Here is a 227,368-nt window from a genome sequence, read left to right as displayed (position 1 = left end):
TTATCGCGCCTGTCTTCGCGTCGGCCTTGCCGCTCGCCACGCCGTCTACGGTCGACCTTCATCCTCGAACCGGTACCTGCTACCCGTAACCCGCGATACCGGCGGTTTCTTGAGAATTCGAGAGTGTCGACGTCGCTACAGCGGGAACTCGCCGCCGACAATACCGTCCGCCATCAGCGACGCGTACTCGACGTATGGCTCCCAATCCGACGCATCCCCGACCTCGAGTCGGTCTCGATGGAGGTCCTCCCACACGACCGCGAGCGAGAACGCCGCGAGCGCCCGATAGAACCGCTCGTGCTCCAACGTGAATCCCGTCGCCGCTTCGTAGCGAGCGACCAGGTCCCACCGACTGGGGCTCCCGGGTTTCGCCGTGAACGGGCTGAGGCCGCGCTCGTTTTGCTCCCGTAATTGTTGGAGCGCGCCCTCGTGTTCGTACCCGTGTCGCGCCTCGAGCGCCTCGAGCGACGGTCGCCAGTCGTTCGCGTCTCGCCACCGGAGCAGCAGGTAGCCGAGGTCGATCAGCGGGTCGCCGAGCGCGGCCGTTTCCCAGTCGAGGACGCCGGTGATTTCGGGTCGGTCTGTGCCAGCGAAGAGCACGTTTCCTGGTCTGAAGTCGCCGTGGACGAGCGTCGTCCTCGTCTCCGTCGGCGCGTGTTCCTGAAGCCACCCGGCAACTGACCGGAGCGTCGGCACCTCGTGACCCGTCACCTGGACCGTCTCCTCGAGTCGTTCCACGGCGCGGTCGACGCGGGCCCGCGGCGTCAAGCAGTGACAGACGTCCGCGAACGGCTCTGGGTCGACCACGTGAACGTCGGCGAGCGTCTCGACGAGTCGTGCAGCCACCCGTTCTCGTGACTGCGGCGTCCGAAAGCGCTCGGGGAGGTCCTCGCCGAGGGGAATCGGTTCGCCCTCGAGTGCAGTCATCAGGTAGAACGGATCGCCGAAGATCGATTCGTCATCGCCGTACAGAATGGGAGCCGGCGCCGGTATCGCAGTTTCGCGAAGCCGCTCCATCACCGCGTACTCCCGTCGCAGGTCGTTCATGTAGCTTGCATCTCGCAACTTGTTCGGCTTTCGCAGCACGTACGGGCCGCTGGCGTCGTCGGTCGACACCTCGAGAATCAGATTGAGGCCGTCGTCAACGACCTTGAGTCCGGTCATGCTCGTCCCCAGTTCGGCGGCGAGGACGGACTTGAGTCGGTCGACGTCGATGTCCACGTCGCCGCCGGTGTCTACGTCGTCCTCGTCGCCGTCGACATTCACGTCGCTGTCGTTCATACGACGATCACTCCCCGATTTTTAAAAACACTCCCGGATGTGTGGTTGTGATTCTCGAGCAACACAAACTATACGTTCTATAGCCATTTGCGCACCACAACCGCTGGACCAGTCGACGACGCCGCTCACTCGGCGTCCGCTTCGAGTGCGGACTCTCTGTCGACCGCGGATTCCCTGTCGAGTGCGTCGAGCAGTCCTGGCTCGAGGGCGTAAGTCCCGTCTGCCCGGCGGTCGACGACGTCGCGGGTTCGGAGTTCCGAGAGGAGGCTCTGGACGGCGACGGGCGAGCGGCCGACCGACTCCGCCGTCGCGGTCGTCGAGAGCGGTCCGTCGATGGCGACCGTCTCGATGACGCGCCGAGCGGTCGGTTCGTCACACCGGGAGTCGTCGCAGGCCGCCGTGACGCGAGTCGAAATCTCCTCGAGGGCCAGCAGGTCCTCGATGGTGTCGCGCTCGTCGGGGATCATCATGTCGAGGTCGATCGGTCCCGTCGCGGGGTCGTCAGCCGCACCGGTCTCGAGGATGTCGTCCTCGCTCGCGTCGGCGACGGGCGTGTAGCCGAACGTGAGGTCGTCGCCGTCGGCGTGGAGGATCGGCGTCTCTTCTCCCTCCTCCGCTTCCGATTCCACCTTCTCGGCAACGTTTCCGTCACCGTCGACTGTCGCCCCCTCGTTGGCACCGCCGTCTACTACCCCTTCGCCACCCGAATCCGCGGGCTCGAGCCACAACTCGAGTTCGCGACAGCGCTCGCGAAGCTCGTCGTTCTCGGCCTCGAGACGCTCGAAGTCGTCGTCTCGGTTCTCGAGTTCCCGTTCACGTGCCGCGAGTCGCTCGCGGAGGTCGTCGTTCTTCGCTTCGAGTTCATTGCGCTCGGCTTCGAGTTCCTCGATCCGTTCCTCGAGGTCGACCAGTTCGTCGTGCAGTCGGCGCATGTCGCCGCCCGTCTCTGGAAACGTCGTCTGGACGGGTTCGGCCTGGGAGAGCGCGTCGGCCATCTGCCGGGCGGCCTCTGAGACGTCTCGCGCCGAGGAGAGTTCGTCCTCGAGGGTCTCGATCCTGGAATCTTTCCGGTCGAGGCGCTTCTCGAGTTCGTCGATGCGGTCCTCCTCGCGATCCTTACGCTCGGAGATGGTCTGGAGGTCGTCGACGAGCGCGTCGGAGACGGACTTGAGTTCGGGACGCTCGAAGTCGTCCAGGCCGGGGGTCGCCCCGGCGTCGAAGGTGCGCTTGCGCCGGAACTGAATCTTGCGGACGCCTGCGTCCATCCAGTCGGTCTGGATGAACGCCTGGCCGTCGTCGAGTTCCGAGACCAGCTCGGCGTACTTCGAGTCGATGATCCGTCCGACGACGTTGGTGTCGTTCTCCCAGGTGAGTCGGTGCCAGACGAGCCAGTTCGCCTGCGTGATGAAGTCCTTCTTGACGTCGGCGGGGCGCTGGCTGATCCCCAGGATGCCCAGCCCGTGCTTGCGCCCGCGCTTACCGATCTTGATCAGCAGTCGGCCGGTCTCGCCGAGGCCACCGCCCTCGGGGATGTACTCGTGGACCTCTTCGACCACCAGCAGGAACGGCTTTTTCAGTTTCTTCTCCTTGACGAACAGCTGTCGGGCGGTCTCTCGCAGGAGTTCGTCGGCCTCCTCCTCGTCAAGGTAGCCCGAGACGTCGAGGATGACGGGAACGTTCTCCTCGAGCGCCAGCGAGGCCATCTGCTCGGCGTGTTCGGGACCGATCTGGATGTCACACTCCTCGTCGGCGCCCGCGTGGAGCATCTCGTACTCCTCTTTCAGTCCGTAGTACTCGCCGTCGGTGTCGACGATGAGCAGCGGAAAGCCGGCCTCGAGGAGTTCCTCGGCGATCACCGACGCCGTGTTCGACTTCCCCGATCCGGATTTCCCGGTGACGAACCCGCGACCGGTCAGCAACTCGACGACGGGGAGCGTCACGTCGGTGCCGTCGGTCGCTTCGCCGACCGTCACCTCCCGCGTCTCGCTCACCGTCTACTCACCCCGTCTCGCCTGCGCGAACGCTGCATAGTTCACACTGCCCTCGGGTTCCCTTGAAGGTTCGCCTCGGGCGACACTCACTGTTCCTGATGGGTGTGAACGATCCACAACCCTGGGAAACGGTTATGTCACTCCCCCCAGATGTATCGGATAGCCGATCGTCACAGATCGCGACCGACCATGACCACCACGACCCACCCGATTCCCGCGTTTGCCCCGATGAGTGGCAACGCGGGCGTCGCCACCGACGTCGACGCCGTCGCCGGCACTGCCGGTCGGTGTGTCGACGTCGCTGGCTGGGGCGTCACCGGCGTCTCCGGACGCTATGGCGTCGCCAGGACTTCCGGCGTTGCCGGACTGAAGGGTCGTAGACGGGCACTCGGTCACCCGACCCCGATTTCGTCGAATCTCGACGGAATCTCCGTCCGCGCCGCGTAGGTCCATTCTCCCGGCCGGACGGTTTGTACGCGTTACCGACCTGCTCACCTGCTCGAGGTCGGTCCGTCGATCCCATCCGTTCTGCCGGCGAGCCTGGACCGCGCGGTTTCCCCCGGTGTTGGACACCGCGCGGGCGCTGGTTCGTTCTCAACCGGAACGAGCCGGCCCCACCCCCGAGTTCGACTCTCGGCGGGGGACTATGGCACGATACCAGACCGTCGTGGCGAAACTCGCCGTACGCGTTCCCGTGAACGCGACCGGCGACCTCGTCACCGCAGGCGCACGAATCGTCGAACGAGTCGCGGCCGTCGAGCGCGTCGACGACGCGACCGTCCGCGGCCTCGAGCCCGGCCTGAACGACACGACCGTCACCCTCGAGACCCGACTCGTCCTTGTGGGCGACCGGGGCGAGGACCTGGCCGTCGTGAGACGCGAGCTGAACGAGGGCGTCGGCGTGACCGTCCAGGAGGTGGCGACCGTCGAGGTCGAACTCGAGACCGAAAGCGACCTCGAGGCGGACGCCGAGGAGGAGGAGGTCGGCCTGCAGGTGGCGCCTCGAGCGTAGAGTGAGCGGAAGCGGCCGATCGAAGACTCGAGCGACGTTGGTCCTCGACGACACCGTCAGAACTATTCGTCGGCGGCTTCAGACGAGGTATCGGACTCCGTCTCCGTCTCGAGATCGCGCTCGACCGATTCCTCGCGAACCGTCAGCCCCTGCCGGCCGAGGTGCTGCAGCTGGCGGCGGGCGAACTCCTCCTCTCGCGTTCCGCGGGTCGCCAGCACGTACATCAGTGCGCCCCCGGCGGGACGCATCGTCCGGCCCGCTCGCTGGGTGCCCTGTCGCCGCGAGCCACCGAGCCCCGACGCGACGATGGCGAGATCGGCGCTCGGCAGGTCGATCCCTTCGTCGCCGACCCGCGAGAGCACGAGCGTGTCGATCTCGTCGTGGCGGAACGAGTCCAGGAGCCGCTGGCGCTCGAGGTGGGGCGTCTCGCCGCTGAGAAAGGGGGCGTCGAGCGCCGCCGCGAGATCCCGGCCCTGCTCGAGGTAGTCCACGAAGACGAGCGCGCGGGCACCTGGATGCGACGCCAGAAGGTAGCGCACCTCGGCGACCTTGCCGGGGTTCGTCGCCGCTAGCTGGTAGCGCTCACGTCCCTCCGCCGACCCGTACGCGTTTTGGTGTTCGTCGTCACCCCACGGCACGTACCGGATCTCGAGTTCGGGTTCGGCGACGAAGCCGGCCTCGAACAGCGCCTCCCAGTCGGTGCCGATCGGTGGTCCGATCAGCGTGAAGATGTCCGCGGCGCGGTCGTCCTCCCGGAGCGGCGAGGCCGAGAGGCCGAGGCGGTGGCGCGACTGCAGGTGCGTGCTCCGGCGGTAGACGTCCGAGGGGACGTGCTGGCACTCGTCGAACACCACCAGCCCCCACTCGCGATCGTCGAAGAGCGAGCGGTGGCGGTCCATCCCGGCGATCTGGTAGGTCGCGATCGTAATGGGACGAATCTCCTTGCGGCCGCCGTGGTACTGGCCGACCTGCTCGGGTTCCAGACTCGTGACGTCGAGCACCGTCTCGGCCCACTGGCGAGCGAGGTCGCGGCTGGGAACCAGCACGAGGGTCTCGCCGCCGACTTCCTCCATCGTCGCGATCGCAGCGATGGTCTTGCCGCTGCCGGGCGGGCCGACGAAGACGCCGGATCCGGCCTCGAGGAAGCGATCCACCCACGTCCGCTGGTACTCCCGCAGGGAGACCTCGAGTCCGACCTCGAGGGCGTCCCCTGACTCGAGGTTGCGGTCGTCTCGAACGGGGTAGCCCGCCTCGTAGAGGATCCGTTTGATGGCCGCCTCCGATCCCTCGCGGACCCAGTCTTCGGTGTCGGAAATCGGCGCGTGGACGTGCTCTTCGTCGAGTTTCTGTCGGGCGACGTTGCCCATGATCTCCGCGCTCTGCGCCTCGAGCACGGTGTAGTCGTCGGGGTGGGTGACGAGCCGAAACTGGCGGGCACGATCCCACTGGCTCTCGACCCAGGACTCGAGCGCGTCCGAGCGCTGGCCCAGGGCCTGTCGCATCGTTCGCTGGAGGCCGTCAAACGAGTCGTGCGGGGCCTGCCAGACGTCCTCCGGACGGACGACGTACCGGTAGCCGCTCTCGCCGTTGCCGTCCGCGAGGTGAGCGAACTGTGAGAGCTGTGCGCGGGTGAACTGATCGGGGCGGTCGACGATAATCTCGCGGCGCTTCGGGAAGACGACTACCCGCTCGCGTTCGGTCAGGTCCTCGAGTTCGGCCGGGAACCAGACCACGGGGTCCCTGGAGACGGCCAGGTGTTCGAGGTCGCCCCGCTCCGCGAGCGCCTCAAGGTCGTCGGTCACCTCGCTGTGGGGTCGCTCGAGGTGTCTGGCGAGTTCGGAAGCGGTGAGCAGCGGGCGGCCGGCCCGCTGGCAGGCGTCGTGGAACGCCGAGAGCGAGAGGGGCGGGTGGGCGTCATCGGGGTCCGTCACTCCATCCCCGCCGGTGGAGTCGTGAGCGTCGTTGGCGTCGTCGGCGTCGTCGGCGTCGTCGGTCACTGGATAGGCTACCGGACTCGGCGATAAACCGATTTCGCTCGAGCGCCGTCGCTCGAGGTGAGGGTGGTCCGTAGCCGCACAAAACGGCTGCAGTGGCAGCCGGGCGCACAGCGGTAGGTGGTGGTGTTGGTGGTATGCGCCAGCGAAAATTTTGGCACACGGCGACATAATGATTGTGGTGTTTCAGCGGTCGAGGCAAACGGCTTTACCGCGTGCTGGCGTATTCGAAGTCATGTATCGCGCGATCCTGCCCGAAGGCCAGATCATCTGTGCGCGCTACGAACACACCGACACGGGCGTCGAGTTGTTCGACGAGGACGACGCATTCGTCGCGTTCGTCCCGTACCAGTCCCTCCACGCGCTGCTCGACGAGGACGTCTACAGCGGGGAGGAACGCTCGATCATGTGAAATGCAGCGTGGTCGCGTCGACGAAAACTCGTGATCGCTGTGTCTTCAGGTCGCTTCAAACTGTCTTCAGGCCGCTTCAGAACCGGAACAAGCCCGCTCGAGTACTGACGCGAACGCTACGACTAGGCTTCGACGCTCTGATCGATCGCGTCGAGTTGCTCCCGGTAGCGGTTCCTGACGGTGACGACGGTCGTCTGGGCCGTCTCCGCGACCGCTCGCTGGGGGATCGTTTCGTTACACAGGAGTCCGGCGGCGTAGATGGCCGCGGCGGCGAACCCGGTCGGTGACTTCCCGGAGTGCAGTCCCTGGTCGGTCGTCGCGTCGATGATCTCGACCGCCTTCGACTCGACGTCCTTGCCGACGCCGAGTTCGGAACAGAATCTGGGGACGAACTGGCGTGGGTTCGTCGGCTCGAGGTTGATGTTCAGTTCGTCGGCGATGTAGCGATAGGTCCGTCCGATCTCGCGCTGATCGACCCGCGAGACGGCCGTCACCTCCTCGAGACTCCGTGGAATACCCTCTTCCCGGCAGGCGGTGTAGAGGGCGCTCGTTGCGACTCCCTCGATGGAGCGCCCGCGGATGAGGTCCCGGTCGAGTGCCCGCCGATAGATCACGCTGGCGGTCTCTTTGACCGAGTTGGGGAGGCCGAGGGCGCTCACCATGCGGTCGATTTCGGAGAGGGCGTATTTGAGGTTGCGCTCGCCGGCGTTCTTCGTGCGGATGCGTTCCTGCCAGACGCGAAGCCGATGGAGCTGTCCGTGCTTGTCGGCCGACATCGTGTGACCGTTCGCGTCCCGATTGCGCCAGTCGATGGTCGTCGTGAGTCCGCGGTCGTGCATCGACTGGGTGAGCGGGGCGCCGACGCGAGAGAGCTGATCGTGTTCTTTCGCGTTGAACGCCCGCCACTCGGGGCCGTAATCGATAGGTTCTTCGCTGAGAACGAGGCCGCACTCCCGGCAGATCAGCTCGCCGCGGTCGGGATCGCTCACGACCGTGTTCGTCTCACAATCCGGACACTGGCCGCTGTTCGTCCGCTGTGACTCCTGTCGTGTGCGTTCGGTAACGGACCGCGTCATTAGTAGGCGGTGAGAACCCAGCCGTCTTTGTAAGGGGGTCACATGGTTTCGAGAGTAACAGGGACTTTCCGCCGGCTACGGCGCCACCAACAGCGAGACTGCCCGCTCGAGGCGCCCCGGTGGTCGTGGTCGATGCTTGCTCCGTTTCGGTGGATCGAACGCCGAATCGACCCTGGCCAGATACCGATTCAACCTGGCCACACGCCGGTGAACCCGGGCCCCGTTCGAGCACGCTAACCGTGGCTAGGGCTCGGTAAGTGACGACTGAGGGAAGTAACGGTCGGCTTCGATGACGAACCGACCACGACCGTTAAGCGGTCGGTTCTCGAGCAAGACGCGCGTGTCGCTGGATAGAGTTCACCTGCTCGTCGAGGATGGACGTAACGGCCAACGTGGTCCCGAGGAGCCCTCGCTAGCCCGTTTTCGATCGACCTTCAGGCCGCGCCTCGAGCGACCCCCGTCTCCACGGAACGATGGTCGGCTGGGCCAGTATGCGCTCGATACAGCCCCCGTCGCCGATGCAAACGGCGCATCGGGTGAGTCGCGATTCGACCAATTCGAGCAGGGGCCGTCGCGTTCATCGCTCGGGCCGAGAAGCGGCGACGTACCGGCTTCGCAAGCGATGCAAAACGTGACCGCGTTTAAGACCGATACCGTTGGCGTAGAAACTGGTGTGTCAAACGTGATTGCGAGTATCCCTTCGCCGGGACAGCGGTCGCCCTCGGTGAAGTCGAGCGGACCTGTGGTGGCAGTAAACGATCAACTACGGTGGACGGAACCGACTCGTGCCCGACTTCGATGCCGATCGAACTGGGTGCGATTGAGCAGCACTCGAGCGCGGCCGGCCGCGTTCGGGCGTCGATCTCCCGGCGGGAGGTGCCGGTAATGTCCTCGATCGATACGTCCCTTCCCGAGGAGATAACCTCCGTTACGGCGAACGATACCGACGAAACGCTCTCGAAAGACGTCATCTTCGAGTTGCTGAAAAACCGGCGACGGCGAGAGGTACTCGCGTACTTACTCGAGGCCGAGGAGACGGTAACGCTGGGTGAACTCGCCGAACAGATCGCGGCCTGGGAGAATGATACCGACATCAACGCGCTGAGTTCCGATCAGCGAAAACGAGTCTACGTCGCCCTCTACCAGACGCATCTGCCGAAGATGGACGACGCGGGTATCGTCGATTACGACCAGGATCGCGGTCTCATCACCCTGGCCGACAACGCGGATTTACTCGTGATGTACCTCGACACGGACACCCACCGTCGCGAACGGTGGGACCGGTGGTACGCAGCCATGAGCGTCGTGGGCGCGGTGGTACTCGCCGCCGGCCTCCTCGGCGTCCCCGGCATCTCGGCCATCCCGCTCTCGGCCCTCGCTGGCGTGATCGTCGCGGCCTTCCTCGCGGTCTCGTTCGCGCACGTCTTCGTGAACCACCGATTCCAGCAGGTCGTCGAGGAGAAACTGTCCCGGATCAAGTAACCTCGACGATTCGCCTCGGTCGTGCGAACTGTGAGTTCTCGGTGCGGACGTGCGGCCCGAAACGTTCTCGTTGGATCGACCCTGGAGCCAGAAGACCGCGCGTACCGACCCGCTCGAGGCCAAATTATCGAGAAGCACTTTTAGTTCTCGAGCACGTACACGAAACTGGCTCCCGACGTCATCCAGTACCGGAGCAGTTCGCGTGCCAGCAACCTGTTCCCTAACGGGAGCCGCTCTACGCGCCGAGCGATGGCATTAGCTCGTTTCGCGCTCGATTTTTCGGTCGTCAGGTTCCGAGCGATTCCGCCGGCGTTCGAGGATCGTTTCGGGGTCGCCACCGTCGCTCTCGAGCAGCGTCTCGAGGCCGCGTTCGAACCCCTCATCGTCGATTTCGCCGCGGGCGTAGCGTTCCCGGAGGACCTCGACGGGGTCCATCGTCGATTCGTCGGGACTCGCGGGCCTGCGTTCGCCGGCGGCCGAGTCGTCCTGGTCGACGTCGATTCCGAGGACCTCCTCGATGAGCACCCCCGACAGCGGCAGCAGGCCGACCCAGCAGAAGAGTGTGACGAGGACGGCCGCTGACGCGCCGATCGAGAACCATGCGAGAATCGCTACCGGAAGCGTGCCGACGGCGATCAGTGCTGGAATCGAGCCGAGCAACCGACGCGTTTTCGCTCGCATAGGGTTCGATCAGAGGGCGGCGGAAAAAGTCTTCCGAGTGACGAATCTGCGGTCGGCACGGACCGCGAAACTAAAGTTAACTTGCACCAGTCACACGCACGTGGCAGTTTCGTTCGACCTGTTCGGCACGCTCGTCGCCGTCGACCGACCTGCGGACCCGGCGACGGCGGTCGCGGCCGAACTCGAGAAACGCGGTGTAGCGGTCCCCAGCGACTGGGCCGAGCGCTACGCTCGCCCGACCATCGACGCCCCCGAGGGTGCGGAGGTGCCGCTGCCGGCCCACGTCGGCCGGGCGCTCTCGAGCGCCAGCGTCGAGTGGCGAGAGACCGGGGCGGGGAACGTCGTTCGTCGGGCCGTCGTCGCCGCGTTCGACCCCGACGTCGAGACCCGGGGCGGCGCCCGCCGGGCGGTCGAGGCCGCTCGCGAACGCGGCCCCGTCGCCGTCTGCTCGAACTGCGCCGTTCCGGAACTGGTCGGCCGGACCCTCGCTCGCTCGACGCTCGAGCGCGACGACTTCGACACCGTCGTGACGAGCGTCGGCTGTGGGTGGCGCAAACCCTCGCCGCACATCTTCGAGACGACGGCGCGACGGCTCGAGGTCGATATCACTGACCTGATCCACGTGGGTGACGATCCGCGGGCCGACGGCGGCGTCGACGCGGCCGGGGGAACGTCGATCGTGCTCGGGGAGACGCCCCTCGAGTCGGTCCCCGATCGGCTCGACTTGGTGTTAGAAAACGGTTCGGCAACGGCGCTAACCGGCGGGGAAGCGGCTTGTGACGACGACTCGAGTGATAGCGGTTCGAACGACGACTCGAGTGACCACATGAAATGACGGTCCAAACGCTCGCCGCCATCGGCCTGGCGCTCAGCCTCGACCTGCTGGTCGGGGAGCCACCGACGCGTCTTCATCCCGTGGCGTGGCTGGGTCGGCTGATCGACCGACTCGACCGCCCATGGTCCACGAACGATCGAACGCAGCGTCGAATCGGATTCCTCGTCGCCCTGTTCGTTCCCCTGTTTCCGGCGGTGATCGCGGGGTATCTCGTCGTCGCGATGGGAGGGATCGACCCCTTCTTCGGCGCGGTCGCCGCGTCGCTCGTCCTATTTCTGACCGCGAGTGTGCGGGCGCTCCTCGACCTCGCACAAGAAGTCCTCACGGCGACCGAGAGCGACCTCGAGACCGCACGCGAGCGCGTTCGTGGCCTCGTCGGACGCGACGTGGACTCGCTCACGGACGCCGAAATTCGTTCGGCGGCCGTCGAGAGCGCGGCCGAGAATCTCGCCGACGGGTTCGCCGCGACGCTCCTCCCGTTCGCGCTCCTCGGTCCGATCTCGCTCCCCGCCGCAGCGGCGGCCGCTGCCTGGGTCAAGGGCGTCAACACCCTGGACTCGATGCTCGGCTACCCGTCGAAACCGATCGGCACCGCCAGTGCCCGGCTCGACGACCTCGTGATGGCCGTCCCCGCTCGAGTCACCGCGTGCTGTCTCGCCCTGGCGACGTGGCGACCGCGAACGCTGCTCCGCGCCCGTCGCTGGGCGCGGGTTCCCGACTCGCCGAACTCGGGGTGGCCGATAGCGACGTTGGCGTGCGCGCTCGACATCCGCCTCGAGAAACCCGGTGCGTACGTGCTGAACCCCGAGGGATCGCTTCCGAGCCTGGAGGACGGCCGGCGTGCGGTGTCGGTGGTCGGCCTGGCCGCCGCCGCGCTCGTGGTGGTGGCGACAGTCTGTGCGGCGTCCGCACCGACGCTCGAGGCCTTGGTCGCGCCACCCACCGACTTCGTCGCGACCCGCGTTCGGAGGGGGATGCCGTGATCGGCGGCCGGGTACGCGCCACCGTTCGTGCACTCCGTGGGGCGATTGCCTTCCTGACGCGGTTCCCCGTCGGTTCGAGGTCGCGAAACGCGGGCGGGGCAACTTTCGCTGCGAGCAACGACTGGGAGGCGTTTTGCTCGAGTCCTTGGACCTTCACGATAGTAGGATGGATCGTCGGGGCACTCGCGGCCCTCGTCTTCCTCGCTTCGAACCGGCTTCCGGCCGCGTCGATTGCCTTCGGGTACCCGCTGGCCGTCTTCGGCCTGGCCGGGATCCACCACCTCGACGGCGTCGCCGACCTCGGCGACGCGCTCGTCGTCCACGGCGACGTTGATCGCCGGCGGGCCGTCATGACGGACACGACCACGGGCGTCGGCGCGCTGCTCTCCGTCTCGCTGGTCGTGGCGGGGCTCGCACTGGGCGCGCTCGCGCTCGCCGGCGCGCCAGTCGCGGTCGCCGTGGGCGTCGCTGTCGCCGCTGAGGTCGGCGCCAAGACTGGAATGGCCGCGATGGCCTGCTTCGGGACGGCCGCTCACGAGGGATTCGGCTCGCAGTTGACGGAGGGAGTTACTCGAGTCGCGTTTTACGGACCCGCAGCGCTGGCTATTCCGGCGGCCGTGCTGACCTGGCCCCACCCGGCCGCGGCCGCGGCTTTCGCCGGCGCGCTCGCGGGAACCGCCCTTCCGTGGCAGTGGGCCCGACGACGGCTCGGCGGCGTCTCCGGCGACGTCTTCGGAGCGGCCAACGAGGTCGGGCGACTGCTCGGCGTCCACCTGGGGGTGATCGCGTGGACGCTCTGGTGATGGCCGGCGGACGGGGCACCAGGCTCGAGAGCCGAGTCGAAAAGCCGCTGTACGAGATCGGCGGCGTCGCGATGATCGATCGGGTGCTCACGGCGCTTGAGGCGAGCGCGGTCGGCCGGATTACCGTCGCGGTTTCGCCGAACGCACCCGATACCCGCGATTACCTGGTGGAACTCGATTGCACGCGTTCGCTCGAGGTCGATGGGGTTGTCGAGCCCCTCGAGCCTGTCACGCCCGCCAAGCCCGTGTGGGTTATCGAATCCGCCGGCGACGGGTACGTCTCCGACCTCGGGTCGATCCTCGAGTCAAACTCGATCCCGATTTCGACGCCGGTGCTGACCGCGGCCGCGGATCTTCCGTTGCTCGAAGGGGCGACGGTGGACGGCGTTCTCGAGCGGTACCGACGCCGCGTTCGGGCGAGGGGACGAGACGGGGGTACCGACGGGGAGGCGCCGTCGATGACCGTCTGCGTCCCGACCGCATTGAAACGACGGCTGGAACTCAGCGTCGACACGACGCTCGAGTCCGACCGCCACCTCGCGCCGACTGGGGTCAACGTCGTCGGCACCTCCAATGAAACGATGATTGCACGCAGCTACGACCACAGACTGGCCTGTAACGTGAACAGACGAACCGACGCCCGCGTGGCGAAGACGTACTGCAGCGATAGGGACCGCGACGGGGAGGAGAAAGAGGAGGCGTTCCGATGAGGCTCCTTCTCGCCGCCGGATCGACCGAAACGGGACTCATCGACGGGCTCAGCGCCGCCGGGGCGTCGGCTACGGTGATGGGCTACACCCCGTCGGCCGACGCCGAAATCCTGGTCTACGGTCGGCCGACGGCCGCACCCGTCACCCCGGTGAGCCCGACCGGGTGCCCGACCCCGGCGGCGATCACCCGCGCCGTTCGGGAGGTCGTCGGATTCGACGCGACGGTGCTCAAGGCCGGCCTGTCCGAGTCGACGGCCGCCCCGACGGTCGACCTCGCGGCCGATCCAGGCGCCGACGTTCGCGAGGCCGTGGCGGTTCCGGACGCCGTGGGGATCTACGATCGGGCCCGTCAGTTCGGCGCGACGCTCCCCGACGACCGTGTGCTGATCGGCGAGACGATCCCGGGCGGGACGACGACCGCCCTGGGGGTTGCGACCGCCCTCGGAGCACCCATCGGCGTCTCGTCGTCGCTCCCCCGGAATCCGCTCGAGCGCAAGCGAGCGGTCGTCGAGACGGGGCTGGCGGCGAGCGACCTCGTGCCCGGCGACTGTGCGGGCGATCCGCTGGCGGCGATCCGGGCGGTGGGCGACCCCGTCCAGGCTGCCGTCGCCGGCGTTGCGGCCGGGGCGCTCGAGGCCGGCGTCGACGTGACTCTCGCCGGGGGGACGCAACTTGTCGCCGTCGCGACCGTCCTCCGCCACGCCGGCATCGACGGGCCGCTCCGACTCGCGACCACCTCGTTCGTGGCCGACGATCCGAGCGTCGACCTCGAGGTGGCCGGCGACCGGTTCGACCTCGAGGTGGTCGTCACCGACCCCGCGTTCGAGCGAAGCGAGCACGTCTCGATGACCCGGTACTGCGCCGGGGAGGCGAAAGAGGGCGTCGCCATGGGCGGGGCGCTCTCGCTCGTGGCACCCGACGAGATGGCGGCCGTTCGCCGGCGGATCGAAGCTGTCTGCGAGCGACTGGGCGTCGACGGTGAGACGACGGCGGAGGACCCGCGGTCACCGGATGCGAGGGGTGACGGCGATTCACCCTGACGCCATCGACGGCGAGCGGCGCGTTCCACACGGCGGGGAACCCGACCGCTCGCTGCTCGACTTCTCGGCGAACACGAATCCGCGAACGCCGGATGGCGTCGAGTCGGTCTACGCCGATGCGCTCGTGTCGGCCCGGCGGTATCCCGACGACGGGTATCCGGCGTACCGGGACGCGGCCGGAACCTACGTCGGCTGTGATCCGTCCGCCGTCGTACCGACGCCGGGCGGCCTCGCCGCGATTCGCCTCGCCCTCGAGGTGACCCTCGAACCAGGCGATCTGGCCGTCGTTCCACACCCGAGTTTCGGCGAGTACGCCCGGGAGGTTCGCCTCCAGGGGGCGACGCCGCGGTTCGTGCCCCACGAGGCGGTGTGCGACTTCACGGTCGAGTCGCTGCAGGACGTCGACCTGGTCGTCGTCTGCACGCCGAACAACCCCACGGGCAATCTCCCCGATCGCTCGCGACTCGAGGGACTGGCCGATCGGTGCCGAGCGGCCGGGACGACGCTGCTCGTCGACGAGGCGTTTCTCGGATTCACCGAGCAGGAATCGATGGCTCGACGGGAAGACGACTGTGTCGTCGTCGCCCGCTCGCTCACTAAACTCTTCGGGTTGCCGGGGCTCCGCGCGGGGTTCGCCGTCGCGTTCGGCCCGCTCGGCGAGCGCCTCGAGGCGGCCCGTCGCACGTGGAACCTCGGCTCGCCCGCAGCCGCCGTCGGCGCGTACTGCATGGGGCAGACGGCGTTCGTGCGCGACACGCGAGAGCGAGTCGCCGAAGAGCGAGAACGAATGTGCGAGGCGCTGCTGGCGGACGGCCGCTACGCGGTGGCTCCCTCGAGCGCGCCGTTCCTGTTGCTCGAGGTCGACGGCGACGGCGGTGGCGGCGGGGCAGCCGGTTCCGTCGACGGTGACGGTGGTGCGGCCAATCCCGTCGACGACCTCCTCGAGCGAACCCGCGAAGCCGGAATCGTCCTCCGGGACGCCCGATCCTTCCGCGGACTCGACTCGCACGTCCGAGTGGCGATCAAAGACCGCGAGGCGAATGATCGGCTTCTCGAGGTGTTGGTGGATGGATAACACTGACGCCGATGCCGACGCCGACGGTGACACTATCACCGGGTACCAAGCCGAACGAACCGACGGCATCCTCTGTGCCCACCGCCCCGGGATCGAGTGGCTCTCCTCGGGCTGGAACGGCGGCCGATCGCGAACCGACCGGGCGTTCAACGTCTCGGTTCCCGAGGGCTGGTGCTGTGACAACCTCGATCGCTACGTCGAGGAGCGCCTCGAGCGGGCAGGCTTTGCGGACGGCCGGCACGATCGCCCCGTCTTGCTCACCGGCGTCGACCTGGCGCACGCGCGCGGCGCCCGCTGCGGATCGGTCACGGTCTACGCCACGGCCGGGATCTCGAACCCAGCCGCGTTGCCGATGGATCCCGACGGAGGATTGTTGCCCGACGGACGGCTCGAGTCCGATTCCCTCGAACGGAGTGAGGGGTCGAACTCGGGAAACGGTGGGGACGATGGGGACGAGGGAGGAAGCGAGCGCCACGCCGGCACGGTCAATCTGATCGTCGGAACGACCCACGCGCTCGAGGCGGGGGCCCTCGAGAGCCTCCTCGCGGTGGCGGCGGAGGCGAAGGCGGCGACGCTCCTCGCTCGAACGGGGTTTCCCGGAACGACGACGGACGCGATCGTCGTCGGCCACGACCCGTCGGGATCCGATCGGGCGTTTTCGGGCAGCGCGACGGCCGTCGGAGCGGCCGCGCGGGCGTGCGTTCGGGAGGCGATCACGGCGTCGCTGGCGTCCAGGTACGAGGGAACCGACGCGACGATTCCGGCGAGCGTGTCGGCGGCCGAGTACGGCGTCTCGACGGACGCGCGGGCGACGGTCTTTCGTCTTTGAGCCCTGCGTTCGCCTCGAGCGTGTCGCCGGTCTATATGGCCATCCGCTTCCTCCTGTCGTCTATGCCGAGCGACGATCGAGATCGGGACCCGACGATCATCCGGTCGCTGGCCGTTGCCGCCGAGGACGTGGTAAACGCGTTCGTCTACACCCGCGAGAACCCCGGGCGGGCAATCCTCCGGGCGACGCCGCCGTTCCACGGCCGCATGCGGGCGCGCCTGCACGTCTACCGGGTCGACGATTCGCCGAAAACCGGTGCCGTTCACCTCGAGGCTGCGGCCCTGCTCGACGCCGAAACCGTCGCGGCGTATCCGACGCTCGAGGACGTCGAACAGCGTGTCGGCGGCGAGGCGAGTGCCGGAACGGTCCGAGAGCAACGCGCCGACGCGCTCGAAGCGTGGGCCGAGCGAGCACGGGAGTCGATCTTCGAGTCGGTGGCCTTCGAGACCGCCGACGGGCCACACCGAGTGTCGGTGAGGACGCTCGGGTGAACTGGCCGTCGGTGAGCACGCCCGGCTGAGACAGGCGCCGTTTTCGAGTTACCCAGACGCTCTCGAGCCCGTATCCGCCAACCAGTTTCACTTTCACCGCGGACGGATCGACTTCACGTGGGTCGGGTCGAATGCCGACGTATGCACACCGCTTCGACCCACGACGACTCAAGACAGCAACGCACGCGGCGAATCGACGTCACCGATCTCGACGCCGCTGGTGTCGAGGAGTTCGTTCGCACGAGCGTCGACACCGACGCCGTCTCGCTCGAGCACCGCGGCGCGCGGACCTACCTCGTCGTCGGGCAGTGAGCTGAGACCGGTTCGTGGGAGCGTCCTCGACGTGGATTTTCGAGTGGGAAGGCACTTCTGTCAGCGACCCCTCGACTCGAGCGTGACCAGCGACGCCGGGAGCAAGCGCGAGACGCGGGATAGCGACGGTGAGGCAAGCCCTAGCGCCGGTGCCAGCGCCGGCGACAGCGATCCCGTCCGCGAACACGAACGCGCTGAGACCGATCCCCACCTCGGCCTGGACCAACCGTCCGCACCCGAAACGCACAACGAACTCGACTCGAGCGACCTCGCACCCGACGTGGAACCGCCGTTTCCCGTCGAGGTGTACCCCGACCGGGGGGTTATCGTCGAGTTCGATCCCGACCTCACGTTCGAGTGCGTCGAGGACTGCACCTGGTGTTGCCACCACGGCGTCTTGCTCTACGACCGGGATCTCCTCGAGTTGGCCCAGCGGGCGAACCTCTCGGAGACGATGACCCAGTTTCGCGGCGAACCGTTCGTCACCCGGGAGGCCAAAGACCGCGACACGCACGTCGCTGAGGACGGCCAGGCCTGTGCTTTCCTCCGGGACGACGGCCTGTGTTCGCTCCACCTCGAGCAGGACTGGAAGCCCACGCGGTGTTCGGTCTTCCCGCTGGGCGTCTGGCTCGAGGACGACGGCCTCCACGTCGATATTCGGGACTCGGCGCACGACCACTGTGAGGGCCTCGGCGTGAGCGAGCGCCGGGTCGTCGACAACCTCGGGGCGTTTCTGCCCGAACTGCTGTGGGACCTCGAGAATCCGGACAGCGATCGGGTGCTCTGAGGCGGCTTCGGGGGTAAAGGCCGACAATAGCGCGTCCAGACAATACTATAAATTGCATAGTTAAAACCTTGAGGTGGCGAAATGCGACGGCGAGAAGATAGCTATTAACCGTCGTCGTCCGAACGCCCCCACATGACAGTCTCGAGCGCTCCCGGGAAGGTCTATCTGTTTGGGGAGCACGCGGTCGTCTACGGCGAGCCGGCAGTCCCCTGTGCCATCGAGCGACGGGCACGGGTTACCGTCGAACAGCGATCCGATGACCGACTCCGGGTACAGGCGGAAGACCTCAGTATAGACGGCTTCACCGTCGAGTACGGCGGCCAGCACGACGGCCGCCACGACGTGAACGTCCCCGAGCCGCTTATCAGCGCCGCGATGGGCTACGTCGACGGTGCTATCGAGCAGGTGCACGACGTCACCGGCGAGGACGACGTCGGCTTCGACGTCACCATCGAGAGCGATATCCCGCTTGGGGCGGGCCTCGGCTCGTCCGCCGCGGTCGTCGTCGCCGCCATCGACGCCGCGACGCGGGAACTCGGGCTCACTCTCGAGACCGACGAACTGGCCGAGCGAGCCTACCGGACCGAGCACGCGGTTCAGGAGGGGCAGGCCTCCCGTGCTGACACCTTCTGCTCGGCGACCGGCGGCGCCGTCCGCGTCGAGGGCGACGACTGCCAGCCGATCGAGGCACCGGAGCTGCCCTTCGTCATCGGCTTCGACGGCGGCGCCGGCGAGACGGGCGAACTGGTCGCCGGCGTCCGCGCCCTCCGGGAAGAGTACAGCTTCGCCGCCGACACCGTCGCGGCCATCGGCGACGTCGTTCGACGGGGCGAGACGGCTCTCCAGGCGGGCAACCTCGAGGAGGTAGGCCGACTGATGAACTTCAACCACGGCCTGCTCTCGGCGCTCGGGGTTTCCGCGCGGGACCTCGAGACGATGGTGTGGGCTGCTCGCGACGCGGGCGCCTATGGGGCGAAGCTCACCGGCGCAGGCGGGGGCGGCTGTATCGTCGCGCTCGATCCGACGCCGGAGACGGAGACGGCCCTGCGCTTCACGCCCGGCTGTGAGGACGCGTTCCGGGCCGAACTAGCCGAGGAGGGGGTGAAGCGACTCGCATGACCAGCTCCGGTACCGGAACGACCGTCGTCAAACTCGGCGGCAGCGTCGTCACGGATAAGGATCGCGACGAGACGCTCGACGCCGACTCCCTCGAGACGGCCGCCGATGCCGTCGCGACGGCGCTCGGGTCGGGCGACGTCGAGGACCTCGTCATCGTCCACGGCGGCGGGAGCTTCGGCCACGTCCACGCGAGCGAGCACGGCGTGAGCACGACCGACGGTACGCACGACGTGGGCGCCGTCCACGCGATCCACGGCGCGATGAAGACGCTCGACGAGTTCGTCCTCCAGCGGTTGCTCGAGCGGGACGTCCCCGCGGTTCCGGTTCACCCATTTTCGGTCGCATCGCGGGACGCCGAGGGTCGACTCGACCTCCCCACGGCGCCGGTCGAGACGATGCTCGCGGAAGGGTTCGTCCCCGTCCTGCACGGCGACGTCGTGAGCCACCGGGGGGAGGGCGTCACCATCGTCAGCGGCGACGAACTGATCGTCGAACTCGCGACTGCCCTCGAGGCCGAGCGCGTGGGACTGTGCTCGACGGTTCCCGGCGTGCTCGACGACACGGGGGACGTGATCGAGCGCATCGAGGACTACGCCGACGTCGAGGCCGTCCTCGGGACCAGCGAGTCGACGGACGTCACCGGCGGCATGGCGGCGAAGGTGCAGGCACTGCTCGCCCTCGAGAGCCGTGCCTCGATCTTCGGCCTCGAGTCGCTGCCGGCGTTCTTCCGCGGTGAGGGTGCCGGGACGACGATCGAGAGTTAGCGGGTCACTCGAGACGCGTTTCAGATGGTCGGCAACGAACACAGTCGAACCTGTTCGGAAGGATATATTTTTGTGCCATCCAGTCACACGCGCTAGTGCGACTCCTCGCGAGTGGCGGGCGAAGACGATGACAGGTACAACCGATCAGATCGTGGCGATGTTCGAGGCGAGCGGGATCGAGACGGTATTCGGCTTCCCGTGTGAACAGATGGACCCGTACTACTCGAGTCTGAACGATTCGTCGATACGGCACGTACTGGGTCGAAGCGAGGCGAGCGCGGCGCTCATGGCCGACGGTTACGCCCGGACGAGCCGAACCGTCGGCGTCGTCGACGGCGTCGGCGGCCCCGGCGCAGCCTACATCGGTGCCGGTCTGGCCGAAGCCAGCGGGGCCTCGAGCCCGGTTCTCGCGCTCACCGGAGACAACGAGCGCGACATCCGCGGCCGGGAGGTCATCCAGGACGCCGACAACGAGGCGATCCTCGAGCCGTTCGCGAGCGCGACGTTCGACGCCGAATCGCCGGAGCGGGCGGTCGAGGCGGTCGAGACGGCGCTCAGGCGGATGACGACGGGTGTTCCGTCGCCCGTTCACGTCAACCTCCCCGGCGACGTGCTCGACCGGGACTCGGAATACGCGCTTCCCGACGCGCTCTCGGCCTCGTACTCGACCCCTGGCCCGACTCCGAATCCCGAAACCACCGCGCGCGCGCTCAACCTGCTAGAGGACGCCGAGCGACCGGTACTCCTCGCCGGCGAGGGCGTCGTCAGGGCCGGCGCCAGCGAGGACCTGTCGGCGCTCGCCGAGCGAACCCGAACTCCGGTCGTCACCTCCATCAACGGCAAGGGGGCCGTCGCGGAGACCGAGCCCTACGCCCTCGGCGTGGTCGGCCGGTGGGGATTCTGCCAGGTCGCGAACGACGCCCTCGAGGAGGCGGACCTCGTGGTCGGGCTCGGCACCCGGTTCGGCGATCTCACGACCGTCGGCTGGTCGCTGCTAGACGCCGACGCCGACGTTGTCCACGTCGATCTCGACCCGGCCTGGCTCGGCCGGAACTACGAGCCCGCGGTGGCCGTCCAGGCCGAGATTCGGGCGACCCTGCAGGCGCTGCTCGAGGCAGTCGATCCCGACGACTACCGGGGCCGCGAGTCGAGACTCGCGGACCTGGCGGCAGACCGACACGAATGGCGCGAGTCCCACGAGGACAACCTGACGAGCGACGCCGAACCGATCGTGACCCACCGCGTGATCCACGAGTTGAACGAACACGTCCCCGCCGACGGTGTTCTCGTGAGCGCGACCAGTTTCTCGGGATTCTTCTCGGGCGCGTTCTACGAGGTCGAGGAGCCGGGTCTCGGCTACCTGCAGGCGCGGGGGAGTGACGGCATCAACGTCTGCTTGCCCCAGGCACTGGGCATGCAGACCGCCCGCCCCGACGCCGACGTAGTCGCGCTCACGGGCGACGGCGCCATCGGCTATCACGTCGCGGACCTCGAGACGGCCGCCCGAGAGGACCTGTCGATCACGGTCGTCGTGCTCAACAACGACGGCCTGGGCTCTTCGAAGGCGAGCCAGATCGGCACCGACAGCTTCCACCTCTCGACGGACTTCCACGAGGGCGTCGACTACGCGGCCATCGCCCGCGGCTTCGGCTGTCAGGGGGTCCGCGTCGAGTCGGTCGAGGACCTCGGACCCGAACTCGAGACGGCAATCGGGAGCGACGAGCCGACGCTGCTCGACGTGCAGGTCGATCCGTACGCGATGCCGCCGATTCTGGTCTGAGTCGCCCGATTAGAACGTGGGATCGTAAATTGACGCGCCCGTTTCCTCGTAGCGCGTCTCGAGGGCGTTACGGAGGAACTCGTCCCCGAACGTTTCCTGCAGGTCGAAGGGGCCGACCTCGCTGTCGCCGCCGCGCTTGAGAATCTCGTCTACGGTGGCGGGGTCGGCGATCCCGTCGGCCACGAGCCGGTTGCCCTCGTTGACCAGCGCTGCAAGAATCGGCGTCACGTCGTGGGGCTCGTCCGGCTCCGGCACGAGACAGGTCGATCCGTCCCACTCGAAGAACCCGGCTCCGGACTTCTTCCCGAGGTTCCCCTCCCTGACGAGGCGCTCCACGCGTGCTCGAACCTCTGCAGGCGGGGTGTACCGGTCTCCGTAGGCCGCCTCGAGGTTGTCGACCGTCGCAAGGTGCACGTCGAGCCCGATCAGGTCGATCAACTCGAGGGGGCCGCGGTCGAACCCGACGGCTTGCGCCCCGGTATCGACGGCGGCGACGTCGGCCTCGAGGAGCTCCCAGGTCGCTGCGCACTTGATGCTCGCCGACAGCCGCGAGAGGCCGTTGGCGCGGTACTCGCGCTCGAGCCGAATCGGCTCCCGGTCGATGGCCGACGCGACCTCGCGGGCCGTTTCGAGGGCACCGTCGGTCGCGTCGTCGCCCGCGATTTCGACGAGGTCCCGACGGAGTGCCGGGTTCGCGAAGTGAAACAGGACGACGCGCTCGGGGTGTTCGAGACCGGCGGCAATCTCGCCTGGGGTCAGCGACGAGGTGTTCGTCCCGATCACGGCTTCGGGAGAGAGGACGTCCTCGAGCGACGCGGCGACCTCGCGTTTGAGTGCCAGCGATTCGGGGACGGCTTCGACGACGAAGTCGGTCCCGGCGAGAGCCGCCACGTCCGTGTCGTAGGCGATTCGGTCGGCGGGATCCCTTCGGTTCTCGAGGCTGGTCGCCCGCAGCTCCGCCGGGAGTTCCGATTCGTGGTACGTTCGGGCGTCCTCGAGGACCTCGGCATCGACGTCGACCTGCGTCACCGGGTAGCCGGCGTTCGCCAGTAATCCGGCGATGTCGCGCCCCATCAATCCAGCACCGACGACTCCCGTTTCCGTGATATGGTCCGTCATGGTTTCGAGTGCTCCGTCGGAGCAATGTCGCTCGAGCCGTAATAGTTCGTTCGGAGGGCGTAGTAGCCCAGGCCACAGCCACAGAGGACGACCCAGCTCGCGAAGAGCGTCGGAGACTGGGTCGCCAGGAGACCGAGGAGGAGGACGTTGAGCGGGACGGCAAGGAGCGCCATCCCGAACGCCAGGCGCGTCGGGACGGGGAACGCGTCGGGGTCGAAGTCGGCGGGCGGATTCCGGACGACGCTGATGGCTGCGAACATCACGACGGCGACCACGAACGCGCCGCCGAACGCGAGCATCGTGCCTAGGTCCGCGAAGGGAAGCGGGGCGAGCAGGATGGCGGTGCTGAGGAGGTACGTCCCGAGGAGCGCCCAGTGAGCGGTGCCGAACCGGTCGTTGGTTTCCCCGAGTGCCGCGGGGAACACGCCGTCGGCCGCGAGCGCCTTCGCGTACTGGGGAACCAGGATGAACGTGGCGTTTAGACTGGTGGCGACGGCGAAGAGGGCGCCACCGACGACGAACACCGTCTGAAACGCGGGCGAGAGGAAGCGTTCGGCCGGCACCGCGAGCGTCTCGCCGCTCATCGTCTCGACACCGACGGTGCCAACGGCGACGAGCGCGACCAGCACATAGAGCACGAACACCAGCGGGACGCTTACGAGAAACGATCGAGGAATCGTCACCGTTGCATCGCGGATCTCACCGCCGATGTCGACGACGAAGTTCGCCCCGAGACAGGTGAAGTAGAGGACGCCAGCCCCGGCGACGATGCCGACGGCGCCGCTCGAGAACACCGGCGTGAGGTTCGCCGCGTCGACGTTCGGGACGCCGAGCACGACGAACGAACCGAGCGCGACGACGAGACCGACGAACATGAGCAACTGCACGCGAGCGGCCAGCCGAATGCCCACGAGGTTCAACAGGAAGAAGAGCGTGAGCAGGCCGACGCCGACGGCTGCCGGGGACACCGGGACGAGCGTCGCGGCGTACTCCCCCGCCGTCAGCGCGTAAAGCGGTAGTCCGCCGGTGAACATGCTGATTCCGAGCCCCCAGGCCGCCAGAAACGCGAGTCCGGGCGAGACGAATCGGGCGGGATACCGGTAGTGGCCACACGTGGTCGGGAACGACGCACCGAGCATCGCCGTCGGGACGAGTCCGAGGACCGCGATGGTAATGGCGATCGCGAAGGACACGACGACACCCGGCCCCGAAAGCGCGACGCCGACGCCGACCAGCGCGAACAGCGCGCCGCCGACGATGAGCCCGACCTCGATAGCGACGGCGTCCATGAGCCCGAGTCCTCCATCCCCTCGAGACGTGCCAGATCCTGTCATGGGTACTCCTCTCGAGGACGGGTCTTAAAACCTGAGTGACATCTCGAGGGAAGCGTTCCGGTCCGGTCCTCAGGGCCGACGATATTTCCCCCTCGAGGTCGAACGCCGCTCATGGACCGAGACATGCTCGACGACCAGCGAGAACTCGTCGACCTTATCGAGGACGCTGGCTGGGAAGTCACCGGGATCGAACTTTCGAGTTACGACAGCCCGTGGGTGGACGAGGACGCTCCCGAAGCGGAGGTGACGATCACGGCGAGAAAGCCGTACGTCGACGGTGACGTTGGCGGAGACGGAGACGAGGATGGTAGTGGCGAGGGCGACGAGGACGACAGCCCGTTCCGTATCAACTGACGAACTCGAGGCCGCCGGATCTGACGACGATCACCCCTTGATGTTACACACCGGGAACGTCCGAACGACCTTGTCGCCGATTCCGAGTTCGTCTGAGACGCGCACGACCTCGTCGACGTCCTTGTAGACGCCCGGGGCCTCTTCGGCCACCGTCGCCCCCGACTGGGCCTTGACGTAGATCCCCTGGCCTGACTCGAGTTCCTCGCGTACGTCCTCTCCCCAGTACTCGTTCTTGGCCTGGGTTCGACTCATCAGTCGCCCGGCGCCGTGGGCCGTCGAGCCGAACGTGAGGTCGAGTGAGTTTTCGCCCCCGCGAAGGACGTAGCTGCCGGCGCCCATGCTCCCGGGGATGATCACCGGCTGGCCGACGTCGCGATAGGCTGCGGGTACGTTGGGGTGACCCGCCGGGAACGCCCGCGTCGCACCTTTCCGGTGAACGTAGAGCTCCCGATCCTCGCCGTCGACCTCGTGGACCTCCTTCTTCGCGATGTTGTGGGCCACGTCGTAGAGGAGGTCCATCTCCATCGACTCCCAGGGGCGGTCGAATACGTCCGCGAACACCTCGCGGGTCCGATGCATGATCAGCTGACGGTTGACCCAGGCGTAGTTGATCGCGGCGTTCATCGCCGCGTAGTACTCCTCGGCCAGTTGCGAGCCGGCAGGGGCAGCCGCCAGTTCCTTATCGGGGAGTTGATCGAGGAGGCCACCGTGCTGGCGCTCGATCTTCCGCAGGTAGTCGTTGCAGGTCTGGTGACCAAGCCCCCTGGAACCGCAGTGAATGAGTACGACGATCTGGTCGCGCTCGAGGCCGAACGCCTCCGCCACGGCGTCGTCGTACACGTCGGTCACCCGCTGGACCTCGAGGAAGTGATTCCCGGACCCCAGGGAGCCGACCTGGTTCTTCCCGCGATCCTTCGCCTTCTGGCTCACCATCGAGGCGTCGGCGCCCGCCCGGACGCCCTCGTCCTCGCAATGAAGGAGGTCGTCCTCGACGGCGTAGCCGGCCTCGAGCGCCCAGTCGACGCCGCGCTCGAGGATTTGCTCGACGGTATCGACGCCGGTTTCGACGACGCCGCCGCCGCCGAGGCCGGAGGGGACGGCCTCGAACAGAGCGTCAACGAGTTCGCGCTCGAGTCCGGAGACGTCGTCGTAGGTCAGGTTCGTTTTCATCATCCGGACGCCGCAGTTGATGTCGTAGCCGACTGCTCCGGGTGAGATACAGCCGTTCTCAGCGTCCATCGCCCCAACGCCGCCGACCGGGAAGCCGTACCCCTGGTGGCCGTCGGGCATGCAGACGGCGTAGTTCGTGATCCCCGGCAGGTGCGTCGCGTTGCGCAACTGCTCGAGCGTCCGGTCCTCGCTGATCTCCTCGAGCAGCGATTCGCTGGCGAGGACGCGTGCGGGGACGCGCATCCCGTCTTCCTGTGGGAGCTCCCAGACGTGCTCGCGAACCTGCTCGAGCACGATGCCGTCGGCGTCGAACGTGGTGGTCATACTCGAGAGTGAGGCGCCGTCGCTGAAAGACCTTTGTGACCGCGTCCGCCAGGTCCCGAGTTGCGCATGCACCGAACCGGAATCTGAACCTGAACCGGTACCCCTCCGGGACGTCGCCCTACTCAGACGTCGAAGACGACATACGCCTCCCAGCCGTCGTCGACGGCCTCGAGACGCATCTCGGAGTAGGTCACGGCTTTGACCTCCCTGGCGTCGATCGTTGCCAGCGGGATCCCGCGGGCGTCGGCCTCGAGTCGCCAGCGGTCGCTGGCGTGTCCGTCCCTGCTGGCTGGTTCCTCGAGTGCGCCCTCGTCTCCCGCGCCCTCGCTCTCGTCCCCCGCATCCTCATCGACCCGCTCGAGCGTCCGAACGCGGTTGTCGACCGGCAACTCGAGGCGGACGTCCCGCAGGTAGATGAGTTCGTCCAGGTACTCGAAGAGGAGGGCCTCGCGGCTTTCAGCGCGCACCTCGAGTGTGAATCGATCGTCGCTCTCACCGGAGTCGCCACTCGAGTCGCTCCCCGCATCGCCACCCGAAACCCTGTCCGCGTCGACGCCGGGAATCTCGTCACACGAAGCCGCCGCCAGTCCGTCGGCCACGGCGGCCACGGTCGCCTCGAGGGTGCCGCCGCTCGCGGCGACGGCGACGTCCGCGGTGTGCGCGCGGAGTTCGTAGCTCATACGTGCTCGTTCCGTTGCCAGCGTGCTATGTGCATCGGTTCCGTGCGGATCGGCCCCGGTCGGCTGTTTTTCGACGCGTCTCGAACGGGATTTTTCGACCGGGCGGACTGCCACTCGGCAGGGCTACCGGCCCGTATCGGCGAGAGCTACCGATCCAGCCGCCGGTGGAATTATATTGGCGACGGTGGTAAGGTGGGTTAGTGAGCGTCAACATCGACAGTCGCGTCGTCGAGCCCGGCAGCGACGAGTTCGTCGACTCGGCCTGGGAGCTCAAGGAGACGATCAGCCAGGCTGAGGGGGTGCTCAAACAGCGACGCAACTTCTTCGTCGATGCCTACCGGCGCTCGACGGTCCACTGTTACGTCCGCAACGGAACGAACCTCGTTGGGTTCGCCGCGGTTCGACGCGACGGCTACATCCTCTTTCTGGCCGTCTCACCCGACTGTCGCGGCGAAGGAATCGGCAAACGACTCGTCGCCCAGGTCGCCGAAGACCACCGCTCGATCACCTGCCACGCCCGCACGACCAACGAGAACGCCCTCCAGTTCTACGAACACCTCGGCTTCGAGATTAAACGACGCATCGACAATTACTACGAGGACGGCGGCGACGCCTACTACCTCAAGCTCGGCTCGAGCGCCGGCCTGTCGGATCGAATCTCGGAACTGATCCGCCGGTAGCGATCGGCTTCTCTCGACTGTCGCGACTCTCTCGAGCGACGGCCATTCGGAAACGCCTATATGCCAGTGCCCCCGACTACCGGGGACGCATGGAGGAGCGCACGCGGGCCTATCTTCGGGGGCGATTTCGGGACCACTACCGACGGACGGAGATCACCCTGCCCCCGGAGGCGAACGAACGCGAGTGGGGCTACATTCCCTGGACGGAGGGCCCCAAGACCAGGATGGTTCGTCACCGCTCTCTCCTCGAACTCGGCTCGCTCGAGGACTTCCTCGAGCGCGAGCGCCCCCAGCACGTCTACTTCTCGGTCGGGCGCTACCGCGACCCCGGCGCGAACTCGATGAGCGCGAAGGACTGGCGCTCCTCGGATCTGGTCTTCGACCTGGACGCCGACCACCTACCGAGCGTGACCCTCGGGGAGGACTCCTACGCGGAGATGCTCGAGAAGTGCAAGGACGCCCTGTTTCGCTTGCTCGACTTCCTCGAGGACGACTTCGCGTTCGAGGACCTCGAGGTCGTCTTCTCGGGCGGACGGGGCTATCACGTTCACGTCCGCGACGAGTGCGTTCAACAGTTAGAGAGCGACCACCGCCGGGAGATCGTCGACTACGTCCGCGGGATCGGCCTGGAGTACGACGCGCTGATCGAGACCGAGACCGTCGCCGGACTGGGCCGAAAGACGCCCACCCAGCGTCGCCACCTCTCGATCAACGGCGGCTGGGGCCGGCGCACCCACCGGCGGTTCATGGACTACGTCGACGACCTTCTCGACCTCGAGGAAGACGCCGCCCTCGAGAAACTGCAGTCGTTCGACGGCATCGGCGAGGGGAAGGCCCAGGCGACGCTCAACGCCGCCCGGAACAACCGCACGGAACTCGAGGCGGGGAACGTGACCGTCCACACGGCGGTCTCCCAGCTCGCCGAGCGCTTCGCCGGGCGCGCCGTCGAGGCCGACAACGCGCCGATCGACGAACCGGTCACGACGGACACGAACCGGCTCATCCGTCTGCCGGGGAGCCTCCACGGCGGCAGCGCGCTCGAGACGCGACGAATCGACCGGAACAACCTGGCCGAGTTCGACCCGCTGGTCGACGCCGTCCCCGAGACGTTCCGTGGCCACGAGATCGCCGTCGACGTGAACCGCGGCGGCAAGGTCGAACTGGGGGGCGATATCTTTACAGTCCAGGAGGGTGACCAGTCACTACCGGAGTACGTCGCCATGTTTCTGATGGCACGTGGCCGCGCCGAAAAGGAGAAAGAATGAATCTCGACGAATTACGCACGGTGCAGAGCAAGGAGCGTCAGAAGGACAGCCTCCAGCACCTGCGTCCGTCATTTTACAAAGAAGTCGGCGAGTACATCGCGAACCTCGAGGACGAGCGCGAACGCGTCGCCGAGGCCGTCGACGACCCCTTCTCCTCGCCCGAGGTTGGACGCCTGACGGACGAAATCGAGACGGCGAAGGACGTCGTCGAGGCCATCTACGAGCGTCGGATGGGAAAACTCGTCAAGCAAGCGAGCCTCGCCGCGGCCGGGATGCCCGCCGACGACGAGGGACTGACCGCGGAGGAGTCCGACCTGTTCACCGACCTCGTCGACCGCATCCAGGGCAACAAACAGCGCGTGCTCGATGTACTCGACGGAAATGAGGACGCAGTCGCGGAGGCGGCGGCCTCGAGCGAGTCGACCGTTCCCGATCCGTCAGCCGACCCCGGCGACGCGCTGGCCGACGTGGCCGGTTCCGCGAGCGACGAGTCGACTGCCGACCCGTCGTCGGAGGGATCGGTTAGCGTCGCCGACGCCATGGGCGGAGACCTGCCCTCGAGCAACGACGCGGATGCCGTCGATGCCGCCGAGGCAGGGACTACGAGTGGAGTGGGAGGCGCCGGCGACGACGTCCCGCCACCGCCGCCGGACGAACCGCCCGCGGACCGCGAGGACGCTAACGACGCCGAACCCGGTGCCGAGACGACGGGCGGCGAGGGCTCGAGCGATGTGGCACCCGACGTCGACCGCGTCACCGTCCGCATCACTCGCGACGTCGGCTCGATCCTCGGGATCGACGACCGCGAGTACACCCTCGCGACCGACGACGTCGTCACGCTGCCCGAGCAGAACGCGACGCCACTGGTCGAGCGCGAGGCGGCCGAACCGCTCGAGTAGATCGACGTACACGTAGCGGACCGACAACACTACAACCCGCGAGACGAATCACGGGACATGCTCGAGGCTGGCGACAACGCACCCGACTTTGCACTGCCGAACCAGCACGGCGAGACGGTTCGCCTGGACGACTTCGAGGGCCAGCACCTGATCGTGTACTTCTACCCCCGAGCGAACACCGAGGGCTGTACGGTCGAGGCCTGTGAATTCCGCGACGCGCGCCCGACGCTCGAGACCGAAAATGCGGCCGTCGTCGGGATCAGCGACGATCCCGTTTCCGACCTCGAGGACTTCGCAGCGGACTACGACCTCGAGTTCGACCTGCTGTCGGACGAAGACGGCTCCGTGTCGGCCGCGTACGACTCCTACGGCGAGAAGCAGATGTTTGGGAACACGTTCGACGGTGTCTTCCGGAACACGTTCGTCGTCGGCCCGGACGGCACCATCGAGGCGGTGTTCGAGGGCGTCACCCCCGAGGGGCACGCCGACGAAGTGCTGAACGTTCTCGAGTGAGCGTCCGGACGGTTCGGTTTCGATTCCGGTTCTCGGTACGATAACGACGATCCGGGCGCGCGTTCTTTTCGAAAGGAGTAGTATCGCGACTGGGTGATTCCCTCGAAACTTCTCGGGGAAGCACTCGAGTCGTTACCGCGGCGTGGTCGACGGTGATGTCCACCCGGGTGGACGACGACGCTCCTCCAAGTGAACGACGATGATCTCCCAGGTGGACGAACGACCAACTCCCAGCGCGCGCGACCGGCCACATCGTTACGTCCTCAACAAATCGAGCGGAATTTACAATGCTACGTCGTACCGTGTCCGGAACTGGCATAGTATCATTGGGTGGCGTATAAGGTCTACCCGTTCGATATAGGTCGTTTACGTCGTGCGGTTTTTCGAACCTGAACGATCGTACATTGGCGTGCAAAAACTGCCAGCATCTGTTTCAGCGCCAGGTTTATATACTCCCTCGGGCCTGGGGTTGGATACATGTCGACACCAAACGACACCGGCTCTGAGAACCCTCAGGGCGGTCGAGTTCTTCCAGGGCACGTTAGATTCTACTGACGAAATCGCAACCGCACGCGTTTTCGACACGACCCTGCGCGATGGCGAACAGTCCCCAGGCACCTCGTTCTCGTACGACGACAAGCGCGAGATCGCGCGAATCCTGGATGAAATGGAAACTCACGTCATCGAAGCAGGCTTCCCCGTTAACTCCGACGCCGAGTTCGAAGCCGTCAGCGACATCGCGTCGTCGACCCAGACGACGACCTGTGGACTGGCCCGCGTCGTCGACAAAGACGTCGAAGCGGCACTGAACTCCGGCGTCGAGATGGTCCACGTCTTCGTCTCCACCAGCGACGTCCAGATCGAGGACTCGATGCACTCGAGCCGAGAGGCCGTCGTCGAACGCGCGATTGACGCCGTCGAACGCGTCACCGAGGCGGGCGCGATCTGCATGTTCTCGCCGATGGACGCCACCCGGACCGACGAGCCGTTCCTGCTCGAGGTCATCGAGGCCGTCACCGAGGCGGGAACCGACTGGATCAACGTCCCCGACACGTGCGGGGTCGCGACCCCACGACGGTTCTACGATCTGATCGAGACCATCACCGACCACACCGACGCGCACATCGACGTCCACACCCACGACGACTTCGGGCTGGCGACAGCGAACGCGCTGGCGGGGATCGAAGCAGGCGCCGACCAGGCCCAGGTCTCGGTCAACTCGATCGGCGAGCGCGCCGGCAACGCCGCCTACGAGGAGTTCGTAATGGCCGTCGAGTCGGTCTACCAGGCCGACACGGGCATCGACACGACGCGGATCACCGAACTCTCTCAGGTCGTCGCCGATCGAAGCGGCGTCCCGGTCCCCTCGAACAAGCCGGTCGTGGGCGCGAACGCCTTCTCCCACGAGAGCGGCATCCACGCCGCCGGCGTCATCGAGAACGCCGACACCTTCGAACCCGGCGTCATGACCCCGGAAATGGTCGGCGCCCGGCGTCGACTCGTCCTGGGGAAACACACGGGAACTCACTCGGTCCGCGAACGACTGGTCGAGACGGGCTTCGACCCGACCGAGACCGAGGTCCGGGCCGTGACCCGCCGCGTCAAGGACTACGGCGCCGAGAAGCGTCGCGTCACGGTCTCCGACCTCGAGCGATTCGCCGAAGCGGAAGGCGTCGCTCGGCTCCCCGAACGGGAGCGAGAGGAGGTGCAGGCGTAACGATGCACCCTTCGGTTGCTTCGGCCGGCCAGCGTCGGCTGTCGGGAACAGGCGCCGCGCGTGGCGGCGTTGCCTCGAGTGGTGGGCGGGCCTCGTCCGCTGACTCGAGCCCGAGCAACGTTTGCCAGCCGGGAAACGGTTATATGCCTCGAGGCGTCTACCAGTGTAGTAATGACGACCCGCGCTTCCAGATCGGCTCACGATGCCGACAGCGGCGCGGTCGCGACGTTCATTATTGTAGGGGCCGCCTAGCCCCTCACTTCACCCTCCCTGTCCCGACGTTGCACCGATTTCCTAGCGACCAGCGACGCACCACCTACAGTCCCCAGCGACCCCGAACGATGACACGACAGCACACACGAAATCGCCGCCATCCGGCGGCAGGAGGGTATCGATGAGCGAACGCGCGACACCGGTGACACCGCGGACCGAAGCGGACGCGAGTGAGGCGGAAACCGAGCGCGAGCGCATCACCGACTCCGAGGCCGCCGCCTCGAGCGAACCGAGTTCGAAAACCAGCACCTCGACGAAACCGGTGACGACGGGCGCCGAGTCCGTCGTCCGCGCACTCGAGACCGCGGGCGCCGAGTACGTCTTCGGCGTCCAGGGCGGAGCGATCATGCCCGTCTACGACGCGCTCTACGATTCCGAGATCCGCCACGTGACGATGGCTCACGAGCAGGGCGCCTCCCACGCCGCCGACGCCTACGGCATCGTCTCCGGCGACCCGGGCGTCTGCTTCGCGACCTCCGGACCCGGCGCGACGAACCTGGTGACGGGCATCGCCGACGCCGACATGGACTCGGACCCGATGATCGCGCTGACGGGCCAGGTGCCGACCGGGATGGTCGGCAACGACGCCTTCCAGGAGACCGACACCACGGGCGTCACGAAGCCTATCACGAAGGCCAACACGTTCTCGAGCGACCCCGACCGCGTCGGCGACGACGTCGGCGAGGCGTTCGCGCTCGCGGGCGCGGGTCGACCTGGCCCGACGCTGGTCGACCTGCCGAAGGACGTGACCCTAGGCGAGACCTCGAACGAGCCAGGCCAGCCGCGGACGCCCGACACCTACGAGGTGCAGGAGCACGCTGATCCCGAGACGGTTCGGCTGGCCGCGCGCCGCATCGAACAGTCCGCGAAGCCGGTCATGCTCCTCGGCGGCGGCGTCATCAAGGGCAACGCCACCGAGGCCGTCCGGGCGTTCGCGATAGAACACGAGATTCCGGTCGTGACCACGATGCCCGGCCTCGGCGTGTTCCCCGAGGATCACGAGCTCGCGATGGAGATGGCCGGGATGCACGGGACGGGATACGCCAACATGGCGATCACCCACTGCGACACCCTGATCGGCGTCGGCACCCGGTTCGACGACCGGCTGACCGGCGGCATCAAGCACTTCGCGCCCGACGCGGAGGTCATCCACGTCGACATCGATCCGGCCGAGATCAGCAAGAACATCCACGCGGAGTACCCGCTCGTCGGCGACGCGGAAACGGTGATTGAGCAGTTGACCGACGAGGTGACGGACTCGCCGCAGGCCACCAAATGGCGCGCCCAGTGCCAGCAGTGGAAGTCCGACTACTCGATGGCCTACCGGACGCCCGAGGACGAACCGGTCCAGCCGCCGTTCGTCGTCGAAGCGCTCGACGAGGCCACGAGCGACCGGGCGATCGTGACTACGGGCGTCGGCCAACACCAGATGTGGGCCTGCCAGTACTGGACGTTCACCGAACCCCGGACCTGGGTCTCGAGCCACGGGCTCGGGACGATGGGCTACGGCCTGCCCGCCGCCATCGGTGCGCGACTCGCCGCCGAGGACGACCAGGAGGTCGTCTGCTTCGAGGGCGACGGCTCGTTCCTGATGACGATCCAGGAACTCGCCGTGGCCGTCCGCGAGAACATGGACATCACTGTCGTCGTGCTCAACAACGAGTACATCGGCATGGTCCGCCAGTGGCAGGACGCCTTCTTCGAGGGCCGACACACCGCCTCGGAGTACAACTGGTGTCCCGAGTTCGATACCCTGGCCGAAGCGTTCGGCGCGAAGGGATTCCGCATCGACGACTACGACGAGGTCGCCGACACGGTCGAGGCCGCGCTGGCCTACGACGGCCCCTCGGTGATCGACGCGCACGTCGATCCGCGGGCGAACGTCTACCCCATGGTACCGAGCGGCGGCGACAACGGGCGGTTCGCGCTGTCGGAGGGTCAGCTATGACCGGGACGCGAACGCGACCAGTTACGACCGGAAGGCGAGCGCGGTTCGACGGCGCGCGACGCTCGAGGCCGGCCTCGAGGTGGTCCGCGTGACCGACCGACGCGGACTCGAGGGGCCCGCTCCCGACGAACGGCCGGCCCCGGCGGGCAAGCGCAATGAACTCGGTATCCGGGTCGATCCGGAAGTCGAGGCCGCCCGCCCGCCGCGGCGGACCGTCATCTCGGCGCTCGTCGAGCACGAACCCGGCGTGCTCTCGGACGTCTCGGGGCTGTTCTCGAGGCGGCAATTCAACATCGAGAGCCTCACCGTCGGCCCCACGGAGGACGAGGACCACGCGCGCATGACGATCGTCGTCGAGGAGCCCGATCCCGGGATCGAGCAGGCGAAAAAACAGCTCCGGAAGTTGATCCCGGTGATCGCGGTTCGCGAACTCGAGCCGGATGCGATGCGTCGCGAACTGGCGCTCGTGAAGGTGAACGCGACGCGACCGGATCGGGTCGCCGCCGTCGCGGAGATGTACGGCGGGAAGACCGTCGACGCCAGTCCGGAGACGGCGACAATCGAGCTCACCGGCTCGCGCCAGAAGATCGACGCAGCGATCGACTCGTTCGGCCAGTTCGGGATCCGCGAGATTTCCCGGACGGGGACGACTGCGATGGCCCGCAGGACCGACGACACGGCCGCCGGGACGTACGCAGCAGCACAGCAAACAGACCACGCGACACACACCATTCCAGCAGACGATGACTGAACACACCGACACCACCACGGACGACGAGACGTTTACGACCAACATCTACTACGGCGACGACGCCGACGCCAGCCACATCGAGGACAAGACCGTTGCCGTCCTCGGTTACGGAAGCCAGGGCCACGCCCACGCGCTCAACCTCCACGACAGCGGGATCGACGTGGTCGTTGGCCTCCGCGAGGACTCGAGTTCCTGGAGCCAGGCCGAAAAGGACGGACTGCGGGTGACGACGCCCGACGACGCCACCGCGGAAGCCGACGTGATCATGTTCCTCGTCCCCGACACCATCCAGCCCGCGGTCTTCGAGGCCGTCCTCGACGGCCTCGAGGAGGGCAACACGGTCATGTTCGCTCACGGGTTCAACATCCACTACAACCAGATCCAGCCCCCCGAGTACGTCGACGTGACGATGGCCGCACCCAAAGGGCCCGGCCACATCGTCCGGCGCGATTACGAGAACGGCGGCGGCACGCCGGCCCTGATCGCGGTCGAGCAAAACTACACCGGCGAGGCAAAAGACGAAGCTCTCGCCTACGCGCAGGCGATCGGCGGCACGCGAGCCGGCGTCATTGAGACGACTTTCCAGGAGGAGGTCGAAACGGACCTCTTCGGCGAACAGGCCGTCCTCTGTGGCGGTGTGACTTCGCTGGTCAAACACGGGTACGAGACCCTCGTCGATGCGGGCTACTCTCCCGAGATGGCCTACTTCGAGTGCCTGAACGAGTTGAAGCTGATCGTCGATCTGATGTACGAGGGCGGACTCGGCGGCATGTGGCACTCAGTGTCGTATACGGCCGAATACGGCGGCCTCTCTCGAGGGGACCGCATCGTCGACGAGGGCGTCCGTGAGAACATGGAGGATACCCTCGAGGAGATCCAAAACGGCGAATTCGCCCGCGAGTGGATCAACGAGAACCAGGCGGGCCGCCCGGCGTACAGTCAGCTCAAACAGCGGGACGAGCAACACGAGATCGAGGCGGTGGGCGCGCCACTCCGCGACCTCTTCGAGTGGGAAGACGACGTGAACGAGACTGAACAGACCGAAGTTCCAGCAGACGACTAGACCGATGACACGAACGACAGACGCTCCAAAACCGACGAATTCGAGGCAATCGACCGAATCGATCCGACCGACGATGGCCGAAACCAGCCACACGAACCCCTACACGGGCGAATCGACGGGGCAGCTGTTCAGCCGCGGACCAATCGTGGCCGCCGACGGCGGAGAAGCCGAGGCGGTCCCCGACACTGACGGCGACGACCCGTCGCGGGAAACCACCCCGATGAAAGACGTGAGCCACACGCCGCCGCGCGACGCCGACGACGCGAACGCGGTGTTCGAGCGCGGCGGGACCGAGGTCGGAGCCGACGAATGAGCGAGGGAACGCTCTACGACAAGGTCTGGGACCGCCACGCGGTCACCCGTCTGCCCACCGGCCAGGACCAGCTGTTCGTCGGCCTCCACCTCATTCACGAGGTGACGAGCCCGCAGGCGTTCGGGATGCTCCGCGAGCGAGACCTCGAGGTCGCCTACCCCGACCTGACCCACGCGACGGTCGATCACATCGTGCCGACCTCGAGCAAGGAGCGCCCGTACGCCGACACGGCGGCCGAGGAGATGATGGCCGAACTCGAGGAAAACGTCCACGAGTCGGGCATCGAGTTCTCCCACCCCGACACGGGCGAACAGGGCATCGTCCACGTCATCGGCCCGGAGCAGGGGCTGACCCAGCCCGGGACGACCATCGTCTGCGGCGACAGCCACACCTCGACCCACGGCGCCTTCGGCGCGCTCGCGTTCGGGATCGGCACGAGCCAGATCCGGGACGTGCTCGCCACGGGCACCGTCGCGATGGAGAAACAGAAAGTTCGCAAGATCGAGGTCACCGGCGAACTGGGCGACGGCGTCGAAGCCAAAGACGTCATCCTCGAGATCATCCGGCGACTCGGCACCGAGGGCGGCGTCGGCTACGTCTACGAGTACGCTGGCGAGGCCATCGAGAACCTCGACATGGAGGGGCGAATGTCGATCTGCAACATGTCCATCGAGGGCGGCGCCCGTGCGGGCTACGTCAACCCCGACGAGACCACCTACGCGTGGCTCGAGGGCCGCGAGCGCGTCCCCGAGGGCGAGGCCTTCGAGGAGCGAAAGGCGTACTGGGAGTCGATCCGATCGGACGACAACGCCGAGTACGACGACGTCGTGACGATCGACGGCGGCGAACTCGAGCCGGTCGTCACCTGGGGCACCACGCCAGCACAGGGCGTCGGCGTCACCGAGCCGATTCCCGAGCCCGAGGACCTCCCCGCGGACAAGGTCGAGACGGCACGCCGCGCCCAGGAGCACATGCGAGTCGAACCGGGCGAGACGATGGAGGGCTACCCCATCGACGTCGCCTTCCTGGGTTCGTGTACCAACGCGCGCCTGCCGGACCTCCGGCGGGCCGCTCGCCTCGTGAAGGGCCGGACCGTCGATCCCGACGTCCGCGCGATGGTCGTTCCCGGCAGCCAGCAGGTCAAGCAGGCCGCCGAGGCGGAGGGCCTGGACGAAATCTTCACCGAGGCCGGCTTCGACTGGCGCGGCGCCGGCTGCTCGATGTGTCTCGGAATGAACGAGGACCAGCTCGAGGGCGACGAGGCCTGTGCCTCCTCCTCGAACCGGAACTTCGTCGGCCGCCAGGGGAGCAAGGACGGCCGAACCGTGTTAATGAACCCCCGGATGGTCGTCGCGGCGGCGATCAACGGGGAAGTGACTGACGTGCGGGCGATGAAGGAGGTGACGGTGAATGAGTAACGAACTCGAGATTCCGAGCGTCGATTCGGTATCGGGAACGGGCGTCGCCGTCCGCGGCAACGACATCGACACCGACCAGATCATCCCGGCCCGGTTCATGAAGGTCGTTACGTTCGACGGCCTGGGCGAGTTCGCCTTCTTCGATCAGCGATTCGACGACGACGACAACGAGAAGGACCACCCGCTGAACGAGCCACAGAATCGGGACGCTTCCGTGATGGTCGTCAACGCCAACTTCGGCTGTGGCTCCTCTCGCGAGCACGCCCCCCAGGCGCTCATGCGCTGGGGCATCGACGCCTTCATCGGCGAGAGCTTCGCCGAAATCTTCGCGGGGAACTGTCTCGCGCTCGGGATGCCCACCCTCGAGGCCGACACCGAGGTCGTCGAGGAGTTACAGGCGTGGGTCGAAGCGAATCCCGACGGCGAGATCGACGTCGACGTGGCCGAGGAAACCGTCACCTACGGCGGGAAGACGGTCGGCGTGCGCGTCGACGACGCCCAGCGAAAGGCCCTCGTCGATGGCGTCTGGGACACCACGGCGCTGATGAAGGCGAACGCCGAGGCCGTCGACGAGACTGCCGAAAGTCTCCCTTACGTGGAAGACGGAAAACGAGTGTAGGTCCGCTTTTCGTTCATCGATCCGGACGAGACGATTCTGCTGAGGCGATACCGGTGAACGTGGTTTTCCACTCCGTTGAGCCCGCCTCGAGCGGCAGGTTCGATCCCGTTCCGGGTACGCACAGGTAGTACAGTTCTCGATCTTTATCCTTCGATGGGCAACCAGTCGTCGAGCACCTCGTACAGTGCTTCCAGGAACGCTTCGGGCTGTTCGAGTTTGGGATCGTCACCGGCGTCATCGATCACACGCAGAGGCCATCCGTAACAGGCGCTCGCGTCTTTGGCAATTTCGAGCCGTACGGCGCGGTCGTCTCGGCCCCAGATCAGGGACGTCGGAACGGTGATTCGCTCTACGTCCGCTGCCGGTATCGTGGGTACCCCGATCTCCTTCATCATGGTTCGCATGGAGGCTTTCACACTCGGCGTCCGCGAACGCTCGAGGTTGTACGCCAGGAACGGCTCCCAGTCCTCGCCCATCTGCTCGACCAGGCCGTCCCGATCCGACCAGACACTGGTCGAGGAAACTGTGGTACGCGCGATCCGACGGTCGCACGAGGAACCGGACCAAAACGAACGCAAACGTCGCGGATGGTCGAAACGGACCGAGGCCGAACGTGTCTACGAGGACCAGCCCTCGGAGTCGATCGCTGTGATTGCTCGCGAACCGAGTCGCGATTGCGCCACCGAGCAGGTGCCCTACCAGCGTCGGCGGCGTCGGACAGGTCTGTTCGATCAGTTCGCCAAGCCACGCTTTCACGGCGTCAGCGTCCATCGCGTTGGCCGTGACCGTCGAGGCCCCGTGACCGGGCAGATCGGGAACGATCACGCGATGGGTCGTCACCAGGTCCGGGATGGTCCGCATCCACCAGAAGGCCGATTCGCCGGGACCATGCAAGAGGACGATCGGCGGACCGTTGCCGCCCTCCAGAACGGCTGTCGAAACCCCAGCTAGCTCCAGTCGTCGTTCCGTTACAGGGAGGCCGCCAAGCAGCCGCTCTCGAGCATCCTCCGCTTGTCGTTCCTGTGTGTCCTATGTGATCATTGGTTTCCTCCGATCAGCTCACTTTGTTCCGATAGCAATGTTGACGGTGTTGTTCAACATGGCCGGACCGCTCCCGTCGGAACGCTCGCTCAGTTTGTCGTCCAGCACCGTCTGGGCCGCCTTTCTCTGCTCCGCCGTCAGATCGGCGACTAAATCGGCTCCAATCGGATTGCTGGCGGTCACCCAGTCCCATAGCTGCGTGCCGGAGTGGAACGCCAGCCGATGATTCGTCGTCTCCACGCGAATCTCCGTGAGACCGGCGTCGGCCAGTTTCTCGTGCAACTTCTCGGAATCTTCCACTTGGAACGGTAACGGCGGTGGGTCTGACGGAAGGCCGGCGAAATCTGGGACGATAGCTTTCACGGCCCCGATGAAGAATCCCAAAAACTCGATTTCGGCGGGCGGTCCCATCGTGACCAGTAGCACGCGGCCACCGGGTCTGGTAACGCGCGTCATTTCGTCCAGTCCCTGCGGGAGGTCGGGGAACAGCATGACGCCGAACTGTGATCCGGCGATGTCGAAGGTGTCGTCCTCGAGCTCGAGGGCGTGTCCATCCATGACGCGGACCTCCAGGGTGGAGAGCCCCTCGTCACGTGCACGCGCCTCGAGACGCTCGACCATGGCGGGAGAGATGTCCGTTGCCAGCACCTGGGCCCCCGCGCGAGCCGCGGGGATGCTCAACGCACCACTGCCGGCCGCGACGTCCAGCACTCGCGTTCCAGGCTGGAGCCCCAACCGTTCGAGGGCCTCTTCCGCTATGGCCATGTTCGACGGGGTGACGTACTCGTCGTATCCCGACGCGATTTCGGTCCATTCGTCCTGGATTTCTGTTTGTTCGAGCATGATTCCTCGAATCGCAGTACGCTCGCTGGATATATCTACATATCCGGCGAAATATTTCGCCCCGTGAAGAAACAGTTGGAGTCACGACAGTTTGTCTCTGCACGGTGGACCGGCGTGGTCGTCAGGGGCGGTGGTTCCTGACGTATCATTAGTCGTTGAAGTTTCTTCGACTCCCAAACGCGTTCTATGGGTGGAGGTCCGGCGAGTTGAGCGTCTCGAACGCCTGGGGGTCGACTGGCCTCGCCTCGTCACGGACGCGCTCGAAGGTGGCAATGGCCCACTCTCGAGCTGCCGGTGCATCCGTATCGATTACGGCCGTCAGCGCTCCGGTTTCGGGGTCGTGACAGCAGATGCCGGCGCGGTCGTCGACGATGCCGAGCCCACACCGGGACCTGTCGGGGAGGCCGTCGTGGACGAGGAGGGTACAGTGTTCACACGATGCCGCCTCCATCACTCGTTCTGGATTCCAGGCAAGGGTCTTCTCGAGCGCTGTCGGCGAGTACACGTACTCGAGCTCCATCCCGTCGAGGACGGCCTGGCACACTGTCTCGTTGTTGATCGACTTGAACACGATACTGTCGAACCCCCGCATTCGAGTGGTCCCCTCGATGAGGTGGGTGAGCCGCTCGATCGGCTCGTACGGATAGCCCGGTCCGGGGTACGAGACCACCGCATCGGTGAAGAGGTCGGCGGAGAACCCCTCCATCTCCTGGGGGAGCCACTGCCAGACGTCCCGAAGTCTCCGTTCGATTTCCATTGCCTCGCGGAGCTCGAGGAACCGCTCTGCGACGAACTCGCCGAGTGACGTCAGGTAATAGGTCGGCCCGTCCCGGGCGATCCATCGACGGTCTTCGAAGTCGGCGAGAATCCGACTCATCGTCGGTGTAGAGGCACCAGTCGCGGCGCGGAGATCACGCCGTTCGCGGGCGCCATCGGTCAGCCCCTCCAGGACGCCAACTCGGTGGTTCGATCTGGCGAGAAAGTCGATCTCGTCGAGGGCAGTCTCCATGGTATGTCTACACATGACACTGTATAATGCGTATCGGTGCTCGTCTCCCTCGGTGCGGAATGCGCGCCGTCTACTCAACATCGTCTGAGCGTACTATTCGATACTTGAGTTCGGTTATGCCCAGTGCTCGAGCGGTTCGAGACAAACAGCATTTCGCCTGCACCGGTCCCTATCGCTCGCTCGTCTCGCCTTACGGCTTGGCGTCGAACACGAGATTCAGGGGCGTCTCGGCCGCCCGGCGGAACCGGGTGAAGCCGCCGTCGGTGACGGCTTCCTGAATACCCGTCTCGCCAGCCTGTGCGCCCAGCACGCGCTCGGCCTCCTGGTCGAGTGCGCACGGCGTGCAGATCAGCGTCGAGATCGAGTAGGCTGCCCGCCCCATCGGATTGAGGTTGTCCGCCACGCAGTCGTTGGCGAACAGCTCGACGATCATCCACGTACCGTCGTTGGTAAGCGTCTCACGGACGTGCGCCGCCGCACCCACCGGATCCCCCATGTCGTGGAGGGCGTCGAACGTGGTCACGAAGTCGTACTTCGCGCCATCGTACGACTTGGCCGTCGCCACCTCGAAACTCACGCGGTCGGCGACGCCGGCTTCGGCTGCTCGCTCGCGGGCCGCCGCGACCGACGGTTCGTGGGGGTCGATGCCGACGAACGTCGACTCCGGGTACGCCTCGGCCATCAGGATGGTCGATGCGCCGTGACCACAGCCTACGTCGGCGACGCGCCCACCGCCCTCGAGCGTCGTGTCCACCCCCTCGAGCGCGGGAATCCAGTCGTCGACCAGGTTCGCCGCGTACTGTGGCCGCCAGGAGTACTCGATTGCGTGGAAGAGGTCCGCGTCGTGTTCGTGCCAGCCCACGCCTTCGCCCGTGCGGAACGCTTCGGCGAGCTGTGATTCGATCCTGGCCGCCGACAGGGCGACCTGGAAGTTACCGACCATGAATGCCGGGCTGGTCTCGTCGGCGAGCACTGCGGCCTGCTCGGGGGTGAGGGTGTAGCGGTCCGTCTCCGAATCGTAGGTAACGTACCCCCCGGCAGCCTGTGAGGGGAGCCACTCGCGGACGTACCGTTCCGCGGTGTCCGTTTTCTCGGCCAGTTCGGCCGACGTGAGCGGCCCCGCGTCGGCGAGCGTCTCGTACAGGCCGAGTTCGTCGCCGATGACGACGAGCGGGGCGTGCGCCGTCGCTCCAAAGTCGGTTATGGCCGTCTGCACGTGCTGGTTCAGTCGTTCTTCGTCGAGTGTCATGATCGGTCGTCGTGGGTGTCCTCGGCTGGTTGGGTTGCTGTCGCGGTCGTTCGACTGCCCGGTTCTCACGACCCGCACTCGATGCGGCTCGAGGACCGCCTTCGTGTGGGGTACATTCTCATCCGTCGATTCGCACCAGCATGACGTTCCGGGGGTTACGTCGGTCACGGTGTCTTCGCTGATCACGGTGTGAACGACGAACGGATAGTGACGTGACGCCTGCGTCGGCCGTGGGTCACATTACAGCGACCAGGCCAAATGATCTCGAAGCACTCGGCCAACGATCAGCAGACCATTGGACACGCGCATCTCACCCCATAGGTTAATCCCATGTTGTGGGTTACCAATAGACATGGACGATGCACTCGAGGACGCCGCGTTTCTCGCGAACTCGGAGAACCGCGTGGCAGTCTTGGAGCTCCTGGTCGAGGCACCACGAAGCCACGACGAGATACGTGATCGAATCGGTGCTTCGCGAGTCACGACTGCCCGAATTCTCCGGGAGCTCGAAGCGCGCAACTGGATCGCACGCTCGGGCCAGGAGTGCACGGCGACACCGACTGGTGAATGGGTGTGTGACAAGTTCACGCGCCTGGGGGACGAGATGGAGGCCGAACGTCGTCTGCGTGAACCCCTGCAGTGGCTGCCGTCCGACCTCCTGACGTTCGACGTCCGGCGCCTTCGCGATGCCGAACTCATCGTTCTCGAGGAGAGTGACGCGACCGCTATTATCCGACGGATACTCGAATTTCGCCGCTCTGGCGACCAAATTCGGGGCGTTACGCGCGTGGTCGCCCCGGTGTTCATCGAAAACGACTGGAAATCGACCGTCCACGGAAACACGCACCTCGACATGGTAATCACGCCGGACGTCCTCGACACCATCCGAACTCATTCGACCTCCGCGAAGCAATTGCACGAGATGCTCGATGAAACGAACGTCCACGTTTCTGTCTTCGAAGACATCCCAATTTCAGTGGGGATCGTCGACAGTGCGGTGGGAATTGACCTCACTGACGAGCAGGGCGTCGTCAAAGGAGGGTTCGTCACCGAAGACCAGGCCGTCTACGAGTGGGCAGTCGACCTCTTCGAAACGTGCCGTGACGAAGCGAGGCCAGTGGATCCTGACGAGGTCACGACAGACCACTCGATTGGCGTGAATCCTGCTCGGTCCCGAGAGCGAGACGGGCCCGTGTCGTAGTCCGTATCGCTGGGGTCGACCTCGGATCGTACCGTCTTGCCGTGGGGACCCATCGAACCACTCGTCGCGTGTCGAACCACTCGAGTCCCTTCGAGAACGTTCGATCCAGCGCTGCCGCTGGGTGGCTCACCGGCTACCGTTAGACTCGACGAATCCGTGACGGCGCCGAACTCGTTGACAGTGACCGCTCGAAGCGTTTCAGTCGTCACGTTTCCGTTTTCCGGACGACGGATGCCTCGAGGTGACCGCGGTACCTGGTTACTGGGGGGTGACGGGTCGACGGTACCACGAGGTCCTGTTCAGTTCCGTCACAGGGTTCGTGCGTGGAGCAAGAACCCGAGGGTAAACAGCACCGGAACGACGGTGAGCCATCCGAAGAGGTACAGGAAGAGTACGTTCAGAAGCACCAGCCCGCTGTAAGAAAATTCTCGCTTCCCGAGTGTATTCAGTGTACTGTACGCGATCTGGTTCCGTCCGAGCACCACCATGAAGCAGATACTCGAATGCGAGTATGATAACCTTTCTGGCTATTCGGGTTCCCGAGACTGTACGATATATTGATATACGACCGCTCGTCGACGACCAGAACTGGCAAATATACCGCTTTCGATACCCTCTTTGGGCTTCCAGAACGACTGCAAGCATGACTCACGACATCGCCGTCGTCCCGGGCGACGGCATCGGCCAGGAAGTGACGCCGGCAGCGCTCGAGGTACTCGAGGCGCTGGACATCGACTTTTTGTTTCGCGAAGCGGCTGCGGGCGACGCCGTGAAGGCCGAGACCGGCGAGGCACTTCCACAGGAGACCTACGACCTCGTCGCCTCGAGCGACGCGACGCTCTTCGGTGCCGCGGGCGAAACCGCTGCGGACGTGATTCTTCCGCTGCGCGAGGCCGTCGACTCATTCGTCAACGTTCGGCCCGCCAGGGCCTATCCCGGCGTCGACGCGGTTCGACCGGAGACGGACCTCGTCTTTCTCCGGGAGAACACCGAGGGGGTCTACTCGGGCCACGAAACTCGGTTGAGCGACGACCTCTCGACGCTGACGCGGGTGGTGACCGACTCGGCCTCGCGACGACTCGCCGAGTTCGCCTGCGAGTTCGTCGACGACCGTGGACTCGATGAATTTGCGGTCGTTCACAAGGCCAACGTCATGCGCGAGACGGACGGCCGGTTTCGCGACGCGGTCGTCGACGTTGCCGACGCGGGGGGCGTGGAGACGCAGGAGGTGCTGATGGACGCCTTCGCCACCCACGTCTGTCTCGACCCGACGCAGTTCGACGTGGTCGTCTGCCCGAACCTCGCGGGCGACGTGCTCTCGGACCTCGCGGCGGGGCTCGTCGGCGGTCTTGGCTTGCTCCCAAGCGCGAACGTCGGGCCCGACCGGGCGCTCTTCGAACCGGTCCACGGCACCGCTCCTGACATCGCTGGTCAGGGCGTCGCCAACCCCGCCGCCGCCATCCTCTCGGCGGCGATGTTGCTCGAGTACCTCGGCCATGAGGACGAGGGCGCGGCCGTCCAGGAGGCCGTCGAAGATGTGCTCGAGGAGGGCCCACGGACGGGCGATCTGGGTGGCGACGCCTCGACGGACGAAGTGACGGCGGCAGTTATCGACCGGCTGTAGCGCGTTTCGATTTTTCGCGAGCCGACACTGGTTTGGTCAGGGCCGCTCGTCGACGTCGTATCCTGCCGAGACGGCCCACTCGAGGATCTCTTCGACGAACGGTTCCTTTCGGTCGGTGTACGCCGCCCGCTCATCTAAATAATGCCCCGCGAGCTGTCGCTTGAGCGTCTCGTACGCCTCGGCCGTCGATGGGTTATCGCACATAAAATCTCGGAAGACCACCTGTTCACGGTGACAGTCGCTTCCCCACGACGCGACCGACAGGTAGTGCATCCGGTCGGTTTCCGGCCCCTTCGCGAAGAAGACGCGGTCGGGAACGCCGTCGTTCGGTTGCCGTTCGTATCCGAGGCGCTCGAGCGCTGGTTGCAAACTGGTGACGGCCTCGAGGTCCGCGACCAGGACGAGCAGATCCAGGATCGGCTTCGCGGCGAGTCCGGGGACGGCCGTCGAACCGACGTGCTCGTACCCGAGGACGCGGTCGTCGACCCCGTCACGTTCGAACGCCTGCTCGAGTCGCTCGAGTTCGGCTACGGCCGCGTCGAGCCACCCGGGGTGGTGTGACACGAGGGCGACGGTCCCGCGTGCGAGGCCGAGTGGTGGACCGTCGTTCGGGGGGCAGTCGTTCGGGGGACTGGACTCCGGCATTCGTGCGAATCAGGCGATCTCGAGGTCGTCCCGATCCGCCCCCGCCAGTTCGCAGAGGGCGTCGGCCTCGAGCAGGTGCAGTTCGCCGGGGATCACGAGTAGGTGGAGCGGGTCGCCGAACTCCCGTTCGGCGAGGTCGGTCATCGTCCCGGCCTCGATCAGGGGGTCGGGACTGCCGGCTCGAGCGACGACGACGCCCACCAGGTCGGGGTACGCGTCGGCGAGCAATTCTGCGGCGACGTCGGCGGTCATGTACTCGCCGCGCTCGGCTTTGATGTCGAGGTAGACGACCGTGTGCAGGTTCGCCTCGCGGTTCGCCTCGATGGTCTCGGTGACGCTCGCGGGCAACCCGTCGGCGCCGTGGGCGTAGGGGAACGGGAGGGTCGTCGCCTTCCCGAACCGGTAGTTTTGCAGTCCGGTGAGCGAACTGGTCGCCGTCTGGGCGGTGATACCGTGGATCACGCGCGTCTCGATTCCGCGTTCGTGGGCCCGCAGTCGGAGATCGACGTGCGTGGTCGAGATCATAGTGTCCCCGGCCGTGAGAAAGACGACGTCCTCGGTCTCGGCGGACTCGAGGATGTCGTCGGGGTGCTGTTCGACCCCCGCCCGGTCGCGGACCTCAACGTCGATGCCGTGGTGGTCCTCGAGCGACTCGACGGTAGTCCCGACGAGCTGACTGGTGTAGAACTCGGCGTAGGCGCGGTCGGCGTTCCGGAGGGCGTCCCGGCCCTCGACGGTGATCGACCGCTCGTCGTAGAGGCCGAGTCCGACGAACGTGAGCATACCGGGTCTTTCGGCGGTGGGTGGAATACGCTTTCGAGTCACGCCTACTCTCGAGCGCTACAGCCGTGCGTATCGAGCGGTGAGTCGACCGCTGAAACGGTTCGAACTACTAAGTTGCAATCGAACGATTTCGAATTTAGTTACTAGTATGGTCGAGGTGGACGTGCAATTTTTGGGCGGTGTCGCTGTAACGGTCTTTCTGGCGCTATTGTTTTTCACGGTCGTCGTCCTCTGGGACCTCTCGCTCGCCCTCCGTAGCGTCGGTGACAAAGTCGACAAACTCGAGGACACGCTGGACGACGGGTTGACCGACGTCGGGCACAACCTCGAGGGGTTCTCCCACAGTTCTGGCGGTGGGACCCAGCTGCATCTGAGTAGTGGGACGATCAGTTCGGGGCCGACGCAGGGTCCGGCCCAGCAGGGACAGCAGCCTCACCAGCCCCAGCAGCCTCAGCAGGCGCCACACCAGACACCGTCGGGCCAGGCGCACGCATAACCCCAGCCCGCACACGAGGAACAGGCCGAACAGGCGGGACCGACGTCCGAGGTCGAACAGGGTGGAGCGGACGACTCTGCGGTGGACGACTCAGCGGCGGTCGACGAGGCGATGGCCGACGAATCGGCTACCCAAACGACCGAACCGGAGGATGCCGATCCAGGCGAGTCGAACGACGACGGTGACGAGTCGGCTGAAACGGAACGTGAGGATAACGAGCAGGAGGATACCGCGAGCGACGCTGATGGCGACGACGAACTCGACGACGCCGAGGACGCGCAATCCGAACCCGACGACGCACTGCTCGCACGCAACCGCGGGAGGTTCATCACGTCCCCAGATCGAACGGCGTGGTACGCTACCCCGCTCGACCGAGATGCGATCGCCGACGCCAGGTACCCCCAGATCGCCGGCGAACTCGAGAGTGCCCCGGAACCGAGCGCCGAGGGCTCGAGTTCGGATGACGATGGTGAGGGCTCGAGCTCAGACAGCGAGGATGACGACTCGGATTCGGACGACGGCGACGAGCAGAGGGCAACGGACGAAGGAGATGACGACGCGGAGACAGCGAACGCCGACGAATCCACCGTCTACGCTGCCCCACCAGCGAACAGTCCCGATTCTCCCGAAGCCGTCCGACAGTCGACGGTGGACGGCTCCGACGGGGCCGGACTCGAGGCGTCCTCCGATGCCAACGGCGACGTCGAACCCGACCACCTCGACACGGCGACCGCCAGCGATTCGGACCCGACTCCAGAAGCCGATGCCGATGGAGGCGAATTTACCTTCTCGGAAGAGGTCACCGGCGATACCGATGCCAAGAACGAACGACGAGATGGTGACGGAGACGACGACGAGGAGGGCGCAGATGTCGACACCGCCGATTCCGACGCCACGGATTCCGACGCCGCGTTCCAGACTGAACGAGACTCGTCCCTCGAGACGCCCGCTCATCGAGAATCGGGCGATCTGGACGAAGCGAGCGACGACGGGGGTATCGAGGTTGTGGGTGACGGCCCAAACGACCTGGACGAATTGAACGGTGCGGACGAACCGGACGAAACAGAGGATTCGGACGCACCGGACGACGCGGCCGCCGCATTCGATCCGTTCGATCCCGCCGATCACGTCGACACCGTCGAGGACGACATCGAGGAGATTCCGGTCGACCGCGCACTCAAGACGCTCAACGAGGAGAAACCGGACCTCTCGCTGAGCAGTCACGGCTTCGAGGTGTCCGCCGAGGAGACCGACGACGGGGCCGTGTTGACCTACACGTTCGACCCCAAAACGGTGTCCATTACGGGGTCGACGAAGCGCTTGCTCACCTATCAGCTCCAGAGCTTCGCGGACCAGGAGTCGACGCCGGACGGCGACGTGCCGATCGACGGCCAGCGGATCGTCATCGACGTGCCGGACGCCGACGGCGCGGCAATCCAGCGCTGGGGACAGGGTGCCGTCAGCATCATCGACCGAACGCTCTACCTGTCGGACAACGGAAACTGAGCGCTCTCTCTTTATCGCCCTCGAGTCGCGCCCCCGGCCGCCGCCCGCGAGACGAGAACTCGTCCCTCGACGCTCGCTTCCTCGAGTGCGTCCCTCGCCGCGGCGACGGCCTCGTCGGCGTGTCGGTCGTCGGTGACGCCGTAGACGGTTGGCCCCCAGGACGATTGCCCGACGCCGGTGACGACCGGACTCGAGGTCAGCGCGTTGACGAGTTCGCCCGCAGGTGGGCGAAAGACGCCACCCTGGACGTCGGCGTACCAGGCACCGTTCTTGTGGCCGATGGTCGATATCGCCTCGCCGAAGGCCTCGAGTCGGCCTTCCGCGGCCGCCGGGAGCAGTTTTCGCGTGAGGACGCCCGCGATGTCGTCGGCGATTCCCGGGTCGGCGTGTTCGATGACCGAGCGGAGGCTGGCGTCCTCGTCCTCGCCGCAACGGCCGGGTTCGACGTCCGGGACGACGACCAGAAACCGCCAGGAGTCAGGGAGGTCGTGTCTGGCGACGACGGGCGGGACCGTCCAGTCGCCCTCGGCCGGCGGCTCGGTGGTGAACCGGCCCGTCGGGTGGCCCGCGTCAACGACGAACCCGCCGTCCTCGAACGTCGCGACGCCGATCCCACTTCGGCCGGCCCGCCCGAGAGCCGGCGCCAGGTCGCGAATCGACGGCTCGAGGTCGTACGCTCCTGCCGTCGCCGCCAGGACAGTGAGGGCGAGTTGCGTCCCGCTCCCCAGCCCGACGTGGCGCGGGAGTCGTTCGTCGAGGGCGATGCGAACGCCGGGAACGGCTAACCGCTCGACCGCCCGCCGGGAGTACTGCTCGGCGAGTGGGTCCTCGACGCGGACGGCGTCCGCGGGTTCGGCCGCGACCGTTACGCGAGGCTCCTCGAGGCCGACCCCGATGCCGCCGTAGAGGCGCTCTCGGGCCAGCGAGAGGTTCTGGAAGCCGAAGTGCAGGCGGGCGCCTGCGCTGACGGTCACGCTCGGCATTGCTGGTCCTACGAAACGCCCGGAAAAGGGGGTTACGACGGTGGCAACGGTCGCCGACGATCCCCTCCGTCGTTTCGAATCCATAATCGCGGTCTCGAGGGACGAAGCACCTTGATTTTTGTCCTCGAAACGACAGTCCAGTACATGGTCAGCGCCTCGGTCGTCGTGCCGGCGAAAGCCGAAGGAGCCCGACTCGAGGCGACGCTCGACTCGCTGTCGGCCCAGCGTTTCGATGGCGACCTCGAGGTGATCGTCGTCACGAGCGGGGCGGAGACGATTGCCGTCGCTCGCGGGCACGCCGTCGTCAATTGCGTACTTCGCGACGAGTCCGGGAGTCGATCCGATGAGTCCGGGAACGAACCCGAAAAAAACGGCCTCAGGACCGGCCCGGGCACGAAACCGCGGCGCGAAGCAGGCATCCGGCGACGTGCTCTGTTTCACCGACGCCGACACCGTCGTTCCGCCGACGTGGGTGCGCGATCACTGCCGTCACTACTCGGTGGCGACGAAATCCACCGTAGTGGGCGTCGGCGGACCGCTCGAGCCACTCGAGCCCGGTCTTCGCCACCGCGTCTGCTTTCGACTCCTCTCGGACTGGTGGGACCGACTCAGCTGGCCGCTGGGGTTCGTCCAGCAGCCTGGGCCCAACTGTAGCGTGCGTCGGACGGCCTTCGAACGGGTAGGCGGCTTCGACGAGTCGCTCCCGTTTCTCGAGGACACAGATCTCTCCCTGCGCCTCCGTCGAGAGGGCGAGGTAGTCTACGACCGGGAGTGTGCGGTCAGGACGTCCGTCCGCCGACAGGAGCGGGAGGGGTACGGGCGTCTCTTCCTGACCTACGCTCGCGGTTATCTGGCGTATCTGCTACCCGGTCGGTCACCGTCAGCGACGTACTTCTAGCGCGTGGCTCGCACTCTCGAGAGCGCGGAATGCTGACGTCGACCGGCTTGACCATCGGGTCGAGAAACGAAGGCCGGAACCCGTACCAACGGCAACGGGAACTCGAAGTGGTTCGAGTCCGTCCACTCTCGACCATTACTCCCGTCACTCCCCGTTGTGCTCGTCACTCTCGTTGAAGGTACAAAACAGGTCGGACGAGCGATCGATCGAGTCACACGGTTCGACCCTGAAGCGGAGATCCGGTTCGAACGGGTGACCGAATTCGAGACCGACGACGGCACAGTTTCCGTCGACTTCGTCCGCTACGTCGACGGACTGCCACTCGCCCGCCGCTCGTGCTTCGACGGTGAACGACTTCGCCTCGGCCGACCATCGACACTCGACGCTCTCGTGACTGGCGAGAACGTACCCGTCTCCTCGTTCGGCCGCGTCGAGTTCTATCTCTGTTGTCAGAATCTCTGAATCCCCATCCAGAACGCGGGCCTCGAGCTGTTTCGGTTCCTCGGCGTGATTTATGCCGACGACCCCGGCCAGTTCGACGGTGTCATCGAAATCGGAAAGACAGCCGCTGAAGCCTGCCACCGCACCTGCTGCGGTTGCCGAGAGATATCGCCGACATTCTATACGCCAGAATATAATTGGAATTATAAACAATATCGAACATCGCAGACGACGGGGTCGACAGTACCGGGATCGATTTGTTCTATCCGCAGCGAGTGGTGCGAGTGCCGTTCGAGGGCGCCGACTCAGAGGAACCGGAACGTCTCGAGGTTCTTCGGCGCGAACGTCCGCATGTTGAACTCGTGGTAGAGCGCCGAGGAGAGGTCCTGGACGGAGCGTTCGTCGCCGTGGACGCAGAGTACTTTCTCGGGTCGGGGGTTCATCGTCCGGACGAAGTTCTCGAGGCCGGCGCGGTCGGCGTGGCCGGAGAAGCCGTCGACCGTTTCGACGTCCATGTTGAGTTTGAGGGTGCCGCGGCCGTTCCCGTTTCCGTTTCGGTTCATACTCCCGACCTCGCTCGTCGGAATCTCGTCCCAGCCGTTCTGGATGCGCCGCCCGAGCGTTCCCTGGGCCTGGTAGCCGACGAAGACGAGCGTCGAGTCGGGATCGGGACCGACGTGGGAGAGCCAGGACATGATCGGGCCGCCGGTGACCATCCCGGACGTCGAGAGGACGATACAGGGGCCGCCGTCGGCGACGTCCTGTCGCTCCTCCTCACCGCCGTCGATGTGGTTGAACTCGTCGGCGAGGAACGGGTTCTCGTCCTCGTGGAAGATCCGATCTCGGAGGTCGTCGCGCAGGTACTCCGGATAGGTGGTGTGGATCGCCGTCGCCTCCCATATCATCCCGTCCAGATGGACCGGCATCGAGGGGATTTCGCCCTCGCGCATGGCCTCCTCGATGACGAGCATGATCTCCTGGGAGCGACCGACGGCGAACGCCGGGATGAGCACCTTGCCGCCCTCTTCGGCCGTCTCCCTGATGACTTTCTTGAGTTTCTCCTCGGAGTCGGCCTGGTCGGTCTGGTAGTCGTTTCGCCCGCCGTAGGTCGACTCGAGGACGAGCGTCTCCACGCGCGGGAAGTCGTTGGTCGCGCCGTTGAACAGGCGCGTGTCCTTGTAGTGGATGTCCCCGGAGAACGCGACGTTGTAGAGGCCGTCACCGATGTGGAAGTGCGAGACGGCGGAGCCGAGAATGTGGCCCGCGTTGTGGAACGTGAGTTTGACGTCCGGCGCGATGTCCGTGACGTCGCCGTACTCGAGCGGAATGCAGTGTTTGATCGCCTCGCGGACCTGTTCGGACTCGTACGGTGGAGTTCGCCCCTCCTTGGCCGCGACGTCGAGGTAGTCGAGCGTCAGCAGGCCCATGAGGTCGCGCGTCGGTTCCGTACAGTAGATCGGGCCGTCGTAGCCGTACTTGAACAGGAGCGGGAGTAGAGCGGAGTGGTCGAGGTGGGCGTGGGTGAGCACCACGGCGTCGATCGTCTGAGCGCCCGCGCCGAGTGCTTCGGGGACGTGGAGGTACGGCACCTCGCCTTCGGCACCGGGTTTGTCGCCGCAATCGATCAGAATCCGGGTTTCGGGCGTCGAGAGGATGAACGAAGCGCGTCCGACCTCTCGGCAACAACCGAGAGTCGTGATGCGAACCCACTCGTCGTCGGACATCTCCTCGCGGTGGATCTGTCGACCGACGCGCTCTAAGATGTCCCGACGATCGCTTCGTTCCTGTTTGAGGAAGTTGCGAACGTTCGAGACGGTCGAAGATTCGATCGGCGGCGTGCGGACGACTTCGGGCGTCCAGCCGACCTGTTTCGTGATCTCTCGAAGCGTCGAACCGTGGCGACCGATCACCATGCCGGGCTTGCCGGCTTCGATGACCACCTCGCCCGTGTCGGCGTGGAAGTCCAGATCCGTCACGCCCGCCTCCTCCGGGATCACGCTCATGATCTCCGCTCGAGCGGTCTCGGGCGGGGAGAGGACGTCCGGGTCTGGTCGGATCGTGATGCGCTTGCGAAGCTTGCTCGCGAGCTTTCGCACGAGGTCGCCCTGGCGGGCGAACTTCTTCGGATCGCGCGTGTAGACCACCAGTTCGGGGCCTTCGTATTTCACCGAGGAGACCGAGATGTCGTTCGGTAACTCGCTCGTGATCTCTGCTTTCAAATCGTCGAGTTGCTGCTCTACAGTACTCATAGTCGCCAGAGGTGGCTTGCGTGAACTCGTCGCCGGGCAGGTGCCGTCACGGCGAGGACACGGAACCAGGTGCGGGTGACCGGTCGATCGCTGTCCACCCACACGAATCGACGAAGCCGGTTCGAAGCCGTCGGGTGAACTGGCCACGTCGATTCCGGTTCGGATACGAATGGTCCACCGTATCGGATCATCGTCTCGAGTGTCCGGTGTTGTGCTGTGACGAACACGCTCCCAGGTCGGTTAGCCTGGTTCGTGCGGGAAGATTCCAGGAAGAACCCGCTTATCGGAGCCTATCCGGTGCGTAGTATAAAAGTCTTCGCAACCCGGGCGGTTCGGTCTGTCGACACGACTGCCCGAACACCCACGACGCTCGAGTCCGTAGGGCCGGCATGGACACGCTGACGCTGACGCCCGAGCGCGTCGTTGCCGAGCGCGACTGGGTACGAGACCGCGCGGAGACCGTCGTCTCGCTCATCAATGCCGTTCGAGACGAGTTTAGCGACCTCTTCGACACCGACGTCGAGCCGGTCACCGAGGCGCAGTACCTCGAGGCGGTCGACGACGTCTTCGCCGACGGCGACCTCGCGGTCAACGTCGCCGGCATGATCGCCGTCCTCAGAGAACTCGACGTCGAGGGCGACTATCCGGGATTCGTCGTCGACGAAATCGTCGGCCGAGAACTCGCGGGCGCGATCGCCGGCACGCAACCGCTCCGGACGCTCGGGGAGGCCACGTTCCACTACGCGGACGTTCACCACCATGGAAGCGACGAGAACGCCGGCGTCGATGACCTCGAGGCGGCGCTCGCAGCTGGGTTCCAGGAGCGACTACCGGGTTGGCCGTGGGTGGAGCGCGAGAGTCCGTTCAGCGTGCGATAGGTGCCGTACAGCGTCCGAAGGGCGCGTATAATCTATGAGGGGTGTTATGACGTACTACTGGTGCGTTCGTCGTACGATACGCCCGCTCTACGGCGACAGACTCGGTCGGAACGGAATTAGGACGAGTTCTCTTGTTGGTCTTGCTGGTCTTGCTGACCCTGTTGACCTTGCTGTGCCTGCTGGCTCTGCACCTCCGCGAACCGACCGCCAGGCAAGAGCGCGCTGACGGCGTCGTCCTCGAGCGTGGCGACGAGCGGGTCGTCGTCTCCATCGAGCAGGAGCAGCCCGTACTCGCCGATGCTGCCGGCGACGGAGAGGCCGTCGGCGTCGGCGGCGTACGATTCGAAGTCTGTGACGGCTTCGATCGTGAGTTCCAGCTGCCGTTGTTGCAACTGGGCCTGGGCTTCCTGCTGGCTGATCTCGTCGTCCTGTATTTTCGTCCCGAGTTCCTGCTGGAGGCTAGCGAGTTCGGCCTGCCCCTCCTCGCTCGGCTCGACGACCGCAGCGATGCCGTCTTCGGGGTCGATCGTCGGCTCCTTGTTCGAGTACTCGGTGTCGTTCGAGTCGCCGGTGTCGTTCGTCTCGTTGCCGTCCGCCGGCGAGTCGTCCTGGGAGCGAAGCTGACTGCAACCAGCAAGCGAGGCGAGACCGGCTACGCCGGTCGCCTGGAGGACCCGTCGTCGATTGGGGGCAGCATCCATCGTGCATTAGTTTCGAGGCCTGGCCGCCAATAAGCCTTGGCTATCGCGTGACGGAGCCCCGTTCCGGGCGGTTTTTACTCGTTCGAGTCCTGCATCGACACGTGCGCTCTCCCCGTCGAAAGCACCTGCCCGAGCCACCGACCCTGCCATGACGACCGACAGCGACTCCCACTCCGTGACGCGACGATTCCCCGTCACCAGCCTCGAGTCACCCTCCCTCGCGACCGCTCGAGACGCCGTCCAGCGGGGTCTTGAGGAAGAGGCGCTCGTGACCGTCTTCGGGCGCTGTACGGTCGACTACGAGGGTCGGGCGGCCAGCCGACTCGAGGCTGGCGACCGTCACGTCATGCTCAAGCCCGACGGCGCCGCGCTGGTCCACACGGCGGAGGGCCAACAGCCAGTCAACTGGCAACCACCCGGGTGTGAGCACGCCGTCCGGGTCGCAGACGGTGCGCTCGTCCTCCACAGCACGCGTTCGACGCCCGCGGAGGAACTCGTCGTCACCGTCGAGGACGTCCTCCAGGTGTCGACGTTCGCGATGTCCGACCCCGACTCGGTCGCCGTCGTCGGCACCGAGGCCGACCTCCGTGATCGCATCCTCGAGGACCCCGCCCTGCTCGAGCCCGGGTTCACGCCGCTGGCGACCGAACGCGAGACGCCCGCCGGGGCCGTGGACATCTACGGGAAGGACGACGCGGGCCGTACAGTGGTCGTCGAACTCAAGCGGCGGCGCGTCGGCCCGGACGCCGTCGGACAGCTCCGCCGGTACGTCGACGCCCTCTCCCACGACCTCCACACCGAGGCCGAATTGCGGGGTATCCTCGTCGCGCCCTCGGTGACCGACCGGGCAAGGCGACTTCTCGAGCAGCACGACCTCGAGTTCGTCGCGCTCGAGCCGACGGCGGACTGATTCGGTTTCACTGATAGCGAAACCGATTCTCTGGTGCAACTCTCTCCTTCGGAGACGGTTTTGCGTGGAAGACACGCGCAGTACCCGCCGGGTAGGTAACGGGCCAGCACTCGATTGTACGAATCTGATATAAACCCCATGCTGAATACAAGAGAACGAATGCAGTAGCGGCGAGTCGTTTTGTTCACCCGAAATCGATTGGATCAGTCGTTATAGAGACGTACGAACAGACCGGTTGGCGGTACATCGATATCCAGACGCATCCGTGATTAGTCGTCAGTATTACACTCGAACGTTCTCCATATACTGAGTTCGGACTCGCTGCCCTCTCGACCGGGGTTTCCGATATGAATCATCAACTCGGCGCACTCGTGATCGTATTCACGGAGGTCGAGGGTCTGGCGACCTTCACGAGATTGGTCACTCCGCCAGGTGTGTATCGAATACGCACCCGGTTCGGTTGGATACCCCTCGAAGACTCCCGCTCCCCACCCACCATCTCCCCATTCAGTTGACCCCTCGTCGGCGGAGGGGACGTCTATTGCGTCGTCGTACACCGTCTCGTTGTCTTCGGCTATTCCACGTGGATCGTATGTGCCTCGTGATCGAAATTGACAACTTTGAGCTCTTCCAATCGGGTCTCTTCCGTCGAACTATTGCGTCCGAAACAACCAGCGATCACCAACGGGAGACCCGTGCCCATCAACTGGAGGGTTCGTCGACGTGTATGAGGGCTCATCCGAAAAAATATTCAACCCAAACACATATATTTTCCTGGTAGTTGGAGGTAACACGATTCCATCGTTCAGGGCTGGTCGCAAAACGCGTGTTCAATACTGTATGGTATGGACCGCTCTCTTACTGAACCATCGACTCACTATCCGACTGTATGCATTCCAATTCGAGAACGAAAACCCGAAGATTGGTACTGTCTCTGATGAAGGTCCAACTATAATGTCCGAACCAGGCGGAAAGCAAAATGGTCTCAAGGTGTCGATACTCGGACTCCACTTCACCCTCATTGGACTCGCCGCCGAAGCCGCGTTCCCGCTCTTTTTGCTGGGAATCGCGGTCTCGTTATTCGGATTGACGATCGATTGACCTCGAATCCACTGCCCAGTCCTTCTTTTGTACAGGTCGGTCACTCTCTGCGTAATTGCCTCACATCTCGAGGCACATTCGCGCTTAAATTGGCGCGGTCACAGAGACCTGTACGTTATCACTGATTCCAACCAAACCACTGATCCCTGTCAGTCGGCCAGGAAGTCCGGCGCCGACCGTTTCTCGTCGCGCTCGGCCTCGAGGTGTCCCTGGAACTCGTCGATCTCGACGTCGTACTCCTGGTCCTCGAAGCGGTCACGGACCGAGATGGTCCCGGCTTCTTCCTCGTTGTCGCCGACGATGATCTGGTAGGGAACGCGGTCGTCGTGGGCCGCCCGGATCTTGCGCTCGAGGGTGCTGTCCCGGTGGTCGACCTCCGTGCGGAAGTCGCCGAACTCGTTGGCGACGCGGTGGGCGTACCCGAGGTTGTCGTCGGAGATGGGGAGCACGCGCACCTGCTCGGGAGCGAGCCAGAACGGGAAGTTCCCCTCGTAGTGCTCGATGAGCATCATGAAGAAGCGCTCGTAGCTGCCGTAGAGCGCCCGGTGAATCATGACTGGCTCGTGGGCCTCGTTGTCCTCGCCGACGTAGTCGAGGTCGAAGCGGTCAGGCATGTTGAAGTCCAGCTGGACCGTCGGGCCGTCCCAGTGGCGACCGATGGCGTCCTCGAAGGCGTAGTCGATCTTCGGGCCGTAGAACGCGCCGTCGCCGGCCTCGAGGTCGTAGTCCACGTTTCGCTTCTCGAGGACCGACTCGAGCTGGGCCTCCGCTTTATCCCAGATCTCGTCGCTGCCGACGCTCTTCTCGGGACGCGTCGCGAGCGCGACCTCGTACTCGAGGTCGAACGTCGAGAGCACCTCGTCGATGACGTCCATGATGGCCTCGACCTCGCGTTCGATCTGGTCGGGACGGACGAAGAGGTGGCCGTCGTCGATCGTGAACGCCCAGACCCGCGAGAGGCCGGAGAGTTCGCCGCGCTGTTCTTTGCGGTAGACCTTCCCGTTCTCGGCGTATCTAATGGGGAGGTCGCGGTAACTCCAGGAGTGGTCCTGGAAGATGGCGGCGTGGCCAGGACAGTTCATCGGCTTCAGGCCGAACTCGTCGTCGCCCACGTCGAAAATGAACATGTCGTCCTCGTAGTTCTCGTAGTGGCCGGACTTGTGCCAGAGGTCCGTCTTGAACACGTGGGGCGTCTCGACGTAGTCGTAGCCCGCGTCTTCGTTCAGGTCCTCAACGAAGCCCTCGAGTTCCCGCAGGATCGTCTTCCCCGGCGGGTGATAGAGGGGGAGTCCGGGACCCGTGACGTCCTGGATCGAGAACAGGTCCATCTCGTTGCCGATCTTGCGGTGGTCGCGCTCTTTGGCCTCCTCGCGGCGCTCGAGGTAGTCCTCTAGATCGGACTCTTCCTCGAATGCCGTCCCGTAGATCCGGGTCTGCATCGGATTTTCCTCGTCGCCGCGCCAGTAGGCGCCCGCGATCTCGAGCAGTTTGACGACGCCGATCTCGCCCGTCGACTCGAGGTGTGGGCCGGCACAGAGGTCCTCCCACTCCCCCTGGTTGTAGAAGGTGACCTGTTCGCCCTCCTCGGCCAATTCGTCGAGCAACTCGAGTTTGTAGGGTTCGTCCGCCAGGCGCTCCTCCGCCTCTGCGACCGAGACCTCCTCGCGCTCGATGTCGTAGTCGGCCTCGATGATGTCCTCGATCTCGGCCTCGAGTGCCGAGAAGTCGCTCTCGTCGACCTCGAGGTCGTCGAAGTCGTAGTAGAAGCCCTCCTCCGTCGGCGGGCCGATGGCGAGTTTCACGTCGTCGAAGTGGCGCTCGACGGCCTGGGCCAGACAGTGGGCCGCGGAATGACGGAGCACGTCGAGGTACTCGTCGGACTGGTCGGTGACGATTTCGAGTCGCGCCTCGTCGTAGACGGGGGCCTCTTTGGCGACGAGTTCGCCGTCGAGTTTGCCGGCGACCGTGTCGCGGCCGAGTCCGGGGCCAATCTCGTAGGCGCAGTCCTGGACGGTGGCGTCGGGGGCGACCTCGAGTTCGGAGCCGTCGGGAAGGACGACGTTGATCGATTGCGGTGCGGATTCGGATTCGGGTTCGGGTTCTGACATTGGTGGGTTGTGGGTGGTGGGTGAGTTCGGTGTTGTGGTAGCTGTGAGTGTCGCTATCGAGTGACTACAGACAGGTGGTATCCTCGCTCGAGTCGCTCGGGCGGGATGTCGGGACGCTGGTACGCGTGACCGCGTCCGTACTCGTACCGCCGGGCGTCGCACCGAGCGTCGTGCGTACCGCTCGCTGAGGCGTTCGTGTCGACACAACGAGCGGTAGGTGGGAATTAGAAACGGGCGGACGGCCCTGTAAAGTAGACACCTACCATCGTACCTCAGGGTATCCCCGAACGGAATAAAAACGTTTTGATGGTGTGTGGGTCGCTCGACCCCCTCCTCAACCCGGAGGACTTTACTCGTCGGAACACGCTCGAGCCAGTATGACCGAGGCGACGGGGATCGTCGGCGAGTTTCTCTCTCTGAAAGCCGACACCGACGCGGACGTGCTGGCAATGCAGTGTGGCGACTTCTACGAGTTCTTCGGCGACGACGCCGAACTCGTCGGCGAGGAACTCGAGCTCAAGGTGACCTCCAAATCGTCCCAGGGCCAGTCCTATCCGATGGCGGGCGTGCCGCTGGCCGACCTCACCCCGTACCTCAAGGCGCTCGTCGAGCGCGGCTACCGCGTCGCCGTCGCCGACCAGTACGAGACCGACGACGGCCACGCCCGCGAGATCGTTCGCGTGGTGACGCCGGGCACGTTCGTCGAGACGAGCGACGCCGACGCACAGTACCTCGCGGCGGTGGTCGCGGACCAGGGCTCGGGGTCGGGCTCCGGCCCGAGTTCCGGCGACGAAACCGCATACGGCCTCGCCTTCGCAGACGTCACGACGGGCCGATTCCTCGTCGCCGGTGCCGAAGACGTCGACGAGGCGATGACCGAACTCTACCGCTTCGCCCCCGTCGAAGTCCTGCCCGGTCCCGACGTTCGGACCGACGACAACTTCCTCGCACAGCTCCGCGAGCGCCTCGAGGCACGCCTCACCCTCCACGAGACGGAGGCGTTCGCCCCGAAGCGTGCCACCCACCGGGTTCGCGACCATTTCGGGAGCGAAACGGTCGATCGCCTCGACCTCCCCGAATCCGCGCTCGCCGCCGCGGGCGCCGTCCTCGCCTACGTCGAGGAGACCGGCGCGGGCGTGCTCGCGTCGATGACCCGCCTCCAGACCCACCGTGGGGACGACCACGTCACCCTCGACGTGACCACCCAGCGCAACCTCGAGCTGACCGAGACCATGCACGGGGACCGCGACGGCTCTCTGTTCGCGACCATCGACCACACGAAGACCAGCGCCGGGGGGCGATTGCTCAAGGAGTGGCTCCAGCGTCCCCGGCGCTCGCTCGAGGTGCTCGAGGAGCGCCAGGCAAGCGTCGGCGCCCTCGCCACTGCCGCGCTCGCCCGGGACGAACTGCAGGACGTGCTCGGTGGGGCCTACGACCTCGAGCGCCTGGCCTCGCGGGCGACTCACGGGAGCGCAGACGCGCGGGACCTTCTCGCGGTGCGGGACACCCTCGCGCTGGTTCCCCGGGTGGTCGAGGTCGTCGAATCGACGTCCGACCTGGCTGACTCGCCGCTGTCGACCGTCGTGAATCGGGTCGACCGCGAACGGGCCGCCGACCTTCGCGAGACCCTGGCGGACGCGCTGGCCGAGGAGCCACCATCGACGGTGCGCCAGGGCGGCATGCTGAAGAAGGGCTACGACGACGACCTCGACGATCTCATCGAGCGCCACGACGAACTCGAGCAGTGGCTCGACACGCTCGCCGACCGCGAAAAGCGCCAGCACGGACTCAGCCACGTCACCGTCGACCGAAACAAGACCGACGGCTACTACATCCAAGTCGGGCGCTCGGCGGCCGACGGTGTCCCGGACCACTACGAGGAGATCAAGCAACTCAAGAACTCCAAGCGGTTCACGACCGACGAACTCGAGGACAAAGAACGCGAAATCCTCAGAATCGAGGAACAGCGTGGCGACCTCGAGTACGAGTTGTTCCGGGGGCTACGCCAGAACGTCGCCGAGCGGGCCGCCCTCCTCCAGGACGTCGGACGTACCCTCGCGACGGTCGACGCACTCTCGAGTCTGGCGAGTCACGCCGCCGAGAACAGATGGGTTCGTCCCGCTCTCCACCGGGAGCAGGACCTCGAGATCACCCAGGGTCGCCACCCCGTCGTCGAGCAGACGACCGAGTTCGTCCCGAACGACGTCGCGATGGACTCCGACCGCGGCTTTCTGGTGGTGACCGGCCCCAACATGTCCGGCAAATCGACGTACATGCGCCAGGTCGCCTGCATCGTCCTGCTGGCCCAGATCGGCAGTTTCGTCCCCGCCCGCGAGGCCGAGGTCGGTCTGGTCGACGGCATCTTCACCCGCGTCGGCGCCCTCGACGAACTGGCCCAGGGGCGCTCGACGTTCATGGTCGAGATGAGCGAACTCTCGAACATCCTGCACGCGGCGACCGACGAGTCGCTCGTCATCCTGGACGAAGTGGGGCGGGGGACCGCCACCTACGACGGCATCTCCATCGCCTGGGCGGCCACCGAGTACCTCCACAACGAGATCCGGGCGAAGACGCTCTTCGCAACCCACTACCACGAACTGACGGGACTGGCCGACCACCTGCCCCGCGTGGCAAACGTCCACGTCGCGGCAGACGAGCGCGACGGAGACGTGACTTTCCTGCGAACCGTTCGCGACGGCCCGACCGACCGCTCCTACGGAATTCACGTCGCGGACCTCGCGGGCGTTCCCGCCCCCGTCGTCGACCGTGCCCGCGACGTCCTCGAGCGCCTACGCGAGGAGAAGGCCATCGAAGCGAAGGGTGGGGGTTCGAGCGAGCCCGTCCAGACGGTGTTCGACGTCTCGGGCGGGAGTTTTCGTGGGCCGGCGAACGCCGATGGCGGCGACCCGGAGTCAGCCGCAAAAGCTGAGCCAGCAACCGACCCCGACGCCGCGGCCGTCCTCGAGGCCCTCGAATCGCTCGACGTGAACAGCACGCCGCCCGTCGAGCTGATGGCGACGGTCCAGGAGTGGAAACGACGGCTCGAGAACGAGGAGTGAGCACGGGCCGACACGGGGGCAGTACACCTCGTGCGTTCGGCCGGTTCAGTAGTCTCAGGTGACGGTACGATACGACTCGATCGCTCTAGCACGTCTCGACGTTCGAAACGTCGATACGAACGCCACCGGCCGACGATTCGACGAACTGTCGCTCCCATCCGTGCAGGTCGACGATGCGGTCGACGATCGACAGACCGTACCCGGTCCCGTCCGTTGACGTCGAGTACCCCGACTCGAAAACACTCTCTCGTTCCCCGTCAGGGATCCCACGGCCGTCGTCCGCGACGTAGAACCCGTTCTCGACCCCGCCAACCGTCACGGTAACCGCATCGCCGCCGTGCTCGACCGCGTTACGGAAGAGGTTCTCGAGGAGCTGTCGAAGCTGCTGTCGGTTCGCTCGCACTGCAGGCGCCGAGTCGGCGTCGAGTATCGCGGCCTCTGTCCGCACCGTAGCCCAGCAGGCCTCGGCGAGATCGGTCAGGTCGACCACTTCGAGATCCACGGCCGCGTCGCCCTCGTGAGCGAGTGTGAGTAAATCGTCGACCAGGGCGTTCATGCGCTCGAGTGCGGCGTCCAGATCGGTCAGGTGGTCGCTCTCACAGTCCTCCTCGAGCAACTCGAGTCGGCCCTGGGCTACCTGTAACGGGTTGCGGAGGTCGTGTGAGACGACGCTGGCGAACCGGTCCAATCGTTCGTTCTGCCGGAGCAGTTCGCGCTCTCTGGTCTTCTGATCCGAGATGTCCCGATCCATCGCGACGAATCGGTCTTTTCCATCCAGATCCAGTCGGATCAAGTGGACTTCGACGGGAAACGTCGTCCCGTCTCGGCGCTGGAGTTCCGCCTCGAACCGGCGGGGGTCGTTCGTCGGTAATCCCGACCAGAAGGCCTGGGCCCGATCGGGTTCAATAGTCGTGTCGACCTCCCAGACCGGCAGGCCGACGAGGTCGGTCGCTGCGTATCCCAGCGCTTTGGCGAATCGGTCGTTCACGTCACGAATCCTGCCCTCGGCGTCGTGGACCGCGATCATGTCCGGCGAATTTTCGAATAGCGCCTCGAGCCGGGCGCGACTCGAGCGAAGCTGGTCTTCGCGGCGTTTCTGTGCTGTAATGTTTCGGACGAACCCGACGATTCGACCGGGTTCACCGGTCGAATCGAGGATGGGCTTGCTGTCGGCTCGAACCCAGCGCTGTTCATCGTCGACCACGACCCGGTACTCGATCGTCTTGGAACTCCCCTCGGAGACGGTCTGCATCACCTCCCGAACGCAGTCTCGGTCGTCGGGGTGAATCCGCTCGAGAAATCGTTTCGGGTCGGCCTCGAGCGCCTCGATCGAGTCCCCCCAGAGGTCCTCGTAGGCGGAGTTGACGAAGAGGAGGTCGGTCCAGTCTGCGGAAAACATGTAGAGGACGTCGTCGGCTTTCGCCGCGATTTGTGTGAGTTTCGTCTGCGATTCTCTGGTCGCTCGCTTCGCACGAGACTGCTCGACGGCGTTTCGAATGCGGTTCGCTAGCACGGTGTACTGACTCGTTCCGCGCTCTTTTTGCAGGTAGTCCGTGACACCGGCGGAAATGGCGTCGCTGGCGATCTCCTCGCTCCCTTTCCCCGTGTAGAGGATGAAGGGGAGCTCCGGGTGGTCGCGTCGGAGCTGCTCGAGGAATTCGATTCCGTTCGTGTGGGGCATGTCGTAGTCGGAGACCACGCAATCGATTCGCGACTCCGCGAGCAACTGGAGTCCGTCCGGTGGGTTCGACGCGGTAACGACGTCGAACTGTGGGTCGGTTCGTTCTAGAAACGTCGACGCTAGATCGGTAAAGTGCGGGTCGTCGTCGACGTGAAGAACCGAAATCACCGCTGACGAATCGTTCATAGCAGAAGACACAAACTGCGAGGATATAGGTGCAAGGGCCGAACGAGTGGAGCGAGCGGCGAGTCGATATCGGCTCAAGGCGTGGGCCGATCGACCAGATTCGAGCCCGGTCAGAGGTCCGTTCCGTCGAATCGATAGTAACCGATCGCCAGCGGCACGACTACCCAGAACGCGAGCACGACGAACCCGACCGTCGGCGTCGCGTAGGCCGCATCGAAGCCGGCGGCCTGGGTCTGGGCGTTGGCCTCGTCGGCGACCCCCGGCAGCAGCGCGACGAGCGCCGAGAAGTACGCCGCAGAGGGCGGTATCTGGGTCGCAATGAACATCCAGTCGGGCATCTGCTGGGGGAGCGAGAAGCCGTTCGCGACGTAGACGAGCGCCAGCGGCACCACGTCCCAGGCCAGTTCGAACACGACGAAGAAGCCGAGCGCGAGCGTCGTCGCCCGCGACGTCGACGACGTGGTCGCCGAGAGGCCGACGACGATCGCCGCGTAGACGCCGGCGAAGACCACTGCGGCCAGCACGAACGTCACCAGCGGAACGATCTCGACCGTTCCGAGCAGCAGGGAGCCGAATCCGAGTCCGATGAGCAATCCGACGCCGAGCGTGGCCGCGATTACGGCGGCCCGGCCGATCACCTTGCCGAGGAACACGTCTCGCCGGGTGACAGGAAGCGCGAGCAGGAGCTTGATACTGCCCAGTTCGCGCTCCCCGGCGACGGACTTGTAACAGACGACGATCGCCGCCAGCGCGACGAACAGGCTGGTGATCCCCGCCAGGAAGAACACCAGCCCGCCGAACGAGACGTCGCCGGCCGCCCCGAACGCCTCGGGGAGTTCGACGTAGGCGTACGTCGTCAGCAGCGAGAACAGCACGAACGCGGCGAGCAGGGCCCACAGCGCCCGCGACTGCACGGCGTCCTGGAAGTCCTTCCTGGCGACGGCGGCCCACCTCGCAGTCATGTTCGCACCTCCTGATCCTCGGTCGTGTACCGCACGAACAGATCCTCGAGCGAGGACTCGTCGACGGAGAAGTCCCCGACGTCTGCGCCGCCGTCGTCGAGCGTGTTCAGCACGTCAAACTTCGACCCGCCGGACAGGATCACCCGGAGCCGGCCCTCCTCGAGCGCGACGTCGGTGACGCCCTCGAGACCAGCGACGGTCTCGAGAAGCGCGTCGTCGACGCCCGAGACCGAAATCGACAGCGTCGTCGCCGTTTCGGTCGCGTCGCGCAACCCCTCCACGGTGTCGACCGCGACCAGTCGGCCGCGGTTGATGATAGCGACGCGGTCGCAGATCGCTTCGACCTGCTCCATGATGTGACTCGAGAAGAAGATCGTCGTCCCGCGCTCGTTCTCCCGCCGGATGATCTCGCGCATTTCGCGGGCACCGTTGGGGTCGAGGCCGGTGGAGGGTTCGTCGAGGATCAACAGATCGGGATCGCCGACGAGCGCCATGGCGAGCACGAGTCGCTGGCGCATTCCCTTCGAGTAGCCGCCCGCCTTGCGGTCGGCCGCCTCGGCGATCCCCACGCGCTCGAGCAGGGCGTCGACGTCTTCGTCGACCGCCTTCAACTCGACGACGAAATCGAGATGCCGGCGGCCCGTCAGGCGGTCGTAGACGTGGTAGCCGTCGGGCAAGACGCCGGTCCGCTGGCGGACGGCGAGACTCTCGTCCTGTGCGTCGTGACCGAGTACCGTCGCGGTGCCGCCGGTTGGTCGCGTGAAGTCGAGCAGGATGTCGATGGTCGTCGACTTGCCGGCTCCGTTCGGGCCCAGGAAGCCGAAGATTTCGCCCTCCTCGATTGTCAGATCGAAGTCGTCGACGGCTAGGACGTCGCCGAAGCGTTTCGTCAGTCCGTCGAGTTCGATCGCGGCCACGCTAGCGACCTCCGCCGAACGGCAGTCGCCAGTCACGATCGCATGTAATAGCGCTCATCACGTACGCCTTCGCTCGAGACGTGAAAAGTATTGTTGTATTTCTTATATATTGACAACGATGCTACTCAAATACGTTTGAGCAAGCGTGAGCGCAGGTTTCACCAACGTTGTGGCGCATTTTCGATCCTCATGTTCGAATCAATTTTTGCTTATTTGTTCGATTCCGGACTAATCTCCGGGGGTTCTGCAACTGGCGTAACCTCGAGGTCGTCGCCCATCTCGAGGACGAGCGTCTCGTCACCACACGAGAGTTCGAATCGGGCCTCGAGCGGGGAGATGGAACGAACGTCGGTCGTCCAGTCGTCCCCGGTGAAGTACCCGAATAGTTCCCAGAGCGGCGTTTCGGGGATCGAAATCCTCTGTCGCCAGAGGAACTCGATGGCCGCGGGGTGGAGCGCAACCAGCACTTCCACCGGAATATTGTACACCATTCGACACTCGTCACAGGTGCTCACGACCGTGTGAAACACCAGTCCGTCACGGTCGTGTGAGTCCACAGCGGCGTCGGCAGGGGCGTAACACTCCGGACAGACGCCACCCTGCACCGCGACGGCCGCGCTCCAGATGCGGTAACCGAAACTCTCGGCGATTTCGGACGGCGATCGGTGTGCCGCCTGACTGCGCGGAAAGGCATCGGCCAAGAGCGTCGAGTCACACGCCGTACACCGGACGACGAAACGTTCGTCGCTCGAATCCGCGACGAGTGTAGACTTGCGACAGAACGGACACAGGCCGGCGACGTCGACGGCCTCGAACGTCGGCGTGCTCTCGTAGAGGCCCGATCTGATGGTTCGAACGATCTTTTCGCCGGTGTACGTTAGCCGATACCCGTCGGGTGTCTCCTCGAGGAACTGCCCGACGAGGTGCTTGAGGTGGTAGGAGAACTGGGACGTGCTGTCGACGTCGACCGCGTCGTACAGGTCGGTAAACGACATGACGTGCCCGTTCTCCTGTACCTCCCACTCGCGGTCGGCCAGCGCGAACAGGATCTCGAGGCGGTGATCGTTTCCGAGCGCGTCAATGGCGTCACTGACCACCGGATCGATGTGGCCGTCTTCGTCCGTTGAATTCATGGCGGTATCGTTGGTGGTCACCACCTATACAAGCATTCGTACGGAACGTGAACGATAGCGGTCACTGACAGTTCGAGGCAACCCGTTCGCGGGTGAAAACAGGTCGTGAGTGATCGATCCTGGTCGACAGTGGGTTAGAGGAACGTGATCACTTCGCGCAGGTAGTTGAGGACGATACCGATGATCGCGAGGTAGCCGACGATCCCGAGGACGTTGACGATCAACCCGTTTGTGTACGGGCCCATAAACACCTCGTCGTTCGCGATGCCGAGAATCAGGAAGCCGAGGATCGGGAACGCGATCACGGCAACCGCCTGCGCGATCCGAAGGAGTTGGATCGGGTCTTCCTGGTACACGATCACGACGGCGAGGCCGAAGAGAACGGCAAGAGTCGCCCACGTCTTGACGGGTCGGCCGTCCATCGTCGGATCCTGACCGAACCCGTCGGCGAGAAGCGTCGCCCCGAGGATTGCGTTGACGACCAGCGAGGAGAGCGCGGCGAAGAAGAAGCCGAGCGTAAAGAGGTAGAACGCGCCCGAACCGGCGACGGGCTCGAGCTGGGAGGCCATGCCGACGGCATCGAAGACTGGATCGGTCTCGCCGTGAATAACGCTCGCGCTCGTCAGCATAATGACCGTCACGATGAGTCCGAGGACGGCGATACCGAGAATGCTATCCGACCCCTTCTCGGCGAGCTGGTCCGGGCCCCACTCTTTCTCCCGGACGAGATACGTCTGGTAGGCCGCGGCAGCGATCGAGAACGTCGTTGCCGCCATTCCGAGCGCGAGGAAGAGCGCGTCGACGTTCGGGACCGACGGGATCAGACCGCCAGCAGCAGCGGGAACGTCGAACCCGACGATGGCGAGCGTCCCGACGAACGCGACGAGCATGATCCCGACGACGAGTTTGATGAGGAGTTCGATCTTGTCGTACAGGTTCGGCAACCAGATGAAACCGATCGCCGCGAGGGAGAACACGGCGGCCCAGAGCCTGACGTCGTAGCCGACTAACGCGTTCGTCGCGAATCCGATGCCCGCGTTGTTCCCGGCTTGAAACGCGAGAATAGCGAGGAAGCCGAAGACACCGCCAACCGTCGCGAGGCCATTCCCGTACTTCTCTCGGGCGGTCTCGAGGAGCGTTTCCCCGGTGGCGAGGCCGATCCGTGCGGCCATCCACGTGTACGTGATCATGAATACCGTCGCAGTTATCGGCACCCACAGTAGCTGGTAGCCGTAGAGGCTCCCGGCGATCGTACTCAGCGCGATACTGCCCGGTCCGACGACGACGGCCGCCAGGATGAGCGCGGGACCGATGGCCGTGATCCGATTCCAGAGAGATCGACTCGATGCAGGTTCTGTGTTGGTTGCAACCATACCGCAAAACCACATTCAGGAAATAAATAGATACTGGCGATTCGAACAGACATCACTGAGAACGATTCCGAAGGAGACGCTGAAAAAGGTTGAATCACCGTTCTACAGAACCATCCCACGGGACCATCGATCGACGTACCTGTTTCGAGGATCACGAACCCAGTCGAATTCCCGTCGATACCCTTTTGCATCCGCTCAGAAACAACCATACATGACTTTCCAGCAGGCGCTCGAGGGCGTCACGTGTCCCATCGTGACGCCGTTCGACGAATCGGGATCGGTCGACGAGGAATCGCTGGGTTCGCTCATCGACGCGCTCCTCGAGGGCGGCATTGACGGGCTCTTTCCCTGCGGGACGACCGGCGAGTTCGCGAGCCTCTCGCCCGACGAACAGCGTCGGGTCGTCGAGGTCACAGTGGAGCGAGCAAACGGCGAGGTACCGGTGCTCGCTGGCGCCGCCGCGACGAGCGTCGCCCAGACGGTCGACTACGCCGAAGCGGCCGCCGAGGTCGGCGCCGACATCGCGGTGGTCGTTCCGCCGTACTTTCACACAGCGAACGATCCGGCCGGTGATCGACAGTTCTTCGAGGCGGTGGCCGACGAGTCGCCGCTCCCACTCGTCCTCTACAACATTCCCTCGTGTACGGGCCAGCCCATCGCTCTCGAGACGCTCAAGGCGGTCGCCGGTCACGAGAACGTCGTCGGCCTGAAGGACTCGAGCGGCGACTTCGAGTACTTCCTGGCGGCGATACGCCGGACGCCCGAGGAATTTCTGTGTCTCCAGGGATTCGACACGCTGCTCGTCCCCTCCCTCCGCATGGGCGCCGACGGCGGCGTGAACGCGCTCTCGAACGTCGCCCCGGAGGCGTACACCGAGGTGCTCGAGACCGCCGAAACCGAGCGCGGGGAGGCCCTGCAGACGGCGATTTCGGGACTGTTCGAGGCGTGTGGAACCTACGGATTCGCTCCCGCGACCAAAGCCGCCCTCGGCCACCGCGGGTGGCTCCCGTCCGACGGGGTTCGTCCGCCGCTCGTCACCGTTCCCGAGGCGGGACGAGAGACGATCACCGACCGTACCGACGCGCTGCTCGAGGCCTGAGCTATGACTGACGACACAATCGATACCCCATCCGACGACACAACCGACGACTCGGACGACCGAACGGACGAGCGAGCAACGGACGAGACGACCATCCACCAGCTCGACGAGCACACCGTCGCCCGGATCGCCGCCGGGGAGGTCGTCGAGCGGCCCGCGAGCGCGGTCAAGGAACTGGTCGAGAACGCCCTCGACGCCGACGCCACCCGCATCGAGGTAACGATCGAGAAAGGCGGCACCGAGTCCATCCGGGTCAGCGACGACGGCCGCGGGATGACCGAGACGGACGTCCGCCGGGCGGTCCGCCAGCACACGACGAGCAAGATCACGGGACTGGAGGACCTCGAGAGCGGCGTCGAGAGCCTGGGCTTTCGAGGGGAGGCGCTCCACACCATCGGGTCGGTGTCAAAGCTGACGATTCGGACCCGGCCTCGAGCCGACGGAACCGGCGACGAAACCCCGACGGGAACCGAACTCGTCTACGAGGGCGGCGACGTCGTCGCCGTCGAACCGACCGGCTGCCCGGAGGGAACCACTGTCGTCGTTGAGGACCTCTTCTACAACACCCCCGCTCGGCGGAAGTTCCTCAAGACCACCGCAACAGAGTTCGCCCACGTCAACCAAATCGTCACCCGCTACGCCCTCGCCAACCCAGACGTGGCACTCTCGCTCACCCACGACGGGCGCGAGGTGTTCGGCACGACGGGCCAGGACGACTTACAGGCCGCCATTCTCGCCGTCTACGGCCGCGAGGTCGCGCGGGCGATGATCGACGTCGAAGCCGACGGCGAGGAGCTCCCGGTCGGCCCGCTCGAGGCCGTCTCGGGAACGGTCTCGCACCCGGAGACGAACCGGGCCAGCCGGGACTACTTCGCGACCTACGTCAACGGGCGGGCGGTCACTTCCGAGGCCATCCGCGAGGGGGTCATGAACGCCTACGGCGGCCAGCTCGGCGGCGATCGCTACCCCTTCGTCGTGCTCTTCCTCGAGGTTCCGGGCGACGCTGTCGACGTGAACGTCCACCCCCGAAAGCGCGAGGTCCGGTTCGACGACGACGACGCCGTCCGCCGAGCGGTCGAGTCGGCCGTCGAGTCGGCGCTGCTCGAGCACGGGTTGCTCCGCTCGCGGGCGCCCCGCGGACGCTCGGCCCCCGAGGAGGCGGCGGTCGAACCGGACGCCGGGTACGAGGACGGAACACTCGCGGGGGCGGCTGACGAACCCGAGGCGGACGATTCGAGCAGTTCGGGGCCGTCGAACCCATCGGTCTCGAGTGACGCCGTCGGCTCGCGTTCGGTCGACCGTCGAGACACTGACTCGAGCGAGTCGTCCGCAATGCAGACAGACGACTCCAGGGCGGACGAGGCACCCGAAACTGGGCAGTCTCCGGACGCGACACGAGCGAACGCCTCGAGTCGACCAGAAACGTCGCCGTCGACCCCGACGTCCGACCTGGAGGCGAGCCGTCCCGATCCCTCGAGCGCAGCCGAACCGACGAGACGAACGGCGAGCACGGCGGATTCGAGCGACGTGATGGACGCGACGGACGCGACAGATGCAGGAGACCGACCCCGACACGCCGCCTCGAGCGACCCGTCGCGCTCGATCATCCCGTCGACCGACCAGCAGACGCTGGCGGGCGGGACGGCCACCGACGCCCTCGAGTACGACTCCCTGCCCTCCCTGCGGGTACTCGGTCAGCTCAAGGAGACCTACGTCGTCTGCGAGACGCCCGAGGGACTCGTCCTGGTCGACCAGCACGCCGCCGACGAGCGCGTCAACTACGAGCGTCTCCAGCGAGCCTTCGCCGACGATCCGACGACCCAGGCGCTCGCCTCGCCCGTCGAACTCGAGTTGACGGCCGTCGAGGCCGAAGCCTTCGAGCATTACCGGGACGCGCTCGCGCGCCTGGGCTTTTCCGCCGACCGAGTCGACGACCGGTCGGTCGCCGTCACTACCGTCCCCGCCGTCCTCGAGAAGACCCTCGAGCCGGCCCAGCTCCGGGACGTCCTCGCCTCGTTCCTCGACGGCGATCGCGAGGCGGGCGCCGAGACGATCGACGCGCTGGCCGACGACTTCCTCGCCGACCTGGCCTGCTATCCGTCGATCACCGGCAACACCTCGCTCTCGGAGGGGTCCGTCCTGGACCTGCTCGAGGCGCTCGACGACTGCGAGAACCCCTACGCCTGTCCCCACGGGCGTCCCGTCGTCGTGCAGTTCGAGTACGGCGACCTCGAGGACCGATTCGAGCGGGATTATCCGGGTCACGCCTGATTCGGTCGCGACGGAGAGCGGCTCCTGAATCACTATATATTATATAGTTTGTCCGCCGATAGCCGGCGGACCAATCACGAGCGAAGAGAGTCACTCGAGGTCATGAAAACGACTATGCCATTATCTATCATAGCTCGAGTATGGCGATGCACTCCCCCTCCGGTCAACACTCGCGCTGCCTGAACTGCGGCTTCGAAGCGCCCGGCGGCGACGACGCGTGGGTTCGCCTCGAGGTGCCCGGCCTCGGGCGGATGACCCAGTGTCCGGAGTGCGAGAGCACGAACGTGATGACGGGGCGCTAGTGCGCGTCACCTGTCGCACCGTCGCAGACAGACTCTTGAGTCCGACGCCCCTACTGGACCTATGAGCCAGGAATCCGACGAGCGAGCGCTGACCGACGAGGAGTGGCGTGAGCGCCTGACCGACGAGCAGTACCGCGTTCTCCGGGAGGCCGGGACCGAGCGCCCGTTCTCCGGCGAGTACGTCGATCACGAGGAGGACGGCTCCTACTCGTGTGCGGGCTGTGGAGTCACGCTCTTCGAGTCCGACACGAAGTACCACTCGGGGTGTGGCTGGCCGAGTTTCTACGACGCCGACGACGACGTAGTCGAGACGCGCGTCGACACCAGCCACGGCATGCACCGCACCGAAGTCATGTGTGCCAACTGCGGCGGCCACCTCGGGCACATCTTCGATGACGGCCCCGAGCCTACCGGCCAGCGCTACTGCATCAACTCGGCGGCTCTCGAGTTCGAAGACAAGTAGTCGCAGAACGTTTCGAAGTCGGAGCGTGAATCGCCGAGGATCGCCTCGAAAGGAGGGAGAACCGATGCGAATCGATCAGGTTAATCGAGCGACGACGCCAGCGCCGCGGGTGGCTCTCCAGAGAGCGCATCCCGGTCGTGTGGCGCCTCGAACTCGAGGTCGGGGCCGCGGGCGACGATGCCGTGCGGGTTCACGTCCGGGTGGGTCGTGTAGTAGTGTTCTTTGATGTGGTCCATGACGACCGTCTCTGCGACTCCTGGCGTCTGGTAGAGGTCGCGCAGGTACGGCCAGAGGTTGTCGAACTCGCGGATGAATTTGACGTTGCACATGAAGTGCGTGTGATAGACCTGGTCGAATCGCACGAGCGTCGTGAACAGGCAGACGTCGGCCTCGGTCAGGCGGTCACCGGCGAGGTAGCGCTGCTCGGCGAGCACGTCGTCCCAGTGTGCGAGCACCTCGAAGAGGTCGTCGACGGCCGCCTCGTACGGCTCCTGCTTCGTCGCGAATCCGGCCCGGTAGACGCCGTTGTTGATCGGTTCGTAGATCGCCTCGATGATTTCGTCGACGTCCTCGCGGTAGCCTTCGGGATAGAGGTCGACGTCCCTGGTCGCCATGTCGTCGAACTCGGTGTCGAGCATGCGGATGATCTCTTCGGACTCGTTGTTGACGATGGTGTCTTCCTTCGTGTCCCAGAGCACCGGCACCGTGACGCGGCAGGTCGCGTCCGGGTCGGCGCGCACGTAGAGTTCCCGGAGGTGGTCCGCCCCGTGGACGTGATCGACGGTGCACCCGTCCTTCTCGGGCGTGAACTGCCAGCCGTCCTCGGCGCGATAGGGGTCGACGACCGAGACGGAGATGGCGTCCTCGAGACCCTTCAGCGACCGCATCAGGAGCGTTCGATGGGCCCACGGGCACGCGTAGGAGACGTATAGGTGATAGCGCCCGGATTCGGGCTGGAAGCGGGCGTCCGGGTCGTCCCGGACCTCGTCGCGGAAGGTCGTCGTCTGGCGCTCGAAGGCTCCCTCCTCGTTGGTGGTCTCGGACGCGTCGGTTCGCCACTCGCCGTCGACGAGCATATTCATAGTCGAATAGAGGGCCCGCCCGCACAAAGGCCCTCGCTAACACCGATGTCACCTCGAGCGACGACGACGGCCGAGTGGCTCGAGGAGCCACCGAGCCTCGAGTCGGGGACCTCTCAACCCGCCGCCAGCACCCAGTAGCCCGCCACCGAGAGTGCAAGCGCGACGCCCTCGAGACGGGTTAGCCGACGGCCGGTCGCCAGGAGGACGGCCGAGACAGCGGTCAACCCGGCGAGCCACCACAACCCCGAACGAACGCTCGCGTCGATGGCCAGCGGCGCGGCCACCGCGGAGATGCCGAGCACGCCCAGCAGGTTGAACACGTTCGAGCCGACGACGTTCCCAGCCGCGATGCCGACTTCGGCGCGCCGCGCTGCGACGACGGACGCTGCCGCTTCAGGGAGGGAGGTTCCCCCGGCGACCACCGTCACGCCGATGAGCCACTCCGAGACGCCTCCGGCGCGAGCGAGTTCGACCGCGCCCTGGACGAGCAACCGGCCGCCTAGACCGACCAGGACCAAGCCGACGACGAGGACGAGCGCGTCGACCCCAGGGTGGCGGTTCGTTCCCGAGCGTTCAGGTTCGACGCCGTCGATGTCGGAATCGCGTGCCGAGCGGGCGAGCCAGGCCAGGTAGGCGACCAGACACGCGAGGAGAAAGAGGCCCTCCGTGCGCGAGACGTGCAGATTGACCAGAACCGCGATCCCGACCCCGGTCGCCGCCGCCATCGCGACGGCGTCCCGCCGGACGAGGGTGTCGGCGACGCGAAACGGACTGATGATCGCCAGTACGCCCAGAATCGCGCCCAGGTTGAACGCGTTCGATCCGACCACGTTGCCGACGGCGATGGCGCCGCGGCCCTCGAGGGCCGCCTCGACGCCCACCACGATCTCGGGTGCCGACGTCCCGAAGGCGACGACGGTGAGACCGACGATCAGCGGCGGAATGCCCGCGGCTCGAGCGAGTCGGGAAGCCGCGGTGACGAGCCACCGCGCTCCCAGCCAGAGCGCGATCAGACCGACGAGGGTTGACGCCACAGGTCCGAGCAAGGACACGGGTGACCTTCCACCGCCGATCGGAAAAGCGTCGGCGTCGGCACTGGTCCGACACCGATCCGCGAGCGAAAGCGCTTATGCCCGACCGGTGAGGACTCGAGGTATGGCCGACGACGGCGACGCAGGCGGCGAGAACGGACACCGCCAGAGCCGCCTGTTCACCGACGACGACGGCGACTTCGATGCCGAGCGGGCGCGCGAGGAGTCCCTCCCCGTCGAGAACGGCGACGTGGTCAACACCGACGAGCTGGCCGATCACCAGACCTACCTCGAAGGGCGGGGAATCTACGACGAGCGAAACCGGCTCAACGACCTCACCGGTCGGGAGTGGAAGTTCGCCACGAAGTCGGTGATTCCCGAGGCGTACCCGCCGGACCTCCAGCACGACCTGCGGAGCGAACACGGGGGGCAGAAACCCCCGCAACTCTGTGCGGACCTCGTCGGTCGGTTCAGCAAGGCCGGCGAGACCGTCCTCGACCCGTTCGCGGGCGTCGGCGGCACCCTGCTGGGAGCGAGCCTCTGTGAACACGAGGGAACCGGCCTGCGGGAAGCCATCGGCTTCGAGCGCAACCCTCGTTGGATCGAGGTCTACGAGACGGCGCTCGAGCGGGAAAACGAGGAACGCCGGGAACGCGGGGAGTCGCCGCTGGCTGCCCAGGACGTCCGCGAGGGCGACTGCGCGGACCTGATCGAGAACCTCCCCGAAAACTCGGTCGACCTGCTCCTGACCGACGTCCCCTACTGGGACATGGACGAGCGCGAACAGACGCGAAATCGGCGGGCGACTCGCGAGAGTAAGTTGGGGGCGTTCGATACCAACGACGGCGATGCCGTCGACGCCGATGCTGACGACGGTGACGACGACGATGTCGGTGGCCGTGAGAGTGGGAGCAACGAAGAGGGTGAGAACGACGCACAGCACGCCGACTCGAGCGGCCAGTCGAAAGCCGACTGGCTCGCCGAGATGGGCGACCGATTCGCTCGATTCGCGAGGGTCGTCAGACCCGGCCGGTACGCCGTCGTCTTCATCGGCGACATGTACCGCGAGCAGTCCTACGCGTTCCTGGCGGCCGACCTCGCTCGAGCGATCCAGGACGCGGCGCCGATGACGCTCGCGGCGAACCTGATCTGGTACGACCCGTCGAAGGACCTCCACGTCTACGGCTACCCGTTCTCGTTCGTGCCGTCGATGGTCCACCAGAACGTGCTCGTGTTTCGGGTCGATGGGTGAGTAGCGAACGCGTCTGACCGCCGTCACACGGCCGTCTGACTCAGCTTTATGCCCGTTCGGTGAATAACGATATTCGAGGCACGCACCACCCTGACGGTATCAGTTCCCATCCTTCCCCGGTGTGTGCCTGCACGTACCCCCCTCTTTCGACGTCGATTCAGGTCTCAGCTAGCAACGTCGCCCGAACCTGCTCGGTGGCGTCCGACTCGGTGATCACCGCCACCTCGTCACCGGCGGCCAGCGCCGTCCCCGGGAGCGGAATCGTCAGCGACTCGGTCTTCCGCCCGTGGGCGTAGATGCGAGAGCCCTCGGGTAACTCGAGTTCGCTAAGTCGCTTGCCGACCGCCGGCGACCCGTCGCGGATCTCGAGAACGGTCAGTTGCAGGTTCTGGGCCAGATCGGCGACGACGTTGAAGTCCCCACCGAGGAGCGCGGTCTTCGCGCCCGCGGCACCGAGTCGCTCGGGGTAGATGATCTCGTCGACGTCCGCGGCGTACTTCTCGTAGATGTCCTCCCGGTAGTCCTCGTCGATCCGCAAGACGGTCCGGCAGCCGTAGTGTTTGCCGACCATACACGCCGCGAAGTTGACGTTCAGGTCGGGCGTCATCGCACCGATGGCATCGGCCGTCTCGATGCCTGCCTCGAGCAGCGCGTCCTCGTCGGCGCCGTCCCCCTGCACGCCGTCGAACCCCTCGCCGTCGGCGCGCTCGAGGCGTTTCTGGTCGTTGTCCAGAATGACGACGTCGTGGCCCTCTTCAGCGAGAATACGGGCCGTTCGCGCGCCCACGCGACCGTACCCGACGATGATGAACTTCATGCGATAGCGGTACGCGGGCAGGGGTGAAATATGTTGGTCCGTGACACGGCCCGCGTCCGGTCGGGCGAACGTGTCGGGACAGAGATAGAACGTGCCCTCGAGTTCGAAGTCCAGTGACAGGTGACGGAAAAGATGGACCGTGAGCCGCCTCGAGTATGCAAGTATGCGTATAGGTGGTCACGTCGAGACGGGAAGGTTTAAGCGATCCCCCTCACCTATGCTCGAACGTCCAACATGGGGGCAACCGACACGCTCGCGGAGTACTTCGACTTCCGGGCTCACGACACGGACCTGCGAACCGAATCGGTCGCGGGGATCACGACGTTCCTCGCGATGTCGTACATCATCCTCGTCAACCCGTTCATTCTGGCCGACGCGATCGACATTCCAGGGTACGGAGACATCGCAACCGTCCAGATGATCGCCATCGGGACGATCGTCGCCTCGGCGGTCGCCATCTTCGTGATGGCGTTCTACGCGAACCGGCCGTTCGGCCTCGCGCCCGGGATGGGACTGAACGCCTTCTTCGCGTACACCGTCGTCCTCGGCATGGGAATTCCCTGGGAGACGGCGCTCGCGGCGGTGTTCGTTGAGGGGATCATCTTTATTGTGATCACAGCGATCGGCGCTCGAGAGTACGTTATCCGACTGTTTCCGGAACCCGTGAAATTCGCGGTCGGGGCCGGTATCGGTATCTTTCTGTTGTTCATCGGCCTGCAGGAGATGTCGATCGTCGTCGCCGACCCCGAGACGGCGGTGGCCCTCGGCGGCCTCGCGACGAATCCTGCGGCACTACTCGGGCTGTTCGGTCTGTTGCTCACGTTCGTGCTCTGGGCGCGCGGTACCAAGGGGTCGATCATCGTCGGTATCGTCGCCACGACTGGGCTCGGCTGGGTCGTCTACCTGACCGGACTCGCCGGCACGACAGTCCTGCCAGAGGCGCTCGTCGGTGAAGATGGCGGCCTCACGTTCGCCGTCGTCACCTCCCCGCAGTACGACATCTCGCCCCTGCTCTTCGCGTTCGTCGACGGCCTGCAGGACGTCGACCCGCTGACGTTCACGCTGGTCGTCTTCACGTTCTTCTTCGTCGACTTCTTCGACACCGCCGGGACGCTCATCGGGGTCTCGCAGTTCGGCGGCTTCCTCGACGAGGACGGGGACCTCCCGGACATGGACCAGCCGCTGATGGCCGACGCGATCGGCACCACCGTCGGGGCGATGGTCGGCACCTCGACCGTGACGACGTTCATCGAGTCCTCGACGGGTGTCGAGGAGGGCGGCCGCACCGGCATGACCGCGTTCGTCGTCGGCCTCCTCTTTCTCGCCACGCTGGTGTTGATCCCGCTCATCGCGCTGATTCCAGCCTACGCGTCGTTCATCGCCCTGGTGGTCGTCGGCATCATCATGCTCGAGGGAGTCCTCGACGTCGAGTGGCAGGACCCGGCCTGGGCGGTTTCGGCCGGGCTGACGATCACGATCATGCCGCTCACGTACTCCATCGCGAACGGCCTCGCTGCCGGGATCATCGTGTATCCGATCATCAAGGCCGCCACCGGCGAATTCGAGGACGTGCGTCTCGGCCAGTGGCTGATGGCGCTGGCGCTCGTGGGCTACTTCTACGTCTACACGAGCGGGATGCTGGGCTGACGAGCGCCCCGTTACCCTCGCGTAACCACTCCATTCTTGCCGCTCGAACCCCGAATCAAGTTCATGGCAGACATCACCTTCTACGAACTACCCGGCTGTCCGTTCTGTGCGAAAGTCCGAACCAAACTCGAGGACCTCGACCTCGAGTACGACACCGTCCAGGTCCCGGCGGCTCGCAACGAGCGCACCGAGGTCGAGGCCGTCAGCGGCCAGACCGGCGTTCCGGTCATCGTCGACGAGGCCCACGGCGTCGAGGGAATGGCCGAAAGTAGCGACATCGTCGCGTATCTCGAAGAGACCTACGGCGCCGGGGCGTAGGCCGACGGTTCGACGACGGCAGTCGGCGTCATTCATCTCGTGGCGGAAGAACCGATCCGGAAGCGAACGGAGAAGCATCATCACACCAGGCATGTCAAGATAGTTTTATTCAGATATATGGTGAGACGGTACGAAATGCCGCTACTTCAATGTCTAAATCCTCTCTCTATACGCGAGTTTTCGAGGAACTCACCGAGGGCGTCGCGATCGTGGATCCCGAGACCGAACGATTCGAGGACGTCAATCGGGCGTACGCCGACGTGATCGGGTACGAACCGGCCGAACTCGAGGGCGCGTCATTCGTCGAGGTGATCAGTGACGGGGGCCCCTCGGACGGGAACACCCTGTCGATGACCCTCGAGACACCCCGAACGGACGAATCTCACCAGTTCGAGTACGTCCTCGAGACCGCCGAAGGAACCGAGCGCCGCGTCGAACTGACGCTCACGCTCCTCGACGTCGACGACGGCAGTCGGTGGCTGTCAACCATCCGCGAACGCGGGTCCGAGGAAACGCGATCTCGATCGCTCGATACGACGGTTCAGCGGCTCAACATCGCCCTGGCCGGAACGAACACGGGCGTCTGGGAGTGGGATATGGAGACCGACGAGGTGACCTGGACTGAATCGATGGAACGACTGTTCGGACTCGAACCCGGCTCGTTCGAGGGAACCTTCGAGGCGTTCGCCAAGCGCGTCCATCCTGACGACCGCCCCGCCGTCAAGTCGGCCATCGAGACGGCCATCGAGCAGGACGACGTGTTCCAGCACGAATACCGAATTCTTCGTGACGACGGCGAGCAGCGCTGGGGGTACGCACGGGCTGAAACGTACGGGTTCGAGGAGAGCAACGGTCGAATGGTGGGAATCGTCACCGACATCACGAAGCGCAAGGAACAGGAGCGACGACTCCACCGACAGGACCTGCAGTACAGGCAACTCGTCAACCGTCTTCCGGAGGCCTACTACACGTTCGATCGCGACTGGACGCTGACGTACTGCAACGAGGTGCTGGCCGACCGACTCGAAACGACTGTCGACGAACTGATCGGAACGTCGGTCTGGGAGGTGATTCCCGGCGCGCGAGGATCGATCCTGGAGGAGACCTTCCAGGAAGCGAAGGAGCGCCAGGAGGTAACGTCCTGTGAATTCTACGTCGAAGATTACGAGTACTGGATCGAGGCGCAAGCGTATCCCTACGAGGACGGGGTCGCGGTCATCTCGGCCGACATCACCGACCAGAAGGAGAAGTTTGGGATGGTGCTGGACTCCATGCCACTCATTTTCTACCGGATCGACAGCGAGGGAGTTTTCCAGGAATCTCGCGGCAAAGGACTGACGATGTTGGGTCTCGAGCCCGGTGCCGTCGTCGACGAATCCGTGTTCGACGTGTACGCGGACAACCCGGAGATCCTCGAGGCGGTCGAACGGACGCTCGAGGGCGAAGAGGTGTCTCTCACGTTCGAAGTCGAAAACCACTACTTCCAGAGCCAGTTCAGACCGATCGCCGAGGACGGTGACGTAATCGAGCTCATCGGCATCTCGATGGACATCACCGAACTGGAACGCCAGCGCGAGCAGATGGAGTTCTTCAACTCCATCCTCCGCCACGACGTGTTGAACGGGATGACCATCATCAAGACGCGCGGCGAACTCCTGGCCGACCAACTCGAGGGCGAGCACGGGCGGTATGCACGGACGATCGTCGACTGGTGTGACGCCACGACGGCGGTCACGAAGCGCGTTCAGCGCGTCATCGAGGCGCTCACGACGCCGGACGAGGAGAGCCGGGTCGTGCCGATCGATGCGGCCGCGATCCTCCGGCGGAAGCTAGACGAACTGCAAAATGCGCACCCCAAGGTCACCTTCGTCAGCGATTTCGACTCGAGCGTGTCCGTTCGTGCCGACGAGTTGTTGTCCGACGTCCTCGCCAACCTCCTGTCGAACAGCATCGAACACAACGACACGGACGGCCTCCGGGTCGAAGTGACGGTCGAAACCGACGACGCCGACGGCGTCACGATTCGAATCGCCGACAACGGGGTTGGCATCGCCGACGAGCGCAAAGAGGGCGTGTTTCGTCGCGGTGCGACCTCCCACGTCAAAGAGACCGGGTCAGGCTTCGGGCTGTTCTTCGTCGACGTCATGGTCGAGAAGTACGGCGGCGAGGTCTGGGTGACGGACAGCGACTCCGGCGGCGCCTGCTTCGTTCTCGAACTCCCGAAAGCGAACGAAGGGGCAAAAACGTGATACGTGTGCTCTCCGTACCGGGGGCAAGGAAATGACGGGCGCAGACGCTCCGGTCGTCCTCATCGTCGAAGACGAACCGGACGTGGCGGAGAGTTACGAGCTCTGGCTCGCGGGTCGGTACGAGATCAGGCGCGCACACGATGGCGAGCATGCGCTCGACGTCATCGACGACACGGTGGACGTGGTTCTCCTGGACCGGATGATGCCGAAACTATCCGGCGAGCAGGTCCTGCGCGAGATCCGCGAACGCGGGATCGACTGTCGCGTCGCGATGGTGACGGCGGTCGAACCCGACTTCGACGTCGTCGAGATGGGGTTCGACGCGTACATCACCAAACCGCCAGAGCGAGCGGACCTGATCGGAACGATCGATCAGCTGCTCGAGCGGGCAACCCTCGATGGAGCGTTACAGGAGTATCACTCGCTGCTGGCCCGGAAAGGCGCCCTCGAGTCTGAAAAAACGCTCGCCGAGCTGGAAGCGAGCGACGAGTACCGGGACCTTCTCGACCGCATCGACGCGAAACAAGCCGAGATAGACGACGGGCTCGGGGACATGGCCTCCGATATCGACTTCGTCAGTGCGATCCGTGAACTGGCCGACGACGCTGACGGAGACGACCAGGACGGTTCGGCCGCATTCGACCGGGTCACCGACGCCGAGGAGGAACGATGACCGACGGGTACGACGTCGCGGGAGTACTCCCCGACGGGTTACTCGAGGAGCTCGAGCCGGGGACGAACGTCGCAGTCGTCGGGCCGTCGATGAGCGGAAAGCGCGAAATAGCACTTCGCTTGCTCGCAATCGGCTACGAATCGGGTGACGGCATTCTGTGCATCACCACGGGCAACGCAGAACGGCTGTTCAGCGACCTCGAGCGACACGTTTCGTCGCTGGATCGGAAGCAGATTGGCGTCCTCAACTGCGGCGGGCGTAACACGTGCTCGATGATCGAAGAGATGACGGAATCGGTCTCCTCGCCGGCCGACCTGACCGGGATCAGCATCGGAACGGCAAAACTGTTCAACCAGTTTCACAAACGAGGTGTTTCGGACATCAGGTACGGCCTCATCTCCGTTTCGTCCCTCCTCCAGCACCTCGACAGCAACACCGTGTTCAAATTCCTGTACGTCTTCGCCAACCGGGTGAACGATACGAACGGCCTCGGGATCTACACGCTCAACGACGACACACACGACGCACAGGTCATCAACACGGTCCGGGGGCAGTTCGACGGGGTCATCGAGCTCCGGGAAACAGACGCCAGCGACTGGGAGTGTCGCGTTCGTGGGTTCGGGCGAAAATCGACCGCCTGGACGACGCTCGAGTAGCGTTGCCGTCAGAAATACGGGGGCCTCGAGTTCGAGTCCGAATCCGAGTCCAGATTCGGAGTCAGGCCGCTTCTTCTCGCTTCGCCCGCTCGCGAATCACCTTCCGGAGTTCCGCGGCGTCGTCCAGGCCCTCGAGTTCCTCGCGCTCGACCAGCGCCGTCCCGTCGACGTTCTCCTGCTTCGCGCGGTCGACGACGTAGACCGACTGGGTGTGAGTGACCTGGCCGATGGAACTCATGATCCTCGCGCGTTTCTCCGCCGCCTTGGTGAACTGGGAGTGGCCGGTGAGGACGACGTCCTCGTCGTCGGCCTCGTCCTGGCTGACGGCCTTGAACGGCGAGCGCAGCGTCGGGTGGACCCGGTAGCCCGCCCGCGTGAGGACCGCGACGACCTCCTCGTCGTCGGGGTCGGCGTCCGGCTCTTCGGGCGTCGCCTCGCGCTCGCGAACGTCCTCCGTGCCCTCGAGGACGTCGACCGGACTGGTCAGGGGCGCGTCGAAGAGGTCCTCGAGCGCCATCGCGACCTCGATGGAGGCGTTCATGCCGTCCTCGTACTTCGAGACCGTCCGGCGGGAGACGCCGAGTTCGTTCGCCAGCCGGCCCAGGCTCCACTCGCGAGATTCGCGCTCGTCGGCCAGCAGATCGCCGTCGATGTTGACGTAGAGCCCGCCGGGGGCCGCGTAGATCAGCGGCGGGACGCCCTCGACGAACAGGTTGTAGGCCGTGTCGGGGCTGAACACCGGGACGCCGTGGCGGAAGTAGACCACGTCGGGTTTCAGGTCCTCGTCGCGACTGCGCAGGCCGATGACCAGCGGCGTCGCCTCGAGGTAGGTGCCGAGTCGGCGCATCTCGTGGCCGGTCGCCTGGTTGAAGGCGTCGACGTTGCCGAGGATCTTCACGAGGATCAGGTCCTCGCCGCGGCGGGCCGCGATGTCGAAGCTCTTCGGGCGAATTGCACACCGGTCGCTCACCGTAAAGCCCGCGTCCTCGAGCATCGCGGTGACGTTGCCGACCAGTGCGGATCGGGACATAGGGAAAGGTAAGTCACTCCTGGTATATGAGCGTTTCCCCGATGGCGCCGTTCCGTCCGGTCTTTTTGGGTTTCGGCCGGATCGTCGCCATCCCTCGAGATTCGAGCACCCGGTTTTATAACTGGACGAACTGACACGATCGATCGGAGTCAGTGTACTCGTGGAAACCGCGAGGCGAAACCGGTTAACGACTCGCGGTCCAACGAGCAGCGATGACCGTCGTCGGCCTCGACGATACGGACTCCCGCGAGCGCGGGATGTGTACGACCTACGTCGCGACTGAAGTGGCCAGCCGCCTGTCCGAACGGACGGGCGCGACCGTCGAGCGCCTGCTCCTCGTCCGACTCAACCCCGCCGTCGAACACAAGACTCGCGGGAACGCTGCCCTCGCGGTCCACCTCGGTGACCACGAGTGCGATCCAGAGACGGCCCTCGAAATCGCCCGGGCGACGCTCGAGGACCTCGCGGAGACGGCCGACGACCGGACGAATCCGGGACTGGTCGTCGCCGACCAAGCGCCCAACGAGGTTCCCGACGACGTGAGCGCGTTCGCGCTGTCGGCGATCCGCGACCACCTGTCGATCGACGAAGCTACGACGCTCGCCGACGACTGCGGCTACCGTCGGTGGGGGGCGGGAAATGGCCGCGGACAGATCGGCGCACTGGCCGCTATTGGCGCCTGGCGCGCCCTGGAGGAGCGAGACTGGACCCACGAGTACATCTCCTACCGCGACCCGGAACGGTGGGGAACGCCGCGAACGATCGACGAGGAGAGCGTCTTCGCAGCCGCCGAGGCGGGCTATCCGACCGTGTGGGACACCGTCGACCGGATCGAAGGCGAGACGGTCTGTGTCCCGCACACGCCGGGACCGATCCTGCACGGGATCCGCGGAGACGACCCGGAAGCCGTCCGAACTGTGTCCGACGCGATCAGGAGCGAACCGGTCGCCCGAACCCAGCGATTCGTGACCAACCAGGGAACCGACGTCCACCTCCGGGACGGGTCGACCCTCGAGTCGCTTTCGGCGGTCCGAGACGGGCGGGCGTACCGCCTCGAGGGCTGGGTTACCGGCGAGCCCGAAACACGACGAGGCGGGCACGTCTTCTTCGAGTTAGCCGACCCAGCCGACGGGGCGTCCGCGGACGCCTCGAGTGCAAGTGGCAACGCGGACGCCTCGAATGCAAGTGACAACACGGACGCCTCGAGCGCGGAGGCGACCGGGACGCTCACCTGCGCGGCATTCGAACCCACCAAACGCTTTCGCGACCGGGTTCGCGCCCTTCGGGTCGGCGACCGGCTCACCGTCTGCGGAGAGGTCGCTCGCGGTACCCTGAAGCTCGAGAAGTTCGCGGTTCGCGATCTCGTCGAAACCGAGCGCGTGACGCCGACCTGCGAGTCCTGCGACCGACGGATGAAGAGCGCCGGTCGGGGCCAGGGCTACCGGTGTCGGAAGTGTGGGACGACGACCGCGACGAAGGTCGACCGATCCCTCGAGCGCGGCCCCGAGGTCGGGTGGTACGAGGTGCCCCCGTGTGCGCGACGCCACGTCGCAAAACCGCTGATCAGAGGGGGGTTCGACGGGCCGACGCACCCGGAGCGATGATCGTAGTCGTGATCATGATCGTGACCGCGGTCAGATGGTCAAGGTAAACTGACGCCCTGGCGTACCAAAAACTGACTCGCTTCCTTGATCTCGACCGGACTGCCGATGATCCGGCAGTACCGATCCCCTTCGGGGAAAATCGTTATCGTGAACTCCTCGTCGAGTTGCGCCTCGAGGCCCGCCAGGGCCTCCTGCGGGAGGACGATTTGCGTGCTATCGCGCAGACTCGACGGATCTGGCATTCGTTCGGCTAAACGATGCGTTGCCGGTCGTTTATGTGTGTCGAAGTGTCCGTCGGTTTCGAATGGAAGGGTGATCAGGATGGATCCCGGTTTCCCGATTCGTCCGTCCGCGGCCGCGACCGCACCGCGACGCCTGCACGAGGTCGAAAGGGTTTTTCGCGACGCGTGGATGAGGCTAGATAGAATGGGGCTCGAGGAGGACATCCAGGCAATCGAGGAGGAAATCGCCAACACGCCCTACAACAAGTCGACCGAGGCGCACATCGGTCGGCTGAAATCGAAGCTCGCCGAGAAGAAAGAGAAGCTCCAGAACCAGTCCTCGGCGGGCGGCGGTACGGGCTACTCCGTCGAGAAGACCGGCGACGCGACGGTCGGCCTCGTCGGGTTTCCGAGCGTCGGCAAGTCCTCACTGTTGAACTCGCTGACCAACGCCGAGAGCGAGACCGGCGAGTACGAGTTCACCACCCTCGACGTCAATCCCGGGATGTGCAAACACCGCGGCGCCAACATCCAGCTCCTCGACGTACCCGGACTGATCGAGGGCGCGGCGACCGGGAAGGGCGACGGCAAGCAGGTGCTCTCGGTCGTCCGGAACGCCGACCTCATCCTCTTCGTCCTCTCGGTGTTCGAGATCGAGCAGTACGACCGCCTCCAGGAGGAGTTGTACAATATCAACATTCGGGTCGACAAGCAACCGCCCCGGGTGACCGTCCGGCCGAAGATCAAAGATGGCATCAAGATCACCTCGAGTGCCGACCAGGACCTGGACGAGGCCACGATCAAGGAGGTCCTGCGCGACCAGGGCTACGTCAACGCCGACCTCAACCTCGGCGAGAAGGTCGACATCGACCGCCTGATCGACGGCCTGATGGAAAATCGGGAGTACATCCCGTCGATCACCTGCGTCAACAAGGTCGACCTGATCACCCCGGAGTACAAGGAAACCGTCGACGAGCAACTCCGCGACCGCGGCCTCGACCCCGAGGAGGTCACGTTCATCAGCGCCGCGGAGGAGAAGGGCCTCGAGGCGCTCAAGGATCGGATGTGGGACAACCTCGACCTGATCCGGGTCTACATGGACAAACCGGGACGGGGGGTCGACTACGAGGAACCGCTCGTCATCTCGGCGGGGTCGACTATCGAGGACGCCGTCGACAAGCTTGGCGGCGAGTTCGAGGAGCGATTCCGATTCGCGCGGGTGTCGGGGCCCAGCGCGACCCACGACAAACAGCAGGTGGGCGACCAACACGTCCTCGAGGACGAGGACGTGTTGAAGCTGATTTTGCGCCGGTAGCGGCGCTGCTGGGATCGATATGATCTTCGGGGCGGGATGGGTCGATCAGCGATGAATTGACGGCGGATTGGTGACGGATCGAGGGAGGCTCAACTCTGACGAGAACCCCGTCGCTGATCAGTCGACGATCGACCCGAGAACCAAGCGGCGCCTCAGATCACTCGAGCCAGCAGTTTCTGGTAGCCGATGCCGTAGAGGCCGGCGTACAGCAGGACGAACCCGAGCACTCCCGCCCAGACGGCCACGGACAGCTCGCCGCCGCCGAAGTTCTGGACGCTCAGTAACTCCGCAGCGGCTCCGGCCACCGTCAGGGCGGCCGCGATCAGTGAGTAAAGTAGCAGCGTCGCCATTTCGAGGACGACTTCCGTATTCAGTGCAGCCATTACCGGCCACGAGTATCTCGAAGGACCTAACCCTTTCTGTTGGCGCCGAAACCACCGTTTCGGATCTCGACTGCGACCCGGGATCCCACAGCGACGTCGTGATCCGGGCAGATGAGCTTCGCGCCGAAGTCGGCGTCGCGGGCACAGAAGAACGAGAGTCCGGTGATCGGCGTGCCGTCGACGGTCACCGCGAGGCGATCCCAGTCGATAGTTCGACCGCCATCCGCGAGCGTGCCGAGTCGGGTTCCACCGAGGCGAACTTCGGTACTCGAGACGTCCCCGAGGACGCCTCCGCCCTCGTAGTGGGGCATCCCACCATCGAGGACGCCGCCATCGTCCGCCGCGATCCCGACGAACTCCGCTCTAGGAGACGGGTGCGCCGGGGCGTCGAGCACCGCGTACGTCTCGCCGACATCGACCACCGTACCGGCGCCGTCCCACGCGAGCGGCCGAACTTCCAGGCCGAGCGCCAGCGGAAGCGACCCCGACGCCCGGTGGCAGTTCTGGTCGGGTCGGCGAAATCCGACGTGGAGGTGGTTGTCGACCCAGGGGGCGAAGAAGCCGGCTCGGACGAGGCGGCCGAGCGATTGCCCCACTTCGACCGTCTCGCCCGCCTCGACGGCGGGGTCGACGTGGAGGATTCGGGCGATCAATCCAGCGAACGGCCCGTCGCAATCGAGGAGGATCAGGTGGTCGTGATCGGGTGCGTACGGTTTCGGCGGCGCTCGGACGGTTCGCGTCTCGAGCACGGTCCCGGAGACGGGGCTCGGCGCCGCGGTCGTCCGGCCATCCCGGAGCGTCCCGGGATAGAGGTCGATCGCACAGCCCCGGTCGTGGGCGGGGTACGGCGAATTGTATAACGAGAAGCGAGCGTAGCGCTCGAGCACCGACGGGCCCAGCGCGACCGATCCCGGCGCGTCCATCGACCGCAAATCGGAGTCGCGGGAATTTAGATAGTTCGACTCCACGCTCCGGGTATGCCAGCGACTCCGCCGGTTCGTGTCCTCAGGGGCCGGAAGCCGACGATCGACGCCGACCGGGCGGCGAGCGAACGCCTCCTCGAGGTTGCTGCCGAGGGCCAGCAGGCGGTTCGCGTCTGGACGCCCCACAAACAGGTCGTCTTCGGCCGCCGTGACGCCCGCCGCGAGGGGTACGAACGGGCTCGCGAGGCCGCCGATGGGCGTGGGTTCCCACCGGTCGAGCGCAGCGTCGGGGGCCGAGTGGTGGCCTACGACGGCGCCCAGGTGCTGGCGTTCGCCCGCACCGAACCCGTCGCGGACTTTCGACGAGGGACCGACGAGCGCTACGAACGGCTCACGGCCGACGTCGAATCGGCCCTCACAGACCTCGGCGTCGAACCGGTTCGCGGCGAGCCCGACGACTCCTTCTGCCCGGGGGCCCACTCCCTCTCGCTCGAGGTAGGCGGATCGCTCCGAAAGGTCGTTGGCATCGCCCAGCGAGTGACGAGCGACGCCGCCCTCGTTTCGGGCATCCTACTCGTCGAGGCGACCGACGAACTCCGGGGCGTCCTCGAGGCCGTCTACGCGGCCCTCGAGGTGCCGTTCGATCCGAAATCGGTAGGCGACGTTGCCGATGCCACGGCCGTCTCCTCCGAACGGGTGCGGCGCGTCCTCGAGTCGGCGCTCGTCGGCGAGCGGGAACACGTTCTCGAGGACCTTGAGGACCTCGAGGCCTAGATCACCGCGGACGCCGTTAGCAGGAGCGCCAGCACGAGCACGGGTGCGTCTATTAGCGCGAACCGAAGGGTCGGGAGCGTCGGGTTCCAGGCGAAACACCGCGCCTGCATCGCGATCGCCAGTCGATCGGCCCGAAGAAACGCGCGCTCGAGCGCCGTCGTCGCGAGGTGGGTCACCCGCTCGAGCAAGCCGCGTTCGGTCCCCAGTCGTGCCGCGGCGGCGTCCCGGATCGTCCGTAGATCGGCCAGGAGTATGGGGAGAAACCGAAAGACGAGCGCGACGCCCATCCCCAGCACCTGACCGGGTTTCCCGGGAATCGTTCGCTGGATCGCCGCCCGTGAGGCGCGCACGGGCGTCGACCGAACGTACGCGGCGCTGACGAGGACGATCAGCAGGACACGGTAGCTCGCGAGCGCCGGGTCGACGGCGGCGATGGGGTCGAACCACGGCGGACCGAGCGAGAGCGCGGCGACGACCGGTGCCACAAGCAAGACCGGGAGCACGAACCGGTAGGCCACGAGCGCTCCCAGCGGGGAGACGCCCGCCGACCACAGGAATCCCAGCGCGAGCATGGTGAACACCGCGAGTGGCCCCGGTTCGGGGTGAGCGAGCGCCGCGACCGAGAACCCGATCTGGACGGCGAGTTTCGACCGGGGGTCAAGGCGGTGGGCGAGCGTCTCGTCGGGTTCGTAGGTGAGTAAGGACACGGATTCAGCCGCTGGCACGTCGCGTCGGCTCGGGGACGTGTACGTCGAAGTCCTCGAGCGACTCGCGGGCCGCCTCCGGGGTTCCGTCGAACCCGACGCGGCCGTCGTCCACGACGACGACCCGGTCGGCCAACGCGAGCACGTCCCGCAGGTCGTGAGTCGCGAGGACAATCCCAGTTCCCTGTCGGGAGAGGCCAGCCAGGCGCTCGAGGACGGCCGTTCGGGCGGGCTCGTCGAGGCCGGTGAACGGTTCGTCGAGGACGAGGTGAGTTGGCTCCATCGCGAGCGCGCCGGCGATGGCAACCCGTGACTGTTCGCCCCCGGAGAGGGTGTCGATTCGGTCGGTTTCGCGACCCTCGAGGCGGACGGCCGCGAGCGCGTCCGCGACGCGGCGATCGATTTCGGCCCGCTCGAGGCCGAGGTTCTCGGGCCCGAACGCGATGTCCGCCCCGACCGTGGCGGCGACAAACTGGTCTCGCGGGTGCTGGAAGACCATTCCGACCGCCGTCCGAGCCGCCACGAGGTCGTCGGCGACCGGCGTGCCGTCGACGAGAACCGATCCCGCCGTCGGCGTCAGCAGGCCGTTGCAGTGACGCAGGAGCGTCGTCTTCCCGCTCCCGTTCGCGCCCGCGAGGACGACGAACTCGTCGTCCGCGAACAAGCAGGAGATGGACTCGAGAACGGAGACGTCCTCGATTTCGTAGCTGACGGCTCGAAATTCGATCATCGCCGATCAGGTGACGGGGAGCCGGTCGCTCCGAGCGATGGCGATCGCGGCAACGAGTTTCACGAGGTCGAGAGGGACGTAGTACGCCATGCCGAGGATGGCCGCTTCGGCGAGCGAGAGATCCTGAACCCAGGCGAGCCACGGAACGCCGAGGCCGTAGATGGTGGCGAGGCCGACCAGCAGCGCGGCGGCGAGTGTCGTCTTTTGAACCGCCGCAGGGTCTCGAGGTCGCCAGCGGCGGTGGACGACGAGGCCGATCACGAACGCCGCGATGGGGTACGACCAAAGGTAGCCCCCGGTGTTCCCGAACAGGTGGCCGACGCCGCCCACGCCCCCGGCAAAGACGGGAACGCCGACCGCTCCGGCGGCGAGATACAGGAGCATGGAGACGGCTCCCCACACGGGTCCGAGTACCAGCCCCGCGAGGAAGACGAACAATACCTGAAGCGTGAAGGGAACGGGCGAGACCGGCAGCGGGATCGATACATACGCGCTCGCGCCGATCAACGCCGCCAGCAGGGCGGCTCGAGCGAGCGAGCGCACGACGTCGCCGTCGACGAGGTCGACGTTTTCGGTGGACGTAGCCATACTTCGACCCACTCGTAAACCAGATTTAACTCTTGGGTTTACGGGCGAGCGCGAGAGTGTAGTCCGTGGTACTCGCTCGCATTGACTCCGAGCGGCCACCAGCGTGCGACCGTCACCGGCGAACGGCAACCACCGGCCAACGACCGATAGTCGCAGCCCGATGGTGACGTCGCTCGAGTCGGCGACGAAAACGCGAGAACTGCTCGAGTCGGCGGGGTAACGCGAACCCGTCGAGTGGTGCGGAAACCGACTCGAGCGTCGACGCTCAGTGGTGGTGGCCCGTCGCTTCCGCGAACGAGACGCCGAAGCGCTCTTCGAAGAGGTCCATGACGCGTTCCTCCTGGGCCTCGAGGTCCTCGCCCGGATCCTCGCCGTGGTGGACGAGGTGGTGGGCGCGGCTCGCAAAGGAGAGCAGGGTGATGTCCGCGACGGTCTCGGCCTCGCCCTGGCCCTCCTCCGCGAGGAGGTCGACCAGGCCGGTCGGGAGCGTGACCTCGTCGGCGTCGTCGTCGGCTTCGATCGAAAACGTGGTCGTCTCGATGTCGTCTGTCATCGACTGGCCCTTGGCGGGCAACCTTAAAGGTACTGTGCCTTTATTGCCGTCGGCGTCTAACCGTCGACCATGCCCCAGGTCGAACTCGACGAGGAGACGATCGAGCGACTGGACGCCCTGCGGATCGAAGACGAGTCCTACGACGAACTGATAATCGAACTGATCAACATCTACGAGTCGAGCGAGCGGACACTGTTTCACGCGGGCGATTGAGGCGACGGAGCGTCGTGCACACCAGGCGACGGAGCGACGCGCGAGCTGAAGCGAAGCACTCGAGCGGCGTCACTCCGCCGCAGTCGCACAGATCCCTTCCCAGCGACCGTTCTCCTCGAGGCGGGACTGCAGTTCCTCGGCGTACTCCTGGGTGAGCGCCTCGGCGGCCTCGCGCTCGGCGTCGTGAGAGCCACCGCCGCCTATCCCGAGCGCACCCTTGATCGAATCGATGACCCCGCCGCCGGAGTCGTTGCTACCCCCCGGGGCGCCGCCCATCGCGCCGACCTGGGAGCGGACGTTCTCGAGTTCCGGCAGGATCTGGTCGATCTTGTCGGTGTTGGCGACCATCCGCGCGGTTTCGGGATCTTCGGGGTTCTCGATCTCGAACTCGGTCGCGGTCATGATCAGGCTCCACTCCTGGCTCGAAAAGCGCGAGCTCTGGACCCGCGTCGAGAACTCCCGGTCGACGGTCATGCGCTCGCTGACGATCCGGTCGGTCCACTCGGTTCCCATGCGTGACGATTAGGCGATAGCAGTATCAGGGTTTCCCTCCTCGGTCCGAATGTACAGCCGCGCGCTCGAGGGCGAGAGAACGAGTCGCCACCGCGCGAGCGATCACGGCGAGATCACCGCCCGACCCTCGATTTCGCCGTGCTCGAGGCGTTCGGCGACCGTGTTGATCTCCTCGAGATCGTAGTGTTCGGTGTGAAGCGACACGTCGCCGCGGTCGACGAGCGCGACGAGTTCCTGGAGTTCGGGGTAGGTCCCGACGAGGTTGCCCCGGAAGGAGAACTCGCCGTTGACCAGCGCCTGGGCGGGTTCGTGGACGTGACCGCCGTAGCCGACAATGTGGTGGTCTCCGCCGGCAGCCGTGATGTCGGGGGCCAGGGCCGTCGTGTCGTCGCGACCGACGAAGTCGAGGACCTGCCGTGCGCCGACCTCGTCGGTGATCGAGGCGACGACGTCAGTGACGTCCGCCTCGCTCGAGTCGATCGTCTCGTCGACGCCGAGGTCGCGGGCCAGCTCGAGCGCCTCCTCCTTCACGTCCACGGCGACGACGGTCGCGGCTGACATCGCTTGCAGGCACTGGACGCCGATGTGGCCAAGCCCGCCGATCCCGATGACGACGGCGGTGTCGCCGGGGACGAGTTCGTCGGCGGCCTTCTTCGCGGCGTGGTAGGCCGTGATGCCCGCGTCGGCGTGCGGCGCGATCTCCGCGGGGTCGACGCCAGCCGGGAGCGGGATGACGGCGCGGTCGGACGTCTCGAGGTACTCCGCGAAGCCCCCGTCGGTCGTGAGCCCGTTGAAGGCCGAGTTCTCGCAGTACATGTCCTCGCCGAGGCGACACGGGCGACAGGTGCCACAGGTCTGGACAGGGTGGCAGATGACCGGGTCTCCTTCCTCGACGACCTGGACCTCATCGCCGATTTCGGACACGATTCCGGCGTTCTCGTGGCCGAGGGTCATCGGCAACGTCTGCTCGACGTAGTCGGTCCACATGCCCTCGACGATGTGGTTGTCCGTCTGGCACCAGCCGGCACCCGTCACCTCGATGATGACGTCGTGCGGCCCGTCTGCCGTGGGCGCGTCGATCTCGTCGATCGAGAGCGCGTCCGCCATGTCGTCCGTGTACTCGTGGAGTCGTGCGGCGTCCATGTTCCGAGCTATCACGCCCCGAACCATAATGCTGTGCCAGGCGGCTCCCCGTTCTCACTTCCCGCTTCCCGTTCGTACGCCCCCCGTTCGACCGATGGGCTCGAGCGTCAGTAGAGGATGCCGCCAACTGGCACGTCCGCGTCGACTTCGGAGTCGGGAGTCACGAGCACCGGGTAGCCCTCATCGCTCGGAACGCCCACGGTGAGGACCTCAGATTTGAACCCGGCGATGCGAACGCTTCCGAGGTTCGTCGCACAAAGAACCCGGCGACCGATCAGTTCCTCGGGATCGTAGTGGTAGTCGTGCTGGCCGGCCGAGCGAACGAGGTCGTCACTGGTGTCGGAATCGGAATCGGAATCGGAACCGAGGTCGATCCACAATTTCGTCATGTGCGGCTTTCGCGCCTCGGGAAACGACTCCGCGCGAACGATCTCTCCAATGCGAATCTCGACGTCGAACGGACTCTCCGGCATCGTCTTGAGACAGGAGCGCCAGACAGATATACGTCGGCGGTTCGCTCGAGGAGAGAGTGAAGTCGGAATCGGGGTCGAAGGATTCGTTGACAAGTCGGGATCGGGGTCAGGATCGATGAAATTGCTGACGAGCCGGCTCTGGAGGTGGAAAACGGATTCTCGAGGTCTCAGCAACCGTCGTCGGACGCACCCTCTCTGAACGCGACCAGTTCCCCGTCGTGGTCGACGTACAGCGTGTTGCCGCTGATCGCCCGAACGTACCCGACCGGGGCATCGTTTTTCGAAATTGCCCACTTCTCGGTTCCGTCGTTCTTGTCCAGGGCGACGAGTTCCTGGTCGTAGTCGCCTCGGTCCCCCCTGGCCTGTCCGAAGTAGACGTAGATGGTCTCGCCGCAGATAACGGCCTGTCCGATGTTGTACGCACAGGGGACTTCCCACTCGCGCTCACACGCCTCGACGGAGCCGCCATAGAGGTTGAAGGAGTCGCCGGTGATGTACACGTCCTCGCCGAGCGTGATCTCGTGGTCCGTCTCCGACGTGATGACGCCCTTCACCTCGCCCGTCTTCACATCGTGCACGCCCTGGTCGATATCGGACCACCAGTCGACGACGACCGCGCTCGCGTTCGCGTGGATTGGGCTCTCGACGTCCTGGTAGACCTCCTCGTTTCGCCACACTTCGTCCCCGGTTTCGGGCTCCAGCGCGAGCACGGTCCGATGGGTCGCAGCGTAGACGACGCCGTTCGCCGCAGCGGGGGCCCTCGAGAACTCGAACGACCCCTCCGGGCCGACGGGCGACTCGAGCGTGATCGACTCCCGTTCCCACCGAATCGAGCCGTCGTCGACCTCGAGGGCGTAAAGGGTTCCGTCGACGACCACAAACGCGGCGTCGTAGGCAACCGCGTGACGGGTGACCGAGTCCGCCGGGTCGAAGGACGCCTCCCAGCGGACGGTTCCGTCGGATCGGTCGAGCGCCACGACGCCCTCGTCGGTGGTCAGACAGACCACGTCGGCGGCGACCGCGGGGTCGTGCGCGAGGATGTCCAGGTTCTCCCAGACGAGCGTCCCGTCCTCGGCGTCCAGTGCGACGACGCCGTCGGCGGTCGAGGTGTACACCGTGTCGTCGGCGACGGCGACCGAGCCGTCGTGGTCGGCCGACCAGACGGGGACGAGTGCGTCCCCATCGAAGTCGTGTCCGTCGACGATGCACCTGGTCTGTCCCGCGTCGCCGCGGTAGGTTGCCCAGTCTTCGTTCATAGTAGGGTTCGGTCGGCGTGTCGGGTCCGGGAGGTCCGTATCGAGTGCTGCATTGACGCTGGAGGTTCCGTCACTGTCATCGGCGTCTCCCGCCCCGCTCGAGGCGAGTCCGACGCCCATCGACAGTGCTGCACCAGTTGCGAGGAAGGAACGGCGTTGCCATTTTCCCATACCGTTGCACCGCCGAATCAAGCCATTACTATCGACGTAATATTCCACAGTTGTGCGGTGAGCAACTGTTCAAACTGGTCTAACAACCGATTAAACAAACGCCCGCCGTGATTTCGGCTGTCGCACGCCAGCAGCAGTCGACCCGGGCTCTCGACGTGACTCGAGACGGATACCGTCCATTGGACATCAGACGCCAGACGCCAGTCATCGGCCCCTCGAGCCAGTCTCCTCGACCGCGCTTCGCCCGAGACTCACTCGCGTACCGCAGTCGGGTTCACCGCACCCGCTCCGCGACCCACGTCGGCGTAGCGAGTCAGCGCGGCCTCGACGAACTTGATTCCACCCTCGACGGCCGCCTCGAGGCCCTCGCCTCGAGCCAGGTTCGACGCGATCGCAGCGGAGAGGGTACACCCGGAGCCGTGGGTCGCCTCCGTGTCGATTCGCGGGTGGTCGATCGCCGTGATCCCGTCGTCGGTACAGAGGAGATCCCGAACCGTCTTGCCGGGGACGTGGCCGCCTTTCACCAGCACAGCGTCGGTGCCGGTCTCGAGGAGCGCCTGTCCGGCGTCGCGTGCCGCGTCGTGACTCTCGACGTCGATCCCCGTCAGGACGCTCGCCTCGTCGGCATTGGGCGTGACGAGCGTCGCCTGGGCGAACAGATCTCGGTAGGCAGACTCCGCGTCGGCGTCGAGCAGTCGGTCGCCCGAGGTGGCGACCATGACCGGATCCACGACGAGTGGCGCCTCGAGGTCGGCCGCGTGCTCGGTCACCAGGTCGACGACGTCGGCGGTCGCGAGCATCCCCGTCTTCACCGCACGAACGTCAAAGTCGTCCAGGACGGCCCGAATCTGGGCCTCGATTTCCTCAAGCGGGAGGACGAAACTCGAGTCAACGCCACGGGTGTGCTGGGCGGTGACGGCGGTGATCGCGCTCGTGCCGAAGACGCCGTGGGCGGCCATCGTCTTCAGGTCGGCCTGGATGCCGGCCCCGCCGCCGGAGTCGCTGCCCGCGATGGTGAGGGCGACGGGTGGCGTCTCGGGAGTGGGCGCGATCATCGGTCGTCGCCTCCGTTCGCGTCTCCTGCCCCCGATTCATCCCCGCTCGAGGCCTCTTCGCCCAACCGCTCGAAAGTCCCCCAGAATGGGTCCGTCCCGGGGTGGTCGATCGACACCCCGTCGACGACCACGCCCTCGCCGTCCGTGACCTCGCCGACGACCGCCGCCGGGATTCCCTCGACCTCGAGCGCCTCGAGCACGTCGTCGACGCCCTCGGGGTCGACCGTCGCGAGCAGCGTCCCCTCGCTGATCGAGATCCACGGATCGACGCCGACAGCTTCGCAGGTCTCGCGGACGCCGGGCATGATCGGCACGCGGTCGCGGTCAATCCGCATCCCGACTCCTGCCGAGCGGGCCATTTCGAACAGGCCGCCGTAGACGCCGCCCTCGGTCGCGTCGTGCATCGCCGTCACGGTGTCGCCGCCGACCTCGGCCGCGAGCATCGCCTCCCGGATGGGGCTCATGTCGTAGTAGCGGTCTTTCGCGGCCTCGAGCGCGTCGGGGTCCATCCGCTCTGCGAGCAGGGACTCGTACTGAATCGCCAGCAAGCCGGTCGTCTCGATGGCTGGCCCCTTCGTCACCAGGACGCGGTCGCCCGGTTGAGCACCGTCCGGACAAATCAGATCGTCGTGATCTCCGACGGCGACGACGGTCGCGCCCCCAACCATCGGGTAGTTGCACCCGGCGTAGCGAGCAGTGTGGCCCGTCACGACGGCGACGCCCAGGTCGCGTGCCTCCCGGTCGAACGTCTCCCAGACGGTCGCGAACTGCTCGTCGGTGATCTCCGGCGGGAGGTTGAAGTCGACGCTCAGGTACGCTGGCTCGAGCCCCGAGACGGCCACGTCGCTGAAGAGGATGTGGAAGGCGAACCACGCCGCCCGTTCGAAGCCCAGCGAGGGCATGAGGAAGACGGGATCGGTCGCCATCGCCACGGCGGTGCCGCCGACGTCGACGACGCCGAAGTCGACGCCGTGTTGCGGTGCGAGTTGCACATCCTCGCGCTCGGCACCCAGGTTGGGGTAGAGGTACTCGTCGAAGAATTCCCGGTCGGCTTTGCCGAGTTCGTCCATACGCGTAGTATTCGTCGATTGTACAAATGGATGTTGCTCGCTCGAGTTTGCGGATTGACCGTCGCGAAGTGGAACGTGGCGTGGACTCGAGTTACGTGAAGAGTATCGAACAGCAGCGTTAGGGTAAATATGTGATATGTGGTCGAGCTAGATAAAACAGCGGAACGAGCCCGGAGACGCTGATCCTGATCGGCTAAATAATATATTTTTCGTGGTCGAAGTAATCTACACCCGCCCGAATTCCGGTGGATTTCTCGTCACATCCTTCTGTAAATACTGCCAGAGCTTCGTCTTCTTTTATGAGTATTGATTGGTCTGTCGATTCGTTTTCGTGGATGCATGTGTCTTTTACAGACCACTCGTCTTCTTCCTGGACACCGTCATACTGCACAGAAACGTCGTACTCTTCTCCCTCTATACCGACCGCCGGTATTTCTATTCCAGTCCTTCCAGGAATTCTGTACGCATTGGCTAGTATCTCGTCACCATTTTCCTTGTGGACAACAACTTCCACCCGTACTTCAGTTTCACTAAGATTCTCGATAAATACAGAATCTACTCGACCTTCGGGCGTTTCGTCTGCTGAACCGTTCTGATCGGTTTCTGGGTTAGTCGATCCACTGGGCTCGTTGGAGGATTCACTGAGACAGCCACTAAACGGAATAGAACAGGCAACAACGAATTTGACGAGGACGTTTCGCCGATTCATATCCACGTACTATACCTCCTCGTTTAAATTAGTGCTGTCAAGTTGAACAGTTTAAACAACGGCCAGGTCGTCGCGATGATCTGGAGCACTGGTCGCGGACTTGCAGAGTGAGAACAACGAGGTGGATACAGAAGATTTCTGGAAGAAATCGATCTCGTTGAATCGAGCATCGAGTGCTCCCACAGGGCTGTTTGGACTTGTGTTCGCTCAGTACTCGGCGAAGCGTTCGAACGCCGCCCACGAGGAATCGACGCCGGGGTGCTCGAGCACGGCGCCACCGACGCGCACCTCGGAGTCGGTCCCCGACGGGCCGTCGACTGCCTCCACCCGCCCGATCTCCGCGACCGTAGTCCCGCGAGCCTCGAGCGCCTCGACCACCGGCGAAACGTCCCCCGGATCGACCGCGATCACGAGCGAGCCACAGCTGGTCGCCCGCCAGGGGTCCATCTCGAGGGCTTCACAGACCGCCTGAACGGCCGGCCGGACCGGGACCGCCGAGCGATCAATCTCGAAGCGAGTTCCCGACCCCTCCGACATCTCGACGAGCGCGCCCGCGAGGCCGCCTTCGGTCACGTCGTGCATCGCGTGGACCGGCGCGGTTGCCGCCGCGGTCAGCGCGTCGCGGACGGCGAAGCTATCGTCGAGGCAGGCTCGAGCGTCCTCGAGGACGGCGTCGGAGACGTCGATCTGGTCGCCGAAGAGGGAGCTCAGGAGGGCGACGGCCTCGACGGCCGGCCCAGTAGTGAGCAAGAGCGCGTCGCCAGGGCGAGCACCGTCGGGACGGACGACGGCCTCGCGGTTGCCGACGCCGAGCACCGTCGCGCCGCCGACCCACGAGTACGAGATACCGGCGTAACGGGCGGTGTGGCCCGCCGCGATTGCGATTCCGAGGTCGACACACTCCTCGTGGATCGCCTCCCAGACGATCGCGAACTGCTCGTCGGTCATCTCCGGAGGGAGCGTGAACGAGATCGAGAGGTGCGACGGCGAGATTCCGCTGACCGCGACGTCCGTGAGCACGACGTCCAGGGCGAACCTGGCGGCGCGCTCGAGACCTAGATCCGGAAGAATCGAAACCGGATCGGTCGCCACTACGACGGCCCGGCCGCCGACGTCGAGCACGCCGAAGTCGACGCCGTGGGTTGGCCCGAGCACGACGTCGTTGCGGTCGGCGCCGAGTCGGGGGGCGATCTGTCGCTCGAACACCGTCCGGTCGATCTTGCCGAGCGCGGGGTCTCGAGAGGGGTCGGTCACGGGCGAGCGTTCTCGAGGCGGGCGCTTAGGCCTGCTGATCGCTCGCTCGAGCCCCGACTGCGTCGACGACCGCGGCACGATCGGCAGCGTTCGAACGGCCACAGCTATTAGCCGTCATCACCCAGGAACTGCCATGCACGGAACTGGCGTGCCGCTGGTGACGCCGATTGCCGACGACGGACGCGTCGATCACGAGCGCCTCGAGGCCCTCGTGGACTGGTTCGCGAGCGCGGGCATCGACTTCTTCGTCCCCTGTGGGTCGACGGGCGAGGCGCCGCTGTTGACGGCCGACGAACGGACACAGGTCGTCGAGACGGTGGCCGACGCGACCGAGAAACCCGTCCTCGCGGGCACTGGTCACGAGGGGTACGAACCGACGCTCGAGGCGACCGAGGGCGCGGCCGCAGCGGGTGCCGACGCCGCCCTCGTCGTGACGCCGTCGTACTACGGCAGCGACGACGCCGCGCTCGGGCGCTACTACCACAACCTGGCGGACAAATCGCCGATCCCCATCTACCTCTACAGCGTGCCGAAGTTCACCGACTACCCGCTCTCACCGCGACTCGTCGAGTCGCTCGCGACCCACGAGAACGTCGCCGGGATCAAGGACTCGAGCGGCAGCATCGAGTCGATCCAGCGCCTCGTCCGGTTCACCGCGGATGCCGACTTTTCGGTCCTCGTGGGCCACGGGAGCGTCTACGCCCACGCGCTCGACGCCGGCGCCGACGGTGGGGTGCTGGCGGTCGCGAACGCCGTCCCCGACCTGGCGAGCGAGGTCTTCGAGATCCATCAAAGCGGCGACGCCGCCGCCGCTCGTGACCTGAACGCCGCCATCGTGGAACTCAACCGGACGGTCACGGCCCGCTACGGCGTCCCCGGCATCAAGGCGGCCCTCGCTCACCGCGGCCTCGAGGTCGGGCCCCCACGCCGACCGCTCGAGCCGGTGGGAGAGGACGCCGCAGCCGAGATTACGGCGGTGCTCGAGGCTGCGCTCGAGGCCTGACGATCGGTCGCCATGCCCACCCTCGGCGCTCGAGTTGCAATTCGTCGTATCCGCCCTCAGCGCTCGAGTGACGTCCGTCACGAGATGCTTCACCGGGAAGCATGCCAGAGATTTTATCCCATCGAGTGATCATTACGACGTATGAGTGACCGGTCGATAGGCACACGAACGACCTTCTGGGAGGGGGTGTCCGACGATGTGGCGCGGGACCGCTACCGGACGCTCGTCGACACGGTCGACGACGGACTCTACCAGCTCGACGCCGACGGCTGCTTCGAAGCCGTCAACGAGGCAATCGTCGAGACGACGGGATTCGCCCGCGACGAACTCGTCGGCGAGCACATCTCGGTGCTCCTCGAGGACGAAGACGTCGCTCGAGGGAGACGGGAAATCAGAAGACAACTCGAGGAGGGGACCGCCGACGTGTCGACGATGGAGTTCTCGATCCGGACAGCGGAGGGCGGCGCGGTTCCCTGCGACGTCCGGATGACGGTGCTGATCGAGGACGGCGAATTCGCCGGAACGATTGGCGTCGCGCGTGACGTCTCCGAACGCGAACGTCACCGCGAACGCGCCGAATCCGCCCGGGAGACCTACCGGTCGATCACGAGCGTCCTGGACGACGCCGAGATCGGCGTCATCGTCCTCGACGACGAGTTCACCGTCGCGTGGGCCGACGAAACGATCGAGGAATACTTCGGACTCTCGCGAGCAGCTCTCGTCGGTCGCGACAAACGCACCGTCGTCGACGACGTCAGCCAGCGGGTCGCCGACTCCGAGACGTTCGCGGAACGCGTCCTCGCGACCTACGAGGACAACGACGCCGTCGAGCGCTTCGAGTGTCGCGTCACCGAAAGCGGGGAGCGGACCGGCCGTTGGCTCGAGCATTGGAGCAAGCCGATCGAGACAGGCCAGTACGCCGGCGGACGGGTCGAACTCTACTCCGACATCACCGAGCAGAAGCGCTCGGAGGGCGCCCTCCTCGAGAGCGAGGCCGAGTTCGCGTCGCTGGTCGACGCCGTCGAGGAGTACGCCATCTTCCGGCTCGATCCCGAGGGGCGCGTTGCCTCCTGGAATGAGGGCGCCTCGAAGATCAAGGGCTACGACCGCGAGGAGATCGTCGGCGAGCACTTCTCGAGGTTCTACACGGCCGACGACAGGGCCGAGCGCGTCCCCGAACGAAACCTCGCTACCGCCCTCAAGCGGGGGTCGGTCGAGGACGAGGGGTGGCGCGTCAGGTGCGACGGCACGACGTTCTGGGCGAACGTCACCATCACGGCGGTCTTCGACGGCGACGGCACCCACCGGGGGTTCCTCAAAGTCACTCGCGACATGACCGATCGGCGCGAGCACGAACAGCAACTGCAACACGAGCGCGACCTGATCACCCGGGTCCTGGAGACGAGTCCGGTCGGGATCATGGTCGCGAATCCGGACGGAACGACCGTGCGGGCGAACGACCGGCTGGCGGAAATCTTCGACCGGTCGGTAGAGACGATGGAAGCCTACAGCGCCGGTCAGCGAGACATGTACGACGCGACCGGCGAGTACATTCCCCTCGAGGATCGGCCGATCAGTCGAGTGTTCGAGACTGGCGAGGCGGTGACGGACACGGAAATCTGGATCGAAGACGCCGACGGCCAGCCCCGGTGGCTCTCGATCAACGCCGCGCCCGTCACGCGAGACGACGGCAGCGTTCGCCACGTCGTCGCCGCAGTGACGGACATCACGCAGCTGAAGGTACAGGCCGAGCGTATCGAGCGACAGCGCGACGACTTGCGAACCGAACTCGACGACCTGTTCGAGCGGATCGACGACGCCTTTTTCGCGGTCGACACCGACTGGCACGTCATCTACGCCAACGAGGCGTTCGCCGACCTGGTCGACGTCTCGGGGCCGGAACTGCTCGGCGCCCCGATCTGGGACGCCCTCCCCGAACTCGAGGCAACTGCGTGTTCCGACGCGGCCCGCGAGGCGAAGCGTACCGGAACCACGGTCGAACGCGAGGTGTTCTACGAGCCAGCCGGCGCCTGGCTCCAGGTGACGATCTACCCCTCCGAGTCCGGCCAGTCGGTCTACCTCACGGACATCACCGAACGCGTGCGGTCGCGAAATCGACTGCAACGCCGCGCCGTCCAGCAGGAGGTCATCGCCGGCCTGGGGCAGTTCGCCATCGAGACGAACGACATCGACGAGCTCATGCACGAGGCGACGCAGCAGGTCGCCGACGCGCTCGAGGCCGACTACTGCAAGGTCCTCGACCTCGATTCCGTCGCCGACGAGTTACGCCTCCGGCAGGGCGTCGGTTGGCAAGCGGGAATCATGGGCACGGCGACGGTCTCTGCCACCGACAACTCCCAGGCCGGGTACACGCTCGTCGCGGAGGAGCCCGTCGTCGTCGACGACCTCGAGTCGGAGACCCGATTCCAAGGTCCCGACCTGCTGACGGACCACGACGTCTCGAGTAGCATCAGTACCATCGTCGGCTCCGCCAACGATCCGTGGGGTATCCTCGGCGTCCACGACACCAGTCATCGATCGTTCACTGACGAGGACGTGAACTTCGTCCAGAGCGTCGCCAACATCCTCGCGGAAACGATCGAGCGCACCGAGTACCGGGCGGAACTCGAGGGAACGATCGACCGCCTCGAGGACTCGAACGAACGCCTCGAGCAGTTCGCCTACGCGGCCAGCCACGACCTCCAGGAGCCCCTGCGGATGGTCTCGAGCTATCTCCAGTTGATCGAGCGCCGGTACGGCGACGACCTCGACGAGGACGGCGAGGAGTTCCTAGAATTCGCCGTCGACGGTGCCGACCGCATGCGCGAGATGATCGACGGCCTGCTCCAGTACTCGCGGATCGACACCCAGGGCGCCCCGCTCGAACCGGTCGACGCCGGCGAGGCCCTGGAGGAGGCACTCGCCAACCTCGAAGTGCGGGTCGTCGAGACCGACGCCATGATCACCGCCGATCCGATGCCGTGGGTCCGGGCCGACGGCAGTCAGCTCAGGCAAGTCTTTCAGAACCTGCTCGCTAACGCACTCACCTACGCCGGCGACGCCCCACCACGCGTGCACGTCTCGGCCGAGCGCGACGAATCGGACTGGACCATCTCGGTGCGAGACGAGGGCATCGGCATCGAACCCCGGGAGACGGATCGAATCTTCGACGTCTTCAACCGCGCTCACTCGCGCGAGGAGGACACCGGCACCGGCATCGGCCTGGCGATCTGCCAGCGCGTCCTCGAGCGCCACGGGGGCAAGATCTGGGTCGACTCCGAGCCGGGCGAGGGTGCGACCTTCTCGTTTACCCTTCCAGCCGCGGCCGACGTCGGTGTCGGCGGCGGCGACGGAGACGGCGACGTCGACGAGTGAGGAAAACCGGACACCCGGTGGACGTTTCGAACCCGATTGCGGCCCTCGAGATGTAGGGGCCGAAACTAAGACGTCACTCCTCGTCGTTCCCGGTAGTTAATCATCACTTCTGTCCTCCAATGTCCTCAGACCACTCACCCGACGACAGGATTGGGTACGACCCGGAAACCGACACGTACACCGTTTCCCACGACTGGGCGAGCGAGGAATCACCCTCGGAGGAGGTGGTCGAGGCGGTCGCTGCCGCCACTGGGTCGACGCCGGAATCCATCCCCCCACTCTACGAGGTCGTCGACCCCGAGGCCCTGGACCAGCTGTTCGCACCGACCGGCCACGGGGCGTCGCTCCGAACGGGCGTCGTCGAGTTCCGGTTTCACGGGTGTGACGTGACTATCTCCACCAGCGGCCGGACGACCGTCACCGTTTCCGAGAGCGACTGACGTCGTATTCCGTCGCGTGCCGAAACGTCTCCATTCTCACGACCCGCTGAAAAGCATCGTGAGCAGCTTTCGCTCGGCGGTGTGGATGTGCTCGGAGAACGTCGCGGAGGTAATGTCGAGTCGCTCGGCTACCTTCTCGCCGGTGCACGTTCGCGGCCAGTCGTAGTAGCCCGCCTCGTACGCGACCTCGAGCACCTCGTGTTGCCGATCGGTGAGCTGGGCCTCCAGGACCTGCTCAAACGACGATTCCGTAAAGAGCGGCGTGACGGACCCCGTTTCGCGCTTGGAGACGAGCGAGGCGCCGGTGGTCTCCTCGAGAAACGTCTCGATGACGTCGCCGGCGTCGTACGGCGACGGGATTTCCGCGACGATCAGCCCTTCGCCGTCGACGCCACGAACCTTCCTGGGGAGCGCTCCGCACGTCGCCAGCGTCACGGCGGGACAGTCGGTGGAAACCAGAAATTCGAACAACCCACCGCGGTCGTACGTCTCGAGAAGCGAAACGCTCATCGAGGCGTGATCCGCGGCGAGGTCGTGGATTCGACTCGTATCGGCGCCGGTGACGGTGAAGTACTCCGCAAACTGGCCGTCGTCCCGTGGAAGCAGCTTCGCTAACTCGATTTCACAGCCATCGATGGTCGATGCCGCGACGAACGGATACGAACTATCAGAAATTGAAAACGTAACTTCGACGGCGGAGGAACTCCGTTGTGCGTTGGGAGACCGGTGCATATTTCTCACGGAAAATCACACAGAGGTGAATTAATACTCTAGCCCCTACATAATTTGGTTGCTGTCTGGACGACATCGCTTGTCTGATTCGGTCCTGCTCCAAACTCGAATTCGACTCGCCTTCGAACGGCTGCGACCGTCGACTGACTGGCCGTCGCTCGAGTACTTTTGAGGATCGAACCCCAACCTCGAGTGATGACCGAACGCTGGCAAACGCTGTTCGACCAGGGCGAATCGTTCGCGGTCGACCTCGAGACGATTCGAAACGAGCTGGCGAGACGGCGCGAGTCGGCCGCCGACGATTCCGAACCGAGTTCGGGATCGAACCCGGACCCGGCCTCGGAACCGGAACTAGCGCCCGAATCGAACCCGGAGGACGAGGATGCCTGACCGGCCGAACCCGGCACGCGTCGTCGCCGACGCGGACGTGCTCGCGGCGGACCTCCTCGTCGGTGAGGCAGCCAGGGACGCCCTCGACCACGTGCGTCGCCACTCCTGGCTCGAGCTAGTCGCGAGCGACGAACTCCTCACGGCGACCGAATCGCTCGTGGCCGCGCTGGCCGACGCCGACCTCGCGCGGGCTCACCGCGACCGACTCGAGCGCGAGCGCGTCCGCGTCGAGCACCCGCCCGAAGATCACCCGGCGCTCGCGTCAGCCTATCGGGGGAACGCGGCGCACCTGCTCTCGTTCGACGAGCGCCTCGGGTCAGCGAAAGCCGGCATGACCTTACAACCGCGGGTCTCCGTGAGCGTTCGGTCGCCGGACGCGTTCGTGACGGTGTTCGACGCCGAGAGCCTGTACGAGGCCGTCGAGGGCCGTGCCTATCCGGGGCCAGATCGGGACCCTCGAGAGTGAGGCGAGGTGAGGCGAGGTGAAGCAAATCTTCTTTCCAATCGGCCACCAATGCCAGGTATGTACGACTCGATCCTCGTCGCCACCGACGGCAGCGACACGGCCGAGCGAGCGGTCGATCACGCTGTCTTCCTCGCCGAGACGCTCGCAGTCCCGCTGTTCGCCATCTCGGTGCTCGAGGACCGAACGGCCTACGATTCGGGCATCGTCGACCCCGAGGAAGTCAGAGCGCGACAGCAATCCCGGGCCGACGATGCCCTCGAGCGAGTCGAGGCGGCGGCGAGCGAGTCCGACGTCCCCGTCACGACCGCCCGGAAACGAGGGACGCCCCACGAGGAGGTTCTCGACTACGCTGACGAGCAGGGCTGTTCGATGATCGTCGTCGGCGCGCAGGGTCGCTCGGCGTTTCGCGAAGCCCTGCTGGGGAGTACGGTTGACGCGCTGGTTCGCCTGTCCTCGACGCCGGTTCTCGTCGTCGGCGACGACGGAACAGACCGAGTGAGTCCATAGAAGCGACTAGAAGACGCCCTCGATTGCCGACCGTCCGACGACGCTGACGAGCGTGATGAGGGCCGTCCAGAGGGCGATACTGCCGGTCATCCACGCGAGCGTGTCCCGGCCACGAGCGCCCAGCGAGAGCGCGAGGACGGCCGCGAGGTGGACCCCGGTCGTGACGGGCGAGAGCAGCGCCAGTCCGGGCAGGCCGTAGCGGTTCCAGATGCGGACCGCCCGTTTTCGGCGCTTCGAGGGTTCGCCCGAGCGACGGCTCTCGAGCCACGCCGCGACCCGGTCGGCCGCGAGGACGATGCCGTAAATCGGGAGGACGTTGCCGGCGAACGCCGTCACGGCAACCACGACCGGATCGAGCCCCAGGGCAATACCGAGCGGGATTACCACCAGGATCTCGAGCAGGGGAGTCGCCGCGAGCGCGAAGACGAGCGCGTACTGCCAGGGACCACTGGCGGCGTCGAGGAGGTTGCGAGCCCACTCCTCGACGCTAGCGAGTTGGGACTGAGCTAACCCTGGGAAGAGGTCCAGGTCTGGAATTGGAATCGGAACCGATCCGCCGCTAAGGCTGACGGGAGAATACTCGAGCGAAACCAAAGCGTCGAAAACGATCGGGTCCACGAGACTCTCAGGCCTCGATCAGAGCACGGACCAGGCCTTGCGGGCCCGGTTCCAGGAGGTCAGGTCGGCGATCCAGCGGGCGGCGATAAGTTTCTTGAGGTTCTTCGCGGGGAAGCCGCCGAATGTGTCGACGGGGAGCATCTTGACACCGTGGGCGACGGCCTCGTCGCCGACGGAGACGACTGTCCCCTTGTCGTCGTACTCCCAGGTCTTGAGCGGGCGGTTGTCGATGGCCCGAGAGATGTTCTCGCCGACGACCTCCGCGGCCTGCCAGGCGGCCTGAGCCGTTGGCGGGGCGGGCTGGCTGCCCTGGTCGACAATCGCCGAGTCACCGATGGCGAACACGCGCTCGTCGGAAGTCCGGAAGTTCGCCTTCGCCTCGACGCGGTTGTGTTGATTATCGAGGTCGGTCCCGTCGAGAGCCTCCCGCCCCGTGATGCCACCGGTCCAGACGAACACGTCGTACTCGAGGGGGTCGCCCTCGTCGAAGTGGATGACGCCGTCCTCGGCCTCGGTGATCGGGTCGTCGGTGTGGATTTTGACGCCGGCTTCCTCGAGCAGACCGCGTAGGGCCTGCTGGATCTCGGGGTCGTTCCCGGGGAAGATTTCGTCGAGGGCCTCGACCAGGTGGATTTCGAGGGGTGCGCGGTTCTCGTCGCGGAACGCGGCGACCTCGCCGGCGGTCTGAATGCCCGAGAGACCGGCGCCGCCGATGACGACCTGGGCCGGTTCGCCGCGGGTCGCGTCGCGACTCGCCTCGGTGATCTGCTCGTTGATCTCGAGGGCGTCGTCGAGGCCCTTGAGCGTCAGCGAGTGCTCCGCAAGGCCGGGGATGCCGTAGTAAGCGGTACCACTCCCGAGCGCGACCAGCACGTAGTCGTATTCGACGTTCTCGCCGTCTGCGAGTTCGACGACGCGTTCCTCGGTGTCGAGGCCGGTGACGGTGTCGGTGATGAACCGAGTTTTCGGGTCGGCGATGTCGGCGACCGGGATGGTGATGTCGGAGCGAACGGAGGGATCTCGAACCACGCGGTGGGACTCGTGCAACACGAGGTGGTAGTCGGTGTCGGAGATCCAGGTCAGTCGAGCGGTCTCGTTGAGTTCCGATTGGAGCGACTTGATCGCGCCGGCGCCGGCGTAGCCGGAGCCGAGCACGACGACGTTGTCGGTCATATACGCCAACCTCCGTATCACACCGATACAAAGGTGTTGAAACCCGGATAGGCGTGCGCACCGTTCGCATGTATCAGAACTCGTCGGAAATAATCAATTATTCGATATGATCACAGAATCCGCTTCCCGAAGACGCTCGCCGCCAGTTCGGCGGCCAGCTCGGCCGTCTCGTTTTGCTCGTCCAGGATCGGGTTCACCTCGACGACGTCCATCGATCGGAGGATCCCCTTGTCCTGGTCGCGCTCGTAGACGGTCTCGAGCGCCGAGTGGGCCTCCCGGTAGGTGACACCACCGCGGACGGGAGTCCCGACGCCAGGGGCCGTCCGGGGATCGAGCCAGTCCAGGTCGAGGCTGACGTGGACGCCGTCGGTGCCTGCCGTCGCCGCGTCCAGGGCGTCCTCGACGACCGCCGTAATGCCCCGCTCGTCGATGTCGGACATGGTGAACGCAGTCATCTCGCTCTCGCGAACGAGTTCGCGCTCGCGCTCGTCGATGCTCCGGAGACCGACGTAGGCGATCGATTCCTCGCGGACCCGCGGGGCGTGGGCCCACTCGAGGCCGTCGAACATGCCGTGACCGAGCGTCGCGGCCAGGGGCATCCCGTGGACGTTCCCGCTCGGGGAGGTCGCGGGCGTGTTGAGGTCGGCGTGGGCGTCGAACCAGACGACGCCGAGATCGGCGTCCCGGGAGGAGCCGCCCATCGACCCGATGGCGATAGAGTGGTCGCCGCCGAGGACGAGCGGGAACGCGCCAGTCTCCAGGGTCGCGGCGACGGAACTGGCGACGCGCGTGGTCACGTCCTCGACCTCGCGGAGGAACTTGGCGTTGCCATCGACCGGCTGGTTCGCGTCGGGGTCGCGCTCCTCGGCGCGGGGCATAGGGAGGTCGCCCTGGTCGAGAACCTCGACGCCGGCGTCCGTGAGTTCGTCGGCGAGGCCCGCGTACCTGATCGCGGAGGTTCCCATGTCGACGCCGCGTCGGTCGGCCCCGTAGTCCATCGGTGCACCGATAACGTGGACAGCTCGGTCCATACCTCGAGTTTCTCCACCCGACGTTTAGAGTGACCCGATTTCGGATTCGAGTACCCCATTCCACGAAACCGCTGAATACGTGGCGTTCGCGGTCAGATTCGATCGTCGGAACCTTTAGGAATAGACGCGCCTAAATTCGGACGATGATGCTGAGTGACGTCATGGAAGACTACCTCAAGGCGATCTACCAGCTCCAGGCGGGACGCGACGAGCGGGTCAAGACCTCCGCCATCGCCGAGGCGCTGGAGGTCACCTCGCCGACCGTCACCAGCATGCTCTCGAAACTCGAGGAGCGCGGCCTCGTCGACCGCGAGAAGTACCGTGGCGTGGTCCTCACCCCGGAGGGCGAGACCGTTGCCCTCGAGGTGATCCGCCACCACCGACTGCTCGAGGCTTACCTGACCGAGCACCTCGACTACGACTGGTCGGAGGTCCACGCGGAGGCCGACCGCCTCGAGCACCACATCAGCGAGGACTTCGAGGCCAAAGTCGCCGCCGCCCTCGACGACCCCGACGTCGACCCCCACGGCGCCCCCATCCCGAGCGCCGACCTCGAGGCACCGGAGACGCCGACCGGCGACGCCATCTCGGCGTTCGAGGCGGGCGACCGCGTCGTCGTCCGCGAGGTCGCCGATCACGACCCCGAGATTCTCTCGTACCTGGCCGACCACGGCGTCGAGCCCGGCGTCGAACTCGAGATCGTCGAGGTCGCCCCCTTCGGGATGGTGACCGCGCGGCCGCTCGAGCCAGCGGATACCGAAACCCAGGTCTCGCTCCCACAAGAGGTGGCCCGTCACGTTCGCGTCGCGACGCCGGTGGACGCCCGGTCGTAATCCGTCGACGAATCGTCGGACAGGAAGCGGAATTGATTACTACGGTTGTGAAGAATATGAGATAGCGATCGAAACCGTACCTGACCATCGGCTTTAAGCAAATCAATTACCAAGGATTCACCATGTCATCAATCGAGCTTACCCCGAGCCAAAAGAAAATTTTGCGCGCGCTCACCAATCTTCACTCCGAGGACGAAGATGCGATCAAGGGTGAGGACATCGCTGAACAGGTCGACCGCAACCCGGGAACCATCCGCAACCAGATGCAGAGTCTGAAGGCCCTTCAGCTGGTCGAGGGCGTACCTGGCCCCAAAGGCGGCTACAAGCCAACTGCGGCCGCCTTCGAGGCCCTCGAGATCCAGCAGATGGACGAGCCAGCGGCCGTCCCGCTCACCCACGAGGGCACCCCGATCGAGGGCATGATCGTCGAGGAGATCGACCTCTCGAGCGTCCACCACCCGGAACTCTGCCGGGCCGAGATCCACGTCCAGGGGTCGACCGGCGACATCCACGAGGGCGACAGCGTCACTGTCGGGCCGACGCCCCTGTCGAAACTGGTCATCGAGGGAGAACTCGACGGCAAGGACGACACGAACAACATCCTGATTCTGCGAATCGAGGACATGGTCGCGCCGGCCGAAGAGCCGGCCCACTGACGGCCAGCACCTCGAGACGGCAGTGTCACCGCTCGTGTCGAGCGTAATCGCCAGCTCGAGGGACCGAATTGGTCGCGAGCCGAATTTCTCGTGAACCGCTACGCGTCGACGGCACCCGTTCGCAGGTGGTGGAAGAGGTACGTCTGGGCGTACCCCGCGTACCGCCCACCGAGTCGTTCGCGGATCGCCCGAGACGTCTCGGCGTACGATCCCTGGTCGCAATCGGGGTAGTACTCCGCGATGGCGCTCCTGATCCACGTGTCGAGGGGGACGGCCTCGTCGAACCCTAGCGAGAAGAGCAGGACGCAGTCGGCCACCTTGTCGCCGACGCCGACGAACCGCGTGAGGTGCTCGCGAGCGGCTTCGTACTCGAGTTCGCGGGCGTCCTCGGGACGGGCCTCGCCGTCTGCGACCATCTCGGCCGTGCGCTGGACGTAGGGGGCGCGATACCCCAGGCGAAGGTCCCGGAGGTCGGCCTCGGTGGCGGTCGCGAGCTGTTCGGGCGTCGGGAAGGCGTAGACGGTCTCGCCGGCGAGCGCGTAGGCGTCGCCGTACTCCCTCGCGAGCGTCGAGACCATGCCGTGAATGCGTCCAACGCGCATCTGCGCCGAGCAGATGAACGAGATCAGGGTCCCGAAGGGCGGGTCGTCGACCAGTCGCATCCCATCGTGGGCCGCGTACGCCGCCTGGACCAACGGATCGTCGGGCGCGTCCGCGGCGATCGCCTCGAGGTCGTCCTCGAGACGCAACAGTTCGCGGACGAGCGGGTCGGCGTCAGCCGTCGATTGCCACTCCAGGTCGCCGCCGGAACCATCGGGCTGACGCACCTGGATCGGGACGCCGTCGACGACGGTCCGGTACCACGCCTCGGGCGCTCGACGGTCCGTGTACATCTCGCCGTCGCTTCGCGTCCAGAGGTAGCTCTGCCCGCTCTCGAGGGTGAGGTACAGATCGAACCCGCCCGAGAGGGCTTCGACGGCAATCGTGTCGCTGACAGTGGCTGTCGCCATCGCTCTCGTCGTGGCCTTCGTGGGTGCGGGTATGGGCCTTCTGATTTTGGCCTGGTTCGAAAATCCGACAGTGATAGCGAGACCGACGCCTGTGGCCCACTACGGGCGAACCTTCATACCGAATGCGATACAATAGCTCACTATGCACTGCAGGGTTGTCGTCGAAGCTGCCGTGCCGGTGTTCGACGTCGAGACGGAGGACGAGGCAATCCGTATCGCCATCTCGAAAACGGGCGAGATGCTGAACCCTGACCTGAACTACGTCGAGATCAACATGGGCGAGCGCACCTCCCCCGGCGGCGAGGAACTGCCGCCCGCTTTCATCGCCGCCGACGAGGCCCTCGTCGCCCTCGAGCTCGAGATGACCGTTTTCAACGTCGAACGCGAGGAACACGCCTCCCGCATCGCTCGCAAAGAGATCGGCCAGCGCCTCGAGAACATCCCGCTGGAGGTGCTCTCGGTGACGGTGCTCGAGGACGACGAGGACGAAGACGACGACAGCTACACGGACGACAACAGCGACGCGGACAACGATAGTGACGTGGACGACGACAGCGACAACGAAACGTCGACCGACGAGTCGGCTCGAGACGACGAGACTCCCAACGAAGACGCGGGTGGCGAGACGGACGACGACGACGTCCTCCCCGAATTCGAAGATTTGCTCGAGTAACGATTACGCACCGGACGCAGTAATCGACCAGTCATCGCACGAATCCGGAGCCAGCGTGCATCTCGAGTGAGGGCAGGAACTATCCATTGCTCGAGAGCGGTCGAAGTACGGATTCGTGGAGTAGAATGCGAAGCGAGGCGGAGAGTTCGATTTGAAGTCGAAATCGAACATCAGATAGAGACAGTCTTTCCAGTTGGCAGTGTCGTGGACTAGGGTATCGCAGGAAACTCAGTCGGCCGTGGCTGCGACGGCTTCCGCCTCCCCCTCTCGCATCGGTTGCGTAATTCCCCCAGCCAGCGCAAAAACAGCAGCTTTGTGATCGGTTTTCGATTTGTGGATTGATGTCGGTCGAATCCCAAGAGACTCGTACTCGTCGAGCGAAACCGAACAGTCCTCCCAGTTGGCACAGTGGTTCGATACTTCGGCAAGAAGGCCGTGAAGGTGAATGAGCTCTTGTTTCTTCATAACCATGCAATCATACCCACTGCAGGGTTATATTATTATCTTGAGTCTCGTTAACACGCTCCAGGTAACGATTGAACGAAATTTCGCCGTTCGAGACCATCTCGAAGGGAAATCGATCGGCAAAAACACCTCGGAAGGATCGGCCTAACGGGATTTTGAACGGTGTAATCTGTGATTTCTGACGGAATCCAACGAGGTTTCCCGGGGGACGCGGATCGGCTTTGGCTGCGCGGCCCAAACTGGTCGCCAGTTGGGGGCGTAGTAATTGACACGGACGACGGAATCTGGCGCTCGCTGACGTCGAGTCGGCGCCCGAGCAAACCGATCGATGACCGGAGTCGAAAAACCGCCTCACGGTCGCGTTCCGATCGACCGACCATCAAGATCGTACTCGAACTCGAGCATCGAGTCCTCGTTCACCCCTTCGAGACGCGGCGCTCTGCACAGGTGCGCTCGAAAAAAGGATCCGCGACCGGACCGCAGCCGTTACACAAAGTCAAGGAGAAAGCCCACGACTTCAGTCGTGGGAGTAGTCACCCGAGTTGTTTCAACGTTCGCAGATCGCGGTCCGTCCGGGTAAATTCGGCCATTCGCCGGGAGGCGTGGCAGTTAGGACAGTGAAACATCGAGGTGGAGTCGGGCAATTCCGCCGGCGTAAGTTGCCATTCTTTGACGCATTCAGGGCAGACGAGTTGGACAGTCGTTTCGACCATGCTATGGCAATACACACCCACCGTCAAAAACGTTACCGCGCAGTTGAAACGATGAGTCGATCGACACCGAGACTGTGGATACGGTCGTCGACCGACTTTATACCGTCATCGTGTCGCTGGCCTCGAGCAACTCCTTGTATCGGTTTCGGATGGTGACTTCGGAGATGCTCGCGACCTCGCTGACGTCGTTCTGGGTGACCTTCTCGTTGGTCAGCAGGGCCGCAGCGTACACCGACGCGGCCGCGAGGCCGACCGGCGACTTGCCACTGTGGACGCCCTCCTTGCGAGCCGACTCGAGCAGGTCGCGTGCCCGGCGCTCGGTTTCGTCCGAGAGGTCCAGGTCGCTGATGAACCGCGGGACGTAGCTCTCGGGATCGGCCGGCTTGATCTCGAGGTTGAGCTGGCGGACGATGTAGCGGTAGGTCCGGGTGAGCTCCATCCGGTCGACGCGGCTGACGGCGGCGATCTCGTCGAGGCTGCGCGGCGTCCCGGCCTGTCGCGCGGCGGCGTACAGCGCCGAGGTCGCGACACCCTCGATCGAGCGTCCCGGGAGCAGGTCCTCGTCGAGCGCCCGCCGGTAGATCACGCTGGCGGTCTCGCGGACGTTCTCCGGGAGGCCGAGCGCGCTCGCCATGCGGTCGATCTCGCCGAGAGCCTGCTTGAGGTTGCGCTCCTTGCTGTCCCGGGTGCGGAAGCGCTCGTTCCAGGTGCGCAGGCGCTGCATCTTCTGGCGCTGGCGGCTCGAGAGCGAGCGCCCGTAGGCGTCCTTGTCCTGCCAGCCGATGTTGGTCGACAGGCCCTGGTCGTGCATCATCTTGGTCGTCGGCGCGCCGACGCGGGACTTCTTGTCCTTCTCGGCGGAGTCGAACGCGCGCCACTCGGGCCCGCGGTCGATCTCGTCTTCCTCGACGACCAGGCCACACTCCGAACACACCGTCTCCGCGTGCTCGCTGTCCGAGACCAGTCGGCCGCCGCACTCGGGGCACTGCTCGTCCTCGCTGGCCCGTGGCTCCTGTTCCCGCTGTGTCTCGCCACTGTAGGTTCGAATTGTCGTATCTGTCATGGTGTATCGACTCAGTTACTCAGAGCTCCCGGGTGGGGGGGTACCAGAAGAAAACCCGGACGCTCCAGCTAACATACGGTAAGGGCGAAAGGCATATAAAGCTTTTGCCTTCTTTATAAAGAGTCACGCGAGTAGTTATGTACGTTTCGGTTAGTACATGATCGTTCGTTGAGTATCGGGCGTCGAGCGGGAGACCGCCGGCGCCGTCAGACGGTAAAGAGGTGCCCCTCGGTCGGCACATCGAACAGTCCGATCCGAGCCCCGGCATCGAGCCAGGCGTGTCCGTACGAGAACGCCGCGAGCGCGTTCACCAGGTCGTCTTCCTCCCGGAAGTGGCGACCGTCCTCAAGGTACGACCGAGCCATTTCGTCACACTCCGCGGCAGCCTCGGCCATCGGGGTTCCCTCCGGCGGCGCGACGGTCGCCGCCCCGAGCGCCTCCGCCAGCAAGGTCCCGTAGCGATCGGTCTTCTCCTCGAGATCAGCGGGCATACGCGATGGTCAACGGGAACGGCCGTAAACTCATCGTCATCGCCACCGTCATCGAGTGCGGACGGTCCGTTCACAGCGACTGTCAGGTCGATAAAGACGTAACTAGAGGGCCGTGGTATCGCCGGCGATGCGATTGATACAGGCGCTCGTCCCCTCCGCCGTTCGGGACGACGTGCTGTTCGCGCTCGACACCGAGGGAATCGACTACGTGACCCTCCGGGAGAACACCGACGGGGAAGACAGCGTCATCGTCCAGTTTCCGTTGCCCACGCAGGCCGTCGAGGAGGTCCTCGGGACGCTCGAGGACGCCGGCGTCGACGACGAGTTCATCGTCGTCAGTTCGATCGAGACGGCGCGAACGCCGGGCCTCGAGTCCCTCGAGGAGCGCTTCGTCAGCGGGAGCGAGTCCGACGACAGCATCTTCTACGAGGAGATTCGAACGCGGGCGCTGAACATGACGCCGAACCGCCTCACCTACTACGCGATGACGCTCCTGAGCGCGATCGTGGCGACGGCCGGCCTCCTGCTCGATTCGCCGGCCATCGTCGTGGGGTCGATGGTCATCGCCCCGCAAGTGAGTGCCGCGCTGACCGGCACCGTCGGGATGGTGCTCAACGACCGCGGCATGATCGTCAGCGGCATCACCTCGCTCGTCGGCGGACTGGTGGCCGCGATGGCCGGCGCGTTCGCGTTCGCCTGGCTCATTCGCTCGGGCGGGATCGTCCCCTCGACCATCGAGATTACGGCCATCCACCAGGTGAGCACCCGCATCTCGCCCGACCTCCTCTCGCTGATTATCGGCATCTGCGCCGGTGCCGCGGGCGCGTTCGGGCTCGCGACCGCCCTGCCCGTCTCGCTTGTCGGCGTCATGATCGCCGCGGCGCTCATCCCCGCCGCGGCAGCCGTCGGCATCGGCCTGGCCTGGAACGCGCCCCTGGTCGCGGCCGGGGCGTTCGTCCTGCTCACGATCAACGCCGCGTCCATCGTCCTCTCCGGCCTCGCCGTCTTCTGGTACCTCGGCTACCGGCCCGGCGACTGGGTTCCAGGTGATCTGAGTCAGAACCTGACCCGCGCCCGCCTCAGTGCGATCGTCCCCGCCGTACTCGTCCTCTCGCTCGTCTGCCTGCTCGCCGGCGGCGTCCTCTTTCACCACGTCACCTTCGAGAACGACGTCAACGAGGAGGTTCGGACCGTCCTCGACGACCCCGAGTACGACCAGCTCGAGCTCGTCGGCCTTCGAACGGAGTTCGCTGGGGGCGACCTGGCCACGTCGTACGAGGTGACCGCCGTGGTTCGTCGCCCCGACGGTGTCAGCTATCCAAACCTCGTCGCCGCCCTCGAGGACGCGCTCGAGGATCGGACGGGCCGCCAGATCGAGGTGACCGTCGAGTACGTCGATCAGGACACCGGAACGAACCGTGATGACGCTCGGTTCGAGTTGGTGAACCGGCCGACGACCGACCGGGGAATGCCAGGAACGCAAGGCGTTTAGGTCGCCTGTGCGTAGTACGGATACATGAGCGACGCCCCTCGAGTCGAAATCTACACCAAAGAGAACTGCTCGTATTGCGAGAAGGCGAAGGACCTCTTCGACGCAAAGGAGGTCGAGTACGAGACGTACAACGTCACGGGCGACGAGGACCTGTTCGAGGAGATGGTCGACCGCGCCGAGGGCCGAAAGACCGCGCCCGAGGTGTTTATCGACGACGAACTGATCGGCGGCTGGGACGACACCAGCGCGCTCGACGAGACCGGCGAACTCGACGAACTGCTCGGCATCGCCCGCGATGCCGACTGCGAGGTCGTCGAGCACCGTCGCCTGATCATCGCCGGGACGGGCATCGCCGGCCTGACGGCGGCCATCTACGCCGGCCGATCGAACAACGAGCCCCTGGTCATCGAGGGCGACGAACCCGGCGGCCAGCTCACCCTGACGACCGACGTGGCGAACTACCCGGGCTTCCCCGAGGGTATCAGCGGGCCCGAACTCGTGAACGATATGAAAGCACAGGCCCGCCAGTTCGGCGCCGAACTGAAAAACGGCATCGTCGCGAACGTCGAACGACTCGAGGACCCCTCGGTCGTCGAGGGCGCCACCGAGGACTCGTTCTGCGTCGACCTCACGAACGGCGATCGCTACACCGCCGACGCCGTCATCGTCGCCTCCGGCGCCAGCGCCCGGACCCTCGGCATCCCCGGCGAGGACGAACTCATGGGCTACGGGCTCTCGACGTGTGCGACCTGTGACGGCGCGTTCTTCCGGGACGAGGACATGCTCGTCGTCGGCGGCGGCGACGCGGCCATGGAGGAAGCCTCGTTCCTCACGAAGTTCGCCGACACGGTCTACCTGGCCCACCGCCGCGAGGAGTTCCGCGCCGAAGACTACTGGGTCGACCGCGTCCACGAGCACGTCGAGGACGGCAACATCGAGATCATGAAGAACACCGAACTGATCGAGATCCACGGCTCCCAGGAGGAAGGCGTCGATCACGTCACCCTCGTCCGCAACGAGAAGGGGCACCCGACCGACCGCCTCGACGACCCCGAAACCGAGGAGTTCGACTTCGACGTCGGCGCCGTCTTCTTCGCCATCGGCCACACGCCAAACACCGACTACCTCGAGGGACTCGGCATCGAGACCGACGACGAAGGCTACCTCAAGACGAAAGGTGGCGACGGCGGCGGCCAGACCGAAACCGCCGTCTCCGGTATCTTCGGTGCTGGCGACGTCGTCGACTACCACTACCAGCAGGCCGTCACCGCCGCGGGCATGGGCTCGAAAGCGGCCATCGACGCCGACGAATACTTAGAGGACTTCGAGCGAGAGCGCGAGGAGGTTGTGCTCGAGGAGAGCGAGGAAGTTCCGGCGGCCGACGACTGACGACTGTCGGCTGATACCTGACGCCAGTCAGGAGTCGGTACGCTCGAGGAACCGCGACTGCACGTCACCCGTCGGCATCATACACTGCTCTTTCTTCCCGAACCAGCGATAGCGCCGGTTCGCGACGAAGTCGTACGCCCAGTCTCGAACCGGGCGCGGGACGAATCGAAACGGCGACAGCAGGGCGTAGATCCCGCCGAGATGCCTCGCCGTGCGGATAATCGCCCCCGACTTGACGTAGCTCTCGTCGCCCTCGATCAGGACGACCGACTCGAGTTCGTCGGTCGGGAGGCCGTACTCGGCACACAGCGCCTTGCCTACGTCGGACTGGAGGGACGCGAAGTAGAACTGCTCCTCCGTATCGCGGGGCACGACGAACTGGACGAAGCCGTTGCAGAGGTTGCAGACGCCGTCGAAGAGGAGAATGGGGGCATCTGCGGGAACCTCGAGGTTGGCGCTCATTGGTCGGACCTATGGCTGGGGTGCAGTTCAGCGTTTCGACGGCGGTGATTGGGATCGATGGCCTCAACTAGAGATTTTCGCGGATTTGGGTGTGCCGGGGCCTACAGTTCGAGTACGAGCCAGGAGTTTCCTCGAAATCACACCGACCAAAACTGCGTGAGAGGATTGAAACTGCACGACAAAGGAGACAACAAACTTATGCGTCATTGCGCGTGACACCTCGAAAACGAGTGAACTGAACGATGTCCTCGCAATCCACCTCCAGTCTGGACCGGCTGTCAGCCGCCATGGATCGATTCTCCGTCGCCCTCCAGCGGCGGTTCGAGATAGACCTCCGGGCGCTCGCTGCGTTCCGAATCGCGCTCGGCCTCCTTATCATCCTCGACCTGCTGAATCGGACTCGGGACTTTCACGACTTTCACACTGATGCGGGTATTCTCCCAGTAAAGGCGCTCTATTCGGATTATTCGGACGTGTACTCGTTACACGCACTCTCGGGCGAAGCCTGGGTGCAGGCACTCCTCTTCCTCATCGCAGGTGCGTTCGCGCTCGCGATGGTTCTTGGCTATCGAACCCGTTTCGTAACGATCGTCTCCTGGCTCTTGCTCATGTCGTTGCACATCCGGAACCCGATGGTGCTCAACGGTGGCGACGCCCTCTTGCGTCTGTTGGTGTTCTGGGGAATCTTCCTCCCGCTCGGTGAGCGCTGGTCGATCGATGCCCGTGGAGTCGACCGACCACGGTCGACGGTCGCCAGCGAAGCGACGATGGCCGTGCTCTTGCAGGTCTTCCTGATGTACGCCACGAACGCTATCCACAAATATCGGAGCGACACGTGGATGGACGGCGAAGCGGTCCTGTACATCTTCCAGGCGGATCATCTGACGATTCTACTCGGCAACGTACTCGCGGACCAGTTCATGCTGCTCAGAGTATTCACGTACGCCTGGCTCGTGTGCATCTTCGCCTCTCCGCTCTTGCTAATTCTCACTGGGTATCCGCGCGCCGCGCTGGCCACGGCGTTCGCTGGCATGCACGTCGGAATGTTCCTCACGCTACGTATCGACCTGTTTCCCCTGATCTCTCTCGCCGGCTTGGTGCTGTTCTACCCACCGGTCGTCTGGGACAAAGTGGCCGACCTCGCCGATCGGTTCGGCGTCGCGTCACCGATGCGGACTCGACTCGAGTGGCTACAGCGAACGACATCGGAACTCCCGTCACCATCGGTCTCGAGTCCATCGATCCCGAAGGTTGTCACCCTCGGACGCGGCGTGTTCATCTCGGTGGTCCCCGCGGTGTTCCTGTTCCTCATCCTGTTTTCGAACGCTGCCGCCGTCGATTACACCGAGGTCCCAGAGCCCGGCGAGGAGATACTCGACACCACGAAGACCGATCAGAGCTGGCGGATGTTCGCACCCGAACCGACGTCCAACGCACGGTGGCTCGTCGCTCCCGGCGAGCTCGAGAACGGATCCGAAGTCGATGCCCTGAACGGCGGGGAGGTCACCTGGGACAAGCCGCCGAGCGTCGAACGAACGTACGAGAGCTCGCGCTGGCGAAAGTACCTCCTGAACATGCGCTACGCCAGCAACGAGAACCACCGATCGTACAGTGCGAACTACCTCTGTGAACGCTGGAACGCCGAGCACGAGACCGAACTCGAGACCGTGACCATCTATGGACTGACTGATCTCGCCGAGCCGTACGACGACGAGCAGGACATCGCCCGGTTCAAACTCATCGAGTACGACTGTTCGGGCGACTTCGTTCAGGAGTCTGCGTAGTACGATTCTACGACTCAATCGGAGTGTCACGCGAGTAGGGCGGTCGCTCGAGAAGCTTGCGCCCGGAACTATTCCGTACGACCGTCACGCTCGAATAGCCGCTGGCGATCCGTGTACTTCGTGCCTCCCCGGCCTCCAGGACAGTACCGTCGACTGTACGGAAAGTCCCTCCAGTCCTGGAGACCGGATTTGGGTCCGCGGACCGGACCAAGCGTTCGAGACGTCGAACGAGACTAAGGGTCACGCGATAGGGATCTAGGAGTCGGGAGGTGAACGCGATCGTCTTCTGGGGAAGGACGAGTATCGAACGTCGTGAACCATCGAAACCGCCGGAACCTCGCGGACGATGACGAGCACGCGGTGGGATTCAGAGGCGAGCACGCGTTTACCGTACGACTGTTTGGAACGAACCCAGTGTCGACGACTCGAGCGGAAGGTGCTACAGACCAAATAGCAACCGATAGACGACTCTTGGTTTCGAGTGTCGGTCGATGCCCACACGGTAGCCCGCTGACGCCTCGAGGACATGCCGCTCGAGACTACTCGATGCTCGTGTGGCTTCGAGGGGCAGCGCGGTCTGGACGACGGCCGGTGTTCACCGTCTCTCCACTCTCAGGAGCGATGCACTCCGGGGGCAGCGGAAAAACGTAGATCCCGGCTCACTCGGCAGGGACATGCTAAGAGAGACATCCCTGCCGACTGCTCGAAACGAGTGGCCATCGTGGGGCAGGCGGGTCTCGAACCGTGACTGGTTGGGGTACGAGATTGGAGAAATGGGGTCCAGAGGGACGTTCGAAGAACGTGACCAAGCGATCCACGTCTCGCGTGGGAGCCAATTCGTCGGGCTCGACTGGTCGTCGATCGCGTGAGCCAGCACCGTCGTCCGATGCACAGCTATGGCGTCGGAAACGGTTCGGTTGGTCGAACGCGGCTCGAGAAGATTCAGTTGGGACGGTACGTTCGGGGTGTATCGTCAGTACTGGGTTCGAGGACGAACGCTGTCGCTGGCCGGTGTAGCGTTCGATAAAATGAAAACCGCGGGACCGGAACTGCTCCGGTTAGTTCAACTGCTTAGTCCTGGCGGCGGAGTGCCAGCATCGCAGCGCCGAGGAGTGCGACGAGAGCGACAGCGACGCCGAAGCCGGGCTGGCCGTCGTCATCGCCTTCGTCGGATTCGTCAGACTCGTCGGATTCGTCAGACTCGTCGGACTCGTCGGATTCGTCAGACTCGTCGGATTCGTCAGACTCGTCGGATTCGTCAGACTCGTCGGATTCGTCAGACTCGTCGGATTCGTCAGACTCGTCGGATTCGTCAGACTCGTCGGATTCGTCAGACTCGTCGGATTCGTCAGACTCGTCGGATTCGTCGGACTCGTCAGACTCGTTGGAGGAGTCAACGGTGAAGGTACCCTCGTCGATGACTTCGTCGCCAACGATGAGCTGCCAGTCGTGGTCACCAGCAGAGGCCTTCTCGTCCGTGCCCTCGAGCGTGGTGGATTCACCAGCGCCGACGGTCACGTTCTCGTCGATGACGTTCTTCTCGCCATCCACGACGAGCTGAACGGTGGTCGTGCCTTCCTCGTCACCGTTGTTCTCGAGATCAACGGAGAACTCGAGGACCTCACCTTCGACAGCGTTCTCGGGGAGGTTTGCGGTTGCCTTCCAGGCAGCGCCGGACTCTTCGTCAGAGTCTTCGGCCTCAACAACGACACCGGTGTACTCAACGTCAGCGCCACCAGCTTCCGATGCGCTGACGGAGCGGAGTTCCTCACCGGCCTCGCGGTCGCTGAGATCGAACGTGGTGGTTGCCGTGTGGTCGTCACCGATGACGACACCGGACTGGGAGAGAACCGAGGTCTCGAAGCGGAGTCGGAAGTCGACTTCCGTACCGGGCGCGACGTTGCTCGTCACGGTAACCGGGGATTCCTCGCTGTTCTCGAGTTCGACGGCGTCGTCGTCGTTGACGTTCTCGAAGTCAATCGTACGCTCTTCGATGCTGACGTCGGCGTTGTCGCCTTCGTCCTCAGTGACGTACGGGTTGTCTTCGGTGACCGTGAACTCAACGTTCCAGGTTTCGCCGGCGTCGACGTCACCGTGGGCACTGAGGTCAGTCACGACGTAGAACGTACCGTTCTCGGCGTCAGGAACGACCTGATAGTCATGCTCGGTAACGCTGAACGAGTCAGCCTCACCGTAGCGTGGGTCGTTCGTGTCAGTGAACGTCAGGGTGACGTTACTGGATTCGTTCCACGTTCCGTCATCATCGAAGAGGTAACCGTAGACACCAGTTGCCTCGACCTCAACAACAGTGAGGTCGTCGTTAGCGATGGTGTCAGTCTGAGTCAGGTCGCCCTGAATGTTACTGAAGTCGTCATCATAGTTGTAGCTGGACGGCGCGGTCCAGGTGCTGAGGTCGCCAGTCGAGCGATCCTGCAGCAGGAGGAGCGCAGCGTCGAGTTCGTTGCCGGGATCGACAGTCTCGCCGTTGAAGACTTCGAGCTCGAAGTCAGCGGGCTGGAGACGGTAATCGCCGGAGAACTTGCTTTCTTCCTCGTCAACGATCTCGCCGTTGTCGCTAACGACTTCGAACGTGTCTTCGTCGTTAGCAGCAGCGTACGTGTTGAAGCGGATGGTCACTTCGCCTTCCTCATTGGTGTCTCGGACCGTGACGTTGGCGTCGTAGTTGTCATCCTCTTCAGCGAGGTGGACCGTAGCCGTGTCGGTGTTCTCGAACTGAACCGTGATGTCGACGTAGTCGCCAGCGTCAACCTCGTAGGTGTTCTGATCGAACGAGAGGTCGGGCTGGACTTCCGGGGCATCCTCAACGGTGATCGAGGGCGTAGCCTCAGCCGTCGTGTCAGGGACATCGACGGTGAAGTTGTACTGACCAGCAGCGATGCCAGAGAAGTTACCGTCGAGCGTCTGGTCACCGTCGTTGACGACGTAGACGTCGCCCTGAGCGGAGCCAGCAGTAGTGCCGAAGATGCTCTCGAGGTCGTCGCCGTCGAGGCCCTCAGCGCTGATGTTGGTCTGGTAGGTGCCACGGTTCGAGTCGATCGTAAGCGAAGACTCCATACTCTGGTCCGAGTTGTAGACGGAGTCTTCACTCCACTCAGACGTCAGAGACTGTTCGACGACTTCGAAGGTCGTCTCTTCGGTACCGTCAGCGCCACCGGAGCTGATCCAGTACATACCGGAATCAAGCTCGGTCGAGTCTACGGTAACGTAGTCGCCGTTAGAGGCGAGTTCGCGCTCAAGACCTTGGTCATCGTCTTTAGTTCCTTTGCGGAGCTGTACGTCATCTCCAGTGGTGTAATAACCATCTTGTCCCTGCCAGAGCAGAGACTCGCCGGAGAGGTCTTCACCGTGATTCGACGCAGCGGCGGAGCCCGCGAGAGCAGCGCCACCGATCGCGACCACAGAGAGGACCATCAGCGTAGCCATGACGACTGCGCTGAACTTATCCTTATAATTTCCTGTCATTGTTATCGTTGTATTCTGTTACGGCAACAGTATCGTTCCTGCCAATCGCACATTACCGTGCGTGAGGCCATACTTACTACTGTCACCCTGGGTAGGGGTATTAGATACCGAAGAGCCATTGTTATAAATGCTTTGTGGTGGTCTCGGGGTATGCCAACCCTGCACAATCTCCCTCAGACCCCGCTCAGTCCGGTATTAGCGCTGTACGCGGTCGACCTACAACACGAGAACACATATAAAGGCCAGTAACTGTCATGAATTAGTGAGGGTCACGGATTGGCGCAGGAGCGGCTCCAACACTGGTGCCCAGATCGAACTATTCACCGGGAGTGAGTATCCAGAACTTCCGAGAGGACGGATTACTCGAGCGATTGTAAGGCTGGATTACCGCCTCAAGAATCCAACCAGTCACGGGAGTGGCGGCGAACGCGACGACGATTCGACCGGGGCGAGGACGAGTCGTGCGCAGCGTGGTCACTGGGGTCTGGTTCTCGAGGGTCGCACTGCTCGAACCGCTCGAACCACTCAAACTACTTCAGCCACTCGAGCCGCTCGAGCTGTACGTAGCCGTGACACCACAACATCGATCCAGCGAGAAGATTCGATACCGCGGAAGGGGAAAAGGAACGTTCGTAACTGTTGATCGCTATCGGGAATTCAGTCTCGAGTCACGATCTCAATCTCGTGGCCGTCCTGATCCTTCGTGAACGCGTAGCGGTCGTCACACGACTCCGGATCCCGGTAATCCTCGCTCTCGCGCTCGAGCAACTGGTCCCAGGCCTCGTGCAGATCGTCGACGGAAACCGCGAGGTGACCCCAGGCATCGCCCAGCTCGTAGCTCCGGCCGTCGTAGTTGTAGGTCAGTTCGACGGTCATCTCCTCCGGGGCCGCACCCTCTCGCTGGACGAAGTAGTTCGCAAACGTGTCGGACTCCCAGCGGCTGACGTGCTCGTACTCGAACTTCCGCGTCCAGTAGCCCAGCGCCTCGTCGGCGTCCTCGACCCGGATCATCGTGTGGTCGAGGCTCCACTTCGCCCCGTAGTCGCGCTTGACAATCTCGATCTCGTGGCCGTCCGGATCTTTGACGAACGCGTAGCGGTTCCCGCAGGACTCGGGATCGCGGTAGTCCTCGACGCCCCCGTCCATCAGCTGCTGGTAGCTCGACTCGAGTTCGTCCTCGGGAACCCGAACGGCGATGTGGCCCCAGGCGTCGCCCATCTCGTAACTCCGGTCGTCGTGGTTGTACGTCAACTCGAGGACCGCGCCGTCCTCGTGGACGTCCTCGGGACCGAGGTAGACGTTGGTGAAGGTGTCCGCCTCCCAACGTCCTTTCTCCTCGTAGTCGAAGTGGGTGCCGTACCACTCCAAGCTCTCCTCGAGGTCCTCGACGCGCAGCATGACGTGATCGAGCGTAGCGTCCATGCCCAGAAACTCGGCCGCCGGGAGGAAAAGGCTAGCGGAGGCGGCGACCAGCGAGGGAGAGAAGAGGGGAAATCGACGGCGCTTTCCCGCTCCCGTGCGCGCCCACGCGTATGGACACCCTGTATTTCGCCACCGGCAACGCAGGCAAACTCGAGGAGGCTCGCGAGTACCTCGACGGGCAGGCGGCCCTCGAGCAGGTCGAGTACGACTACACCGAGATCCAGAGCGACGACCTGGGCGAGATTGCTGCGACGGGCGCTCGAGAGACCTACGACGCGATGACGGCCGAGGAGGCCAACGACGGGAGCGATGTCAACGGGAGCGACGTCGATGGCGTCCTGGTCGACGACACCGGCCTGTTCGTCGACGCCCTCGGCGGTTTTCCGGGGCCGTACTCGGCCTACGTCGAGACGACCGTCGGCGTCGAACGCGTCTGGCGACTACTCGAGGCCGAGGACGAATCCAATCGTCGCGCACACTTCCGCACGGTCATGGCCTACGCCGATGCCGAGGGCGTCGAGACCTTCGAGGGCTCCGTCGCGGGGACCATCGTCGCCCCGCGGGGAGAGGCAGGCTTTGGCTACGATCCGATCTTCGAGTACAACGGGCAGACGTTCGCGGAGATGACGGCCGCAGAGAAGAACGCCATCTCCCACCGCGGACGTGCGCTGGCGGCGTTCACCGACTGGTACGCGGATCAGTAGCCCCTCGGAACCCGCTCGAGTGACGAACTGGCCCAAGGGACGAACTAACTCGAGCAACGCGAACGACTCGGACGACGCGAACGACTCGAGCACCCCGCCACCCGTAGGAATCGAATACGACGGGGTACGTCCCCTATACTAAACCGCGGGCGACTGGTGGCTCCCGGCGATGGAGCATCACCCACTCGCCGATCGTCGCGTCCTCGTCACCGGTGGCGCCGGCTTCATCGGCAGCCACCTCGTCGACGCGCTGGCCCCCCACGCAGAGGTTCGCGTCCTCGACAACTTCGTCAACGGGACTCGCGAGCACGTCCACGACGACGCGACCGTGATCGAGGGCGACCTTCGCGACCCGATCGCCCTCCAGCGTGCGGCCCGAGGCGTCGACGTCATCTTTCACGAGGGCGCCATCGTCAGCGTCACCGAGAGCGTCGACGATCCGCGGCACACGAACGACGTCAATCTCGAGGGGACCCTGGGCGTGCTCGAGCAGGCGCGCCTCGAGGACGCCCGGGTCGTGCTGGCCTCGAGCGCGGCGATCTACGGCCACCCCGAGAGCGTCCCGGTCGCAGAGACGGACTCCCTGCGTCCGACCTCGCCATACGGGATCCAGAAACTCTCCCTCGATCACTACGCACACGCGTACAATCAGTTATATGGGCTCGAGACCGTCGCCCTGCGATACTTCAACGCCTACGGCCCCCGCCAACAGGGCCCCTACAGCGGCGTGATCGCGACGTTCCTCGAGCAGGCTCGCGCCGGCGAGCCGATCACCATCGAGGGCGACGGCGAGCAGACGCGCGACTTCGTCCACGTCTCGGACGTCATCCAGGCGAACCTCCTGGCGGCGACGACCGACGCGGTCGGACGGGCGTACAACGTCGGAACGGGTACGCGGACGTCGATACGGACGCTCGCCGAGACGATTCGAGACGTCACTGATTCGGACTCGGACATCGTCCACGTCGAGCCCCGGCCGGGCGACGTCCGCCACAGCGTCGCGTCCGTAGCTCGAGCGAGCGACGAACTCGACTTCACGGCACGCATCGACCTCGAGTCAGGGCTCGAGCGGCTCGTCGAAGCGGGGACGGACTCTCGAGGGGCGCAACGGGCAGCGGGTCGACCGACGAACGAGGTCGGCGGCGAGCGGGGGACGGCTGGCAGCCGGCAGGATGCGTAGGATGTGCAGAACGCGAAGTGCGCGCAGGACAGGAAGTGTGGACAGGACGCGTAGGATGCGTAGGACGAACTCACTCACGAGCCGGGCCAGATTTCGCTTTCAAACCCCGTAATCGTCACGGAAGCTGCAACGTACGGCGACGAGAATCCGACGAAGCTCCCACGTGAGAGACTCGAGACAGCCACGGCTTCGTGGGAGTCACTCTCGCGTGCGTGTAGGGCGCCGATAACTAACGAGGGAGCGGCCCTACTCCCTGGGTATGGCTACAATCGACAGCATCATCGTGTTCGCCGTGAGCTTGCTCATCGGAGCCCTCGGAATCTACGTCGGGGCCAGAGTCATCGTCGACACGGAGGATTACACCTACGCCCTGGTCACGGCCCTCATCGGGGCGATCGTCTGGGGCGTCGTCGGGTTCTTCCTCGGCTGGATTCCCCTCCTGGGCCCAGCGATCGTCCTCATCGCGTACCTTACGGTGATCAACGCCCGCTATCCAGGCGGCTGGATTCAGGCGGCGGCGATCACGCTCGTGGCCTGGCTGAGCGTGCTCATCGTGCTCTACATCCTCGCGTTCCTCGGCGTGACGACGTTCGACGCGGCAGGGGTCCCGGGCGTCTGAGCCGAGCCCGTCGGGTCGAATTGTTGAATCCTCGATGAACGGCACACGCCGGCTCTCCCCGTGCCGGACGCGGTCCCGAGGCGATCTCTCGAGTCGCCTGAGTGTCGCCGAATACAATATCACTTGTACTCTTATAAAAACTACTTTAGCGCCACGTGTCGATGATTGCTGACAGACCCCCCACAGAACGGCGTTTCGACCAGTCTCAACCGGTTAACACTCGTCGCATGAATTCAGCCACCATCTACAACCCGGTCATATTCGCCCCGGCCGAGTGGTCGACCCTCGAGTGGTCGGTCACCGGTATCGGTGTCGAGATACGTGCACAGGTGTTCGCGCTCCAGACACACCTCCAGGCCCAGACTCAGGGCGGCGAGGAGTCCCACCTGGCCGCGATCGTCGGCATCCTGGCGCTGGCGTTTCTGGGCGGTGGCCTGGTTCTCCGGAAGCGACTCGAGGCCGGGGCCGAGGCGGACTCGAGAGATTCGACCGAGGGTGAGTCAATGCTCACCGACCGCGAGCGGGTGTGCTCGCTGATCCAGCGAAACGGCGGGCGGATGAAGCAGTCGGCGATCGTCGACTCCGTCGACTGGTCGAAGGCGAAGGTGAGTCGCCTGCTGGCCGACCTCGAGGACGAGGGCGAAATCACGAAGTTGCGGATCGGTCGCGAGAACCTCGTGTGTATTCGGGGGAACGAGCCCACAGCGACCCGCTCGAGCGAGCCGCCGCGCGATCCCCAGTAGGTATCGAGTAGGTATCGAGTACACGACGCGGTGTCCGACGCAACCCCCAACGAAATGCCTCATTTCTGCCGCGGGCGCCGGTTGGAACGACGTCGGTAAGGAGCAGTTTGTCGTTTCCCCTCGAAAGCGTTGGGCCGGTTTATGCCCGCCTTCGTCAAGTTTCGAACGCCTTTACGGCACGAGATGACATGAGCACACGAAAACACGTAGTCGTCGTACTCGTCGCCCTCATGATGCTGACGAGTGGTGTTGCCCTGGTGGGGGCGGCATCCGCATCATCGGGGACGAGCCTGGCAATACAGGACGACGAGACGAACGACACAGAGAACGATACAGAGAACGACACTAGCGAGGCGGACAACGAGACCACACAACCGTCCGCGAGCGTGACGTTCAGCGACCAGACTACCGACGGAACCTCCGTCGTCGTCGACGAGGTGACGATGGAGGAGGGTGGCTTCGTGACGATCCACGATAGCTCGCTGCTCGTCGGCAACGTCATCGAGAGCGTCCTCGGAACCTCCGAGTACCTCGAGGCGGGCACGCACGAAGACGTCGAGGTCCAACTCGACACCTCGCTCGAGGAGAGTGAGACGCTGATCGCGATGCCCCACCTCGATACGAACGACAACGAGACCTACGACTTCGTCGAGACCGAGGGCGAAGACGACGGTCCCTACCTCACCGAAGACGGTGAGCCGGTGACCGACGAGGCTGCGGTGACCCTCGAGTCGGCGGAAGAGCCGGCTAACGAGACCGACGACGTCGATGACTCGGAAGCGGACAACGAGACCGACGACGCCGAAGACGAGAAGCCGTCTGAGTGCCCCGTCGAGGAGGAGGATGACGGCGACGACGCCGAAGCCGAACCACCGGCCGACGATGCTGACGAAGAACCGGCCAACGACAGCGACGACGCTCCCGTTATGGAGCCCGACGCTGACGCCGTCGAAGACGGTGTGACGATCGTCAACGCGAACTTCTCCGAGGTTACGATCGAAGAGGTCACGATCGAGAATGTCTACATCCTCGTCCTCGATGACGAGGAGGCGCTCGATCGCCTCGAGGAGATGCTGGGAGACGAAGAGAACGTGACCGTCGTCGACGGTGAAGACGAGATGGACGGCGTCGACGACAACGAGACTGACGACGGTCTCGACGACGAGACAGACGTCGGTGACGATGACGACATGGACGATAACGAGACCGACGACGAGACAGACGTCGGTGACGATGACGACATGGACGACAACGAGACTGACGACGGTCTCGACGACAACGAAACCGACGACGAGGCTGACGATGGCCTCGACGACAACGAAACAGATGTCGGTGACGATGACGACATGGACGACAACGAGACTGACGTCGGTGACGACAACGAAACCGACGCTGGTGTCGGAGATGGCGATGACATGGACGACAACGAGACAGACGTCGGTGACGGCGACATGGAATCGTTCACCGTCGAAAACCTCGAGGCACCGGAGAACGCGACCGTCGGTGACACCATCACGGTCAACGCGACCGTCACCAACCCCAACGACGAGGAAGCCACCCAGGACGTCGAGTTCAGGCTCCAGGGCAACCTCGTCGAGTCACAATCGGTGACGCTCGACGCGGACTCGAGTGACACCGTCGAGTTCGAGGTCGACACCACCGGTGTCGAAGCTGGCGAGTACGTCCACATGGTCCTCACCGACGAGTTCGGTGAAGTAGCCTTCATCGAGCTGATCGAGGAAGACGAGATGGACGACACCGAGACCGACGAGGACGACGCGGACGATAACGAAACCGACGCTGACGACAACGACACTGACGAGACCGACGACTACGACGACAACGAGACCGACGACAACGAAACCGACGACACGGATACGGACTCCCGTATTCCGATCGGCGTCGTCGGACTGGTCTAGGCACGACCGGACGTCGAGTCGCTATTTTTCAGTCGAACATCACCAGACCCGTGAACGTGTGTCCGCTCGAGTGACTGACCGAGTGGTAAAACGAGCAACTCGCTCGAGTAGTCACGAAACCGACGCTATTTTCGATCAATCGACTCACGTTCCAGTCATGGATACCCAAAATGACGTCGCTGCGTTTCTCGAGCGACACGACCTCGAGACGGATCCGGCCTATCGCGCCCTCGACCTCAGTTCAGAGGTCGGTGAGGTGGCGAAAGAACTCACCGAGTCAACGGCCTACGGAGCTGACCCCGACGCTGCTGCCATCGCTCGAGACGAACTCGGTGACGCGCTCTTCGCCCTGCTCGCACTCTGTACCGAAGTCGACGTCGACGCCGGAGCAGCTCTCGAGGAATCGCTCGAAAAGTACGAGCGGCGACTCGAGACGAGCGGAAGCGCTGGCTCCGGGAGCTGACGGGCGAACGTGACGGCCGAGAAGAACGATAAGTTGGGGACCAGGGTCGCGAACGAGGAGAGGGCGTGCGAACCCCACCCGTGGGATATGGTTTCGATTCGAAACCGGTCGACCATGCCGCGTCGGGAAGTGCTTTTAAGCGGAGGCTTCTAGGCTCGCGTGATTCCGGTGGTCCGTCGCGTCCCGAACCCGTTTCGATTGCTGATTCTCTGGATCGGCTTCGCCCTCGCTCGAGCGGGCCTGATCGAGCGCGAACGGGCCCGGCGGACCACCGACCTCGCGTGGCCGCGCATCGTCACCGGCATCGCTCGCATGTCGAAGAGCGCCGTCGACGTCGCGATGGTCGGCATCGCCATCGGCTCGTCGGCCATCGCCGGTGTGGGGTTCGCCGGCCCGTTCTGGGGGCTCGCGTTCTCGGTCGGCGGTGGCGTCGCCGGTGGCACCATCGCGCTCGTCTCCCAGCGCTACGGCGCCGAGGCCTACGACCAGCTCGGACAGGCCGTTCGCTCGAGCGTCTTCCTCGTGGTCGTCGTCTCACTCCCGATCACGGCCACCTTCTGGCTGTCCGCCGAGTCCTTCATCGGACTGATCACGGATAACCCGGACGCGATTCGGTACGGATCCGACTACCTCCAGGTCGTCGCCCTCGGTATCCCCTTCGCGGGACTCAACCTCATCGGGAGCCGCGTGTTCGTCGGCATGGACGACGCCTGGACCCCGATGGTCGTCCGGGCTGGCGGCGCCGTCGCCAACATCGGGATCAACGCGGTCCTGATCTTCGGGCTCGACCTAGGCGTCGTCGGCGCCGCCCTCGGGACCGTCCTCTCGAACGTCGCCGTCACCGCGGTCTTCGCGGTCGGCCTGACCGCCGGTCGGCTGCCCGGGGCGAGGGAGTTCCCCGTCCACGTCGATCCCGTTGGGAGCTACGTGGATGCCCCGACGCTGCGTGATCTGGTCACAATCGGTCTCCCCGTGTTCGGGACCAACCTCGTCTGGACCCTCGCCGAGTTCCCCATGCTCGCCATCGTCGACGTCTTCGGCGAGGACACCGTCGCCGCTTACGTCATCGCCCGGCGCATCTGGGGCGTCATGAACACCCCCGGGTGGGGCTTCGGGCTGGCCTCCTCGAGTCTGGTCGGGCAGGTACTTGGCACCGGCGACGAGGGAACCGCCGAGCAGTACGGCCGCGAGATCATCCGCTTCGCCGTCGCCGTCTACGCGGTCTCTGCGTTCCTGGTCTTCGTCTTTGCCGAGCAGATCACGTTGCTGTTCAGCAACGATCCAACGGACCCCGCGATTCCGATCGCCGTTTCGCTCGTTCACGCCGCCTGCGTCGCCGTCGTGCTTCGCGGCGTGTCCGGTGGCGCCTCCGGTCCGCTTAACGCCAGCGGCGACACCCGCTGGCCGTTCTACAGCCAGTTCCTCGGGATGTTCGGCTTCGCAATTCCGCTCGCATACCTCGGCGCGAACGGGCTCGATCTCCCGCCGCTCGAGGCCGCCGTCCCCCTCGTCGACGCCACGGTCGCGGTTCCCGGCGTCTCGATACCCGCGATCGGGCTGATGGGGCTGTACCTCGCGTTCGTCGCCGAGACGGCCGTCCCCGCAGCGGTCAACTACTACCGATTCTCGACGGGGAAGTGGAAACAGATCAGCCGGTCGTACCGCCCGGAGACGCCGACGGCGGACGACTGACGGTCGCAACGGTAACTTTCTTTCCGTTTCTGAAGACCGAAACGCAGATGTACGAGGCTCGAGTAGGAAGCGACGAGAATGACCGTCGAGTCCCGCTCGGCAGGCAGGTGCCTCGTGGAGGCCGCGTCGACCGTCGGGCCCTCTGTTTCCCCGTTCCGGTTACGGTCCCGGTCCCGGACCCGGTCTCGGTCCCGTTTCTCGAGTACTCGACGTCGCACCCGGAGCGAGAGGCGTGTGGAACCCGACGGACGTGAGGTGAGCGCCACGTGAGCGAGGTCCGCGTTCGCGTCGCCGACGCCGTCGACGCCTACCTCCAGCGCAAGGCCGTCGGCAACCCGGACGGACCCGGTGCCGGAACCTACGCCTCGAACGCCGAGTCCGTCCTCCGTCGGTGGGCAGAGTGGCTCGAGCGCGAACACGACGTCGCCTCGCTGTTCGACCTCGACGTCGAACACATGCGCGCCTACGCCGAGGAACTCGACGACAGAACGCGCCGGGGCGACTACACCGCCTCGACGGCCGGCACCTACTTCGCCGTCGTCAGGGCCTTCCTCTCCTGGTGTGTCCGCGGCGGCATCCTCGAGACCAATCCCGCCGCGACCGACGCCGCCGAGGGAGCACTCCCGGTCGACGACGGCGCCGACGCCAGCGACCGATCCTGGACCCGCGAGCAGCGCGACGCGCTCGAGGCGTTCGTCCGCGAGCGATCGCTCGAGGCCGAGGACGCCCCCAGAACTGAACGCCTCGCCCGACTGCGCGAGTACGCGATGGTCGCCGTGCTGGCTCACTCGGGGGTCCGCGGCGCCGAACTCTTCCGGGTCCCGGAGGACGACCGCCGCACCGGGGCGACCTGGGCCGACGTCGACTTCTACTCGGGAACGATTCGCGTCCTGGGGCGATCACAGCGCCTCGAGGACGTGCCGCTCCCGGCCTCGGCGCGGACGCCACTTCGGCGCTACCGCGTCGTCCAGGATCCGCCCTCGAACGAGTGGCCGCTGTTCCCGACCCGTCACGCCCCCTCGGTCGCCCGGCGGGTGCGGACGGTTCTCGAGGAACGCGGGTTCGACACCGAGGAGATCGAATCGCTCTGTGAGAAGCACACGTCCGCGGAACTCTCGCGACGGTTCGCCATCGCGCCGCCGGCGATCACCACCGAGGGCGCGCGTTCGATCCTGAAACGACTGTGTACGGCCGCCGAGATCGACGTCGGTGGGGATTACCTGACCCCGCGAGGAGCACGGACGGGGCTGGGCGAGCGAACCTATCCAGGCGAGCAAGCTTCGGTGGAGACGGCCCTCCGCCAGCAGTCGTCGGAGCAGTCGATCGCCGTCATCGAGGATCGACTCGAGTTGGGGCGCGGCGGTGCAGACGGGGAAACGGACGCGAACGCGGACGAACCTTGATCGACGGAAACCGTACGAATCCTGATCGAGGAGAGCCTCACGAATCCTGATCGAAGAGAACTGCACGAACCTTAATCGAGGAGAACCGACCGCCTCGAGGTCTCACGGTCAGTCCGCCGAAACGGCCCGCTGCTCGACCGTTCGAACCGCTGCCCCACCCTGCTCGCAGAGTAGTTCCGTAACGTACGCCGCGACGTCAATTTTGTCCTCGAACAGCCGTTCCCGACGCGCCCGCCAGCGCGTCCTCGTCTCGGGATCCTCGACGATCTCCCGAACCAGCTCGAGTCCCTCCTCCTCGTCGGGCGTCGACCGGAGCAGGTCGTAGGTCTCCTCGAGTTCGACGAAGTTGGTCATGTCCGTCTCGCGGGCGGCGAACGACTGGATGCGGACGGTCGGCGTCCCGAGTAGGGCCGACTCGGTCGCCATCGTCGCCGAGTCGCCCGCGTAGCAGTCGGCGAAGTAAAGCAGGTCGTGGATCAGCGTCGGTGCCACCGGCAGCTGGTAGGCCTCGAGATCCGACGGCAGCGGGTCCGTACTCGTGATGTAGACGTCGCCGTACTCTTCGAGCATCGAGACGAGGCGGCGCTTGCCCTCGAGCGAGAGGCCGCCCTCGCCGACGTCGTGAAGCGCGTCCCATCGGCGAAACCGGAGGACGAAGTAGGTGGCGTCGGGGTCGACACCGTGGGCGACCAGCGCGTCCGGGTCGGGTTCGAAGTAGTCCGGGTGGAGGTAGGCGAGTTCGTGGAAACCGTCGTAGCGGACGTGGTTTGCGCCGTAGTCCTCGTCGTAGTTACGCGGGGTGGCGACCACGTGGGCGAACGGCGTCGTGATCCGGTGGGAGGTCGTCCCCTCGTTGTCGACGAAGACGACGCTCCGGGCGCCGACAAGCGGGGCAACGTGCGAGACCGCGACACCGCCGATGGCGGTCATCACGTCCGGACCGATCTTCCGAACTCGCCGGAGCAGGCGAAGTTCGTAGGCCAATTGCACCTTCGCGAGTTCCGACAGCGAGTCCTGGGGACCCGTCAGTACCTCGTGGGGGATGCCGAAGGCGTTGAGCAGCGGCACCGCCAGGTCGTTCTCGCGGGCGAAGACGAACACCTCGTGGCCCCGCGTCTCGAGTTCGTCGATGACGTGGCGATAGAAGTGGACGTGGGCGGGGTGCTGGATGGTGACGACGGCCTTCATTGGTCGTTCACCACCGTCACCGTGCCGACGTTAGCCTCGTGGTCGAGCGTCATCGCGAACGCGAGACACATCGCCCCGAGGAAGGCGTAGAGGACAGTCCAGCCGACCCGACCGGTCCGCGTCTCGGCACGGACGCGATTGGCCGCCGCCCACCCGAACGCCGCCGTCGCCAGCAGCCAGCCCGCGACGCCGAGACCGTAGAGGACCACCAGCGGGTGGAACTCGCGAACGACGTACCGTCGACCGAGTCGGCGCAGGAAGCCCGCCAGGAGGAGCTTCGAGAGCCGCGGCACGAAGGTCCGGTACTCGATGTGGCTCCGTTCGTCGCCGTAGACCGCCGGCATCGACACGTCCGCGATCCGGTAGCCGGCCGTGTTGAGTTCGACGAGCAGGTCGTTCGCGAAACCGTACTCCTCGTAGAGAGCGTCCAGGTCGACGGCCTCGAGCGCTCCCCTCGAGATGGCCGTGTAGCCGTTCTGGGGATCCATCATCTCCCAGTAGCCGCTGGCGACCTTCGTCAGGACGGTCAGGGTGACGTTGCCGAAGAGCCGCCAGTTCGACATCGACTCCCGGTGGTCCCGCCCAGCGAGGCGGTTGCCCTTGGCGTAATCGGCCTGGCCCTCCACGATGGGATCGAGCAGTCGGTGCAGCTGGTCGGGGTCCATCTGGGCGTCGCCGGCCATGACCGCGGTGACGTCCATCCCGTCCTCGAGAGCACGGCGGTAACCGGTCTTGATCGCACCGCCGACACCGCGGTTTCGCTCGTGACGGATGGGGACGACAGTCGTCGAGGCGTCCTCACTGGCCTCGTCGTCGCGCTGGCTCGAGTGGTCGGACGTCTCGAGGGGGGCGTCGGACCGCTGTGCGTGGTCGTCGACCGGGCGATCGAGTTCGCGTTCTCGCTCGATACTGCTCAGATCCGTCTCTGGGAGGCGATCCGTCTCGCCATCGGTGCTGGGGGCGACGCTCGAGCCGCCGTCGGGGGCCGTCCGATCGGGTTGGTCAGACCTGCCGGGCCGACCCCCTCCATCGCTCGAGGCCTGGACGGCGCTCGAGGAACCGTTTCCATCCGTCACCAGTTGCGGGGTCGCCCGCTCGGCGTAGCGCGTAATCTCGTCCCATGTGCCGTCCGTCGAACGGTCGTCGACGACGTACACCCGGTCGACGAACGCGGGCATCGTCTCGATCACTCGGCCGACGAACCCCTCCTCGTTGTAGGCGGGCACCACGACGCCGACGCTGTGTGCTCGGTACACGGTGCTCACCTCCGCGCAGGCGACGTGCTCGGAGGGCGAGCGTCGAACTCGCGGGGAGCCGGTATCGGTACGTGGAGAGAAGTGCGTCTCATCTACGACTGAGATTCGTCCGTTCGCCCATTGTTATGCGACGCTTGCGGGAGCTGTAGTCTCGAGCTATCGCGATCGACGTTCCGGCGGGCCTCGAGCGTCGTCGCTGGCCGCTCGGAATCGATTGACTCCGGTCAGAGCACGAGCGCGAGGACGACCGTCAGGGCGAGCGTAATGAGGAGGACGCTCGTCCCGATGGTCGCCCGCAGCGAGAGCGTCGAGGGTCGGCCGCCGTCAGTTCGTCCCGTCTCCTCGAGGTCGACGAGCCACGACGGCAGGCCTCGCGTCGCCCGCTCGACGGCGAGTACGGGGTTGTTTCCGACCCAGTAGCCCGACCGTACGAACGAGACGGCGGCCCGGTCGACGGCGGCGAATAGTTCGGTGACGGCGAGGGTCGACCAGCGCCCGACGGCGTAGCCGATGGGGTAGACGACCGTCGCGGGATCCGCGAGGTCGAGTTTCGAGAGCGGCTTGCGGACGAGCGCGAAGCCGACGACCGAGATGCCCAGCAACAGGGCCGAATCGGTCAGGTGGCTCTCGCTGTAGGGGTGGAGGTGACTCTCGCCGCCCGGATACTCGAAGGCCGTCCCCTCGATCAGCGGCAGGAAGTCGACGAAGCCCTGCCACCAGACGCCCAGGACGAGACACGCGCCGCCCACCGACAGCATGGCGACGGTCTGGCCCGGCCGTGCATCGGCCACCTCGAGGTCGTTCTCTCCGTGGAGGAAGGCGTAGTAGCCGAGCTTGATGAACGAGAGAAAGGTTCCGATGGCGCCGAGCCAGAGCAGGTAGTACAGCGCCTGGTACTCGGTCGCGCCGTAGTAGCCCGGATCGGCCGCGTCGAGGATCATCCCCTTGCTGATGTAGCCGTTGAAGCCGGGAACGGCGGTGATTGAAAGCGCGCCGAGACCGAACGCGGCGGCGGTCAGGGGCATCTCACGCCAGAGGCCGCCGAGCTTGTACAGGTCCTCCTCGCCGGTGCGGTAGATGATGACGCCGACGGCCATGAACAGCAGGCTCTTGTAGAGGACGTTGTTGAACAGGTGGCCCATCGCGCCGGCGACGGCCAGGTTCGAGGCGATGCCGATGCCGGCGACCATGTAGCCGACCTGGGCCTGGATATGGTAGGACAGCAGCGCGCGCATGTCGTGCTGGAGGAGTGCGAAGGTGGCGCCGTAGACGGCCATCAGCCCGCCCATGTATGCGAGCGCAAGGTCGCCATCGCCGGGGAACGCCCGGTAGAGGACGTACGCGCTCGTCTTCGTGGTGAACACCGAGAGGAACACCGACGCGGCGATGTGCGGGCGGGGATAGGTGTCCGGAAGCCAGGTGTGCAGGCCGATGAAGCCGACGTTGACGCCGATGCCGACCATCGCCAGGATCGTCGGGATGCCGTCCGCGATGCCGCCCTCGTAGGCGAACGTCCCCGTCTGGGCGTAGTGAGCAGTGACGGCGAACAACACCAGCACGCCGCCGATACCGTGGAACAACGCGTAGCGAAAGCCCGCGCGGACGGCGTCGTCGCCGTGGAGCCACACCAGCAGGGTGCTGGTCATCGCCATGAGTTCCCACATGAAGACCAGCGCGAGCCAGTCACCCGCGAACGCCGCGCCGAGACAAGAGGCGACGTAGAACAGCGCGAGTGCGAGGAGCCGTCGGCTTGCCTCGCTCGAGTAGGCGTAGACGACGGCCATACCGCCGAGGAAGCCGATGCCGGTCCCAATCATCCGGCTGAAATCGTCGACGAAGAACGGCTGGACGTCGGCGAAGCCGAGGAACGTCGTCGTCAGGTGCTGGCCCTCCGGCACAAGCAGGGAGACGGCGAGGACGCCGAACAGCGAGAGTGCGCCGACGGCGTAGCCGACGACGCGGGGCAGGACGAGCACGAGTAGCGCCGCCGCCAGGACGAGCAGGGGCGGGTAGGCGTAGACGAGCGTCTCGACGCTAGTGGCGGTCATCCGAGGACCACCTCCCCGGTGACGTTCTTGACGATGGTTCCCGCCAGCTCGAGGAAGATGGCGTAGTCGGGAATCACGCCGAGGACGACGGCCCCGGTGGCGATCACGGTGATGGGGACGAGCATGAGCCACGTGCTCTCGGTGAGCGGAGTGTGGCGTGCCCAGCCGTCGGCGGGCGGGCCGCCGTGGTGGGCGTGGTCGTCGCTGTCGATGGGAACGGGTTCCCCACGGGGCCCGCGCCGCGTTCCGGCTCCGAACGGGACGTCGGCGTCGCTCGGGTTCGCGTCGACGGCGTGGTTCGCGTGACCGTCCGTTTCAGTGTCGGTCTCACCCTCGCCCTCGAGGCCGCCGGCGCCTGCATCGACCTCGTGATTGCGGCCGCCGTCGGGCTGGATGGGATCGGCCACGCGCCCGGTGTAGGATCGGAACTGTCCGCCTATCGGGAACTCGACGAGCGGCTTGGCGTCGTGGCGGTCCTCACGTTCGAAGAACGCGGTGTAGACAATTGGCCAGAAGTACGCGATGTTGAGCACACCCGAGAGCAAGAGGGTGGCCGCGAAGAGCCAGCCCCACCCGTCCAGGTAGATCCACTCCGAGCCCTCGAGTCTGACCGAACCGATCAGCATGTAGAACTTGCTGACGAAGCCGGCGACCAGGGGCATACCGGCCATCCCTGCCGCGCCGATGGTGAACGCCGACAGGGTGAGCGGCATCCGCTTGCCGATGCCCGCCATCTCGCTGATGTAGTCGGTGTGGGTCTCGACGTGGATCGCACCCGCACAGAAGAACAGCGTGAGCTTGCCGAACGCGTGGGCCGGGATGTGGAACAGCGCCCCAAAGATCGTCCACGGGTGCAACAGTGAGAGCCCGAGGACGATGTACGATAGCTGGGCCGTCGTCGAGTACGCCAGCCGTCGCTTGAGGTGGTCCTTCCGCATGGCGATGATGCTCGCCGCGGTCAGCGTGAACGCGGCCATGATCGCCACGGGAATGTTGAGGCCCACCTCGCCGACGCCGGGGACCGACAGGGGCAGGTCCCGGATGGTCTCGGGACCGTACACCTCGAGGATGACCCTGGCGACGCCGAAGGCGCCGGACTTGACGACGGCGACGGCGTGGAGCAGGCCGGAGACGGGCGTCGGCGCGACCATCGCGTCCGCGAGCCAGGAGTGAAGCGGCATGACGGCCGCCTTGACGCCGAAGCCGGCGATCAGGAGGTAGAAGGCGGCCTGAGCCATCGCAGGGTCGGCCGCGGCCGCGTCGGCGAGTGCCGACATGCCGCCGGACTCGAAGGCGAGCGTGGGTTCCCCGACCCCCGAGGTGAGCCAGTAGACCAACACCGTGCCCGCGAGCAGGAGGACGCCGCCGCCGAAGAACGTGTAGAAGAGGTACTTCCGGCCGGCGACCCGGGCCTCGTCGTCCTCGTTGTGCGCGACCAGCGGGTAGGTCACGAGCGAGAGGAGTTCGTAGAACACGAAGATGGTGACCAGGTTGCCCGCGAACGCGATCCCGACGGCCGTCGAGAGACTGGCCGCGAAGGCGGCGAAGAACCGCGTCTGGGCGTGTTCGTCCAGCCCGCGCATGTAGCCCGCGGCGTAAAAGGAGGTGAAGATCCACAGGAAGCTGGCGAGCAGGGCGAAGAAGAGGCCCAGTGGGTCGGCCCGCAGGGTGAAGTCGATCCCCGAGACGAACGTGTAGCCCGTCGCCTCGCTGAGGCGCCACTGGTAGACGGTCCCGTCCATCACACCGGGGAGCATGCTCGCGACGATGGCGAACTTCGAGAGCGCGGCCAGGACGGACCACCCCTCGCGGACGTTCGGGTGGCGATACGAGGCGATAATCAGGGCGACGGTGACGGCCGAGACGAGGACGGCTGCCAGCGGTCGCGGGTCGGTAACGGCGTGTTCTACCATCAGGAAGACACCTCCAGGACGCTCTCGAGGAACGGCTCGAGTACGTCAACGAACAGTTCACCGGCGAACCCGAGCGCGACGGCGAGGACGGCGGCGAGAACGAGCACCGTGAGGGTGCCGAGCGGGACGGACTTTCGGGTCGCGATACTGGAACTCGAGTGCCCCCCGTCGGTCGCCGCCGGGGTGTCGTAGGCCGGTTCGGCCGCCGAATCGAGGGGCGGGGTAACGTACATGGTCTCGAGCAACCGGGCGACGTAGGCGAGGGTGAGCATAGTGCTGAAGAGGATGACGGCGGCGACGGGCCAGGCCTGGGCCTCGACGGCGCCGAGGGCGATGTACCACTTGCCGACGAAGCCGACCGAGGGCGGGATGCCGACGAGCGAGAGCAAGAGGACGGCCATCGCCCCGGCGACGAACGGCTGTCGACCGGCGAGGCCGGCGTACTCGTCGACCGTTCGGGCGCCGTGAGCGATGGCGATCCAGCCGACGGCGACGAACAGGCCGGCCTTCGTCAGGCCGTGGCCGACGAGGTGGATGAGCGCACCGGAGAGCGCCTGGTCGGTGAGTACGCCGTACGCGGCGACGATCAGGCCAAACTGAGACACCGAGGAGTACGCGAGTAGTCGCATGACGTCGCGCTGGATCACCGCGAGGGTGCTCCCGGCGACGACGCTGAGACAGCCGATGGTCACGACGACTGTTGACGCGTTCGGGGTCGAGGCGACGAACTCGGGGCCGTAGACCCCGAAGAGGACGCGCCCGAGGGCGTACGCCGAGGCCGTCGAGACGAGCGCGGCGATCACCGGCGTCACCCCGTCGGGGGCGTGCTGGTAGGCGTCTGGCTGCCAGCTATGGAGGGGCCACTGGGCGACCTTGACGGCGAAGCCGATGACAATAAAGGCCAGACCCGCCCGAGCGAGGGTGACGTTCTGGCTCTCGAGCGTCGGAATCGTCGCGGCCAGGTCGGCCATGTTGAGCGTCCCGGTTCCCATGAACAGGAGGCCCACGCCCATGAGGTACAGCGAGGCCGCGACCGTTCCCAGGATCAGATACTTCAGGGCGGCGACCGCCGACTCGGGGCCGTCGCCGCTGGCGACCAGCGCGTAAGTCGCGAGGCTCGTGATCTCGAGGAAGACGAACAGGTTGAACACGTCGCCGGTGAGCGTGATGCCCAGCAGGCCGCCGACGAGCAGCAGGTAGGCGGTGTAGAACGTGTTCCCGCGCGGCCCGTTCGTCCGGGTGTGGAGGAGGACGCCGAACGCCGTTCCGGTGATCAGGAGGGCAATCAGGGTCGAGAGCGGGTCCGCGACGAGTTCGATTCCCATCGGGGCCTCGAAGTTCCCGAGGACGTGAATCCGGGCAACCTCGCGGTTCGTTCCCTCGGCGACGAAGACGTCCGACGCCAGCGCGAGCACGGCGGCGAACAGCCCCGCCGTCGTGATCGTCGCGACCGGCCAGCCGACGCGGTCGTATCGAAGGCCGAGCGCGATCGGCGCCAGCGACAGTAGGATGGGCGCGACGATCAGCAAGACGACGAGCGTCTCGAGACTACTCATCGGTGCGCACCTCCCGGAGGGTGTCCTCCCGAAGCGTCCCGTACTCGCCGTGAATGCGGACGATGAGCGCGAGGCCGACCGCCGTCAACGCGATACCGACGACGATGGCGGTGAGCACGATCACCTGCGGGAGCGGACTCGCCAGCGGCGCGTCCGTCCCCGTTTTGAGAATCGGCGCTCGGCCGCCCTCGACGTAGGCCGTGGCAACGAAGAACAGGAAGATCGCCGACTGGAACAGGTTGACGCCGATCAGCTTCTTCACGAGGTTCTGGCTGGCGATGGTCATGTAGAGCCCGATGCCGAGCACGACGAACACCAGGACGTAGGCGTAGTGGCTTGCGAGTAGCTCAATCATCGGTAGATCCCTCCGTCTCGTCGAACCCATTGGCCGCGAAACCGGCCGCTGTCGCGAAGAACAGCGTGACGATCACGCCCGAGACGATCAGGGCGATGCCGCCGACCTCGATGGCCTCCATCCCCCACTTGCCGGCGATGCCGATCGACTCGAAGCGCGCGTACTCGAGGAACGCCCCGTCAAGCGCAATGGTCGCGAGGCCGATCCCGACGAAGACGGCGACGCCCCCGGTCACGAGGGCAACGATGACGCTGTTTGCGAGCCACTGTCGGGTCGGCTCGATTCCGAACGCGAAGGCGATCATGAGGATGGTGACGCCGACGATGGCACCACCCTGGAAGCTCCCGCCGGGCGTGTCCGCCCCGTGGAGAGTCATGAACAGACCGTAGGTGAGCGTGAACGGGGCGATGATCCTGACCGCCACGAGGATGACCTGGCTCTCGGTGTAGGTGTCCTCGAACCCACCGTTGACGGGTTCCCGATCGCTCATCAGACGAACACCTCCCGTTTCAGGACGAGCAAGGTGGCGATCCCGGCCGCGAATACGACGACCGCCTCCCCGAACGTGTCGAAGCCACGGTAGGCGGCCAGGACGGCCGTCACCGCGTTTTCGGCCCCCGTGTCCTTGTACGCCGACTCGAGGTACGCCTGGGTGACCTCTGAGTTCGCCCAGATGGGCGCCTCCTGGGAGCCGACGGCGTACATCTCGGGCAGGACCGCCGTCGAGAGCACTAGGACGAACGCGCCGACGACGACGAGCGAGGGCACGTGAATCGACTCGAAGCGGTCCTCGGTCGTCGGACGGGCCGTCCGGGCGATGGTGAGTAACAGGAGCACCGTCGTCACGCCGGCGCCGATGGCGGCTTCGGTCATGGCCACGTCGGGCGCCAGCAGGAATGCGTACAGAATCGCCATCCCCAGGCTGTAGGCGCCAAAGACGACGATGACCGAGAGAACGTCCCGGAACAGCGCGGTCGCGACGGCAGACAGCAGGACGAACGCCGCGAGGGTGTAGGCGACGGCGCTCATCGAGAGTCACCTCCCGTGTCGTCCTGGTCGCGGGCGTCGTCGGCCGTCCACGGATCGATACCGACGTCGGAGGCCGACCGCGCGATGGCGTGGGCGGCCGTCGGGTTCGTGACGAACACGAAGAACAGCAGGAGAACGGTGTACACTGTCGCGTGTTGCCACCCCAGCGCCAGCGCGACCGCCGCGAGCGTAAAGCTGGCGCCGAGGGTGTCCGTCTGGGAGGCCGTGTGCGCGCGCGTGTATACATCTGGAAGGCGGATGACGCCGATCGCCGAGACGAGCGTGAAGAACACGCCCGCACCGACGAGGGTGATGATGGCCCAGAAGCGGATCGTTTCGATCACAGCACTCCACCTCGTTCGACGGTGAACTTCGAGATGGCGATCGCCATCAGGAAGTTCAACAGGGCGTAGATCAGCGCGATGTCGAGGTACCACGGTTGCTCGAGCGCCACCGAGAGCAGCGCGAGGATAACGACTGTGTTCGTCCCGAGGACGTTGACCGCGAGGAGGCGGTCCTGGGTCGTCGGGCCGGCGACCGCGCGGTAGAACATGACGATGGCGAGCACGACGAACGCCGCGGCGGCGGCGAGGAAGATCTCGCTGAGGTCGGTCGGCATCATCGCTCGTCACCCCCTTCGGTGGGAGAAGCGGTGTCCGAGTCGTCATTCGAATCAGCGGTAGCGTCCGCGCTGGGGGCGGAAACGGGCTCCGGATAGATGACCTCGGCTTCCCCTCGCTCTCGAGGCGACGCGATGGCCGCGGACCCCCGGCCGTGGAAGACGAACCGAATCGCTCGCTCGAGGCCGCCGTCGAAGAGGTCCGCCTGGGCGCCCGGGATCAGCGTGTGGACGACCAGTCGCTGGTCGTTCGCCCGGACGGTCAGCGTCCCCGGCGTGAGCGTGATGCTGTTGGCCAGCGCGAGCAGAGGCAGGCCGCTTTTGACCCGGGCGTTGACGCGCGTCATCGTCGGCTCGATCGGCATCGAGGGCCGGAGGATGACGAGCGAGACGGCCACGTTGGCCTTGACGATCTCGTAGAGGAGATAGGGAATGTAGAGGAGAAAGCGGATCAACAGCACGGGGCCGCGCGTGATCGACGGCTCGTGGATGAACGTGACCTGCGAGAGCGTCAGCGAAACGATTCCGGCGACGGCGACGCCAGTAACGAGGTCGAACCAGTAGGTCGGATCGCCGAGGACCAGGTAGAAAATGAACGAGATGCCGAAGAGGCCGAAGAAGCGACGCCAGCCGCCGGTGCCGACGAATCGGGCGTGCTGGGCTGGCCGATCGACCGGCGCTTCGTCGAAGTGCAGGTCGATCCGAGTGAGTTCGCGTTCGAGCGGCTGCAACAGCGGCGCCGTCGCCCCCGGCTGGTACTCCGGATCCAGGACGAGTCGATCGAGGTCGTGCCTCTCGGCGTAGGCCGCGAACGCGTCGGCGTAGTCCTTCGGGCCGAAGAGGTACTCGTCGGCGCCGATGATGGCCGTCTCGACGGTGACGGTCGCCTCGACGTCGTCGGTGTCTTCGCCGATCCACGTCTCCGCCCGCTCGAGCAAGCGCTCGGCGGCCTCGAGTTCTGCGCGCTCCTCGGGAACGTCCGCCTCGAAGGGGACGGCGACCACGAGGTGGCAGACGAGTTCCCCGGGGTCGGACTCGAGGCTCGACTGGACCGCGTAGGCGACCGTCTGGCGGACGGTGGACGACTCAGAGAGCGGGACGAGCAGGCGGTCAGCCGCCACGGCGGTTCCCTCCGATCGAACGCCCGTGCGGGCGACCCGCTCGAGTCGCCCGGGTTCCGGCCCCCGATCCGGCCCCGAAGACGACGCTCGAACGCGTGCGATATTCGTTACTCATGGCGCTGTTGTCTGATAGTCGACTCAAGCGGTAGCCGGAGGAAAACTATTTCGTTATCCGCCAGATAGGACGGGGATTTTTTCGGGTTCCAGAACCCGTTTCCGGGAGTGGAGGTTTCGAGTCCTTTAGGTGTTTTCCCACGTTAGTACGAGCCGATACTCGATGACGCTGTACTCGCGGCTCCGGCCGCTGGCGTTCGCGCTGCCGCCCGAAACGGCTCACGACGCCGGGAAGGCGGCTCTCCGGGCGGCCCAGTCGACGTGGCCGACCAGATGGGCCCTCGAGTCGGCCTACCGGTACGAACACCCCGCCCTGGAAGTCGACTGTCTGGGATCGACGTTCCCCAACCCCGTCGGTGTGGCCGCGGGTTTCGACAAGAACGCCGAGTGTACGCACGCCCTGGCCGCCCTCGGATTCGGCTTCGTCGAAATCGGCACTGTCACGCCGTACGCCCAGACCGGCAACGAGCGCCCGCGCCTGTTTCGCCTCCAGGAGGACGAGGCCATGGTCAACCGGATGGGATTCAACGGCGACGGAATGGATCGGGTCCGAAAGCGGCTGGAGGCCGACGGCACGCCCCGAACCCCCCTCGGCGTCAACATTGGGAAGATGAACACCTCGAGCGAGCGTGAGGCGATCGAGGACTACCGCCGCGTGTTTACCAGACTGGCGCCGTTCGCCGACTACGTCGTCGTCAACGTCTCCTGTCCGAACACGCCCGACGAGTTCGACGAGAGTTCGCCCGAGCACCTTGAGGCCATCTTCGAGACCCTCCACGCCGAGAACGACGGCGACGTCCCGCTCCTGGTGAAGATCGGTCCTGATTCGCCCGAGGAATCAGTCCTCGAGTTGCTCGAGATCGTCGAGGACCAGGGGGTCGACGGGATCGTCGCGACGAACACGACGACCGCGCGCGAGGGCCTGCGCTCGCCCGCGCGCGAAGAGTGGGGTGGGCTGAGCGGCGCGCCGCTACGGGATCGCTCGACGGACGTCGTTCGCCTCCTGGCGTCGAACACCGATGTGCCCATTATCGGCGTCGGCGGCGTCGATTCCGCCGAGCGCGCCTACGAGAAGATCCGCGCCGGGGCTTCGCTGGTGCAACTCTACACTGGTTTCGTCTACAACGGACCGTCGACGGCGAGGGAGATGAATCGTGGGCTCCTCGAGTTGCTCCGCGAGGACGGGTTTTCGTCGATCGAAGACGCTGTTGGGGCTGACCTCGAGTGAGATATCGATTTTCGGGTGGTGACGCTCTCGTCCCCTGTCAATCCACGATGAATTCGGCGTCGACGGAGTGGAAATCCTCCCCCTCGAGCGTCTCGTTAGCGACGTACTCGCCCGACACGGGATTGGTGACGCCATCGATTTCGACGCGCACCTCGCCCTCGACCGACGTGTTGTAGACGCCATTGAGGTCGAACGTTGCGGCGCTTCCGGCGTATTCGTCTGAGTTGACGGCGATCTCGTCGACCGTCCCGTCTCCGTCGCGGTCCATGTAGACGGTCACGTCGTCGTTCGTGAGCCCGTCTACGCTGGTTCCGTCAGGGTAGTCGACCGTGATCGTGTCGACCTCGCCGTCGAAGTCGACAGACGGGTCCGCCAGGGTCCACGTGTGGTACGACTCCGTACCCGCCGTTGCCGGGTCGGCCTCGATAACGTCGGACCGAACGTCCGTTTCGGCGGTGAACGCTCGAACGGATCCGTAGGCGGTGTAACCGTGGTTGGACTCCACGACGGCGCGGTACTCGTACTCGGCGCCCGCTTCGAGTCCATCGACGTCCTCGCTGAACGATCCGGTATCCTCGAGCAAGCGCGCCTTCGTGATGTTCACGAGGTCGCCCGCCCGCCCCCACTCGAAGGAAACCTCGCCCCAGTCGGCGCCGTCGAGGTCCTCGAGCGTCCCGTTCAGCGTCGCTGACGCGTCGCCGACGCGCGTCGCCGCGTCCGTCGCGACGGTCAGGTCGGTGACGTTGTATTCGGCGTCGATCGAGAGATTGTCGTCACCCTCGAGGGTCTCCGTCGAGACGTACTCGCCCGACTCCGGATTCTCGACGCCGGCGATTTCGACGCGGACCTCGCCCTCGACCGAGGTATTGTACCGTCCATCGAGGTCGAACGTCGCCGCGCTTCCGGCGTACTCGTCGGAGTTAACCGGAATCTCGTCGACCGTGCCGTCGCCGTCCCGATCCATGGATACCGTCACGTCGTCGTTCGTGAGGCCGTCCAGGCTGGTTCCGCCGGGATAGTCGACGGTGATCGTATCGACTTCGCCGGTAAACTCGTCAGCGGGGTCCGCGAGCGTCCACGCGTGCGTAGAAACTATATGTGGATCATTCGGCGACGCTCGCAGGACGTTCGTCCGAACGTTCTTTCCGCTCTCGTAGGCCGACCAGAGGTCGAAGTCGGCGGTGTTCAGTTGACTCGTTTTGAGAAGCTTTCGGCTGTCGCCGGCGTAGTTCGCGTCGTCGCGAACGTCGTCGTAGTTGAGCCGAAGATCCGACCCGAGGCCCGCGGCGAGGTCGTCGAGATTGGCTCGTTCTCCGGCGGTTTCGCTGCCGCTGCCCATCAGGAGGACGACACCTCCCTCGTCGACGAAGTTCTGCACCTCCGTGATTTCGGCGTCGCTCCACGCCTCCGGGCTACAGGAGGCAACGAGCGCGCGGGCCTCCGACAGGCTGTACCCGTATCCGTTCCCGTACCCATTGATGCTGTGGAGTTCGATACCCAGCCCCTCAAGGTGGCGCTGATAGTAGGCGGTGTCCTCAGCCGACACCGCATTGTCCTGCTCGAAGGTTCGGTGGCCGCCATCGACAAGCACCGGCCCCGAGGGCTCGTCGCTCCCGTGCAGGTGGTCGATCAGGTTCGTGACGAACGTGAAGTGGTTCAGGTCGGCCGACTCGCCTTCCCAGCGCTCGTTGATCGTACAGCCGCCGAAGTACGCCAGATTGCGCGACTCGTCGACGCCGACCATCGGAATCGCGTCGTAGCCGACGGTGCTCGCGGTGGTGTTTTCCTGCACAGCGGTGTCCTCCGTCCAGACCGGCACTCGCGAGTCAGGGACGGGGCCGTCCGTCGTCCTGACGCTCGAGGTGTGGGGATGGAACGTCGCCGCGACGTCGTCATTTCGCCACTCCGAGACGTGGCCGTCGTCCGCGACCCAGAGACCGCGCCCGGCCGCCCGGGCGGCCTCCTGGGCTTCGAGGTACTCGTCGGTGTTCGTCAGGCTTGCAGCGTACACCCGGGCGTATCCCTCCTCGAGGGTGAGTTTGTTGTACACCGTGTCGGTACCGTCCCCGTTCCGATCGTACCTGATCTTCGCGAGGAGACGACCAAACTGGTCGATCTCCTCCGAGGCGCAATCGACCTGTACCTGGCACGTCGAACCGGCAGGGAGTTCCGTCTCGGCAAAATTGGTGGCCTCGTTACCCCAGTGCTCGAGGTGGGCCTCGTCCTCGATGAACTCCCACTCCTCGATCTTCTCGTAGCTCGTGTTGCCGGTTTTCTCGGGCGTGTCGTGCCCGAGCGTGCGGACGTTGTACTCCTCACCAGTCTCGTACACGTAGACGTCGAAGGTGTCACCGTCGACGACGCGGGTGATCTTGGCGTTGTACCAGACGCCACAGTCGAGCGCAGAATCGGCAGCCTGTGCCGGCTGCGCTGCGGCCAGCCCGGCGATCGTACTAGTGACAGTTTTAATGAATGTACGCCGTTTCACAGTGTAACACGGCAGTGATTGTCTGGCGGTAGAACATCAATATTCCGACAAATAATACTATGTTGTTAAGTAGTGTTATTATTTAAATCGTCTATAGTCACTCCTGAATTACTTCTGAAGAAGGCTGAGAGAAGGTGTCAGCAACACATCAATATGGCAATGCTCGAATTCGACGCACGTACTCGACTCGGGATCGAACAGCACATCCCGAGGAACGTCGTACTCGGTGCTCTCGGATGCTTAGAGCCCGATGTTCAGCGCGTAGGGCCAGGCGGCGTTGCTGATCGCGAGGAACGCGAGGGCCGCACCCGCGCCGTAGACGTTCTTGAGGAACGCCGTCATCTCGTTCTGGGCCTCCTCGCCCTCGGCGTTCCAGAAGTCGTGCATCTTCAGCGCCGAGACGACGAGGAACACCGCAAGCGCGCCGGCACCGATCGCGGGGAATACGCCCGCAATGAGCGAGAGTCCCCCGAGGACGAGGAGGACGCCGCTCAGCACGACGGACGCTTTCGGTGCTGGCAGGCCCTTGAATTCCGCGTAGCCGGCCATCCCCTCGACGTCAAGGAAATGGTTGAATCCCATGAACGCGAGGACACCACCGAAGATCACGCGCGCGAGCAGGAACGCCACGTCGGCGCCGGCAGACTCGAACATCAGGCGCTCACCTCGAGGTCGCGGGCGGTCGTGGGACGGTTCGATTCGTAGTCGCAAGCTGGTTTCATTACGTTACCAGATACGAATTGGAACCTATATATCGATTCCCGGACATGCATGCAACCGGGTTACGGAGACGTTACCGAGGTCTCGGTTCGGTTTCACGACCGCTCATTCCATGTAGCCGAGGCCCTTCAACCGATCCTCAACGCCGGAGAAGTCGTCGTCGACGTCCTCTTGTTCGCGCTCGCTCGTGACGTCCCGGCGGGCGACCTTAGTGCCAGTCGGTTCGGCATCCGGACGGAACGCGTCGAAGAGAACCCGGCCGTCGGCGTTCGTGGGGACGGGCTTGCCGATTCCGTGGAGTAGCGTGGGTGCGACGTCGACAACTCGTGCACCCCGCAGCGTCGCCCCGGGTTCGATCGAGGGGCCGCGACAGAGCATGATTCCCTCGGGGCGATGGCTCGCGGCGGTCGGCGACGGGTCGCCGAACGGTTCGTCGGTGATGGCGTTGCGCCCCTCGTAACGGTTCGTCCCGTTGACGATGAGGTCCGGCGAGTCAGGATCCGTCGGAAAGAGGTCGTCGCCGTCGTAGACGACGAAGACGCGCTCGCCCGCGTCGTCGGTGATCGACTCGAAGAGGTCGGTGAGTTCGGCCTTGAGCGCCGAGATCTCTCGCGGCGAGACGACGCCGTGGTCGAACCGATCCGAGTCGTTGACGTAGAGGTTGCCCGCGTCGTGGACGAACGCGACGGTTCGCTCGTAGTCCACGTCGTAAAGGGCGTGCTGGCCGGGGATCTGCTCGGCGACGGAGTCCAGTAGCTGGCGCGGCAGCTTCGAGACCAGGAACTCCTCGGAAATCCCGATCCGGTTCAGCGCACTCGAGACGCGTTCCCGAGAGATACCCAGGCTCGCAAGCGCGCCGCGGGTTCCGTCGTCTTCCTCCTCGAAGAGGTACCCTTCCCGCTCGAGGAAGTGGTTTGGGTAGGTGAGTTCGTCGATGGGCCCGAACCCGTGATCGGAGACCACGTAGAGGTCGGCGTCGTGCTCGTCGGTGTAGTCCATCACCTCGCCGAGAATGTCGTCGAGTGCCCGGTACTGCTCGAGGATGCGGTCTTCGTCCCAGATGAGGTGCTGGAAGCGGTCGGGCGCGGTGTAGACGAAGAAGAACAGCTCCCAGTCGTCCCGACGCTCCATCAGCAGTCGCATCAGTTCCCGACGCTTCCGGAGGATGTCCGAGACCGCGACCTCGAACTCGTCGAGGCGGTCGGCGTAGTCGGGATAGTTGAGACTGATCTGGTAGTCAGGGATGCAGTCGACGATTTCGTCGGCGAGTTCCGGCGGGTGGGTGAAGTCGTGCTCGAGCGAGGGCGTCATCATCCCCGCGACCACCTCGCCGTCGATGTCGGTCGCCGGGTAGGTCATCGGGACGTTGCCGACGACCGCGGGGCCGAGTTGCTCCCACAGCGGCGGCTGCTTGCAGTCCCGGCTGGTGTACATCCGGTGGGAGTACGACGAAGAGAGCTGCTGAAAGCCGTAAATTCCGTGTTTATCTGGCCAGACACCGGTCGCGATCGACGGCCACGCCAGCGGCGTCGTCGCTGGACGCGTGCTGTCGAGCGGGCCCGACGCTCCCTCCTCGCGCAGTCGGGCGAAGTTCGGGAGCGCGCCCTCGTCAGTCCAGCGTTCGATCAAGTGCCAGGGGACGCCGTCGAGACCGAGCACGAACGCTCGCTCGGACGCCGTCGTCGATGTAGATCCGCTCATGATGATACTCGAGGCGTTAGTGACGCCTGCTGTCGCTGACAAGGCGTACGGAGGCCTTTGTTATCCAGCGACTGTCCCCTGGAAACCGCCACGAACGGAACACACTCTCCCGTTCGAGACGGTTCACTCGATGGGTACTACCGCGGGATTCGGCGGGAAGCACACCAGGGATGCACGTTTCAACCCGGCCGAGCGCGAGCGGCCAAAGCGCGGCGGCAGGCCGTCCATAACAAAACCGTTACGAGAGAATCCACCAGCCATGTTCGCTCCCGTCGACGCCCCGAGTCGCGACCGCGAGCGGGTGGCAGGTGACCGTCGTGGGTAGCGTCGTCGTCTCGGTCGATGCTGAACTCGGCTGGGGATTTCTCGACCTCCACCCACCGCCGGCCGACCGCATCGAGCGCTGCCGACGCGGCTGGCACGCCCTCTATGAGGCCTTCGAGGCCTACGACGTCCCCGCCACGTGGGCCGTCGTCGGCCACCTCATGCTCGAAGACTGCGACGGCCGTCACGTCGACCACCCCGCCCCAGCGGGCTGGTTCGAGCGCGAGCGGACCGACTGGGCGGACCGCCCCGACCTCCGGTTCGGTCCCGACCTGGTCCGGTCCGTGCTCGAGTCGTCGGTCGACCACGAGTTCGCGAGCCACTCGTTCTCTCACGTCCTCTTCGGCGCACCGAGCACCGACCGGGAACTGGCCCGCGCCGAGTTCGAGCGGGCGCTCGAGCTGGCCGATGAGTGGGGCCTCGAGTGCTCGTCGTTCGTCTACCCGCGAAACGACGTCGGCCACCGGGCGGCGCTCGCCGAGGCGGGCTTCACCGCCTATCGAGGCCGAACGTCGACGCCGGAGGGATTCCGGGCGGTCCTCGAGACCGGCCTGGGCGGGCGCTCGGTGCTGGTCGAACCGACGATCGACGAGCACGGCCTGGTGAACGTGCCGGCCTCGCTGTTTTGCTTCGGATTCGAGGGCGTCGCCAGGACGGTCGCCGAGTCCGTCTGGACCGATCCGATGGTCGTGACGGCCCGCCGAGCAATCGACCAGGCCGTCGCGGCCGACGACGACCGGCTCTGTCACCTTTGGCTCCACCCGAACAACCTCACGACCGACCGCGACGACGAGCGGATGCGGGCGATCCTCGCCTATATCGACCGGCAGCGTCGAGAAACCGACCTCACCGTGGAAACGATGGGCGAGGTCGCTGCTCGAATCGGTGAGTCGGCCGGAGACGTCGACGAAAGCGAGAACGTGGACGGACTCGAGACGAGCATCACGCAAACCGTCAGTGGCGACGACTAATTCAGGTCTGCGAGCGAAAGCGGGGCGACGACGCCGTTCCCGTGGTTCGGACGACCTGTCGATGATATTCTGGTTATAACTATAGAAACGATAGTGTAGATTTTCGGTAGGGGCCGCTTACGGGTCTACGATTGCCTGTGCTCAGGACCGCGTCACTCGCGTTCGCCGCTGATCTACTCGCTCGAGCCCCGTCACTGACTCGTAGACCTCGAGGACGGCGTCGGTCGTCCGCTCCAGGCTCACTTCGCGGGCGGCCCTGCGGCCGTTCGACCGGGCGCCCGACTCGAGGATCGACGCCAGTTCGTCGACCAGGACGTCGTCCGCATCGGCCACGCACGACGGGGAGACGCCCTCGAGGCGCTCACGGACGTCACCGACGTCGACGGAGACTATCGGGAGGTCGCAGGCCATCGCCTCCTTGACAGCGTTAGGCGAGCCCTCGCTGTGAGAGGTTAGCAGGAGGGCGTCGGCGGCGTTCATGTAGTGGGGCATCTCGTCGTGGTCGACGCCCGAAATCGTCCGCAGGGAGACGGGGCGCTCGAGTCGACTGTCGACGCGGTCGACGATCCGTTTCGCCCGCGGGTAGTTCTTCACCGACCGGTCGGGCGCGTAGGGGAACAGAACCGCGTGCTCGTCGGTGGGCCAGCCGACGCGATCACGGGCGGCCGCCTGCGACCCCGGCCGGAAGGTCTCGAGGTCGACGCCGTCGGGGATCACGCGACACGCTCGACCGAGCGCGTCGGCCATCGCCTCGGACATGACGATCACGGCGTCACAGAAGGGTGCACAGGTCCGACTCACGGGAGCGACGGGGCCGTGGACGTCCGATCCCCAGAGCGAGCAGACGACCGGCACCCGTCGCTGGGCGAGCGCCATCGGGGCCGTGAGCCCGTAGTGGGCGTGGATCAGGTCGTAACTTCCCCGTCGGAGTTCGTGGCGTACTGTCCGAAAGAAGCGGAGGTACTCGAGCGGCCCTCGAGCGTTCTCGCCGATCGCGTCCCCGGCGACCGACAGCGTCTCGAATCGAACGCCACGGCGCTCGAGGGCAGCCTGTTGCTGGTTCAAAAACGGCGCGTCGGCGGCGTTCGTCAGCGTGAGTACGTCCATTCGGCCGAGAGACCACCGGGAACGTGCTTTGTTAGGAACGGCCTTCGTCTCGATGCGGTTGCCAGCCTGGATCGAGTTGCCCTCGGTTTCGGGCCCGACCAGACGCGACTCGAGACGGGCCCGTTGCCTCCGAGCGTCGAGCGACGTCCGTCAGACGTGAGTCACACCCGGGCCGGTTAACGAACTCGAGCGCGCCAGGATTTCGGTTCCAACAACGTCATATATATACCACCTATCGATAGTCGACGAAACGCTTATACTGGTGAACATAGAAGCGGCTGTCAGGACGATCAATGTCACTCTCCGATATATTCACTGGACTTCTGCCGGGGACAGACGCCGAGCCGGAGTCACCTGACGCGCCACGGGGCGCCAACGTGGACGGGCCGACGACGGTCGTCTACGAGTGTCGTAACTGCGGAACGACAGTCGACCCGAAGACGAGTCGGTGTCCCCACTGTGATCACGACGAGATCGTCGAGTACCCCATCGACTGAACTCGAGGAAGCGAAACGCAGTCTCCTTAATACTGTCGCGTGAACGGACCGTATGGACATCCGTCTGGACGACGTCAACAGGCGCATCATCCACGCCCTCATGGAGGACGCGCGGTCCATCTCGGCGCCGATGATCGCCGACGAGGTGGGCGTTTCGGCGGCGACGATCCGCAACCGAATCGGGCAACTCGAGGAGGCGGGCGTGATCGAGGGCTATCACGCCAACGTCGACTTCGAGCGTGGCGACGGGCGGTTACGTAATCTCTACCTCTGTAACGCCCCGGTCGACGACCGCGAGCGCATGGCCCACCAGGTGCGACTGATTCCTGGCGTGATCAACGTCCGCGAGCTCATGACCGGCCGGCGAAACCTCCACGTGCTCGCCGTCGGCACGGACACGAACGACCTGCGCCGAATCGCCCGCGAGATCGCCTCCCTCGGGATCGACATCGAGGACGAGGACTTGCTCCAGGCCGAACACTACCAGGCCTATCGCCCCTTCGGCCCCGACGACCGGACGCCACAGCCGCTCTCCGATTACATCAGCCTGACCGGCGGCGCCGAGGTCGTCGAGGTGACCGTCGCCGAATCGGCCCCCATCGCGGGACTCTCGCTCGAGCGCGCCGCCAGGGAGGGCGTCCTCGCAGACGACGTGCTCGTGATCGCCATCGAACGCGACGACGCCGTGTTGACTCCTCGGGGCGATACCGAGATTGAACCCGACGATCTCCTGACGCTGCTCTCTCGGGAAGGCGTGACCGAGGACGCGCTCGAGGCGTTCGAGGCGGGCGGCCGGTAGTTCGACGGGCAGGATACCTCGGCCTCGAGCGAGACTAGCGATAATCGAATTCCTCGAGGCGCTCCCCCAGGCGCGCGTCGTCGAACGTGGGGTCGTCGCAGGCCGTGCCATGAGCGACGTTCGCGTACGTGCCGTAGCCGACGGGAGCGGTCGTCAGCGCCGATGGATCGCGTCCGGTCATCAGATTGGGAATCGGACGGCCCAGCGTCGCCATCACCAGCGGCGCGACGTCCGCGGCGGTGAGACAAACCGATTCCGGGGACTTCCGGATCGACGGCCCTGACGCGAAGAACGTCCCGGCGTCTGTTCGCGTCACGCCCTCGAGCCGCGTGAACTGTCGCTCCGCGGGAGCGGCCGACACCGTGCAGTCCGTCCCCGCCGTTGAGACGAGGATGTCGGGCGCCTCGCGGGCGAACGGTCCCTCGTAGAGGTGCTCGCGTCGACAGGCGAACTCGAGGGCGGGGTTCCCCCGCGGATCCGCGAGGTCGACCAGCGCCTCGAGCACCCGCGAGCGGGTCTCCTCGTACGTCGAGTTGACGACCCGACCGTAGCGCTCCCGGCCGGCGACGTTGAGACGGATGCCCGCACTGGTCTGGCTCGGGAAGAACGCCTCCGAGGTCGCCCACCGGTACCCATCGGCGTCCTTCCTGCTCGCGTGAAAACCGCCACCGAGCGCCCCAGAAACGACTCTGAGCACCGATTCAAGGACACCGGGTCGCCACCGGCAGTCTCGCGCTCCCCGCTCGAGCAGGTCGTGATCGGCGAGCACCTCGTTGACGTGGACGCGATACCCTCGCGAGCGCTCGACGCCGAGCGGCGAACACCCGATGACAGTCGATTCTTCGGGAGTGACCTCGAGGACGTCCTGAACGAGTCGATCTGCGGCCCGGCACGCGGCCTCGAGGGCGCGGTCGCCTGCGTCCGCGTCGACGGCCCCGAGGAGGTCCGAATCGGCGACCGGAACGTGGACGAGTGCCAGTTCCCAGGGCTCGCCGTCGAGCAGGTCGCAGGCGAGGCGACGTCTCGTTTCGAGGAGCGTCGGCACCTCGGCTGGGTCCTCGAGGTCCCGGAGCGTCCACGGCGAACCGGGTGAACCGGACGGGAGTCTCGCGTCCACGGGGGCACCCGATGTAGGGCCGCCGGTCGGCCCTGTGGAGCGTCGTCCAGGAACCACGACGCCGGTCACCGGCCCCGGTGGGTCGGTCATCGGGAACCCGCAGGCCACCGTGGAGGCCCCTTCGCCTGAGAGGTATGCCCAGAGGGTCGGCCGACGGACATTGACCGCGGAGGCTGGCCGGCGCTCGCCGTTGGGATAATGTTCGCGAACGACGTCGTCGAAGACGCCGTGGTAACTCGGGTCGGTCCCCGTCAGCAGCGACGTCCAGGCGCTCGCCGGACTGGCCGGGACGGTCGACTCGAGCGACCCCGAAACGCCGCGGGTTTGGAGACCGGAAACGGTCGGCATCGCGTCGGCGAAGCGCTCGAGGTGTCGATTCGTCACGCCCTCGAACGCGAAGACGACGGTCTTCACAGCGACCACTGCCGATCCCTCGAGGGCGAGACCGCGCGCCGGCCGACGACCCGCTCGAGCGCGAACAGTTCGTTCATGCGCACACGGACGACTAGCGGTGGTTTCGTTATTCTGCGACTTCCAGCCGGTCGGGACTGGCTACGGTCGCTCGCGGTCGACTAATCGGTCCTTCTCGACCTGTTCGCGATCGGCTAACCAGTAGCTGTCGGCGCTCTCGACCGACGAGAAGTGGGGGTTACCGCCCGGTTGCGTCGAACGTCGCCGGACGGCCGATCGTCGAGGTGTCGGTTTCGGTCGGCACGTCGCCGTCGATGACCGTCGGCCGACCGTCGCGCGCACCGCCGAGCGTGACGACACGGTGGTCCGTGTTCGACAACGAGAGCACGTCTCGGCCGTCGAGGACCACCATCGGCTCGAGGTCGGCCCACGGGATACGCTCGAAGGCGTCCTGGGGCGTGACGAGGATCGCCGCGTCGAACGTCGGCCCCGACACCAGGTCCTCGACGTCGATCGATCGAGCGCCGAAGTCGGCCGGGTTGACCAGCGGGTCACACCCCCAAACCTCGGCACCGCGCTCGCGGAGGGACTCGACGACTCCGATCGCGGGGGAAGCCCGGGTCTCCTCGACGCCCGGTCGGTAGGTGAACCCGAAGACGAGGACCGTGGCGTCCTCGAGGCTGCCGGCGGGTTCCTCCCCGTGGCTATCGCGTTCGCTTTCGTCCGTACCCGAATCATTGAGCGCCGCCTCGAGCATCGACACCGTGCGCGCGGGCATCTCGCGATTGACCTCGCGGCCCAGTTCGACCATCGAGAGCGGGGCCTCGGTCTGGGCGAGCAGGAAGTGCGGATAGTAGGGGATGCAGTGCCCGCCGACACCCGGACCCGGGTCGTGCAGGTGACACATCGGAATGTGGTTGGCCGTTTCGATCGCCTCGCGCACCGAGATCCCGAGGTCGTCGGCGGTGCCCGCGAGCTGGTTCGCCAGTGCGATGTTGACGTCGCGGTAGACCCCCTCGAACACCTTGACGGCTTCCGCCGTCGTCGCGTCCGAGACCAGGTGAACCGCGTTGGCCGAGAGTTCGTCGTAGACCAGCGCGGCCGCCCGCCCGCTCGCCTCGTCGACGCCGCCGACGACCTTCGGGTACTGCCCGCGGATGTCCCGCAGGGCCGTTCCCGAGGCGGTCCGCTCGGGGCAGAACGCGACGCCGAAGGAGCCGGACTCGAGGCCGCTTCGCTCCGCCAGGTGAGGGGCGATGACGTCCCGGCAGGTGCCCGGCGGCAACGTGGACTCCGCGATTACGAGGTCGCCTGGCTCGAGGCCGCTGGCGACGTCCTCGAGAACCGCCTCGATGGTCGAGAGGTCCGGTTCGTCGTCGTCGGTGATCAGCGTCGGAACGATGATCACGTGGACGCGCGCCTCGCTGGCGGCAGCAGCCCCGTCGGTCGTCGCCCGCAGTCGACCCCGCGAGACCTGTTCGGCGACCAGGTCGTCGAGACCGGGTTCGCCACCGACGTGGCTCCGGCCACCGTTCACCGACTCGACGACCGCGGGATCGATGTCCACGCCGGTGACGGCGCCCGTCCCCTCGGCGAAGACCGCGGCGAGCGGGAGTCCCATCTTGCCGAGACCGTAGACCGCGACCGGTACCGACCCGTTCGTCAGCGCTCGTCGCCTTGCGGGTTCGTCGTCCGGCCCGCCATACAGGGCCGTCGTTGCCCGACTCATCGAGCGACCACCTCCTGATCCTCGTCAGCGACGAACCGGTCGATTCGCTCGACCATCTCGAGGGCGGCCACGCCGTCTTCGCCAGTGACTACCGGCTCGTCACCGTTTCGCACGGCGTCGACGAACGACTCGAGTTCGCGCTTGAGCGGTTCGCCGTTCTCGACGCGCGGGCGTTCGACGACGCTCTCGTGGCGGTGGCGGTTCGTCCCCTCGTCGGTGACGTACTCGGGGTACGAATCCCGGTGGATCAACACCGACTGCTGGAGGTAGTCGACCTCGACGAGGCACTCGCTGGCGGTCACCGTGAGCCGTCGCACCTTCTTCTGGGTGCGGCGACTGGCGGTCAGCGAGACGATCACGTCGTCGGCCGTCATCGTCGCCGTCGCGTACTGCCCGTCGTCGGTGCTCGTCGCCGAGACCACCTCGGGACGGGACTCGAGCAGCGAGCCGACGACGTCGATGTCGTGGATCATCAGGTCGAGGACGACGCCGTCGGTCGCCGTGCGGTCGATCGGCGGGCCGAGACGCTCGGCTTCGACGGCGATCACGTCCAGGTCGGCGATGACCGACTCGAGGGTGTCGACGGCCGGGTTGAAGCGCTCGACGTGACCGACCTGCAGGACGAGGTCGGCCTCCTTGGCCTTTCGTGCGAGGGCACGGCCTTGTTCGACGGTTTCGGCGATCGGCTTCTCGACCAGCACGTGCACGCCGGCCTCGAGACACGCCGAGACCGTCTCGTAGTGGGCGTGGGTCGGCACTGCGACGGTGACGACGTCACACGTCGCGAGCAGGTCGTCCATCGGCACGGCGGCGGTGCCGTAGCGAGCCGCGACCGTCTCCGCGAGCGCCTCGTCCAGGTCGCTGACGCCGACGAGGTCGACATCCCGGCACTCGCTGTAGACGCGCACGTGGTTCTCTCCCATCGAACCGACGCCGATGACGCCGGCCCGTACCGTCTCCGTCGAAGTAGTCTGTCGAGTCATTGTGAGTCAAAGTAGTCGGTGATCGCCTCGACGACCCGCTCGCGTTCGGCGGGCTCGAGGTTCGGGTGAACGGGCAGCGACAGCACGCGATCGGCAGCCCGTTCGGCGTTGGGCAGCGTCGCTGCGGCCGTACTCACCGTCTCGTAGGCCGGTTGGCGGTGGATCGGCGTCGGGTAGTAGACGCCCGTCCCGATTCCGCGTTCTTCGAGCCAGGCGGCGAGGTCGTCCCGGTCGTCCGCCGCGACGGTGTACTGGTGGTAGACGTGGGTCATCCCGTCGGGAACGGTCGGCGTCTCCACCGGAACGTTGGCCAGCCCATCGTTGTAGTACGCCGCGTTCGCCCGCCTCGCCTCGGTGAAGTCCGGCAGACGCTCGAGTTGCGCCCGGCCGATGGCGGCGGCGAGGCTGGTCATGCGGTGGTTTCCGCCGAGGGAGACGTGATCGTAGCCGCGCGTTCCGGTCACGTCCCGCCCGTGGTTGACGTAGCTCGCGGCGGCGTTCGCCACGTCCTCGCTGTCGGTCGTGATCATGCCGCCCTCGCCGGTCGTCATGTTCTTCGTCGGGTAAAACGAGAAGCAGGCGGCGTCCCCGAGGCTGCCGACGCGCTCGCCGTCGATGGCCGCGCCGTGGGCCTGGCAGGCGTCCTCGAGGACGAACAGGTCGTGCGCGTCGGCGATGTCGCACAGAGGGCCCATCGCTGCGGGCAGACCGTAGAGATGAACCGGCAGGATGCCCACGACGTCCTCGCGCTCGCGCACGACCGCCTCGGCGGCGTCGGGGTCGATCGTGTACGTCTCGGGGTCGATGTCGGCGAAGACCGGCGTCGCTCCAGCCAGCCTGATCGCGTTCGCGCTAGCGACGAACGAGAACGTCGACGTGACGACCGCGTCGCCCGCCTCGACGCCCAGCGCCTCGAGGGCGGTGACCAGTGCCGTGGTTCCGTTCGTCGTCGCGACGCTGTGCTCGGCGCCGCAGTAGCGGGCGAACTCGGACTCGAAGCGGCGAACTTCGGGGCCGTCGGCCAGCTGCCCGCTCTCGAGGATCGCGTGCACCCGATCGTAGACCCCCTCACCCAGGTCGGGGTCGGCGATGGAGATGTCGCCAGTCATGCGATTCGGTTCGGCCCCTCGAGGGGTGCCGGGAGGGCTCTCGATTCCGCTGGTGCGCCGATCGCGAGCGTGTTCGGGGGGACGTCCTCGGTCACCAGCGCCCCCGCCCCGACGAACGCGTTCTCGCCAATCGTGACCCCGGGGAGGATGGTCGCGTTCGCCCCGATCGAGGCGCCGTCCTCAATGGTCGGTCCCTCGAGGTCGACCTCGGTTCGGATGGGATACTGGTCGTTCGTGAGGACGGCGCCAGGGCCGACGAACACGTTGTCGCCGATCGTCGTGTCTGTTGGGACGTAGACGGCCGACTGGATGCTCACGTGCGAGCCGATGTCGGTTCGCCCGTCGACGATGGTCTTCGTGCCGAGCAGGACGTCGTGGCCGATCGTCGTCCCCTCGCGGACGAGCACGTCGTGGCCCGTCGTGAAGTCGTTCCCGATGACGACGTCGCCGTAGACGATCGATCCCCGACGGATCGTCGCGTCGTCGCCCAGCGTGGTCGGCTCGAACGCGTCGTCGACCCCGTAGCCGACGGTCGCCCCGTCGTCGATCGAACACCGGTCGCCCGCCGTGTAGGTCGCGTTGGTCACCGCCACGGCCGGTCACCTCGCGTCGTCGATGCCGTTCGGTCGTCCGTCCGTCGATATCGGTCAGTGTACATGGAGATCGGATACCCGGTTGGGTAATCACGTAGGATCATCCGGTAATCGGGCTTTGTTATCCCCGGCCTGAGCGCCGGTAGCGCGCCACTACGCGCGAGCAAGCGACGGCTCGAGGCAGGGCCAACGACTGGCCTTTCGATGACGGGAGGGCGGTATCCACGTTCACGCGTGCGTGAGCTTCAGAAGTTAGTGAGAAACACCGAACCAGACCGGTACAAACCGATTTCGAGACGGTAGCCGCGAGATAGTAAAGTGTGAATCGGTGGCACCTGAGTGCGTGAGTCTCTCGACGACGGGTACCTGGGAGCGGTTTCGAGGACATCGATGATCATGACCGATGGCACGCTTACGCAGGCGGAGCTGTTCGACGTGTTCAGCAACGCCAGACGACGACAGACGGTACAGTACCTCAAACGCCATTACGGAGCCTGCGATCTGGCACCGCTGGTCGAACAGGTCGCAGCCTGGGAGAACGACACGACGACCGACGAGGTGACGCGCGCCCAGCGTCGGCGCGTGTACATCTCGCTCTATCAGACCCACCTGCCGATGCTCGAGGACCACGGCATCGTCGACTGGGACCCCGACGCCCATCGCATCGAGTTGCTGCCGAACGAGGAGACGTTCGAGCCGTACCTGGATCGTGACCTCGAGGACCAGCGGCCCTGGCACTGGTACTACGCGTCGGTCACGGTCGTCGGTGCCGTCGTCGCCGTCCTGGCCGGCTTTTCCGTCGGTACCCTGTCGTCGGGGCTCGTTCCGTTCGTCGCACTGGGGCTCTGTGTTCTCGTTTTGGTCCTCGCAATCGCTCAGCGCGCGTCCAGTCAATCTAGGTTCAAACTTCCGTTCGCAAACAGACGACTCTAATTTCCGTCTGAGAGATTACTCCCGCAGAACGGGTACACAGGACGCGAAGAGGATCAGGGAGAGTGGACTGACGTGGTCAAACTCGCGGCGAACGTCCTTCAGCGCATCCTCGTTTCACTGGTCGACTCGACGTCCCCGTCCAGCGGTGCACACCACTTATCCCTATCGAGATGTTAGCACACGACACGTGCCGTAAGACAGGCTCACGGTCTCGATACACGCATGAGCGAAGAGGACACAGACGACCCGAAAGATCAGAACTCGAGCGAATCCGAAGACCGGCCTCGTGCGTTCCGACTGAGAGCCGGCTTGCGGTCCCTGTCGACCCTGCTCGGCAACCTGGTGGAGGTCTCCGCGGGGGATCCACCCCCGGTGAACTCAGCCGACCGGACGACCGTCGAGGGCGGCGGGGAGTACCGTCGGCGCCAGGAAGACCAACCGGAGCGCACCCGAGTCAAGCGAGTGCGGAAGACGACGGCTGACTACCTGATCGACACCCGCCTCGACGGCGACGAGTTCCTCGTCACCGCCGACGTCCCCGGGGCGAGCAAAGACGACCTCTCGGTCGGGATCGACTCGAGAACGAACCAACTCGTCATTAGTCGCGAGGGGACCGTCCTCGAGCGCGTCGAAATTCCCTGGCGGTCGCCCGAAACGACCGAGGCCTGGTTCAACAACGGCGTTCTCGAGATTCGCGTCCAGCGATCGAGTACAAACCGACGTATCGATTCACCCCGGTGAACCGCGAGCAACGGCTCCGGATCACCGGTACTTTCACCACAGTATCGACGAGAAGGACAGTGCGACCCCGCCCGTTTCTCAACTTAACAGCCGATACAGGCTGCTCGCTGCCACCGCGAGCAAGACCAGCACGCTCGAGAGCACGGGATCGATACTCGAGACGAGGGGTGCCTCGAGGCCGGACACCGCGATCAGAACCAGACCGAAGACGCTCACCAGAAGGTGGCCGACCAGCACGGATCGATTCGTCGACTGGTCACCGTCGACGTAGCCGTAGACCGTCTCGAAGTTCGGCCCTGGCGTGATCGTCTTCGCCGTCGAATCGTACTCGATGACGCCGTCTTCCTCGAGCTGGGGCAGGTGGGTCTGCTGTAAGGAGACGTAGACGCTCTTGTAGAGGTTGTTCGGAACGGAACTCCCGTCGGTTTCCGTCGAGGCGATTTCCGAGGCGACGTCTGAGACGTCGAGTCGGCCGTGTTCGTCCGCGAGCAACTGAACGATCGCTCGCCGTCGATCGTTACCGAGAATGTGAAAGACGTCGCTCTCGGCGAGCGATCCCGTTCGGCTCTGCTGTACCGACATGATTCAACTGCCTCGACAGCGGATATCGCTGGAAGACGTTCCACCACCTACCATCGTACTGCCTCTCAATTCGCGTACTGCGCCCTTCAATCTGATGTAAAATGTGCTAGATGATATTGGCGAACGAAATGCATCCGGCGTTACACGAAGTCAAGGAGAAAGCCCACGACGTTAGTCGTGGGATGAATCCGACACTCCACTAACCACTCTGATAGCAGGCCCGAGTCTCCCACGCTAATCCATACGTTTACGAACCAATAATTCGTAGCACGTAGTGATGAAGCGAACCAACCAGTTCGATGTTCGCCCTCGTTCCGAAAAGGAGCGAGAGGTGTTCGTTCGCTGGTTGGACGCTTCTGCGAGTCTCTGGAACGAGACGAACTACGCTCGCCGCCAGGCCTTCCTCGAAGACGAAAGCGTTTGGAACGCGGACACCGGCAGTCTTGAAGGCAAATACAAGAGCGTTCTCAGTAGTAGTGTCGCTCAGCAAATCATCCGCAAAAATTCGGCGGCGTGGCGATCATTCTTCTCCAGCGACGAGACGTACCATGCCGGGAAACTCGATAAACGCCCGTCGCCACCGGGGTACTGGGGCAGCGAAGACGACGGACGGGTGCTACGCACCTACGTCCGCAACGACTAGTACACCCTCGAGTTCGGGAAGCGTTCCCGGCTCGAAGTTCCGATTGGCTCCGAACTCAAGGATGAACTCGGGCTGAATCGGAACCAGCGTCTGCGCGTTGAAGTTGCGGGCGATCCGAAGTGGAGCGGCGAGCAGGGCCGACTCGAACTCGTGTACGACGAACTCGAAGAGACGTTCAGGGCCTATCAACCAGTCACCGTCGACCGTTCTCGACTGGATTCACCACTGGCCTCCCACGAGGCCGCTCTGGACGTTGGCGCGAACAACCTCGTCGCCTGCACGACAACGACCGGCTCCCAATACCTGTACGAGGGACGCAACTTATTCAAGGAGTTCCGTGAAACCACGGAACGAATCGCGTCCTATCAGTCGCTCCTCGAAGACCAACGCAAGTCCAGCAAGCGCATCGACCGCTTGTATCGAACGCGCACGAACCGCCGCAACCACGCCCAAGACAGCCTCGTCCGAGACCTTGTGGAACGCCTGTATGACGAGGGTGTTTCGACGCTGTACGTAGGCGACATCAAGGGCGTTCTCTCGACGCACTGGTCACCGCGTGTTGGTCACCGCGTGTGAACGAGAAGACGCACACCTTCTGGGCGTACCGACGGTTCATCAACCGCCTCGAAGACGTGTGCGAAGAATACGGCATCACGGTCGCGGAAGAATCCGAAGCGTGGACGAGTCAGGAGTGTCCTGTATGCGGTGAACGCGACAATACACGTCGCCACGAGGACTCGCTGACGTGCCCATGCGGGTTCGAAGGACACGCCGACCTCGTCGCGTCGGAATCGTTCCTGAGACGGCAAACAGCAGGCGGGTCGATGGCACGACCCGTGTACCTCAAGTGGAACAATCACGACTGGCGGGAACACCAAAACCCGCCCTCCATTGCGGAGACAATGGCCAACGAGGCGTACACAAACCAGAGTACCGCACCGGGCGGGAATGTCGCTCTCGGGGACTCAGACGACTGAGACTCCCACGAGAGGAATCCCACGACTTCAGTCGTGGGTGGATGTCAAACGTATCGACGATCGCATCGCCGCGTCGTGAGAAACCGCTCGGTCGAAGGCCGGGTTAACGAGAAGGGAGATGACCGCCTGATTGCATCTCGCGGTAAGTCGTACACGCGGGGCAGCCGTGTACGACGTCACCGTTGTCGCCGAAGACGCGAGCGAACTGCTGAGTCACGTGCGTGCCACAGTTCTCACACCGCGTGCCTGTCGCCGACGATTCGTTCGGAGTCCAGTTGAGTCGAGTTGTTGTCATGGATTGGAAAGGGGGATTCGATGCGGTCGTCTTGGCTGTACTCGCACTCGAACGAGGGAGCGCTCGAGCAGTACTACAACCGACGTGTTCAGATCCGAATAAAGGAGGCCGACCGTTCAGTCCGCCCAGGACGGGGAGAACGGGTTAATACGCTGTTTTCACGGTGTCTGAGACGCTATGGCCGATATTGTGGAGCTGGGGCGATCGACAACTACCGCCCGGATTTATCTGGATTCGCTCGAATTCACCGTTTAGGAAGCCGATACTGAGGACCGAAATTCGAACTTTCCATCGGGAAATTCCAGCTTTCGAGACGGAACGGGCTCCCTTCGCGGAATAAGGCTGTCCGTTATAAAATACCAGTCCTCCTTACGGGTTAGATGGTTAGAACGTACCGATGGCCTGTCACTGTCGACAGTTGACGTCGGTACTGCCCCACGACCCGATTACAGTCTGACGACGGAGATGCCATACATGTCCACTCACGCAAACCATACGGCGGCAGAATCGACAGTCAACCCGGCGGCCCAACTCGACGTGCTCGGCGACGAGTGCGCGCGAACGATTCTCGTCGCGGCCAGCGAAGGGCCACGGACCGCGAAAGAACTGACCGAACGAACCGACTGCTCGTCGGCGACGATCTATCGACGGATCAACAACCTCCTCGAGAGCGAGCTGCTGGCGGAGTGCATCCGGTTCGAACCGGACGGAACGCACACGACGGCCTACGAGTCGACCGTCGACAGCGTGCAGGTCGAGATCGGCGAGACGGGGATTACGGTTTCGACCGGATCGGGCCACGACGCAGAACCCGAGACGAGCGTACAGGCGCGACGCGGCGGTAGTCGGTAGATTCACGACCTACAATTGCGATCAGGTCGGGGAAACACGATGGGTGGCGCTCTCGGGGGAGTTGGCCCGAGTTTACGCGAGAAAGACGAGCATAGCGTAAAAACAATACATGCCGTTGACAAATTCGGGAGCGAGCAACGGCTGTATGATGCGGATAACAAATATCCAATCTACGGAACGGTCCATGTGATTGAGCAATGCACGACCTGACCGGATTCCAGCGAGACCTGCTATACGTAATCGCCGGCGCGGACCGCCCGTCCGGACAAACCGTCAAAGAAGAAGTCGAACAGTACTACAGCTCCGAAATCAATCACGGACGGCTGTACCCGAACCTCGATACGCTCGTCAACAAGGAGCTGGTCGAGAAGGGACAACTCGACAGACGAACGAACTATTACGCGATTACCGACGAGGGGCTCGATCGGATCAGCGAGCGCCGCGACTGGGAAGCGCAGTACGTCGACGTCTAGGGGGACAGTGGCCGTCACCGATCGACGTTTAGCGAGACGATAGCCGTCGACGGGCGACGTCGAACGGCGAACGGCGCCCAGAACGATCCTCGCACCATTTTCCGATCGTCGACGGGCGATAACCGATACGTGACGAGCGACGGGTGACGAGTGACGTGACCACCGTCGAAAGGTAGCCGCTCTCGTCGATCAGACACCTGAATGAGGTCGCTCGAGGCGTCTGAACGACCCCTTTCGAGGCCCCTGGATGAGACTCCTCTAGGCCGACGGGGCCTTGTCGAGGCCCCTCGACGAGACTTCCCTTCCCTCTCGAGCATCCTCGCGCACCCGATCCCGTCCCGGGTCACCGCTACCGAGCGCTATCACGCCATCCGGTGGTCTGCCCGGACGGCCGAGCGTCGCAATGGTCGACGGCCGACGGTTGGCGGTCGACGACCGAGCGATCGGCGACCGCAACCGTGCTCCGATCCGGAATCGAACGACAGATACCGACTCGAGGACGGTAATCCGGCCATAACAAAGGCCGGCTACCGCTAGCGATTCACTGATTCGAGTATGTCCGGTGTCCCTGACCGACTCCTGTGGAGGCGGAATCGATGAGTCTCACCACGAAGACCCAGAACACCGTCGGGGCGGTGGGTCGGTACCCGACCGACCTCGCGTTCGTCACGCTCGCGACGGTCCTCGCGTACGTGCTCGTCACGAACCTATCGCCGGGGAGCGGCCTCCGCCTGCTGTCCGCGCTGGCGTTCGTCTCGTTCCTGCCGGGCTACGCACTCGTCTCGATGCTCTTCCCGGTTCGGGCCAGGGCACGGGCTCCAGGTCCACAAGCGACCGCTGAAGCCCGTCCAGGAGGTATCGATGCCGCCGAACGTCTGGCGCTCGGTCTGGGGCTCTCGATCGCGGTCGTCCCAATCGTCGTGCTGGCACTCCCGTTGACGCGCTGGGGCCTCACAGTCGGTTCGACCATCGGCGCACTCGCGGCAGTGACCGTCGTTGCTGCCCAGCTCGCGGTGATCCGCCGGCTCCGCGTCCCGCCTGCGGATCGCTTTACGGTGTCGCTGGCCGGCCTGCGAAAACGGTTCTCGAGCGCGAATGAAACTGGAGCGGCCCGCGCCTCGTCGCTCTTGCTCGGACTCGCGATCATCGCTGCCGTCGGCGTGTTGCTGTACTCGTTCACGGCGCCGATGGCCGCCGGGGGGTTCACCCAGCTCGCCATCTACACGGCCGAGGGTGACGGCGACCTCGAGGCCGAGATGCCCGACACGGTCGCCCCCGGGGACTCGATCCCGATCACCTTCCAGATCCACAACGAGGAGGGCCGCGAGATGGAGTACACCGTGGTGATGCAAGAGCAGGTGGTCGCTGACGGCGAGGTCGTCGAACGGGTGACTCACCAGGAGGTGACGGCGATCAGCCAGTCCGGGGACGGCGGGCAGATCACCGCCGAGCGGTCCGTGGCGCCGGCCGCAGGGGATGGCGAAACGGTTCGCATCGCCGTGATGCTCTTCGAGGGTGATGCCCCCGAAACGGCCACGATGGAGGAGGCCACGGAGTACACGTACTTCTGGGTCACGGTGGAGACGCCGCCGGACGCGCCCGGATCCGGTGGCGCAGACGACGGCGGCGAGGAATCGGGTGCCGACGCGGACGGCGCCGAGGGTGGCGACGGCAGTGACGACACTGGCGACGAAGCCGAGGCCGACGGCGAGGACGGCGAAGACGACGATGGCACCGAAGAGAGCGACGAATCCGAGTCTGATGAGGGCTCGAGTGAGGGTGGAGACGAAAGTGAAGATGATGGAGGAGACGAGGACGAAACCGACGAGGGCAGCGATGAGGAAGAAGGCAGCGAGGGCGGCGATGAAGACGAGAGTGAAGACGGAGATGACGGTGAGGAAGACGGTGGTGAGGACGAAGAGGCCGACGAAGATGAGGATGGAGGCGAAGACGAGGAGTGACACACTCTCACCGTGACAGCGGGGTCTCCACGCGCGGAAGTATGAGCCAATTGATATATTAACTAACATCGACTCAATCTCGTCGGTCCCTCAGAGGGAGCGCCTCGAGAAACACTATGTCACGACGCTGACCCCTGTAATTTCGAATCGACACGTAGAGCATGAATGCTGTCAATCCTGCAGAGTGGCCTCGAGAACAGTGCTAGCTGGTTTTTAGATGGTTCATAATTGGGCTATACGTCCGGAAGATGTGTGTAGAGAGTGTTTTAGAGGGCATCTAGAAAGAGGCGCGCTCCGGGATTGCAAGATCGAGATCACGCTCGAGAATGCTCACGATTGCACAAACGTTGGTTAGAGGGACTCTCAATGTAATATATGAGTATCTGTTCGAATAACAGGGCCAATCAGATCGGTATATGAGCACGGTGTGTGTTATCGTCGTCGTCCGACCGTTCGATGTCTTTCTCGGGGCAATCTCCCTGAATAACGGCTCGAGGAGTTCTGAGAGCGTCGTTTACACTTCTTGTATTGAAGAGGTATCTACACACCTATCTAAGCAGACAAAATGCCCAAAATCGATAGCAGGAATCCGATTATGAACTTCTGGATAACATACCCTGAGAGGAGTTTACTTACTTGAGGTAGTGGATCAAATCCCTGCAGAGAGGCCGTCATACCGTCGAATTCAAATCGGAGTAACGGACTCGAGCCAGCATTTCGGTCCATCGTCTATCGATCGTCGTTCAACACGGAAAGCGCCATACGGAAACCGATTATGAACTCTATGAGAGCATGATTATATCTCCTTTTCACATCCCTTCGGGTTTTCTTCTTTGTCCCATTCAAGCCTGACGTTGCTCTGAGCTCCCTCTCGAGCAAAAACTGCCCACGCAAGTCTCCTGTTTCCTAGTTTCGTTCTCAAACCCCCACGTCACTCACCTTCCGGACAATTACGGAGGTTATGATCTCGAATGCAGTGAGGTGAACAAGCGTTTGATACTGAACCTCGCCCACGGATCGGTACGCGTTCTGCGTGAACCTCTCGAGTCCACTGACTCAGTTCGGCTCGACCCGAGCCCCGTACCCCGACTCCCCGACGACCTCGCCATCGTCGTAGACGACCTCGCCGCGGACGACCGTCGTCACCGCCTTCCCGGTAAAGGTCTCGCCCTCGAACGGCGTCACGCAGTTCTTCGAGTGTAAGTCGGCCCGGTCTTCGAGCGTCCACTCCAGTTCGGGGTCGACGACCGTAATATCGGCGTCCGTTCCGACCTGGAGCGACCCCTTCTGTGGGTATAGCCCCCAGACCTGTGCGGGGCGTGCTGCGTGATGATAGGCCCACTCCTCGAGCGTGAGTCGGCCCTGCTCGACGAACGAGAGCAGCGCGGGAACCTCGGTCTCGAGGCCGACGAATCCCGAGATAGCGTCCCAGGTGTTCCCGAAGGGGTCGTCGACCAGTTTCTCCTCGGGCGTGTGCGGTGCGTGATCGGTGGCGACGCAGTCGATGGCGCCGGTCTGGAAGGCCGTCCAGAGTCGCTCGCGCTGGTCGGCATCCCGGATCGGCGGCTGAATGCGAGCGACGTTGCCCTTCTCCTCGAGGACCGACTCGGTGAACCAGAGGTAGTGCGGGCAGGTCTCGGCGGTCACGTCGACGCCACGCTCCTTCCCGCGGGCGACCGCCTCCGCGCCGGACCCCGAGGAGACGTGGAACATGTGGATCTTCGCGCCGGTTTCCTCGGCGAAGGTGATCATGCGCTCGATGGCCTCCCGCTCGGCGATGACGGGCCGGGAGTGGGCGTGGTCGATCGGTCGGTTCTTGCCCGCGTCCTGGAACTGGCGGGTATAGTGGTCGATGATCTCGCCGTTCTCCTCGTGGAAGCCGAGTCGCTTCCCCGTCTCCCGAATGCGCTCCATCGCCTCGAGAATCTCGCCGTCGTTCGGCGGCGGGACGTCCCCGACGGTCGAACCGAGGAAGATCTTGTACCCCAGTGCGCCCGCCTCGTCCAGGGCAGGAATGTGCTCGAGGTTCTCGGAGGTGACGACGACGTAGCTCCCGAAGTCGACGTGGGCGCTCGCGTCGCCGCGCTCGAGTTTGAGCTCGAGGTGCTCGGGCCGGTCGATAACGGGGTCGGTGTTGGGCATGCCGACGACGGTCGTGACGCCGCCCGCGGCGGCCGCCCGGGTGGCCGACTCCCAGTCTTCCTTGTACTCGAGGCCGGGTTCCCGGTTGTGGATGTGACAGTCGACGACGCCGGGGGCGATGACGTTCCCTTCGGCATCGAGCGTTCGCTCCGCGTCGGGCAACCGGTCGCTCCGGCCGACGGCGACGATCGTGCCGTCCTCGATGGCGATGCCCGAATTCGGGCTCCGGCCCGCGGGCGTCAGGACGGTTCCGTTGTGAATAACGAGGTCCACAGTCATGATACGAGGTTCCGAAGCCGCGGGGAAATAGCTTCTGTTGGCGCGGTTTTCCCGATGATCGTGTCCGTTGTGGTCATTCGAACCAACAGGTAAAATATACAATACCAATAAATGAGTGACTCAATCGGGACGTGGATGAACAGGGGCCAGTCACTCCGGAACCTTTTCGTCGACACGGCTTAGAGTCGGGACGAACGTTTATCCACGGCATTGTGGTCGTGACACCATGCGACTCGTGGAGCTTCTGATCCCGAAGCAAAAGCGTGAAGCCGTCGAGGAGACGCTCAAGGACGAAGATATCGCCTTCACCCTCGTTGAGGAGGGGAGTCGTGACGAGCCCTCGGTCGTCATCACGTTCCCGTTGCCGGCACCCGCGGTCGAATCTGTCCTCGACGAACTTCGGGACGTAGGGATCGACGAGGATTCCTACACGGTGATCATCGAAGCAGAAACCGTCGTCTCAGAGAAGTACGACGCTCTCGAAGAGCGGTACGCTCAGAACACCGCGCGCATCTCCCGTGAGGAGCTCCAAGCCCAGGCAAAGGACCTCACTCCCCGGTTTAGCACGTATCTCGTTATGACGGTTATGAGTGTGGTCGTCGCGACCGCCGGCCTGTTACTCGATTCGCCGGCGGTCGTCGTCGGGTCGATGGTGATTGCGCCGTTGATCGGACCCGCACTCGGTGCGAGCGTCGGCACGGTCATCAACGATCGCGCGCTGTTTCGACGCGGGATCAAGCTCCAGGCGATCGGGCTCGGCATCGGCATCGTCACCGCCGCCGTCTTTGCGTTTGCCGCCCGGACGACCGGACTCGTTTCACCGATGCTCGAAATCTTCGAAATCTCGGAGATTCAGGGTCGGTTAAGCCCTGATATACTCTCGCTCGTCATCGCGATCGGCGCCGGGGTGGCGGGAGCGTGGACGCTCACTGCGGGCACGTCCGCCGCCCTCGTCGGTGTCATGATCGCAGCCGCGCTCGTTCCACCACTGGGCGTCGTCGGTATCGGTATCGCATGGGGTCTCCCAAACGTGGCCCTCGCCGCGGGCGTCCTCGTTCTGGTCAACATGTTGGTGATCAATATCACCAGTCTCGCCGTTCTCTGGTACAAGGGCTATCGGCCGGAGAACTGGTTTCAGCAGGACGAAGCGCGCGTTACCACCAAAAAACGCGCTGTCGTGCTCGTCGTCATGATCGTCGCGCTTTCGTCGATTCTCGGCGGAGTGACGTACGATACCTACCGAACCGGGACGTACGAAGAGGACGTCACCAACGACGTGGCCGCCGTTCTCGATTCGCCCGAATATGCCGACCTCACGCTCATCGACGTGACGATCGAATACACCGACCCGGTCCCGCCCCGCCAGCCGGAACGCATCGTCGTCACAGTCGGCTATCCAGTCGGCACCGACCCGCCACAGATCGCCGAAGAGCTGCAATCTCGAGAGAGCATCCATGCCGAATCGGCGATCCGCCTCCCAACGGGGCCGCTCGTCGAGTCCCAGCGTACTGAAGTGGTGGTATATTACACCGAGATGGGATAGACCCAGTCGCTCGTTCTGCGAGATACACCCTCCGTGTTCAGCATAGCCGACGAGAACCCATCACCAAATAAGAACCTCAACAGACGAAAAATACGGTAGTGTTGTTTCACAATCGACTGAGGCAGTCGAACAGCAACGGTAAATGCTCAGTTCGTCGTCACGATCTCGATGACGTCGCGAGATTCGACGGGGTAGTCCTTGCCTAACTGGCGGTTGCTCCGACAGTCGATGGCGTAGAGGAAGCCGTCGCCGATGTCCGAGTGGAGGCTGTAAGCGAAATCCTCCGCGGTCGACTCCGGCGGGATCAGGAAGCAGTCGGGCAACACCTCGCCGCGTTCGTTCCCCAGGCCGTTGGCGCCGCCGGGGAACACCGGCGTCACGCCGAGGACGTCGAACAGGGCGGTCTCGAGGGCCGCCTGGACGCCCGTGGCACCGTAGGATTGGAGGAAGTCGCGAATCTGCTCGAGGCCTTCTTCCTGGCTCTCGGAGATGTCGCCCGTAATCTCGAAGTCGTCGTCGCCCGGTTGGTACTCGACGACGCCTGCTTTGTCTGCCGACTTGAGCGCCTTCTCGGCGTGGGCGCTGCAGGGAACGATGGTCAGGTCCTCGTACTCGGGGTCGCTCGTGATCTCGTCGTAGTTCGCTTGAGCCGCGGGCGTGTCCATCTTGTTTGCCGCGATCACCATCGGTTTCGTCGCCTTGCGAATCTCGCGGGCCAGCTCGAGTTTGTCCTCGTCGTCCCACTCCTCGGGGTCGAAACCGATATCGACGCGCCGAATGAGGAGTTTGAGTTCGTCCTCGTTCGTCTTGAACGCGCTCATCTGCTCGGCCAGATCCTCCTCGATGGCGTCGTCCTCGGTAACGTAGCCCGACGAATAGCGGTTGATTCCTTTCTCGAGCACACCGAGGTACCACTGGTCGAGTTCGGTCTCGAGGAAGTCGATGTCCTCGCGCGGGTCGTGACCCTCGGTGGGTTCGCCCTCGAGGTTCGTTTCCCCGGAGAAGTCGACGACGTGCACGAGCACGTCGGTCTCGTTGAGGTCCGTGAGAAACTGGTTGCCGAGGCCTTTCCCTTCGTGGGCGCCGGGAATGAGGCCGGCGACGTCGACGAGTTTCGTGGGGACGAAGCGGGTGCCGTGCTCGCAGTAGCCGACGTTAGGGGTGCACTCCTCGTCGAACTCGGGGGCGGCACACTCGACGCGGACGTAGGCCTCGCCGACGCTGGGGTCGATGGTGGTGAACGGGTAGGCCCCCTCAGGGACGTCGTTCATCGTGGCGGCGTTGAAGAAGGAGGACTTGCCGACGGAGGGTTTGCCGACGAGTCCGATCCGGTAACTGCTGGTCATTACCAGTCGTGAGCGCGGCCCGGCTAAACGGCTTTTGCTCTCGTCGTCGTGTGAATTGCGGAGGCATGGCACGGTCTCGAGTCGAGAACTCGAGTCCATATCGCCTCTCCCTCCCCAACCGACTCACTCGCTCCCGAGGTCGCTCGCTCGCCCCTCGCGCGGCGTCGTCGACGCCCTCTCGCAGTGCTCGAGAGCGTCGTCAGCACGCGCCACAGAGATTCAGAGTGACGGGGCAGAGCGAGAGTGCAGACGGGTTCGGACGGCTCAGACAGTTCAGACGTGCGTCGGCGGTTCGACCGCCGTCTCGATGTCGAGTTCGTCGGCGACGTCCTCCAGGAGGCTCCCTTTGACCTCCGCGGTCCGCCAGCCGATTTCGGCCACCAGCGGCGGCCCGAACGTCTCCCGAATCGTCTCGAGGTGTGCGCGCTCGGTCTCCACGCGCTCGCGGAGGTACCGCGCGCCGCGGCCGTTCTCGTCGTCGTCAGGTTCGGGCGTGAGTTTGTTGGCGACGAGGCCGCGGACGGGGAGGTCCTTTTCCTCGAGGTCGGCGATCGAGCGCTCGGTCTCGTTGAGCGAGAGTTCGTCGGGGTTCAAGACGAGGAAGAAGGCCGCGTCGTTGCCGAGGGTGTCTCCGGCGAACCGGAAGAACTCCTTTCGTTCCTGGAGACGGGCGAGGACGGGGTCGCCGTCCATCACGCGGCGCGGTTCGTGGTTCCCGATCGCGGCCTTCTCGAACAGGTCGATGCTCGTCCGACGTTTGTACATCAAACGGTCGATCCAGCCCTCGAGCAGGTCCGGCAGGCCGAGCAGGCGGAGCGTACTTCCGGAGGGAGCGGTGTCGAAGACGACTCGGTCGTACCCCTCGGAATTGCGCATGACCTCGATGAACCGGTCGAACAGCGCCGACTCGTAGGCACCTGGCGTCCCGTGAGCCATCTCGAGTTGGCGGTTGATCTCGTTGACCATCGCCGCCGAGACCTGCTCGGAGAGGTCGCGCCGGATGTCGTCGAGGTGGCGCGTGACCTCCTCCTCGGGGTCGAGTTGCATCGCCTCGAGACCGTCGATGCCCTCGACTGGCGTCGGATCGTCGTCGAAAGGCTGGTCGAACACGTCGGTAACCGAGTGTGCGGGGTCGGTCGAGACGACGAGCGTCCGCAGCCCGTCGTGGGCACAGCGCAGGCCGTAGGCACAGGAGACGGTGGTCTTGCCGACCCCGCCCTTGCCGCCGAAGAAGACGAAGGGTTCCATGGGTCGATCAGAAGTGATACTGCTGGCCTTTGCGCTCGATGAGCATGTCGCGGTCCCACAGTCGGCGCTCCCAGGCTTCGAACTCGGTCTCGAGGTACGGCAGGAGTTCGGCGGTGTAGTACGACACGGGCGAAGGGATGCCGAACGCGTCGGGGAAACACGCAAGCAGGAACACGTCCTCGATGTCCTCGGCTTCCTTCTCGATCTTCTCGTAGGCCGGATGCGTGATCATCCCGTGGTAGAGCCCACGGAGCCACTCCTCGAGCGTTTCTCGAAAGCGTTCGATGCGATCGGCCAGGTCCATGCCCTGATGTGGGAGGCCGACGGGTAAAAGGTATCGCGGCGTCGAGCGCTCGAGGATCGGATTCAAGGGAACGCGGCCCCAGTAGCCGGTATGAACGGGCAGACCGATCAGATTCCGGTCACGATTCTCTCCGGAAGCCTTGGCGCGGGAAAGACGACGCTGCTCAACCACCTGCTGACGACCGCCGAGGACCGGTCGCTGGCGGTGCTGGTCAACGACATGGGCGAGGTCAACGTCGACGCCGAACTGATCGCCGAGGGCTCCGAACTCGACCTCGAGGACGGCGTCGCGGAACTCTCGAACGGCTGTATCTGCTGTGAGCTTCAGGACGACCTCGAGACCGCGGTCGTCCGCCTGGCCCGCGACCGGGACTTCGACCACCTGATCGTCGAATCCTCAGGCATCTCCGAGCCCGCGCCCGTCGCGCGGCTGTTCACCACCGAGTCCCGCGTCGCCGCGCTGTACGCGGTCGACACCCTCGTGACCGTCCTGGATACGCCCGCGTTCCTCGAGGCCTTCGCGGGCGAGGAAACGCCGGAGCGCCGGGGCACCGAGGACGGTCGCCCGCTCTCAGACTTGCTGGTCGAACAGGTCGAGGTCTCGAACCTGGTCTTGCTCAACAAGGCGGACCTGTGTAGCGAGGGCGAACTTGAGAACGTCGCCGACCTCGTCCGAGCGCTCCAGCCCGACGCGGAGACGATTCGGACCGAGTTCTCGGCGGTGGATCCGGATCGCCTCCTGGGACGGGGGCTGTTCGATCCCACCCTGTTGGCCGACCTTCCGGGCTGGAAGCGGGCGCTCGAGGAAGGCGATACCCACGACGGAGAAACCCCTCATAATCACAGCGAATCGCACGACAGCGATGGCGAGCACGCTCACGAAGACGAGCACGACGAGGGTCACGAACACAGCCACAGCCACGACCACCGCCACCCCGACGAAGTCTACGGCGTCTCCTCGTTCGTCTTCCGCCGCCGCCGCCCCTTCCACCCCGAGCGGCTCGCCGCGTTCCTCGAGACCCTCCCGTCGGAAATCGTCCGCTCGAAGGGCACCGCCTGGCTCACCGGCAACGAGATGCGGGTGACGGTCGCCCAGGCCGGCCCCTCGATCAGAGCGACCGCACAAGGGCCCTGGATCGCCAGCCTCCCCGCCGTCGAGCGCGACATGCTCCGGTCGAATCGACCCAACCTGGAGTGGCACGACGACCACGGCGACCGTCGCACCGAACTCGTGTTCATCGGTACCGACTACGGCGAGACGGCGCTCCGGGACGCGCTATCGAAGACGCTCGTGACAGATGAAGAGTGGGAAGAGGGTCTCGAGACCGAGGGACCGTTTCCCAGCGTCCAGGGCGAGGAGGTCGTGCTTCGAGAGCCCTGAGCACGGTTCCGATTCGAACCCGCGGTCAACACGCACAACTACGGCCGTGCGAGCGCTCGAAGCGCATCTCCTCGCCGCAGTTCGGACAGACGGGGTCGCTCTCGAGGTCGACATCCCTGATGCGAACGTTGCAGTCGTCACACCAGTACGCTCCCTGCGAGCCGTCCATGGGGCGGTCGTTCGGCCCGGACGACGCGAGTGCGGCTTTCACCGAATCGATGACTCCCATACTTGACTCTTCAAGCTCCAGCACTACCAGTCCGTTGTGGGTGTGCATTGGTGACACACAACCATCCACCGATACGGTCGTCAGCTCCCTACGTGACGGCTCGAGCGGTACGGGCGGTTCGAACGTTGTATTTCGAACCGGTTCAGAGGGCCAGTGGAATCGCCAGGCCGACGACGAGCACCGCGAGCACGAGCATGAGGTAATACAGGCGCTCGACGCGTACCTCTGCTGGAACGACGCCGACGAACTCCGGCCGGACGGTCCAGACCTGCCGATAGTATGCGCCGACGGTGAACGCAAACGAGAGCGCGATAGAACCGGCGGCCGAATACTCGAGGCCGACGCCAATCGCCTGGCCGTACAGCGGGCCAAACGAGAGGACGAGCATGACGGCGAGGCCCGCGACGACGAAAAACGGGACGGGGTCGACCGGCGTTCCCTCGCGATTTCGAAGGCGGAATCGCATACGGCACGGACACCTTCGAGCGACAAAAACTAAGTGCCAGAGCATCCGTGGTTCGGTATGACTGATCCGGAGGAGGTCGAGGGCCGGACCGACAGCGATGCCGACGGGTTCGACGAGGCCGCGTCCTCCTCGCGGGGCGACCCGCGCGTCCTCCTCGCGATGAACGCCGTGCTGTCAACGCTGTTCGCCATGACCGTCGTCTGGGGGCTCGCGTTCGCCGGAATCCTCGAGTTTACGCTGGTGAACGTCGCGACGGCGATAATTCTGCTGTTTACGGTGACCTACGCGGTCACGATGACGTGATCCTGACCTGGGCGGACTGCGCCGACGACTCGGTGCTTCGGGAACGACCGGTCAAGCTATCGGCCGTAGATAAACCGCCGCGCAGCGTCGTCGAGGCGAATCGAGATCCCCTCGAGCCAGGCGGCTGGCGAAACGCGACGAACCGACGACTCCTCGACCTCGATGGCCCCGCGGGCGTACGGGTCGCGAGCGGCCCGCTCCTCGTCGGATCGGTCGGCCTCGGTTGCATCGACGACCGTCGACATGGCGCACCGGCCACAGGATTCAGTGGGTTTCTCTCCCATGTGTCTCGTTCACAACGTAGCGGTTCCAGGGGCTAAAGCGTACCGCCGTTCGCAGTAGTAGGTGGACTGGTGGCCTCGATGTGAGCTCGAGCTTCGACCCCCTCAGAACCACCGACGCCTATTTGCTCCCCCGCTCGTACGAAGTGGTATGGGATACCGTATCGTCGATCCGGACGCCGTCGACCCGGCGCCCGACCGACCGAGCGAGTGTCGAAAGCTGTCCGAACCGGGTGGGCTCGAGACGATGGCGATCAATCGGTTTCGCGCTGCGCCAGGCGAGGAACTGCCGCTGGCGTACCACTATCACGAAACCCAGCAGGAGGCCTTTTACGTCCTCGACGGGATGCTGTCCGTCGAGACGCCCGAGGAGACGTACGAGGTGCCTGAGGAGCGGCTGTTCGTCGTCGATCCGGGGAGTCCCCAGCGCGCGTACAATCCGGCCGGTGCCGACGGACCGGTGACCGTCCTGGCGATCGGCGCACCGGCGGCCGACGGCGACGCCCGTGTCTACGATCCTGAACCCGAAACCAAACCTGAGGACACATGAGCGACAGCGAACAGTTCCCCGAGGCCGAGGAGCTCCCGGCCGAGATTCGTGAGGCCGTCCCGGACTGGGACGACCAGTACTTCGACCGGGTGTCTGACCGACTGATGTACAGCTACGACCTCGAGAAGGATCGACACGCCGCCGGCGAGCGATGGGACCTCTACGGCGAGTTGCGCGTGCTCAACCAGAAGCAGTTCTTCCACCCCTCGCTGAAGTACGCCGATCACGAGGCCAGGGAGTACCTCTTCGCCCGCCGCGAACCGCGGCCAACGGTCACCGAACTCGAGCGACTCGTCGACCTGGGTCACGACATTGCCGACGACCGAATCGTCGCCAGCGAGGAGCACTTCGGGACAGACGTGAGTTTCGTGCTCGTCGCAGACGAGTTGCCGGACGCAGTCTCCGAGTTCGTCTCGGGCTTCCGAGACCGTACGCTGTTGAAGTTCGGCTACTACGGCCACTACGACGTCAATCTCGCCGTCGTCGCTCCCGACGACGAGGAGCACGTCTCGAGCGAGGTTGCCGACGTCGCCGAGGCGTTCACCCTCTGGGACGATGTCACCGAACCCGAGGAGGGCGTCCTCTCGAGGTTCGCGAAACGGTTCTGGCGGTAAGAGCGCGATTTTCGGCGAGGGAGACAAACTGACGGACCGACGGACCGACGAACCAACGGACCGACCGGTAACTGTTCTCGAGAGGGCAGGAAGTGGGGACCACAGGGTAGTCGTCGGTCGGTTCAGTCGTCGCCCGGTTCTGCTGCTGGTTCGCGGCCGGTCCGTGCACTCGAGATGTTCCCGTACCCGATGCGCACCAGCGAGAGCGCCAGGTAGATGAGCACGAGGGCGAGCACCATCTGGACGAACGCGGAAGCGGTCGCGAGGAATCCGTCTGCACCGCCCTGTAGCAGGTTCACGTACAGGTTCTCGTAGAACGCCAACCAGGCGAGCCCGAGGGTGGTGATGACGACCATGATGGCCATCGGGACACCGGTGCTGACGAGCTGTTTGGAGCGGTCCCAGTTGGCGAGCCAGACGGTCCCGGTGAGCAGGGCCAGCGCGGCGAGCAACTGGTTGGCGCCACCGAACAGCCCCCACAGTGTGGTCCACTGGCCGGAGATGATGAGCAGGTACGCGATGCTGATCTGAATGACGGGATTCGTGTATCGACCGCCAGCGAACGAGCCGACGCCGCCGGAGAAGCCGGTGTCGGTGCCGCTCCCGACCATACCGACGATTTCCTCCATCATGTATCGGCCGAGGCGAGCAGCCGTGTCGGTGGACGTGAGCAGGAAGCTCACGAGCACGAGCGCCATGAACGGGGCGCCGAACGCGGGATCGATGCCGAAACTCGTGAGGATGACGCCCCCGCCGGTCGCGAAGTTCGGGAGCGCGCCACCGATGCCGCCACCGGATGCTTCCGAGGCGAGCCCGGCAACTGCCAGCGTCGACAGTGCCGTTGCGGCGAGCAGGCCCTCACCGAGCATGCCGCCGTACCCGATGAGGCGGGCGTCGCTCTCCTTGTTGAGTTGCTTTGCCGTCGTTCCCGAAGAAACGAGCGAGTGGAAGCCACTGATGGTCCCGCACGCGATCGTGATGAACAACAGCGGGAACAGCGGGTACGGGGAGACGGCGTCGACGCCCAGGAATCCCTCGAACGCGCCGATGCTGCTGTCGACCACGAGCGGCTCCGAGGACGTCCCGAAGATCGTCCCGACGATGATCGCGAGCAGCGCCCCGCCGACACCCGCGTACAGCAGGAACGACGAGAGGTAGTCACGCGGCTGGAGCAGCGTCCAGACCGGGAGCGCGCTGGCGACCGCGGCGTATACGAGGATGACCGGGACCCACGCGGCGCTGTTCCCGTTCAGCGCGGGGGTGCCGGCACCGGGCATCCACGACCCAGTCATTCCTTCGAAGATGACGATGGTTCCCTCGGGGTGGGCACCCTCCGCCAGCTCGAAGATCGCGAGCGGGTACTGGATCCCGACCCAGACGCCCGCGAACACGCCTGCGACAAACAGGATCGTCCCGGGAATGAACGGGGCGTTCATCTGGTAGAGGTACACGCCGAACACCAGCGCGAGCCCGATGTACACCAGACTCGCGGTAGCCGCCTGCGGAAACGCGTTCAGGACGATACCCACGACGAGCGCGAACACCGCCACCACCAGGATGATGGTGAGGAACGCGAACCACAGCAGCATGTCTTTGCCCCGTTCGCCGACGTACTCGCCGATGATGTAGCCGATCGACTTCCCCTCGTGTCGCATCGACCCGGACAGCGAGATGAAGTCGTGAACGGCGCCCATCAGGGGGTTCCCGATGGCGACCCACGCGAGCGCGGGCGCCCAGCCCCAGATGGCGCCCGCCGTAATCGGTCCGACGATCGGCGCACCGCCGGCGATGCTCGAGAAGTGATGCCCCAACAATACCGGTTTCTTCGACGGGACGTACTCCTGGCCGTCCTCGTACTTGTGTGCCGGTGTGGTTCGACTCGAGTCGAGTTCGACGAACTGTACGAGGTACCTCGAGTACCCCACGTACCCCACTGTAAACGTTACCAGTACCGCGGCAACGATCCAAATTACCTGTGTCATGACAAGCCCACCCACACAGAGTGTGGCCGATACTCTTAATACTTGGTTATATTCACACCATCGATGGTGAAGTTATTATATCCGGGTGGATATTCGATTCGAGAATATGGCAGTAAATCGACGGTTACGGCGTCGATCCAATACTTACTGTGGTGATCGGTACTCCATCGCGTGGCCCGCGCGAAACGGGCCCCGAAACGAAAAACTCCTCGTGTCAGTCGGTCGAGTAGCGATCTCCCCGGGAACGGGGGAGAGAACTCACTAAATGTGCGCTCCAACGAGCGCTCACTCGAGCGCGGCCTCGAGAGCATCCATCGTCCGCTCGACCCGGTCGATCCGGGCGTTGTGGCCCATGTGACCGATCCTGAGGATATCGTCCTCGAGGTCACCCAGACCCGTCGAGAGGACGATACCGTGATCCTCGCGGATCTGCGCCTGGAGGTCCGTCGCGCGTCCCTCGAGGTCGAGTGCCGTCACCGTCGGCGACGCGAGCGAGTTCTTGGGATACACCTCGAGGCCCATGTCGTCGGCCCGCTCGCGACACCGCTCGGCGGCCGCCTCGTGGCGCGCATAGACGGAGTCGAGGCCCTCTTCGAGAAGCAGGTCGGTCGCTGCGTCGAGGGCCTGCAGGTTGGCCGTGAGGTGGGTGTAGGGGAACCACTCGTCCTCGATCACGGTCTTCCAAGGCTCGAGACTCGCGTAGAACGAGCGCGACTCGACGGTTTCGATCCGCTCCCAGGCGCGGTCGCCCACCGCACAGACGGTCAGCCCCGGCGGCGCGCTGAAACACTTCTGGGTCGCTCCGAGGACGACGTCGATGCGCTCGGTCGGCACCGGAGTTCCACCGAGCGAGGAGACGGCGTCGACGACGCTGATCACGTCGTGCTCGGTGAGGCGGTCGAGTACCGGCTCGAGGTCGTTGAGCACGCCCGTCGGCGTCTCACAGTGAACCATCGTCGCGACGTCGTAATCGCCGGTCTCGAGTTCCCGCTCGACCGCGTCGACGTCGATCGGTTCCCGCCAGTCGCCGCCACAGACGGTCGCCTCGCCGTCGTACAGGTCGACGAAGTCCGCAAAGCCCTCGCCGTAGAGTCCGTTGGCGATACACAGCACCTTGTCGCCTGGGTCGACCAGCGAGGCCACCGCGGCCTCGAGCCCCAGGATGCCCTCACCGCCGAGAATGGCGACGTCGCCGTCGCCGTAGATCGGCTCGAGCTTTTCGGTAAGGTCGCGATAGAAGTCGACGAACTCGGGTTCAACGTCGGGGTTTTGGCTCGGTTCGGCCATACGCTCACGGACGCGTTCGGGGACCTCCGTGGGCCCGGGCGTCATTCGTAGCAGGTCGTGATCGTCCATGCCCGACTGCTCGATGCGCGTCGCAAAAGCGTCGGCGGTCGACGTCGACGAAGAGTGGCCCAGAGTCGGATGTTCGTCTCGACTCGACAGCGCGGCCTCCTCGAGTAGAATCGCGCCCGAATCAGTCCGCTCGCGGCGCTACCGGATCCATCAGGGCAGGAGCGTCCGGCGTGTCGTTCGTTTCGTTCGTCGCGTTTTCATCGTCTGAATCCGTGTTCGTTCCATTGTTGGCGTCCGAACCCGCATCCGTCTCGTTCTCATCGTCCGAACCCGTCTCCGTCTCGTTGCCGTCGTCCGTGACGTTCTCCGATCCGTCGTTGCTGGACTCGTCATCGTCCGCACCGTCGTCGGTCTCGTTCTCGTCCTCACCCTCGGACGGCTGTGCCTCCGCATCCGGATCTGGCACGATCTCGCCGTCACCTTCCTCGAGCGTCACCTCAAGGTCCTCACCCTCCACGACGGCTGTCTCGGGGACCGCCGTGGTTCCCAGGTACTGGCGCTCGATCTCGCCGTCTTCGGGTGTCCCGACGAAGATTTCGTACTCTTCGTCGACCGCCTCGACCGCGCTATCGGTGTAGCCGTCTTCCGGTCCGAGCTCGTCGTTCGTCGCGTACGGGACCGTCAACTCGAACGTGCCGTCGTCGCTCACGTTGGCCTGTTGCGTGTAAGTGAACGTTCGTCCCGGCTCCGTCTCGAGTTCGATCTGCGCGTAGACGCGGTCGGAGTCGGCGACTTCGCCGTCGACCGTGCCGGTGATGTTCGCCCCCTCGACGCGCTCGAAGGTCTTCACTGACGAGACGATATGCCCATCCCAGATCGGGAATCCGAAACCGCCGAAGACCTGGTTATTAGCTTCCGCCTGTGCGAGCTGGGCGTCGAACTGAGCGGTCTGCTCGCTCCAGCCGGCTGGGAGACCGAGGTTGGAGAGGCGAAGCGAGTAGTGAGGTCTGATAGACTGGCCGAGGGCCATTCCACCAACGATCGAGTACCGTTCGCTCTCGTGAACCAGGCGGTAGTGATCCATTCCCTCCGCATCGTCGATGTACAGGGACGCGAGCATCGTGTCGTAGTAGGCATCGGAAGCGACCGGGACCGACTCCTCGCTGTCGCGAATCTGATATTGAGACTGGTCGTAATAGGAACTGTACGCCGGATCAGTCCATCGGGTAATCGCGCTGAACTTCCCACCGGCCATCTCGTCGTCGATCATGACGTAGCGCATCTCACCCTCGTCGGCACTGTCGGCGCTCTCGATTTCTGCGGTGATGTTCTCTGCTGGCTGATTCACCACCGGAACGCCCGCGGCGATACCGTCGAGGATGGCCTCACCGTGAGACTCCTCCCCGGCCAGTAGGTACCACGAGGACGATCGGGCGTTCTGCTGGAACGGGTTCGAGTGCGGGATGCGCTCGCCATTGGTCGTGATCAGGTGGCCGTAGTCCCACCAGGACATCACGCCATAGGAACCGCCCGGATAGTCGAAGTCGCCGTCGGCGGGACGGTCGTAGGTTCCGTAGTACTCGAGTTCGCTCTGGTTGCCCGCGCCCGCCCAGTTTCCGGGTTCGGGCGTGCTCTCGAGGAGCCACTGGGTCGACTCGTCCCAGGTCATCGCGTCGCCACTCGGGCCGACGTTCTCGCCGCGCTCCCAGGTGGTCGCGCCGTCAGCGGCGATCGGCGGGAGCAGGGGCATGAACAGCATCACGACGACGAGGACGATCGCGATCACTTGGTAGGTCTCGACGTCGCGAATCGAGTCGGCCGTTCGATGGAAATCCAGGCTGAGGACGCGGGCGATGTCAGCGACGAAGACCGCGTTGACGACCGCGACCGCGACCGCGAGGTAGTAGGAGAATCGGGTCTGGGTCGACGCCATGCTGATCAGGAACAGCGACCAGACGATCACGAGGGTGTACTCCGCGCGCCACTCGCGTCCGAACAGCGGACGGAGCAGGAGGAACGCGAGTCCGCCGAGCATGGTGAAGAACGCGGCCCCGAACTCGTTGAACACGTATTGCGTGAAGTCGTCCGGGGGCTGGGCCTCCGAAACGGTGAGTGCCCCAGTCGAGGGGTCAAGCGGCAGGAGTCGGCTCGTGAGGTTGTTAATCACGGTGTCGTAGAGATCAGGTATCAGAACTGCCATCGTGCCGAGTCCAACGATCAGGAGGCCGGCGATCGCAGCCGGGTAATAATTGCGGTTGACCTCGAGGTCGTCCCACTGGCGGGCGAGCCAGGCCATGAACACGCAGCCAAATGCGACAGCCAGCGCGAGTGTCGGCTGGAGGTAGCCGAAGTCGGAGACGCTGCTGGACCACTGTTCGAACAGGAGCACGGATCCGATTGCCGTCACACCGAGGCTGACGGCACCGACGAAGGCGACGTGGTCGGGGGAAATTCCTCGAATGTAGTCGACACAGAGCTGGATGCAGAAGAAGACGCCGAAGATACCGATCAACAATACCGCCGAAGGCCAGACCCAGATGAACAGCGTGAGTGCGAGACCGGCAAGGACCGAGTAGATCGTCGGGCGATGAAGGGCGTCCCAGTCGCGGTCGACGACGAGTTCGTAGATCGGCCGGTCGCGTTCGCCGGCCCGGACAGCAACCATCATTGCGAGGACCGCAATCGCCATGAACAGCGCTTCGCCAATGTGGTGGTCGAGCTGACCAACGGCCGATCGGTAGAAGAACGAGCCAGGCACGAGCGCGAGGAGGACGATCGAGACGAGTCCACCGATGGTCCCGCCGAGTCGACGGCCCATGTAGAAGACGGGAATCGCAGTGAGCGCGCCCATCAGCGGGATGGACACGAGAGCAACCATGTAGAGGGTTTCAGGGGAAGGATTTCCGAGACCGACGATCATCGCCGCCGTGACGATAAGCTGGTCGAATAGCGTACCGAAGTGGCCGACGTAGGTCCCTGTAGGGTAACCAGTATAGACCTCATAAGGCATCGTGAATGGATAATTCTCGGCGGTCCACCGGATCGTCCGCCAGTGATACCACGAGTCGACGCCGGACAAACGCGGCGAGCCGTCGGCGACGAAGTTCTCGTAGGACCGGAGGCGAGTCCACAGCATGAATAGTATCACCAGCCCGAGGAGGGGAAGGTGATACCACTCCTGCCACGTCTCGAGGGTGGAGGGCGTTTCGGTTCCCTCGTCGACGTGTTCAGTGTCAGTACTCATTACGTCCCACCAGTGCAATATGGCGAATAAACTTTGTTATCTACTGTTGGGGGCTATTGGTGAGACTGTTTTCATGTGTAGTTGACCGAATGAGAATCTGACCGTATCCAGCGCGATTCGTCCCAGTGATCGCAAAGAGCGGATTACCCGATAGATCAAAAAAACGCGGGCGGGTACGTCGTGTCGAGTGATGAACACTGGTATCCAACGCGGCTTAGTGAATTCTCGAGCGCTGTCGAGAAGCAGGCCGTACCAGTTCTCAGGTTCCAAGCTAACCTATCGACTTAGTCAAGGTAGGGCTGGCACACCATCTTCACTCCATCTTCGAAATCGATCGAAGGGGCCCAACCCGTTGCTCGAGAGAATTTCGATGGGTCGGCACATGTGTGTTCGACGTAATCGTCAAAGGGACAGTCAACGTACTCTGGCTCGACATCAGTGGCGAGTTCATCATTGATCAGTTCGATCATCCTGTTGAAACTGTAGGCATCGCCCGTTCCGACGTTATATACCCCGCCAAGTTCGTGATCTGCAGCGAGTTCGAACGCGCGCACGACATCATCGACGTGTGTGAAATCCCGAGTCTGTGTACCATCGCCGAACACTTTTGGCGATTCACCGGCGGCAATTCGATCCGTGAACTGGGCGACGGTATTTGCGAACTTACCTTTGTGTTCCTCGTTACCTCCGAATCCTTGATAGACAGAGAACAGGCGAAGGCCAGCCATCGAGAGTCCATGGTGATTGGCATAGTATTCAGCGTAACGTTCGCGAGCTAGTTTCGACGCCTCGTACCCCGTGTGTGCCTCGACATCCATGCTTTCAACGGATGGATCAGTCTGGCTGCCATAGATAGACGACGTGGAGGCGTAAACGACGGTTTCGCAACCCTGTTTACGAACCTGCTCAACCGCATTGACGAAGCCCTCAACGTTGATACGACATCCACGCCGAGGATCATCTTCGTGCATATTCCGAGAGGAGAGTGCTGCGAGGTGGAACAGGATATCAACATCGGACGGGAGGTCATCATCAAGGACGCTCACATCGTGGAATTCGACTTCGTCGATAAGATTGTCGGTGGTCCCCAGGTAGAGATCGTCGACGACAACTACCTCATTTGTAGAAGCAAGATAGTTTGCGAGGTTAGAACCAATAAACCCAGCACCGCCCGTGATGAGAACGCGTTTTCCTTCCATGCACCAATGGTCTGCTCGTTTCATTAAATAACCTGATGTTCCGTTGGTTGCCATCGACAGTCCAAGTAACGGCTACCCTGCGCCCGAGGCCGTTTACCGAAATAACTAACTCTCTCAGTTTCGCAGGCCCGTATATGCGCGTCTCGGTGGTCGTCTGTGAACACACGCTGGACCGGTATCAAGACCTTCGAGATGCAGTCAATAGCATTCTCGCCCAGAGCCACGACGACATTGAACTTGTACTGGTAGCAGACGGGAACGAAGACGTCTGCCAACAATTCTATGAGGAATACGACGACCACGAAAGCGTTTCAATACACTGTAACAAGAACAATGTCGGGCTTCTCGAAAGTCGAAATAACGGAGCCAGAGTGGCGACCGGAGACGTAGTGGCGTTCATGGACGATGATGCCGTAGCCGACCCCGCATGGGTAGCTGAGCTCGTCGAAGTGTATGAGAATTTAGATGCGCTTTCTGTGGGCGGAAAAATGATTCCACTCTGGGTGGCTGGACGGCCGAGATTCCTCCCTGAGGAGTTCTACTTTCTCGTCGGAGTTACCCAACGTGGATTCGCCGATGAAAAGGGTGAAGTTCGAAACACTTTCGGCTCGAATATCTCCTTTCGCCGCGAAGTTTTCCTCGATTTGGGCGGGTTCGATACAACTATTGGCGGTCGTCAGGGGGATGAGAACCTCCAGGGCGGCGAAACGGAACTGTGTGCCCGGCTTCGTAGCGAGTACAACCAGAGCGTCTACTACAACCCCGAAGCGGAGGTCGCCCACAAGGTGTTCGATTACCGGACAAAACCGCTGTGGTTGCTCGACCGCGCCTTCTGGCAAGGGTATTCCAAGCGCGGAATGGAAGTACTGGTCCCCGAATCGACCGGCGAGGAGTACGATTTTCTTGGCCGACTCTTCCGCAAGTTCGTCCCAGCACGTACGAGGAACCTCGTTCGTAACCCTTCTTTGGAAAAGGCCGTTCAATTCATCATGTTGTTCGCCTTTACCGGCGCTGTTGGGTTTGGTTACTTATATGGAATGACGAAATGGCGTTGACGTGAACGCTTGCCGATACGCTTATACAGCCGACTTTGTTCGGTAGAAATATGAGTGACTCTTCAGTGGACGAGGACACAGACTGGCGCCTCCGTGATCTCGACATCGCTATCGCCCACTGGGGAATCAACGCCTGGGGAGGCGCGGAATACCTTGCAACGATTCTTGCGGATGTCCTGAACGTGGACCGGATATATACAATCGGAGAACCCAAACCAGATGATCCAAATCCGTATGGAAACGTACGGTTCGTGGACGTGACGAAGGACCTCTCTCCCCGCCTGCTTCGGAAGGTTCAGGCGCACGTAGGTCGACCTTTTGAATACGCTCTCTGGGAAGACGTTGATTGGCGTGAGTACGGATCTCCCGACGTATTGATCACGTCGGGGGCGACGACTCGTTCGGTCATTACGCCGGCTGAGACCTTGCATCTGAACTACTGCCACTCACCCCCACGCTGGTTTTACGATCTCTATCACGACCGGAAAGATTCCACCACCGGAGTACTCGCCAGACCGTTAATTCGGTATCTCCGGATGCGCGATCACACGATCGACCCACGCGTAGACGGCTACTTCGCAAACAGCCCGATTATCGCGCAGCGCCTACGAAAATACTACAAACGTGATTCGGAGGTGCTGTATCCGCCCGTCGCCGTTGACTCCTACCGCGAAGACGACGACGGCGGGTTCTATCTTCATCTTGGTCGTCTCGACGAGGAGAAGGGCGTTCCGGAGGTGGTCGAAGCGTTCGCGAGGCTTGACCATCAGTTGGTACTGGCTGGCGGCCGTGGCGACGTCGAAGACACGGTCGTCGAGAAAATAAAGCGGAGTGAGAACCTCGTGTACCGCGGGTTCGTCGAGGAAGGCGAAAAACGAGATCTCTTGGCGACCTGTCGGGGTGTCGTGTTCAATGGCCGTAATGAAGACTTCGGGATCGTTCCGATCGAAGCGAATGCTAGTGGAAAGGCCGTTCTGGCGCGTAACGACGGGTTCCCGGGAATCTACGTCGAAGACGGTAAGAACGGATACCGTCACGATGGGACGCCGGCAGGTATTCAGGCCTCCGTTGAACGGTTCGAGTCGGCCGGGTTGGACGGTGATCCTCGGTCCAAAGTCGAAACGTTCTCAACCGCTGCCTTCGAGAAGCAACTGAAATCGGCTGTCGTCGATCGGTACGAGGCATTCGCGACGGCGGCGAGAGGAAACCACTGATGACTGAAACAATCGTACTCGGTCTCGACGGGGCGAACTGGGCGCTACTCAAGCCGTGGCTGGAAGAGGGACGTCTTCCGAACATCGAGGCGCTCCGATCCGAAGGCGTCTTCACTGATATGAAAAGCTGTCTACCCCCGGTCACGTGTCCGAATTGGCGATGTTATTCCACAGGAAAGAACCCGGGAAAACTGGGCGTTTTCTGGTGGGAGCGCATCGACACAGACAGGCGAACGCTTACGACGCCCGACTCGCGATCGTTCAAAAGCGCCAACTACTGGGACTACCTCAACGAACAGGGCCGAACTGCGGGTATACTCAACCTCCCGATGACGTACCCGCCGTTCGAGGTTGATCGATTTCTCGTTGCAGGCGGGCCAGGAAGCGAGCAGAACGAATACGCCTACCCCCCCGATCTGGGTACGCGTCTCGATGACGAGGGATACACGCTCCATCCTGACCGGCCGGTTACCGCAAAAGGTGATCTCGAGGAGGCCGATAACATCGTTGACCTCATCGAACGCCGACTGGAGACGTTTCGCGGCCTTCTCGACGAGGAAGACCCGGACGTCGCACACTGCACAGTATTCTACGTCAACGTTCTTCAACACTTCTTTTGGCGCGGTGAGCCAACTCGTCGTGCGTGGGAAGTCATCGACGAGCATATTGGACGGCTTCGGGAGGAACATCCGGACAGCAACCTTTTCTTGATGTCAGACCACGGTTGCAAGAACGTCGATACAGTGTTTTACGCCAATAGCTGGCTCGAGGCCGAAGGATACCTGGTTACCAAAAGCGAAACATCAGATCTTCTGACGGAGTACGGTATCAACAAGAAGCGAATCTCGAAACTGGCCCACAAACTCGGCGTCCACGATCTCGTAACGCGGCTGGCACCCGACCGGTTGACGGACTCAATCCCGGAAGACGAGGAAGGATTTAAACGCGAACAGAAGCTCGAGAAGGTAGATTGGGAACGTTCACGGGCCATCGCCAGCGGGCAGGGTCTCATCTACGTCATCGACGACGGTCCCGAGACGGTCGATGCTATAATCGACAATCTGTCCACGCTGACGAACGAGAACGGAGACCCGATTGCTCGAGAGGTGATGCGCAGCGACGAGGCCTATAGCGGACCGTACACCGACGAAGCGCCGGACATCGTCTTCGACCAGCGGCCGGGCGTTCACACGAGTGGAGCGATCGGGTCGAACCCGGTATTCGACGACGTCGGACAGTGGGAAGCCGAGAACGTTCGAACGGGACTCTTCCTCGCGAGCGGTCCGGATATCGAGGCATCAGCCGTTGATCGCGACGTGTCGATCACGGACGTAGCTCCGACCGTCCTCCACAGCGTTGGCTGTGCAGTTCCGACGGACATGGATGGAACGCCACTCCCCCTGTTCGGCGACGACGACTTCGATGAATGTGACCCGTTGCCCTTCGAGAGCGTGGATTCAGCGGGCCGACAAAGCGTTCAGAACAGACTTGAAGACCTCGGGTATCTGGAATGACGGTCTGTCTCACCGGCGACGTCCACCACATGTCTCTTGAAACCCGTGAACAGCCGTACATGAGTCGGTCTGAGGCTGCTGCAGCTGTCGAATATGCTGAAATCGCAGCTGAGTTTGACGTTCCAGTGACACTGTTTTTGACCGGGAAGGTTGTTCGCGAGGAGCCCGAACTTGTGGACCGTCTCATAGGTATGGAGACTGTCGAGCTCGGAGGCCACAACTATTACGCCTTCGAGACGCTTGCCCACAAAGCATTTCGCGGCCTCCTCGGATCGTGGAACGGGCCACGCAGGTTCCAGGCGTGGGAAATAGACCGGACCATTGCAGCGTTCAACGAACGTCATGTCGATATTTCAGCTTGGCGCGACCACGCTTACCGCCACGACAACAACACCGTACCGCTGCTCGCAGAGCGCGGCTTTACACATTTTTCTGACGTCGTCGGCCCGGGCGAACAGGTTCGTTGTGAAAGCGGTTTAACCATTGTGCCTGTCAACACGCCCCCGGACCACGAACATGTCTATCACGGGTTTAGGACGCCAAAGTTCGTCGCAGAGGACGAATTTTCGGGGCCGTTCGGCGATGAGTCGTTCACAATTGAAGAATGGTACGACTGGTTACTGAAAGAGATCGAGGTGTGTCATCGGAAGGGACAGCCAGCGACGATACTCGCGCATCCCGGTTGCATGGATCTTTCAGATAGATTAAATATATTCAGAAAACTTTGTTCAATCCTTAGTGAGGAGTACGAGACAGTTCCGATTTCAGAGGTAGACAGTAGTGACTGACGTTCACGTGGGTATTGTCGGTGGGACTCGTCTCCCCGGAAATGTACGTACTTTCTTAGGTAATATTCAGGAGATTTTATCTGAGTCACCAGTCGAGTTCAAAATTGACCTTTTGCTGCGAGCAGATGCTGCTCCCGATGAATGGCAATACAGCGTCATAGACCCCGGTCTCAACGAAACAGACCGAGCTGTGGGAATGATTTTGTCGCTATCCCAAGCGCTCACCCGATACGCGAAAGCCAATAGGCCAGATTTGCTATGGCAGATAACAAAATTTCCAGCCCATGGATTCGCTACAACAGTCGCAGGACAGTGTGCCAACGTTCCTGTACTGACTCGGTTCGCAGGCGATAACTTTCGTGAACACACCCTCTCAGAGAGCCCAGGAAAGAGGTTGCGGACATATGCATTAAATAACGTTCTCGGACGAGTTGCTGTACGAGGTTCTGATGCAACCATCGTCCTTGGGCCGTACGGCCGAAAACAGATAATAAGCTACGGCGGTACACGTACTTACGAGATTCCACAACCAGTTAATAGAGACCGTTTCAGGCCGGCATCGGGGGAAAGCCGCGCTGATATCAGAGCAAAACTTGGGTTACCTGAAACGGAGAGACTAGTGTTGACTGTTGGACGGGTCTCACAACGCAAAGGTGCAAATGATTTAATGAAGGCCGCTCGGACTCTTCTCTGTCGCGGATCATCAATATCGTGGTGTATTGCCGGTGATGGACCACTACGCCACCGATTAAACTCTCTCCCAAACGTCACTGCTGTCGGGCGGGTCCCACATTCAGAGATTCCCCAGTACTACCAATCAGCAGACCTCGTGGTTTGTCCGTCACACTTTGAGGGACTCCCAAACGTCCTATTAGAGGCAGCCGCGTGTGGGACGCCAACGCTCGCCCGTGACGTGGGGGACTGTGCCCTCGCGGCAAGCATGACCTACGAAAACTCAGACCGACTACCAATTCTCGTCGAACAGGATTATGAATCGGTGGACCTCAACGACCGATTTGATCCTGAACGCCTTCGAGACGCATACTCCGAGGCTCTTCTTAAGACGGCGGCTACCGGCGATTGGTAAAAAAAGTCTTGTACCCGCTATAGGAAAGTTAAACAGATGGAGTTAGCGTTCTCGGTCGACCTCGAACCAAACAAGGACGGTTCAATTGACGGAATTAGAGATGCAATGCGGTGGTTTGACGAGGTGATACCACGAGGGACAGTATACACGACTTCGCAAATCGCAACTGAACTCCCTGAGGTCGTTGAATCACTCTCCGAGGATCACGAAATTGGTGTTCACGTTCATCCTCAAGAATTCGGCCACGAAGCAGACGATCTCGCCGCACTTTCTCGCGACCGGCAACGGGAACTCATCTCTCAAACCCGAAAGACAGTGGCTGGGGCTGCCGGGGTGGCCCCCGAAACACTCACTGCCTTCCGTGCTGGCCGCCACAAGGCCAGTCAAACAACGCTTGATATATTGACGGACATTGGATTCAAGATTGACGCCTCGATTAATGTCCGGTATCGCAACTATATGCCAGACACAATGACGGTGCGTACAGAACCGTTCATCTACAACGGCGATCTCGTGGAACTTCCAACGACTTATGCACAACCTTCGAAACCTTCCCGAGTCTGGGCTCGAACGTTCCCTAATGGTAACATTACTGCCACGGCGCACACGCTAAGAACCGACCGAAGAGGGTGCTCGGGATTGCGTGCACTGCAGTGGTTGTTCAAGAAAAATGACAATGTCGTTTCGATGTACATGCACCCATACGATGCTATTGACTACCATTCAGACTTGGAAAACAACGGCCAAGAGTTCCGAGATCGTATCAAACTGCTCTTCGACTGGTCCGACCACCGATTTGTCGTTGCAACTGATATACTAACGAAACTAACTAAACGGTAAACAACCTTTCAGTCACTTGTGTTTTCGCCATCGAGCACGGACCCGCCCACCCGCGAATGGGAATTTCATTAACTCATCGGCAATATCATGCTTGGAAATGTGAATTAATTTACCGTAAAGATATGAAAATGGCCGAAGCCACCAGCGATACGGACGTAACCAACCAACAACCGAGACATCAATCAGTTCTAGTTCGGTGTTGTGGAAGTAGTTCCACTTACTGTCGGCATCGTACCATTCGGGTGTCTGAGATGTCCAGGACCACAAGGAATGGTCCGGATCAGCGACGATGCCAGTGCTGTGGGCATGCGTCGCAGCAAGTTCAAGTTCTCCACCCGGCTCTAATGCTCGAGACCATTCTTCGATGGCTCTATTCAAATCAGGGAGATGTGGAACAAGGCTATTGGCATGTATCCTCTTGACGGTTCCATCTTTAAACGGAAGATTGTCCGCCGATGCAACGATATCGACGGATTCAGTTACCCTTAAATCAATATTTAAGTGATCTTCTACGGGGTCTGCCCCGCCACCTAAATCCAAACGGACAGCTTCCATAGCAGGATATAACATCAAATACATAATAGAGTTTGGTTCTATAGCACTGTCTAGTTTAGCACCTCTGCCGGCGTCTGTCCGTTAAGTGACTGATGCGGTCATTGTGTGTCGTAGTAGTGTACGAAATGTCCAAGCCACTTTTTTGACGCTCGCCCGACGCTCACCCACGAGGTATGAAAGCGGTCAACCCGAATTTTTAGCGTGTGAAACCACTTCTCGAACAGAGTTCGCTCGACGTAGTTGAGCTGACCGATCAGCCCCTAATCGAGTGATAGCAGTCAGATAACCGTAGCTATCGACGGGAAACACGAGCTCTCCGAAGCTGTGTTTCTCGGTCAATCGATGTAGGAACGCGGCGGCTGGATCGGTGCCTCATCGTCTAAAGGCTGCGACATCAAGGAGCAACCGAGAGTCAAGATCGATTACAGCGTACACTCAAGACCAATTGCCGTTGATCTTGACAGCAGTCTCATCAACAACAACCCGCGAGGGCTTCGCCGTCCTCTCACATTCCCAACAACCATCAAATTCCGCTGCGTACAGCTCGCTGAGCAGGTCTGCGAGCATTGTTCCAAACTATCTCCACGACCTGTTCGTTCCTCAAACTAGCCTAACTAGACACTGCCGATCATCTGTACGTCCAAAGGGGGTTGTGACATTCTTACGACCCGTATTCCTAACTGATAATGTCTTTGGGACCGGGCTAAAGGTAGTTTGACCTGTATGATCTGGTGGCGGATCCCAACGAAACAAGAGACGTGAGCGACGATAATCCCGAGGTCGTCAATCGGTTCACGGACGTCATGAGTGAACACCTAAAGATGGCGCAGACGACCGATACTGACCTCTCGGATATAAAGGAAGACAAAGCAGTCAAACAACGACTTCGGGAGCTAGGATACCTTGATTGATTAGGTCACCGGTAGCCGAGTTGTTCGAGCCGTGCTTTGACATCGTCTGCTGGCACAACATCGTCCGATGTGACGGCCTTCGAAGGCTCGAGTCCGGCGAATGCCTCCTGAAGTACCGTTTGATCGTGATCGTCGAGCCTAATTGTCTCCCTCGGATAGGTGCAATCAAACGCCATCGTGTTGCCGTTCCACTCGACATCTTTTCGAATTCGATTGTCTCGAGTCGTCCGATATACAGCCTTACCACCGTGTTCATATACCTCAACATCTTCAACGTATTTCGGCACGCTATCACGTTTCTGTTCGGACAGTCCGCTATCCGAGGCCAGAACGAGACCATTATCGGGGACGAATCCGGATTTGTCTCGCTCACCAGCAATCGTTCGCCTAACGAGCGCCGGGAACTCAGTCAGGGATGCGACAGTCTTTACACGCGTACCTTCAGTTTGGTCGGGGTACTTGACTACGAGTGGGACATGGAGGATATCTTCCTCAAGCCCACCAGTTGTCCCATGTGCAACCGACCGAACGGGGCGAATGGCACCTTCTTCGCCGAATCCTTCGCCGTGGTCAGCGGTAATGACCACAAGCGTGTTATTGAGCTCACCATGTCTGGACAGTGTTGAAAGCAGTCGCTTCAGCTCGGCATCGACTTGGCGTATACATCCATTATAAGCTCGCTCAAGAGCAGCCCGTTCGCTCCAGGGCCGGCATCCGGCGATGAACTCCCATTTGTGAGACTCAAGATCACACATTAATTCACGTTCCGTCTGGCCGGCCCATAAGTCGTACTCAGGATCAGGGAGATATGGTGTGTGGGCAGACATATAGTTGACACAGGCCGCCCACGAACCATTACGGTTATTCACCCAGGTCTCGAATTCGTCGGTAAACTTGCTGTCAGGGACTATATTTAGCCCCTGGAATCTTGACGGAATCAATGGCCTCGTGACGTCCCAGAGTGCCAATCCGTTCGCAAGTGACCGTAGCGGTCGCCCGCTACTGGCAACGCAATGCATGAATTCTAAGTAGCGCTTGAAGCCATCTCGATTGAGGTTTGAGGGGTCAAACCCGCCAGGGAAGGGTACACGGTGGTTTTCTCCAGAAACTACCGTTTCGAACGCATCAGATAGACCAACTGGGGCCTGAGTTAGATAGGAGTTGTACGAAAACACACCTGTCTCGTATCCATCCGCGGCTAGTTCCTCCCAAATGGTGTTGCCGGGTCGGAGCCGGTCTCCGATATCTCGCATCCGGTGTTCAGCGACGTGCAGGCCGGTGAAGATGCTTGCATGACTCTGAAGGCTATCCGTTCCTGGGGCACGCGCTTGCTCGTAAACGGTTGCCTTATGAGCGAATTCCTTTAAAAACGGAGTCGTCTCGGCATCGGACTCATATAGAGACGTGTTCCGTGCCCGTACGGAGTCAAGAACCACGAGAAGAATATTCGGTGCCATTAGTCGGGATTCGAATGATCGGTACGAGCGGAGTATCAGTCTAGCCGATCAACTACATCTCGATTGTACAGTTGAGCGTCACCATTATCAATTAAAGGTGTTTCGATTCGTCCGGAGTTCGGCTGACTCTACCCTGCCTGGTGTGTACAGAGGAAGATAACGACACATGGCACAGCCTATGTAAGGAAAAACTCAAGTTGGGAGAACGCTGAAGACGTAACGAGACCCGTAGCACCATCATATAGTCTCTGATGGATTTAATCGTGGTTGACAAATATTGAAAATTAATTATTTCAATGCGATTTTTATGGAGTGTGGCCAGCATCAGTAGTGCTGCGACAACCACTGAAACGCTGTTAGAAGCCAGAATGATAGGCAGTGTCACCCACATCAAAACTCTCTGGTAAGAACACTAATGGAAAGTGTTTTATTATACCAATGGGTTTAAAATATAGGTCGAGGCCGCGGTTTCATCGCCCCTCAACCGAGCGGAGTTCTCGTAAAGTGACTGTATGCCGAACACCAGTGGTCATAACCTGTTCTCGGTCCGACGAATATATAACCACCAGTGAAAGGCAATAATCACTAAATTATTCATGAGAATCGGTTTATCAATATATCGAGCATCCGGGGATCTATCTCATACTTCTCCTCAATCGATCTGAGAATCATTATTTCATACTGGGAGAGTCCAGTAATCGATAAAATGACCAGTACATATGCTACCGAAAATATTCCAGAAATAAGGACGAGAAAGACGAACGAAACCGGGATAATAGGCCTCATGAGTACCGCGAGGGTAACAAACGGAAGTGATATTAAAACAGGAATTAACGTCGCTCTGGAAAGAGGTGTTCGATTAGCGTAGTAGTGGATTTGTATTGCTGCCATCCCATCACGGATAATAAACGATACCACTGTAGCAATGGCAGCACCCATGATACCGAGAGTAGGAATCAATACGATGTTAAATGCGACATTCGAGACAGCCGCAGCGGCACTGTTGAAAGAGAGAAGCTTCGACTTTCCAAGTGCCCGTAGGAGCGACCCGTGGACGTTCAGGACGTTACTGGTGGCGTACCCGATTGCCAGAATCGTGAGGACTAATCCTCCTTCAGCATACTCCCCACCGTAAATTACGCTAATGAACTCCGTAGAGAACACACCGAGGGGGAAAAAGGCACATACGCTTGCAATTGCTAGCCATCGGGTTATCGATCGATAAACCTTAATCATCCCCGAGACATCTCCTTCACCCTCGAGCCGGCTTGCCATCGGTGTTCCGATAAAATTAAAGGCAGTAGAGAACATTTGCATAAAACCTACAGCTGCGTACGCGACTCCGTACACTCCAACCGCTGCGCTCCCCAAAAAACGAAGTACGAGGAATATATCAATACTTCTGTATATGAAGCTCGAAAGTTCGGTAATAGTGAATGGGAGGGAGTATCGAAACACGTCGGATCTCCTGTCCTGGTCAAGCGATTCCGAAACTTCTGGAAGCGCACGATAAAGGAAATAGGCTGCGGCAACGAGACTGATGGCATACGGTATCGCGTATGCAGCGGCAAATCCAAACTGGCCGAGGCTGAAAGTGACCGCGGTGATGATAAGCACTAGCCGGACGCTGGTATGCAGAATGTTCTGAACAAACGCGTGTCGAGCTGACTCAGATTGTCCACGTAAACCGCTTAGTGCGACGTTAAGAAGGGCAGCGAATGGAATTGCTGCCCCAAAGACTCTAATGCTCGCCTCAACTGTCGGGTCGTCGAAGATGGTCGCTGCGACGAATTCTGCGTTGAGTGAAACCAGTAGGCCTAATGGCAGAGAGGCTATCGCAACCACACTAAACGCAAACTGGGTAAGCGCGCGTTTTTCCGAATCATCTACGCGGGGGAGGTACCGTACCAAACCGGAGGCTAATCCAAGCCCTCCAATTATTGCGCCTACGTTTAAAAGCGCAGTCCCGGTCGTTAATCCCCCGAATCCACTAACCGAGAGGTATCTCGCAGCCAGCACCTGCGCTACAAATGCGATAACCAACTCAAGAAACAGCCCAACGTAGATGACGCTCGCGCCTTTGACCACGTCTCGAATTGCCTGGTCGCTATCGCTCATCTGACCACCCAATTACCTGTCGAAGAGCACGTTCATATCTATCATACAACTCGTCCCAGGAGAACCCCTCTTCGACGGCCGTTCGACCGTTCTCGCCGAGGCGCTCACGGTCGCGTTCGTTCGTTGCGAGGCGATCAATCGCCGTCGTCAGTTGGTCCGGTCGATGGGAATCACAGAGCAGCCCCGTCTCGCCGTCCTGAACGATTTCCGGGACCCCGCCAACTCGAGTAGCCACGACTGGCGTTGCCGTCGCCTGCGCCTCGAGGATTACTCGCGGAAGCCCCTCAGTATGGGAGGGAAGAACGAACGCGTCGAACTCGTGATACAGTGAGGGAATCTGCTCGTATGGCACCGACCCGAGGAACGTGGCCGTTTCTCCGAAAATCTGCTCGAGGTGTGTTCGTTCCGGGCCATCACCGGCAACGATCAGGTCGCAGTCGGCATCGGCCGACTCGAGGGCGGTGGCGAGGTCAGCGAGGCCTTTGTACGGCTGGAGTCCACCAACGTAGCCCAAACGGAGGTCGCTTTCAGAACCGCTAACCAGGCGTTCGAACCGGCTAGAAAGTGGAATCGGCGCTGATTCCGGGTTGAATCTATCTACGTCGACTGCGTTACGTATATTGAAGATACGGCCGCCGTTGACACCGTACGATTGGAGCTGGGAACCGATGTGGTCACAGACCACGAAGTATCCATCGTGAGGTGTACGAAGCCGCACTTTGAAAGACGCTAAATCCAGCCGTCTGAAGAGGCTCTCCACCGGCGGATCGAGGCTCGAGCCGACGTGGACGACGTGAGGTACGCCGAGATTCCGTGCCGCGAGCAGTCCCGGAAGATACGTTTTCCGGGTCTTCGAGATGATGACGTCGATGGCACGCCCCCGTCCGATTCGAATCGCTCGAATGAGCGTTCTGAGAGGCCCTTCGACGAATCGGGTCCGAGGATCGACCGAATCCTGAAACGAACGTTCCGGTTCGGAGTTCCAGTCGAGAAGATAAACGTCGTGTCCTCCCTTTCGAAGTCCTGAAACGACATTTCGGACGTGTATCGCCCCACCTCGTACCATCGCATCGGAGAAAGAAATAGGCTCCTCGGTGAGATAGAGGATACGCATCGTTTGAGTATGCTGAAGACTTGGCTAAATATCTCGCGGTCCAGTGGCTTCGGGTAAGATTTGTAATCGTTCAAATAGATGGCCGCGACTCGAGACTCTCGTAGCTCCAGATCAAATCGAAATACCGCTTCATACCTGCGACGAACGACCCGTTCTCCGTAATTGCGGCCTGCCGCCGGTGGTTGGGAATGTCGGTCTCCTCGACCAGAAAAATCGCCTTGCCCGAATCGTAGTCCATACTCGGATCGATGAAGGTACCGCGCCAGGGCAGTACCTCCTCGCTGAATCGATATCGGATGGCAGGATACTCGGAGGCAATTCGCTCGACGATATCCGCCTGTACCGCTGCCTTCTCCGGCGGAAGCTTACGGGGATCGAGGAACAACACCGAAACCTCGAGTCCTCGCTCGAGCGCGGTTTCGACCGTCGTTTCGATGTCCTCGAAGTAAGCGAAGCTGTTTGTAATCACGTAGACGGTTTCGGCCGCGTTCTGGTAGAGCTGACGCGTCTCCGTCTCGCTCGGGTCGCCGACGTCGACGACGTGAAAGAGTTCCGACGTCGGCGTTACGTCTTCGTTCGCTTGCTCGTACAGGGGCTCGAACGTCTCCAGAAACGTCGACTCGATGGAATCGAGCTCGGTACAGTAGTCTTCGTACTCCTGTCGGCGATTCTCCTTCGCCCGCTCGAGAACGGTTTCTGGGGATTTCGGTTGATACTGCTTCGGCCGGCCAGGAATCACCTTGATGAACCCGTAATTCGCGAGCGATTCGAGAACGCCGTACACGCGAGCCTTGGGAATGCCCGTCGCCTTGGCGATGTCCGGTGCAGTCGTCCGCCCGGCGCTCAAGAGATGCTCGAGTGCCGTCGCCTCGTACTCTTTTAATTCTAGTTCCTGTAGCAAATCGGTTGGCTCGGTCCCCATAGCAGATACCCCACGATTGGACTGTGAAACCGTAAAACCGTGTATTATCCTCGAGCGATTCTGAACTGGGGTCGACAACTCAATGCTCTGCTCGCTGCAGGAGCTCTCGAACCGATTCTTCGATAGTGTGTCGTGGTGACCATCCCAGATGTTCGTCTGCTTTCGACGTGTCGACGGTGAAACTTTCGACCATCGTTTCGCCGCTTCGGGGGTTTTCGACGAGTTCGACGTCGACGTCGACGTTCAGTTCCTCCCGGGCGATCGCCTGGACAGTTTCCGCGACCGTCATCACGGAGGGATCCTCGGTACCGGCTATCTCGTAAATCTCGGTCCCGGTATCGCCCGCCTCAAGTTGCTCGAGCAGTCGTTCGCAGCTGTGGATGTACGCCCTGGCAACGTCTTTGACGTGAACGAAGTTTCTCGACTGGGTGCCCGGTTCGTACACCGTCAACGGCTCGTTCGACGTGGCTCGGTCGACGAAGAAGTTGATCACCGTCGGTTTCGAGACGACCGTGCCGTCGACCACGTGATCGCCATAGAGGTTCGACTTGAGGAACAGGTGGGCCGGAAACGCGCCGTCGGCCAGCGTGTCGATCGCGCGTTCTCCGAGGAGCTTGGTTCGGCCGTACCAGTTGAGCGGGTTCCGTGGGTCGTCCGCCGTAATCGGGAACGTGTCGGGGTCGCCGAGAACGGCCATGCTAAACGGGAAGACGAGCGCGGCTCCGTTTTTTCGACAGAACCACGCGACGTCGTTCGTTCCGGTGACGTTGACGTCGTAGGCGAGGTCGCGATTGGTATCGCAGTCGTCGACCCCACTGACCGCAGCTAGGTGGAGCACGATGTCCGCTCCGTCGAGTGCCGATTCCAGACGGTGACGGTCTCGAATGTCGACGTGTTCGATGTCGACCGAGCCGACTGCAGAAACCTGGCCCCGGTACTGGTTATCGATCGCGTGAACGGACCACTCGGGGTGTGTTTGTTCCAGCAGATGAAGGACGCGGCTGCCGATGAATCCGGCTGCACCGGTGACGGCAATCGTCGGTGGTTCGTTCGTGTCGTCTCGCATAGATGATCGTTGATTCGTCATAGTATCATTGCCTCGGATGTGATCGTTGTAGCCGGTCCGCCAGATCCGAAATTCCCTCTCGTACAGTCCATTCCGACTCGAAGCCGGTTTCCGATAACCGGTCGAAGCTCACGTGATACGACGGCCCCGGGTGCTCGTCCTCGAGGTACGTGATATCGAGTTCCCGATCGAGTTCGTCTCGAACGAGCTCCGCGATAGTGGCGATCTGGTAGTTCTGGTCGTTCGCCCCCACGTTGTAGACCAGTTGTGGCCACGAGTTCGGGTCCAGCGCGGCGTGTGCGTAGGCTCTCGCGGCATCTTTCACGTGAATAAACGGGCGCCAGTTACTCCCGTCACCGTAGACGGTAAGTGGTCGGTCGGTGAGCGCTCGGAACACGAAGTGGTTGATGACCAGGTTGAAACGAACACCCGGCGACCAGCCGTAGTTCGTGCTCATTCGGAGTGCCGTCCCGTCGAACCCGTACTCGTCGATTGCCTTGCGAAGCAACGCCTCGGACTCGACCTTGGACTCCGCGTACGGATTGAGCGGGTCCTGGTCGGTCGTTTCGTCGATGTCGGTGCTCGCGGTACGCCCGTAGTTGTTACACGACGAGGCGAAGACGACGTGTTCGACGTCGAACTTCCCGGCAGCCGTGAGTACGTTCTCCGTTCCGAGGTAGTTGACCGCGAACGTCTCCTCGCGGCGGTCGTGCGTCGACGCTGCACCGGTAATTGCCGCGAGATGGATTACGCGATCGACGTCGCGCATCGCGTTCTCGACGTCACCGTACTCGCGGACGTCGCCGCGTCGAAACTGAACGTCATCGATGCGCCCGGCGAGGTTCGACGGGGAGCCAGTCGTCAGCGAATCCAGGACGCTGACGGTCCCCACGGCTTCCTCCTCGAGGAGGAGCGAAACGAGTTCGCTCCCGATGTACCCACAGCCGCCCGTCACGAGGACGTGCAGATCAGTCATCAGACGTCAGGACGCCGGGGAGGAACCGATCTTCGTGGGACGTGACCGTCCGTTCGTGATCGACCAACGTTCCGAGAATCTGTCTGACGCCGTCCTCGAACGTCGTCGACTGGCCGTCGATCAGGTCCGCGTAGCGGTCGTGTTCGATCTCCATTTTGTGCGTCTCGTCCTCCTCGCGCGGGTTTTCGAAGTGTTCGACGTCGACGTCGAGATCGAACTCGTGGGCGACGGAGGCGATGGTTTCTGCGATCTCGACGATACTGATCGCTCGAGTTACCTGATTGTAGACCGCGAGGCCGTCGTGGTTGGTCTCCTCGAGGGCGAGACGCGCCAACCCTTCGGCCGCGTCCTCGAGGGCGATGAACGGCTTTCGCTGTTCGCCTTTCCCGTACACGGTCATCGGATAGCCAGCGACGGCCTGTGCACAGAATCGGTGGGTAACGACCCCGAAGTAGTAATCGAAGTCGAACCGGGTCGCCAGGTCGGGGTGTGCTGCAGTCTCTTTGGTTTCGGTACCGTACGTGATCGCCGTTCGCACGTCCGAAATTGGAATGTCGAACTGCTTGTGTGCGAGGCGCATGTTGGCTGCGTCGTGCGATTTCGTCAGGTGGTACCAGCTACCGGCCATCGCCGGGAACGGGACGTCGTCTCGCTCGCCCTGGTTTTCCATCGTCGCCCCGCCCTCCGGAATCGGGAACCTGGGCGCCCCGTAGACGCCGGTCGTCGTCGTTTCGATGAAGTGGGTGTCCGAAAGCCCGGCTTCGTGCAGCCCCCAGAGCAGATTCCGCGTCGCCTGCATGTTGTTGTGCTGCGTGTAGTTTGCCCGCTCACCGTTGATCTGCGAATATGGCGCGGACGGTTGTGCGGCGGTATGGACGATCGTCTCGGGTTCGTGAACCGAGAGCAGCTGGTCGACGAATGCTCTGTCGGTCAAATCACCCTCGACGAAGGAGAGGTTCTCGAGACCGAGCGCTTCTTCGGCCGCCTCCAGTCGCGCATCGATATCCGCGATCGGTACCGCTGTCGTCGACCCGACGGACTCTACCCACTCTCTCCTCGCGAAGTTATCGACCAGGACCACGCGGTCGTCGGTTCGCGATGCGATGCGCAATGCGGTAGGCCAGCCGAGATATCCGTCGCCGCCCGTAACCAGTATCGACATAGTTACTCATAATTTGAGTATCTACCATATAATGCTTCTGCCATCGCCTGCGAGACCGAGGGAAAGTACTAAGACCTCGTGGAGAATTGAGTTACTCAGAAACTGAGTACCATGACAGATACGGACGACGAAACCCTGGCCGAGGACGAACGAGACGATCAACACTTAGCGGACGTTGCTGATGGGTGCGGGTGTACCGAAGTGTGGGAGCATTTAGCACAGAAACGAGAATCCGACTGACGACTTATCTACGAATGTGGCCGAGGAAACGGGCAACAGTCGGGTTACGAGGGTCACAATCACATTCCAGCCGCAAACAACAGGTCCCCGATCAGGAACGTAACGCACGCTTCAGCGGGAACCAACAGAGCTGAGACCTCCAGATTCGGGGTCTTCGGTCGAAAGGGTGCAGGTCCTGAGTTGATTGGAGTTACCAGTAACGAACTGTGAAGCGCCCGAACGTGTTCACCATCGCTGCTAGTTAGTATGTAGCAAATGCCATACTCGATGATGCTCGAGCGCTCGAGAAGCGAAACGTACCAGAAACCTTATCGACCCAGTTTCTCCCGGCCGATCCGAATCCCGGTCGGGGTGATGATGAGCTGGTCGTCACCCTTCTGGACGATGTCGCCGTCGACCTCGCGGGCGACCTGTCGGAGTTCGTCGACGATGTGTTCGGTCGTGCTGTCCTTGGTGCGCAGGCGGGTGATGTCCGCGATGACGATGTCGCCGTCGTAGACGGCGTCCTTGATGTCGATGGCGTCAACTTGCCCCCCGATTTCGGCGATGTGGACGGACATTCCGGCGTCCCCGGTCGACGGCGTGACGTCGTCGAGGTTGAGGTCGACGTACTCGTCGGCGGTGCGCGTCTGCCCGCTGCCGAGGATCTTGCTCATTAATCCCATAGCGTCAATGGTCCCGCGCTGGAGTATAGTTCTTACGTCAGACGCTGTCTCGCGACCTCACGGTCCTCCCCGATTTAGTAACAGCAATACCAGCTTGTTGCAATCCACCTAATTGTTATTCTCCTGTCAAGTAGAATTCATTTTTCGGAGTATCATAAGAACGTTTATATGGTAAAGTATGGAGAGTGTGGTCGTGGTTGATAATACCATGTCACGGGAACACATCTCACGACGAACGCTGCTGCACGGAGTCGGAGCTGGAGTCGCCGCGACGGCACTGGCCGGACAGGCGTCCGGACGGGGCGACGAGTACGTCGTCGGACTACGAGCCAACAGCGGATTCGAGGTCGCCAGCGAGCGAGCTAACAGTGTCCGGCTCGAACTCGAGTTCGGCGACGTCGGCAAAGCACTCTCGGGACGATTCTCCAAGCAGGCGGTCGACGCCCTCGAGAACAATCCAAACGTTCGCTACGTCGAGCAAAACGGCCGGATGCACGCCCTCGAGCAGACGACACCGTACGGCATCGACCTGGTAGACGCCGACGTGGCGGTCGACAACGGCGAGACCGGCGCCGGCGCCAACATCGCGATCATCGACACGGGCATCGACGCCCAGCACGAGACGCTCTCGGAAAATCTCGGCGAGGGTTGGGCCGCGGGCGACGCGGAGTGCGACACCGGCTGTGGCGACGGTCCCTTCGGCGGCGGCAACGGCATCAGCGAGTGTCTCGAGGTCTGGGACGACGACAACGATCACGGGAGCCACTGCGCGGGGACGGCCGCCGCGGCCGACAACGGGCTGGGCGTCATCGGCGTCGCCCCGGACGCCACCCTGCACGCGGTCAAGGTGCTGGACTGTTCGGGCGGTGGCTCGTACGACAGTATCGCCGCGGGTATCGAGTGGGCCGCCGACCAGAGCCAGATTGACGTGTTGAGCATGAGCCTCGGCGGCAGCGACTCGAGCGTCGTCCGCGACGCCTGTCAGTACGCCGACCAGCAGGGGAAGGTCATCGTCGCGGCGGCCGGAAACGACGGCCCCTGTTCCGACTGCGTGGGCTACCCGGCCGCGTACAACGAGGTCATCGCCGTCTCCGCGACCGATTCCAACGACGACCTCGCGGACTTCTCCTCGACCGGACCGGAAGTCGACATCGCCGCTCCCGGTGTCGATACCCTCTCGTCGATTCCGCGCAGCGACTACGCCCAGTTCTCCGGGACCTCGATGGCCTGCCCGCACGTCGCCGGCGCGGCCGCGAGCCTGATCGGTGCCGGCAAAGACCCCGCGAACGTCCGCCAGTTACTGACGGACGGCGCCGAGGACGTCGGCCTGGCCAGCAACGAGCAGGGCGCGGGTCGGCTGAACGTCGCGAACTCGCTCGGACTCGATGGCGGCGATGGCGGAGACGGCGGCGACGGCGGTGATGGTGACACCGCACCCGCAATCGACCAGTTCACTACCTCCACCAAATCGAACGGCCCCTGGTCGCGCGCCAGCGTTACCTGGTCCGCCTCGGACGCCGACGGCGACCTCGCGAGCGTGACGACGGAACTCCTCTCGGGCACCAGCGTGCTCGACAGCCAGACCACGAGCGTCAGCGGCTCGAGCGTCTCGGGCGAGGACGACCTGCGAACCCGCGACAGTCCCGACAGCGTCCGGGTAACTGTGACGGACGCCGCGGGGAACGAAACGAGCGACAGCCAGACGTACTGAGCGGACGAGCCAGTTCATCGTCCCTCGAGCGCTCCCAGACTGCCGGGAGACGCCCCTTTTTGCCGGCGGAGTTCGTGCCCCCGGACGACATGACGTTCAGCATCTGTGTCCACGAGACGTACGAGGACGACGGCGAGGAACACGACCGGTTCGGCGTCGCGGTGACAACCCGGCTTCCCGGCGTCGGCACCCTCTGCCCGTTCGTCAGCGAGAACGGGGCCGTCGCCACCCAGAGCCTGGTGAACGTCGACCTCGGTCGGCGGGGAATCCGGTACGTCGACGACGGACTCGCCGTCGAGGATGCCCTCGAGGCCCTGCTCAACGCGGACGAGGGGGCCTCGAACCGCCAGCTCCACGGCGTCGACCGCGACGGCGAGTTCACGTTTTCGGGGGAAGACTGCAAGGACTGGTACGGACACACGAGCGGCGACGGCTACACGGTCGCCGGCAACCTTCTGACCGGGGAGTCCGTGATCGAGGCGACCGCGACAGCTTACGCCGACTCGAGGGACGACGAGACGCCCCTCGCCGAACGCCTGATCGACGCCCTCGCCGCCGGTCACGCCGAAGGGGGCGACAAGCGCGAGGAACTGCGGGTCCAGAGCGCGGCCGTCCGCGTCGCGACGACTGAGGAGCGCGAACTCGAACCGTTCTACGACGACCTCCGGGTCGACGCGACCCTCGAGCCGATCGCAGACCTCCGGGAGACCTTCGACCTGGCACGGGAGGGCTACGAGATGGCGCTCGAGAAGTACGAAGACGCCTACGAGGAAGACGACATCGACGCGAGCGAGGAGTGAGTCGTCGCTTGAAGAGTGGGGGAACCGTCGCTCGAGAATTTAGACTACTATCACTCGAGGATTGGAAGCACGTAAGCAGCCCGCAAACGTGAACAGGTCGAGCGTTATCCAGAAAACGAGTAGAGGTCGTCGCCGACGTGGTGCAGCGAGTCGACGACCTTCCCCTCCTCGCCGACCATCTCCGTCCCCGAGACGCGAGCGCGCCCGATCGCCAGCACCTTGCCGTGAGACTCCTCGGCGATCAACACGAGGTCACCGTCGGAGATTTCGGAATCGGCCTCGGTGATCCCCGGGCGCATCACGTCCGCGCCGTCGGAGACGAACGAGACCGCGCCCGCGTCGACGGTCACGATCCGGTAGTCGGGATCGTAGGCGTTCGCCCCGCGGACGGTCAGGAACGGCTCGTCATCGAAGTAGGCGATTTCGGGGGCGCCGTCGACCAGGACGACCTCCCAGTCACTGTCCTCGAACTCGACGCGTTCGTAGGTGTCGCCCGCGAGCGTAACGCCGAGACGGTTGGACACGGCCGTCTCGATCTCGGAGATGGCGTCGCTTCGGAGGTGGTGTCGCGATTTGACCTGCATACGCGCTACCACGGCCACGTCGGCTATAAAACGCCCGTTCGAGGGCAGGTCGACCACGGGGTTGCCGCCCGTCTCGGTCGTCATACGTGACGGTCACGCTCGCCGTGAGAATTGCTAAGTAGGCGCACGCCAATAGCCGACGTATGTGGCTCTCCCGGTGGCGAACGGAGACCGTGACCTGCATCGCCTGCGGCGAGACGATCCCGCGATCCGAGGCCCGCGAGTACGACAAGTACGGCAATCGCTGGGAACGCGAGGGCAAGACCTTCGAGTACTTCTGTAAACCCTGCGACGGCGACCTCTGTCGATACGGCCGCGACGGCCTCGAGGCTCAGCTCACCGACCTCGAGGCCGGCGAGCACTCCCAGGAGGCGTTTTTGCGGCGGTATCTGTGTTCGCTCGAGGAGCGCCGGCGGGTCGAGGAGCGGTGATCGTGGGCCACGCCGACGGTCGCAAGTCGGTGCGCGTCGAACGCTAGAGGTCCGCCCGGTCGAACTGCAGATACCCCGCCAGCGGCGCGAGTATCACCCAGGCGAGCAAGACCGCCACGCCGAACGCCGACGGGGCGTCCTCGCTCGCTCGATTGAACACGTAGGCGTCGAGTACCCGTTCGTAGGCCACGCTCGGGGAGAGCGTCGCCACGTAGGGGCGCCACCACGGGAGTTCGTCGGGGAACTCGAGCCCCGAGAGCAGGTAGACGACGCCGTCGGGGACCACCCGCCAGACGAAGACGAACAGCATGAACACGCCGAATGCACAGACGGCGGCCCAGGAGGGCGATCGGAGCAAACCGGAGAGACCGATGCCGATGGCGACGTAAGCCAGTCCCAGACTGGCAGTGGCGAGCGTAAATCCGGCCAGCGCCGCCAGCGGAACCGTCGAACCGAACCCGAAGATGATCGCGACCGCGACGACGACGCCGAGGAGTAGCGGTGCGAGGAACACCAGGTATCGCCCGACCAGCGACCCGATCACGACGTCGCGTCGGTCGTGGGGCATTCCCAGCATAAGCGTGAGCTGGCCGCCGTCGCGTCGCTTGACGATGGCCTCGTACGAGAGCATCAACCCGGTGGCCGGGATCAGCACGATACAGAGCAACGAGAGCATCGTGACGAACTCGATCGGTTCGGGCGCCGAGAGGTAGTCGTAAACGCGAGCGCGTCGCACGTTCCGCACGTGAATGTAACCGAACACGCCGAAGACGAGCCCGAAGAGCGCCGCCATCGCGTACAGCTGGTAGTTGCGAATCGCGTCGCCGAACTCCTTGCTCGCGAGCAGTCGCCAGTTCATCGCCCGCCCTCCGTGTAGGAGACAAATAACTCTTCGAGCGACGTCTCAGCGGTCGAAAAGTCGATGATTGTTGCCCCTTGCTCACGAATCGTATCCAGCACGTCGAGTTTCGCCTCCGTCGCGCAGGCGACCACGAGTGCGTCGCCGTCCCGGCGCACCGCAGAGACGCCCGCGAGGGAGTCGACGGCCGCGACGACCGGTTCGAGGCCGACCTGTGCTCCCGCCGGTGGGTTCGATCCCGCAGCAGTCTCGCCGCCTGCAACGCGTTCACGAACCCCGTCGGCCGTCTCGAGTTCGACGACGAGTTCGCCGTCGCCTTCGTTGGCCGACCGGAGCCCGTCGATGGTGTCGACGGCGATCAGCGAGCCCTGCCGTAGGATGCCGACCCGGTCAGCGACCGCTTCGACCTGCTCCAGGATGTGACTCGAGAAGAAGACCGTCGCGCCCCGGTCGCGTTCCTCGCGAACGATCTGACGCATCAGTCGGACGCCGTGGGGGTCGAGCCCGGTCGAGGGTTCGTCGAGGATCAGGAGTTCGGGTTCGCCGACGAGAGCCATCGCGAGGCCAAGCCGCTGGGTCATCCCCTTCGAGTAGCCGATGGCCTTGCGGTCGGCCGCGTGAGCCACGTCCACGCGCTCGAGCAAGACGTCGGGGTCGTCGTCGGCGTCGTTGGCCGCGATGGCGTACTCGAGGTGCTGGCGCCCGGTCATCGTCTCGAAGGGGGCGTACCCCTCCGGGAGGATGCCGGTCCGCTCGCGGACGGCGACGGGGTCGCTCGTCACGTCGTGACCCAGCACCTCGACCCGCCCACTCGAGGGGTAGGTGTAACGCAGCAGGATGTCGATGGTCGTCGACTTGCCGGCCCCGTTCGGGCCCAGAAAGCCGAAGACCTCGCCGGACTCAACCTCGAGGTCGATGCCGGCCAGTGCGGTGACGTCGCCGTAGCGTTTCGCGACGTCGTGGAGGGCAATCGTCGTCATCTCCACACACTCTCTGCTGGAAACATATAACTTCCAACGTGTTCTTCACGAACTGGTCGATCGGCTCGAGAGATACGGAACGCGGTCGTTACTAGACGGCGGTACACTACTATAAAAAGTATAGTGAATCGCGGGTTGTGGTCCATGCTCGAGCGTGAGCGACTGACAAACGGCCAGTAGAAACGTTCGCGCTCGTCGGGGTCGCGATCCTGCTACAGCCAGTCGTTTTGCACCCAGGCGCTCCTGGGCGGAGCCCCGCCTCCCGTCTCGCTCGGCGGGGGTTACGGGGGACCGCGGAGACCCGTTCTACCCGGTGGTCACGAGGGACTGCGGAAATCCGCTCTACGCACTGGGGTAACGAGGGACCACAAGGATCCGCGCTACCCGACTAGGATCACGAGGGCCGATCGACGTCGGCGAATTCTCCCGAAGGGAGTGACCCAGGCGAGGCCAGCGAATCCCCGATCGTTTTGACGAGTGAGATGAACTCGTGGGGGTCCACCGGCTTGACAAAGTAGCCGTCCGCTCCCAGACGGTATGTCTCGATAACGTGATCGTCGGACTGGGATCCCGAGAGAACGAGTATCGGCGTCGAACGAAAGTCGGGGTCGTCGGTAATCCGCTCGAGCACCGCGTTGCCGGTCAGTTTCGGCACGTTCAGATCCAACAGCACGAGGTCCGGCTTCGCCGCGGATTCGAAGCCGTTCCGTCGATAGAGGTAGTCGAGCGCTTCCGCCCCGTCGGTGACGACGGTCAGCGAACGGGAGACGTCGCTCTCGTCGAATCCGTTCTCGATGAGCCGAACGTCGCCGGGGTTGTCCTCGATTACCAGGATGTCGAACGGTTCCTCGGTCATTGCTGAAACCCTGTGAACCTGTGAATCTGTGAACTACTGAGCCTGTGAGCCTGTGAACCGATCTACGCCGCCGCGGGAAGAGTGAAGTAAAACGTCGTACCGTCGTCCGGTTCCGAGTCGACCCAGATGTCACCGCCGTGGTGGTCGACGATCTTTCGACACAGCGAGAGCCCGATACCGGTCCCCTGGAACTCGTCGTTCGAGTGAAGTCGGTTGAAGATGTCGAAGATCTGGTCGACGTACTCGGGATCGATACCGATTCCGTCGTCGTCGACTGAGAAGACACAGCGGTCACCCCGTTTCTCGCCGGTGATCTCGATCCGGGGCACCTCGTCGCCACTGTACTTGATTGCGTTCGAGACCAGGTTCGAGAACAGTTGCTCGAGCTGGTGGGCCTCACCGCGGACCGCGGGTAACGGCTCGAGGTCGACTGTAGCATCGGTTTCGTCGATCTGTACCTGCAGATCGGTCAGCACGTCGTCGACGACGTCGTCGCACTCGACTCGCTCGAAGTCCGCCTCGTCCATGTCGATTCGCGAGTACGCGAGCAACCCGTTGACCATCTCCCGCATCCGGTCGGAGCCGTCTACGGCGAAGTCGATGTACTCCCGCGCCTCCTCGTCCAGGTCGTCCGCGTAGCGGGAATCGAGCAACTGGAGATAGCTCGAGATCATCCGCAGCGGCTCCTGTAAGTCGTGGGAGGCGACGTAGGCGAACCGCCTGAGTCGCTCGTTGGACTCCTCGAGTTCCGCGACCGTCTCGTTGAGTTCGGACCGTGCTCTGGCGCGGTCCACCAGCGTGTTCAGCATTCGCTCGACGTCGCGAGTGGGTTCGTCGGGTTCGAAGAACTCCTCCGGCGGCGTGTAGTAGAAGTTGTGACAGACGGTATCTTCGTACACCAGGTGCGGGTGCGTTCGAATGACGTCGACGAGCGTCTCGGGTGGGATACGCTCGCAATCGTAGTGACAGAGGGCGATGCAATCCTCACCACGGAAGAGGTCGTTGACGCGGCTCTCGTAGGCCATGAAGTCCTCGAGGGTCGCGTACTCGTCCAGGATGAAGTTCGTGTTCGCGGTCACGCGAAGCGCCGGGTACTCCTCCTTCGCCTCCTCGATCGCGTCGGCGTACACCTCGAGCATGTCGTCGGGGTCGAAGCGCCCGGACCGGAGGTAGGTCTCCTCGAGCGAGTGAAACGTCAGTTGACCCGACTCGAGCGCCGCGTCGACGTCGACGTCGCCGCCGCGGAGTTCCGCGAGGATTGCGGACTTCGGGAGGTCGTCGATGACGTACATGACCCGCTCGCCGCGCTCGATACCCTGTCGAATAAACGGGGTGACGGTGGCGAACCGTTCCTCGCGGGACCGGTAGAACAGCGCGATGTGCTCGCAGGTTTCGAGGTCGTCGAGTCCGTCGAGCGGTTCGACCGTCCCGTGAAACGCCGGGCTCGACCGAAGCGCCTCCAGTCCGCTTTCCAGGGTCAGCGAATCGGCGGTGGCGGATTTCTCCGTCCGCAGTTCCTGCTGACGGCTTCGATCTGCCTTCTGACTCATCGTCACGAACCTCGACGTCTATCGGTAAGTAGCCTTTGCATGTTCCCAGCCTTCTCCCAATAGAGTGGTAACATACGACACAATATGCCTTGTCACCCACTTGAAGCTCCCGGAGCGAATCGAGAATTGCAGCGGACCGTGTTTTGATCGCACCGGTCGTTCCAGGACGCGTTCAGTTCCTCGACCACTTCGCACGGCTGGCGCGAACCGCCGCGCACGCGTCCCGACACGACTTTGGCACTCCTGTTCGTAGCCGAGGGTATGAGCGATGACGTACAGGCCGCAGCCGGCACGGCCGAGGGGCAAGGTCCCGTCCAGATCTCCGAGGACCTGGCCCGCCACCTCGAGAACAAGCGCGAGGACCTCTTCGAGAAGTTCGAGATTCGCGACGAGTTCCCCGCGAGCGTTCTCGAAGAGGCCAAGGAATTGACCGAAGATCCGAAAGCGGACATCGACGCGGAACTCGAGGATCGGCGCGACCTCCGGGACATGACGACGTGGACGACCGACCCCATCGACGCCCAGGACTTCGACGACGCGCTCTCGATCGAAGAGCGCGAGGACGAGTACGTCCTCTGGGTCCACATCGCGGACGTGACCCACTACGTCCACCCCGAATCCGAGATGTGGAACGAGGCGGTCGAGCGCGGCAACACGGTCTACCTGCCCGCCTACACCATCCACATGCTGCCGCCGGTGCTGGCCGAGTCGGTCTGCTCGCTGGTCCCCAACGAGGAGCGACTGGCCCACACCGTCGAGATGCACCTCGACAAGGAGACCCTGAGCTACGACTCCATCGACATCTACAAGTCCGTCATCGAGTCCGACGAACGGCTCACCTACTCCCAGGCCGAACAGCGCCTCGAGGACCCCGACGCGCCGCTGCACGAGGAGAACAAGCTCGTCTACGAGGTGGCCAACGAGATGCACGAGATCCGCAAGGAAGACGGCTCCCTCGTCCTGAATCCCAGCCGCGACCGCGCCCACACCATCATCGAGGAGTGCATGCTCAAAGCCAACAAGGCCGTCACGCACGAACTCATGTGGTCTCGCGGCGTCGAAGCGATGTACCGCGTCCACCCCCAGCCGACACCCGACGAGTGGTCGAAGGCCCTCCAGGAGATCCAGGACCTCGACGGAGTCTCCATCCCCGGCGACACCTGGGACGAGCCCCGGAAGGCGGTCAACGCGACCCTCGAGACCGCGCCGGGTCGCCAACTCGACAAAATCCAGTGGGCGGTGATGAAGGTGATGCCCCGCGCGAAGTACATGAACGACCCATTCGGCGGCCACCACGCGCTCAACTTCGAGATTTACGGCCACTTCACAAGCCCCATCCGCCGCCTCTCGGACCTGATCAACCACTGGATCGTCTACCAGAACGACGTGCCGGAGAACCTCGTCGCCCTCTGTGACCGGGCCAGCGACAAGCAAAAGGCCGCCGAGACCTGCGAGCGCGAGTACAAACAGTTCCTCCAGGAGGTCGGTCTCGATCCGATGGCGGTGAACAACCGCGGACTCGAGGTCGTCGAGGACGCTGAAGAGGCAGACAATACGCTGTAAACTACCCCACCCTACTCCCTCGGCGCAGACGCGCCTCGGTCCTCGAGGGTGGGGCTTTGATGTGGACTCCCGGCAATCAGTCGCCGGCAATAGGCCGGTGGCTCTTGCCGTTCACCGTCCCACCATTCACACGCAGGTCTACTTCTGCGTCTCCGCTCCCCGACGTGGGCGAGGAACAGAGTCTGTGTGTCCGCTTTCGGGCGTAGCGGAGCCCGATGTTCTTTGCTCCGTTGTAGTCCGCGTTCACCTCGTACCCGCACTTCTGGCAACAGAAGCGTTCTCCGTGGCGGTTGGCTTCGTGCGTGAATCCACAGTCCATTCGAGAACAGCGTTGGGACGTGTGGTTCGGCTCGACTTGCTCCACGGAGACGCCTTGTTCAGGCGCTTTGTACTCAACGTACTCGAAGAGGCGTCGGAACGCCCAGACGTGGTGCCACTTCGCGTGTGGAAGTCGCTCGCGTATGTCGGTCAAGTCCTCGAACGCGATCACGTCGCAACCGTGTTCGACGGCTTCCGCAACGAGTTCGTTGGCGACGGTGTGGATGTACTGCTTGCGCCACGCTTCTTCGCGTTTCCCGAGTCGAAGCAAGGCGTTGTGTGCGGCTTGCGTGCCGCGCTGTTGCATCGCTCCACGTCGCTTCTCGAACTCACGACACCAGTGGTCGTACTCATCGCCCTGCCAGAACGTGCCGGTCGAGGAGACGGCGAGACTGTTGACGCCGAGGTCGATGCCGAGGACCGTTTGGTTGGGGTGCTCAGTATCTGCCGAGACCTCCGCGTCGTCACCGTCCACCTCACACCGCCGGATCGAGATATTGAGGTAGAACTCGTCGGTAGCCGCGTCGTACCGAAGCGTACTCTCGCGGAACTCGTAGCCCTCGGAGAGGACGTACCGCTCGTAGGGTGTCGGACTATCTGCCGGAAGAACGAACGAGGGTTCGACCCGGCCCTCAACAGTTGCCAGCGACACCTTGCGTCGGTAGAAGGTGGCGCTTCGCATGTCGTAGTCCATCGTTTCGGCGGTGAACGTCGGACAAGCGACGCGCTGTCCCTTCTTCCAGCGTTCGATAACGCCTTTGATGGCTTCGACGGCGCGACGTATCGCGGCCTGGACGAGTTGTGCCTGTAGGTCCGTCTCTTCGCGGAGGTCGGAGTAGAGCGCGTCTCGAACCCGCCGTTTGTTAATCTTGCACTCGGTGAACGAGGTGTCCGACCAACAGTAGTCGGCGGTTCGGTTCGCACAGTACAGGTACTGCTCGGCGGTTCGGTGGAGTGCGTCGCGTTGCTCGTCGGAAACGGCGAGTTTCACGACGGCGGTTCGACGCACGCCCATACTTCAGAGAAGACTCGGCGGTACGTATACGTTCGGGAGTCAGTCGGTCGCAGTATGCTGGTTGTGTCGTCCCATGTCGGGTTCCTCTCCGGCCTACTCGCTTACTTCGTTCGCTCCTTGAGGCCGGAGGCTCCACCTTGAATTACGCTGAATTGCGGAAAACGTGGTTACACAGATTCGAGGAGAAAGTCCACGACTTCAGTCGTGGGTGGATGTCAAGAACTCACAGCGAGCGCTCGAGCAACGACACCCGATACGTCTCGCCCTCGAGTTCTTCGACCACCTCGGCAACGGGTTCGTACCCTCGGCCCTCGTAAAAGTCGATCGCGCGCTCGTTCGTCGTGAACACCTCGAGACGAATCCGGTCGTAGCCGTCGTCCTCGACGGCTCGTTCTCCGTGATCACAGAGCGACGTTCCCAGCCCGCACCCCCAGTGACCCGAGCGAACGTAGAGCCGAGCGAGGTGGCCGACGGCAGGTTCGTCCGGCCACTGGCCGACGTGGACGAAGCCGGCGAGTTCGTCGGTTCGATCCGGCTTGTCGTCGTCCGGCTCGGGGGCGACGAACAGGTGGCTGTCCCTCGACTGGATCGACTCGCGAAGTCCCTCGAGGGCGTACCACTCATCGGTCATCATCTCGACGGTGTCGGGGCCGAGGAGGTCGTCATACGCGGCGTGCCAGCTCTCGCGGGCGACGGTCCGGATCGCACGGGCGTCTTCGAGGCGTGCGGGTCGGACGAAGTGAGTGGATCGGTGGCGGCTCGAGTCGGTCACGGTGGCTTGTCAGAGGGCAAAGACGAAAAAGTGTGCGGCTAGTGGCGTTCCAGGCCGAACAGATGGGTGAGATTGATAGCGTTCATCCGGTTTCACGCATCGGTCGATGCCTATAAAGGTACTAATCGCTCTGGCCGTCAGACGCTCGAGCCGTCCGCCGCGTACCGATACAACCAGAGCGTACACGCGAGCGCGACGGCGGCCGCAACGGTCGCGATCACGAACGCCATCCGGTACCCGGTCGCGGTGTAGACGCGAACGCCGGCCTCGAGTTCGCCCGTCCAGTAGGTGTCGAGAGCGAACCCCATCGCCGTCGGGAGCACGGCGGCGCCAAAGAAGGCCGCACCGTTGATCACGCTAGTCGAGATGCCACTCGCGCTCGCGTCGTGGCGGTCTTTCACCAGTGGATACCCGAGGACGAACGCGCCGAGCAGGACGCCCGCGACGAAGAAGACGAAGCCGACGACGGCGATCGGGGGCCGCCCCAGCGCGGCGACGAGACCGATCGAGGCCACGTAGATAACGCCGCCGACGACCATCAACTCGACGCGGCGCTCGAGGCGGTCCGAGAGCCAGCCGATAGACGGCGGGCCGACGATCATGCCGACGCCGCCGGCGAGGGTGTAGAGAGACGCGTGGGTCACGGAGACGTCGTAGGTCTGGACGACATACGGGACGCCCCAGAGGCCGAACAGCGTCAGGTTGAGCCCGGAGGTACAGAAAAGCATCACGCTGGCGACCCAGGTGACCCGGTCGGAGAGCACGGTTCGGACATGACGGACGACGTCGGCAGTCGAGAGCGTCGGCTGGCCGGGTACACCCTCGATCGGGTCGAAACCGGCCTGTTCGGGCGTGTCGCGAACGACCGCGTAGACGACGACGCTGAATGCGACGCCGAAGACCCCGAGCGCGCCGACGGTCGTCCGCCAGCCCGCCGACTCCGCGGCGATCGCGAGCGGGGTGGTCGCGAGGACACCACCGACGCCCGAAACCGCGAAGCTGAAGCCACTGAGGGTGGCGAACTCGTCGGCCCGGAACCAGCTGGCACAGAACCGAAGGATGCAGACGAAGATCACGCTCGCCCCGAGGCCGACGAGCCCGCGGGCAATCAGCGCCCCCGCGTAGCTGGTGGCCAGCGCGAACCAGATCGCGCCGACGTTCATCACGAACCCGCCCGCAGCGGCCGTCCGACGGGGACCGATCCGGTCAGCCAGGATCCCCGTCGGCAACTGCATCAGCGCGTAGATCCAGAAGAAAATCGCGTGGAGGGTCCCGAGCTGAGCGCCCGTGGTTCGGAAGCCGGCCATCAACTCTTCGGCGAGGACGGCCGTCGAAAGCCGGTAGACGTTCACGAGCAAGAAGACGACGCCGAGGGTCCCCCAGAGGAACCATCGGCGAGTGAGCGGGTCGCGCCAGCCTCGCATGCCTCTTCTCTCTCGACTCGAGTGACCTAACGGTTCAGGTTCCGGAAGCGTTCATCACGGACGGAGTTCGAGAGATATTCGCGGCTCCACCGGCGTTCACTGGTACGTTGGTCCATTCGACCGCAGTCTTCGCGTTCGTCTCGAGCGGTCGGGTCCGTCTCACACGAGCGGGCCCCACGGATGCGCCGTGGCACACCCCGCGACGTGACACACCACGAGAAGACCTTTCCACACCGCACTCGACCACGCAGGTATGCACACCCTCGACGGGCACGACGCCGGCGGCCAGTTCCTCCGGCGAGCGCTCACCCTCTCGGCGCTCACCGGCGAGCCCGTTCGCCTCGAGCGCGCCCGCGGCGACCGGCCGAATCCGGGGCTCGCGAACCAGCACCTGGCCGTCCTAGAGGCGATGGCGGCGATTACCGACGCCGAGGTCTCGGGTGGCGAACTCGAGGCCGAGACGGTCGAGTTCGACCCCCGAACGGGAACGGGCGGCGACGGCGCGGTCGAAATCTCGGGCGGGGAATACACCGTCGAAGTCGGCACCGCCGGTAGCCTCACCCTCCTCTTCGACGCGGTCCTTCCCCTCGCCGCCCGCCTCGAGTCGCCGCTTACCCTGACCGCTTCGGGTGGGACGGACGTCGCCTGGTCCCCACCCGTGGACTACCTCCGGTACGTCAAGCTCCCACTCCTCCGTCAGTACGGCCTGCAGGCCGCCCTCGAGGTCGACCGTCGCGGCTTCTATCCCGCGGGCGCCGGCCGACTGCGGCTTCACCTCGCTCCCTCACGGTTCCATCCGCTGGACCTCGAGACCCGGGGCGACCTCACGGGCGTGTGCGTCTACTCGACCGAAGCCGCCGCGCTGGCCGACGCCGACGTCGCAAAACGGCAGGCGGAGGGTTCCCTCGAACGGTTGCAAACCCGAATCGGTTCGGATGGTGCGAATTTCGAGGTTCGCGAGCGCGTCGAGACGACGGCCGAGAGCGCCTGTCCGGGTTCGGCAATTGTGCTGAGCCTCGAGTTCGAGTTCGCCGGTGACTCGGCGGAGACCATGTCGACACCCAGCCCCCAGGCCGGCTTTTCCTCCCTCGGCGAACCCGGAAAACTGGCCGAACGCGTCGGGGAGGAAGCCGCCGACGCTGCCGTCGCGTTCCTCGAGGGGAACGGGAGCGTCGACGCCCACCTCGCCGACCAACTCCTGGACTTCCTCGTTCTCGGCGGCGGCCGCCTGCGGATTCCCGCCGTGACCGACCACGTCGAGACGAGTTGCCGGTTACTCGAGACGTTCGGCTACGACCTCGAGTTCGAGCGCCAGGGGAACGCCGATGGATCGACCCTTCTGGTCGCCGAGACGGAACTCGAGTGAGATACCGCCACCAACGACACAACTTATAGCACACCCCTCCGTTTTTCGACCATGAGCCAGCGATTCACCACCGACCGACCGAATCGAGAGGGAAACGCGTGAGCGACCTCGTCACCTTCGGCGAGACGATGCTCCGCCTCTCACCGCCCGGGCACGAACGCCTCGAGACCGCGAGCGAGTTCGAGGTCCGCGCGGCGGGCGCCGAGAGCAACGTCGCCGTCGCCGCCGAGCGACTCGGCGCCGTCTCGACCTGGACTTCGAAGCTCCCGGACTCTCCGCTGGGCCGGCGCGTCGTCGGCGAACTCGAGCAGTATGGTATCGACACCGATGTCGTCTGGAGCGACGAGGGCCGCCAGGGGACGTACTACCTCGAACACGGGGGCAAACCCCGCGGGACGAACGTCGTCTACGACCGATCGGACGCCGCAATCACGACCGCCAAACCACAGGAGTTCGACATCGACCTCATCCGGGACGCTCGCGTCTTCTTCACGTCGGGCATCACCCCTGCGCTGTCGCCGACCCTCCGGGAGACCACGGCACAGCTCCTGAAGGCAGCGCGACAGAACGACACGACCACCGCCTTCGATCTCAACTACCGGCGAAAGCTCTGGTCGCCCGAGGAGGCTCGAGACACCCTGACGAAACTGTTCCCCGGAATCGACGTGCTCGTGATCGCGGCCCGCGACGCCCGTACCGTGCTCGGCTACGAGGGCGACCCCCGTCAGCTCGCCCACAAGCTCGGCTCCCAGTTCGACTTCCGAACCGTCGTCGTCACCCGCGGCGACCAGGGCGCGCTCGCCTGGCACGACAACGTCGTCCACGACCATGACGCCTACGAGACCGAGACGCACGACCCCATCGGCACTGGCGACGCTTTCACGGGCGCGTTCATCGCTCGCCGACTCTCCGGCGACGACGTCGGTCGAGCGCTCGAGTACGCCGCCGCGACGGCCGCCCTCAAGCGGACGATTCCGGGCGACGCCGCCCTCGTCACGAAAGCGGAGGTCGACGCGGTCGTCGCCGACAGTGCCGAGTCAATCTCTCGCTGAACCCCCTCTCCCGCTCGGACCGGCCGAGCGTCGTGCATCGAGAGGCGAATGTCGTGAACCGGGCCCCTGGACGTGCTCGAGGTGATTTCCGAACCCGTTCGATTGGACGGCTCTGTCAGAACTCCTTTTATAGTGCGGGCGAACGGATCAGATGAAATGAATCGAAATGCAGTCGTAGCCGTCCTTATCGCAGCAATGCTCGGCGTCAGTGTCGTCGCCGCAGCTGGGGCCGGTGCGAGTTCAGTCGAATCGAGCGCGACCTCCCAGAGCGAGACGTACGCGGGAAGCCACCTCGAGTTCGAGACCTCGGGGAGCGCCCTGACGAACTACGCCGTCGGCGGCGAGACCGTGTTCTCCTCGGTCGCCGTCGACTCCCGAAGCGACGCCAGTTCCGGTGCCAACGCCGGTATCGACCTCGGGGCCGTCGTGAACCTCGAGGGCGCCGGCCTCTCGGTGAGCGCCGAGTCACAGACGAAAACACGAATCGAATCGGAGAGTGGTGCGACGCTGTCGGCCCACGACAACGAACGCGGGATTCTCGTCGTCCGGGCCGGCGGCGACGCCCAGGTCGTCGAAGCCCAACTCGGCGAGAACGTCCAGGCCAGCGCCGAAGGCGACGGCGAACGCGTCGTCGTCGAGGGCGACGACCGCAACGGCGTCTTCCTCGTGATCGGCGACGGCGACGTCACCGTCAACGAAGAGGGCAACGTCGCGGCTAGCCTCGAGGGCGAGTCGACGCTCGTCTTCCGGTCCTACGAGGACGGCGAACGTACCGACGAGACGAAGTCCCAGGAGCAACTCATCGCCGACGGTTCGGCCGCCGCCGAAGTCTACGTCGAGCAGCGAGACGGCGAAACCGTCACCGACTCGGTCACCTACGCCGAGGATCTGACCCTCGAGGCCAAACAGGAGAGCGAACGCCGCGTCGACGTCACCGTCGACCGCGCCATCAAGGAGGGAACAATCGTCATGACGACGGTCGAGGAGGAGACCGTCGGTACGGTCGAGGATCTCGAGGTTCGCGTCGACGGTGAGGCTGCCGTCCAGGCGTCCTCCCAGTCCGAACTCGAGAGCGCGATCGGCGGCGAGGGCTCCGCGTACATGGTGAGCCAGCACGCCGAGGCGGACGCCAAGGCGACCGTCTTCGTCGCGTTCAACCACTTCTCGGAGCGAACCGCGTCGATCGATGGCTCGGGTGCCGACGAGGGCAGTAGCGACGACGGCACTGGCTCGAGCACCGAAAGCGACGGTCTCCCCGGATTCGGGGCTCTCGCCGCGCTGCTCGGACTCCTCGGGACCGGTGTCGCAGCCAGGCTCCGACGCTAGACTCGTCGTCACGTTCGTTCTCGAAACGCCTTCTCCTGTCGCCAGTGAGTTGTCCACGCACGACCGCACCAACGCCTATTGGGGAAGCCACCGTTTCACCGATATGGACAGTCTCCACGTCGCGATTGTCGGCGCCTACGGGAGCGCAGGTGTCGCCGCCACCGACGAGTTGCTTGAGCGCGCCGCGGAATCGGAAACCGACCTCGAACTGACCCTGATCGACGACGACGACCCGGGCGGCGGCCTCTGCATTCTCCGGGGTTGCATGCCCTCGAAGGACGTCCTCTCGGCCGCCCAGCACCGCTACCAGGCGCGCCACGACGGTCGACTCGAGGGGACGCCCGCGGTCGATCTCGAGGCGGTCGTCGCCCAGAAGGACGAGCACGTCCACGGATTCGCCGAACATCGACGGGATCGCGTCCACGACCTCGCCGACCGCGACGGCGTCGAGTTCCTCCACGAGCGTGCCAGGTTCGTCGACGACCGCACCCTCGCCGTCGGCGACCGCACGATCGATCCCGACTACGTCGTGATCGCGACTGGCTCGACGCTCAACGTTCCCGATACGCCCGGTATCGAGGACGTCGACTACTGCTCGAGCGCGGACGTGCTCGACGCGACGTCGTTCCCAGACTCGGGGATCGTGATGGGCTTTGGCTACATCGGCCTCGAGCTTGCCCCCTACCTCAGCGAGGTCGGCGGCGTCGACCTCACCGTGATCGAACACGACGACCGCCCGCTGGAGGAGTTCGAGGACGCCTACGGCGACACGATCCTCGACGTCTACCGGGAGCAGTTCGACGTCGAGATTCTGACAAACACTGACGAGAAGCGCCTCGAGCCAACGGCCGACGGCGGCGTTCGGCTCACGGTCGATCGCAACGGCACCAGGGAGGTCCTGGAGGCCGATCAGCTCTACGTATTCACCGGCCGCCGCCCGAACGTCGACGGCCTCGGGCTCGAGCACACACCCCTGGAACCGGAGCAGGGCTGGGTCGAGCCGACGATGCAGGCCGCAGACGACGAGCGCACGTTCGTCGTCGGAGACGCCAACGGCCGCGAGCCGATTCTCCACGTCGCCAAGGAACAGGGCTTCGCCGCCGGAAAGAACGTCCTGCGCCACGCTCGAGGCGACGACCTCGAGCCCTACGCGAACGTCCCCCACCACGTCATCTTCTCGGGCCTGAGCACCTACCCGGTGGCCCGCGTCGGCCACACCCCAGACACGGCCGCGGATTCGTCGATGGACGCAGTCGTGGTCTCGAGGGAGGCGTCCGACGACGGCGTCTTCAAAACCAAGAACCACCCGGAGGGCGTCGCCACGCTGGTCGTCAGCGCCCGCGACGGGACCGTGCTCGGCTACCAGGGACTGCACCTCCACGCCGACGTGATGGCCAAGACGATGCAGGTGATCGTCGAGATGGGCCTCGACGTGCGAGAGATTCCGGACCGGGCGTACCATCCGACCACGCCTGAGATCCTGGACGGCCTGTTTCGAGAAGCGGCAGCAGAACTCGAGTAGGCGGTTTCGGACTCGAAGGGGGTTGAAGAGCATTCACGCAGCGTCTGCGACGGCGATACTTCGAGCGATGGGCAGATTACCTATAGCACCATAGGGTGTATCACATCCTACGCCGACAATGAGTCGAACTCTCCGGTGGCGATCTCAGCAGCAATCGCGTCGCTCTCGAGGTCCTCAGGCACGACTGACGGATATTTCCGCCGGAAGTACCCCACCAGATTCGTGAGGTCGCGATCCAGGAACTCGCGAGCGTGTTCGTGATCGGTCGGCACCGCCTGCGGCCAGTCGAAGATCGTCACCCCCTCCTCGGCGACGAACACGTTGTACTCGCTCATGTCCGCGTGGACGTACCCCTCCTCGTACGCGCATGAGAGTTCTCGCAAGAGTAACTCCAGCACTCCCAGCACCTGGTCGTCCTCGAATCGGGTTCGCGAGAGTTCCACCCCTGGCATCTTCTCCATCACGATGGCGTGTCGGTTCTGGTCGATCGGCTGAGGCACCGAGACGTCGGGGTACAGCGTCTCGAGGGCGTCAAACTCCCGTTCAGCCGCTTTCCGGGCGGTGTAGAGCCAGGACACGTGCTGATTTTCCGAGGTGTAATCGCGCTCGCGGTTGACCTCCCGGAAGTTGGTATAGCCCTCTCGGTGGTACTTCAGGGCTAGCGGCTTGTAGGATTTGACCTCGTAGACGTCGCTCTCCTTGCCGACGCCCAGCGGGGCGCCGAACTCCGAGATCGTATCGCGCTCGACGAGTGCACGAAGGGCGAGGGCGTCGTAGCCCTCGAACTGGAGGGTGTACCCCTCGTACTGGATCGTCTTCTTCTCTACTAGCCCGCGCTTGAGACAGCGCTCGAGGCGGTAGTCCACCTCTTCAGGGGTGAGTCCCGAGAAGTTCGATAGCTTCTCGCGCTGGACCCACTCCGAGAAGCGCATTCCCTGCTCGATTCCCGAGAGGAGATAGAAGTCCTCGGACTCGAGTTCCGCCAACAGCTCGGCGACGTTCCGCACCATGGGCGCCGTAGCCGCCGTGGACGTAAAAGTGCTCACAACCGCTCGAGCGGTTCGGGTGCCACCTGATAAACCGTATGTAACTGTATGAAATTCCGAATCCTCGGTAGTCGTGGCTCGTCGAGCGACTCGCGGAGGAGCGCCCAGGTTACCGGCTCTCGAGGCTCAAGAGCCGTGTGGACCGACAAGGCCGTAGCTCAGTGAGCGGGAACGACAATTCGATCGAACGGCTGATCACCGGGATTCGTCGCCGAAAAGAGGTTCCGTTGCGGGAGAGAGGTTTCATCGCGAGAGAAAAACTCTCGTTGCGAGAAAAGACCCCGTTGCGAGAGCGACGACGCCCGTTCAGTCCTGGTCAGCGCCGACCGCCGCCGGGAGCGTAAAGGTAAAGGTCGTCCCGACGCCCGGCTCCGAGTCGGCCCGGATCGTCCCGCCGTGGCGCTCGACGATCCGTTGGCAGAGCGCGAGCCCGATCCCCGTTCCCGCGTGTTCCTCCTGACTGTGGAGGCGCTGGAACACCTCGAAGACCCGGTCGGTGTCGTCGGGATCCATACCGATTCCCTCGTCTCGAACCGACACCTCCCAGACGTCACCGGCTCGCTTGGCAGTCACGTGCACACGGGGCGATTCGTCGCCGCTGTACTCGATCGCGTTGCTCAGCAGGTTCTGGAACACCTGGCGCAACTGGGTCGGATCTCCCTCGACGCGAGGAAGTGAGTCCGCCGTGACGTCGGCCCCACTTTCCTGGATCGGGAATCGGAGGTCGGCCTGTGCGTCCGAGAGCACCGTCTCGAGGTCGACGGGCTCGAACGCGTTCCCCTGGGTTTCCACCCGGGAGTACTCGAGGAGTCCGTCGATCATCTCGCGCATGCGCTCGGCTCCGTCGACGGCGAATTCCAGGAATTCCTCGCCGTCTTCGTCGAAAGCGTCGCCGTACCGGCGCTCGATCAACTGCAGGTAACTCGAGACCATCCGCAGGGGTTCCTGGAGGTCGTGGCTGGCGGCGTAGGCGAACTGCTCAAGGCGCTCGTTCGACGCCTCGAGTTTTCGCTCGTACGTTCGCCGCTCGGTGATGTCCTGGGACATACCGAGGGCGGCGAAGACCTCCCCGCTGTCGTCGCGAATCGGAACCGTCTGGAGCTGGTAGACCTGCTCGCCGAGTTCGATTTCGAACGAGCTGGACTCCCCCTCGAGCGCGGCCTCGTATCGTGGCACGAGTTCGTCCTCGAGTGGCGCCGGGAGGACGTCCTGGATCGGTTCGTCGAATCCGGACCCGACCGCGACGTCCGCCCCGTCGAGCGGCGTGCCGCCGATCGTCTGGTAGCGGAGGTGCTCGTCGACGAGCGCGACGGCGCCGTTCGGGAAGTGTTCGACGAGCGTGCGGTAGCGCCGTTCGGACTCCTCGAGCTGGCGCTCGCGTTCCTTCCGTTCGGTGACGTCTCGGAAGTAGACCGAGAGGCCCGTTTCCGACGGGTAGACGTGTATGTCCAGCCACGCGTCCAGCGGGTCGGGATAGTAGAACTCGAACGAAGTCGGTTCCTGCGTCTCCATCGCCCGCTCGTACTCCTCGCGGAGTTGCGTGTTCTCGACCCAGTCGAAGACCTCCCAGACGTGCTCGCCGACGAGTCCCTGGTCCTCGAAGTCGATTAACTCCTCCGCGCGCTCGTTGACGTGCGTGAACCGCCACTCGTCGTCGAGCGCGTAGAACGCGTCGGTGATTCGACCGAGGATTTCGCTCAGTTCGGTCTCGAGTTCCGACTTCCGCCGCTCCAGCTGGTGTTCCCGGTCCTTGAGGTCGGTGATGTCCTCGCTGGCGACGATGATTCGTTCGACGTTTCCGTCGGGATCTAGCACCGGCGCGGCGTTCACGTGCAGGTGGATGCGATCGCCGTCAGGCGTTTCGACGACGACTTCGTCGTTGCGGACCGGTTCGCCGGTCGCCGCAGTGCGCGCGGACGGCGTTTCGCTCGAGTCGAGCGGGTTCCCATTGGGATCGTAGAGTCCCCACTGGTCGGCGCCGTCGGGATCTTCGAGAAACTCCTGTTCGGAAACGTCGAGGGTTTCCTGGGCCCGCCGGTTCGCCATCACCGTCTCCCCGTCGGCGTTCCAGACGGCGATGGGGATCGGCGCCGTCCGCAGGAGTTGCTCGGTCTGTTCGGATTCGCGACGGAGTTGCTGTTGGCGTTCGTGCTGTTCGGTGACGTCCTCGACAGAGAAGACGACTCGTTCGTCGTCGCCGTCGTCGTCGATCGGTGCGGCGTTGATCGAGACCCACTGCCGACCGCGTGCCGGCGAGTCGATCTGGCACTGGTAGCCGAAAACTGGCTCGCCGGTTTCGACGACCTGCATCAATGGCCAGTCCTCGAACGGGATCTGCTCGCCGTCGGCATCGTAGACGTCCCACGTCTCGCGGTCGTGGTCGTGGTCGGTGAACGACGACGCCTCGGCGCCAAGCCAGTCCAGGACTCGTCTGTTCGCCCGAGTGAGGTCGCCGTCGGGCGTGCTTACGAGAATCCCGACCGGGACGGTCTCGAGCACCTGGGCGGTGAAGTCCCGTTCCCGGCGGAGTTGCTGTTCGTATTCCCGACGCTCGGTCATGTCGCGAGTGACCTTGGTGAATCCACGAAACGTCCCCTCGTCGTCGTGGAGTGCCGTAATAGTCACGTTGGCCCAGAAGAGGGAGCCGTCCTCGCGAACGCGCCAGCCCTCGTCCTCGACGCGGCCCGCGGCGGCCGCCCGCTCGAGATTTCGCTCGGGAACGCCGGCGGCAGTGTCGTCGTCGGTGTAGAACGTGGAGAAGTGCTCGCCGACGATGTCGGCTTCGTCGTAGCCCTTGATCCGTTCCGCCCCGTCGTTCCAGCTGGCGACGGTGCCGTCGGGGTCGAGCATGAAGATGGCGTAATCCTCGACGGCGGTGACGAAAGCGCTGAACTCCTCTCGATCCGTTCGCCCATCGGGACGCTCAGCGTCGCTCGAGCGCCACCAGACGCGAGCCGACTCGTTGATTTGCTTCGTCCGGAGCGTGCCTCGTTCGACGAGTTTCGACAGGGTTCGACGGGCAGACTCCAGGGAGCACTCCAGCTCGTCGGCGACTTCGGCGGCCGAAATCGGCGTCGAAGGGTCCTCGAGTTTCGAGAACACGCGTTGGACGTCCGCTCGAGTGCAGTTCGGAGCCGAACCTGGCGATTCCATTACGCCAAGACCTAGAGCCAGGTGTATAAACCTATAGTGGTCGAGCGACCGGGCGAAACCGTTCGGGGTGGCCCACCTGGGAGCGTTCGAGGTTCAGCGATCGAGTCGTCACTCGAGGGGAGTCCCGTCGCCGTCGATCGCGTCGACGTCTGGCGCCGACTCCTCACGGTGGCTTCCGGCGAAGAACTTGCCGAGGCCGACGCAACCGACGTAGATGGCGACGGCGACCAGCACAACGACGCCGCCGGCGGTCGCCTCGGCGTAATACGCGACCCCGACGCCGACGACGACGGCGAGTTCGGCGAGGACGACCGACGTCAGTAGCGCCTGTGAAAAACTTCGCGCGACCTGCGAGGCGCCGGCGACGGGGACGACCAGCATCGCTGCCACGAGGATGACGCCCATGATTTGCATCGCGCCAACGACGACCAGCGCAGTGAGCATCACCATCACCCGATTGTACCAACGCACGGGAATCCCCGCGACCTCGGCGGCCACTTCGTCGAAGGTGACGTACAACAGTTGATTGCGGGTGAGCGCGACCGTACCGACGACGACGGCGAACAGCACCAGCAGCAAGACCGTGTTTTCGGCCGACACCGTCGAGAGGTTCCCGAAGAGGTACTGGTCGATCGACACGGTGAGCCCACCCGCGTTGAGGCTGATGAGCACCGTCCCGAGGGCGAACCCCGTCGAGAGGACGATCGCCATCGAGACGTCGTTGTAGGCGTCGGTGTACTCCGAGATGAGTTCGATCAGCAACGCGGCGATCACCGCGATGACGATTGCCGTCAGGTACGGCGACACCGAGAATGACAGGGTCGCGTTGATGAACAGCCCGACCGCGACGCCCGCAAACGCAGTGTGTGCGAGGGCGTCGCCGATGAGCGCGAGCTGGCGGTGGACCAGGAAGGTGCCGATGAGCGGGGCCATCACGCCGATGCAGAGCCCCACCAGGATCGCCCGGTGCATGAACGCGTACTCGGGGTGGATCATCTCGAGACGCGTCACGTAGTACAGCTGGGACAGGAGCCAGTACCACGCCTCGAGCAGCCAGTACAGCGGCTCGAGGGCGACGTCGACGGGCCCCGATTGCAGCGGGTCGAGAGGGCTCGACCCAAGCAGGCCGACGAGCGACCGGCTCATCGGCGGTCACCCACGATGGCCGCTGCCGCCCCGAACGCTCGGCCGAGCGCGTCGCTCTCGACGAACGCGTCCGCCGTCCCGTCGAAGTACACCTCGCGGTTGAGACAGACGATCCGATCGGCGTGAGCGGTCACCGCGCCCAGGTCGTGTTCGATCAGGAGGACGGTGATTCCCGAGTCGTTGAGCGACTCGAGCAGTTCGTAGAACGCCTCGACCGATTCGGCGTCAACGCCGACGGTCGGCTCGTCCAGGACGAGCAGGTCCGCTTCGCCCGCGAGCGCCCGCGCGATGAACGCCCGCTGACGCTGACCCCCGGAGAGGTTCGTGATCCGCCGGCCGGCGAACGCGTGCATCCCGACCGTCTCGAGGGCACGGTCGACGATTGCCCAGTCCGCCTCGTCGAGTCGGCCGAAGCGAACGTGCGGAAACCGGCCCATCTTCACGACCTCGCGAACCGTGATCGGCATCTCCGTCGAGGCGCTCGCCCGCTGGGCGACGTAGCCGACTCGAGCGCCGTCGTCGAATCGGTGGGCGGGTTGGTCGAACAGCCGTGCGGTGCCC

212 protein-coding genes and 5 pseudogenes (1 of these 217 only partly in view) are annotated in these 227,368 nt (G+C 64.2%); 103 read left to right on the top strand and 114 right to left on the bottom strand.

Annotation, left to right across the window (positions count from 1 at the left end):
- Positions 1-135: 135 nt before the first annotated feature.
- Both NGM29_RS07880 and NGM29_RS07875 read right to left on the bottom strand, forming a co-directional pair.
- A complete protein-coding gene (locus NGM29_RS07880) occupies positions 136-1,281 on the bottom strand; it encodes a phosphotransferase family protein (protein ID WP_254159925.1) in 1,146 nt (381 codons plus the stop codon).
- A gap of 125 nt (positions 1,282-1,406) precedes the next feature.
- A complete protein-coding gene (locus NGM29_RS07875) occupies positions 1,407-3,272 on the bottom strand; it encodes an ATP-binding protein (protein WP_254159923.1) in 1,866 nt (621 codons plus the stop codon).
- Positions 3,273-3,461: 189 nt separating this feature from the next.
- On the opposite strand from NGM29_RS07875, the gene NGM29_RS07870 reads away from it, so the two are divergent.
- Together NGM29_RS07870 and NGM29_RS07865 are read left to right on the top strand one after the other, a co-directional pair.
- The gene (locus NGM29_RS07870; protein WP_254159921.1) at positions 3,462-3,719 is read left to right on the top strand and encodes a hypothetical protein; all 258 of its coding nucleotides are present in this window, start codon (positions 3,462-3,464) and stop codon (positions 3,717-3,719) included.
- Positions 3,720-3,918: 199 nt separating this feature from the next.
- A complete protein-coding gene (locus tag NGM29_RS07865; RefSeq protein ID WP_254159919.1) occupies positions 3,919-4,284 on the top strand; it encodes a hypothetical protein in 366 nt (121 codons plus the stop codon).
- Positions 4,285-4,346: 62 nt separating this feature from the next.
- Here NGM29_RS07865 and NGM29_RS07860 read toward each other — a convergent pair whose 3' ends face one another.
- The gene (locus NGM29_RS07860) at positions 4,347-6,281 is read right to left on the bottom strand and encodes a DEAD/DEAH box helicase (protein ID WP_254159917.1); all 1,935 of its coding nucleotides are present in this window, start codon (positions 6,279-6,281) and stop codon (positions 4,347-4,349) included.
- 232 nt (positions 6,282-6,513) lie between these two features.
- Here NGM29_RS07860 and NGM29_RS07855 point away from each other — a divergent pair, with 232 nt between their 5' ends.
- The gene (locus tag NGM29_RS07855; protein ID WP_254159915.1) at positions 6,514-6,690 is read left to right on the top strand and encodes a hypothetical protein; all 177 of its coding nucleotides are present in this window, start codon (positions 6,514-6,516) and stop codon (positions 6,688-6,690) included.
- Between the two features lie 122 nt (positions 6,691-6,812).
- Here NGM29_RS07855 and NGM29_RS07850 read toward each other — a convergent pair whose 3' ends face one another.
- Positions 6,813-7,766 (bottom strand): transcription initiation factor IIB, encoded by a 954-nt coding sequence (locus NGM29_RS07850; RefSeq protein ID WP_254159914.1) that lies wholly within the window; start codon positions 7,764-7,766, stop codon positions 6,813-6,815.
- Between the two features lie 885 nt (positions 7,767-8,651).
- Between NGM29_RS07850 and NGM29_RS07845 the strand changes: the two genes are divergently transcribed.
- Complete coding sequence (locus NGM29_RS07845) at positions 8,652-9,248, top strand: DUF7344 domain-containing protein (protein ID WP_254160506.1); 597 nt, start codon at positions 8,652-8,654, stop codon at positions 9,246-9,248.
- Positions 9,249-9,503: 255 nt separating this feature from the next.
- On the opposite strand, the gene NGM29_RS07840 is transcribed toward NGM29_RS07845, so the two are convergent.
- Complete coding sequence (locus tag NGM29_RS07840) at positions 9,504-9,929, bottom strand: SHOCT domain-containing protein (protein ID WP_254159912.1); 426 nt, start codon at positions 9,927-9,929, stop codon at positions 9,504-9,506.
- Positions 9,930-10,029: 100 nt separating this feature from the next.
- Here NGM29_RS07840 and NGM29_RS07835 point away from each other — a divergent pair, with 100 nt between their 5' ends.
- The 13 genes from NGM29_RS07835 (at position 10,030) to NGM29_RS07775 (ending at position 21,457) form a co-directional block, all read left to right on the top strand.
- Positions 10,030-10,764 carry an HAD family hydrolase gene (locus tag NGM29_RS07835; RefSeq protein WP_254159910.1) on the top strand — a complete coding sequence of 245 codons (735 nt, stop codon included), beginning with the start codon at positions 10,030-10,032 and terminating at the stop codon, positions 10,762-10,764.
- Positions 10,761-11,747 carry an adenosylcobinamide-phosphate synthase CbiB gene (cbiB, locus tag NGM29_RS07830; protein WP_254159908.1) on the top strand — a complete coding sequence of 329 codons (987 nt, stop codon included), beginning with the start codon at positions 10,761-10,763 and terminating at the stop codon, positions 11,745-11,747. Before NGM29_RS07835 ends, cbiB begins: the two co-directional genes overlap by 4 nt.
- The gene (locus NGM29_RS07825) at positions 11,744-12,550 is read left to right on the top strand and encodes an adenosylcobinamide-GDP ribazoletransferase (protein ID WP_254159907.1); all 807 of its coding nucleotides are present in this window, start codon (positions 11,744-11,746) and stop codon (positions 12,548-12,550) included. The genes cbiB and NGM29_RS07825 overlap by 4 nt, the downstream gene beginning before the upstream one ends.
- On the top strand, positions 12,550-13,260 hold the full coding sequence (locus NGM29_RS07820; RefSeq protein ID WP_254160505.1) for an NTP transferase domain-containing protein: 711 nt from the start codon (positions 12,550-12,552) through the stop codon (positions 13,258-13,260). Before NGM29_RS07825 ends, NGM29_RS07820 begins: the two co-directional genes overlap by 1 nt.
- Positions 13,257-14,300, top strand: coding sequence for a nicotinate-nucleotide--dimethylbenzimidazole phosphoribosyltransferase (locus NGM29_RS07815; protein ID WP_254159906.1), 1,044 nt, complete (start codon positions 13,257-13,259; stop codon positions 14,298-14,300). The genes NGM29_RS07820 and NGM29_RS07815 overlap by 4 nt, the downstream gene beginning before the upstream one ends.
- On the top strand, positions 14,290-15,375 hold the full coding sequence (locus tag NGM29_RS07810; protein ID WP_425499255.1) for an aminotransferase class I/II-fold pyridoxal phosphate-dependent enzyme: 1,086 nt from the start codon (positions 14,290-14,292) through the stop codon (positions 15,373-15,375). Before NGM29_RS07815 ends, NGM29_RS07810 begins: the two co-directional genes overlap by 11 nt.
- Positions 15,368-16,204 carry an adenosylcobinamide amidohydrolase gene (locus NGM29_RS07805; protein ID WP_254159903.1) on the top strand — a complete coding sequence of 279 codons (837 nt, stop codon included), beginning with the start codon at positions 15,368-15,370 and terminating at the stop codon, positions 16,202-16,204. Before NGM29_RS07810 ends, NGM29_RS07805 begins: the two co-directional genes overlap by 8 nt.
- A 62-nt stretch (positions 16,205-16,266) precedes the next feature.
- A complete protein-coding gene (locus NGM29_RS07800; RefSeq protein WP_254159902.1) occupies positions 16,267-16,695 on the top strand; it encodes a DUF8009 family protein in 429 nt (142 codons plus the stop codon).
- Positions 16,696-16,836: 141 nt separating this feature from the next.
- The gene (locus tag NGM29_RS07795) at positions 16,837-17,007 is read left to right on the top strand and encodes a hypothetical protein (protein WP_253433598.1); all 171 of its coding nucleotides are present in this window, start codon (positions 16,837-16,839) and stop codon (positions 17,005-17,007) included.
- Positions 17,008-17,287: 280 nt separating this feature from the next.
- On the top strand, positions 17,288-17,794 hold the full coding sequence (locus tag NGM29_RS07790; RefSeq protein WP_254160504.1) for a YkgJ family cysteine cluster protein: 507 nt from the start codon (positions 17,288-17,290) through the stop codon (positions 17,792-17,794).
- A 132-nt stretch (positions 17,795-17,926) separates the two neighbouring features.
- Positions 17,927-18,913 (top strand): mevalonate kinase, encoded by a 987-nt coding sequence (mvk, locus tag NGM29_RS07785; protein ID WP_254159901.1) that lies wholly within the window; start codon positions 17,927-17,929, stop codon positions 18,911-18,913.
- Positions 18,910-19,677, top strand: coding sequence for an isopentenyl phosphate kinase (locus tag NGM29_RS07780; RefSeq protein ID WP_254159900.1), 768 nt, complete (start codon positions 18,910-18,912; stop codon positions 19,675-19,677). Before mvk ends, NGM29_RS07780 begins: the two co-directional genes overlap by 4 nt.
- Before the next feature lie 127 nt (positions 19,678-19,804).
- Entirely contained in the window at positions 19,805-21,457 is a 1,653-nt protein-coding gene (locus NGM29_RS07775) for a thiamine pyrophosphate-binding protein (RefSeq protein ID WP_254159899.1), read from the top strand.
- 9 nt (positions 21,458-21,466) lie between these two features.
- On the opposite strand, the gene NGM29_RS07770 is transcribed toward NGM29_RS07775, so the two are convergent.
- Together NGM29_RS07770 and NGM29_RS07765 are read right to left on the bottom strand one after the other, a co-directional pair.
- Positions 21,467-22,576 carry a 3-hydroxyacyl-CoA dehydrogenase gene (locus NGM29_RS07770; protein ID WP_254159897.1) on the bottom strand — a complete coding sequence of 370 codons (1,110 nt, stop codon included), beginning with the start codon at positions 22,574-22,576 and terminating at the stop codon, positions 21,467-21,469.
- Positions 22,573-23,910, bottom strand: coding sequence for an APC family permease (locus NGM29_RS07765; RefSeq protein ID WP_254159896.1), 1,338 nt, complete (start codon positions 23,908-23,910; stop codon positions 22,573-22,575). Before NGM29_RS07765 ends, NGM29_RS07770 begins: the two co-directional genes overlap by 4 nt.
- Before the next feature lie 111 nt (positions 23,911-24,021).
- On the opposite strand from NGM29_RS07765, the gene NGM29_RS07760 reads away from it, so the two are divergent.
- Positions 24,022-24,264, top strand: coding sequence for a hypothetical protein (locus NGM29_RS07760; protein ID WP_254159895.1), 243 nt, complete (start codon positions 24,022-24,024; stop codon positions 24,262-24,264).
- 30 nt (positions 24,265-24,294) lie between these two features.
- Here the strand turns inward: NGM29_RS07760 and NGM29_RS07755 are convergent, their stop codons facing one another.
- Together NGM29_RS07755 and NGM29_RS07750 are read right to left on the bottom strand one after the other, a co-directional pair.
- Positions 24,295-25,758, bottom strand: coding sequence for an RtcB family protein (locus NGM29_RS07755; RefSeq protein WP_254159894.1), 1,464 nt, complete (start codon positions 25,756-25,758; stop codon positions 24,295-24,297).
- A 122-nt stretch (positions 25,759-25,880) separates the two neighbouring features.
- The gene (locus NGM29_RS07750) at positions 25,881-26,438 is read right to left on the bottom strand and encodes an archease (protein ID WP_254159893.1); all 558 of its coding nucleotides are present in this window, start codon (positions 26,436-26,438) and stop codon (positions 25,881-25,883) included.
- A 200-nt stretch (positions 26,439-26,638) separates the two neighbouring features.
- Between NGM29_RS07750 and NGM29_RS07745 the strand changes: the two genes are divergently transcribed.
- The 11 genes and pseudogenes from NGM29_RS07745 (at position 26,639) to leuD (ending at position 37,897) form a co-directional block, all read left to right on the top strand.
- Complete coding sequence (locus tag NGM29_RS07745; protein WP_254159892.1) at positions 26,639-27,118, top strand: GNAT family N-acetyltransferase; 480 nt, start codon at positions 26,639-26,641, stop codon at positions 27,116-27,118.
- An 89-nt stretch (positions 27,119-27,207) separates the two neighbouring features.
- Positions 27,208-28,383, top strand: coding sequence for a DNA primase small subunit PriS (priS, locus tag NGM29_RS07740; protein WP_254159890.1), 1,176 nt, complete (start codon positions 27,208-27,210; stop codon positions 28,381-28,383).
- Positions 28,380-29,282, top strand: a complete 903-nt coding sequence (locus tag NGM29_RS07735) for a DNA replication complex subunit Gins51 (protein ID WP_254159889.1) — start codon at positions 28,380-28,382, stop codon at positions 29,280-29,282. Before priS ends, NGM29_RS07735 begins: the two co-directional genes overlap by 4 nt.
- Positions 29,283-29,339: 57 nt before the next feature.
- Positions 29,340-29,795, top strand: a complete 456-nt coding sequence (gene bcp / locus NGM29_RS07730; protein ID WP_254159887.1) for a thioredoxin-dependent thiol peroxidase — start codon at positions 29,340-29,342, stop codon at positions 29,793-29,795.
- Between the two features lie 473 nt (positions 29,796-30,268).
- A pseudogene (locus tag NGM29_RS07725) lies at positions 30,269-31,512 on the top strand (LeuA family protein).
- A 394-nt stretch (positions 31,513-31,906) separates the two neighbouring features.
- Entirely contained in the window at positions 31,907-33,733 is a 1,827-nt protein-coding gene (gene ilvB, locus NGM29_RS07720; protein WP_254159884.1) for a biosynthetic-type acetolactate synthase large subunit, read from the top strand.
- An 88-nt stretch (positions 33,734-33,821) separates the two neighbouring features.
- On the top strand, positions 33,822-34,484 hold the full coding sequence (gene ilvN / locus NGM29_RS07715) for an acetolactate synthase small subunit (protein WP_254159883.1): 663 nt from the start codon (positions 33,822-33,824) through the stop codon (positions 34,482-34,484).
- Positions 34,477-35,547, top strand: coding sequence for a ketol-acid reductoisomerase (ilvC, locus tag NGM29_RS07710; protein ID WP_254159882.1), 1,071 nt, complete (start codon positions 34,477-34,479; stop codon positions 35,545-35,547). The genes ilvN and ilvC overlap by 8 nt, the downstream gene beginning before the upstream one ends.
- Positions 35,548-35,620: 73 nt before the next feature.
- Positions 35,621-35,860: a DUF7989 family protein gene (locus NGM29_RS07705; RefSeq protein ID WP_254159881.1), complete on the top strand. Its 240-nt coding sequence runs from the start codon at positions 35,621-35,623 to the stop codon at positions 35,858-35,860.
- Positions 35,857-37,278, top strand: a complete 1,422-nt coding sequence (leuC, locus tag NGM29_RS07700) for a 3-isopropylmalate dehydratase large subunit (protein ID WP_254159880.1) — start codon at positions 35,857-35,859, stop codon at positions 37,276-37,278. The genes NGM29_RS07705 and leuC overlap by 4 nt, the downstream gene beginning before the upstream one ends.
- Positions 37,271-37,897 (top strand): 3-isopropylmalate dehydratase small subunit, encoded by a 627-nt coding sequence (gene leuD / locus NGM29_RS07695; protein WP_254159879.1) that lies wholly within the window; start codon positions 37,271-37,273, stop codon positions 37,895-37,897. The genes leuC and leuD overlap by 8 nt, the downstream gene beginning before the upstream one ends.
- A 234-nt stretch (positions 37,898-38,131) precedes the next feature.
- On the opposite strand, the gene NGM29_RS21450 is transcribed toward leuD, so the two are convergent.
- The 4 genes from NGM29_RS21450 to NGM29_RS07670 form a co-directional block, all read right to left on the bottom strand.
- Positions 38,132-38,758 (bottom strand): alpha/beta fold hydrolase, encoded by a 627-nt coding sequence (locus NGM29_RS21450; RefSeq protein ID WP_425499245.1) that lies wholly within the window; start codon positions 38,756-38,758, stop codon positions 38,132-38,134.
- A 198-nt stretch (positions 38,759-38,956) separates the two neighbouring features.
- The gene (locus NGM29_RS07680; RefSeq protein ID WP_254159876.1) at positions 38,957-39,781 is read right to left on the bottom strand and encodes a class I SAM-dependent methyltransferase; all 825 of its coding nucleotides are present in this window, start codon (positions 39,779-39,781) and stop codon (positions 38,957-38,959) included.
- 184 nt (positions 39,782-39,965) lie between these two features.
- Positions 39,966-40,790, bottom strand: a complete 825-nt coding sequence (locus tag NGM29_RS07675) for a helix-turn-helix transcriptional regulator (RefSeq protein WP_254159875.1) — start codon at positions 40,788-40,790, stop codon at positions 39,966-39,968.
- Positions 40,791-40,980: 190 nt separating this feature from the next.
- Positions 40,981-42,039: a class I SAM-dependent methyltransferase gene (locus NGM29_RS07670; RefSeq protein ID WP_254159872.1), complete on the bottom strand. Its 1,059-nt coding sequence runs from the start codon at positions 42,037-42,039 to the stop codon at positions 40,981-40,983.
- 352 nt (positions 42,040-42,391) lie between these two features.
- Between NGM29_RS07670 and NGM29_RS07665 the strand changes: the two genes are divergently transcribed.
- Entirely contained in the window at positions 42,392-43,240 is an 849-nt protein-coding gene (locus tag NGM29_RS07665; RefSeq protein ID WP_254159871.1) for a helix-turn-helix transcriptional regulator, read from the top strand.
- A 308-nt stretch (positions 43,241-43,548) separates the two neighbouring features.
- Here the strand turns inward: NGM29_RS07665 and NGM29_RS07660 are convergent, their stop codons facing one another.
- Positions 43,549-43,728: a hypothetical protein gene (locus tag NGM29_RS07660; protein ID WP_254159870.1), complete on the bottom strand. Its 180-nt coding sequence runs from the start codon at positions 43,726-43,728 to the stop codon at positions 43,549-43,551.
- 155 nt (positions 43,729-43,883) lie between these two features.
- On the opposite strand from NGM29_RS07660, the gene NGM29_RS07655 reads away from it, so the two are divergent.
- Positions 43,884-44,864 carry an isocitrate/isopropylmalate dehydrogenase family protein gene (locus tag NGM29_RS07655; RefSeq protein WP_254159869.1) on the top strand — a complete coding sequence of 327 codons (981 nt, stop codon included), beginning with the start codon at positions 43,884-43,886 and terminating at the stop codon, positions 44,862-44,864.
- Positions 44,865-44,900: 36 nt separating this feature from the next.
- Here NGM29_RS07655 and NGM29_RS07650 read toward each other — a convergent pair whose 3' ends face one another.
- Together NGM29_RS07650 and dph5 are read right to left on the bottom strand one after the other, a co-directional pair.
- A complete protein-coding gene (locus NGM29_RS07650; protein WP_254159868.1) occupies positions 44,901-45,509 on the bottom strand; it encodes a GrpB family protein in 609 nt (202 codons plus the stop codon).
- Between the two features lie 9 nt (positions 45,510-45,518).
- The gene (gene dph5, locus NGM29_RS07645; RefSeq protein ID WP_254159867.1) at positions 45,519-46,292 is read right to left on the bottom strand and encodes a diphthine synthase; all 774 of its coding nucleotides are present in this window, start codon (positions 46,290-46,292) and stop codon (positions 45,519-45,521) included.
- Positions 46,293-46,440: 148 nt separating this feature from the next.
- On the opposite strand from dph5, the gene NGM29_RS07640 reads away from it, so the two are divergent.
- Together NGM29_RS07640 and NGM29_RS07635 are read left to right on the top strand one after the other, a co-directional pair.
- A complete protein-coding gene (locus tag NGM29_RS07640) occupies positions 46,441-46,788 on the top strand; it encodes a hypothetical protein (protein ID WP_254159866.1) in 348 nt (115 codons plus the stop codon).
- Positions 46,789-46,869: 81 nt separating this feature from the next.
- Entirely contained in the window at positions 46,870-48,294 is a 1,425-nt protein-coding gene (locus NGM29_RS07635; RefSeq protein WP_254159865.1) for a putative sodium/potassium/calcium exchanger, read from the top strand.
- An 11-nt stretch (positions 48,295-48,305) separates the two neighbouring features.
- Here the strand turns inward: NGM29_RS07635 and NGM29_RS07630 are convergent, their stop codons facing one another.
- Positions 48,306-49,277 (bottom strand): beta-ribofuranosylaminobenzene 5'-phosphate synthase family protein, encoded by a 972-nt coding sequence (locus NGM29_RS07630; protein ID WP_254159864.1) that lies wholly within the window; start codon positions 49,275-49,277, stop codon positions 48,306-48,308.
- Positions 49,278-49,620: 343 nt separating this feature from the next.
- On the opposite strand from NGM29_RS07630, the gene NGM29_RS07625 reads away from it, so the two are divergent.
- Entirely contained in the window at positions 49,621-50,175 is a 555-nt protein-coding gene (locus tag NGM29_RS07625; protein WP_254159863.1) for a glycosyltransferase, read from the top strand.
- A 144-nt stretch (positions 50,176-50,319) separates the two neighbouring features.
- Here the strand turns inward: NGM29_RS07625 and NGM29_RS07620 are convergent, their stop codons facing one another.
- Positions 50,320-50,757, bottom strand: a complete 438-nt coding sequence (locus NGM29_RS07620) for a hypothetical protein (protein ID WP_254159862.1) — start codon at positions 50,755-50,757, stop codon at positions 50,320-50,322.
- A gap of 164 nt (positions 50,758-50,921) precedes the next feature.
- On the bottom strand, positions 50,922-52,865 hold the full coding sequence (locus NGM29_RS07615) for a beta-CASP ribonuclease aCPSF1 (RefSeq protein ID WP_254159860.1): 1,944 nt from the start codon (positions 52,863-52,865) through the stop codon (positions 50,922-50,924).
- Between the two features lie 398 nt (positions 52,866-53,263).
- Between NGM29_RS07615 and NGM29_RS07610 the strand changes: the two genes are divergently transcribed.
- A complete protein-coding gene (locus NGM29_RS07610) occupies positions 53,264-53,743 on the top strand; it encodes a DUF7984 family protein (protein ID WP_254160503.1) in 480 nt (159 codons plus the stop codon).
- Positions 53,744-53,859: 116 nt separating this feature from the next.
- Here NGM29_RS07610 and NGM29_RS07605 read toward each other — a convergent pair whose 3' ends face one another.
- Entirely contained in the window at positions 53,860-54,444 is a 585-nt protein-coding gene (locus NGM29_RS07605; RefSeq protein ID WP_254159859.1) for a hypothetical protein, read from the bottom strand.
- A 148-nt stretch (positions 54,445-54,592) separates the two neighbouring features.
- Between NGM29_RS07605 and nucS the strand changes: the two genes are divergently transcribed.
- On the top strand, positions 54,593-55,354 hold the full coding sequence (nucS, locus tag NGM29_RS07600) for an endonuclease NucS (RefSeq protein WP_254159858.1): 762 nt from the start codon (positions 54,593-54,595) through the stop codon (positions 55,352-55,354).
- Between the two features lie 269 nt (positions 55,355-55,623).
- Here the strand turns inward: nucS and NGM29_RS07595 are convergent, their stop codons facing one another.
- A complete protein-coding gene (locus tag NGM29_RS07595; protein WP_254159857.1) occupies positions 55,624-55,911 on the bottom strand; it encodes a hypothetical protein in 288 nt (95 codons plus the stop codon).
- A gap of 397 nt (positions 55,912-56,308) precedes the next feature.
- Here NGM29_RS07595 and NGM29_RS07590 point away from each other — a divergent pair, with 397 nt between their 5' ends.
- Positions 56,309-56,455 (top strand): hypothetical protein, encoded by a 147-nt coding sequence (locus tag NGM29_RS07590; RefSeq protein WP_254159856.1) that lies wholly within the window; start codon positions 56,309-56,311, stop codon positions 56,453-56,455.
- A gap of 149 nt (positions 56,456-56,604) precedes the next feature.
- Here NGM29_RS07590 and thrS read toward each other — a convergent pair whose 3' ends face one another.
- Entirely contained in the window at positions 56,605-58,563 is a 1,959-nt protein-coding gene (gene thrS / locus NGM29_RS07585) for a threonine--tRNA ligase (protein ID WP_254159855.1), read from the bottom strand.
- A gap of 377 nt (positions 58,564-58,940) precedes the next feature.
- On the opposite strand from thrS, the gene mutS reads away from it, so the two are divergent.
- Entirely contained in the window at positions 58,941-61,622 is a 2,682-nt protein-coding gene (gene mutS, locus NGM29_RS07580) for a DNA mismatch repair protein MutS (RefSeq protein WP_254159854.1), read from the top strand.
- An 85-nt stretch (positions 61,623-61,707) separates the two neighbouring features.
- On the opposite strand, the gene NGM29_RS07575 is transcribed toward mutS, so the two are convergent.
- The 5 genes from NGM29_RS07575 to NGM29_RS07555 all read right to left on the bottom strand — a co-directional run bounded on the left by NGM29_RS07575 (position 61,708) and on the right by NGM29_RS07555 (position 67,874).
- The gene (locus NGM29_RS07575) at positions 61,708-63,489 is read right to left on the bottom strand and encodes a PAS domain S-box protein (RefSeq protein WP_254159852.1); all 1,782 of its coding nucleotides are present in this window, start codon (positions 63,487-63,489) and stop codon (positions 61,708-61,710) included.
- A 110-nt stretch (positions 63,490-63,599) separates the two neighbouring features.
- Positions 63,600-64,451: an ABC transporter permease subunit gene (locus NGM29_RS07570; protein WP_254159851.1), complete on the bottom strand. Its 852-nt coding sequence runs from the start codon at positions 64,449-64,451 to the stop codon at positions 63,600-63,602.
- On the bottom strand, positions 64,448-65,368 hold the full coding sequence (locus NGM29_RS07565; RefSeq protein WP_254160502.1) for an ABC transporter ATP-binding protein: 921 nt from the start codon (positions 65,366-65,368) through the stop codon (positions 64,448-64,450). The genes NGM29_RS07570 and NGM29_RS07565 overlap by 4 nt, the downstream gene beginning before the upstream one ends.
- Positions 65,369-65,577: 209 nt before the next feature.
- Positions 65,578-66,501, bottom strand: coding sequence for an ArsR/SmtB family transcription factor (locus NGM29_RS07560; protein ID WP_254159850.1), 924 nt, complete (start codon positions 66,499-66,501; stop codon positions 65,578-65,580).
- A 134-nt stretch (positions 66,502-66,635) separates the two neighbouring features.
- Positions 66,636-67,874, bottom strand: a complete 1,239-nt coding sequence (locus NGM29_RS07555) for an Nramp family divalent metal transporter (RefSeq protein ID WP_254159849.1) — start codon at positions 67,872-67,874, stop codon at positions 66,636-66,638.
- Between the two features lie 211 nt (positions 67,875-68,085).
- On the opposite strand from NGM29_RS07555, the gene NGM29_RS07550 reads away from it, so the two are divergent.
- The 4 genes from NGM29_RS07550 (at position 68,086) to msrB (ending at position 72,009) form a co-directional block, all read left to right on the top strand.
- Positions 68,086-68,973 (top strand): dihydrodipicolinate synthase family protein, encoded by an 888-nt coding sequence (locus NGM29_RS07550; protein ID WP_254159848.1) that lies wholly within the window; start codon positions 68,086-68,088, stop codon positions 68,971-68,973.
- Between the two features lie 3 nt (positions 68,974-68,976).
- Positions 68,977-71,244, top strand: coding sequence for a DNA mismatch repair endonuclease MutL (gene mutL / locus NGM29_RS07545; protein WP_254159847.1), 2,268 nt, complete (start codon positions 68,977-68,979; stop codon positions 71,242-71,244).
- Between the two features lie 140 nt (positions 71,245-71,384).
- Positions 71,385-71,546: a hypothetical protein gene (locus NGM29_RS07540; protein ID WP_254159846.1), complete on the top strand. Its 162-nt coding sequence runs from the start codon at positions 71,385-71,387 to the stop codon at positions 71,544-71,546.
- 61 nt (positions 71,547-71,607) lie between these two features.
- Positions 71,608-72,009, top strand: coding sequence for a peptide-methionine (R)-S-oxide reductase MsrB (msrB, locus tag NGM29_RS07535; RefSeq protein ID WP_254159844.1), 402 nt, complete (start codon positions 71,608-71,610; stop codon positions 72,007-72,009).
- Between the two features lie 80 nt (positions 72,010-72,089).
- Here the strand turns inward: msrB and NGM29_RS07530 are convergent, their stop codons facing one another.
- Both NGM29_RS07530 and NGM29_RS07525 read right to left on the bottom strand, forming a co-directional pair.
- Complete coding sequence (locus NGM29_RS07530) at positions 72,090-73,091, bottom strand: glutathione S-transferase family protein (RefSeq protein WP_254159843.1); 1,002 nt, start codon at positions 73,089-73,091, stop codon at positions 72,090-72,092.
- 113 nt (positions 73,092-73,204) lie between these two features.
- Complete coding sequence (locus NGM29_RS07525) at positions 73,205-74,143, bottom strand: calcium/sodium antiporter (protein WP_254159842.1); 939 nt, start codon at positions 74,141-74,143, stop codon at positions 73,205-73,207.
- A 103-nt stretch (positions 74,144-74,246) separates the two neighbouring features.
- Here NGM29_RS07525 and NGM29_RS07520 point away from each other — a divergent pair, with 103 nt between their 5' ends.
- Positions 74,247-75,374 carry a DNA methyltransferase gene (locus NGM29_RS07520; protein WP_254159841.1) on the top strand — a complete coding sequence of 376 codons (1,128 nt, stop codon included), beginning with the start codon at positions 74,247-74,249 and terminating at the stop codon, positions 75,372-75,374.
- Positions 75,375-75,531: 157 nt separating this feature from the next.
- Here NGM29_RS07520 and NGM29_RS07515 read toward each other — a convergent pair whose 3' ends face one another.
- On the bottom strand, positions 75,532-76,191 hold the full coding sequence (locus NGM29_RS07515; protein WP_254159840.1) for a potassium channel family protein: 660 nt from the start codon (positions 76,189-76,191) through the stop codon (positions 75,532-75,534).
- Between the two features lie 234 nt (positions 76,192-76,425).
- Here NGM29_RS07515 and NGM29_RS07510 point away from each other — a divergent pair, with 234 nt between their 5' ends.
- From NGM29_RS07510 to NGM29_RS07490, 5 genes are all read left to right on the top strand, one after another.
- Positions 76,426-77,838: an NCS2 family permease gene (locus tag NGM29_RS07510; RefSeq protein WP_254159839.1), complete on the top strand. Its 1,413-nt coding sequence runs from the start codon at positions 76,426-76,428 to the stop codon at positions 77,836-77,838.
- Positions 77,839-77,901: 63 nt separating this feature from the next.
- Entirely contained in the window at positions 77,902-78,156 is a 255-nt protein-coding gene (locus NGM29_RS07505; protein WP_254159838.1) for a glutathione S-transferase N-terminal domain-containing protein, read from the top strand.
- 149 nt (positions 78,157-78,305) lie between these two features.
- Positions 78,306-80,405 (top strand): PAS domain-containing protein, encoded by a 2,100-nt coding sequence (locus NGM29_RS07500; RefSeq protein WP_254159837.1) that lies wholly within the window; start codon positions 78,306-78,308, stop codon positions 80,403-80,405.
- A 31-nt stretch (positions 80,406-80,436) separates the two neighbouring features.
- The gene (locus NGM29_RS07495; RefSeq protein ID WP_254159836.1) at positions 80,437-81,078 is read left to right on the top strand and encodes a response regulator; all 642 of its coding nucleotides are present in this window, start codon (positions 80,437-80,439) and stop codon (positions 81,076-81,078) included.
- Complete coding sequence (locus NGM29_RS07490) at positions 81,075-81,734, top strand: DUF7504 family protein (RefSeq protein WP_254159834.1); 660 nt, start codon at positions 81,075-81,077, stop codon at positions 81,732-81,734. Before NGM29_RS07495 ends, NGM29_RS07490 begins: the two co-directional genes overlap by 4 nt.
- 61 nt (positions 81,735-81,795) lie before the next feature.
- On the opposite strand, the gene NGM29_RS07485 is transcribed toward NGM29_RS07490, so the two are convergent.
- Positions 81,796-82,764, bottom strand: coding sequence for a transcriptional regulator (locus NGM29_RS07485; RefSeq protein WP_254159833.1), 969 nt, complete (start codon positions 82,762-82,764; stop codon positions 81,796-81,798).
- A 212-nt stretch (positions 82,765-82,976) separates the two neighbouring features.
- On the opposite strand from NGM29_RS07485, the gene NGM29_RS07480 reads away from it, so the two are divergent.
- Complete coding sequence (locus tag NGM29_RS07480) at positions 82,977-84,368, top strand: tRNA(Ile)(2)-agmatinylcytidine synthase (RefSeq protein WP_254159832.1); 1,392 nt, start codon at positions 82,977-82,979, stop codon at positions 84,366-84,368.
- A 38-nt stretch (positions 84,369-84,406) separates the two neighbouring features.
- Here the strand turns inward: NGM29_RS07480 and NGM29_RS07475 are convergent, their stop codons facing one another.
- On the bottom strand, positions 84,407-84,610 hold the full coding sequence (locus NGM29_RS07475; RefSeq protein ID WP_253433448.1) for a VNG_1110C family protein: 204 nt from the start codon (positions 84,608-84,610) through the stop codon (positions 84,407-84,409).
- A gap of 184 nt (positions 84,611-84,794) precedes the next feature.
- Here NGM29_RS07475 and NGM29_RS07470 point away from each other — a divergent pair, with 184 nt between their 5' ends.
- The gene (locus tag NGM29_RS07470; protein ID WP_254159831.1) at positions 84,795-85,904 is read left to right on the top strand and encodes an OBG GTPase family GTP-binding protein; all 1,110 of its coding nucleotides are present in this window, start codon (positions 84,795-84,797) and stop codon (positions 85,902-85,904) included.
- 152 nt (positions 85,905-86,056) lie between these two features.
- Here the strand turns inward: NGM29_RS07470 and NGM29_RS07465 are convergent, their stop codons facing one another.
- Positions 86,057-86,287 carry a DUF8151 family protein gene (locus tag NGM29_RS07465; RefSeq protein WP_311136848.1) on the bottom strand — a complete coding sequence of 77 codons (231 nt, stop codon included), beginning with the start codon at positions 86,285-86,287 and terminating at the stop codon, positions 86,057-86,059.
- A gap of 26 nt (positions 86,288-86,313) precedes the next feature.
- Positions 86,314-87,210 carry a DUF8155 domain-containing protein gene (locus NGM29_RS07460; RefSeq protein WP_254159830.1) on the bottom strand — a complete coding sequence of 299 codons (897 nt, stop codon included), beginning with the start codon at positions 87,208-87,210 and terminating at the stop codon, positions 86,314-86,316.
- Positions 87,211-87,264: 54 nt separating this feature from the next.
- Here NGM29_RS07460 and NGM29_RS07455 point away from each other — a divergent pair, with 54 nt between their 5' ends.
- On the top strand, positions 87,265-87,984 hold the full coding sequence (locus tag NGM29_RS07455) for a lipoate--protein ligase family protein (protein ID WP_254159829.1): 720 nt from the start codon (positions 87,265-87,267) through the stop codon (positions 87,982-87,984).
- On the opposite strand, the gene NGM29_RS07450 is transcribed toward NGM29_RS07455, so the two are convergent.
- The 4 genes from NGM29_RS07450 to NGM29_RS07435 all read right to left on the bottom strand — a co-directional run bounded on the left by NGM29_RS07450 (position 87,981) and on the right by NGM29_RS07435 (position 90,559).
- Positions 87,981-88,691: an energy-coupling factor transporter transmembrane component T family protein gene (locus NGM29_RS07450; protein WP_254159828.1), complete on the bottom strand. Its 711-nt coding sequence runs from the start codon at positions 88,689-88,691 to the stop codon at positions 87,981-87,983. The genes NGM29_RS07455 and NGM29_RS07450 overlap by 4 nt on opposite strands.
- A gap of 4 nt (positions 88,692-88,695) precedes the next feature.
- On the bottom strand, positions 88,696-89,418 hold the full coding sequence (locus tag NGM29_RS07445; protein ID WP_254159827.1) for an energy-coupling factor ABC transporter ATP-binding protein: 723 nt from the start codon (positions 89,416-89,418) through the stop codon (positions 88,696-88,698).
- A 6-nt stretch (positions 89,419-89,424) separates the two neighbouring features.
- Positions 89,425-90,006, bottom strand: coding sequence for a biotin transporter BioY (locus tag NGM29_RS07440; protein WP_254159825.1), 582 nt, complete (start codon positions 90,004-90,006; stop codon positions 89,425-89,427).
- Positions 90,007-90,271: 265 nt separating this feature from the next.
- Positions 90,272-90,559 carry a DUF7545 family protein gene (locus NGM29_RS07435; protein ID WP_254159824.1) on the bottom strand — a complete coding sequence of 96 codons (288 nt, stop codon included), beginning with the start codon at positions 90,557-90,559 and terminating at the stop codon, positions 90,272-90,274.
- A gap of 69 nt (positions 90,560-90,628) precedes the next feature.
- On the opposite strand from NGM29_RS07435, the gene NGM29_RS07430 reads away from it, so the two are divergent.
- Positions 90,629-90,772, top strand: coding sequence for a DUF7557 family protein (locus NGM29_RS07430; RefSeq protein ID WP_254159823.1), 144 nt, complete (start codon positions 90,629-90,631; stop codon positions 90,770-90,772).
- 69 nt (positions 90,773-90,841) lie between these two features.
- On the opposite strand, the gene NGM29_RS07425 is transcribed toward NGM29_RS07430, so the two are convergent.
- The 8 genes and pseudogenes from NGM29_RS07425 to NGM29_RS07390 all read right to left on the bottom strand — a co-directional run bounded on the left by NGM29_RS07425 (position 90,842) and on the right by NGM29_RS07390 (position 98,416).
- Complete coding sequence (locus tag NGM29_RS07425) at positions 90,842-91,285, bottom strand: DUF5799 family protein (RefSeq protein WP_254159822.1); 444 nt, start codon at positions 91,283-91,285, stop codon at positions 90,842-90,844.
- A gap of 102 nt (positions 91,286-91,387) precedes the next feature.
- Positions 91,388-92,428, bottom strand: coding sequence for an NAD(P)-dependent alcohol dehydrogenase (locus NGM29_RS07420; RefSeq protein ID WP_254159821.1), 1,041 nt, complete (start codon positions 92,426-92,428; stop codon positions 91,388-91,390).
- 107 nt (positions 92,429-92,535) lie between these two features.
- Entirely contained in the window at positions 92,536-92,901 is a 366-nt protein-coding gene (locus NGM29_RS07415) for a tRNA-binding protein (protein WP_254159820.1), read from the bottom strand.
- 167 nt (positions 92,902-93,068) lie between these two features.
- A complete protein-coding gene (locus NGM29_RS07410) occupies positions 93,069-94,328 on the bottom strand; it encodes an outer membrane protein assembly factor BamB family protein (protein WP_254159819.1) in 1,260 nt (419 codons plus the stop codon).
- Between the two features lie 272 nt (positions 94,329-94,600).
- Positions 94,601-95,383 (bottom strand): annotated as a pseudogene (thiD, locus tag NGM29_RS07405) (bifunctional hydroxymethylpyrimidine kinase/phosphomethylpyrimidine kinase); the annotation flags it as partial.
- Positions 95,380-96,453, bottom strand: coding sequence for an AIR synthase family protein (locus NGM29_RS07400; RefSeq protein WP_254159818.1), 1,074 nt, complete (start codon positions 96,451-96,453; stop codon positions 95,380-95,382). The gene NGM29_RS07400 and the pseudogene thiD, both read right to left, overlap by 4 nt.
- Positions 96,454-96,646: 193 nt before the next feature.
- Complete coding sequence (locus tag NGM29_RS07395; protein ID WP_254159816.1) at positions 96,647-97,168, bottom strand: hypothetical protein; 522 nt, start codon at positions 97,166-97,168, stop codon at positions 96,647-96,649.
- A gap of 201 nt (positions 97,169-97,369) precedes the next feature.
- Complete coding sequence (locus tag NGM29_RS07390; protein ID WP_254160498.1) at positions 97,370-98,416, bottom strand: AIR synthase family protein; 1,047 nt, start codon at positions 98,414-98,416, stop codon at positions 97,370-97,372.
- A gap of 133 nt (positions 98,417-98,549) precedes the next feature.
- On the opposite strand from NGM29_RS07390, the gene NGM29_RS07385 reads away from it, so the two are divergent.
- The 3 genes from NGM29_RS07385 (at position 98,550) to ddfA (ending at position 103,234) form a co-directional block, all read left to right on the top strand.
- Positions 98,550-99,419: a dihydrodipicolinate synthase family protein gene (locus NGM29_RS07385; protein WP_254159815.1), complete on the top strand. Its 870-nt coding sequence runs from the start codon at positions 98,550-98,552 to the stop codon at positions 99,417-99,419.
- A gap of 141 nt (positions 99,420-99,560) precedes the next feature.
- Positions 99,561-102,794, top strand: a complete 3,234-nt coding sequence (locus NGM29_RS07380) for a PAS domain S-box protein (RefSeq protein ID WP_254159814.1) — start codon at positions 99,561-99,563, stop codon at positions 102,792-102,794.
- A gap of 119 nt (positions 102,795-102,913) precedes the next feature.
- Positions 102,914-103,234: a DdfA family disk-determining factor gene (gene ddfA, locus NGM29_RS07375; protein WP_254159813.1), complete on the top strand. Its 321-nt coding sequence runs from the start codon at positions 102,914-102,916 to the stop codon at positions 103,232-103,234.
- Positions 103,235-103,270: 36 nt separating this feature from the next.
- Here the strand turns inward: ddfA and NGM29_RS07370 are convergent, their stop codons facing one another.
- On the bottom strand, positions 103,271-103,966 hold the full coding sequence (locus NGM29_RS07370) for a helix-turn-helix domain-containing protein (protein ID WP_254159812.1): 696 nt from the start codon (positions 103,964-103,966) through the stop codon (positions 103,271-103,273).
- 195 nt (positions 103,967-104,161) lie between these two features.
- On the opposite strand from NGM29_RS07370, the gene NGM29_RS07365 reads away from it, so the two are divergent.
- The 3 genes from NGM29_RS07365 to NGM29_RS07355 are packed head-to-tail and all read left to right on the top strand — an operon-like array spanning position 104,162 to position 105,329.
- A complete protein-coding gene (locus NGM29_RS07365) occupies positions 104,162-104,356 on the top strand; it encodes a hypothetical protein (RefSeq protein WP_254159811.1) in 195 nt (64 codons plus the stop codon).
- Positions 104,349-104,822, top strand: coding sequence for a DUF7384 family protein (locus NGM29_RS07360; RefSeq protein ID WP_254159810.1), 474 nt, complete (start codon positions 104,349-104,351; stop codon positions 104,820-104,822). The genes NGM29_RS07365 and NGM29_RS07360 overlap by 8 nt, the downstream gene beginning before the upstream one ends.
- Positions 104,823-104,879: 57 nt before the next feature.
- The gene (locus NGM29_RS07355) at positions 104,880-105,329 is read left to right on the top strand and encodes a universal stress protein (protein WP_254159809.1); all 450 of its coding nucleotides are present in this window, start codon (positions 104,880-104,882) and stop codon (positions 105,327-105,329) included.
- A gap of 6 nt (positions 105,330-105,335) precedes the next feature.
- Here NGM29_RS07355 and NGM29_RS07350 read toward each other — a convergent pair whose 3' ends face one another.
- From NGM29_RS07350 to rocF, 3 genes are all read right to left on the bottom strand, one after another.
- Entirely contained in the window at positions 105,336-105,947 is a 612-nt protein-coding gene (locus NGM29_RS07350) for a small multi-drug export protein (protein ID WP_254159808.1), read from the bottom strand.
- A gap of 18 nt (positions 105,948-105,965) precedes the next feature.
- Positions 105,966-107,120, bottom strand: a complete 1,155-nt coding sequence (locus NGM29_RS07345; RefSeq protein ID WP_254159807.1) for an NAD(P)/FAD-dependent oxidoreductase — start codon at positions 107,118-107,120, stop codon at positions 105,966-105,968.
- Positions 107,121-107,230: 110 nt separating this feature from the next.
- Complete coding sequence (rocF, locus tag NGM29_RS07340) at positions 107,231-108,151, bottom strand: arginase (RefSeq protein WP_254159806.1); 921 nt, start codon at positions 108,149-108,151, stop codon at positions 107,231-107,233.
- 143 nt (positions 108,152-108,294) lie between these two features.
- Here rocF and NGM29_RS07335 point away from each other — a divergent pair, with 143 nt between their 5' ends.
- On the top strand, positions 108,295-108,984 hold the full coding sequence (locus tag NGM29_RS07335; RefSeq protein ID WP_254159805.1) for a metal-dependent transcriptional regulator: 690 nt from the start codon (positions 108,295-108,297) through the stop codon (positions 108,982-108,984).
- A gap of 122 nt (positions 108,985-109,106) precedes the next feature.
- Positions 109,107-109,640, top strand: coding sequence for an Rrf2 family transcriptional regulator (locus NGM29_RS07330; protein WP_254159804.1), 534 nt, complete (start codon positions 109,107-109,109; stop codon positions 109,638-109,640).
- Positions 109,641-109,738: 98 nt separating this feature from the next.
- Here NGM29_RS07330 and NGM29_RS07325 read toward each other — a convergent pair whose 3' ends face one another.
- A complete protein-coding gene (locus NGM29_RS07325; RefSeq protein ID WP_254159802.1) occupies positions 109,739-110,650 on the bottom strand; it encodes a DNA-3-methyladenine glycosylase family protein in 912 nt (303 codons plus the stop codon).
- Between the two features lie 142 nt (positions 110,651-110,792).
- On the opposite strand from NGM29_RS07325, the gene NGM29_RS07320 reads away from it, so the two are divergent.
- Entirely contained in the window at positions 110,793-111,323 is a 531-nt protein-coding gene (locus tag NGM29_RS07320) for a DUF555 domain-containing protein (protein WP_254159801.1), read from the top strand.
- Positions 111,324-111,551: 228 nt separating this feature from the next.
- On the opposite strand, the gene NGM29_RS07315 is transcribed toward NGM29_RS07320, so the two are convergent.
- The 4 genes from NGM29_RS07315 to NGM29_RS07300 form a co-directional block, all read right to left on the bottom strand.
- Complete coding sequence (locus NGM29_RS07315) at positions 111,552-111,788, bottom strand: UPF0058 family protein (protein WP_253438168.1); 237 nt, start codon at positions 111,786-111,788, stop codon at positions 111,552-111,554.
- A 533-nt stretch (positions 111,789-112,321) separates the two neighbouring features.
- Entirely contained in the window at positions 112,322-112,501 is a 180-nt protein-coding gene (locus NGM29_RS07310; protein WP_254159800.1) for a DUF7836 family putative zinc-binding protein, read from the bottom strand.
- 97 nt (positions 112,502-112,598) lie between these two features.
- Positions 112,599-113,564 carry a transcription initiation factor IIB gene (locus tag NGM29_RS07305; RefSeq protein ID WP_254159799.1) on the bottom strand — a complete coding sequence of 322 codons (966 nt, stop codon included), beginning with the start codon at positions 113,562-113,564 and terminating at the stop codon, positions 112,599-112,601.
- Between the two features lie 206 nt (positions 113,565-113,770).
- Positions 113,771-114,055, bottom strand: a complete 285-nt coding sequence (locus NGM29_RS07300; protein WP_254159798.1) for a DUF357 domain-containing protein — start codon at positions 114,053-114,055, stop codon at positions 113,771-113,773.
- A gap of 127 nt (positions 114,056-114,182) precedes the next feature.
- Between NGM29_RS07300 and NGM29_RS07295 the strand changes: the two genes are divergently transcribed.
- Entirely contained in the window at positions 114,183-115,547 is a 1,365-nt protein-coding gene (locus tag NGM29_RS07295; protein ID WP_254159797.1) for a DUF389 domain-containing protein, read from the top strand.
- Positions 115,548-115,571: 24 nt separating this feature from the next.
- A complete protein-coding gene (locus NGM29_RS07290; RefSeq protein ID WP_254159796.1) occupies positions 115,572-116,936 on the top strand; it encodes an FAD-dependent oxidoreductase in 1,365 nt (454 codons plus the stop codon).
- A gap of 27 nt (positions 116,937-116,963) precedes the next feature.
- Here the strand turns inward: NGM29_RS07290 and NGM29_RS07285 are convergent, their stop codons facing one another.
- Positions 116,964-117,398: a thiol-disulfide oxidoreductase DCC family protein gene (locus NGM29_RS07285; RefSeq protein ID WP_254159795.1), complete on the bottom strand. Its 435-nt coding sequence runs from the start codon at positions 117,396-117,398 to the stop codon at positions 116,964-116,966.
- 242 nt (positions 117,399-117,640) lie between these two features.
- Here NGM29_RS07285 and NGM29_RS07280 point away from each other — a divergent pair, with 242 nt between their 5' ends.
- Positions 117,641-119,182: an HTTM domain-containing protein gene (locus tag NGM29_RS07280; RefSeq protein ID WP_254159793.1), complete on the top strand. Its 1,542-nt coding sequence runs from the start codon at positions 117,641-117,643 to the stop codon at positions 119,180-119,182.
- A gap of 1,071 nt (positions 119,183-120,253) precedes the next feature.
- Here the strand turns inward: NGM29_RS07280 and NGM29_RS07275 are convergent.
- Both NGM29_RS07275 and NGM29_RS07270 read right to left on the bottom strand, forming a co-directional pair.
- On the bottom strand, positions 120,254-122,665 hold the full coding sequence (locus tag NGM29_RS07275; RefSeq protein WP_254159792.1) for a DUF7827 domain-containing protein: 2,412 nt from the start codon (positions 122,663-122,665) through the stop codon (positions 120,254-120,256).
- A gap of 657 nt (positions 122,666-123,322) precedes the next feature.
- Entirely contained in the window at positions 123,323-124,087 is a 765-nt protein-coding gene (locus NGM29_RS07270; protein WP_254159791.1) for a VOC family protein, read from the bottom strand.
- Between the two features lie 110 nt (positions 124,088-124,197).
- Between NGM29_RS07270 and rdgB the strand changes: the two genes are divergently transcribed.
- From rdgB to NGM29_RS07225, 9 genes are all read left to right on the top strand, one after another.
- Positions 124,198-124,791, top strand: a complete 594-nt coding sequence (gene rdgB, locus NGM29_RS07265; protein ID WP_254159790.1) for an RdgB/HAM1 family non-canonical purine NTP pyrophosphatase — start codon at positions 124,198-124,200, stop codon at positions 124,789-124,791.
- A gap of 169 nt (positions 124,792-124,960) precedes the next feature.
- The gene (locus tag NGM29_RS07260; RefSeq protein ID WP_254159789.1) at positions 124,961-125,971 is read left to right on the top strand and encodes an NAD-dependent epimerase/dehydratase family protein; all 1,011 of its coding nucleotides are present in this window, start codon (positions 124,961-124,963) and stop codon (positions 125,969-125,971) included.
- Positions 125,972-126,230: 259 nt separating this feature from the next.
- Positions 126,231-126,590 carry a hypothetical protein gene (locus tag NGM29_RS07255; RefSeq protein WP_254159788.1) on the top strand — a complete coding sequence of 120 codons (360 nt, stop codon included), beginning with the start codon at positions 126,231-126,233 and terminating at the stop codon, positions 126,588-126,590.
- Positions 126,591-126,817: 227 nt separating this feature from the next.
- Positions 126,818-127,333 carry a helix-turn-helix transcriptional regulator gene (locus NGM29_RS07250; RefSeq protein WP_254159787.1) on the top strand — a complete coding sequence of 172 codons (516 nt, stop codon included), beginning with the start codon at positions 126,818-126,820 and terminating at the stop codon, positions 127,331-127,333.
- Between the two features lie 188 nt (positions 127,334-127,521).
- Positions 127,522-129,252, top strand: a complete 1,731-nt coding sequence (locus NGM29_RS07245; RefSeq protein WP_254159786.1) for a DUF7282 domain-containing protein — start codon at positions 127,522-127,524, stop codon at positions 129,250-129,252.
- A gap of 157 nt (positions 129,253-129,409) precedes the next feature.
- On the top strand, positions 129,410-129,715 hold the full coding sequence (locus tag NGM29_RS07240; protein WP_254159785.1) for a MazG-like family protein: 306 nt from the start codon (positions 129,410-129,412) through the stop codon (positions 129,713-129,715).
- Positions 129,716-129,883: 168 nt separating this feature from the next.
- Positions 129,884-131,407 (top strand): MATE family efflux transporter, encoded by a 1,524-nt coding sequence (locus NGM29_RS07235; RefSeq protein ID WP_254159784.1) that lies wholly within the window; start codon positions 129,884-129,886, stop codon positions 131,405-131,407.
- 47 nt (positions 131,408-131,454) lie between these two features.
- Positions 131,455-131,661, top strand: a complete 207-nt coding sequence (locus tag NGM29_RS07230) for a hypothetical protein (RefSeq protein WP_254159783.1) — start codon at positions 131,455-131,457, stop codon at positions 131,659-131,661.
- Positions 131,662-131,673: 12 nt separating this feature from the next.
- The gene (locus NGM29_RS07225; protein ID WP_254159782.1) at positions 131,674-132,810 is read left to right on the top strand and encodes a tyrosine-type recombinase/integrase; all 1,137 of its coding nucleotides are present in this window, start codon (positions 131,674-131,676) and stop codon (positions 132,808-132,810) included.
- A 108-nt stretch (positions 132,811-132,918) separates the two neighbouring features.
- Here the strand turns inward: NGM29_RS07225 and NGM29_RS07220 are convergent, their stop codons facing one another.
- From NGM29_RS07220 to NGM29_RS07170, 11 genes are all read right to left on the bottom strand, one after another.
- Positions 132,919-133,998: a DUF354 domain-containing protein gene (locus NGM29_RS07220; RefSeq protein WP_254159781.1), complete on the bottom strand. Its 1,080-nt coding sequence runs from the start codon at positions 133,996-133,998 to the stop codon at positions 132,919-132,921.
- The gene (locus tag NGM29_RS07215) at positions 133,995-135,254 is read right to left on the bottom strand and encodes a glycosyltransferase family 2 protein (RefSeq protein WP_254159780.1); all 1,260 of its coding nucleotides are present in this window, start codon (positions 135,252-135,254) and stop codon (positions 133,995-133,997) included. Before NGM29_RS07215 ends, NGM29_RS07220 begins: the two co-directional genes overlap by 4 nt.
- 224 nt (positions 135,255-135,478) lie before the next feature.
- On the bottom strand, positions 135,479-137,302 hold the full coding sequence (locus tag NGM29_RS07210) for a Na(+)/H(+) antiporter subunit D (RefSeq protein WP_254159779.1): 1,824 nt from the start codon (positions 137,300-137,302) through the stop codon (positions 135,479-135,481).
- Positions 137,299-139,215 (bottom strand): proton-conducting transporter transmembrane domain-containing protein, encoded by a 1,917-nt coding sequence (locus NGM29_RS07205; RefSeq protein ID WP_254159777.1) that lies wholly within the window; start codon positions 139,213-139,215, stop codon positions 137,299-137,301. Before NGM29_RS07205 ends, NGM29_RS07210 begins: the two co-directional genes overlap by 4 nt.
- On the bottom strand, positions 139,215-140,771 hold the full coding sequence (locus tag NGM29_RS07200) for a proton-conducting transporter transmembrane domain-containing protein (protein WP_254159775.1): 1,557 nt from the start codon (positions 140,769-140,771) through the stop codon (positions 139,215-139,217). The genes NGM29_RS07205 and NGM29_RS07200 overlap by 1 nt, the downstream gene beginning before the upstream one ends.
- Positions 140,764-141,126 (bottom strand): cation:proton antiporter subunit C, encoded by a 363-nt coding sequence (locus NGM29_RS07195; protein WP_254159774.1) that lies wholly within the window; start codon positions 141,124-141,126, stop codon positions 140,764-140,766. The genes NGM29_RS07200 and NGM29_RS07195 overlap by 8 nt, the downstream gene beginning before the upstream one ends.
- On the bottom strand, positions 141,119-141,616 hold the full coding sequence (locus tag NGM29_RS07190) for an MnhB domain-containing protein (protein ID WP_254159773.1): 498 nt from the start codon (positions 141,614-141,616) through the stop codon (positions 141,119-141,121). Before NGM29_RS07190 ends, NGM29_RS07195 begins: the two co-directional genes overlap by 8 nt.
- Positions 141,616-142,155, bottom strand: a complete 540-nt coding sequence (locus NGM29_RS07185) for a DUF4040 domain-containing protein (RefSeq protein WP_254159772.1) — start codon at positions 142,153-142,155, stop codon at positions 141,616-141,618. The genes NGM29_RS07190 and NGM29_RS07185 overlap by 1 nt, the downstream gene beginning before the upstream one ends.
- The gene (gene mnhG / locus NGM29_RS07180) at positions 142,152-142,499 is read right to left on the bottom strand and encodes a monovalent cation/H(+) antiporter subunit G (protein ID WP_254159771.1); all 348 of its coding nucleotides are present in this window, start codon (positions 142,497-142,499) and stop codon (positions 142,152-142,154) included. The genes NGM29_RS07185 and mnhG overlap by 4 nt, the downstream gene beginning before the upstream one ends.
- Positions 142,496-142,777, bottom strand: coding sequence for a cation:proton antiporter (locus NGM29_RS07175; protein WP_254159770.1), 282 nt, complete (start codon positions 142,775-142,777; stop codon positions 142,496-142,498). Before NGM29_RS07175 ends, mnhG begins: the two co-directional genes overlap by 4 nt.
- The gene (locus NGM29_RS07170; protein WP_254159769.1) at positions 142,774-143,895 is read right to left on the bottom strand and encodes a monovalent cation/H+ antiporter subunit E; all 1,122 of its coding nucleotides are present in this window, start codon (positions 143,893-143,895) and stop codon (positions 142,774-142,776) included. The genes NGM29_RS07175 and NGM29_RS07170 overlap by 4 nt, the downstream gene beginning before the upstream one ends.
- Before the next feature lie 277 nt (positions 143,896-144,172).
- Between NGM29_RS07170 and NGM29_RS07165 the strand changes: the two genes are divergently transcribed.
- Positions 144,173-145,237 carry a quinone-dependent dihydroorotate dehydrogenase gene (locus NGM29_RS07165; protein ID WP_254159768.1) on the top strand — a complete coding sequence of 355 codons (1,065 nt, stop codon included), beginning with the start codon at positions 144,173-144,175 and terminating at the stop codon, positions 145,235-145,237.
- 37 nt (positions 145,238-145,274) lie between these two features.
- On the opposite strand, the gene NGM29_RS07160 is transcribed toward NGM29_RS07165, so the two are convergent.
- From NGM29_RS07160 to NGM29_RS07150, 3 genes are all read right to left on the bottom strand, one after another.
- Positions 145,275-147,725 (bottom strand): thermonuclease family protein, encoded by a 2,451-nt coding sequence (locus tag NGM29_RS07160; RefSeq protein WP_254159766.1) that lies wholly within the window; start codon positions 147,723-147,725, stop codon positions 145,275-145,277.
- A 240-nt stretch (positions 147,726-147,965) separates the two neighbouring features.
- Positions 147,966-148,379, bottom strand: a complete 414-nt coding sequence (locus NGM29_RS07155) for a DoxX family protein (RefSeq protein WP_254159765.1) — start codon at positions 148,377-148,379, stop codon at positions 147,966-147,968.
- Between the two features lie 171 nt (positions 148,380-148,550).
- A complete protein-coding gene (locus tag NGM29_RS07150) occupies positions 148,551-150,146 on the bottom strand; it encodes an alkaline phosphatase family protein (protein ID WP_254159763.1) in 1,596 nt (531 codons plus the stop codon).
- Between the two features lie 317 nt (positions 150,147-150,463).
- On the opposite strand from NGM29_RS07150, the gene NGM29_RS07145 reads away from it, so the two are divergent.
- On the top strand, positions 150,464-151,441 hold the full coding sequence (locus tag NGM29_RS07145) for a polysaccharide deacetylase family protein (RefSeq protein ID WP_254160496.1): 978 nt from the start codon (positions 150,464-150,466) through the stop codon (positions 151,439-151,441).
- A gap of 141 nt (positions 151,442-151,582) precedes the next feature.
- Here the strand turns inward: NGM29_RS07145 and NGM29_RS07140 are convergent, their stop codons facing one another.
- Positions 151,583-152,548 carry a glycosyltransferase gene (locus NGM29_RS07140; RefSeq protein ID WP_254159761.1) on the bottom strand — a complete coding sequence of 322 codons (966 nt, stop codon included), beginning with the start codon at positions 152,546-152,548 and terminating at the stop codon, positions 151,583-151,585.
- A 293-nt stretch (positions 152,549-152,841) separates the two neighbouring features.
- Here NGM29_RS07140 and NGM29_RS07135 point away from each other — a divergent pair, with 293 nt between their 5' ends.
- Positions 152,842-153,045 carry a zinc ribbon domain-containing protein gene (locus NGM29_RS07135; protein ID WP_254159760.1) on the top strand — a complete coding sequence of 68 codons (204 nt, stop codon included), beginning with the start codon at positions 152,842-152,844 and terminating at the stop codon, positions 153,043-153,045.
- A 52-nt stretch (positions 153,046-153,097) separates the two neighbouring features.
- A complete protein-coding gene (locus tag NGM29_RS07130) occupies positions 153,098-153,844 on the top strand; it encodes an Lrp/AsnC family transcriptional regulator (protein ID WP_254159759.1) in 747 nt (248 codons plus the stop codon).
- 34 nt (positions 153,845-153,878) lie between these two features.
- Here NGM29_RS07130 and NGM29_RS07125 read toward each other — a convergent pair whose 3' ends face one another.
- The 5 genes from NGM29_RS07125 to NGM29_RS07105 form a co-directional block, all read right to left on the bottom strand.
- Complete coding sequence (locus tag NGM29_RS07125; protein ID WP_254159757.1) at positions 153,879-155,384, bottom strand: alkaline phosphatase family protein; 1,506 nt, start codon at positions 155,382-155,384, stop codon at positions 153,879-153,881.
- Positions 155,385-155,610: 226 nt separating this feature from the next.
- Complete coding sequence (locus NGM29_RS07120; protein ID WP_254159756.1) at positions 155,611-157,101, bottom strand: nucleotide sugar dehydrogenase; 1,491 nt, start codon at positions 157,099-157,101, stop codon at positions 155,611-155,613.
- Positions 157,098-158,084: a Gfo/Idh/MocA family protein gene (locus tag NGM29_RS07115; RefSeq protein ID WP_254159755.1), complete on the bottom strand. Its 987-nt coding sequence runs from the start codon at positions 158,082-158,084 to the stop codon at positions 157,098-157,100. The genes NGM29_RS07120 and NGM29_RS07115 overlap by 4 nt, the downstream gene beginning before the upstream one ends.
- Positions 158,081-159,238, bottom strand: a complete 1,158-nt coding sequence (locus tag NGM29_RS07110) for a DegT/DnrJ/EryC1/StrS family aminotransferase (protein ID WP_425499254.1) — start codon at positions 159,236-159,238, stop codon at positions 158,081-158,083. Before NGM29_RS07110 ends, NGM29_RS07115 begins: the two co-directional genes overlap by 4 nt.
- Positions 159,190-159,786, bottom strand: coding sequence for an acyltransferase (locus tag NGM29_RS07105; protein ID WP_254159753.1), 597 nt, complete (start codon positions 159,784-159,786; stop codon positions 159,190-159,192). Before NGM29_RS07105 ends, NGM29_RS07110 begins: the two co-directional genes overlap by 49 nt.
- A gap of 396 nt (positions 159,787-160,182) precedes the next feature.
- On the opposite strand from NGM29_RS07105, the gene NGM29_RS07100 reads away from it, so the two are divergent.
- Both NGM29_RS07100 and NGM29_RS07095 read left to right on the top strand, forming a co-directional pair.
- Positions 160,183-160,719 carry a DUF7344 domain-containing protein gene (locus tag NGM29_RS07100; RefSeq protein WP_254160494.1) on the top strand — a complete coding sequence of 179 codons (537 nt, stop codon included), beginning with the start codon at positions 160,183-160,185 and terminating at the stop codon, positions 160,717-160,719.
- A 222-nt stretch (positions 160,720-160,941) separates the two neighbouring features.
- Positions 160,942-161,460, top strand: coding sequence for an Hsp20/alpha crystallin family protein (locus NGM29_RS07095; RefSeq protein WP_254159752.1), 519 nt, complete (start codon positions 160,942-160,944; stop codon positions 161,458-161,460).
- A 78-nt stretch (positions 161,461-161,538) separates the two neighbouring features.
- On the opposite strand, the gene NGM29_RS07090 is transcribed toward NGM29_RS07095, so the two are convergent.
- On the bottom strand, positions 161,539-162,042 hold the full coding sequence (locus tag NGM29_RS07090; protein WP_254159751.1) for a DUF7344 domain-containing protein: 504 nt from the start codon (positions 162,040-162,042) through the stop codon (positions 161,539-161,541).
- A gap of 277 nt (positions 162,043-162,319) precedes the next feature.
- On the opposite strand from NGM29_RS07090, the pseudogene NGM29_RS07085 reads away from it, so the two are divergent.
- Positions 162,320-163,662, top strand: a pseudogene (locus NGM29_RS07085) (RNA-guided endonuclease InsQ/TnpB family protein).
- A gap of 103 nt (positions 163,663-163,765) precedes the next feature.
- Here the strand turns inward: NGM29_RS07085 and NGM29_RS07080 are convergent.
- Positions 163,766-163,957: a DUF7563 family protein gene (locus tag NGM29_RS07080; protein WP_253433255.1), complete on the bottom strand. Its 192-nt coding sequence runs from the start codon at positions 163,955-163,957 to the stop codon at positions 163,766-163,768.
- A gap of 474 nt (positions 163,958-164,431) precedes the next feature.
- Between NGM29_RS07080 and NGM29_RS07075 the strand changes: the two genes are divergently transcribed.
- From NGM29_RS07075 to NGM29_RS07065, 3 genes are all read left to right on the top strand, one after another.
- Positions 164,432-164,809, top strand: a complete 378-nt coding sequence (locus NGM29_RS07075; protein WP_254159750.1) for a winged helix-turn-helix domain-containing protein — start codon at positions 164,432-164,434, stop codon at positions 164,807-164,809.
- Positions 164,810-165,006: 197 nt separating this feature from the next.
- Positions 165,007-165,282, top strand: a complete 276-nt coding sequence (locus NGM29_RS07070) for a PadR family transcriptional regulator (RefSeq protein WP_254159748.1) — start codon at positions 165,007-165,009, stop codon at positions 165,280-165,282.
- A gap of 596 nt (positions 165,283-165,878) precedes the next feature.
- The gene (locus NGM29_RS07065; RefSeq protein ID WP_254159747.1) at positions 165,879-167,243 is read left to right on the top strand and encodes a DUF1616 domain-containing protein; all 1,365 of its coding nucleotides are present in this window, start codon (positions 165,879-165,881) and stop codon (positions 167,241-167,243) included.
- 1,056 nt (positions 167,244-168,299) lie between these two features.
- Here the strand turns inward: NGM29_RS07065 and allB are convergent.
- Complete coding sequence (gene allB, locus NGM29_RS07060; RefSeq protein WP_254159746.1) at positions 168,300-169,664, bottom strand: allantoinase AllB; 1,365 nt, start codon at positions 169,662-169,664, stop codon at positions 168,300-168,302.
- Positions 169,665-169,890: 226 nt separating this feature from the next.
- On the opposite strand from allB, the gene NGM29_RS07055 reads away from it, so the two are divergent.
- A complete protein-coding gene (locus NGM29_RS07055; RefSeq protein ID WP_254159745.1) occupies positions 169,891-171,207 on the top strand; it encodes a TIGR00341 family protein in 1,317 nt (438 codons plus the stop codon).
- A gap of 146 nt (positions 171,208-171,353) precedes the next feature.
- Here the strand turns inward: NGM29_RS07055 and NGM29_RS07050 are convergent, their stop codons facing one another.
- From NGM29_RS07050 to NGM29_RS07040, 3 genes are all read right to left on the bottom strand, one after another.
- A complete protein-coding gene (locus tag NGM29_RS07050) occupies positions 171,354-172,553 on the bottom strand; it encodes a redox-regulated ATPase YchF (protein ID WP_254159744.1) in 1,200 nt (399 codons plus the stop codon).
- A gap of 273 nt (positions 172,554-172,826) precedes the next feature.
- On the bottom strand, positions 172,827-173,801 hold the full coding sequence (locus NGM29_RS07045; RefSeq protein ID WP_254159743.1) for an ArsA family ATPase: 975 nt from the start codon (positions 173,799-173,801) through the stop codon (positions 172,827-172,829).
- Between the two features lie 7 nt (positions 173,802-173,808).
- Positions 173,809-174,105 (bottom strand): DUF7990 family protein, encoded by a 297-nt coding sequence (locus NGM29_RS07040; RefSeq protein WP_253433231.1) that lies wholly within the window; start codon positions 174,103-174,105, stop codon positions 173,809-173,811.
- Between the two features lie 90 nt (positions 174,106-174,195).
- Between NGM29_RS07040 and NGM29_RS07035 the strand changes: the two genes are divergently transcribed.
- On the top strand, positions 174,196-175,485 hold the full coding sequence (locus NGM29_RS07035) for a CobW family GTP-binding protein (protein ID WP_254159742.1): 1,290 nt from the start codon (positions 174,196-174,198) through the stop codon (positions 175,483-175,485).
- A 25-nt stretch (positions 175,486-175,510) separates the two neighbouring features.
- Here the strand turns inward: NGM29_RS07035 and NGM29_RS07030 are convergent, their stop codons facing one another.
- Together NGM29_RS07030 and NGM29_RS07025 are read right to left on the bottom strand one after the other, a co-directional pair.
- Positions 175,511-175,714: a hypothetical protein gene (locus NGM29_RS07030; RefSeq protein ID WP_254159741.1), complete on the bottom strand. Its 204-nt coding sequence runs from the start codon at positions 175,712-175,714 to the stop codon at positions 175,511-175,513.
- Between the two features lie 142 nt (positions 175,715-175,856).
- Positions 175,857-176,180 carry a hypothetical protein gene (locus NGM29_RS07025; RefSeq protein WP_254159740.1) on the bottom strand — a complete coding sequence of 108 codons (324 nt, stop codon included), beginning with the start codon at positions 176,178-176,180 and terminating at the stop codon, positions 175,857-175,859.
- Between the two features lie 57 nt (positions 176,181-176,237).
- Between NGM29_RS07025 and NGM29_RS07020 the strand changes: the two genes are divergently transcribed.
- Positions 176,238-176,483: a DUF8107 family protein gene (locus NGM29_RS07020; RefSeq protein ID WP_254159739.1), complete on the top strand. Its 246-nt coding sequence runs from the start codon at positions 176,238-176,240 to the stop codon at positions 176,481-176,483.
- Positions 176,484-176,539: 56 nt separating this feature from the next.
- Here the strand turns inward: NGM29_RS07020 and NGM29_RS07015 are convergent, their stop codons facing one another.
- The gene (locus tag NGM29_RS07015; RefSeq protein ID WP_254159738.1) at positions 176,540-176,767 is read right to left on the bottom strand and encodes a DUF8007 family protein; all 228 of its coding nucleotides are present in this window, start codon (positions 176,765-176,767) and stop codon (positions 176,540-176,542) included.
- A gap of 148 nt (positions 176,768-176,915) precedes the next feature.
- On the opposite strand from NGM29_RS07015, the gene NGM29_RS07010 reads away from it, so the two are divergent.
- Together NGM29_RS07010 and NGM29_RS07005 are read left to right on the top strand one after the other, a co-directional pair.
- A complete protein-coding gene (locus NGM29_RS07010) occupies positions 176,916-177,314 on the top strand; it encodes a cupin domain-containing protein (RefSeq protein WP_254159737.1) in 399 nt (132 codons plus the stop codon).
- Positions 177,311-177,928, top strand: a complete 618-nt coding sequence (locus NGM29_RS07005; protein ID WP_254159736.1) for a DUF8052 family protein — start codon at positions 177,311-177,313, stop codon at positions 177,926-177,928. Before NGM29_RS07010 ends, NGM29_RS07005 begins: the two co-directional genes overlap by 4 nt.
- A 122-nt stretch (positions 177,929-178,050) precedes the next feature.
- On the opposite strand, the gene NGM29_RS07000 is transcribed toward NGM29_RS07005, so the two are convergent.
- From NGM29_RS07000 to NGM29_RS06985, 4 genes are all read right to left on the bottom strand, one after another.
- Positions 178,051-179,910, bottom strand: a complete 1,860-nt coding sequence (locus tag NGM29_RS07000; RefSeq protein WP_254159735.1) for a carbon starvation CstA family protein — start codon at positions 179,908-179,910, stop codon at positions 178,051-178,053.
- A gap of 285 nt (positions 179,911-180,195) precedes the next feature.
- Positions 180,196-181,266: a pyridoxal-phosphate-dependent aminotransferase family protein gene (locus tag NGM29_RS06995; protein WP_254159734.1), complete on the bottom strand. Its 1,071-nt coding sequence runs from the start codon at positions 181,264-181,266 to the stop codon at positions 180,196-180,198.
- A gap of 121 nt (positions 181,267-181,387) precedes the next feature.
- Positions 181,388-184,450: an oligosaccharyl transferase, archaeosortase A system-associated gene (locus NGM29_RS06990; RefSeq protein WP_254159733.1), complete on the bottom strand. Its 3,063-nt coding sequence runs from the start codon at positions 184,448-184,450 to the stop codon at positions 181,388-181,390.
- Between the two features lie 284 nt (positions 184,451-184,734).
- The gene (locus NGM29_RS06985; RefSeq protein ID WP_254159732.1) at positions 184,735-185,649 is read right to left on the bottom strand and encodes an NAD-dependent epimerase/dehydratase family protein; all 915 of its coding nucleotides are present in this window, start codon (positions 185,647-185,649) and stop codon (positions 184,735-184,737) included.
- Between the two features lie 134 nt (positions 185,650-185,783).
- On the opposite strand from NGM29_RS06985, the gene aglG reads away from it, so the two are divergent.
- From aglG to NGM29_RS06960, 6 genes are all read left to right on the top strand, one after another.
- On the top strand, positions 185,784-186,704 hold the full coding sequence (gene aglG, locus NGM29_RS06980; RefSeq protein ID WP_254159730.1) for a glucosyl-dolichyl phosphate glucuronosyltransferase: 921 nt from the start codon (positions 185,784-185,786) through the stop codon (positions 186,702-186,704).
- A 50-nt stretch (positions 186,705-186,754) separates the two neighbouring features.
- Positions 186,755-187,918, top strand: a complete 1,164-nt coding sequence (locus tag NGM29_RS06975) for a glycosyltransferase (protein ID WP_254159729.1) — start codon at positions 186,755-186,757, stop codon at positions 187,916-187,918.
- Positions 187,918-189,432: an alkaline phosphatase family protein gene (locus NGM29_RS06970; protein ID WP_254159728.1), complete on the top strand. Its 1,515-nt coding sequence runs from the start codon at positions 187,918-187,920 to the stop codon at positions 189,430-189,432. The genes NGM29_RS06975 and NGM29_RS06970 overlap by 1 nt, the downstream gene beginning before the upstream one ends.
- Complete coding sequence (locus NGM29_RS06965) at positions 189,429-190,220, top strand: polysaccharide deacetylase family protein (protein ID WP_254159727.1); 792 nt, start codon at positions 189,429-189,431, stop codon at positions 190,218-190,220. Before NGM29_RS06970 ends, NGM29_RS06965 begins: the two co-directional genes overlap by 4 nt.
- Positions 190,221-190,416: 196 nt before the next feature.
- Positions 190,417-191,307, top strand: a complete 891-nt coding sequence (locus NGM29_RS21445; RefSeq protein WP_425499253.1) for a glycosyltransferase family 4 protein — start codon at positions 190,417-190,419, stop codon at positions 191,305-191,307.
- A gap of 36 nt (positions 191,308-191,343) precedes the next feature.
- Entirely contained in the window at positions 191,344-192,147 is an 804-nt protein-coding gene (locus tag NGM29_RS06960) for a polysaccharide deacetylase family protein (protein ID WP_254159726.1), read from the top strand.
- 12 nt (positions 192,148-192,159) lie between these two features.
- Here NGM29_RS06960 and NGM29_RS06955 read toward each other — a convergent pair whose 3' ends face one another.
- On the bottom strand, positions 192,160-192,702 hold the full coding sequence (locus NGM29_RS06955) for a methyltransferase domain-containing protein (protein WP_254159725.1): 543 nt from the start codon (positions 192,700-192,702) through the stop codon (positions 192,160-192,162).
- Positions 192,703-192,800: 98 nt separating this feature from the next.
- A pseudogene (locus NGM29_RS06950) lies at positions 192,801-193,269 on the bottom strand (DDE-type integrase/transposase/recombinase).
- A gap of 164 nt (positions 193,270-193,433) precedes the next feature.
- Here NGM29_RS06950 and NGM29_RS06945 point away from each other — a divergent pair.
- Positions 193,434-193,613: a hypothetical protein gene (locus tag NGM29_RS06945; protein ID WP_254159724.1), complete on the top strand. Its 180-nt coding sequence runs from the start codon at positions 193,434-193,436 to the stop codon at positions 193,611-193,613.
- Positions 193,614-193,618: 5 nt separating this feature from the next.
- On the opposite strand, the gene NGM29_RS06940 is transcribed toward NGM29_RS06945, so the two are convergent.
- The 9 genes and pseudogenes from NGM29_RS06940 to NGM29_RS06900 all read right to left on the bottom strand — a co-directional run bounded on the left by NGM29_RS06940 (position 193,619) and on the right by NGM29_RS06900 (position 203,333).
- A complete protein-coding gene (locus NGM29_RS06940; RefSeq protein WP_254159723.1) occupies positions 193,619-195,070 on the bottom strand; it encodes a sulfatase-like hydrolase/transferase in 1,452 nt (483 codons plus the stop codon).
- 594 nt (positions 195,071-195,664) lie between these two features.
- Entirely contained in the window at positions 195,665-197,188 is a 1,524-nt protein-coding gene (locus NGM29_RS06935) for an oligosaccharide flippase family protein (RefSeq protein WP_254159722.1), read from the bottom strand.
- A complete protein-coding gene (locus NGM29_RS06930) occupies positions 197,178-197,702 on the bottom strand; it encodes a glycosyltransferase family 4 protein (RefSeq protein ID WP_254159721.1) in 525 nt (174 codons plus the stop codon). Before NGM29_RS06930 ends, NGM29_RS06935 begins: the two co-directional genes overlap by 11 nt.
- A 138-nt stretch (positions 197,703-197,840) precedes the next feature.
- Positions 197,841-198,254 (bottom strand): annotated as a pseudogene (locus NGM29_RS21440) (glycosyltransferase); the annotation flags it as partial.
- A 118-nt stretch (positions 198,255-198,372) separates the two neighbouring features.
- Positions 198,373-199,224 (bottom strand): TrmB family transcriptional regulator, encoded by an 852-nt coding sequence (locus NGM29_RS06920; protein ID WP_254159719.1) that lies wholly within the window; start codon positions 199,222-199,224, stop codon positions 198,373-198,375.
- Between the two features lie 79 nt (positions 199,225-199,303).
- A complete protein-coding gene (locus tag NGM29_RS06915) occupies positions 199,304-200,290 on the bottom strand; it encodes an NAD-dependent epimerase/dehydratase family protein (protein ID WP_254159717.1) in 987 nt (328 codons plus the stop codon).
- Between the two features lie 25 nt (positions 200,291-200,315).
- The gene (locus NGM29_RS06910; protein ID WP_425499241.1) at positions 200,316-201,266 is read right to left on the bottom strand and encodes an NAD-dependent epimerase/dehydratase family protein; all 951 of its coding nucleotides are present in this window, start codon (positions 201,264-201,266) and stop codon (positions 200,316-200,318) included.
- A complete protein-coding gene (locus NGM29_RS06905; protein WP_254159715.1) occupies positions 201,259-202,428 on the bottom strand; it encodes an NAD-dependent epimerase/dehydratase family protein in 1,170 nt (389 codons plus the stop codon). The genes NGM29_RS06910 and NGM29_RS06905 overlap by 8 nt, the downstream gene beginning before the upstream one ends.
- A 548-nt stretch (positions 202,429-202,976) precedes the next feature.
- Positions 202,977-203,333, bottom strand: coding sequence for a cell division protein SepF (locus NGM29_RS06900; protein WP_254159714.1), 357 nt, complete (start codon positions 203,331-203,333; stop codon positions 202,977-202,979).
- Between the two features lie 193 nt (positions 203,334-203,526).
- On the opposite strand from NGM29_RS06900, the gene NGM29_RS06895 reads away from it, so the two are divergent.
- Entirely contained in the window at positions 203,527-205,044 is a 1,518-nt protein-coding gene (locus tag NGM29_RS06895; RefSeq protein WP_254159713.1) for a S8 family peptidase, read from the top strand.
- A gap of 89 nt (positions 205,045-205,133) precedes the next feature.
- Positions 205,134-205,844 carry a DUF1028 domain-containing protein gene (locus NGM29_RS06890; RefSeq protein WP_254159712.1) on the top strand — a complete coding sequence of 237 codons (711 nt, stop codon included), beginning with the start codon at positions 205,134-205,136 and terminating at the stop codon, positions 205,842-205,844.
- Between the two features lie 104 nt (positions 205,845-205,948).
- Here NGM29_RS06890 and NGM29_RS06885 read toward each other — a convergent pair whose 3' ends face one another.
- Positions 205,949-206,428, bottom strand: a complete 480-nt coding sequence (locus NGM29_RS06885; protein ID WP_254160490.1) for an RNA-binding protein — start codon at positions 206,426-206,428, stop codon at positions 205,949-205,951.
- Positions 206,429-206,571: 143 nt separating this feature from the next.
- Here NGM29_RS06885 and NGM29_RS06880 point away from each other — a divergent pair, with 143 nt between their 5' ends.
- Positions 206,572-206,859, top strand: a complete 288-nt coding sequence (locus NGM29_RS06880; protein WP_254159711.1) for a DUF7562 family protein — start codon at positions 206,572-206,574, stop codon at positions 206,857-206,859.
- A 43-nt stretch (positions 206,860-206,902) separates the two neighbouring features.
- Here the strand turns inward: NGM29_RS06880 and NGM29_RS06875 are convergent, their stop codons facing one another.
- The 4 genes from NGM29_RS06875 to NGM29_RS21295 all read right to left on the bottom strand — a co-directional run bounded on the left by NGM29_RS06875 (position 206,903) and on the right by NGM29_RS21295 (position 211,104).
- Positions 206,903-207,718, bottom strand: a complete 816-nt coding sequence (locus NGM29_RS06875) for an ABC transporter permease subunit (protein WP_254159710.1) — start codon at positions 207,716-207,718, stop codon at positions 206,903-206,905.
- On the bottom strand, positions 207,715-208,698 hold the full coding sequence (locus NGM29_RS06870; protein WP_254159709.1) for an ABC transporter ATP-binding protein: 984 nt from the start codon (positions 208,696-208,698) through the stop codon (positions 207,715-207,717). Before NGM29_RS06870 ends, NGM29_RS06875 begins: the two co-directional genes overlap by 4 nt.
- A 394-nt stretch (positions 208,699-209,092) precedes the next feature.
- Positions 209,093-209,554: a response regulator gene (locus tag NGM29_RS06865; protein ID WP_254159708.1), complete on the bottom strand. Its 462-nt coding sequence runs from the start codon at positions 209,552-209,554 to the stop codon at positions 209,093-209,095.
- Between the two features lie 62 nt (positions 209,555-209,616).
- Positions 209,617-211,104, bottom strand: a complete 1,488-nt coding sequence (locus NGM29_RS21295) for a sensor histidine kinase (RefSeq protein ID WP_311136847.1) — start codon at positions 211,102-211,104, stop codon at positions 209,617-209,619.
- Positions 211,105-211,365: 261 nt separating this feature from the next.
- Between NGM29_RS21295 and NGM29_RS06850 the strand changes: the two genes are divergently transcribed.
- Positions 211,366-212,667, top strand: a complete 1,302-nt coding sequence (locus tag NGM29_RS06850; RefSeq protein WP_254159707.1) for an RNB domain-containing ribonuclease — start codon at positions 211,366-211,368, stop codon at positions 212,665-212,667.
- 76 nt (positions 212,668-212,743) lie between these two features.
- On the opposite strand, the gene NGM29_RS06845 is transcribed toward NGM29_RS06850, so the two are convergent.
- The 3 genes from NGM29_RS06845 to NGM29_RS06835 form a co-directional block, all read right to left on the bottom strand.
- Positions 212,744-214,000 (bottom strand): RNA-guided endonuclease InsQ/TnpB family protein, encoded by a 1,257-nt coding sequence (locus NGM29_RS06845; protein ID WP_254159706.1) that lies wholly within the window; start codon positions 213,998-214,000, stop codon positions 212,744-212,746.
- A 223-nt stretch (positions 214,001-214,223) separates the two neighbouring features.
- Positions 214,224-214,772, bottom strand: coding sequence for a GNAT family N-acetyltransferase (locus NGM29_RS06840; RefSeq protein WP_254159704.1), 549 nt, complete (start codon positions 214,770-214,772; stop codon positions 214,224-214,226).
- 137 nt (positions 214,773-214,909) lie between these two features.
- Positions 214,910-216,196: an MFS transporter gene (locus NGM29_RS06835; RefSeq protein WP_254159702.1), complete on the bottom strand. Its 1,287-nt coding sequence runs from the start codon at positions 216,194-216,196 to the stop codon at positions 214,910-214,912.
- A gap of 253 nt (positions 216,197-216,449) precedes the next feature.
- Between NGM29_RS06835 and rtcA the strand changes: the two genes are divergently transcribed.
- The 4 genes from rtcA (at position 216,450) to NGM29_RS06815 (ending at position 221,462) form a co-directional block, all read left to right on the top strand.
- Positions 216,450-217,562 (top strand): RNA 3'-terminal phosphate cyclase, encoded by a 1,113-nt coding sequence (gene rtcA / locus NGM29_RS06830; RefSeq protein WP_254159700.1) that lies wholly within the window; start codon positions 216,450-216,452, stop codon positions 217,560-217,562.
- A 98-nt stretch (positions 217,563-217,660) separates the two neighbouring features.
- Positions 217,661-218,614: a bifunctional 2-dehydro-3-deoxygluconokinase/2-dehydro-3-deoxygalactonokinase gene (gene kdgK1, locus NGM29_RS06825; RefSeq protein ID WP_254159699.1), complete on the top strand. Its 954-nt coding sequence runs from the start codon at positions 217,661-217,663 to the stop codon at positions 218,612-218,614.
- A gap of 156 nt (positions 218,615-218,770) precedes the next feature.
- A complete protein-coding gene (locus NGM29_RS06820) occupies positions 218,771-219,940 on the top strand; it encodes a PGF-CTERM sorting domain-containing protein (protein ID WP_254159698.1) in 1,170 nt (389 codons plus the stop codon).
- Positions 219,941-220,043: 103 nt separating this feature from the next.
- Positions 220,044-221,462, top strand: coding sequence for a dihydrolipoyl dehydrogenase family protein (locus NGM29_RS06815; RefSeq protein ID WP_254159697.1), 1,419 nt, complete (start codon positions 220,044-220,046; stop codon positions 221,460-221,462).
- 107 nt (positions 221,463-221,569) lie between these two features.
- Here the strand turns inward: NGM29_RS06815 and NGM29_RS06810 are convergent, their stop codons facing one another.
- The 4 genes from NGM29_RS06810 to NGM29_RS06795 all read right to left on the bottom strand — a co-directional run.
- Complete coding sequence (locus NGM29_RS06810) at positions 221,570-222,472, bottom strand: serine/threonine-protein kinase RIO2 (RefSeq protein ID WP_254159696.1); 903 nt, start codon at positions 222,470-222,472, stop codon at positions 221,570-221,572.
- Between the two features lie 342 nt (positions 222,473-222,814).
- Positions 222,815-225,661: a PAS domain-containing protein gene (locus NGM29_RS06805; RefSeq protein ID WP_254159695.1), complete on the bottom strand. Its 2,847-nt coding sequence runs from the start codon at positions 225,659-225,661 to the stop codon at positions 222,815-222,817.
- A gap of 108 nt (positions 225,662-225,769) precedes the next feature.
- Entirely contained in the window at positions 225,770-226,807 is a 1,038-nt protein-coding gene (locus tag NGM29_RS06800; RefSeq protein ID WP_254159694.1) for a metal ABC transporter permease, read from the bottom strand.
- Positions 226,804-227,368, bottom strand: the 3' portion of a protein-coding gene (locus NGM29_RS06795; protein WP_254159693.1) for a metal ABC transporter ATP-binding protein. It continues 221 nt past the right edge of the window; the window shows 565 of its 786 coding nt (coding positions 222-786); the start codon falls outside the window, past its right edge; the stop codon is at positions 226,804-226,806. The genes NGM29_RS06800 and NGM29_RS06795 overlap by 4 nt, the downstream gene beginning before the upstream one ends.

Origin of the sequence: Natronosalvus rutilus (genome assembly GCF_024204665.1) — an archaeon.
Taxonomy (GTDB): Archaea; Halobacteriota; Halobacteria; order Halobacteriales; family Natrialbaceae; genus Natronosalvus; species Natronosalvus rutilus.
Note: the sequence above shows the minus strand (reverse complement) of the source record. Positions and strands in the feature narration are given on the sequence as shown.

Excerpts from the sequence above, each read along its gene's own strand:
- NGM29_RS07880 (WP_254159925.1), bottom strand. The coding sequence starts at position 1,281 with ATGAACGACAGCGACGTGAATGTCGACGGCGACGAGGACGACGTAGAC.
- NGM29_RS07870 (WP_254159921.1), top strand. The coding sequence starts at position 3,462 with ATGACCACCACGACCCACCCGATTCCCGCGTTTGCCCCGATGAGTGGC.
- NGM29_RS07865 (WP_254159919.1), top strand. The coding sequence starts at position 3,919 with ATGGCACGATACCAGACCGTCGTGGCGAAACTCGCCGTACGCGTTCCC.
- NGM29_RS07855 (WP_254159915.1), top strand. The coding sequence starts at position 6,514 with ATGTATCGCGCGATCCTGCCCGAAGGCCAGATCATCTGTGCGCGCTAC.
- NGM29_RS07850 (WP_254159914.1), bottom strand. The coding sequence starts at position 7,766 with ATGACGCGGTCCGTTACCGAACGCACACGACAGGAGTCACAGCGGACG.
- NGM29_RS07845 (WP_254160506.1), top strand. The coding sequence starts at position 8,652 with ATGTCCTCGATCGATACGTCCCTTCCCGAGGAGATAACCTCCGTTACG.
- NGM29_RS07840 (WP_254159912.1), bottom strand. The coding sequence starts at position 9,929 with ATGCGAGCGAAAACGCGTCGGTTGCTCGGCTCGATTCCAGCACTGATC.
- cbiB (WP_254159908.1), top strand. The coding sequence starts at position 10,761 with ATGACGGTCCAAACGCTCGCCGCCATCGGCCTGGCGCTCAGCCTCGAC.
- NGM29_RS07820 (WP_254160505.1), top strand. The coding sequence starts at position 12,550 with ATGGCCGGCGGACGGGGCACCAGGCTCGAGAGCCGAGTCGAAAAGCCG.
- NGM29_RS07815 (WP_254159906.1), top strand. The coding sequence starts at position 13,257 with ATGAGGCTCCTTCTCGCCGCCGGATCGACCGAAACGGGACTCATCGAC.
- NGM29_RS07805 (WP_254159903.1), top strand. The coding sequence starts at position 15,368 with ATGGATAACACTGACGCCGATGCCGACGCCGACGGTGACACTATCACC.
- NGM29_RS07800 (WP_254159902.1), top strand. The coding sequence starts at position 16,267 with ATGCCGAGCGACGATCGAGATCGGGACCCGACGATCATCCGGTCGCTG.
- NGM29_RS07795 (WP_253433598.1), top strand. The coding sequence starts at position 16,837 with ATGCACACCGCTTCGACCCACGACGACTCAAGACAGCAACGCACGCGG.
- mvk (WP_254159901.1), top strand. The coding sequence starts at position 17,927 with ATGACAGTCTCGAGCGCTCCCGGGAAGGTCTATCTGTTTGGGGAGCAC.
- NGM29_RS07780 (WP_254159900.1), top strand. The coding sequence starts at position 18,910 with ATGACCAGCTCCGGTACCGGAACGACCGTCGTCAAACTCGGCGGCAGC.
- NGM29_RS07775 (WP_254159899.1), top strand. The coding sequence starts at position 19,805 with ATGACAGGTACAACCGATCAGATCGTGGCGATGTTCGAGGCGAGCGGG.
- NGM29_RS07770 (WP_254159897.1), bottom strand. The coding sequence starts at position 22,576 with ATGACGGACCATATCACGGAAACGGGAGTCGTCGGTGCTGGATTGATG.
- NGM29_RS07765 (WP_254159896.1), bottom strand. The coding sequence starts at position 23,910 with ATGACAGGATCTGGCACGTCTCGAGGGGATGGAGGACTCGGGCTCATG.
- NGM29_RS07760 (WP_254159895.1), top strand. The coding sequence starts at position 24,022 with ATGGACCGAGACATGCTCGACGACCAGCGAGAACTCGTCGACCTTATC.
- NGM29_RS07755 (WP_254159894.1), bottom strand. The coding sequence starts at position 25,758 with ATGACCACCACGTTCGACGCCGACGGCATCGTGCTCGAGCAGGTTCGC.
- NGM29_RS07750 (WP_254159893.1), bottom strand. The coding sequence starts at position 26,438 with ATGAGCTACGAACTCCGCGCGCACACCGCGGACGTCGCCGTCGCCGCG.
- priS (WP_254159890.1), top strand. The coding sequence starts at position 27,208 with ATGGAGGAGCGCACGCGGGCCTATCTTCGGGGGCGATTTCGGGACCAC.
- NGM29_RS07735 (WP_254159889.1), top strand. The coding sequence starts at position 28,380 with ATGAATCTCGACGAATTACGCACGGTGCAGAGCAAGGAGCGTCAGAAG.
- bcp (WP_254159887.1), top strand. The coding sequence starts at position 29,340 with ATGCTCGAGGCTGGCGACAACGCACCCGACTTTGCACTGCCGAACCAG.
- ilvB (WP_254159884.1), top strand. The coding sequence starts at position 31,907 with ATGAGCGAACGCGCGACACCGGTGACACCGCGGACCGAAGCGGACGCG.
- ilvC (WP_254159882.1), top strand. The coding sequence starts at position 34,477 with ATGACTGAACACACCGACACCACCACGGACGACGAGACGTTTACGACC.
- NGM29_RS07705 (WP_254159881.1), top strand. The coding sequence starts at position 35,621 with ATGGCCGAAACCAGCCACACGAACCCCTACACGGGCGAATCGACGGGG.
- leuC (WP_254159880.1), top strand. The coding sequence starts at position 35,857 with ATGAGCGAGGGAACGCTCTACGACAAGGTCTGGGACCGCCACGCGGTC.
- leuD (WP_254159879.1), top strand. The coding sequence starts at position 37,271 with ATGAGTAACGAACTCGAGATTCCGAGCGTCGATTCGGTATCGGGAACG.
- NGM29_RS21450 (WP_425499245.1), bottom strand. The coding sequence starts at position 38,758 with ATGCGGACCATCCCGGACCTGGTGACGACCCATCGCGTGATCGTTCCC.
- NGM29_RS07680 (WP_254159876.1), bottom strand. The coding sequence starts at position 39,781 with ATGCTCGAACAAACAGAAATCCAGGACGAATGGACCGAAATCGCGTCG.
- NGM29_RS07675 (WP_254159875.1), bottom strand. The coding sequence starts at position 40,790 with ATGGAGACTGCCCTCGACGAGATCGACTTTCTCGCCAGATCGAACCAC.
- NGM29_RS07670 (WP_254159872.1), bottom strand. The coding sequence starts at position 42,039 with ATGACACTCGACGAAGAACGACTGAACCAGCACGTGCAGACGGCCATA.
- NGM29_RS07665 (WP_254159871.1), top strand. The coding sequence starts at position 42,392 with ATGGACGATGCACTCGAGGACGCCGCGTTTCTCGCGAACTCGGAGAAC.
- NGM29_RS07660 (WP_254159870.1), bottom strand. The coding sequence starts at position 43,728 with ATGGTGGTGCTCGGACGGAACCAGATCGCGTACAGTACACTGAATACA.
- NGM29_RS07655 (WP_254159869.1), top strand. The coding sequence starts at position 43,884 with ATGACTCACGACATCGCCGTCGTCCCGGGCGACGGCATCGGCCAGGAA.
- NGM29_RS07650 (WP_254159868.1), bottom strand. The coding sequence starts at position 45,509 with ATGCCGGAGTCCAGTCCCCCGAACGACTGCCCCCCGAACGACGGTCCA.
- dph5 (WP_254159867.1), bottom strand. The coding sequence starts at position 46,292 with ATGCTCACGTTCGTCGGACTCGGCCTCTACGACGAGCGGTCGATCACC.
- NGM29_RS07640 (WP_254159866.1), top strand. The coding sequence starts at position 46,441 with ATGGTCGAGGTGGACGTGCAATTTTTGGGCGGTGTCGCTGTAACGGTC.
- NGM29_RS07630 (WP_254159864.1), bottom strand. The coding sequence starts at position 49,277 with ATGCCGAGCGTGACCGTCAGCGCAGGCGCCCGCCTGCACTTCGGCTTC.
- NGM29_RS07625 (WP_254159863.1), top strand. The coding sequence starts at position 49,621 with ATGAGTCCGGGAACGAACCCGAAAAAAACGGCCTCAGGACCGGCCCGG.
- NGM29_RS07615 (WP_254159860.1), bottom strand. The coding sequence starts at position 52,865 with ATGAGTACTGTAGAGCAGCAACTCGACGATTTGAAAGCAGAGATCACG.
- NGM29_RS07605 (WP_254159859.1), bottom strand. The coding sequence starts at position 54,444 with ATGGATGCTGCCCCCAATCGACGACGGGTCCTCCAGGCGACCGGCGTA.
- nucS (WP_254159858.1), top strand. The coding sequence starts at position 54,593 with ATGACGACCGACAGCGACTCCCACTCCGTGACGCGACGATTCCCCGTC.
- NGM29_RS07590 (WP_254159856.1), top strand. The coding sequence starts at position 56,309 with ATGTCCGAACCAGGCGGAAAGCAAAATGGTCTCAAGGTGTCGATACTC.
- thrS (WP_254159855.1), bottom strand. The coding sequence starts at position 58,563 with ATGTCAGAACCCGAACCCGAATCCGAATCCGCACCGCAATCGATCAAC.
- mutS (WP_254159854.1), top strand. The coding sequence starts at position 58,941 with ATGACCGAGGCGACGGGGATCGTCGGCGAGTTTCTCTCTCTGAAAGCC.
- NGM29_RS07575 (WP_254159852.1), bottom strand. The coding sequence starts at position 63,489 with ATGAACGATTCGTCAGCGGTGATTTCGGTTCTTCACGTCGACGACGAC.
- NGM29_RS07570 (WP_254159851.1), bottom strand. The coding sequence starts at position 64,451 with ATGACTGCGAGGTGGGCCGCCGTCGCCAGGAAGGACTTCCAGGACGCC.
- NGM29_RS07560 (WP_254159850.1), bottom strand. The coding sequence starts at position 66,501 with ATGAATTCAACGGACGAAGACGGCCACATCGATCCGGTGGTCAGTGAC.
- NGM29_RS07555 (WP_254159849.1), bottom strand. The coding sequence starts at position 67,874 with ATGGTTGCAACCAACACAGAACCTGCATCGAGTCGATCTCTCTGGAAT.
- NGM29_RS07550 (WP_254159848.1), top strand. The coding sequence starts at position 68,086 with ATGACTTTCCAGCAGGCGCTCGAGGGCGTCACGTGTCCCATCGTGACG.
- mutL (WP_254159847.1), top strand. The coding sequence starts at position 68,977 with ATGACTGACGACACAATCGATACCCCATCCGACGACACAACCGACGAC.
- NGM29_RS07540 (WP_254159846.1), top strand. The coding sequence starts at position 71,385 with ATGGCGATGCACTCCCCCTCCGGTCAACACTCGCGCTGCCTGAACTGC.
- msrB (WP_254159844.1), top strand. The coding sequence starts at position 71,608 with ATGAGCCAGGAATCCGACGAGCGAGCGCTGACCGACGAGGAGTGGCGT.
- NGM29_RS07530 (WP_254159843.1), bottom strand. The coding sequence starts at position 73,091 with ATGAATATGCTCGTCGACGGCGAGTGGCGAACCGACGCGTCCGAGACC.
- NGM29_RS07520 (WP_254159841.1), top strand. The coding sequence starts at position 74,247 with ATGGCCGACGACGGCGACGCAGGCGGCGAGAACGGACACCGCCAGAGC.
- NGM29_RS07515 (WP_254159840.1), bottom strand. The coding sequence starts at position 76,191 with ATGAAGTTCATCATCGTCGGGTACGGTCGCGTGGGCGCGCGAACGGCC.
- NGM29_RS07510 (WP_254159839.1), top strand. The coding sequence starts at position 76,426 with ATGGGGGCAACCGACACGCTCGCGGAGTACTTCGACTTCCGGGCTCAC.
- NGM29_RS07505 (WP_254159838.1), top strand. The coding sequence starts at position 77,902 with ATGGCAGACATCACCTTCTACGAACTACCCGGCTGTCCGTTCTGTGCG.
- NGM29_RS07500 (WP_254159837.1), top strand. The coding sequence starts at position 78,306 with ATGTCTAAATCCTCTCTCTATACGCGAGTTTTCGAGGAACTCACCGAG.
- NGM29_RS07495 (WP_254159836.1), top strand. The coding sequence starts at position 80,437 with ATGACGGGCGCAGACGCTCCGGTCGTCCTCATCGTCGAAGACGAACCG.
- NGM29_RS07490 (WP_254159834.1), top strand. The coding sequence starts at position 81,075 with ATGACCGACGGGTACGACGTCGCGGGAGTACTCCCCGACGGGTTACTC.
- NGM29_RS07485 (WP_254159833.1), bottom strand. The coding sequence starts at position 82,764 with ATGTCCCGATCCGCACTGGTCGGCAACGTCACCGCGATGCTCGAGGAC.
- NGM29_RS07480 (WP_254159832.1), top strand. The coding sequence starts at position 82,977 with ATGACCGTCGTCGGCCTCGACGATACGGACTCCCGCGAGCGCGGGATG.
- NGM29_RS07475 (WP_253433448.1), bottom strand. The coding sequence starts at position 84,610 with ATGCCAGATCCGTCGAGTCTGCGCGATAGCACGCAAATCGTCCTCCCG.
- NGM29_RS07470 (WP_254159831.1), top strand. The coding sequence starts at position 84,795 with ATGGGGCTCGAGGAGGACATCCAGGCAATCGAGGAGGAAATCGCCAAC.
- NGM29_RS07465 (WP_311136848.1), bottom strand. The coding sequence starts at position 86,287 with ATGGCTGCACTGAATACGGAAGTCGTCCTCGAAATGGCGACGCTGCTA.
- NGM29_RS07460 (WP_254159830.1), bottom strand. The coding sequence starts at position 87,210 with ATGGACGCGCCGGGATCGGTCGCGCTGGGCCCGTCGGTGCTCGAGCGC.
- NGM29_RS07455 (WP_254159829.1), top strand. The coding sequence starts at position 87,265 with ATGCCAGCGACTCCGCCGGTTCGTGTCCTCAGGGGCCGGAAGCCGACG.
- NGM29_RS07445 (WP_254159827.1), bottom strand. The coding sequence starts at position 89,418 with ATGATCGAATTTCGAGCCGTCAGCTACGAAATCGAGGACGTCTCCGTT.
- NGM29_RS07440 (WP_254159825.1), bottom strand. The coding sequence starts at position 90,006 with ATGGCTACGTCCACCGAAAACGTCGACCTCGTCGACGGCGACGTCGTG.
- NGM29_RS07435 (WP_254159824.1), bottom strand. The coding sequence starts at position 90,559 with ATGACAGACGACATCGAGACGACCACGTTTTCGATCGAAGCCGACGAC.
- NGM29_RS07430 (WP_254159823.1), top strand. The coding sequence starts at position 90,629 with ATGCCCCAGGTCGAACTCGACGAGGAGACGATCGAGCGACTGGACGCC.
- NGM29_RS07425 (WP_254159822.1), bottom strand. The coding sequence starts at position 91,285 with ATGGGAACCGAGTGGACCGACCGGATCGTCAGCGAGCGCATGACCGTC.
- NGM29_RS07420 (WP_254159821.1), bottom strand. The coding sequence starts at position 92,428 with ATGGACGCCGCACGACTCCACGAGTACACGGACGACATGGCGGACGCG.
- NGM29_RS07415 (WP_254159820.1), bottom strand. The coding sequence starts at position 92,901 with ATGCCGGAGAGTCCGTTCGACGTCGAGATTCGCATTGGAGAGATCGTT.
- NGM29_RS07410 (WP_254159819.1), bottom strand. The coding sequence starts at position 94,328 with ATGGGAAAATGGCAACGCCGTTCCTTCCTCGCAACTGGTGCAGCACTG.
- NGM29_RS07400 (WP_254159818.1), bottom strand. The coding sequence starts at position 96,453 with ATGGACGAACTCGGCAAAGCCGACCGGGAATTCTTCGACGAGTACCTC.
- NGM29_RS07385 (WP_254159815.1), top strand. The coding sequence starts at position 98,550 with ATGCACGGAACTGGCGTGCCGCTGGTGACGCCGATTGCCGACGACGGA.
- NGM29_RS07380 (WP_254159814.1), top strand. The coding sequence starts at position 99,561 with ATGAGTGACCGGTCGATAGGCACACGAACGACCTTCTGGGAGGGGGTG.
- ddfA (WP_254159813.1), top strand. The coding sequence starts at position 102,914 with ATGTCCTCAGACCACTCACCCGACGACAGGATTGGGTACGACCCGGAA.
- NGM29_RS07370 (WP_254159812.1), bottom strand. The coding sequence starts at position 103,966 with ATGCACCGGTCTCCCAACGCACAACGGAGTTCCTCCGCCGTCGAAGTT.
- NGM29_RS07365 (WP_254159811.1), top strand. The coding sequence starts at position 104,162 with ATGACCGAACGCTGGCAAACGCTGTTCGACCAGGGCGAATCGTTCGCG.
- NGM29_RS07360 (WP_254159810.1), top strand. The coding sequence starts at position 104,349 with ATGCCTGACCGGCCGAACCCGGCACGCGTCGTCGCCGACGCGGACGTG.
- NGM29_RS07355 (WP_254159809.1), top strand. The coding sequence starts at position 104,880 with ATGTACGACTCGATCCTCGTCGCCACCGACGGCAGCGACACGGCCGAG.
- NGM29_RS07345 (WP_254159807.1), bottom strand. The coding sequence starts at position 107,120 with ATGACCGACAACGTCGTCGTGCTCGGCTCCGGCTACGCCGGCGCCGGC.
- rocF (WP_254159806.1), bottom strand. The coding sequence starts at position 108,151 with ATGGACCGAGCTGTCCACGTTATCGGTGCACCGATGGACTACGGGGCC.
- NGM29_RS07335 (WP_254159805.1), top strand. The coding sequence starts at position 108,295 with ATGATGCTGAGTGACGTCATGGAAGACTACCTCAAGGCGATCTACCAG.
- NGM29_RS07330 (WP_254159804.1), top strand. The coding sequence starts at position 109,107 with ATGTCATCAATCGAGCTTACCCCGAGCCAAAAGAAAATTTTGCGCGCG.
- NGM29_RS07325 (WP_254159802.1), bottom strand. The coding sequence starts at position 110,650 with ATGGCGACAGCCACTGTCAGCGACACGATTGCCGTCGAAGCCCTCTCG.
- NGM29_RS07320 (WP_254159801.1), top strand. The coding sequence starts at position 110,793 with ATGCACTGCAGGGTTGTCGTCGAAGCTGCCGTGCCGGTGTTCGACGTC.
- NGM29_RS07315 (WP_253438168.1), bottom strand. The coding sequence starts at position 111,788 with ATGAAGAAACAAGAGCTCATTCACCTTCACGGCCTTCTTGCCGAAGTA.
- NGM29_RS07310 (WP_254159800.1), bottom strand. The coding sequence starts at position 112,501 with ATGGTCGAAACGACTGTCCAACTCGTCTGCCCTGAATGCGTCAAAGAA.
- NGM29_RS07305 (WP_254159799.1), bottom strand. The coding sequence starts at position 113,564 with ATGACAGATACGACAATTCGAACCTACAGTGGCGAGACACAGCGGGAA.
- NGM29_RS07300 (WP_254159798.1), bottom strand. The coding sequence starts at position 114,055 with ATGCCCGCTGATCTCGAGGAGAAGACCGATCGCTACGGGACCTTGCTG.
- NGM29_RS07295 (WP_254159797.1), top strand. The coding sequence starts at position 114,183 with ATGCGATTGATACAGGCGCTCGTCCCCTCCGCCGTTCGGGACGACGTG.
- NGM29_RS07290 (WP_254159796.1), top strand. The coding sequence starts at position 115,572 with ATGAGCGACGCCCCTCGAGTCGAAATCTACACCAAAGAGAACTGCTCG.
- NGM29_RS07285 (WP_254159795.1), bottom strand. The coding sequence starts at position 117,398 with ATGAGCGCCAACCTCGAGGTTCCCGCAGATGCCCCCATTCTCCTCTTC.
- NGM29_RS07280 (WP_254159793.1), top strand. The coding sequence starts at position 117,641 with ATGTCCTCGCAATCCACCTCCAGTCTGGACCGGCTGTCAGCCGCCATG.
- NGM29_RS07275 (WP_254159792.1), bottom strand. The coding sequence starts at position 122,665 with ATGACAGGAAATTATAAGGATAAGTTCAGCGCAGTCGTCATGGCTACG.
- NGM29_RS07270 (WP_254159791.1), bottom strand. The coding sequence starts at position 124,087 with ATGGACGCTACGCTCGATCACGTCATGCTGCGCGTCGAGGACCTCGAG.
- rdgB (WP_254159790.1), top strand. The coding sequence starts at position 124,198 with ATGGACACCCTGTATTTCGCCACCGGCAACGCAGGCAAACTCGAGGAG.
- NGM29_RS07260 (WP_254159789.1), top strand. The coding sequence starts at position 124,961 with ATGGAGCATCACCCACTCGCCGATCGTCGCGTCCTCGTCACCGGTGGC.
- NGM29_RS07255 (WP_254159788.1), top strand. The coding sequence starts at position 126,231 with ATGGCTACAATCGACAGCATCATCGTGTTCGCCGTGAGCTTGCTCATC.
- NGM29_RS07250 (WP_254159787.1), top strand. The coding sequence starts at position 126,818 with ATGAATTCAGCCACCATCTACAACCCGGTCATATTCGCCCCGGCCGAG.
- NGM29_RS07245 (WP_254159786.1), top strand. The coding sequence starts at position 127,522 with ATGAGCACACGAAAACACGTAGTCGTCGTACTCGTCGCCCTCATGATG.
- NGM29_RS07240 (WP_254159785.1), top strand. The coding sequence starts at position 129,410 with ATGGATACCCAAAATGACGTCGCTGCGTTTCTCGAGCGACACGACCTC.
- NGM29_RS07230 (WP_254159783.1), top strand. The coding sequence starts at position 131,455 with ATGTACGAGGCTCGAGTAGGAAGCGACGAGAATGACCGTCGAGTCCCG.
- NGM29_RS07220 (WP_254159781.1), bottom strand. The coding sequence starts at position 133,998 with ATGAAGGCCGTCGTCACCATCCAGCACCCCGCCCACGTCCACTTCTAT.
- NGM29_RS07210 (WP_254159779.1), bottom strand. The coding sequence starts at position 137,302 with ATGACCGCCACTAGCGTCGAGACGCTCGTCTACGCCTACCCGCCCCTG.
- NGM29_RS07205 (WP_254159777.1), bottom strand. The coding sequence starts at position 139,215 with ATGGTAGAACACGCCGTTACCGACCCGCGACCGCTGGCAGCCGTCCTC.
- NGM29_RS07200 (WP_254159775.1), bottom strand. The coding sequence starts at position 140,771 with ATGAGTAGTCTCGAGACGCTCGTCGTCTTGCTGATCGTCGCGCCCATC.
- NGM29_RS07195 (WP_254159774.1), bottom strand. The coding sequence starts at position 141,126 with ATGATTGAGCTACTCGCAAGCCACTACGCCTACGTCCTGGTGTTCGTC.
- NGM29_RS07190 (WP_254159773.1), bottom strand. The coding sequence starts at position 141,616 with ATGAGCGATCGGGAACCCGTCAACGGTGGGTTCGAGGACACCTACACC.
- NGM29_RS07185 (WP_254159772.1), bottom strand. The coding sequence starts at position 142,155 with ATGAGCGCCGTCGCCTACACCCTCGCGGCGTTCGTCCTGCTGTCTGCC.
- NGM29_RS07175 (WP_254159770.1), bottom strand. The coding sequence starts at position 142,777 with ATGATGCCGACCGACCTCAGCGAGATCTTCCTCGCCGCCGCCGCGGCG.
- NGM29_RS07165 (WP_254159768.1), top strand. The coding sequence starts at position 144,173 with ATGACGCTGTACTCGCGGCTCCGGCCGCTGGCGTTCGCGCTGCCGCCC.
- NGM29_RS07155 (WP_254159765.1), bottom strand. The coding sequence starts at position 148,379 with ATGTTCGAGTCTGCCGGCGCCGACGTGGCGTTCCTGCTCGCGCGCGTG.
- NGM29_RS07150 (WP_254159763.1), bottom strand. The coding sequence starts at position 150,146 with ATGAGCGGATCTACATCGACGACGGCGTCCGAGCGAGCGTTCGTGCTC.
- NGM29_RS07140 (WP_254159761.1), bottom strand. The coding sequence starts at position 152,548 with ATGGACGTACTCACGCTGACGAACGCCGCCGACGCGCCGTTTTTGAAC.
- NGM29_RS07135 (WP_254159760.1), top strand. The coding sequence starts at position 152,842 with ATGTCACTCTCCGATATATTCACTGGACTTCTGCCGGGGACAGACGCC.
- NGM29_RS07130 (WP_254159759.1), top strand. The coding sequence starts at position 153,098 with ATGGACATCCGTCTGGACGACGTCAACAGGCGCATCATCCACGCCCTC.
- NGM29_RS07120 (WP_254159756.1), bottom strand. The coding sequence starts at position 157,101 with ATGAGTCGGGCAACGACGGCCCTGTATGGCGGGCCGGACGACGAACCC.
- NGM29_RS07115 (WP_254159755.1), bottom strand. The coding sequence starts at position 158,084 with ATGACTCGACAGACTACTTCGACGGAGACGGTACGGGCCGGCGTCATC.
- NGM29_RS07100 (WP_254160494.1), top strand. The coding sequence starts at position 160,183 with ATGACCGATGGCACGCTTACGCAGGCGGAGCTGTTCGACGTGTTCAGC.
- NGM29_RS07095 (WP_254159752.1), top strand. The coding sequence starts at position 160,942 with ATGAGCGAAGAGGACACAGACGACCCGAAAGATCAGAACTCGAGCGAA.
- NGM29_RS07090 (WP_254159751.1), bottom strand. The coding sequence starts at position 162,042 with ATGTCGGTACAGCAGAGCCGAACGGGATCGCTCGCCGAGAGCGACGTC.
- NGM29_RS07080 (WP_253433255.1), bottom strand. The coding sequence starts at position 163,957 with ATGACAACAACTCGACTCAACTGGACTCCGAACGAATCGTCGGCGACA.
- NGM29_RS07075 (WP_254159750.1), top strand. The coding sequence starts at position 164,432 with ATGTCCACTCACGCAAACCATACGGCGGCAGAATCGACAGTCAACCCG.
- NGM29_RS07070 (WP_254159748.1), top strand. The coding sequence starts at position 165,007 with ATGCACGACCTGACCGGATTCCAGCGAGACCTGCTATACGTAATCGCC.
- NGM29_RS07065 (WP_254159747.1), top strand. The coding sequence starts at position 165,879 with ATGAGTCTCACCACGAAGACCCAGAACACCGTCGGGGCGGTGGGTCGG.
- allB (WP_254159746.1), bottom strand. The coding sequence starts at position 169,664 with ATGACTGTGGACCTCGTTATTCACAACGGAACCGTCCTGACGCCCGCG.
- NGM29_RS07055 (WP_254159745.1), top strand. The coding sequence starts at position 169,891 with ATGCGACTCGTGGAGCTTCTGATCCCGAAGCAAAAGCGTGAAGCCGTC.
- NGM29_RS07050 (WP_254159744.1), bottom strand. The coding sequence starts at position 172,553 with ATGACCAGCAGTTACCGGATCGGACTCGTCGGCAAACCCTCCGTCGGC.
- NGM29_RS07045 (WP_254159743.1), bottom strand. The coding sequence starts at position 173,801 with ATGGAACCCTTCGTCTTCTTCGGCGGCAAGGGCGGGGTCGGCAAGACC.
- NGM29_RS07040 (WP_253433231.1), bottom strand. The coding sequence starts at position 174,105 with ATGGACCTGGCCGATCGCATCGAACGCTTTCGAGAAACGCTCGAGGAG.
- NGM29_RS07035 (WP_254159742.1), top strand. The coding sequence starts at position 174,196 with ATGAACGGGCAGACCGATCAGATTCCGGTCACGATTCTCTCCGGAAGC.
- NGM29_RS07030 (WP_254159741.1), bottom strand. The coding sequence starts at position 175,714 with ATGGGAGTCATCGATTCGGTGAAAGCCGCACTCGCGTCGTCCGGGCCG.
- NGM29_RS07025 (WP_254159740.1), bottom strand. The coding sequence starts at position 176,180 with ATGCGATTCCGCCTTCGAAATCGCGAGGGAACGCCGGTCGACCCCGTC.
- NGM29_RS07020 (WP_254159739.1), top strand. The coding sequence starts at position 176,238 with ATGACTGATCCGGAGGAGGTCGAGGGCCGGACCGACAGCGATGCCGAC.
- NGM29_RS07015 (WP_254159738.1), bottom strand. The coding sequence starts at position 176,767 with ATGGGAGAGAAACCCACTGAATCCTGTGGCCGGTGCGCCATGTCGACG.
- NGM29_RS07010 (WP_254159737.1), top strand. The coding sequence starts at position 176,916 with ATGGGATACCGTATCGTCGATCCGGACGCCGTCGACCCGGCGCCCGAC.
- NGM29_RS07005 (WP_254159736.1), top strand. The coding sequence starts at position 177,311 with ATGAGCGACAGCGAACAGTTCCCCGAGGCCGAGGAGCTCCCGGCCGAG.
- NGM29_RS07000 (WP_254159735.1), bottom strand. The coding sequence starts at position 179,910 with ATGACACAGGTAATTTGGATCGTTGCCGCGGTACTGGTAACGTTTACA.
- NGM29_RS06995 (WP_254159734.1), bottom strand. The coding sequence starts at position 181,266 with ATGGACGATCACGACCTGCTACGAATGACGCCCGGGCCCACGGAGGTC.
- NGM29_RS06990 (WP_254159733.1), bottom strand. The coding sequence starts at position 184,450 with ATGAGTACTGACACTGAACACGTCGACGAGGGAACCGAAACGCCCTCC.
- NGM29_RS06985 (WP_254159732.1), bottom strand. The coding sequence starts at position 185,649 with ATGGAAGGAAAACGCGTTCTCATCACGGGCGGTGCTGGGTTTATTGGT.
- aglG (WP_254159730.1), top strand. The coding sequence starts at position 185,784 with ATGCGCGTCTCGGTGGTCGTCTGTGAACACACGCTGGACCGGTATCAA.
- NGM29_RS06975 (WP_254159729.1), top strand. The coding sequence starts at position 186,755 with ATGAGTGACTCTTCAGTGGACGAGGACACAGACTGGCGCCTCCGTGAT.
- NGM29_RS06970 (WP_254159728.1), top strand. The coding sequence starts at position 187,918 with ATGACTGAAACAATCGTACTCGGTCTCGACGGGGCGAACTGGGCGCTA.
- NGM29_RS06965 (WP_254159727.1), top strand. The coding sequence starts at position 189,429 with ATGACGGTCTGTCTCACCGGCGACGTCCACCACATGTCTCTTGAAACC.
- NGM29_RS21445 (WP_425499253.1), top strand. The coding sequence starts at position 190,417 with ATGATTTTGTCGCTATCCCAAGCGCTCACCCGATACGCGAAAGCCAAT.
- NGM29_RS06960 (WP_254159726.1), top strand. The coding sequence starts at position 191,344 with ATGGAGTTAGCGTTCTCGGTCGACCTCGAACCAAACAAGGACGGTTCA.
- NGM29_RS06955 (WP_254159725.1), bottom strand. The coding sequence starts at position 192,702 with ATGGAAGCTGTCCGTTTGGATTTAGGTGGCGGGGCAGACCCCGTAGAA.
- NGM29_RS06940 (WP_254159723.1), bottom strand. The coding sequence starts at position 195,070 with ATGGCACCGAATATTCTTCTCGTGGTTCTTGACTCCGTACGGGCACGG.
- NGM29_RS06935 (WP_254159722.1), bottom strand. The coding sequence starts at position 197,188 with ATGAGCGATAGCGACCAGGCAATTCGAGACGTGGTCAAAGGCGCGAGC.
- NGM29_RS06920 (WP_254159719.1), bottom strand. The coding sequence starts at position 199,224 with ATGGGGACCGAGCCAACCGATTTGCTACAGGAACTAGAATTAAAAGAG.
- NGM29_RS06915 (WP_254159717.1), bottom strand. The coding sequence starts at position 200,290 with ATGCGAGACGACACGAACGAACCACCGACGATTGCCGTCACCGGTGCA.
- NGM29_RS06910 (WP_425499241.1), bottom strand. The coding sequence starts at position 201,266 with ATGACTGATCTGCACGTCCTCGTGACGGGCGGCTGTGGGTACATCGGG.
- NGM29_RS06905 (WP_254159715.1), bottom strand. The coding sequence starts at position 202,428 with ATGTCGATACTGGTTACGGGCGGCGACGGATATCTCGGCTGGCCTACC.
- NGM29_RS06900 (WP_254159714.1), bottom strand. The coding sequence starts at position 203,333 with ATGGGATTAATGAGCAAGATCCTCGGCAGCGGGCAGACGCGCACCGCC.
- NGM29_RS06890 (WP_254159712.1), top strand. The coding sequence starts at position 205,134 with ATGACGTTCAGCATCTGTGTCCACGAGACGTACGAGGACGACGGCGAG.
- NGM29_RS06885 (WP_254160490.1), bottom strand. The coding sequence starts at position 206,428 with ATGCAGGTCAAATCGCGACACCACCTCCGAAGCGACGCCATCTCCGAG.
- NGM29_RS06880 (WP_254159711.1), top strand. The coding sequence starts at position 206,572 with ATGTGGCTCTCCCGGTGGCGAACGGAGACCGTGACCTGCATCGCCTGC.
- NGM29_RS06875 (WP_254159710.1), bottom strand. The coding sequence starts at position 207,718 with ATGAACTGGCGACTGCTCGCGAGCAAGGAGTTCGGCGACGCGATTCGC.
- NGM29_RS06870 (WP_254159709.1), bottom strand. The coding sequence starts at position 208,698 with ATGACGACGATTGCCCTCCACGACGTCGCGAAACGCTACGGCGACGTC.
- NGM29_RS06865 (WP_254159708.1), bottom strand. The coding sequence starts at position 209,554 with ATGACCGAGGAACCGTTCGACATCCTGGTAATCGAGGACAACCCCGGC.
- NGM29_RS21295 (WP_311136847.1), bottom strand. The coding sequence starts at position 211,104 with ATGAGTCAGAAGGCAGATCGAAGCCGTCAGCAGGAACTGCGGACGGAG.
- NGM29_RS06850 (WP_254159707.1), top strand. The coding sequence starts at position 211,366 with ATGAGCGATGACGTACAGGCCGCAGCCGGCACGGCCGAGGGGCAAGGT.
- NGM29_RS06845 (WP_254159706.1), bottom strand. The coding sequence starts at position 214,000 with ATGGGCGTGCGTCGAACCGCCGTCGTGAAACTCGCCGTTTCCGACGAG.
- NGM29_RS06835 (WP_254159702.1), bottom strand. The coding sequence starts at position 216,196 with ATGCGAGGCTGGCGCGACCCGCTCACTCGCCGATGGTTCCTCTGGGGG.
- rtcA (WP_254159700.1), top strand. The coding sequence starts at position 216,450 with ATGCACACCCTCGACGGGCACGACGCCGGCGGCCAGTTCCTCCGGCGA.
- NGM29_RS06820 (WP_254159698.1), top strand. The coding sequence starts at position 218,771 with ATGAATCGAAATGCAGTCGTAGCCGTCCTTATCGCAGCAATGCTCGGC.
- NGM29_RS06815 (WP_254159697.1), top strand. The coding sequence starts at position 220,044 with ATGGACAGTCTCCACGTCGCGATTGTCGGCGCCTACGGGAGCGCAGGT.
- NGM29_RS06810 (WP_254159696.1), bottom strand. The coding sequence starts at position 222,472 with ATGGTGCGGAACGTCGCCGAGCTGTTGGCGGAACTCGAGTCCGAGGAC.
- NGM29_RS06805 (WP_254159695.1), bottom strand. The coding sequence starts at position 225,661 with ATGGAATCGCCAGGTTCGGCTCCGAACTGCACTCGAGCGGACGTCCAA.
- NGM29_RS06800 (WP_254159694.1), bottom strand. The coding sequence starts at position 226,807 with ATGAGCCGGTCGCTCGTCGGCCTGCTTGGGTCGAGCCCTCTCGACCCG.